Below are 224,484 nucleotides of genomic sequence, written 5' to 3' on the forward strand. Positions count from 1 at the left end.
TCTGGTCGATCTTCGACTCGGAGTTTCTCGTGGAGCGGAGCGACGCACTGCTCATGCCGGTGCTCGACGACGTCGCCCTCGACCCGCTCTACGACCTGTGGGCGCAAGCGGAGGCGGCTGTGATGGAAGGCCGTCGCTCTGTCGCCACCGGGATCATCAGGCGAGGCATGTCGAAGATCCCAGGCAAGGGGAAGGACGTCTACGAGCCTCTACTGATTGGATCGATCACGCGCGGCGTGAGTCAACGGTTCTTCCCCTTGGGCATGTCGCGAAAGGACGTTCTGGAGTACCTCCCGGTCAGCGAACTCGTAGACGGCGCCTCGTCTTGGCCGGACCTGCGACAAGAATGGAGTCGAAGCCCGGCTTCAATGAAGGACCGGTCCGGTAAGGCATACAAGGACTGGTTGCGAAAGGTCAAACGAGCCGACCTGTCGCCGGAGAACCTCCGCTTCGTCGCGGAAATTACTGCTCCTCACCCTGAACTCAAGGGGCTCATGGCGAAAGTTGCGCACCGACTTCGTTGAGATCGGGTTCGGGGGAGTAGCCAGCCGTGTGGCAGTTCGGTTTGCACGCTCGATTCGTACGCCGCGGGTCTCCGTCGCACACCTGTGAGTCAGTAGGACAGACCTGCAGGGGGCAACGTGAAACCGACCAACGTGCACGCGATCGCGCGTGACGTGAACATCGAACCGAATTCCAGTGGACTGCCGGGTATCGGTCAGCTCAGCACGATCGTCGGCGCCTCGATGACCGTCGGGCTGATCTTGGCTGTTCTCGCCGTGATCATCTCGGCGATCGTGTGGGCATTGGGATCGAACTCGTCGAATCCTCATCTGGCGGGACGCGGCAAGGTGGGCGTGCTCGTCGGGCTCGGTGCCGCCATTGTCACTGGCGCGTCCGTCGCGCTGGTGAACTTCTTCTGGAACGTCGGCCAGGCCGTCTGAGCGGGCAAGACGATGGTCGATGTGTGCGAGGTGCCGGTCATCTCCGCCGTGTGCGATCAGGCAGGTGATGCCGCGGGGACGCTGGTGACCGCGCCGTTCGACTGGTTGGCCGAGTCGATGGCCAACGCCGCCGGCTGGATGTTCGAGGCCGTCTGGCAGGTCTTCGATTCGACCACCATGGTCGACGTGACCAGTGGCCAGTTCACGAAGGTCTACAGCATTCTGTTCGGGGTCGCGGTGTTCGTGATGCTCGGCTTCTTCATGCTGCAGGTCATCGGCGGCATGATCCGCCGCGAGCCGGCCGCGCTGAGTCGCGCTGTGTTCGGGCTGGCCAAATCGGTCTTGGGCTCGTTCGTCGCGCTGGCCCTGATTGGGACCGCCCTCGAGGTCACGGACCGGCTCTGTGTCGGCATCGTTCACGCCACCGGCACCACGATGGGCCAGATGGGCGACCGAGTGTCGATGCTGGCGAAAGGGATCGGGGCGCTGCAGATCGCCGCCCCGGGTGCCAGCGCGGTGATCACGATTCTCGTGGCCGGGCTCGCGCTGGGGGCCGCGGTCATCGTGTGGGTCAGTCTGCTGATCCGCAAGGCGCTGCTGTTGATCGCGATCGTCTTCGCACCGATCGCCCTGGCAGGAGCGAGCTGGGACCACACTCGCGGTTGGGTCGGTCGGTGGGCCACCTTTGTCATCGCGCTGATCTTGTCGAAGGTCGTCTTGGTGGTCTTCTTCCTGCTCGCGACTGCACAGGTATCGGCCCCGATCGACGCCGACTTGAAGTCGGTCAGCGAGCCGATCTCCGGGGTGGTGCTGATGCTGATGGCCGGGTTCGCTCCCTATTTGACCTACAAGGCGGTCAGCTTCATCGGCTTCGACATGCACCACGCGATGTCGGCCGAACAGGAGGCCAAGTCCGCCCTCAACCGACCGGTCCCGATCCCACTCGGTCGCGGATCGGGCAAGAGCCCTCAAGCGGTTCTCGCCGGGCCCACCTCATCGGGAAGCCCGGGTGGCGGTCCGGTTCCACCGTCCGCCAAGCCGGCTGGCGCGAACGGTAGTGCGGTTGGCGGGGCCAGCAAGGCGAGCGGCGCTGTGGGTGCGGCTGGCGGGCCGGCTGTTGCCGGGCTGGTCGTGAAGGAAGCCGCGACATCCGGACCGAAAGTTGGCAAGGCCGTCGCCGGCGCGGCTGAAGGACAATCGTCGGCGGCCGAACCACGCCCGGCGCCGGCGGGCCCGCCGCGACCTGCAGATCCGCTCATCGCCGGAAGCGGGAGCTGACGAGCATGACCACGCCTGCCACTAGCGGGAGCGCGCTCGCACCGGTGAAGTTTTCCCGTCTGAGCCAGCGCGGGGTGCTGCTCGGGCTCACGACCTCGCAACTGGTGGTCGTCGGCGTCGCTGCTGCGGTCCTGGTGGTTGGCCTCTACAGCGGGGGAGCGAGTTCTCTCCTTGTCGCGGCGCCCCTGATTGCGGTGTGCGCGGTCTTGGCGTTCGGCAGCGTCGGGGGACGGAAGTTGATCGAGTGGGTGCCCATCGTCGTCGTCTGGGGTTGGCGCGCCGGCGGCGGGCAGCTGCTGTTCCGTCGTCGGATCACCCGGCCACGGCCGGCCGGGACCTTGGCACTGCCCGGGGACGCGGCGCGCCTGCGTCAATGGGTCGACCTGGACACCGGAGCCGTGATGGTCCACGACCCCCACGCCGCCACCTTGACCGCTGTCGTCGGGGTCGCGCATCCGGCGTTCATCCTGCTCGACCCGACCGAACAGCACCGCCGCGTGACCTCGTGGGGGCGAGTGTTGGCCACCGCTTGCCGATCGGGTCGCATCGCCTCGGTCCAGGTCTGTGAACGCACCCTGCCCGACTCCGGCCGAGGGCTCGCCGACTGGTGGACCCGCCACGGCCGCCACGATGACTCGTGGACGTCGACGGTCTATGCCGAGTTGATCGATCGCGCCGGTCCGGCGGGGGAGCGGCACGCCAGCACCGTGTCGATCTCGATCGACCTCAAGTCCGCAGGCCGCGCGATCCGTGCCGCCGGCGGCGGCAACCGCGGCGCGGCGGCCGTGCTGCGTCAGGAGATGTCGACGCTGACCGCGGCGCTTCGGTCTGCGGACCTGGCGCCCGGGGACTGGCTCGAGCCGGGAGACCTCGCGGTCATCTTGCGCTCGGCGTACGACCCGGTCGTGGCTGGCGCCCTCGAGCGCCACGGCTCCCTCGGTCGTGATCTGGCGACTGCCGGCCCGGTCGCGGTCAGTGAGGAGTGGGCCAGCCTGCGCAGCGACTCGGCCCATCACTGCGTGCTGTGGATCAGCGAGTGGCCCCGCTCCCTGGTCTACCCGGGGTTCTTGGCCCCGGTCCTGCTGTCCTCGGGAGTTCGCCGCACCTTCACACTGCTCTACACGCCGTTGCGCACGGACCAGGCGGCACGCGACATTCGCCGCAAGAAGACCGAGTACATCTCCGACGCCGCCCAGCGGCAACGGATCGGACAGATCGAGGACGCCCAACAGTCCGCCGAGTACCAGGACGTGCTGCAGCAGGAGGCCGACCTCACCGCCGGCCACGGCATTCTTCGCCTCACTGGACTCATCGCCGTCAGCTCACCCGACCCCGAGACGCTGGAGCAGGCCGTCGCCGAGATCGAGCAAGCCGCCATCCAGGCCTCCTGCGAAACCCGACGGCTGTGGGGCCAACAAGCGCAGGCTTTCGCCGCGGCCGCGCTACCGCTGTGTCGGCCCGTCTGACCGGCGGCACCTGTTCGATCACACCACGTCCTTGGAGGTTCAGATGCCCACCTTTCATGATCCGGTCGCCGACGCCGAAGAGGCCTACGAGGCGCTGCGTGCGCTCGCGCATCAGACCGCCGTGATGGAGGACCCCCGTCAGATCTACCAACTGCTGGGCAGCCTTTCGGCCGCCGTGGCGGCGCTGGGACAGACACTGCACCAGATCGCTCGGACCCACGACGTGCCCGACCATGACCGGCTGCACGGCCGTTCGCAGGTTGGTGTCCGGCACGAGGTGTCCTGGGAGCTGCACCGCGCCGGCGAGATCATGTCCCACGTCGCAGGATGCATCGACCGCGCCCACGAAGCCGAAAGCCAGATCATCTACAAGCCGCCAACCCCGGCGGTCCCTTCATCGCCCACGGAGGAAGCGTCGCGGCCGGGGTTCGGCCTGTGAACGGCCGGCGGCGGGCCCGCCTGCACAGCGCCGTCCTGGTCACTCCACGACGCGAACGCCGCCGAGCGCGCCGCGAACGAAAGGCCTCGGCGAAGAACCTTCTTACTCAAGACCGCACGAACCAGCGAACGACAGCGAAGGCGAAGGCCGACCAACTACGAGACGAGCGTCGGGCAACCGAGACGCTCCCCCGAGCAGGGGAGAAGAGACCCGAGGCACTCCGAACACCGGGTCGTCTGCGACTGCCCCGCCATCAGGACACCTCGGCCACCCTCGCGGGCGCATACCCGTTCCTCGCCGAAGGCGGCATGGGATCCGACGGCGTGTTCGTCGGCCAAGACCTCTACTCGGGCAGTTCCTTCGTCTACGACCCGTGGGTGCTCTACGCCCAAGGCGTCATCACCGCCCCCAACGTCGTCATCGCCGGCATCGTCGGAGCCGGCAAGTCATCGCTCGCCAAGAGCCTCTACTCCCGATCCATCCCGTTCGGCCGCCGCGTCTACGTCCCCGGCGACCCCAAAGGCGAACACACCGCCGTCGCCGAAGCCGTCGGCGGCAAAGCCATCGCCCTCGGCCACGGCATGATCAACCGACTGAACCCCCTCGACGCAGGCCACCGACCCAACGGACTCGACGACGCTCAATGGACCGCCCAAGTCACCGCCCGCCGCCGCGACCTGCTCGGCGCCCTGGCCGAGACCGTCCTCGACCGTCGCCTCACACCACTCGAACACACCGCCATCGACATCGCCCTCCAGGACGCCGTCCACTCATCTGACGTACCTGTCCTGCCCATGGTCGTTGACCGGTTGCTGGACCCCCGCGACCGCGACAACCGGCTGGCAGAAGATGGACGCATCGCAGGGCACGCCCTTCGCCGCCTCGTCGCTGGCGACCTCGCTGGCATGTTCGACGGGACCTCGACCGTACGGTTCGATCCAACCTTGCCGATGGTGTCGCTGGACCTGTCGCGTGTCACGGAGAACGCCACGTTGATCTCGGTGCTCATGACCTGCGCTTCGGCATGGATGGAGTCCGCGCTGCTCGACCCACATGGCGGGCAACGCTGGGTGGTCTACGACGAAGCTTGGCGACTGATGGCCCACCCCGCCCTGCTGCGCCGAATGGACGCGCACTGGCGCCTCGCTCGCCATTACGGCATCGCGAACATGCTGATATTCCACAAGCTCTCCGACCTCGACAACGTCGGCGACCACGGATCCGCGATGCGCGCCCTCGCGTCCTCCCTCCTGTCGAACGCCGAGACCCGCATCACCTACCGCCAGGAATCCGACCAGCTCGGATCTACCGCCGCGGCGCTCGGACTCACAGGTACGGAGCAGACGCTGCTGCCGACGCTTGGCACGGGCCAAGGTCTATGGCGGATAAAGCACCGCTCGTTCGTCGTGCAACATCAGCTGCATCCAGCCGAACTGCGACTCTTCGAGACCGGGGACCGTGCACGAGGCTGAACTCCGAACGCGCCGCGAGAACTGGAGGGTCACCCGGCCGTCGAGAGAACTCGAGAGGGGGTGCTGCTTATCGCCCAGACTGATGCACATCGGAACGTTGCTGGGGCTGCTGCCCGGATGCGGAGGTGTAAACCCAAGAAGCGATAGGTGCGCGGCCTGCTCGACATTTCAGGGACAAGCGAGCGTGAACACCTGTAACTTTCTATGAGGCAGCGCGACAAGGACGTCAAAAACGCGATGCGAACCATGATGTAGCTACCTCAAGGTCGCTAGCCTCATGCCGGGCGACGGTGTGGGGTCGCTCGCTGCGGACCAGTAGGAGGAGCCGACCGTGGATTGATCGTAAGCGCTCAACGTGGACGGCGTCCTGAAGAACGTCCCGCCAGGACCTCGTCGGGGACTTGTGCCGCGATCCTTCGTGTTGGCTGAGATCTGGGACGTAGCTTCGTCTGCGTCAGCTGTGCGATTCAACCGCGCGGGCCGTAGGGGGCGTGCACCGCGTCGCGAACCTCGATGTCTCAGGGGGAGGATTCGCGTCAGGGCCTGCGGTCCTTAGGAGCTTGTAGACCGGCTTCTTGACCAATCCGACGTAGACCGAGTTTCCAAGGGAATGCAGCCTTGGGTATTAGGTGGCGTCTGAGGCGACGGCAACCCGCCACCGGCTCGATGGCACGGGACGATTATGAATGGTCGAATCAAAGGAATGCGCTCTAGCGCGCTCTGATAGTTCTGCGATTGTGGACCCACACGGATCCGCCAGTCGGCCGAGAAGGAGCTGGATGTCGAACGAGAACCCACTCGATGAACTCATCTCCGAAGCGTGCAAAGTCGGATGGGCATCCACGACGGCCAACCTCTCGAATCTGCGCTTCCTCGCGTTCAAGATCGGCCTGACCCCTGTCGCTACGAGAGCCGGTCAATCAGCAGTGGACTCTCTCACCCCCCTCCACGCCCATGAGGCGCCTCGTCGTTCCTTAAGCGCGAAGTACGGAATGGGGCCTCAGCCTCTCCACACCGACGGCGCCCACCTCCCTCACCCTCCAGACATCGTGATTCTCTCGGCTTCATCGCCGAGTGCGGTCCCGACGATGCTTCGGCGATTCAGCGGCGCGGGTAACACTGCCTCCTCTCTTGACGACCTAGAGCATGGGCTCTTCTTGGTCGATGATGGGTCCACTCGATTCCTTTCCCCCGTTCTCAGCCGCGGCCGATACCGATACGACCCCGGCTGCATGACCCCGGCAGACACTCTCGCTCGCCGTGCAGCTGCACAATTCGACCAAGCGTTGACCTCCGCCACCCCGTTCGAATGGTCGGAACCGAATCAGGTGCTGGTGCTCGATAATCGGAGGGTGCTTCACGCCCGCGGCGACGCGACTTCGCATCCCGAGCGCGAGCTGAAACGCATGGCATTTCACTGCAAGCCGGATCAAATGCCATGAGCGCACCGTACGACTTCGAGGGCTTATGGCTGAAGGCCAAACTGTTCGTGAATCACGCCATGGACGATCCAGCCGGGCGTTCATTCGAGGAGCGAGCACTCTGGGCTTCCTTGGCCTTGGAACTCTTGGCCAAGGCTGCGCTAGCGCGACAGTCGCCCCTCCTTATCGCCGTTCCCTCGGAGGATGGCACGAACGTCCTGATCGCCCTTGGACTCATCGGCGGCGACGCGCGCTTCGAGTCCGTACCAGCGAAAACTCTCTACTCCCGCTGCGAGAAGGCCTTCAAGCCGTTCGACAAGGGTGAGGCCGGAAAGATCACCCAAGCCCGCAACGCCTACCTTCATGGGCCCACTGCAGAGTTCGCGAAAATACCGGAGAAGGCTTGGTGGCCTCGCTATTGGTCTCAGGCGGTCATTCTCGTATCCGCCTGCGACCGCGAGGTGGTCGACCTTGTCGGGTACTCACGCGCTCCCGTTGTGTCTGGCCACCTCGAGCAGAACAGGAAGAACATCGAGCATCGAACCGAGATGCTCGTCGAACGTGCGCGCCAGCGCCGCGCTCAGTACGAAGCAGGCACGTTGCCTGCCAAGGTCGCACGTGAGTGGCAACCCGGACAGTCCATGAGCGCGGGGCTTAGCCACTCGCACGTTGTGGAATGCCCCGCCTGCGAGAACGAGGGTTTCCTCGAGGGGGACGAGGTAGTCAATGTCGACACGCAGTACTACCAAATCAGCGAGGAAGATTACGACGTTGTGGTTACGCTCACAGTGCAGGGCGACTACTTCGGTTGCCCGCACTGCGGCCTCGTTCTGGACAGCTACGAACTTCTCAGCCAAGTAGGGCTTGCGGAAGACTTCGACGTCGAGGGGGGGTCTGACGACATCCCGGCCTACGAGGGGGACTACGGCAATGACTGACCGCACGGCGTACTGAGGGCGCGCCAGGACGTCCACTTCGTGCGCCGCCCAGTAGTTTTCGGCCGAAGACGCCGTCGGTCATACTCCCGCTGGCGCAGTCGGTCGCCAGGCCAAGACCGTGGGTGAGCAGCGCGCCGTTGGATCAAATGGGGATATCGGTTCGGCGTCTGCGCTATCGTCCCCGTTATGCCGGAGCAGGTTCGATCGATCAAGTTCGACGGAGGTCGATACAAGTCGTCTACAGGCCTGCCCCTCACCTCGATAGATGAATTGCGTCGACTGCAGACCCTCCTCTCTAGCGTCGCACGCGAGCTGTTCCTGAAGGATCACCCCGACCGCAAGCGAGTCTCGAAGAAGTTTCGCGAGTCAATGGTGCTGAAACTCGTGAAGGTCGAGGAGGGCAGCGTGGTGCCGGTCCTCGAGCGACCGCTGGAAGACAGCTTGACGCTCGACGTGGAGACGAATGACTACTTCACAGAATCGTTCGAGGCAATTGCTAGCGCTATGGAATCCCTCGGGACGGGCGGTGCGCTCTCCGACGAATTCCCCGAGGAGTCGATCCCCGAACTGCTCCAACTAGGCAAGAGTTTTCGGGACGACGAAGTCCTGGAGTTCGAGCGTGGCGGAAGCTGGGTGCGCTATGGAAAGGACTCGCGCAGGCGGTTGCAGCGTCTTGCCGAAGTCGGCGCGATCGAAGTGGAAGATTCGTTACTCGGGCAGATTCGAGGTCTCGCTGCGGAGCCAAAGCCAAGCTTTACGTTCGAGGTCGCCGGAGACCATCGCATTCTTGCAGGCGAGTTTGACGCCGCCGTCTTTTGGGATGATTTGCTCCGCCACCTCGGCAAGGACGACCGAGCTCCCCTCGTCTCAATCTCTGCTGTCGTTGCGCAGGACTCGGACGGTACGCCCTTAAGTATCAAGGAACTCCAGGGCATCGAATTGGCACTGCCTGATAGCTGGGCGTCGCGGCTCCAAGAACTCGCTCGGTTGGACGCGGGCTGGTTCGACGGCCTCGGTGAACCGATCCTGGAGCCAACGCTGCTTAGAGGCGAGGAAGTTCTCATTGCGGCGCTGGAGTCCGGGTTGCAGCGCCCAGGCATCTTTCCGACGCCCGCTGGCGGACTGCGTTTCGAGTGGGAGTTTCCAGACGGCGGAGCGTTGATTGAGGCGAGCGCCAGCGAATCGGTCTCGGGCGATGTGCTCTTCGATGACGGCCGCGAGGCGTCAGCCGAATTCGATGATCCGTCCGAGGCGATCGACTGGGTCCAGGGGTGGTTCTCGAATGACTGAACTCGTAGAGGGCGAAGTAGAGCTCACGGATGCGGCTGAGGACATCTACCGTCAGGTCCACCCGAACTTCTTGGACCCCGAAAGCGGCATCACCTCCCAGGTCTTCGAGTTGAACTCTCAGGACGAGGGCAAATTTTCGGTGTCGCGCTCTACGTTGGTAACCGGCGCAGAGGCGACCGCCGACTACCTTGAGGCCGGCAACGCCTCCTGCGGTGCGGTGATTCTCACTGTCGCGGATGCGAACGACGAAGGGGGGCCCGTGATCGACGACTCGAATGCCCGCCAGGTACCGAAGGGCCACGCATACATTGATTTCCGAGAGTCGGGTCTTTCAAAAGGGAAATCTCGTCGACTGAAGAAGGCGGCGACGGCGAGGGGATGGGCCTTCCGGGTGTAGGACCTGAAGCTACGGACCCAAGGGCGGGACGGTATCCGAGTCTGGCCAGACACCGGACCTAACGGGATCGTCTAGTAGCCGCTTGTGCGTTCCGTCCGTCGCAGAAGTACACGGATCGGCAGCATTCAGCGCGCTGGTGCGACGACCTCGATCACGACGGCATCGCCGACCTTGCGCGGCCCTTCGAACATGCCGAGCCTCAGCCCTTCGGAGACCCTAGGCCACAAATCCGGGACGAGCGGATGAAGGCGGACGATCGCGACCTCCCCGGGCGCTAGGGCCTCCTGCCTCTCAATCAGTAGCGGGCCGTCGTGCATGTCCCCGTGCAGTTCAGGCGGAAAGCCCCAGCATGACCTGTAGCCAGAGATAATCGGCGTACGGCGTCCTCCCTGTTCGGTCGTCAGAAGGCGCAGCCTCGCACGGACGTAACCGTGCTCGAGTCCCCGTTCCTGCCAGCGAGTTGAGTCCCGGTTGTCCACACCGAACACTTGCACAGACCGCGATCATTCACGGTGATCCGCGCGTGCCGGCGCGTCCTTCCACCGCTTGTGCCTACATTCATCAGTGCTGTTGTCCTTCAAATGCGATAGTTCTACCGTGCCTGCTTTGCGCGCTCACCTCGAGCGTCTCGACAGACGCCGCGCGACCGTCTGGGCTGATGCGTTGGAGCACGAGTTTCCCGGAATTGGGGAACAACCCGATCGCGTGCAGGGCCTTGTGGCGTTAGAGCCTTACCGGAACCCGCGCCCGCGACCAGCAGTGGCGGTCGTTGTGGACGGGAGTGCCTACGTGATGGTCGATGGACGCCCGAACGTGTTTCCCGTGCTCAGCCACAACCTCTACGCGCTCAATGGTCGCAACGTCCGTGTACTCAGTATCCCTTCTCACGACGGCAGGCGCTATTACCCCACGCACGTTGACGGGTGGACCGAGCCTGACACCCTAGTTTCTGTGCTGCAGGGTTGCGCTCCGCCCGCAAATGACAATTGGTGGCCGGCTGAGAGAGCGACCACCCATGGGACCAGCGACAAGCGGTTTCCGCTTGTCCGAAAAGAGTGGTTTCACGTTGCGATCTGGGCGAGCGCGGTGTTGGTCATCTGGGGCAGTGCTCTATCGGAACCGACCGGGTCTCCTGTTGCCCAATTGATCGAGAGGCTGCTGATGCTGGCTTGCTTCGGCCTTTTCGTCGCTTCGGCCTCAGCGTTAGTCGTTTGGCTTCGTCAGGGGCGCTCATGAGGTCGGCTCTCCTCGTTCTTCCGGTGCTGCTGGCAGGGACGGGGCTCACTTTGGCGATCACGTCCGGCCCTGGGAATGCGTACGTCGAGCGTGTGGTCGACGGTGACACCGTCGTCTTGGGTGACGGGTCGAGAGTCCGTCTCATCGGCATCGATGCCCCGGAGTCCGACGAACCGTGCGGCGAGCAGGCTACAGAGAGCTTGCGTCGAATGGTCGAGCACCGTGTGGTCAATGTCGGAAATCCTGAGAGCGTCCAGGACAGGGATAGGTACGGGAGACTCCTGCGCTACCTCGACACGGATGCTGACCCAGCGGCCACGCTCTTGATCTCTGGCCTGGCCACAGCCCGCTACGACTCCACTGACGGATACGACCCCCACCCCAGGGAGCGTCGCTACCACGCGCTGGAAGCGGCAGCGGTTGCAGCCTGCCCAACACTGGATGCGAACTCGCATTGGTACGGCGATCCTGACGGGTATCGCAAGCACGTCAAGGAAAAGCGCCAAGCCCGTCAGAAGCGGGAGCGCGAGGCCCGTGCGAAACGACGGGAGGCACGCGAGGAGCGACGGGAGGCGCAGCGGCGCGAGACCCAACGCGAATTGGAGCGAATCGAGCGGGAGATCGAGAATTCCAACCGCGACGTTGGACAACCGGACGGAGGCTACACGGGCCCGCGTTGCTATGCCCCTGGCGGCAAGACTTGGAGCCCATGCTGACTCCCGTAGCCATCCGTTTGTACCGTAGTCCGCTCGTCCCGCTGCCTCGGACTGACGCAGTACCGATCCCTCAGCACTTGGATCCGAGCGGGCTTGCTGAAGGTCGCCAGCCGCCGCTCAGGTGCTGTGCCGACCGCGACTGACCTGACTTTTCGTTGTCTCGGGTGTTGAGTCGCTTGCGCGGGCCGCAGGGTAGGCATTCGTGCGCCCACGCCCACCGCCCATGCGAGGGTCGCCTGATCCGAGTCTGGCCAGTCGCCGGACCTAACGGAACGGTCTCGAAGCGCGAGAGATGTACGCCGGTTCGCTGGCGACCTTGAGAACACCTTCAAGTCGAGTAGTCGACGGAAGGCGACAGCGCGGATGAGGAAAGTGACGAGGTCACTGCGGGAGCGCGAGCAGAGGCTCGCGGTGCTCCAAGCGCGTCTGATCGACGCGGTGGGCGAATTGGTGACGTCTCAGGATTGGAAGCGGGCGTTGGAGTTCGCTGCGCGCTTCCGGTCGCGGTCGTTCAGCAACACCATGCTGATCTACGTCCAGCACCAGACGGCGTTCGCCGAGGGGCGCGTGTCCGAGCCGGCGCCGACTTACGTCGCGGGCTTCAAGCAGTGGGCGTCCCTGGATCGGCACGTGGACAAAGGCCAGATGGGGTACGCGATCTTGGCGCCGGTCACTGGGCGGTTCGCCTCCGTCACGCCGGAGGATCGAGCGTCGTGGCGCAGGCTGGCCCGTGGTGAGCGTCCGGTGCCGGGCGAAGTCATTCGGTCGCGGATGGTGGGGGTGCGTCCGGCGTACGTGTGGGACGTCTCGCAGACCAGCGGCGCGCCGCTCCCGGACCTACCGCGGCCGGCGCTGTTGCAGGGCAAAGCGCCGACCGGGTTGTGGGACGGCTTGGCCGATCAGGTCATTGCGCGCGGGTTCGGTATGCGATCGGTGTCGAACGCGGCCGCGATCGGCGGCGCGAACGGGCTGACGAACTACACGACGCACGAGGTGTCGATCCGGGCGGACATGGACGATGCCGCCCGGGTGAAGACGCTCGCGCACGAGCTGGGCCACGTGCTGCTCCACGGGCCGGACGACGGCGGCTCGCTGCTGCATCGGGGCATTGCGGAGGTGGAGGCGGAGTCGGTCGCGTTGATGGTCGCGGCAGCGCATGGGTTGAACACCGAGGACTACACGGTCCCGTACGTGTCGACTTGGGCGAGCAGTGTCGAGGGCAAGACGCAGGTCGAGGTGCTCCAGTCGACTGCCGAACGGGTTCGGACGACGGCCCTGACCATCTTGGACCGGCTGAGCACGCACCAGATCGGTGACGGAACCCCGCCCGGCCTGGACCGCGGACTGTTGAACCAGGTGCCACGGGGTCGGAGTGTGGAGAAGGTGTCGCGCGATGTCGCGGAGGTGACCGGGCCATGAGCATGCACCTGTACCGGCGCGAAGAACGGCCGAGGCTGCGCGTGCCGGTCGTGTTTCCGCAGGTCGACGTGGACGTCGATGACGAGGGACGGATCGAGGTGCGGGTCGATGGGGATCCGTACGGCGAGGCCGGGGTCCTGAGCCGGAGCGATTTGCAGCGAGTAGTCACCGCGATCGCCGTGGACTTGGATTCGGCGGTGCGGGTGGACGTGCGCGAGTCCGACGGGGCGACGTTCACCGACATCATCACTCCACCGTTCGAGGACGCATCGGCGATGCCGACCGAGAAGGAACCGGGATCGCAGAAGTTCAGGACCGCTGCCGGTGAGGTGTGCCGGACCGGGTTGCTGCCGGGGGAGGAGGTCGCGGTGGTCGTGGTGGTGGCGCGTGTGACGGCCGACACCACCGGCACGGCTCGGTTCCATCTGCCGTCGGCGCTGGCGGCTGCGCGTGAGGTCTTGCTCATCTCCCAGCCGGCACCTCCGGCAGCGACGGGCGCGGCGTGAACCCGCGTGGCCGGCCGGTCGATGACGAGTTGGTCAATCTGGCGCTGTTCGCGTTGGGTGTGTTGGGGCTGGTGGCTGCGGTGCTGCGCCTCGCCGGGACGGTCGCCGCGTGGGTCAGCGGTGCTGACCGTCCCCGGTCGGGGTGGCACGGCGGGCTCGGCGCCCTGACGGACCCGGCCGCGCCGGGCCGGGCATTGGATGCTGAAGGTCTGACGGCGTGGGCGTATTGGTCGGTGGCGGCGGCGATGCTGGCGGTGGTCGTCGCCAGCGCGGTGGTGGTGTGGCAGCGGCTGGGGGTGATCCGGCAGCGAGCTTCGCGTGACCCCCGCCGAGTGGTCGGGGTGGCTACGCGCAGCGAAGTGAGGGCCGTTGCCTCGCCCAAGGCGCTGCTGGCGCGCAGTCGCACTTTGCGGCCGTCGCTGGTCTCGCCGGCGGCGTCCGATGTCGGCTACCTGCTGGGCCGGGCTCACGGTCGTGACGTGTGGGCGTCGGTAGAGGACTCGATGTTGCTTCTTGGGCCGCCCCGGTCGGGCAAGGGACTGCATGTGGTGATCAACTCGATCCTCGATGCGCCCGGTGCGGTGGTCACGACGGCGACCCGGCCGGACAATCTTGCCGCGACGCTCACGGCTCGGGAGGCGCGGGGGCCGGTGGCGGTGTTCGACCCGCAACGCCTTGCGGGCGGACTGTCCGCCGGCTTGCGGTGGTCTCCGGTGCGAGGGTGTGAGGACCCGCTTACGGCGATGATCCGTGCCACCGGGCTGGCGTCGGCGACGGGCTTGTCGACCGGGGGAGTGGAGTCCGGTGGGTTTTGGGAGGGCAAGACCCGCACTGCACTGCAGGCGCTCCTGCACGCGGCGGCGTTGGGCGACCGTCCGCCGCGGGAGCTGTTCACGTGGACGCTGTCGCCGTCGGCCGCTGCCGACGCGGTCGCGATCCTGGCGGGCCACAGTGACGCGGCGCCGGGCTGGGCCGACTCGCTGGAGTCGATGATCCATTCCGACCCGCGTACCCGGGACTCGATCTGGATGGGGGTCTCGCTGGCGCTGTCGTGTCTGGCCGATCCACGTGTCCTGGACGCCGTCACGCCGGGGCCGGGGGAGCAGTTCGACCCGGTGGAGTTCCTCACCTCGAACGGGACTTTGTACCTGCTGGCGACCGGAGCGGGAGCTGGGGCGTCGTGGTCGTTGGTCGCCGCGTTCATCGAGGACCTCGTCGAGACCGCCCGGCATCTTGCTGCGGCGTCATCGGGTGCGCGAATGGATCCACCGCTGCTGTTGGCGTTGGACGAGATCGGCAACCTGTCACCCTTGCCGTCACTGCCGGTGCTGATGGCCGAGGGAGGAGGGACCGGCATCACGACGATGCCGGTCCTGCAGTCGTTGTCCCAGGTTCGTGACAAGTGGGGCGACCACGCGGCCGGCGCGATATGGGACGCCTCGATCGTCAAGATCATCCTGGGCGGCACGTCGTCGGCTTCGGACCTGCGGGACCTGTCAGCTCTGATCGGTGAGCGTGACGAGAAGACGGACACCGTCTCGATCGGCGATTACGGTTCCCGGTCCCTGCAGCGTTCGACCCGTCGCGTCCCGGTCCTGCCGCCGGAGGTCATCCGGACGCTGCCGTTCGGGACGGCGTTGGTGCTCTTGCGTAGCGCCCCGCCGGTCGTCACCGAGCTGCGACCGTGGACGGCGCGACGTGACGCGGTGACCCTGCGTGAGCAGCGAGCCCAAGTGGAGGCGGCACTGCGGCATCCCCGCGGTCAGTAGTCCTCGTCGGCCGGATCCCGGCCGGCGCGGGATGGTGCCTCGTTCGGGTCGACGTCGACCGGCACGAGCCGGCTGGCGGGGATCCAGTCGACGTGCAGACCGAGCGTGGTCTGCACGGCGCCCGGATCGTCTGTGACGTAGACGACCTTCGCGTCCCACCCCGACCGGCCGCGTCGCCATCCGATCACCAAGCCGCGCGCAGGAGCCAGATGCCGGTGGCGGCGCACCAGCACGAACCGGACCGACCGATACGGAGGCCACTTGTCCCGCCGTCCCGGATTCGCGCCCACCTACCCAGCGTAGGCCGGTATCGAACAGGTGTTCCCATGGGTCTCGGCGGCGCGCCGGCGACACCTGAGGAGTAGATGCGAGCCAGACCGAAGGCTCGCCCGGACTCAGGAGTGATCATGACGATCCCCACCCAGCTGAGCTTGCACGGGTTCATCGCCACGGCGCCGGAACTGAACCTGACCGACACCGGCGTCGCCCGATTCCACGCGCGGGCCGGCATCGAGCAGTTCCGCAAGGAGACCGACGGCTCGTTCACGAAGCTCGATCCCGTGTTCGTGGACCTGGTGATGTTCAACAAGACGGCCGAACGTGCGTACTCCAGGTTCAAGGTCGGTGACCAGTTCGTCGCGTCGGGCTACGTCCACGGGTACGAGACCGGCTCGGGGGAGCGTGAGCAGTTCGTGGCCCGCAGGGTCGGCCACGACTGCGCCCGCACGCGGTACGCCGTCGACCGGAGCCCGTCGCATCAACCGGATCCGCCCACCGACCAGATGTCCGTCGTCAACGCCCCGGCGAACGCGGTCGGGCTCTGAGCCCGGTGACGGCGATGGCAACGACATGGCAGCAGTCGACGTTCCGTGGGTCCGACCCCGATGATCTCGGAGCATCCGAGGACTTCCGGACGCCCTTCGATGACCGCCTGTTGCGGCCGGTGAACTGGAACCTCCTGACCTCTGATGAGGCGGAGGCCGAGTGGCTCGACCTGAATGCCTGGGTCGAGTGGCTTCGCCATGCGTTCGGTCTGCCGCCGACCGTCGTGCCGCCCTACTGGCACCGGCACGACGAGTTGGTGTGGGAGTTGTCCGCCTTGCACACGCACTGGCTGAACTCCTACGACCCGGACGCTTCGGCGTCGGCGCCGTGCGCCTGGATGCGCGACTTCGCCGATGCACGGAACCGATTGCGCGAGTGGGTGTCGACCTGCGGCACGAAGCTCGACCGTGACCGGCCCACCCGCCAGACCGCCTGGCCCGGCGAACCTCCCGCTGTCGCCTCGCTCGAGGCTGTCATCGAGGACCGCACGGCCGATTTCGTCCAGTTCGTCATCGAGGACGTCGAAGCCCGGCAGCAGATCGAAGACCAGTACGCCGCCTCGGCCTGATCCACAGACGACGCCGTGGACACCGGCTCGTCCACAGGATCACCCGTCGTCGACGCCACCGGGGCTGCTGGCGCCCACGGTGGGCACAGCACCCGTCCGAGGAGGTCTCATGCTTCTCGCCCACGCTCTCGCCTTGGCTGAGGCCCGATCGGCCGTCGCCGCCCTCGCGGACGCGGCAAATACCGAGGCCGCCTCGATCGAGTACGAACGAGTCCTGCTGCAGCTCGACTGGCTCCACCACGGCATCGCGCCGGGCATCACACCGCCTCCCCAGGAGGCCCGTGACGTGCTGTTCGGGATCGCCGAGACCGCGATCGTGACGCTCGGCGGGTTCGGGGTCGATCCACTCGAGCTCGAGCTCGTCCAGGACATGCTGCTCGCGGCACGAGAGAGCGACCGGTCCTGATGTACGGGCCGAACAGCGACGCACTGCGGACGGAGCTCGCAGCCCTTCTGCGCCATCACCGCATCCAGCACCTTCTGGGTGGACCGATCGGGATGACGCCCGAGACCAGCACCGTGGATGAGCGGCAGGCGATGGGCCGGCAGATCCGCCGGTATCGAAAGTCGGTGCTGGTCTGGTGTCGCCAAGCCGTCACCACCACCACGCGCGATGCCCAGGCCGGAGGCGTCCGTAATCGTGACCGGGACGTGGCCGAGGAGTTCCGGCATCGACTCCGCGCCACCCTCGCAGCAACGCACGATGGTCTACCGACCTTGGATGAGATCGCCGATCCAGTCGGGAACGCACTGGTCGACACGTGGCGCCGGGCCGCCCGAGCGGCGACCTTGGGCGAGCATGACTTCGGTGCCGGCATCGATTACGGCCACCTGACAGACGCCCAGTGCGCCACCGTCATTCAAGATGCCGCCGCCGTCGTGAGAGCGCTGGTGTCGCTGGACCAGCGCTACGGCAACGTGCCCGCCTGGGACTTCCTCGCCTCACGCGGCCGGCTTCTCATCGCTGCGGAGGACTGCGCCCTGCTCAGCGTCGAGTACGACCTGGACGACTCGGTCGACTCGGAGGGCTGGCGGCCGCCACCCCGAATGGTTCCTGGCCCGCTGCCACCCGGGCTCGCCGGCGTCATCCAAGGGAGCCGGAACCTGCTGGCCGCTCTGAACGAGATCCCGAGCATCCGGAACTTCCGGATCGTGCTCGAGTCACAGCGAATCGCGTCTGCCGCGGTCGCGGCCGCCGCCGCCCCCACGGATCCATCGCTCGCTTCAGTCTGGCGTGAGCGAGCCCAGACGTTCAGGAGCTTGGTCGTCCGGACGCGCGACGTCGCAGGAAACCTCGGTGACGGCCGAGCCGCCGCATCCCACGCAGCAGTCTTGGCCCGTCGCGTCCAGCGGCTCGGGTCGGACTGTCCGACCGGTGCGGATACCCACGTGCTCGAGGACCTGTTCACGCAGATCGAAGGCCGACTCGCTGACCTGTTCGCGCGTGCCGCCCACGAGAAGATCTACTTCCTACGGGTTCCGCTAGCGAGCCTCGACGAGACGAAAGCGGGTCTGATCAAGCAGCGCGAGGAGACCTTCGTGCCGCTGACCACCTCGATGGGTCACGACGTCGTCGAGAACTTCCGTACGGCGCTCCGTCATCCCTCGCCGGCATCCAAGCGCCGGACCAGCGTGCCGACGACGCGGACTCAGCTTGGAATGGCACTCGAGGTCGCCCCGAGCGGCATGCGTCCCGACGCGATCAGCTCTTGAGCGGCGCACTCACGCCTCGCAGACCCCTCGGTAAGCAATCGGTCATGCGCCCAACGCGGCGGTAGGACGCAGTCACCGCGGCCAGATCTGCGAACTCAAACGCGGGCAGATGGCGTTTCTCACAAGTCAAGGTCCATCGACTCGACGTGGAAGTAGGCAACCTCCCGGCGGCCCTCGGTCACGACGATGACGTCACCTTCCCCGACACGATGCGGCGGAACATTCTCTACGACCAGCCACGCCGCGTCGGCCTGCGACCGCCAAGCCGCCCGGTCCTGGACACGAAGGACCACGGACGCCAATCCCGTGTCCGCTGAGGCCGGAGGTACGAAGCCAGTGGCCGCAAAGTCCTGGTCGGGAGGTGTTGGTGGTGGCCCCGTGTCACGGCCACCTTGTTCGCGGGTCAGCCACACCACGTAACCGTGGAAGGGCAAGGGTCCGTCTATTCTCACGGAGGTGACTCTTCCCTATCCGAGGAGCCGGCGTGCGCCCAACTGCAGTTCCGTGCGCCCGGTAGGCGGCGCGATGACGCAACTTCACGTCGCGCCCAAGAACGTGGCGCCGGTGTCTGCGGTCAGGACTGTCATGTCCCGAACCTCGCAAGACGGATGACGCGTCGTGGGGCAGGGTCCAGCCCTCTCCGCGCCGCTTTGATGCTCCGGGTCGGTTCGTTTCCATCTCGCGCTCGGGTCGATTCTGGGACAATTCCCGCGTCTCCTCAGGATCGGAATCTCAGCGTCGTCGCTCGCGCTTCACCGCCCTCATCGCCACCGCGATCGTCTCGGTCGTCGGCCTCGGCGGCTGCTCCGGCGCGGACCAGACCTCGGGTTCGGCCGATGACGCGTCGAGCAGCAAGGAGGTCTCCTACCTGTGGGCGGTCGGAGCCGCTGACTCCTCGCTCGTTACGTCGGGAGACGCGACATTCTTGGAGCTGCGGGGCGTCGAGGAGGCGATCACCCGATTCAGCGATCGGCCCGATCGCGAGGCGAGCGAAGTGGACCTGCGGGACTTCCTTGCCCGGTGGGACGGTCGGTTCGCTGAGGTCCCGCCCAATGCCGTCCTGTCGTACGCGGTGGAACCTGACACCGCGCCTGTTCAGGTGGTCGTCGAGATCAGCCGCCCCCGGTTCGACGAAGCCACCTCCACGATCGTCTTCGCTGCGGAACGCGTGGGTCTGACGCCCGACCGACTAGAGGGCGCGGACCATCCCGTCGAGGAGCACGCGGAGATCGTCGTGCCTGCGCGCACGGGACCGGTCTCGGTGCTCATCGACTCCGAAGGCCCGCAGGTGGAGAAGGGACAGATCGCCACCCTCGATGCCGCCACCGCCCCGACGGCGCGAGCAATCCACGACGTGAAGACGCTACTGCCGAGTGTCGAGGTGCCACCGGGCCAGGCCGAGGCGTACGACGAGCTGAACGACCGACTCGAATCCGTCACCGCCCGGAGCCACGTGATGTCGGAATTGAACGGCGCACTGATGGAGCTGAGAGCGGCGGCCAGCGAGGCTACGCGCAATACCGGCGAGGTGACGCTCTATCCGGCAACACGCGCCGTCTTGTCGTCGTACGACATCGAGGTGCCTCAGCTCGCCGCGGTCGCCGAGCTCGAGAGCACCATGGACACGATCGAGAGCAAGATCGACACGGTCGCGGGCGATCAGGAATCGGAGATGGTGCGGACACAGGCACTGCTCAGCAACTTCACCAGAGCGACCGACACCGCGAGCAACTCCCTCAAGACAGCCAGCGACAGCCTCGCCCGCATCGCGAGAGACCTTTAGTCCCCGTTTGGCCCTGGGCACCCACCCGCCTACGTCTGAGAGGGTCTCCCTCTTCGAGGTTGTTGTCCGGCTCGCGGCGGGATGACGCAACGATCGGTGATACTGCCATCGTGGGAAGGCAGAGTCGCCGCAAAGCGGAGAAGCGAGCTGGACTTCGTCGGCCGACCGAGAAAGAGGCGATCCGCGCGGCGGGCAAGGCCGACCGGCGCGGCCGAGGCGTCGGCGGGACCGTGGCCGACTTCGAGCGACTTGCGTCTCTTGGCGATAGACGGATAGCTCAAACATTGATTAGCCGCCACACATGCCGGATGGAGAATCTCGGCCGGTTGCCTGATTGGTACGTCCGAAATTCCATGAGCCCGCTCGCTCCGGTCACGCTACTTGACGGAACGTTGCGAGACGTCGGGATTGACATCCGACGTTTTCCGGCTTCGTTTCACGGGACGTGGGCCGAGCATGCCGCATGGGGGGTGGCAAGTGCTGTGGCTGCTGCCCGCCTACTCCTCGCTGGGCAACTTGTGGGTGCTGCGACCATCGCTCGGCAGCAAGTCGAGCGTTGGGGCCTCATGCGGGCATCGGTCAACGGCCTCTCTCGCGATCCCGGTGAGTCGATCCAAGATTTCCTTGCCCGCGCGTGGAGTCATCCAGAGACGAGTGTCGCTGCCGATATGCCGCACGAGCGGCCAGCGCACTCCGGGAGCATCGATTACGAACTTGGTGACCGAGACAGCGTCGAAGAACCCCGTCTCGACCATTCGCACGTGCGTCTGAGCGATGGCTCCGAAGTTTGCCCAGCTGTTGTCTACGGGCTCTTGAGCGAGATCATGCACGGCGACGCGTGCCGGGACCATCTCCGCTGGGAGAGCGGGGCCTTGTTAAATCCCGCCAGTGTGCCGGCGGACTCTGCCTTTGCTGTCAGCGTTGTCGCTGACGCGATTAGTCTTAGCCTCAGAGAAGTAAAGTTCATGATCGCGGCTACGGCGATCGTCAAAGATAAGCAAGGCAGGGCCGCGCACCTACTCAAGAGTCCTGAGAGGTTCACGAGCCCGGCACCCCACGCGGGCAACGATGAACGCGCCTCGGAAGAGCGCTTGGCGTTCCGAAATGGGAGAATCGTCCGCTTCACCCCGGCACCGTTATCGGCAGATGTCTCCCGGCCCCCACTCTGGGCCCTTATGCCGTTGCTGCCGAGGGAAGGACTCGACCCAGCGGTGCTATCGGCACTCGCGCGCAGGGCGAAGGTCTATGAGAGTGTGCTCGATCGCAAGCGCCCGGCCGGGCGGCTCTATCGTGACGACGAGTTGACGACGCTCGCATTCGCGTCGCATAGATACTCGAGCACCCTCGGCGGACAGAAAATGATGGAGCGCGAGCGTGAGCACTTCGGCACCGACTTCAACGTCGACAACCTGACCTCGCGCGGCACTTCACATCTATTGGTGAGCGAACTCGCCGGACTCGCAGCTGGTTGGGCAACCAACGACGATGTTTTGACGGCAAGCGCACTGGTGGCTTCGAGTCTCCGCTCCGCCTTCTGGCTCTGGCTGGAGGACGATGACCGAGCGATGGCCCTACTACGGTGCAGCCTGGAGCAAACTGCGCGAGTACGCGTTTGGCGCCTCAAACCCACGCGCGCCGCCAAACTTGAACGTTCTTCAGCCACGTCGCCCAAGGACTGGCTCAACGCAGCTGGCTGGAAACGACTCGCCCCGCTCGCTCGAGCGTTGAGCGAGTTCTCGCATGCACAAAGCGACAGCAGATGGGACGGCGCGCGGGGACTCCTTGCTGCGCTCCAAGTCGATGCCGACCCCGAGACGTCGCCGTTCACGGCACGGGGTTCCGCTCTCGATCTGGTAACCACCCTGGCGGCCAGAGAAACAGTGGCCACAATCCGGGCGGAACACTCCACGGTCATCGCCGACTCGGCCACGTCGCTGCTTGAATCCGTGGGCTTCGAGGTCGCTCCCGATGACTCATCACTGTCCGCACTCCTTGACCACATCTGGTCTCACAGGTCTGCTTCTCTTGGCCCCAACCAATTTCCAACATTCGAGCGCAATCTGTCGGACCGTTTGCCCTAGACGTGCACGAAATGCTGGATAGACCGATCGGTTCCTAGCGTTCGCAATCTCGGTGGTCGTGAGCTTGCTCAGCGAGCCACCGGATCTGGCCGTGCCGGCGGATGGATTCGAAGGTGGCGCTAGGCGCTTCGCACTCGCGAAAGAGGCACATCACGAAGAGCCAGTACAGCTGCTCGACTAGGACGTGATCGCCGACCCTTCCGGTAATGCGGAATGGATCATCATGGTGCGCGAGCTGATTGCGCGCACTCTTCACCCGCTTTGCCCACAAGGACGCCTCCTCTGATATGACGTCGGTGAATCCAGGTCCGGCGTACTCGACGCACGCCACCATGCGGTTTACGAATGAGGGAGCCTGCCACTTCCCGTCGCGAAGGACTTTCGGGGCGTCAGGTCGGCGCACCTTATCGAATCGTTCGAGAGCGGCGGAGGTGTTCATGATGCGGTCCTCGAGGTACATCGACTCGGTGTACCGCGTCGCCATCACGCGCCTCAACTCAGTCCGATACGTCGCTGCCGTCGTCAGCCAACGTCGCAGAGCGGGAGCGCCCCCAAATTGGTCGAGATCGAAGAACAGGTCGTACCCATTAACGGGCGAGATGTCGCTTCCCTGATGTGCCCATCTGTTGAGGTAGGTGATGTCACCCCGGAGCCCCGGCATGGGCGTGCCGCTAAGGGCGCGCTCGTGAATCTCCGGGTGTTGAAGTACCGCGTGAACGATGTCCGCGGTCTTGCCGACTCCGATCGTGACTAGGGCTCGGATGTCAAAAGCGATGTCACTGAACCGTTCCAGTTCGGCCATGGGCTCGATCTCGATCGCGAGCTCCCATGTCTCATCTACCCGGTTCGAGTGCCGGGCTTGGTCCCCGACCGGCGCAAGTTGCTGGCGCAACTCAATGGTCGCGTCATCGTGAGTGGTACGGAATGCAGGCAAGTCATGCGCCGTGATGACAATGGACGGAGCGTCGCGCTTGCCACTCAATTGCGGGTAGTCGGTCCGTACTCCCGAGAGGTTCACCCAGTCCGAGAGGTGAGTAAGTGCAAACATTGCCCGGTCGGCTTGGACAACGTCCGAGGCGGCGTACCAAGCCCCGTGCAAAAGTGCGCCAACAGAGACGTGCTCCGGGAACTCCTTCAGTCCGCGAAACCCTGCACTGTTAAGGCTTAGGGAGTTGAGAAGAGTGAACGCCTCTTCGTAACCTGCGCTATTCGTGTGACTCCCCAGGATGACGGGGTAACGCCGTCCTGACGTGCTCGACCGCACTCTCTGCTCCTGGACGCTGCCGCCTGCGAGGCGGTTGTCGAGGATGACTGACTCGCGGAGCTCACCCATCAGTTGCAGATCACCGCCGCGGTCCGGGTCCCATGTGAGACGCCCCGGCACCCGGTGCTTTGGGCTTTCCGGAAGCCACCAGTGGGCAAGGAGGTCGGGGAAGGCCGACTCGTTGACTTTCACCCGACCAGAATGCGCTGAGTTGGGATCGCGATGTGGACGGCACGGCGAGATACCTTCGGTCGACATGTCGTGTGTGGCTCGTGGCGGGCCAAGCCGTCGTTCTTGATATGCGGACTGGTCCCCCTCCCGAGCGCATCCGATTCACAGCCAGTGTGGGTACGCCGTGGACTCACAGCCGTGGCCATCCTGGGCGGAAGGACCATGCCGCCGGATCGCGGGGACTAAGGAGTCGTACGTACCTGCGGCAGCCGCTCGCTTCATCTTCCCTGCACGAGATCGAGCTCGACCTTGGATTCGACGATGTCAACCCGCGTTCGTGCGGACCTCCAGGGTCGCGCAGTGACGAGGCGCGAGAGGCGGCGTTCAAGAGCGCTCTGGCGGCTGTATCGGCGGTAGGACTGGTTGACGGGCATTCGGATCACATCTCGGGTGCTGGACGGTGGAGCGGCCCCTGAGGCGCCTGCAGCGTGCGAGCCAGGTCGCGGGCCAACTCGTTGATGTCGTGCAGACGCGCTGTCTGTGCCTCCCACTCGCTCGGATTGACGCCGGCGGTCAGCGCGGCGGACATGAGTCGGGCCATCGGGTACTCCTGCGCGTTCGGGACCTGGTCCAGAGCGCACCATGCCTTGGCTCCATCGCCGCCAATCCAGCTCGCGAAGCTCAGCAGGGTGGCTGGCGCCGCTCGCACGTCGTCGGGTGCCCGCCGGGTGAGGTTCGTCCACAGTGCCACGTGCGTCTGAGCCGTCCGTTGGCTGATGTTCTCCCAGACGTCGTCGCGGACCGGGACCGACGACACCGCCAGCAGCATGCGGGCCGCGTCAAGATCATTGAGCGTGAAGCCGTCGGCGTGGAACCGGTGCAAGCGCTCCATCGTCCATGCGTGCTCGGCCGGAGGATTGCTCGCCGCGGAGGCCGTCCGTGCCGCGGGCATGAGTCGCTCGATCGGGTCTCGGTCACCGACGAGTGAGGCGGCCATGGCGCTGCGGCTGGCGATGGGTAGCGCTTGCCCGGCGGCGACCATCTGTGCGTCGATCCGCGTGCGCGCTGCTTGGGTGCGTTGGCCGGACTCGTGAGTGTCGAGGTCGCACCACTGGGTGTCGTCGGCCCACAGCCGCAACGGGGTCGTCACGTCGATGGACTCCAGCCGGCTGCGCAGGTCCTCACTCGCCCGCTCGGCGTGGGACCGATCCGTGGTCAGACAGATGATCGCGACCACGGCACCCGGCCGCGCGTGACGCCCAAAGGGGACCTCCAGGGACTCCCACACGCCGTCACGAGCCGTCTGCGACGTCGGCAGATCCACGCGCACCCGAGGCAGCCCCGGCGCGAACGGATACAGGACGAGCGATTCGTGCGGCGTGAACCCGAACATGTGCGGCACCGCCGCCAACAGTTCGTCGTGCGAGCTCACCGAGATCTTCATGGCTGGCCTCCTGCTCGGCCGGAGACGGACGTCTCGTGTCGAACAGGTGTGGTCGCGCAGTCGACGCCGGCAGGAAGCGCCTCCGGGGGAGCACCTCACAGAGGAGAACTCGCCAGGCCAAGTCCGGTCACCACGTGACCAAGGACACGCGCAAGCCCACCGCGAGATCGCGCAATCCACGACATGAAGGAGTTCGAGCATGGCCACGACGAAGAAGAAGCTGCCGGTGTACGTGAGCTTGGAGGAAGCCGCGGAGATCCTGTCGGTCTCCACGAAGACCGTCCGCAGGCGGATCAGCGACGGAACGATCCCCGCCTATCACTGCGGCCGGCGCCCGATCAGGATCCGCCTGGAAGACCTCGAAGGCGCCCTCCGCCGCATCCCCGCGATCGACTGGTGACGGTCAAAATTGACCAAGCCCGGACAGATCCTGCCCCACGTGTGCCCCACGGAGCCAAAATGAAAACCCCCGAAATCACTGGGATTTCAGGGGTTTTCGTGGGTGGGCGATACTGGGTTTGAACCAGTGACCTCTTCCGTGTCAGGGAAGCGCGCTACCGCTGCGCCAATCGCCCGTGAGTGCTGCTATTCATTTGTCCTCGAGGTGGGTACGGGATTTGAACCCGTGTAAACGGATTTGCAGTCCGTTGCCTCGCCTCTCGGCCAACCCACCGCTGGATCATGGGTCTGCCGAGACCCTCTCCGAGCGGACAACGAGATTCGAACTCGCGACCCTCACCTTGGCAAGGTGATGCTCTACCACTGAGCTATGTCCGCAGCGGCCGTGTTTTCCCGGCCGACAAGAAACATTAACCGATGGGTCTGGAGCACACCAAACCGGGTCGGCATATGGTCGAGTCATGAAGGCGTGGGTGGATGGTCAGCTACTGGAATCTCCGCATGATCGGGCACTGAGTGTGCTCGATCACGGCTTCGTCGTCGGTGACGGAGTGTTCGAGACGGCTGCAGTGATCGACGGTCAGCCGTTCGCGCTGACCCGTCATCTCGACCGCCTGGTGACCTCCGCGGAGGGGTTGGGACTGGGTCGGCCTGACGTCGATGGTCTGCGGCAGGGGATCGAGGCCACCCTGGCCGGCCAGGAGCTGCCGTTCGGACGCGTCCGCATCACCGTGACGTCGGGTCCGGGGCCGCTGGGCTCGCCGCGCGGGGACAGCGGGCTGACGCACGTGGTCGTCACCGAGCCGGCGGAGCGTCCCGGGCCGGTCAGCGCGATCGCCACGGTTCCGTGGACGCGCAACGAGCATGGCGCGCTCGCCGGCCTCAAGACGACCTCGTACGCCGAGAACGCCAAGATGGTCGAGTACGCCCGGGCTCGGGGTGCCTCCGAGGCGGTCATGGCCAACACCCGCGGTGACCTGTGCGAGGGAACCGGGTCGAACGTCATGTACGTCCTCGACGGGCAGCTGGTGACCCCGACGCTGGAGTCGGGCTGCCTCGCGGGGATCACCCGCGCACTGGCGCTGGAGTGGCTCTCCGACGAGCTGGACGTCGTCGAGCGCGATGCGCCGCTGGAGGTGCTGTTCGAGGCCGACGAGGTGATCATCGTCGGCACCACCCGAACCATCCAGGCGATCAGCCGCGTCGACGACTGCGAACTGCCCGCGCCCGGGCCGATCACCCAGCGCGCCCAGGAGATCTGGAGGGCTCGGGAAGCGGAGTCGATCGACCCCTGACCGTCGCCCTGAAGCGGTGTCGGAGGTCATCCCTAGCGTGGAGACATGCACACCGACGAGGTCACGATCGACGCCATGCGGCACGCCGCACAGGTGCTTCGATCGGTCACGTCGTCGGTCCACGACGAGGCCCGTGCCCTGCGCGCCCTCCGCGACGCGACGGACGCGGCACTCAGCGAACGCCTCGCCGAGATCGAGGACTCGGGCGCCTACCGCAACGAGGACGCCACCAGCGCCGTCACGTGGGCCCGCCGGGAGCTGAGGCTCGACGCGGGCGAGACGAGGGCGCGCATCGCCGCCGCCCGCACCATGGCGGATCTGCCCCGTGCGCGCGCGGCGTTCGTGAAGGGGGAGTTCTCGCTCGAGCACGCGAAGCTGCTCACGTTCTCGATGAAGCACGTCGGCGTCGACGAGACCGTCGAGATGGAGGAACACCTCACCACCGTGGCGCGCGCGTTCCCCGCGGGTCGGCTGCGCAAGATCGTGGTGCGGGCGAAGGCGATCCGCCACCCCGACACGCTGGACGAGGCGTGGATCAAGGGCATGAACCGCCGCGACATCCGGCTGGCCAAGACGATCGACGGGTGGCACGTCACGGGCTTCCTCCCGATCGACGTCGGTGCCCGGATGAACGCGGTGCTCGAGGCCCTCTCCGTGCCCCGCGAGGCCGGCGACACCCGCACGGCGTCACAGCGTCGCTGTGACGGTCTCGACGAGTTGCTGGAGCGGGTGCTGGCCGAGGGCCTGCCGACCGACGGGACGGTCGCGCCACAGGTTCACGTGGTCGTCGACGCGGGGACGCTCAAGGACGCGTTGGCACCCGATCCCGGGGCGGTCTTCACGGCCGGACCGCCGGCCGAGCTGGTCGGCTTCGGTCCCATCGGACGCGAGCTGGTCAAGCACCTCACCACCGGGGCCGCACTCACGCCGATCCTGGTGGAGCGGATCGGGCGCAACGAACGCATCCTGGACGTCGGGCGGGCCCACCGCCACGCCACGGCGAAGCAGCGCCGGGCCATCTGGTTCCGCCAAGAGGGCACCTGCGCCCGCGCAGGCTGCGAGAACTCCGTCGACCACAGCCACCACACGATCCACTGGTCCGACGGCGGGCCCACCGACCTCGACCTGCTCGAAGGGCTCTGTGCCGCGTGCCACCGCCACGAACATGCCAGTGAACCGCGGGCCGGGTGAGCAGAGCATGGCGCCCCAGGGCTCGGCTACACGAACGGCGACGCGCCGTTCTTCGGCGACCCCGTTTGGGGGTTCCGGGGGAGGGTGCGTTAGTCTGGACGTCGCACTCGGGCGATTGGCGCAGTGGTAGCGCGCTTCGTTCACACCGAAGAGGTCACTGGTTCGAACCCAGTATCGCCCACCCGAGTTGAGTGGCCTCTGACCTGCGGAAACGCGGTTGGAGGCCTTTGGTTTGGGTCCGTCGTGCAATAAACGTGCAATAGCGAGAGGCGCGTAAGCCACGGTGAGTGCGCTGTTGTGCGGGACGGGCTGCAGGGTCTGCTGCACGGATAGGTGACATCTAATCTGCGTCGATGTGTGTCGACGCTGGAAGGATGTGCACCATGCCCAAGGCGTTTCCCCGAGAGTTCCGCGAGGACGTGATCCGGGTCTTTAAGAGCTCCGATTCCTCGATTGCTCAGGTTGCGAAGGACTTCGGCATCTCGCCGTCGTGTCTGAAGCGGTGGCTGACCATCGACGACCGAGAGTCTGCCGACCCGTCGCCGGCCGCGAGGGCGGCGAACGAGTCCGAGGCGCTGCGCGAAGCGAACAAGCGGATCAAGCTGCTCGAGCAGGAGAACGAGGTGTTGCGCCGCGCGGCGGCGTATCTGTCCCAGGCGAACCTGCCGGGAAAATGATGTACCCGCTCGTCCGCGAGCTGGCCGCCGACGGGATTCCCGTCGCGGTGACGTGCCGGGTGCTCAAGATCGCCCGCCAGCCCTACTACCGCTGGCTGGCCCGACCGGTGACCGATGCGGAGTGGCTCGCGGCTCATCGCGCGAACGCGTTGTTCGATGCCCACTGCGACGACCCGGAGTTCGGGTATCGGTTCTTGCTCGATGAGGCCCGCGATGCCGGTCAGCCGATGGCGGAGCGGACCGCGTGGCGGATCTGCTCTGACCTGGGCTGGTGGTCCGCGTTCGGCAAGAAGCGCGGCAAGAACGGCAAGAAGCCCGGACCGCCGGTCCACGATGACCTGTGTGCTGTCGTCGACAGGCACGGCGTGACCCGGCACGAGTTCACCGCCGACGCCCCGAACGAGCTGTGGCTGGCTGACATCACTGAGCACTGGACTGGCGAGGGCAAGCTCTATCTCTGCGCGATCAAGGACGTCTACTCCAACCGGATCGTCGGCTACTCGATCGATTCGCGGATGAAGTCCCGGTTGGCCGTCGCGGCGCTCAACAACGCGGTCAGCCGCCGAGGCGACGTGGCCGGTTGCGTGCTTCACACCGACCGCGGGTCGCAGTTCCGCAGCAGGAAGTTCGTCCACGCGCTCAACCGGAACGCGATGGTCGGTTCGATGGGCCGGGTCGGTGCTGCTGGCGACAACGTCGCCATGGAGTCGTTCTTCTCACTGCTGCAAAAGAACGTCCTGGACCGTCGGCCCTGGGCTAGCCGAGAAGAGCTCCGGACCGCGATCGTCCGGTGGATCGAAAGGACATATCACCGGCGCCGGAGGCAGGCGGCTCTCGGGCGATTGACCCCGGTTGAATACGAGATCATCATGGCCCCACCAGCCGTCCAAGCGGCCTAACCGAAACTGTCACCAGTTCGCGCAGCAGACCCGAAGGACACCACACCCCCTCCGCACTGGAACCGATGATGAGCGTCGAGGAACTCTCGGACCACCTCGACGTCCCCCCTGGCCTCAGTGCCTGACGACATCGCCGGGATACTTGTCGGGTGGAACCTCGTGCGTCCGGCATCGGTCGACTTCTCGTGGCCGGTACGACGTCGGATGCGGGCAAGAGCCTCGTGACCACGGCGCTGTGTCGGGCGTTTGCACGCCGTGGGGTGCGCGTCGCGCCGTACAAGGCGCAGAACATGTCGAACAACTCGATGGTGTGTGCCGATGGAGCAGAGATCGGCCGGGCCCAGTGGGTGCAGGCGCTTGCCGCGGGTGCCGAGCCCGAGGCTGCAATGAACCCCGTGCTGCTCAAGCCCGGCGGTGACCGGCGCAGTCACGTCGTCGTGATGGGGGAGCCCGCGGGCGAGATCAGCAGCCGTGAGTTCATCGGGGGGCGCACCCATCTGGCGGCGGCAGCGCACGCCGCGTACGACGACCTCGCGTCGCGCTACGACCTCGTGGTCGCCGAGGGCGCCGGCAGCCCGGCCGAGATCAACCTGCGCGCCGGCGACTACGTGAACATGGGCCTGGCGCGTCACGCCGACATCCCCACCGTGGTCGTCGGCGACATCGACCGCGGCGGTGTGTTCGCGGCGTTCTACGGGACGGTGGCGCTGCTCGAGCCCGCAGACCAGGCGCTTGTCGCCGGGTTCGTGGTCAACAAGTTCCGCGGCGACGAGTCGCTGCTCGCGCCGGGGCTGCGCCAACTGGAGGACGTCACCGGCCGCCGCGTGTTCGGCACGCTGCCGTGGAGCCCGGACGTCTGGCTGGACTCCGAGGACGCGCTCGACCTCGAGGGGCGGCGCACGACCGCCGAGGGTGCCCTGCGGGTCGTCGTGATCCGGCTGCCGCGCATCAGCAACTTCACCGACGTGGACGCGCTCGGGCTCGAGCCCGAGGTGGACGTGATCTTCACTGCCGATCCCCGCGACATCGCCGACGCGGATCTGGTCATCCTGCCGGGCACGCGGGCGACGGTGTCGGACCTGGCGTGGTTGCGCTCGCGTGGCCTGAGCCGGGCGATCGTCCGTCACGTGGAGTCCGGCCGAGCGGTGTTCGGGATCTGTGGCGGGTTCCAGATGCTCGGGCGGCAGGTCCACGATCCCGAGGGCGTCGAGTCCGGCGCGCCGATCAGCGTTCCCGGGCTGGACCTGCTGCCAGTCGAGACCACGTTCGCCGCGGACAAGACACTGCGCCTGCCTCGCGGCGAGGCACTCGGGGCCGCGGCGTCGGGCTACGAGATCCACCACGGACGCATCACCCGCGACACCGGAGCGGAGGAGTTCCTCGGCGGCGCGCGCATGGACAACGTCCTCGGCACGATGTGGCACGGCAGCCTCGAGTCGGATGCGTTGCGGACCGCCGTCCTCGACCTCGCGGCACAGGCGCGCGGCGGATCGTTCACTGCGTCGGGGGTCAGCTTCGCCGCGGCGCGCGAGGCGCGGTTGGACCTGCTGGGCGACCTCGCCGAGCGGCACCTGGACGTCGACGCCCTCCTCGAGCTCGCTCAGCACGGGGCTCCGACGCTGCCCACGATCGGACCGGCGACATGAGGCTCCTGATCCTGGGCGGGACCCGTGAGGCCCGGGCGCTGGCCGAGCTGCTCGTCGAGGACGGCGACGAGGTCGTCACGTCCCTCGCCGGCAGGGTGGCTCGCCCGCGCCTCCCGGTGGGTGCGGTCCGGATCGGCGGCTTCGGCGGTATCGACGGACTCGCCGAGCACCTGCGCGCGCACGCGGTCGACGCGATGGTCGACGCCACCCACCCGTTCGCGGAGCGGATCAGCGCGAATGCGGCGGCGGCGAGCGAGCAGGCTGGCGTGCCGCGCGTGCGCCTCGAGCGCCCGGGCTGGTCCGGGCGCGCGGACGCGGGTACGTGGCACTGGGTCGGCGACCACGACGAGGCGGCACAGGTGGCGGCGAATCTGGGTCGACGGCCGTTCCTGACCGTGGGCCGCCAGTCGCTGCACCGTTTCTTGGAGCCGCTGCGCGCTCACGCGTGCGTGGTGCGTGTCGTCGATCCGCCCGAGATCGAGCTGCCGGACGCGTGGACGCTGGTGCAGAGCCGTGGCCCGTACACGCACGACCACGAGCGCGAGGCGATGCGCGGCACGGACGTGCTGGTGACGAAGGACTCCGGCGGCAGCCACACGGAGGCGAAGCTGGACGTCGCCGCCGAGCTCGAGATCCCTGTGGTCGTCGTGCGCCGGACGGATGCCCCGGCCGGCGTCAGTGTCGTCCGCGACGCGGCCGACGCCCGTGCCTGGGTGCGAGCGCGATCAGGACGCTGAGCCCGGCGGCGGCCCACGCCACGGCGGTGGCGAGGCGCGTCGCCCGCGGGAGGTCGGAGACCGCCGGTGCGGGTCCGTCGCCCATCCGGGCCCGGTCCTCGATGCGGCCGGCGTAGTCGTTCACGCCGCCCAGCGTGATGCCGAGCGCTCCGGCGAAGGCGGCTTCGACGGGTCCGGCGTTCGGGCTGGGGTGGCGCTTGGCATCGCGGCGCCACGTGCGTGCGGCGTCCCGGGGCAGGCCGCCGACGATCGGTGCAAGCACTGTGGCCAGCGCGGCGGAGGCGCGTGATGGGACCAGGTTGGCCACGTCGTCGATCCGGGCGCTGGTCCAGCCGAACCGCTCGTACCGGGGGCTGCGGTGCCCGACCATCGCATCGAGGGTGTTGATCGCCCGGTATCCGACGAGTCCCGGCACGCCGAGGGCAGCGCCCCACAGCAGCGGAGCCACCACGGCGTCGGAGGTGTTCTCGGCCAGCGACTCGACGGCTGCTCGAGCGACGCCGCGGCCGTCGAGACCGCTGGGGTCGCGACCCACCAGGTGGGTGACCTGCTGTCGTGCGGCGGGCAGGTCGTCGCGCTCGAGCTGAGCCGCGATCGTCTCTCCCTCGCGCACGAGCGACCGGCCGCCAACCACGGCCCACGTGGCGGCGGCGGTCAGGACGACGCGCCGCCACGGTCGACGGCAGGTCCGTTCAGCGATCATGGCGACGGCGACCAGCGGGCCGACGACGACTGCGTGGTGCACCATGCCGGCGCCACGTTGGTCGCGATGGGTCACGCGCTCGACGGCGGCGGCGTACCGGCCCAGGCCCGCGACGGGGTGGAATCGGGCGGGGTCGCCGACAGCGCGGTCGAGCGCGAACCCGACCGCGATGCCGACGGCGCGGGACACGGTCACAGGGCGGCAGCGGCCTCGCGACGACGCTGGTCCGCGAGCGCCTTGTCGGCGTCCCGACCCACCAGCCCGGTCAGGACGACACCGAGGACGGCCCACAACCCGGCCAGGGTGACGAGGGACTCGCGGCGGAAGTACCAGAGGGTGTCCGCCGGGAACGCGCCGAGCTCGTTGACCGTCGGCAGCGCCAACCCGACGGCGAGCACGACCACGAGGTAGCCCAGCGCTGCGACGACCATGGCGTTGAAGCCGCCGATGCGCTCGTGGAGACGGCGCGCGGCGACGACGGCGATCACAGCCGCGGCGAGGCTGATGGCCCAGAACGCGAAGTACAGTCCGGTGCGCTCGCCGATCGTGTCTCCGCTGCCGACGGCCGGCGGAGTGGACGGGTACTTCAGGAACGGGACGAGCGCCGTGGCGACGAAGCCGACGAGCGTGATCGTCGCCGTCGACCCGCGGGCCCCGAGCGAGCCGAGGCGGCCCAGGGCGAACGCGGCGGCGAGCGCGGTGGCGCCGCCGATCACGGTGCCGAACAGGATCGTGCCGGTGGCCAGGCCCCACGTCGACTGGGTGTCGCGGGAGACCTCGGCCTCCTGGCCGTGGCTGTGGCCGGCCTCCTCCTCGTCGTGGGAGTGCGCTGGGGTTCCTTCGGCGTGGGTGTGCCCGGCGGGCGCGGCCGACGCAGCCTCCTCAAGCGCGATGGCGGTGTCGATCTGGGGCTCAGCGACGACGTAGGCGATGAGGAAGGCGGCGATGCCGGCGACGAGGCCGGCGACCAGGCCATGGACGAGAAAGGTGCGAGGGGTCATGAGGGATCCGTTCGTGGACCGGTCGCGGGCATGACGATGCCGGGGAACCGGTGAGCCGTGAGGGATGCCGGGCGACAGCCCGGAGGACGCCCGGAGACGACCGGGTGGGCCAGACGCGCAGACGCGTCAGTGGCAGGGATAGCCCATGACGTGGCGTGCGTCGTGGACCCACTCGTGCACGAGGGTCCCCTCGAGGACCGAGAACGCACCCTGCTCGGCGCCCACGAAGAACAGCACCACGGCGGCGAGGAGGGCGGAGAAGATCGCCCACGGGGCGAGGTCCGAGACCGGGATCTGGGGAAGGGCGGCGGGAACGGCCGCGGTTGCCTGAGGCATGTGACACTCCTTGGGGATTCTGCGTCCCATCGATGGATGTTTCGCCCAACTGGAAGGTCTGGCTCCGCCCGAATGGGGCGATACAGTAGCGCGACTGCGCCGGAATCTCACCGGCTTCCTCTCAGCAAGGCAGGTCGAGGCTAGCAGCCCCGCCGTTCAGTCCGGTAGGGGCCGTCGAGATGAGATCGGCGTTGCCGGGTACCGGGCAGGGACGGCCGGTCAGCAGCTCCACGGCGATGGCGATCGTGTCCCCGTGGGTGACCAGAAGCAGGTCGTCACCATGGGCACGCAGGACTGCAAGGATCCTGATGCGCACCTCGTCGACGGTCTCCTGACGTCCGCGCTCGACCAGCCGGGCGTCGAGCACAGGCGTCAGGCCGAGTGCGCTGGAGACGATCTCGGCGGTCTGCACGGCCCGCACGGCCGGCGAGGTCAGAAGCACGCGATACGGCGCTCCACGCAGCGCCTCCGCCGCGGCACGAGCCTGTGCGCGGCCGACTCGCGTCAGCGGGGGCGTGCGGTCACCGAACTGGAGCCGTCCGGCGGCGTTCCACGTGGACTCCCCATGACGGAGCCAGCCGATCACCGCTCGAGGGCAGCCACGTGGCCGATGACGGCCACAGCCGGTGCGCCGATGCCCGCGGTCGCCGCATCGTCGGCGGCCTTGGCGAGGGTCGTGCGCACGGCGCGCTGGCTCGGAAGGCTGGCGTCGGCCACGAGGGCGCACGGCGTTGCCCCGTCAAGGCCGGCCTCGAGGAGCGCCTCGGTGATGGCGGGCAGCGTTCGGACGCCCATCAGCACCACGAGTGTCGTGCCAGACCGGGCCAGGGCGGCGTAGTCGACGGTGGAGTCTGGGTGTCCGGGCGGGACGTGACCCGAGACGACCGTGAACCCCTGCACGAGGCCGCGATGGGTGACCGGCACCCCGGCGAGCTCAGGTGCCGCGACGCTGGACGTGACCCCCGGGATGACGCGGGTGGGGACCCCAGCGGCGGCGCACGCCTGGATCTCCTCGAAGCCGCGGCCGAAGACGTACGAGTCGCCGCCCTTGAGCCGCACGACGTGGCGGCCGCGCCGCGCGTGGTCGACGAGGATCCGATTGATCTCGTCCTGGCTGGTGGAGCGTCCGAACGGGATCTTGGAGACGTCGACGACCTCGACGCCCGGGGGCGCCCAGGCGATCGCCTCCCATGGGGCGAGACGGTCTGCGACGACGACGTCCGCGGTCTCCAGCGCCTCACGGCCGGCGACGGTCACCAGGCCGGGATCGCCGGGTCCGGCGCCGACGAGCGTCACCCGACCGGCTCCGGAGGGAGGCGTCGCGGCGACGGGGGACGGTACGCGGCGGATCACGAGGTCGAACGTGCTCTCGTCGACCTGGTCGCTGGCCCACCTCAGTCGGCCGCGCCGAACGAGGTCCTCGAGAGCCGCGCAGAGCGCGTCGGTGCGCAGCGTCACCGAGGCGCCGTCGCCGAGCAGGCTCACGATGGTGGGGACGGCGTGCTCGCCGCTGTCGAGGACGAGGACGGACAGTCCGTGGGCGTTCAGATGCATGCGGTGTGCACTCCCCAGGTGGTGAGCAGGCGGCGGGTGATGGACGGCTCGCGGACGGCGATGCGGACCCAGGAGTCGTCGAGGCTCGGGAAGGTGTCGGCGCGGCGCAGCGCGAATCCGGCATTCCGGAGCCGTGAGTGGAGGCCGGGGCCGGGACGCGCGAGGACGAAGGGAGCCTCGGACTCGGTGACGGGGACTCCCAGCTCGACCAGGCCGTCGATCAGCACTCGGCGGTGCTGCTGGACCTGCCGGGCGCGGCAGTACGTCTCGCGAGCGGCCTCCGGACGGGTGGTCGCTTCGACGGCGTGCAGGGCGGGTGTGCCGACCGACCACGGCGCCTGCTGGCCGCGCAGGTCGGCGAGCACGCGTGGGTCGCCGACGACGTAGCCGGCGCGGATACCCGGCATCGACCAGAGCTTGGTCAGGCTGCGGACGACGACGAGGCCGAGCAGGCGGTGCGACGTCAGACTGTGCGTCTCGCCGGGCACGAAGTCCATGAACGCCTCGTCCACCACCACCACGCGGCCGGGACGGCACAGCGATCGCAGCACCGCTGCGGGGTGGAGTCGGCCGGTCGGGTTGGTCGGGTTGCCGACGATGACGAGGTCGGCGTCACGCGGCACGGCAGTGGGGTCGAGCGCGAACTCGTCCTCGGCGCGGCAGACGACATGCGAGACGCGGTGGCCGGCGGCACGCAGGGCGACGTCCGGCTCGGTGAACTGGGGATGCACGACGACCGGCCGGCGCCACGGACGGGAGCGCGCGATCAACGTGAAGGCCTCGGCGGCGCCGGCGGTGACCAGGACGTCCTCGACGGCTCGACCGTGGTGCCGGGCGACCGCGGCCTGCGCCGTGCTCGCATCGGGGTAAGCGGTCGAGGCCGCCAGACCCTCCGCGAGCGCGGTCTCGAGCCATGCCGGCCGGGGCAGGCGACTCACGTTGACGGCGAGGTCGACGAGGCCATCGCGCGCCTCGACGTCGCCATGGTGACGCAGGGGATCAGCGATCGGCTCGGGCACGCTCGTCGGTACGGATGCCACGGCGCTGGGGAGCATCGTGCCGGCGTGCGCCGGGGCCGTCGCGGCCGCGTCGGCGAACGCCTGGGCGAGGTGCGGGTGCCCGGCCCAGTGCAGATGCAGGTACGAGGCGCTCAGCGTGGGACCCGCGAAACCGACCGGCGATCCGTCCACCGTCCATGCGGGGTTGTCGCCGTGGACGGGGGTGACGGTCGTGCGGTGGAACTCGTGCGCGGTGGCCGTCGTGCCCGCCACGCCGAGGAGCTGGTCGCCGGCCAGGGTGGGACGGCGGTAGGAGAGCGTGAGCCGTGGTGTCATCACGGCGTCGGCGGCGAGCGCGCCGACCATCGGGTGCCCGTCGACGGTGCGGCACAGGTACAGCAGGCCCGCGCACTCGGCGACCGTCGGGACGCCGTCAAACACGGCCTGGCGCAGGTCCTCGCGCAGGCTCGCGTTGGCGCTGAGCGCGGCCGCGTGCACCTCGGGGAAGCCGCCGCCGAGGTAGATCCCGCGGGTTCCGGCAGGGAGTCGGGAGTCGCGGGCGGGGTCGAAAAGTGCGACGGTGCAGCCGGCGGCCTCGAGCAGCTCGGTGGTCTCGGCGTACCGGAAGGTGAAGGCGCGTCCGGCGGCGACGGCGACGACGGGGGAGTCGGCGGCCGCGCGACTGACATGGGCAGTCGGGTCCCAGGCCGTCTCGGTGAGGCTCGGCGCGGTCCGCGCAACGTCGATCACGGCGTCGAGATCGATGCTGGCCGACACCTGATCGACGAGCCGGTCGAGGGCGGAGGCGGCCTCGTCGCGCTCGTCGGCGGGCACGAGGCCCAGGTGCCGCGACGGGGCGCTCACTCCCTGGTCGCGCTGCAGGATGCCCAGGACCGGGATGCCCGTCCGCTCGATGGCGGAGACGACCTCGGAGGCGTGCCGCGCGGAGCCCGCCTTGTTCAAGATGATGCCGGCGATCCGGACGCCCGGCTCGAACGTGGCCATGCCGTGCACCACGGCGCCGATGCTGCGGGAAGCGTGCGAGACGTCCACGACGAGCACGATCGGCGTACGCGTCAGCGTGGCCACGTGTGCGGTCGACGCGAATCCGTCACCACCGATCTGGCCGTCGAACAGGCCCATGACCCCCTCGACGACCGCGAGGTCGGCACCGCGCGCGCCGTGCAGCAGCAGCGGCGCGATGAGCGCGGGGTCGGTCAGGTGCGGGTCGAGATTACGTCCGGGCCGGCCGGTCGCGAGCGCGTGGTAACCGGGGTCGATGTAGTCGGGGCCCACCTTGTGTCCGGAGACGACGTGCCCACGAGCGGCGAGGGCGGCCATCAGGCCGGTCGCGACCGTCGTCTTGCCGTGCCCCGACGCCGGGGCTGCCACGAGGACCCGTGGCAGGGTCACCACTCGATGCCTCGCTGACCCTTCTGGCCCACGTCCATGGGGTGCTTCACGTGCGTCATCTCGGTGACCAGGTCGGCCACGTCGAGCAGGCGAGGATCCGCGCGGCGGCCCGTCACGACGACGTGCTGCGTGCCCGGGCGGTTCGCGAGCGTGTCGACGACGTCGTCGACGTCGACCCAGCCCCACTGCATCGGGTAGGTGAACTCGTCGAGGACGTAGAGCCGGTGCCGCTCCGCCCGGATGCGGCGCTTGACCTCGGCCCAACCCTCGGCCGCGTCGGCGGCGTGGTCGTCCTCGGTGCCGCCCTTGCGGCTCCACGACCAGCCCGAGCCCATCTTGTGCCACTCGATCGGGCCGCCCTCGCCGGTCTCGTCGTGCAGTCGGGCGAGGCGCTCGAGCACGGTCTGCTCGCCGATGCGCCACTTGGCTGACTTGACGAACTGGAAGACGCCGATGTCCCAGCCCTGGTTCCAGCCGCGCATGGCCAGTCCGAACGCGGCGGTGGACTTCCCCTTGCCGTCGCCGGTGTGGACCATCAGCAGCGGCCGGTTGCGGCGCTGGCGCGTGGTGAGCCCGTCGTCGGGGACGGTGAGGGGCTTGCCCTGCGGCATGTCAGGCCACCCCCTCGCGCGGTGCGGTCGCGGCCTGGACCACGCCGGTGATGCCTTCGGCGGTGACCTCGTCGAGCGGCACGTGTTCGGCCTGGAGGTGGGTCGCGAGGTCGGCGCCGAGCCCCATGCGGAAGCGTCCGGACTCGCAGTCGACCACGACGCTCTGGATCCCGGAGGCGGCGATGTGGCGGGCCACGTGGTGGGCCCGCCCGAGCGCGTCCGGGCCGGACGTGGCCCGTCCGTCGGTCACAGCGACGAGGAGAGGCCGACGTGAGGGGTCGCGCAGCGCCTCGCGGCGGACGACCTCGGCGGCCTGGAGCAGGCCCTCGGCGAGCGGCGTGCGGCCACCGGCGGGCAGGTCGGCGAGGCGGCGTGAGGCGACCTCGACCGACCCGGTGGGCGGCAGCGCGATCTCGGCGGTGTGCTGGCGGAAGGTGACGAGCGCGACCTTGTCGCGGCGGCGGTACGCGTCGAGCAGCAGCGACAGGACAGCGGTCTTGACCTGCTCCATGCGCCGGCGCGCGGCCATCGAGCCGGACGCGTCGACGCAGAGCAGCACGAGGTTCGACTCCTGCCCGACGGTCTCGGCACGGCGCAGGTCGCCCGGGTGGAGGGTGAGTCCGCGGCCGCCGGACGGTCCGCGCCGGGCGACCTGGTGTGGGGCCGCGGCGGTGATGATCGCCGGGAGGTGGAGCCGGCCGGTGGGCTCGGCATCGCGGCGGACGCCCGTGACCTTGCCGTGTGACGTGCGGGCCCGCGAGCGCCGGCCCGACTCGCCCTGGCCCGTGCCGCGCACGACGAGCAGCCGGGCGCGGGCCGGTTCGCCGGCCGAGGCCACCGAGCCGGCGCCGGCCGGGCTCGGCTGCGGCTGGTCGGGGTCGCGGTCGGAGCGGTCGGAGTGGTCGGAGCGGTCGGAGTGGTCGGCCGGAGTGTCCGGTCCCGTGTCGTCGGACGGCGAGTCGTCCGGCTGCCCGCCAGGTCCGCCATCGTCATCGGGGCCGTCGTCCTCAGGTCCGGGGTCGGGCTCGTCGGAGCCGAGCAGGTCGTCGAGGCGGTCCTCGTCGAGTCCGGGCTCGTCGAACGGGTTGCGCCGGCGACGGTGGGGGAGGGCAAGTCGGGCGGCGACCCGCACGTCCTCGCGGGTCACGTGGGTGCGTCCCTGCCATGCGGCGTGCGCTGCGGCGGTGCGCGCAGTCACCAGGTCGGCGCGCAGGCCGTCGACGTCGAACGCCGCGCAGATCTCGGCGATCGTGGTGAGGGTCTCGTCGTCGAGGTCGACCGCGCGGGCCCGGGCCTGCGCGTCGGCAAGGCGGGCACGCAGCAGGTCCTGCTCGGTCGCCCACCGGCTCGCGAAGCCCTCAGGCTCGGCGTCGAACGCCATCCGGCGGCGGACGACCTCGACCCGCAGGGCGGGATCACGGGGCGCGGCGACCTCGACGGTCAGGCCGAACCGGTCGAGCAGCTGCGGGCGCAGCTCACCCTCCTCGGGGTTCATCGTGCCGATCAGGACGAATCGCGACGCGTGCTCGGCCGAGACGCCGTCGCGCTCGATGCTGACCCGGCCGGTGGCGGCCGCGTCCAGCAACAGGTCCACGAGGTGGTCGTGCAGCAGGTTGACCTCGTCGACGTAGAGCAGGCCACGGTGGGCGCGGGCGAGCAGGCCCGGCTCGAGCTCGACGCGCCCGTCGCGCAGCACGGAGTCGAGCTTGAGCGAGCCGGTGACCCGGTCGTCGCTCGCGCCGACCGGCAGCTCGACGAGGCGCACCGGACGCTCGGTGACGGCCGTGGCATCGTCGAACGGGCCGTCGGGGGAGACGGCTTCGGGATCGTCGGGGTCAGCGGAGAACCGGTCACCCTCGAACACCCGCACGGGTGGCAGGACGTCGGCGAGGCCGCGGACCGTGGTGGTCTTGGCGGTGCCCTTCTCCCCGCGGACCAGGACGCCGCCGATGAGCGGGTCGATCGCGACCAGGGTGAGGGCCAGGGTCATGTCGTCTGAGCCGACGACGGCACAAAAGGGGTACTGCGCTGGCATGTAGGGCTCCCGCTCGATCTGCCAATCGGTCCGGGAGCACGGTCGTGTCCCGGGTCGGATCGAGGCCGGTCTTCGGACTTCCCAGATCGAACGTCTGAGTCACCGCAGCGGGCCCTGTGCCGGATTCTCACCGGCTTCCCAGATTCTCCCCGTGGCCTTGCGGCCGTGGGGCACCTCGGTCCTTCGCGAACACCATAGACGCCGTCCGTGGGCGCGGACCGGGCACCCCACGGGTCGAGGCGGGCGGGCTAGGGTGCTCGACCATGAACGTGCACGTCACCGTCGTGGGCATCGGCGCCGACGGATGGGACGGCCTCCCGGCGGCTTCTAAGGTGCTCGTCGAGGGCGCGGCGAGCTTGCTCGGCGGGCGTCGTCACCTCGATCTGATCCCCGGGATGTCAGGGCAGGAGCGCATCGCGTGGCCGTCCCCACTGCGTGACGGACTGCCGGACCTGCTCGCCCGCTTGCGGGGTCCGGTGGTGGCGCTGGCGTCCGGCGACCCGCTCGTGTCCGGGATCGGCACGACGTTGATCGACCTGCTCGGGCGCGAGCAGCTGACGATCGTGCCGGCCGTGTCGTCGGTGGCGCTGGCGCGGGCCCGGATGGGCTGGCCGGCGGAGTCGGCGGACGTCGTGAGCGTCGTCGGGCGTGACGTGCGGCTCGTGGTCCCGGCCCTGTCCGTGGGCCGCAGGCTCCTGGTGCTGTCGAGCGACGAGTCCACGCCCGCCGCGGTCGCCGAGCTGTTGGTCGACCTCGGCTGGGGCGACTCGCGACTCGTCGTGCTGGGCGACCTCGGCGGCGCCGCCGAGTCGCGGCACGAGTCCACGGCGCGGGTGTGGGACGGAGTCACTCCGCGGCTGCACGTGCTGGCCATCGAGGTACGCGGCCCGGGACCCGGTTGGGCCTCGGGAGGTGTCCTGCCGGACGACGCGTTCGAGCACGCCGGTCAGATCACGAAACGGGACCTGCGCGCCAGCGCGCTCGCGCGCCTGGCGCCGGCGCCCGGTCAGCTGCTGTGGGACGTCGGGGCGGGCAGCGGCTCGGTGGGAGTGGACTGGATGCGCGCGTGGCCGAGCGCCCGGACGATCGCCCTGGAAGCGCGAGCGGATCGCGCTGCCCTGGTGCGACGCAACGCCGAGCGGCACGGCGTCCCGGCCTTGCGCGTCGTGGAGGCGGCCGCGCCGGAGGGACTCGCAGACCTCGACGCCCCGGACGCGATCTTCGTCGGCGGCGGCGCGACCGTCGAAGGCGTCCTCGACACGTGCTGGGCCGCGCTGCGGCCCGGCGGGCGACTCGTCGTGCACGCCGTCACGGCCGAGACCGAGGCCGTGCTGCTGGATCGGTACCGTCGTCGTGGAGGCGAGCTCGTCCGCCTCCACGTCGAGCGCGCCGAGCCGCTCGGCACCTTCACCGGCTGGACGCCCGCACGGGCCGTCAGCCAGTGGTCCATCGTCAAGGGAGACTCATGACCGTCCACTTCGTCGGTGCCGGACCCGGCGCGGCCGACCTGATCACCCTCCGGGCTGTGCGCCTGCTCGAGGCCGCCGACGTGTGCTTGTACGCCGGGACGTACCTCGACGCCGCGGTCCTGGGGCACTGCCGCGACGACGCCCGTCTGGTTGACACGCAGCACCTGGACCTCGATGAGATCACCGCCGAGCTGGTCCGGGCCCACGCCGACGGCCTGGAGGTCGTGCGGCTGTGCTCGGGCGACCCGTCGCTGTACTCGGCCGTGCATGAGCAGGCCCGCCGGCTCGACGCCGCGGGCGTGGCGTGGGACGTGACCCCCGGCGTGCCGGCCTACGCCGCCGCCGCCGCGATCGTCGGCGCCGAGCTCACGGTCCCCGAGCTCGCGCAGTCCGTGGTGCTGACCCGGACCCAGGCGCGGTCGACGAAGATGCCCGCCGGTGAGCAGCTCAGCGCGTTCGCCGCGACGGGCGCGACCCTGGCGCTGCACCTGGGAATCACCCGCGCGCGCGAGCTCGCGGCCGAGCTCGCCGAGCACTACGGCGTGGACTGTCCCGTCGTCGTGGTCTCCCAGGCCACCCAGCCGGCCGAGCTCGTGCTGCGTGGCACCTTGGCCGACATCGCCGATCAGGTGGAGGAGGCCGGTCTGCGACAGGCGGCCGTCATCCTCGTCGGTCCGGCCCTGGCGCCGGACGTCCGCGGCGGCGAGTCGTTCCTCTACGCGGCCAGCCGCGAACGCCGCGCCCGCGGCTGACTCACTGCACGAAGCGCGGGCTCCAGACCCGTCCCGACGCCGTGACGCGCGTGGAGGACGCGCCGATCAGCAGCAGGCACTTCATGTCGACCGTCTCGGGATCGAGCTCGCCCAGCGTCGTGACGGTGAGGCTCTCCTCGGCGCGGCCGATGTCGCGGCCGACGACCACGACGGTCCCGGGCGCCTTGTGCTCCAGCAGGACGGCCTGCATCTGCGCGACCTGTTCGGTCCGCGACCGTGACCGAGGGTTGTAGAGCGCCAGCACGAGGTCGGCCGCGGCGACCGCGCGAAGCCGCTGCTCCACGACGTCCCAGGGCTTCAGCCGGTCGGAGAGGCTCATCACCGCGAAGTCGGCGCCGATGGGCGCACCCGCTCGCGCGGCCACCGCCTGCACGGCCGAGATCCCGGGCACGACGCGGACGGCGACGTGGGCGTAGCGCGGGTCCTCCGCGGCCTCGAAGACGGCCGACGCCATCCCGAAGATGCCGGCGTCGCCGCCGGAGACGACGGCGACCCGCTCGCCGCCGAGGGCCAGCTCGAGGGCGTCGCGCGCACGGTCGACCTCGACGGTGTTGCCGGAGGCGTGGCGGACCAGGCCGGGACGCTGGGGGACTCGCTGCACGTACGGGCCGTAGCCGACGACGTGCCCGACCTCTGCCAGTACCTGGGAGGCCTCGGGCGACAGCCAGGCGTCCGGGCCGGGCCCGAGCCCGACGACGACGACCTCGGCGTCTGCGGCGGGGGCGACGGCCTGCGGGGCCGGGTTCTCGTACCGGGCGACGCCGGGACGCGTGTCGCCGGGCACGAGCACGATCGAGAAGTACGGGACCGTCTCGGGGTCCACGTCGGCGACCGGCAGGACGCGTTCGGCGTCCATCGAGGCACGCTCGACGTACCAGGAGCCTTCGACGCGACCGGCCTGCTCCAGCGCGGAGCGCACCTTGGCGAAGGTGCGGCCGAGCTTCATGATCACGGCGCCGTCGGTGTCGGCGAGACGCCGGGCCAGCTCGGGCTCGGGCAGGGTTCCGGGCAGGACCGTCAGCACGTCGGTCTGCCGGACCAGCGGCAGTGCGGTCGTCGCGGTGGCCGCGGCGAACGCCGGGACGCCGGCGACGACCTGCGTCTCGAACTCGCCGCTGAGCCGGTCGTGCAGGTACATGAACGAGCCGTAGAGCATCGGGTCGCCCTCGGCCAGGACCACGACGTCGCGCCCGGCGGCGAGGTGGTCGCGCAGGCGCTGCGCGCACTGCGCGTAGAAGTCGGCCATCGCCCCGGCGTAGCCCCCGGGATGGTCGGTGGCCTGGGTCGTCACGGGATAGACGAGCGCCTCCTCGGTCACGCCGTCGCGCACCAGGTCCGACGCGATGCGTCGCGCGTTGGACTGCTTGCCGACGCCCTGGTGGTAGGCGACGACGTCCGCGGCCCCGATCAGGCGGGCGGCCTTGAGGGTGATGAGCTCGGGGTCGCCGGGGCCGACCCCGACACCGAACAGCCGCCCGTTCACTCGCGCTCCTGGGCCAGGGCGTTGAGCGCGGACGCGGCCATCGCCGAGCCACCGCGCCGGCCGGTCACGACGAGGTACGGGACGTCGATGCCGGACTCCGGGGCGAGGTCGATGAGCGCCTGCTTCGACTCGGCCGCGCCGATGAAGCCGACCGGCGTGCCGATGATGGCGGCGGGGCGGGGCGCACCGTCGCGGAGCATCTCCAGCAGGTGGAACAAGGCCGTGGGGGCGTTGCCGAAGGCGACCACGGCGCCGTCGAGGTGGTCGGTCCAGAGCGACACCGCCGCGGCGGAGCGGGTCGTCGACCAGGCCTCGGCAAGCCCGGGGACCAGGGGGTCCCGCAGCAGGCAGCGCACGTCGTTGTCTCGGGGGAGCCGGGCCCGCGTCACGCCGGATGCGACCATGTGCGCGTCGGTCAGGATCGGCGCCCCGGACTCCAGCGCGGATCGCGCCGACGACACGAGGCCCGGGTGGATCACGAGGTCGCGGGCGAGGTCGGTCTGGCCGCACGCGTGGATCATCCGCACCGCGACCTTCTCGGCATCCACAGGGACCGCGGCGAGGTCGGCCTCGGCCCGGATCGTGGCGAACGAGTCGACGTAGATCTGCGAGCCCCGGGTCTCGTACTCGTAGTGGCGTGCGGGAGGTGCGAGCGTCATGCGTTCTCCAGGTCGGGGACGATCAGGGTGCGCCACGGCGTGACCACGACGCCGGGGGCGTCCAGCGCGAGGACGTCGTCCAGGAGGCGCCGGTCGAGACGTCCGTCAGGCACCGCGAGATGCAGCGCCACACGGCCGTCGTCCTGCGAGATCCTGCCAAGGGGTGCCGCAGCGCCGTCCACCCGGGTCTCGGGGCGACGATTCCCCGCCCGGCCCAGCAGCCCGATGCCACGGCCGGGCAGCTCGTCGACGTGCCAGGGCGATTCTGGCTGCGCGCCGGCGGCCTCGACGAAGCGCAGGGTCAGGTCGACGAGCGACTTCGGGGCGTCCCGGACGGGCACGACGGGACCCCATGCATCGCGTCCCGCGCGCAGCTGGACCGCATCGGCGGAGACCGCGACGAGGCCGAGGTCGAGGTCGCGTCCGGCGACGTCGCCGCGTCCGTCGTCGAGCACGAACAGGAAGCGGCCCGCCAGTGACGCGAGCGACGGCTCGGCGCACACCAACGTGTCGAGCTCGCGGACGACCGGGCGCAGGTCGGCGCAGCCCCCGGCGAGCCCGGTCAGCGGTGACGCCATGACGTTGCGCACGCGCTCGTGCGAGGTCGACGGCATCAGGCCGGTGTCCATGACGGCATCGACGACAGCATCGGACAGGCAGCCGTCGTCGTGGCGGATGCCGCGCACCTGCAGGTTCGCGCGGCTCGTCAGGTGCACGCTGCCGTCGCCGTGCACGTCTGCGACGTCGTGCAGCCGCGTCAGCGCGTCCGTGGACAGGTGCCCGCCGGGCACCCGGACGCGCACCAGGGCGCCGTCGTCGGCGATCCAGGGTCGAAGCAGTCCGGGACACAGGTCGCGGCGGGTCCGTTCGGTCACGCGGGACATGGTGCCACTCACCCTCGTGGCGACGATCCGGCGTCGGAACTGCTACGGTCGGCTCGCCAGTCAAACTCAGCGATGAGCCAGGGAACCCGGTGAGAGTCCGGGACTGACGCGCAGCGGTGAGGGTGACGGGCGGGGCATGAAGCCACTGGACCGCAAGGTCTGGGAAGGCGCTCCGTCCGGTTGATCCCGAGTCCGAAGACCTGCTGGCCCTCACGGCGACCGCCGTGCGGTCCCGCCGGGCTTCGCGAAAGAGCCCCAGACCTCGAAGGATCACGCCATGCGCGTTCCCCATCGTCTTGCGATGTGCGTTCTCGTCGGATCCACGCTGACCGGCTGTGCCGGAGCTCCCACCGAATCGGCGGGGAAGGGTGCGACCGCGGCCGGCTTCCCCGTCGAGGCCACCAGTTGTGGCCACGTCAGCACCGTGAAAGCCCCGCCGCAGGCGGCGATCACCTTGAACCAGGGAGCCACGGAGGTGGCCCTCGCGCTCGGACTCGAGCAGCGGTTGGCCGGCACGGCCTACCTCGATGACGCCATCGCACCTCGATTCGCCGGCGCCTACGCGAAGGTGAAGGTGTTGGCGGCCGAGTACCCCTCGCACGAGGCCGTCCTGGCCGAGGAGCCCGACTTCGTCTACAGCTCGTACGCCAGCGCGTTCGCGGATGAGTCGGCCGGGACGCGCGAGGAACTGCAGGGGCTGGGCATCGGCTCCTACCTGTCCCCGTTCGGATGTCCCGACGCCCGCGACCGGGCCGAGGTCGGCTTCGAGTCCGTCTGGCAGGAGATCCACGCCGTCGCGGACGTCTTCGGCGTGCCGGAGCGTGCGGCCAGGATCGAGAGCGACCAGCGCGCGACGGTCGAGGAGCTGGCCGAGGTCGGCGCGGGTCGCGGGACGCGGGTCTTCTGGTACGACTCGGGCGACAAGACCGCGTTGGCGGGAGCCGGCGAGGGCGGTCCCCAGGTGATCCTGGAAGCGGTGGGCGCCACGAACGTCTTCGGGGGTCTGGACGGCGGATGGGCCGACGTCTCCTGGGAGCGGGTCGTGAAGGCCGAACCCGACGTGATCGTCGTGGCCGACGCCTCGTGGTCGTCCGCCGCTGAGAAGATCGCCCACCTGCGCAAGGACCCGGTCCTGAAGCGGCTGCGCGCGGTCCGTGACGACCGGGTCATCACCGTGGCCTACTCGGAGTCGACCCCGGGCGTTCGCCTCGTCGACGGCGCGCAGCAGGTGTCCGATCGCCTGATCGCACTCGGCCGTCGTTGATGCTGCAGCGCAAGGAGCGCCCGGCCCGGTGGCGGAACCGGACCGTCGGCAGCGCCGTGATCGTGTCCGTACTGCTCGGTGCCACAGTCTCGCTGGCCCTCATGCTGGGTTCGGTCCAGGTGCCCGTCGTGAGCGTGTGGGAGGTCGTCGGCCGTCGGCTGGGAGTGCCGGGACTCGACGTCTCGCTGCTGGACGATCGGATCGTGTGGCAGCTGCGGCTTCCCCGCGTGCTGGGTGCAGCGGCGACCGGTGCGGGACTCGCGCTGTGCGGGGCCGTCCTGCAATCGCTCACCCGCAACGACCTCGCCGATCCCTACCTGCTGGGCATCTCCAACGGGGCCGCGGTCGGCGCGGTGAGCGTCATCGTGCTGGGCGTCTCGTTCGCGGGGCTCGTCGGCACCGCCCTGGTGGGCGCCGGCGCGTTCGTGGGCGCGCTGGCCGCTCTCGCGCTGGTCCTGACGCTGGCCACGGGCCGCAGCGGTGCCCTGCCTCCCACACGGGTCGTCCTGGCAGGCGTCGCCGTGGGGCAGATGTGCGCCGCGTACACCTCCTTCGTCGTCATGATGAGCGGGGATCACGACGCCGCACGCCGGGTGCTCGGCTGGACGCTGGGGTCGCTCGCCGGCATCCGGTGGAACGGCGCCCTCGTCCTGGTCGGGCTCGTGGTGCTCGCGTTCTGCCTGGTCATGGCGTACACCCGCGCGCTGGACGCCTTCGCGTTCGGTGAGGTGGCGGCCGGTTCGCTCGGGGTCGGTGTTCGAAGCACACGGTGGACCCTCATGGTCGCGACCGCGGTGGTGACCGCGGGCCTGGTGGCGTTCACCGGAGCGATCGGGTTCGTCGGGTTGGTGGTTCCGCATCTCGCTCGCCTGCTGTGCGGACCGTTGCACCGGACGCTGCTGCCACTCAGTGCGGTTGGCGGAGCGTTGCTGCTGGTCCTGGCCGACACGGCGGCACGCACCGTCGTCCCTGGCCAGGAGGTGCCCGTGGGCGTCGTGACCGCCGCCGTCGGTGCTCCGGTCTTCGTCTGGTTGTTGCATCGACAGGGGAGCACGGCATGAATCTCGAGGTCCAGGACGTGACGTGGGTCCGACGGGGGACCCGCGTGCTCGAGCACGTCTCCGCCTCCGTCCCTACCGGTTCGGTCACGGGCCTGATCGGCCCGAACGGCTCGGGCAAGACGAGCCTGCTGACGCTCCTCGCCGGACTCGCACGACCCACCTCCGGGCGCGTGGTCCTCGAGGGTCGCGACATCGGGGCCATCCCCATCCGCGAGCGTGCTCGGATCATCGCCCTGCTGGAGCAACAGGCCACGACCTCGCTCGACCTCACGGCCCGTCAGGTCGTGGAACTGGGTCGCATCCCTCATCGGGGGCGCCGAGCCGGTGCGGTCCGTACCGCCGACGTCGTCAGGCAGGCCATGGCCGACGCCGATGTCCTCCACGTGGCCGACCGGCGGTGGCAGACCCTGTCGGGAGGCGAGCGCCAGCGCGTCCAGCTGGCGCGGTCGCTGGCGCAGCAGCCCTCGATCCTCATGCTCGACGAGCCCACGAACCACCTGGACCTGGGTCACCAGATCGGTCTGCTCCGGACGGTGCGCCGGCTCGGGATCACGACCGTCGCCGCGCTGCACGACCTGGACCTGGCGGCGGCGTACTGCGACCGGCTGGTGGTGCTCGACGGGGGCCGGGTCGTCGCCCACGGTCCGGCCGCGGAGTTGCTGTCCAGTCCGCTGATCGAGCACACGTATGGGGTCCGTGCCGAGGTCGAGCACCACAGCCTCGCGCAACGGTTGACGGTGGTGTGGCACCCATGAGCGTCCTCGTCCACGTCGCCACGGCGCTGCCCGATGCCGCCCGCCAACCCGTGCTGCGCCGGGCCGCCGCGGATGCCGGAGCGCGGATCGCCTTCCTGCAGGGCGCCGAGCCGACCTTGGTCCGGGTGCTCGATGAGCTGCAGGCCGAGGGCGTCCGCGAGCTGCGACTGGAGCCGGTCAGCACCGACGACCTGGGATACGCGCGTTCGTGGGTGGGGCGGGTGGCGGGTCACTGGCACCGTGAGCAGGTCGACCCGCCCGTCATCGAGTTCGGCGACCGGACCATCACGGGACGCGAGGCTCCGCTGTCGTCGTCGGCCTGGGACGCGCCGCCCGACCACCGTCACCACCTCCTGCTGTGTCGCGGGCCGCGGTGCAGCGCGCGTGGCTCCGACGACACCTACCGGGCGCTCGTCATGGCCCTGGTCGAGACCGGCCTCACGGACCAGGACGTCCTGATGGCCCAGACCGGCTGCCTCTTCCCCTGCAACCACGGTCCCGTCGCGGTCGTCCACCCGGAGGGTGCCTGGTACGGACCGGTCCTGCCCGGCGACGCGGCCCGCCTCGTGCGCGAGCACCTCGCCGCGGACCGACCACTCGACGACCTCCGACTTCCCGGCTCGACCGTTCCCACCGAAGGAGCATCATGACCCGCATCGCCCTCATGTCCACCTCGGACACCGACCTGCTCTCGGCTCGCGCCAGCGGAGCGAGCTACTCGTGGGCGAACCCCGTCCGGGTGTCCGACGAGCGCAGGGACGCGCTCGTGGACGAGGCGGACCTCGTCGTCCTGCGGGTCCTGGGCTCGCCCGAGGACGTGCGCGACATCGCCGCGCACGTGCGCTCGAGCGGCCGTCCCCTCGTGGTGCTCGGTGGCGAGCGGACGCCGAACGCGGCGCTCATGGAGCTGTCGACCGCGCCGATCGGCGTCTGTGCCGAGGCGCACCGCTACCTGGCCGAGGGAGGCGACGAGAACCTGCGGCAGCTGCACGCCTTCCTCTCCGACACCGTGCTGCTGACGGGGGAGGGCTTCGAGCCGCCCGCCGTGCTGCCCGAGTGGGGCGTGGGCGAGCGGCCCACCCTCGCGTCGACCGACCTGGCCCGCGTGGGCATCCTCTACTACCGGGCGCACGAGGTGAGCGGGAACCAGCGCTTCGCCCACGACCTCGCCGACGCGATCGACGCCACGGGCAAGGCGATCGGCGTCCCGATCTTCGTGTCGTCCTTGCGGGCCGCCGCCGACGACCTGTTCGACCAGCTGGCCACGCTGGACGCGATCGTCGTGACCGTCCTGGCGGCCGGCGGCTCCAAGCCGGCCACGGCCAGCGCGGGTGGCGACGACGAGTCCTGGGACGTGGAGCGACTGCGTGCCCTCGACGTGCCCGTGCTGCAGGCACTGGCGCTCACCTCGTCGAAGGCCGAGTGGGAGGCCTCCGACGACGGCGTCACGCCGCTGGACTCCGCGACGCAGATCGCGATCCCCGAGTTCGACGGTCGCCTCATCACGGTGCCGTTCTCGTTCAAGGAGGTCGACGCGGACGGACTGCCGCGGTACGAGACAGACCCCGAGCGCTGCGCCCGCGTGGCCGGCATCGCCGTCAACCACGCGCGCCTGAGGTTCGTGCCGCCGGCCGAACGCAAGGTCGCCCTGGTGCTGTCGGCCTACCCGACGAAGCACAGTCGGATCGGCAACGCCGTCGGCCTGGACACACCGGTCTCGGCGATCCGGCTGCTGCGACAGCTGCGCGACGCCGGATACGACCTCGGCGAACCGGGCGACATCCCGGGCCTCGACCCGCTGCCGGCGGTCGAGGGGGAGGAGCCCGACACCACCTCGGGCAACGCGCTCATCCACGCGCTGATCGAGGCGGGCGGCCAGGACGAGGAGTGGCTGACGCAGGCACAGCTGAGCAGCTCGCACGTGCGCATCAGCCGCGACGAGTACCTGCGCTGGACGGCCGACCTGCCCGCGGACCTGCGCGAACAGATGGTGGAGACGTGGGGTGAGGCGCCCGGGTCCCTGTTCGTCGACGACGCCGGTGACATCGTGCTCGCCACCCTGCGCGCGGGCAACGTCGTCATCCTCATCCAGCCGCCGCGCGGCTTCGGCGAGAACCCGGTCGCGATCTACCACGATCCCGACATGCCGCCGTCGCACCACTACCTCGCCGCCTACCGTTGGCTCGAGCACGGCTTCGGTGCCGACGCCGTCGTGCACCTGGGCAAGCACGGGTCGCTGGAGTGGCTGCCCGGCAAGAACGCGGCCCTCTCGGCAGGCTGTGCCACCGACGCCGCCATCGGCAGCATGCCGTTGATCTACCCGTTCCTCGTGAACGACCCCGGCGAGGGCGCCCAGGCGAAGCGGCGCGCGCACGCCACGATCGTCGACCACCTCGTCCCCCCGATGGCGCGCGCCGAGAGCTACGGGGACATCGCGAAGCTCGAGCAGCTGCTGGACGAGTACGCGAACGTCGCCGCGATGGACCCGCCGAAGCTGCCGGCCATCCGCCAGCAGATCTGGACGCTCATGCAGTCGGCCCAGATGCACCGCGACCTCGGTCTCGAGGAGCGTCCCGGCGACGAGGAGTTCGACGACTTCCTGCTGCACGTCGACGGCTGGCTGTGCGAGATCAAGGACGTCCAGATCCGGGACGGCCTGCACGTCCTGGGACAGGCGCCCACCGGAGAGGGCCGCGTCAACCTCGTGCTCGCCGTGCTGCGGGCCACGCAGGTGTGGGGCGGTCAGGAGAAGGCGCTGCCGGGACTGAGGGCCGCGCTCGGGCTGACCGAGGACTCACCACTGCCCGAGGTCGATCTCGTGGAGTCGCAGGCACGCGCCCTCGTCGAGGCGATGGAGAAGTCGGACTGGGACGTCGAGACCGTCGAGGACGTGCACGACGACCCGGTCGTCCGCGCGGTCCTGCGGTTCGCCGCCGAGCAGGTCGTCCCGCGCCTCGCAGCGACCACCGACGAGCTGACGAACATCCTTCACGCGCTCGACGGCGGCTTCGTGCAGGCGGGACCCTCGGGCTCGCCGCTGCGCGGCCTGGTCAACGTCCTGCCCACGGGCCGGAACTTCTACACGGTGGACCCGCGGGCGGTCCCGTCCCGGCTCGCGTGGGACACGGGACAGGCCATGGCCGAGTCGCTCGTCGCCCGTCACCTCGAGGACACGGGGGAGTACCCGAGCTCGGTCGGCCTGTCGGTCTGGGGAACGTCCGCGATGCGCACCTCGGGCGACGACATCGCCGAGGTGCTCGCCCTGCTGGGCGTGCGGCCGACGTGGGATCTGGCCTCGCGTCGGGTGAACGGGCTCGAGGTCATCGAACTCGAGGAGCTCGGTCGTCCGCGCATCGATGTCACGGTGCGCATCTCCGGGTTCTTCCGTGACGCCTTCCCACACGTCATCGAAATCCTCGACGATGCCGTTCAGCTCGTCGCCGAGCTCGACGAGCCCGATGAGCAGAACTACGTCCGCGCGCACACGGCGCAGGACCTCGCCGAGCACGGCGACCACCGCCGCGCGACGACGCGCATCTTCGGGTCGAAGCCGGGGTCGTACGGCGCGGGCATCCTGCAGGTGGTGGAGTCGGGCTCGTGGCGCGACGACGCCGACCTGGCCGAGGTCTACACGGCGTGGGGCGGCTTCGCCTACGGCCGTGGGCTCGACGGCGTCGCGGCCAGCGACGACATGCGCACCAGCTACCGCCGCATCGCCGTGGCAGCGAAGAACATCGACTCGCGCGAGCACGACATCGCCGACTCCGACGACTACTTCCAGTACCACGGCGGCATGATCGCCACGGTCCGCGCGCTCACCGGCACGGAGCCGAAGGCCTACGTCGGCGACTCGACCTCACCGGATGCGGTACGGACCCGCACGCTGCAGGAGGAGACCAACCGCGTCTTCCGCTCGCGCGTGGTGAACCCGCGCTGGATCTCGGCGATGCAGCGCCACGGGTACAAGGGAGCGTTCGAGCTGGCCGCGACCGTCGACTACCTGTTCGGGTTCGACGCCACCGCCGGCGTCGTGCACGACTGGATGTACGAGTCGCTCGCGAAGGAGTACGTGCTCGACGAGACGAACCAGGAGTTCATGCGTCGCTCCAACCCGTGGGCGCTACGGGGGATCGTCGAGCGCCTGAACGAGGCGGCCGACCGCGGGCTCTGGGAGGAGCCGGACCCCGAGGTGATGGCCGAGATGGCCCGGGTCTACCTCGAAATCGAGGGCGACCTCGAGGACGATGCATGACGCGGCGCCTCGCACTCGTCGGCCTCGGCCCGGGCGATCCGGAGCTCGTCACCGTCGAGGCCGCCCGCGTGCTCAACGAGGTGGACTACTTCCTCGTCGCCGACAAGACCGCGTCCCACCCCGGGACCGCCGACCTCATCGCGATGCGCGAGGCCATCTGCGAGCGCCACGTCGCGGGGGAGTGGACCCTGGTCCCCGTGCCGGATCCCGAGCGTGACCGCGACGATCCGGGTGACTATGCCGGCGCGGTGCGGGACTGGCACGAAGCGCGGGCGCAGGCCTTCGAGCGGGCTCTCCTCGAGCATCCCGGTGACGCGGCCATCCTCGTGTGGGGCGACCCTGCCCTGTACGACTCCGCCATCCGGCTCGCGGACAGGATCGTCGAACGCGGCGTCGTCGACGTGACCGTCGAAGTCATCCCGGGCCTGAGCAGTGTCCAGCTCCTCGCTGCCCGCCACCGTCTGGTGCTCAACGTCATCGGCGGACCCATCACGATCACGACCGGCCGACGCCTCGTGGACGATGCGGTCGACCACGACAACCTCGTCGTGATGCTCGACGGAGCACTGGCCTGCCGGGATCTGCCCGACCCGGCCGCCTGGCACATCTGGTGGGGAGCCAACCTGGGGTCGCCGGGCGAGCAGCTCGTCGCCGGGCGACTCCCCGAGGTCGCCGGCGACATCTGGGAGCGCCGCTCGGCCGTCCAAGCCGATCAGGGCTGGGTCATGGACACGTATCTGCTGCGCCGCGTCTGACTTGTCGTGGGCGCACTCGACGGCGTCCCGCTCATGCCGATGGCACGCAGCGGACTACCCGCTGCGCCCACGGGGCCCGAATACGCTGAGTCGTACGATGTCGAGATCGGTGCCCCCTCAGGGGCACGCTTCGGGTGTAACGGGATGGCACTGTAGAGGACGACCACCGCGATTCCATCGAAATGCGGAATCTCGCTGGCATGCCAATGTGTTTCCCTCCGGTTCAGGTTCGTCTCGGACGCGATTGCGGGGTTCGCCGTGATCAGCGAAAACGCCGCACGGTCACCTTGCGTTTTCGGCCGGGGCGGCACCCGGGGGAGCACGTACCGACCCAAGCGCACCCGTTGACAGCTAGACGAGGGCGAAGGCCATCCGAGGTCGGATTCCACGGTCGATCTGAAAGACACGTGTTCTCGGTACCCAATGCCTCGGCTCGTATAGAGCTCGGACTCGACAGGGGGTCGCAGGTTCGAATCTTGTCAGCCCGACAACCGAAAGCCCCGGGAGAACGCGGGTTTCGTCATTTCGGAGGCGCTCCATCAATCCCGTCAGGCAGACGCGAACCGGTGGCCGATGCCGGTTTCGGTGAAACGACCTACGGGACCGCGTTCGGCTCGTGCGCCGCGATGTCGGCCAGCGGTTTGTTGCTGGCGCTGGCACTTCACCGCCGCTCAGCGCGGAAGGAGGCGTGGTGCCTGCGGACACGGCAATCGTGCATCGTGCGGTGATCTCGACAACGTCGCTGAGCTGGCCACCACGTGCAGGCCTCCGCACCTTCGGACCCGTGGAAGTCGCGCATAGGATCACCGAGTGAGCACGACATTCCCCACGCCGAGCGTCGAGCGGCTGCGATGGGGGCTGGATGTGCTGGTGCTTGCGCTCGCTCTGGTCGTGGCGGTGCGTGCCGTCCTGCTCGGGGAGAGCAACGCAGGTGCGGTCGTCGCACTGGTTGTCGCCTTCGGCAGCCTTTACGTGGTGCGCTCACGCACGCGATCGTCCGGGATGCGTAGCGGGTTGCTGGTGGCCCTCGTGGCGGACTGGGCAGGACTGGTCCTGCTGGGAGCCGACGCGGCGTACGTCTCCCTCGGCCTGTTCCTGGTCTTCCTCACCGAGTTGGCATGGGCGCCGGCGCTGGCCTGCATCATCACGCTCACGACGGCCGACGCGATCGTCGGGTTCTTCAGGGAGGAGTCCGCGGAGGTCTTCCTGGCTCCTGTGCTGGGCGCTGTGCTCTCGGTGCTACTCGGCGCCGGCTACCGCGTCCTGTTCGACGTCACGCGGTCACAGCAGGAGCTCATCGGTGCGCTGCAGCGAACGCAGGCCGAGTTGGCCGAGTCCGAGCGCGCGGCGGGTCAGGCGATGGAACGTCAGCGCCTGGCACGCGAGATCCATGACACGGTCGCGCAGGGTTTGAGCAGCATCCAGTTGCTCTTGCACGCCGCGGAGGCGGAGCCTCTGCCGGAACGCGCCACAAGTCGCGTCCGGTTGGCGCGCGAGACGGCGGCAGCCAGTCTCGTGGAGGCGCGGCGGATGGTGGAGGAACTCGCTCCCGCCGATCTGGTGGGCTCGTCACTCTCGGCAGCGTTGCAGAGGGTGTGTGACCGCTCGGTCGCGGACGTCCGATTCGTGGTGGACGGGGAGCCCCAGACCATCTCCACACCGACGGAAGCCGCGCTCGTGCGGGTCACCCAAAGCGCGCTGGCGAACGTCGAACAGCACGCCGGTCCGGGAGTCCGAGCAGTCGTCACGCTGAGCTGGGGCGGCGGTCGTGTGCGGCTGGACATCGTCGATGACGGTCGTGGCTTCGACACATCGATCCTCGCTTCAGCCACGTCCCGCAGCTTCGGTCTCGAGACGATGACGCAGCGCGTCGAGGAGCTCGGTGGCGACTGGTCGGTGGAGTCCGAGCCGGGACGCACCGCCGTGGGCGTCTCGTTCCCCGTCGAGCAGGAGGACTGAGCATGATCCGTCTGCTGATCGCCGACGACCATGCGATCGTGCGGGCCGGACTGCGAGCCCTCTTGGAGCAGCGAGGCGGTGAGATCGAGGTCGTGGGCGAAGCCACGACAGTCGATGAGGCGGTCGAGTTAAGCGGAATCCTGCGTCCGGATCTGGTCCTGATGGATCTGCGGTTCGCCGGCGACTCACGGACCGGGGTGGATGCCACGCGGGAAATCCGCGCGCTCGACCCGGCGCCGTACGTGCTAGTCGTGACCAACTACGACACCGACAGCGAGATCCTCACCGCCGTGGAGGCCGGCGCCAGCGGATACCTGTTGAAGGACGCGCCTCCCGACGAGCTCTTCGCCGCCGTGATGTCCGCTGCTGCAGGTTCGACCACTCTCTCGAGCCGGATCACCTCGAAGCTGATCGGCAGGATCGGCAGGATCGGCGTGAACGGTCCGCCGCTGACACCTCGCGAGCTCGAGGTCCTTACGGCCGTGGCCACGGGCCGGTCCAACCGGGACGTCGCCAAGGATCTCTTCCTCAGCGAAGCGACCGTGAAGTCGCACCTCGTGCAGGTCTTCGCGAAGCTGGACGTGAGATCGCGGACCGCGGCCGTGGCGCGTGCGCGCGAACAAGGGCTCCTGCCCACCGACCGGTGACATGACGCGGTTCGCCTGCTCCTCCATCGAAAGTTGCAGTCAGGAACAGTGGATCGACCGATGTGTGGGCGGCCGCGCGCGGGTTGACTCGTCAGCGTGAACACTCCACGTCCCCGCCTGTCCCGAATCAGCCGCCGTGTCGCGTGGCTGGTCGTGGCCGGCTGGTTGATTCTGATCGCCGTCCTGACCGCCGTGGCGCCCGCATTGGACGCCGTCAAGTCCAACGACAATGACAACCCTCCGGCAGGGTCCATGTCGATGCGAGCAGCCGTCGTCGCAGAGCAGGAGTTCGGTACCGAATCTGCTCCCCCCGCCGTGATCGTGGTGCGCTCGGATTCGCAAGAAGAGACCCGTGACGCCACCGGTCGACTCGTGAACCTGATCCAGGACGCGGACCTCCCTGCAGTCGTCGACACCGTCGACGCCTCGATGCTGCCGCGCGGGGGAGGCCTGGTCAGTCAGGACGGATCGACGGAGATGATCCTCGTCCAGCTGACGGGAAGCGCTGGTGGTGAGGACTATCGCGGCACGGTCGACGAACTGCGCACGCTGACCTCCTCCGTGGCCGACGGGACGGTCGAGACCGCGGTCACCGGTCCGGCCGGAATCGTCGCCGACGCCTCCGAGGTCTTCGGCGGGGGCGACCGGATCCTGCTGCTCGGCACCGTGGCGCTCGTCGTGGTCCTGCTCGCCGCGATCTATCGCTCGCCGGTGCTGGTCGCCGTGGCGCTCCTCGGTGTCGGCCTGGCGATGCGGTTGGCCGAAGGAGCCGGTGCGTTGCTCGCGGACGCCGGGGTGATCCAGATCAGCGGCCAGACGGCATCGATCATGACCGTGTTGCTCTTCGGAGTGGGGACCGACTATGCGCTCATCATCTTCGCGCGCTTCCGTGAGGCGATCGCCGACCACCCCGACCCCCGAGTGGCGGTGGCGGTCGCCATGCGATCGGTGGCCGGTGCGCTTGCCGCGAGCGTCTCCACCATCGTGGTCGCCGTCCTGGCCCTCCTGGTGGCCGTGACCCCGACGCTCCACGACTTCGGCCCTTACCTCGCCCTCGGAGTCGCCTCCATGGCGGCCGTGGCCTTCACGCTGACACCGGCTCTGCTGGTGCTGTGTGGCCGATTCGCCTTCTGGCCGCGTCGCGCCGTCTCGCCGGACCGCGAGACTCGTGGATCCCGCGTGTGGAACAAGGTCGCGGATGTTGCGATCGACGCTCCCAAGCGGGTCCTGGCAGCCGGTCTCGCCCTCCTGATCCTCATGGCTGGCGGGTTGCTGGGCGCCCAGCAGTCGTTCGATCTGGTCAGCGGGTTCCGCCTCGAGACCGAATCGGCCGCGGGGCGGGCGATGGTCGCGGACGCTTTCGGTCCGGGCGTCATCGCACCCAGCGACGTGCTCGTGCAGGCCGGGCGTCCGATCGAAGCCACGCAGGTCCGCGCTGTCGCGACATCCCTCGCCACCTCCCCGGACGTCGCCACCGTGGGCGCGACCTCGACGTCCAAGGACGGCCGCGTGGCGCGAATCAGTGTGGTGCTGAAGTCCAATCCGTACGGCTCCGAGGCGATGGCCGCGGTTCCGCGCATCGTCGACCGGGCCGAAGCGGGAGCCCGCCAAGCCGGAGTCAGCGATCCGGAAGTCCTGATCGGCGGGGAGACCGCCGTCGCGGCGGACACGCGTGGGGCCCTCGACCGAGACCTGGTCGTCGTCGGCCTGCTGATGATCATGGCCGTGTCGCTGATCCTGGGACTCGTCCTGCGCTCGATCCTCGCCCCGGTGTACATCGGACTGACGCTGCTCCTGTCGTACGCGGCCACCATGGGTCTGACCTCGTTCATCACGATCACGCTCGGGGGTGATCTGGGCATCGGCAACCGGGTCGCGGTGTACGTCCTGATCTTCTTGGTCGCGCTGGGGGTGGACTACACGATCTTCATGCTGACGCGCTATCGCCAGGAGCTGGTCACACGCACTCCGGTCGAGGCGCTGCGGGTCTCGATCGTCCGGACCGGTGGTGTGATCTCCTCGGCAGGCATCATCCTCGCCGGCACGTTCGCCGTGCTGATGACCCAGCCGATCCGCGAGCTCTACCAGTTCGGGCTGGCGATGGCGATCGGCATCCTGCTCGACACGTTCATCGTCCGGCCGCTGCTCGTCCCCGCCTGCATCCGACTGCTCGGCCGGCACGCGTTGTGGCCCAGCCGGCCCGCCCATCCCTGATCCCTCACGATCCTCCACAGGAGAACCACATGTTCAATCTTCTGTACCGTTCGGCAGCGACCTGGACCGCGCTCGGCCTGGTCAGCGGCCTCTACTATCGCGAGTTGACCAAAGCGAACGACTTCAGCGGTCACACGCAACTGGCGGTCGCGCACACGCATGCGCTTGCCCTCGGCACGCTCATGCTCCTCGTGCTCCTCGCCCTGGTGGCGGCACTCGGGATCGATGATCGCCGGTTCCGGTGGGGCGTGCTCACCTGGCACGTCGGATTGGTGATGACGTTCGGCATGCAGCTCGTGAAGGGCACCTTGCAAGTCCTCGGGAACAGCGCATCGGACTCTGCTGCACTCGCCGGGATCGCCGGTCTTGGACACATCACGCTCACCGCCGCGTTCATCCTGCTGTTCATCGGCATCGGTTCCGCGGTGCGTCCTCGAGCGCTCGTCGTCTGAATCGTGCAACCTCTCAGGCGTTGCCTTCTGCCCCGTGTGGCGTGCTGCACCGAAGCCCGTGTGCAGTGAGTCCGAGTCCGCCACACTCGTCGCCATGCCAGACGTCCGCGCTTTCGAGGACATCGAGACGAGCATCTTCATCCAGCGTGCCTCGTCGGACGGGAAGAACGTTTTTCGGCGCTTCGTCGCCTGCGTCGAGTGCGAGGGAGACTCGGGACCGAGGAGATCGGGCCCGTCAGCGAATGGATCAGATGGCTGATCGCTGACGAGGAGGTCCATGTGGCTTTCGAGGAGATCGGCGGGGATGCCGAACGGCTGAGTGCCGTCGCCGCGCAGCTCGCCGACAAGCATGTGGGCATTGAGAACCTGCTCATGATCGATCGGATGCAACTGCTTCCGGCGCGGAGAGGCAACCGGCTGAGCGGAGCGATCATTCTGGAACTCATCGCGCTCCTCAGGTTGGACCGCGGTTCGACGGTGGCGCTCCCGGAGCCCGCACATCAGCGCGCCGGCGGCGGGTCATATGACGATGGCCCCGACCGCGACCGCGTGTTGACGCGCCTGACGAACACCTACAAGCAGGGCGGGCTGACGCAGTTGGCGCGACACGGGAGTCTGGTGGCTGCCGGTCTCGAAAGCCGGCGACTTGCTCCAGAACGATGCCAAACCGTAGATAACGCTGTGTGGGTCACCGGCTGGGGGAGAGCGCGGTCAACGGTTGGTGTCCGTCCAGCCCCGGGCCTCTGCTCTCCTCCGTGCCAACTCCCTGAGCCTGCTCGAGGCGGCCTGCTGGTACCGCATCGCGGCCTGGCTGGTCGAGTGTCCACCGAGAGCCATGAGTTCCGCCAGGGTGGCCCCGTGACGGGCGGCCTCGGTGAGGGCTCCGTGGCGGAGATCGTGAAACCGCAGGTCGTCTCGTCCAGCGACGTGGCGTGCTTCGTACCAACCGAAGCCCTTGCGGTGCGTTCTGCCGCGGCGCTTCGTGGTGACCTTCCCGTAGAACGCGCTGGGGGAGAGGTGCCCTCCGTTCACACCCGGGAACATCAGCCCTTGGAGCCCGGGCGCAGCGTGGAGCTTCTTGTGCTCGATCACCTCATCGACAATGTCCGGAGGGATGGGAACGTCCCGAATCCCGGCATCGCTCTTGGGCGTCTTGGCCACGACACCGGCCGATCGCGAGCGAACCACGCCCCGGCGCACGTGGATGATCGCGTTCTTCACATCGACGTCCGAACGGCGAAGCTCCGCGAGCTCACCGAACCGAAGGGCGCAACCATCGGCCAGCAACACCATGAGCCGGTGTCGCTCAGGCATGTTCGCCACGATGACCGCGATCTCCTCGGCGGTCGCCGGGCGAATGCGCCGCTTGGCGCCCGAACTCCCACCCCCGGAGATCCCACAGGGATTGAATGGGATCAGCGCCTGACCGCTGTTCTTCGTCGGATCGGCGGCTGTTCGCATGATGGCGCGAAGCAGCGAATACGCATGGGCGCGATACGTCGGGCGATCTGGGGTCGCGTCGTCGTACCACCGGCCAACCGATTCGGGGGTGATGTCGCGAAGCGGCGTAACTTCGAAGGTGGGAAGGATGACACGGTCGAGGAGATCTTGATAGTGGTCACGCGTGCGATCAGCGAGCGGACGACCCTTGACCTTCCGATCGGCCAGCCATCGCCGGGCGTACTCGCCGAACTGCAGCGTCGCGGAGTGCTTCTCAGCATTGCGTCGTCCAGGCTCGGTCCACGTCCCGCTCGACAGTAGGCGGCGCTCGTCGACGAGCCACGCCTCCGCGTCACCGCGGGTGACGAACGTGTGGGGCGCGGTATGCCGCAGTCGGCCCCCTGACTCTGTGGTCCGGCCTGCAGGGTCCGCGTAGCGTGCTTGAAACCGTCCGCTGGAGAGCTTGGAGATCTCTCCGAACTCTCGCCGAGATCCAGCACGGGCCATGGGTAAGCGCCCCTCATTTCGTAGTTCCCACGTAGTTCAACGTAGTTCAAGCGTAGTTCTAGAGCGGGTAGTTATGTCCGCTCGTGGCCTCATCTGTCACCGAGGAAAAGTACTGAAATCACAGGATATAACGAGGTTCCCACTAGGGCCTAGGCCTGGGTTGATAATCACCGGCGTACTGGTTCGAACCCAGTATCGCCCACCCGAGAGAACCCCCGGAACCGCAACGGTTTCGGGGTTTTCGTGCGTGTCAGCGGCCGGAGAACGGTCGCGACGGATACCCGGTGTCGAAGTGCATGTAGTCGGGCACGTCGATGTTCTGCCAGACCCAGCCTTCGCGGGTGAACAACCGCCACACCAGGCCGCGTTCGAGGATCTTGCCGCGTCCCGGCGTGCGCTCGGCGTGTCGTGCCGAGGGCGTCCAGCAGTCGCAGCGCAGGTCGACCCACGGGTTCTGAAGCGGGTTGATGTCCACGGCCCGACCGTTCGCGTGCGGTGAGTCGGTGAACGGGGCGTTGATCTGGTCCGCGCGGCGGCAGTTGAAAGCCGAGGTGTTGTCCGCGGCGAGGCTCTTCGCGACGTCGCCGCCGTAGGCCTCGACGCCCTTCATCTTCCGGATCGGGAACTCCTCGGCGAAGAGCCGGTCGAAGATCCGGCGGACGCTCGGGGCCACGTCGGCGTTGACGATCAAGTGGCCCCTCCGGGTCCGACCGTCGAAGTCGACGAAGCTCAGGTCGACGCGCCGCAGCTGCTCTCGTCGCTGGATCGGACACTCCCGGCGCACCATCCCGGCGTCGACGATCGCCTTCCATTGCTCTGGGGGCACCTCGCGGACTCTCGAAGGTGGTGGGATCCGGGGCGCCGCGGTGGTGGCGGTGGCGGTCGACTCCGGCGAGGAGCTGGTGCCGACGCTCCGGCTGGGACGCGGCGGCGCGGGCGCGTCGTCCTGCGTGATGCCGCAGCCGGCCAGCAGCGTCAGGGCCAGGGCCGCGATCGTCACGCGCCGGTGCTGGGGCATCTCAGTCGCCTTCCGAGGGAGTCGAGCCGCGCGGGTCGTCAGACCGCGACAATGCCCGCGTCGCGCGCGATCGGGTCACGCAGGACATCGGACAGGTGGCCGAGTGCCCCGGGCACGACGGAGTAGAAGGCCCAGGTGCCGCGCTGCTCGCGGGCCAGCAGTCCGGCCTCGACGAGGATCTTGAGGTGGTGCGAGACCGTGGGCTGGCTCAGGCCGACGGGCTCGGTGATGTCGCAGACGCAGGCCTCGCCGCCCTCGTGGGCCGCCACGAGCGAGAGCAGCCGGACCCGGGTGGGGTCAGCCAGTGCCTTGAACTTGCGGGACAGCTCGGTCGCGTCGTCGGGGGTGATCGGCGCGGCGGTGAGCGGGATGCAGCAGCTCTCGTCCTGCCCGGCGATGGTGGCCATGGGCCCAGTATGGCTCGTGCCGGGGACCGGCGGGGGACCCACGTGGCGCGGGTGCACCGTTCACCGGACGTTCATCCGGCGTGGCGCGACCGAGCCCGATGACGCGGTAGCCTCGGTCTAGATAGACAACCTTCGATGGAGGACCGAGGTCCTCGAGGAGTCACCGTGACGTCCGCACCAGCAGCCGACCGACCCGAGACCGATGTCGTGGCCCACCTGTCGCGACTGGACCGCTTCCTGCCCGTGTGGATCATCCTGGCGATGGCCGTCGGCCTGCTCCTCGGCCGCACCGTCGACGGTCTCGACGACGCGCTCGACTCGGTCAAGATCGGCTCGGTGTCCCTGCCCATCGCGATCGGCCTGCTCGTGATGATGTACCCGGTCCTGGCGAAGGTCCGCTACGACGAGACACAGCGCGTCACCGGTGACCGTAGGCTGCTCGGGGCCTCGCTGGTCATGAACTGGGTCCTCGGGCCCGCGCTGATGTTCGCGCTCGCGTGGCTGATGCTGCCGGACCTGCCCGAGTTCCGCACCGGCCTGATCATCGTCGGCCTGGCGCGCTGCATCGCGATGGTGCTGATCTGGAACGACCTGGCCTGCGGCGACCGCGAGGCGGCCGCGGTGCTCGTGGCGGTCAACTCCGTCTTCCAGGTCGTCGCCTTCGGCGCCCTCGGCTGGTTCTACCTGCAGACGCTGCCGGGATGGCTCGGCCTGGAGACGACCTCGGCCGAGTTCTCGTTCTGGTCCATCACCGTGAGCGTGTTGGTCTTCCTGGGCATCCCGCTGGTGGCCGGGTTCCTGACCCGCACGATCGGCGAGCGGGTCAAGGGCCGGGAGTGGTACGAGGACACGTTCCTGCCGCGCCTGGGTCCGTGGGCGCTCTACGGGCTGCTCTTCACGATCGTCGTGCTGTTCGCGCTGCAGGGCGACGCGATCACGCACCAGCCGCTCGACGTCGTGCGGATCGCGCTGCCCCTGCTCGCGTACTTCGCGATCACCTTCGGGCTGGGCATGGTGCTGGGCAAGGCGCTGGGCCTCGGCTACGCCAAGACCGCGACGCTCGCCTTCACCGCGGCGGGCAACAACTTCGAGCTCGCGATCGCCGTCGCGATCGGCACGTTCGGCGTGACGTCCGGTCAGGCGCTGGCCGGGGTCGTGGGGCCGTTGATCGAGGTGCCGGTCCTGGTCGGCCTGGTCTACGTCGCCCTCTGGGCGCGCCGGTTCTTCCTCACCTCCACCCCCTCCGACCAAGGAGCACCGCATGCCTGACCGCCCCTCCGTCCTGTTCGTCTGCGTCCACAACGCGGGCCGCTCCCAGATGGCGGCCGGCTTCCTGACCGAGCTCGCCGGCGACCGCATCGACGTCCGCTCGGCGGGCTCCATGCCCGGCGACCAGATCAACCCGACGGCCGTCGAGGCGATGCGCGAGGTCGGCATCGACATCGCCGGCGAGCAGCCCAAGAAGCTCACCGAGGACGCCGTCATCGCGTCGGACGTCGTCATCACGATGGGCTGCGGCGACGAGTGCCCCTACTTCCCGGGCAAGCGCTACGAGGACTGGGTCCTGGAGGACCCGGCGGGTCAGGGCATCGAGGCCGTGCGCCCGATCCGCGACGAGATCCGCACCCGCGTCGAGGACCTCATCGCCTCGCTGCTGCCCGAGGGAGCCGACCGCGGCTGACATGCGACCGTGATCGGCTCCGCCCGGGGCCTCGACCGCCGTCCCGCGCTCAGCCGAACAGGGCCCGCTCCACCGTGCCGAGACGCACGCGCTGCGGGTGGTCGCCGACCGGGAGGTAGGCGATCTCCTTCTTCGTCCTCACGTCCAGGACGGCGACGGCGTCGGAGTCCGACAGCGAGATCCAGCACGTGTCGTTCAGGCCCTCGGTCGTCCAGTACGGCTTGAGGTAGCTGTGCCCGGTGGTCTCGGCGTCGAAGAACGTCGCGGCGCCGGTGGCGCGGTCGACGAGTGCGGCGTAGTCGTCCATCGTGCCGGCCGCGCACAGCGTCGTGCCGGCCTCGTCGATGGACAGCCCGTGGTGCGCCGAGTCGTTGACGTAGTCGGTGATGGGCATCTTGGGCACCCGGTTGGGCAGCGGGATCAGGCGCGTGACGGCACCCGTGCGGGGCTCGGCGATCTTGCCGGTGGAGTAGTCGACCTTGCCGTTGATGTCCGCCTTCTGCGTGTCGAACTCGACGATGCCGTGGTACCAGGAGACCTGGAAGTAGATGAAGCGCTCACCGGGTGCGATCGCCATGGGGCGCACCGCGGAGCTCATCTTCGGGTGGCCGGCTTCGGCGAGCTCCTTGCCCATGTCCCAGCGCTTGTCGATGCCGAAGTCGTCGTTGCGCACGATCTCGAACCACCGATCGCCCTTGGTCCAGTCGCCGCCGGGGCCGTCGAAGGACGTGTAGGCCGAGCCGATCGAGGCGTGGAAGATGGTCTTGCCGTCGGCGGAGTAGTTGTTCTCGTGCGGGGTGTCGCCCGACTCGAAGGTGCGCAGCCGGTCGCCCATCTTGACGCTCTTGCCGCCGGGCAGGGTCTGGTCGACCATGGCGAACTCGATGACCTGGCGCTCGACGGAGTCGCTGACCAGGAGTCGCTTGCCGTCGGGGGAGAGGCCCGCGTGGTCGCTCCGGTACCCGTCCATCGACGTCTCGGCGACGATGGAGTCGCTGTCGCCGGCCACGGCCTTGGCGATGTCGATCCAGACGACATCGGCGAAGCTCGGGCGGGAGACGGCCAGGTACTTGCCGTCCTGGGTGCTGAACATGTCGTCGACGAACTGGTCGTGACCCTGGCCGGGGCCCACCCGGACCGCCGTGTAGGTGATCAGTCGCAGCGGGTTCTTCCGGATGTCGCGCAGCTCCTGCTCCTTGTCGGGGATCAGGTTGATGCCGGACTTGAGGATCGCCGGGTTGCGGGCGTCGACGATCGAGGCCGTTCCGGCCCAGTTGTTGCCCACGAACATCACGTCGCGGAGCGACTCGGGGGTCGGGGCGTCGGCGCTGGTGGCGGCTCCGGACGGGAGCAGGGCGGCGGCGGTGACGGCGGCGGCGAGGGCCGCGGCGCCGCGCAGGAGGAGGCGGGTCTGCAGGGGCATGTCAGGATCATGCCTCCGATGTAACTCGCTGTGACACCCCTGTCTCACGCCTTGGTGATCTGCGTCACAGTTGGAACAAATGGGGCGACTCAGGCGCGACCGGTCGACCTCAGGTGCAACCAGACCTGACTGGCCACGTCCGGGTCGTCGATGTCGGCGCCGAGGAGCTCGGTGACGCGTCCCATCCGGTGCCGCAGGGTGTTGCGATGGACGCCGAGCTCGCGCGATGCGGGGTCCCACTGGCCGCGGTGACGCAGGTAGGCCACGAGCGCGCCCACGAGGTCGGCCCGGCGATAGGCGAGGACCCGGTCCAGTCCGTCCGTCCACGGCGAGTCGAGCCGGCGGCCATGGGCCGACCGCTCGACCTGTCCGGCCTCGACGCCGGGAAGACGGTGCGCGAGCCCGACGCGTACGTCGTGCACGGTCTCGACGGCGGACGGCGGCGACAGCACCGCCGCGGACTGGGGGTCGGCGCGCTGCAGGAGCTGCGCGAGCCGGTCGAGGTCCGGGGCCGGTGCCGGGCACGCGAACCACGCGTCGTCCTCGGCGCGCTCGCGCGCTCCGGGAAGGGCCGACGGGCACCAGCGCATGACCGCCTCGACGACGTCGGCCGGACGGCTCGAGCGGACGGCCAGCACCACGACCGTGTCGGACGGGGACCCCACGCGCGAGCGGGCGGCGAGGCGCCGCGCGGGCTCGAGCATGCCGAGGTCGAGGAGGGTGGCGACGGACTCGCGTCGTGCCCGGTCCGCGGCGTCCGCGCGGTGGCGCTGCACCGACTCCATGCTCAGCAGCGACGCGGCGGTGATCGCGAGCCGGCGGGCGTTGGGGCCGATCGCGTCGGACGACCCGAGGGTGAGGTGACCGCTGACGCGCTCTCCGTGGGCCAACGGCAGCACGACGACGGACTCGTCGCGCAGGGGGAGCGTCACGATCGACCGTGCGTCGAGCTCCTGCTCCAGGATGCGGGCGCCGAGGTCGATCGCGTCGTGCGCGCGACCGGACGGGTAGACCTGCACCACTAGACCGGTGTCGTCCACCAGGGCGGTCCAGGCGCCCACCGCCGACGACAGGGCGCGCAGGGTCGCGCCGACGGGATCGGGGCTCAGGATCGCGGACACCAGCTGCCCGTGCGCGGTGATGGCGTCGGTCAGCTCCTGGTGGCTCGAGCGCGACCGCGCCGCCCAGTACTCCTTCGAGATCGTCAGGAAGGCCGAGTCGGGCGGCACGACGAGCAGGGTGATGTCGTTGTCGGCGCACGCCGCCACCAGGATCGGCGGCAGCGAGTCCAGGTGCGGCCCGAGGCCCATGCCGACCGCGGCGACGCCGGCCTCGCGCAGGCGCCCCACGTAGCGGCGCAGGCCGAGGTCGTTGTCCGGCAGCGTCAGACCGGTGGTCAGCAGCAGCTCGCCGCCGCTGAGGTACGGCGTCGGGTCGACCAGCTCGCTGACGTGCACCGCCGAGACCTCGGTGCGACCCGGCTCGACGCCGGGCGCGGGGACGAGGTCCGTGGGCAGCGCCCGGCAGAGCTGGGCGATGGTGGGCAGCGACATTGAACAGAATGTACAGGGTTCGCCGGAATTGGGATGTTCTGGCCCAAGATGCCGGGGTGCCGCACCGACGATGCTCGGAGAGTCGTCGAACCAAGGAGAACCCTCATGGCCACACCCGTCCAGCAGCGCCTGCTCAAGACCGCGATCCCCGGTCCCCGGTCGGCGGAGCTGCAGCAGCGCCGCGAGGAGCACGTGACCTCCGGCTTCGGCGTCACGCTCCCCGTCTTCGTCGAGGAGGCCGGCGGCGGCATCATCGTCGACGTCGACGGCAACCACCTGATCGACTTCGCCTCGGGCATCGCCGTCACGAGCGTCGGCGCCTCGCACCCGAAGGTGGCCGAGCGGGTCAAGGCCCAGGTCGACAAGTTCACCCACACCTGCTTCATGGTCACCGAGTACGACCTGTTCGTGGACGTCGCCGAGCAGCTCAACCGCCTGACGCCCGGCGACCACGCCAAGAAGACCGCGCTGTTCTCCACCGGTGCCGAGGCCGTCGAGAACGCGATCAAGATCGCCCGCTCGGCGACCGGCCGTGACGCCGTCGTCGTGCTGGGCCACGCCTACCACGGCCGCAGCCTCCTGACGATGACGATGACCGCCAAGAACGTGCCCTACAAGGAGTCGTTCGGCCCGTTCGCGCCCGAGGTCTACCGCGCGCCGTCGCCGTACCCCTACCGCTGGCCCACCGGCCCCGAGAACGCCGCCGAGGAGGCCTTCGCCGCCCTGCGCGAGCTCGTGCTGACCCAGGTCGGCGCCTCCAACGTGGCGGCCATCGTCGCCGAGCCCATCCAGGGCGAGGGCGGCTTCATCGTCCCGCCGGCCGGCTACCTGGCCAAGGTTGCGGAGTTCGCCCGCGAGCACGGCATCGTGTTCGTCGCCGACGAGATCCAGAGCGGCATGGGCCGCACGGGCGAGATGTTCGCCTGCGACCACGAGGGCGTCGTCCCCGACCTGATCACGACCGCGAAGGCGCTCGCGGGCGGCCTGCCGCTCTCGGCTGTCACCGGTCGGGCCGAGCTGATGGACGCCGCGCCCGTCGGCGGCCTCGGCGGCACGTACGCCGGCAACCCGATCGCGTGCGCCGCCGCGCTCGGCGCCATCGAGGTCATCGAGTCCGAGAACCTCGTCGCCCGTGCCAAGCACATCGGCGAGAAGATCGAGGCCCGGCTGCGTCCGCTGGTCACCGGCGACTCGGTCGTCGGCGACGTCCGCGGCCGTGGTGCGATGCAGGCGCTCGAGCTGGTCCGTCCCGGCACCACCGAGCCCGACGCCGCGCTCGCCAAGGCCGTCGCCGCGTCGTGCCACGCGCAGGGCGTCATCGCCCTGGTGTGCGGCACCTTCGGCAACGTCATCCGCCTACTGCCCCCGCTGGTCATCGAGGACGAGCTCCTCGACGACGGCCTGGACGTCCTGGTCGAGGCCATCTCCTCGGCCGCAGCGGGCCGATGAGCGCCGCCGACGTCAGCCACGACCCCCGGACCGGGACAGTCGCGGCCACGGTCCGCCACAGCACGCCCGCCGAGGTCGACGCCGCCGTGGCGGCGGCGGTGGCCGCCGCTCCTTCCCTTGCGGCGGCCTCGCCGGCCCGGCGGCGCGAGTGGATCTCCGCCGTCGCGGACGCGATCCTCGCGCACCGCGACGAGCTGGTCCGCCTCGCGGACTGGGAGACGGCCCTGGGCGAGACCCGGCTGAGCGGCGAGGTCGAGCGCACCGCGGGTCAGCTGCGGTTCTACGCCGACGTCGCGGTCGAGGGCAGCTTCCTCGGCGCGACCCTCGACTCCACCGAGCCCGCCCTGGCGAAGGTCAACGTGCCGCTCGGCCCGGTGGCCGTGTTCGGCGCCAGCAACTTCCCGTTCGCATTCAGCGCCCTGGGCAACGACACGGCATCGGCGCTGGCCGCCGGCAGCCCGGTCGTGGTCAAGGGCCACCCGGCCCACCCGGGACTCACCGCGCGCATCGTCGAGATCGCGCAGCGGGCCTGGGCGGCCGCGGGCGGCCCGGACGGTGCCCTCGGCCTCGTCGTGGGATTCGAGGCCGGCACCGCCCTGGTCCAGCACGCCGACATCACCGCGGTCGGGTTCACCGGCTCGCAGGCCGGGGGCCTGGCGCTGTGGCGCCTGGCCAACGAACGCGAGGTCGTCATCCCCGTGTATGCCGAGATGGGCACCGTCAACCCGGTGGTCGTGACCCCCGCGGCCGGCGCCGACATCGTGGCGATCGCGGCGGGCTTCGTGGGCTCGTTCACGCTCGGTGGCGGACAGTTCTGCACCAAGCCGGGACTGCTGCTGGCGCCGGCGAGCGTCGAGGCGGCCCGCGCCGTCGGCGACGCGCTGGTCGCGGCCGACCCCACCCCGGTGATGCTGACCGAGGGGATCGCCACGGCGGTCGACGCCGGGATCGCCGGACTCGTGGAGGCCGGCGCCACCGTCGTCGCCAGCGTCCCCTCGACCGGAGCCGGCTGGTCCGCGCCCGCGACCGTGCTGTCGGCCAAGGCCGCCGACCTCACGGCCGGCAGCCGCCTGCTCGAGGAGGTCTTCGGCTCCGTGGTCCTCGTCGTCGAGTACGAGTCCGTGGCCGAGGCGACCGAGATCCTCGCCGGCCTCCAGGGCGCGCTCTCCGGCGCGGTCTTCGCGACCGGCGCGGACCCGGACGCCAAGCCCCTCGTCGACGCGGTCGCCACCAAGGTCGGCCGGGTCATCCTCAACGGCTGGCCGACCGGCGTCGCCTACACGTGGGCGCAGCAGCACGGTGGTCCGTGGCCGGCGACGTCGAACCCGGCGGCCACGTCGGTCGGCGCCGGCGCGCTCGGTCGCTTCGTGCGGCCCGTCGCGTACCAGTCCATGCCCGACGCGCTGCTGCCCGAGCCGCTCCAGGCCGCCAACCCGTGGGGCGTCACCCGCTGGGTGGACGGCGTCGTCGAACCGGGACTGAGCTGATGGCCGGCATCCTCGACGGCGTCGTGGTCGCGGACTTCAGCCGCGTGCTGGCCGGCCCTCTGGCCACCACGATGCTCGCCGACCTGGGGGCGACCGTCGTCAAGGTCGAGCGTCCCGGAGTCGGCGACGACACCCGCCACTGGGGACCGCCGTGGACGGCGACGACCAGCTCGTACTTCGAGTCGGCCAACCGCTCGAAGCAGAGCATCGCCCTCGACCTGTCGGACCCGGACGACCACGCGGTCGCGCTCGACCTGGCCAGTCGCGCCGACGTGCTCGTCGAGAACTTCAAGCACGGCACCCTGGCCGGCAAGGGCCTGGGCTACGAGCAGCTGTCCGAGGTCAACCCCCGCCTGGTCTACTGCTCGGTCACCGGCTTCGGCTCGGCCGGGGGAGCGGACCTGCCCGGCTACGACTTCCTCGTGCAGGCCGTCGGCGGCCTGATGAGCATCACCGGCGACGCCGCCGGCGAGCCGACGAAGGTGGGGGTCGCGCTCGTCGACGTGCTCACCTCGAAGGACGCCTACGCGGCGATCATGGCCGCGCTGTTCGAGCGCGAGCGGTCGGGCCGCGGGCAGCACGTCGAGGTGAACCTGCTCTCGAGCCTGCTCGGCTCGCTGGCCAACCAGGCCTCGGCCTACCTGGCCACCGGCACGGCGCCGCGGCGCCAGGGCAACGCGCACCCGTCCATCGCGCCGTACCAGACCCTGCGCTGCGCCGACGGCGAGTTCGCCGTCTGCTGCGGCAACGACCGCCAGTTCGCGGCGCTCGCTGAGGCGATCGGCGACCCCGGCCTGGCCCGGGACCCGCGGTTCGCCACCAACGGCGACCGGGTCGCGCACCGGCTGGAGCTCGTCGCCGTGCTCGAGCAGCACCTCGCCTCCCGCACCGCGCGGGAGTGGTCCGAGCGCCTGCTCGCCGCCGGCGTCCCGGCCGGCGAGGTCGGCGACATCGGGTCGGCCTTCGCGCTGGCCGAGTCGCTCGGGCTCGGGCCCCGCGTCCCGGTCGGACCCGACGCGGCCGACCAGGTCCGCCACCCCGCCACCTACTCCCGTACCCCCGTCACCCACTACACCCGCCCCCCTCGGCTCGGCGAGCACGATGCCGCCGTCCGGTCCCTGTTGAACGAAGAGAACGAGGCAGTCTGATGAGCACGTCCACCACCAAGGTGACCATCGATCCGCTCGACATCATCGGCATCGACGACCTGCTGACCCCGGAGGAGAAGGCGGTGCGCAGCTCCGTGCGCCAGTTCGCCTCCGAACGCATCCAGCCCTACGTCGCGGACTGGTTCGAGCGCGGCGTGATCGACGAGCCGCGGGTCCTGGCCAAGGAGCTGGGCAGCCTCGGCGTGCTGGGCATGCACCTCGAGGGCTACGGCTGCGCGGGCATGAGCGCCACCGACTACGGCCTGGCCTGCCTGGAGCTGGAGGCGGTCGACTCGGGCATCCGCTCGCTGGTGTCGGTGCAGGGGTCGCTGGCGATGTTCGCGATCTGGAAGTGGGCGTCGGAGGACGTCAAGCAGCAGTGGCTGCCGCGCATGGCCGCCGGCGAGGCGATCGGCTGCTTCGGCCTGACCGAGCCCGACCACGGCTCCGACCCGGGCAGCATGCGCACCCGCGCCCGCCGTGACGGCGGCGACTGGATCATCGACGGCCGCAAGATGTGGATCACGAACGGCTCCATCGCCGACGTGGCCGTCGTGTGGGCGCAGACCGACGAGGGCGTCCGCGGCTTCGCCGTGCCGACCGACACCCCCGGCTTCTCCGCGCCGGAGATCAAGCACAAGATGTCGCTGCGCGCCTCGGTGACCAGCGAGCTCGTGCTCGACGGCGTCCGCATCCCCGACGCCTACGCCTTCCCCGAGGTCCGCGGCCTCAAGGGCCCGCTGTCGTGCCTGAACGAGGCCCGCTACGGCATCATCTGGGGCGCGCTCGGCGCCGCCCGCTCCTCGCTGGAGACGGCGCTGCAGTACACGAAGGACCGCGAGCAGTTCGGCAAGCCGCTGGCCGGCTTCCAGCTCACGCAGCAGAAGCTCGCCGAGATGAACCTCGAGTACACCAAGGGCCTGCTGCTGGCCCTGCACCTGGGCCGTCGCAAGGACGCGGGCACGCTGCAGCCCGCACAGGTCAGCGTGGGCAAGCTCAACAACGTGCGCGCCTCGCTCGAGATCTGCCGCACGGCCCGCACGATGCTCGGCGCCAACGGCATCTCGCTGGAGTTCCCGATCATCCGGCACATGAACAACCTCGAGTCCGTCCTGACCTACGAGGGCACCGTCGAGATGCACACCCTCGTGGTGGGCCAGACCATGACCGGCCTGCCGGCCTACCGCTGACATGAGCGCCACGATCGAGGAGACCGGCGCACCGGCGCGCGAGCCGGTGCTGGAGGACGCGCTCACCCAGCTGCGCGACGCCATCGAGCTGCTCGGGCTCGACGAGAGCATGCACGCCCTGCTCGCCGCGCCGCGGCGCGAGGTCAGCGTCAGCGTCCCGCTGCGGCGGGACGACGGCACGGTCGAGGTGTTCCGCGGCCACCGCGTGCAGCACAACTTCTCGCGGGGGCCCTCGAAGGGCGGCCTGCGGTACAGCCCCGACGTCTCGCTCGACGAGGTGCGCGCGCTGGCGATGTGGATGACGTGGAAGTGCGCCCTGCTCGACGTGCCGTACGGCGGCGCGAAGGGCGGCGTGCGGGTCGACCCGCGCCAGCTGTCGACGAGTGAGCTGGAGCGGCTCACCCGCCGCTACACCAGCGAGCTCTCGCCGGTCCTCGGCCCGGCCACCGACATCCCGGCGCCGGACATCGGCACCGATGAGCAGACGATGGCCTGGATGATGGACACCTACTCGGTGAACCAGGGCCAGACGACGCTCGGCGTCGTCACCGGCAAGCCGGTGTCGCTCGGCGGGTCGCTGGGTCGCGCCTCGGCCACGTCGGCCGGCGTCGTCCACGTGCTGCTGGCCGCTCTGCCCGGGGTGGGGCTCGAGGCGGAGGGCGCGTCCATCGCGGTCCAGGGCTTCGGCAAGGTCGGCCGGGGCGCGGCGCGTCTCCTGCACGACGCCGGCGCGCGCGTCGTGGCCGTGGCCGACCAGTACGGCGGCGTGTTCGCCGAGGGCGGGCTGGACGTCCCGGCGCTGGAGGACTGGGTGGATGCGACCGGCTCGGTCGTCGACTTCCCGGGCGCCGAGGTGCTCGAGGGGAACGACGCGATCATCACGCTCGACGTCGACGTCCTGGTGCCCGCGGCGGTCGAGGGCGTGATCCACTCCGGCAACGCGGAGCAGGTGCGCGCCCGTCTCGTGGTCGAGGGTGCGAACGGTCCGACGTCCTCCGACGCCGACGCGATCCTCGAGAGCCGCGGCGTCACCGTGGTGCCCGACATCCTCGCCAACGCCGGCGGCGTCGTCGTGTCGTACTTCGAGTGGGTCCAGGCGAACCAGGCCTACTGGTGGAGCTCGGCCGACGTGGACGAGCGCCTGCGCACGAAGATGATCGGCGCCTGGGAGCGCGTCAGCCGGCACGGTGCCGACCTGGGCGTCAGCCTGCGACGCGCTGCCATGAGCCTGGCCGTCGGCCGCGTGGCCGAGGCGCACCGGGTGCGTGGCCTCTACCCGTGACGGGAGCGCCGGTCGGCGTCGAGGTCGACGCCGACCGGCTGCGAGAATGGCGCGGTGTACGTCAAGATCTGCGGTCTCCGCACGGCCGACCATGCGCACGTCGCGATCGAGGCGGGAGCCCACGCCGTCGGCGTCGTGATGAACCGGACCAGCTCGCGGCGCGCCACGCCGGACGAGGCCCGGGTCGTCGTCACGGCGGCGCGGGGGCGTGCGGACTCGGTCCTGGTGGTCAACGACCTGGCGGCCGACGAGGCGGCGCGAACGGCCCGTGACCTCGAGTTCGACGTCCTGCAGCTGCACGGCAGGGCCTATGGCGTCGAGGACTTCGCCGCCGCGCGGGCGATCGTGCCCCGCGTGTGGCGGGCGACCTCGCTGGACCTCGACCCGCCGCTGGAGGTGGGGGCGTGGGGCGAGGAGCGGCTGCTGCTCGACGCGCCCCGGCCGGGGTCGGGCGAGACCTGGGACCTCACCGGGCTGGCCGACCGGGCGCCGGAGGGGCAGTGGCTGCTCGCCGGCGGCCTCTCGCCGGCGAACGTCGGCACGGCCGTGTCGACGGTCCGGCCGTGGGGCGTCGACGTCTCGAGCGGCGTCGAGGTGGCCCCGGGTGAGAAGTCCTCGGACCTGATCCGCGCGTTCGTGGCCGCGGCGAGTGCCTCGTGAACGCCCGAGGAGAGCCCAAGCATCCAGTACTCTCACGGCATGTTTGAGGAGAGCAGCATCGTCGACACCGTCTTCGTGGTCGTCTTCGCGCTGGTCCTGGTGGGGATCATCGCGACGGTCGTGCTCCAGGCCGTGATCTTCCGGCGGAACCATCGGGTGGCCAAGGCCTCCGGGCGGGACGTGTTCACCCTGCCGACCGATCTGGCCACCTCCGCGTTGAACGGCGACCTCTTCTCCGGACAGCGCTCGATCGAGGAGCGTCTGGCCGAGCTGGACGACCTCCACCGCCGAGGCGTCATCTCGCCCGAGGAGCATGCAGCGGCGCGCACCAGGGTCCTCACCGACTGACGGTCGTGGCACGCATGAGGGTCGTGGTGGCGCTGGGTGGCAACGCCATCCTGCGCCGCGACCAGGCGATGACCGTCGAGAACCAGCGGTTGTCGATCGCGGACGCGTGCGGCCCGCTCGCCCGGATCGCGGCAGAGCACGAGCTCGTCGTCTCGCACGGCAACGGTCCGCAGATCGGCCTGCTCGCCCTCCAGGCGGCCGCCTACGACGCCGTCAGCGAGTACCCGTTCGACGTCCTCGGCGCCTCGACCGAGGGCATGATCGGCTACCTCATCGAGCAGGAGCTGGGCAACCGGATCGGCAACGACCGCGCGGTGACGACGCTCGTCACGCGCACCGAGGTCGACCCGCAGGACCCGGCCTTCGACGCACCGACCAAGTTCGTGGGCCCGGGCTACTCCGAGGACGAGGCCCGGGTCGCCACGCGCGAGTTCGGCTGGGTCATGCGACGTGACGGGGTGCGGCTGCGTCGGGTGGTCGCCTCCCCGCGCCCGCTGCAGATCCTCGAGCTGCGCCCGATCGGCTGGCTGCTCGAGCACGGTGCCGTCGTCATCTGTGCCGGTGGCGGCGGAGTGCCGACGGTGCGCAGCGTCGGTCCGCGCGCCACGGACGTGCTGAAGGGAGTCGAGGCGGTGATCGACAAGGACCTCGCCAGCGCGGTCCTCGCGCGCGACCTCCGGGCCGACCTGCTGGTGATCGCCACCGACGTCGACGGTGTGTACCTCGACTGGAACGGCGAGCACGAGCGCCGGGTCGTCAGCGCCCATCCCGACGCCCTGCACCCCGGGTCCTTCCCCGCCGGGTCGATGGGCCCCAAGGTCGAGGCGGCCGTGCGGTTCGCCGGCGAGACATGGGGGACCGCGGTGATCGGCTCGCTGCGCGACATCGACGCCCTCCTCGCGGGAACGGCCGGCACCCGCGTCGCGCGCTCCTGCGAGGGGATCGAGACCGAGCCCACGCGTCGCGGCTAGTCGCTGTGACCGGTCCCGATCCGGAGGCGGACGAGGCGTGCCACGACACCGACCCCGAGCACGACCACGCCCGCGACGATCGAGCCGAGGGGCAGGGTCACGACGAGGAGCACGCAGCCGGCCGCGCCGGCTCCCTGCAGGGCTCGCGGGTAGCGACGCCGGTCCGGCGGCTGGGTCAGCGCGGCGACATTCGCGACGAGGTAGTAGAGCAGCACGCCGAAGGACGAGAAGCCGATGGCGCCGCGCAGGTCGGTCGCCAGCACGAGCGCGCAGACGACGATCGCCAGCGCGATCTCGGCGTGGTGCGGCACGCGGTGGGTCGGGTGCACCGCGGACAGCCAGCGCGGCAGGTCGCCGGTGCGCGCCATGGCCAGGCCGGTGCGACCGACGCCCGCGATGAGCGCCAGCAGCGCCCCGAGTGCGGCAGCGGCCGCGCCGACCCTTGCCACGGGCACCGCCCATCCCGCGCCCGCGGCACGGGCGACGTCGGTCAGGGGCTCGGTCGACGCGGCGAGACGATCCGGTCCGAGGACGAGCAGCACCGTGACGGCCACGAGGCCGTAGAGCATCAGCGCCAGCAGCAGTGCGAGCGTGATGGCCCGCGGAATCGTGCGCTCCGGGGCAACCACCTCCTCGCCCATCGTCGCGATCCGGGCGTAGCCGGCGAACGCGAAGAAGAGCAGGCCCGCCGACTGCAGGACGCCGTACGGACCCTCCGCGAACAGGTCTTCGCGCAGGGCGTTCCCGCCGGGGTCGCCGGCGGTCAGCCCCACGACGACGAGCGTCAGCAGGACGAGGACGACCAGAGCGACGATCACGCTCGTCAGCGCCGCCGTCCGGGTGACGCCGAACCAGTTGACCGTGACCAGGACCACGACCGCCGCCACCGCGACCGGCTTCTCCCACCCCGCGGGCGCGGCGTAGGCGGCGAAGGTCAGCGCCATCGCGGCACAGCTGGCCGTCTTGCCCACCACGAAGCACCAGCCCGCGACGAACCCCGGCCACGCGCCGAGCCGCTCGCGACCGTAGACGTAGGTGCCGCCGGACGTCGGGTACTGGGCCGCCAGCTGGGCGGACGACGTGGCGTTGCACCAGGCGACGAACGCCGCCAGGACGAGCCCGACCAGCAGTCCCGCCCCGGCGACCTCGGCTGCCGGAGCGAACGCCGCGAAGATGCCCGCACCGACCATCGAGCCGAGCCCGATCACCACCGCGTCGCCCGTGGTCAGCCGGCGTGCCAGCGAGGGTCCCGAGGTCACGCTCGTGAGCGTAGTCGGCGTCGACCTGCCGCACGACCCGCCGGCCAGTAGGTTCGTGGCGTGCCCGTGTGGATCGAAGCCGGCGTGTGGGGACTGCTCGCCGGAAGCGCGCTGGTGCTGGGCGCAGCCATCGCCTGGTTCGCCCACGTGCCGCGGTGGGTCGCCTCGTCCGTCATGGCCTTCGGCGCGGGGGTCCTGATCTCGGCGCTCGCGTTCGACCTGGTCGACGAGGCCGAGCGCACGGGCGGCCTGGGCCCCACCGTCCTGGGATTCCTCGGCGGCGCGGTCGTCTACGTCGCGGCCAACGTCGTCCTCGCGCGCCGTGGTGCACGCCATCGCAAGCGCTCCGGCGACCACCAGGCCTCGGAGTCCGGGCAGCAGGGCAGCGGCACGGCCATCGCGGTCGGTGCACTGCTGGACGGTGTGCCCGAGTCGGTGGTGCTGGGCCTCTCGCTGCTCGGCGGTGGCGGAGTCGGGTCGGCTGTCCTGGCGGCGATCTTCGTGTCCAACCTCCCCGAGGGGCTGTCCAGCACGGCGGGCATGAAGCGCAGTGGGCGTGGAGCCCGGTACGTCTTCGGCGTGTGGGGCGGCATCGCGGCCGCCAGCGGGGTCGCCGGGGCGCTCGGCTGTCTGCTCCTGCAGGACGCGTCGGACGGGACCCTCGCCGTGATCACTGCGACGGCCGCCGGTGCCATCTTGGCGATGATCGCCGACACGATGATCCCCGAGGCGTTCGAGGACACCCACCTGTACGCCGGGCTCATCGCAGCGACGGGCTTCCTGGTCGCCTTCGCGATCTCGCGCGCCGCCTGATCGTTTGGTTCACTCGTGCGGTGAACACCCGCGAGCTCTCCCGCCCTGACGGCATGACCATCGCCTTCCACGAGTGGAACGCGGACGTCGTCTCCGTCCCGGTCGTGCTGCAGCACGGCTACGTCGCCTCCACCGAGACCAACTGGCTCGCCACCGGCGTCGTCGACGCCCTCGTGGCGGCCGGCCGGCGCGTCATCGGCGTCGACGCGCGCGGCCACGGGCGGTCCGGCACCTCGGGGGACAGCGCGCTGTTCGGCGAGCCGACGATGGCCCGCGACATCTGCGACCTGATGGACGAGATGGGTGTCGAGGAGTACCACCTCGTCGGCTACTCGATGGGCGCGGTCATCGCCGTGCTCACGGCCGCGCAGGACCCGCGCGTCTCGCGCCTGGTCATCGGGGGAGTGGGGTCGGCGGTGGCCGAGCTCGGCGGCGTGGACACGCGCGTGCTCGATGCCGACCTGCTCGTCGAGGCACTGCTCACCGACGGCGATCTCTCGTCGTACCCCGTGGGGGTGCGCGGTTTCCGCCAGTTCGCCGACCTGCTCGGCTCGGACCGCGCGTCGCTGGCCGCGCAGGCGCGCGCAGTGCACTCCGGCCCGACCGACCTCAGCCGGGTCACGGTGCCGACGCTGCTCATCGCCGGGCGCGACGACGAGCTGGCCACGAACCCCCAGGTGCTGGCCGACGCCCTGCCCGACGGTCGCCTGCGTCTCGTCGACGGCGACCACCTCGCCGCGGTCATGGCACCGGACTTCGCCCCCGCGATCATCGAGTTCCTGGCCGACTGACCCGTCGCTCAGGCAGCCGCTCTCAGCGCGTGCGCCACGCGTCGTCGGTCTCGGTGCGCTTGAGCACGGACGACGGCAGCTCACCCTCGGCGAGCTGGGCGATCGTCACCGTCTCCAGCACCTCGCGCAGCGCGTGGCGGGCGGCGATCCACACGGGCGTGAGGACCTCCGCCCGGCCCTGGTAGGTCACGGCCTCCGGTCGCACGCCGTGGATCGAGACGATCGGACCGTCGACGGCCCGGATGACGTCGGCGATGGTCACCGCGTAGGGCGGGCGGGCCATGCGCCACCCGCCGGACTGGCCGCGTTGCGACAGCAGGATGCCCGCCTTGCGCAGGTCGCCCAGGATCGACTGCAGGAAGCCGTGCGGGATGTCCTGACGCCGCCCGAGCTCGTCTGCGGTGACCGCGCGATCGCCGGGCTCCGCGGCCAACTCGATCAACGCGCGCAGCGCATAGTCGGACTTCGTCGAGACTCTCACGGGCTCAGTCTCGCAAAGCCGAATCCGCTGGGCGTGACTATCCTCCAAAGGTGACGAACCGCGCCTCTTCCCCGACCGACGTCTCGAGCCTCACGGCGGCGCCGCTGGCGCACGTGGTGCGGGGCGACCTGGTCGAGTCGGTGCACCTGGGCCACCTCGTCGCGCTCGACCCGGCGGGTGCTCCCGTGCTGGCGGTCGGGGACCCCGAGGTCACCATGTGGCCGCGCTCGAGCGTCAAGCCGTTCCAGGCCGTTGCGATGGTGCGCCACGGCCTCGACCTGCCTGACCGGCTGATGGCGCTGGCCGCCGCCAGCCACAACGGCGAGCCCGACCACATCGCCGGGGCGCTGGCGATCCTCGCGCGGGCCGGCCTCACCGAGAAGGACCTGCTCAACACCCCCGACCTCCCATGGGGGTCCACGGCGATGCGCGACTGGCTCGCCGCCGGCCAGGGTCCCGAGCAGATCAGCCAGAACTGCTCGGGCAAGCACGCGGCGATGCTGCTGACGTGCGTGACGGCGGGTTGGGACACCGAGACCTACCTGCAGCCCGATCATCCGCTGCAGGTCGCGATCCGCGAGACGATCGAGGAGTTCACCGGCGTGCCGATCGCCGCCGCCACCACCGACGGCTGCGGGGCGCCGCTGTTCTCCACGACCGTCACCGGCCTGGCCCGGGGCTTCGGCCGCCTCGCCGCCGCGGTGGCCACCGACCCCGAGTCGGCCGAGGCGCACGTGGCGCGTGCCATGGCCGCCTTCCCGCAGATGGTGGCCGGCGGTCAGCGCCCGACCACCACCCTGATGCGCGCGGTGCCGGGCCTGGTCGCCAAGGACGGCGCCGACGGCATCTTCGCCGCCGGCCTGCCGGACGGTCGTGCCGCGGCGTTCAAGGTGCTCGACGGGGCCGAGCGTCCGTTGGCGCCCGTGCTGGTCGCGGCGCTCGACGCACTGGGCGCGTTCGACGGCGACGACGTCGACCGCGCGGCGGTCGACTCCCTGCGCGAGCGCGACGTCCTCGGGGCGGGCCGCCCCGTGGGCTCGATCCGTCCGGCGTTCTGAGTCAGGACGCGTTCGCGCGCACCCACGCCATCACGGCGGGGTCGTCGGTGGTGAACCGCTCGACCTCCTCGCCGCCGTCACAGCGGCACAGGACGACCTCGGCGCGCTCGGCGTCGAGCTCGAGGAGTCGGCAGGTGCCGCCGTGGGCCGCCCAGCGACTCAGCCGCGCGATCTCGTCCATGGGTCCCATGATCGCGCGGCCGGCCCGGATCAGCGCAGGGCCGCCATCGCGCGGTCGACCGCCACGCGCGACGGGACGGTGAAGGACAGGTCGGAGTCGTCCTCGGCGCCCATCAGCTCGCCGTTCGCGAAGCTGGCGAAGACGGTGATCTTGCCGCCACACGCGCGGTACTCGCGGTCCTCGAGCTCGGTCACGCCCTGCTCCTGCAGCGCCTTCACCTCGGCGATGGCCTGATCGGCGAGCGCGTCGAACTCCGGCTCGTCGATGGCGAGCTTGAACAGCTCCAGCAGGGCGATGAGCTCCTCGGGCGTGTACCTCTCACCGGTGCCGGAGGTGCGGAGCTTCGCCGACACCGCGGCCACCGAGTCGCCGACGACGTCGGGGGAGAAGGTGGGGTCGGACTTCAGGGTGCGGAAGTCACGGAGGGTCGCGCACCGGCCCTGACGGACCAGCAGCGTCTGCGCCCGGGTGGCGACGCGCTTCTTGCCCTTGAAGCGGTAGACGACCCTCGTCGACACGCGGTAGGTGCCCGGCGCCAGCTTCACCGCGGTGCGGTTCCTGCGCACGACCTTGCCGCCCTGGCGGACGGTGAGGGTCTTCTTCAGGACCTTGACCTTCTTGGCCTTCTTCACCGACGGCTTGACCAGCGCCGTGCCGTACCAGTCGATGGAGCGGGTGGTGATCTTCTTGATCGTCACCGGCTTCTGCGCCGCCTCGGCCGGGGCGGCCACCAGCGCGGAGCCGGCAGCGAGGGCGAGCGCGGTCACCAGACCGAGGAGGGTGCGACGCATGGGGGTCCTTCCGGGACACGGACGAGTTCCCCGATCGTAGGCGGGGGACGACCCCGGACGTGGCGAAACGAGTCGGTAGGGTGAGGCCAAGAGCGCTGCCCAGCCGTAGGGGCCGCCCAGTCACCGAGGGGTTCGCATGAGTCTGACCGTCACCGTCGCCGCCGCCGAGCAGCAGGTCGAACCCGGCACCCGGGCATGGCAGCTGTTCGCCGAGGACCCGCAGGTGATCGCCGCCCGCGTCAACGGCGACCTCGTCGACCTCGCCCGCGAGCTGGCCGACGGCGACGCCGTCGAGCCGGTCACGATGGACTCGCCCGACGGCCTCGACGTGCTGCGCCACTCCACGGCCCACGTCATGGCCCAGGCCGTGCAGGAGCTGTTCCCCGACGCCAAGCTGGGCATCGGCCCGCCGATCACCGACGGCTTCTACTACGACTTCGACGTCGAGGTCCCCTTCACCCCCGAGGACATCGAGAAGATCGAGTCGCGGATGAAGAAGATCGTCAAGGAGGGCCAGAAGTTCAGCCGCCGCGAGATCAGCGACGACGACGCGCGCACCGAGCTGGCCGACGAGCCGTACAAGCTCGAGCTGATCGGCCTCAAGTCCACCGCCGGCGACGCAGCGGAGGGCGCCAGCGTCGAGGTCGGCGAGGGCGGCCTGAGCATCTACGACAACCTCAAGCGCGACGGCTCGCTGGCGTGGAAGGACCTGTGCCGCGGCCCGCACCTGCCCACCACCAAGCGCATCCCCGCCTTCAAGCTCATGCGCTCGGCCGCCGCCTACTGGCGCGGCGACGAGAAGAACAAGCAGCTGCAGCGCATCTACGGCACCGCGTGGCCCACCAAGGAGGACCTCGAGGCGCACCTGCACCGCATCGAGGAGGCCCAGCGCCGCGACCACCGCCGCCTGGGTACCGAACTCGACCTGTACAGCTTCCCCGACGAGATCGGCTCCGGCCTGCCGGTGTTCCACCCGCGCGGCGGCGTCATCAAGCGCGCGATGGAGGACTACGTCCGCACGCGGCACATCGAGGAGGGCTTCGAGTACGTCGGCACGCCGCACATCGCCAAGGAGGGCCTGTTCCACACCTCGGGCCACCTGCCGTACTACGGCGAGGGCATGTTCCCGGCGCTCGAGGTCGACGGCGGCGACTACCGCCTCAAGGCGATGAACTGCCCGATGCACAACCTCATCTACCGGTCGCGTCAGCGCTCGTACCGCGAGCTGCCGCTGCGGCTGTTCGAGTTCGGCCACGTCTACCGCAACGAGAAGTCGGGCGTCATCCACGGCCTCACCCGCGTGCGCGGCTTCGCCCAGGACGACTCGCACTCCTACGTCACGCCCGAGCAGGCGCCGGCCGAGGTCGCCCACCTGCTCAACTTCATGCTGAGCCTGCTCGACGACTTCGGCATGGACGACTACTACCTCGAGCTCTCCACGCGCGATGCGTCGAAGGACAAGTTCATCGGCTCCGACGAGGACTGGGACACCGCCACGAAGGTGCTGGAGGAGGTCGCCATGGCGACCGGCCTCGAGCTCGTGCCCGACCCGGGCGGCGCGGCGTACTACGGCCCGAAGATCTCGGTTCAGGCGCGCGACGCCATCGGCCGCACGTGGCAGATGGGCACGGTCCAGTACGACTTCAACCAGCCCTCGGCCGACCGCTTCAACCTCGAGTACGTCGCCGCCGACGGCAGCCGTCAGCAGCCGGTGATGATCCACTCGGCCAAGTTCGGCTCGATCGAGCGCTTCATGGGCGTCCTCGTCGAGCACTATGCCGGCGCCTTCCCCCCGTGGCTCGCCCCGGTGCAGGCCGTCGGCATCCCCGTGGCTGAGCGCCACGTCGAGTACCTGGAGCGGCTTGCCGTCCGGCTCAGGGCCGAGGGGATCCGGTTCGAGGTCGACGACTCCGACGAGCGCATGCAGAAGAAGATCCGCAACGCCCAGACCCAGAAGGTGCCGTTCATGGTGCTGGTCGGCGACAAGGACGTCGAGGCGAACGCCGTGTCCTTCCGCTTCCGCAACGGCGAGCAGGAGAACGGGGTGTCGCTCGACGACGCGGTCGACAAGATCGTCGCGGCGGTGCGCGACCGGGTCCAGGTCTGATGGCCGACCCGGACGGACTCGAGCGGCTGTGGGCGCCCTACCGGATGGCCTACGTGCGCGAGGCCGGGAACGACGACGGCTGCCCGTTCTGCGCGATGGTCGCGGGCGAGCGCCAGACCGACCTCATCGTCGTGCGCGGTGAGCACTGCTTCGTGGCGATGAACCTGTACCCGTACAACCCGGGGCACCTCATGGTGCTGCCGAACCGACACGAGTCGGGGCTCACCGAGCTCACGCTCGAGGAGTCCACCGAGCTCACGCTGCTGACGCAGCGGGCGATCCGGGCCATCGGCGAGGTCAGCTCACCGCACGGCTTCAACGTCGGCCTCAACCTGGGCGCGTCCGCCGGGGGCTCGATCTCCCAGCACCTGCACCAGCACGTCGTGCCCCGCTGGGGCGGCGACGCGAACTTCATGACCGTGGTCGGCCGCACCAAGGCGCTGCCGCAGACGATCGCCGAGTCGGCCGAGCTGCTGCGCGGCGTGTGGACCGCATCTGATGGTGAGGGGGTGGCCTGATGCTCGAACGCTTCCGGGCCTTCTGGAACAAGCTGTTCTCGCCGGTGGCCGACGGCCTGATCAAGATCGGCGTCACGCCCGACATGGTCACGTGGGTCGGCACGATCGGCGTCTGCGTCGGGGCGCTGTGGCTCTTCCCTCAGGGCGAGTTCTTCTGGGGCACGATGTTCGTCACGGCGTTCGTCTTCAGCGACATCGTCGACGGCACGATGGCCCGCAAGCTCGGCCGCACCTCCAAGTACGGGGCGTTCCTCGACTCGACCCTCGACCGGCTCGGCGACGCGGCGGTCTTCGGCGGCATCGCGCTCTGGTACGCGTGGGAGGGCGACTCGCAGGTCTACCTGTGCCTGGCGCTGGCCTGCCTCGTGCTGGGCAGCCTCACGTCCTACATCCGTGCCCGGGCCGAGTCCCTGGGCATGGAGGCCAAGGGCGGCATCGCCGAGCGCTCGGACCGGCTCGTCTCGATCCTGGTGATGACCGGCCTGTCCGGCCTGTTCAACCTGCCGATCCTGCAACACGTCACCCTCTGGGCGCTGGCCGCCGCGAGCCTCGTGACGGTCGCCCAGCGGATGACGATGGTCAAGCGCCAGGCCGACGCCGCCGCCTGATCGGTGAGTTGGGTCCCACGGCTCCCGGGGAGCGGTGCGCTCGGTCCCACCCTGGCCGCGCCAGTGGGACCAGGCTCACCGCCCCTGCGGGTGGGCACTGTCTCGTCGTCGTGGACCGGGGCGGGCCGGCTCGTCGCGCCTCGTAGACTTGTGGGGTGAGCACCGAGAACCTCCCCACCGACCCGTCCACCACCGGCAGTGCGCGGGTCAAGCGCGGCATGGCCGAGATGCTGAAGGGCGGCGTCATCATGGACGTCGTCAACGCCGAGCAGGCCAAGATCGCCGAGGACGCGGGCGCCGTCGCCGTCATGGCGCTCGAGCGCGTCCCCGCGGACATCCGCTCGCAGGGCGGCGTCGCCCGCATGAGCGACCCCGACCTGATCGACGGCATCATCGAGGCCGTCTCGATCCCCGTCATGGCCAAGGCCCGCATCGGCCACTTCGTCGAGTCGCAGGTCCTGCAGAGCTTGGGCGTCGACTACATCGACGAGTCCGAGGTCCTGACCCCGGCCGACTACGAGAACCACATCGACAAGTGGGCCTTCACGGTGCCCTTCGTCTGTGGCGCCACCAACCTGGGCGAGGCGCTGCGCCGCATCAACGAGGGTGCGGCCATGATTCGCTCCAAGGGCGAGGCCGGCACCGGCGACGTCTCCAACGCGACGGGCCACATGCGCAAGATCCGCGCCGAGCTGCGCCGGTTGCAGAGCCTGCCGAAGGACGAGCTGTTCGTGGCGGCCAAGGAGCTGCAGGCGCCGTACGAGCTCGTCGTCGAGGTCGCCGAGGCCGGCAAGCTCCCGGTGGTGCTGTTCACTGCCGGCGGCATCGCCACCCCCGCCGACGCCGCGATGATGATGCAGCTGGGCGCCGAGGGCGTGTTCGTCGGCTCGGGCATCTTCAAGTCGGGCAACCCGGCCGAGCGTGCCGCCGCGATCGTCAAGGCCACGACGTTCTTCGACGATCCCGACGTGATCGCCAAGGTCTCGCGCGGTCTGGGCGAGGCGATGGTCGGCATCAACGTCGACGAGATCCCCGAGCCGCACCGCCTCGAGACTCGCGGTTGGTGACGTCCCGCCGTTACACTCGTCACACCGCCCCCCGGACTTTCCGGGGGGCGTTGTGCATTTCCGGGACCTTTGACCCCAAAGGAGGGTGCCGGTAGTCACTTCGGGGGGTGACCTGTGTCCCATTCCGTCACGGGATGTGACGCAGAAGCGATATTTCTTCTCGATTCAGCGTCATATCTGCGTCATTTCGTCGTTACAGTAATGACATGAGTGACAACTGTTACTCAAGTGATCGATGGTCGGTCATACCCCTGACGTAGGAGATGAAGATGAAGAAGTCCACCAAGGGCGCCGTCGCCGCCGGAGCGTCCGCTGTCCTGCTGCTGGGTGGCGCGGGCTCCCTCGCGTACTGGAACGCCAACGGCAGCATCGCCGGTGGATCCATCAGCTCGGGCACCTTGACCCTGACGCCGAAGAACGTGGGCACCTGGACCCTCAACGGCACCACGGTGACCGGCACCCCGACGATCGTCCCGGGCGACGAGCTCGTCTACACGGGCTCGTACACGATCGGCGCGACCGGCAACAACATCCGCGGCAACCTCACCGTCACCGGCGGCACGGGCACGCCGTGGGCCGGCTCGACGATGACGTCGACCTTCAAGCTCGACACCACGACGATCACGACGGCCACGCCGATCACCGCCGCGCAGAACGGCAAGGACGTCTCGGCCGAGATCCGGATCGACTTCCCCTTCGGCTCGTCGGTCGACAACAACTCGCAGTCCAAGTCGGTCACGCTCTCCAACGTCGGTATCGCACTCGTCCAGACGGACGCCTCGCCCGTCATCCCCTGAGCTGAGCTGAGCTGAGCAGCACCGACCATCGAACGAGGAAGGCCACGAGGATGACGACGCACACGACCGCACCGAAGCGCACCAGCGCGCTCGGTCGGGTCGGTCAGGCACTTGCCTGGGTCGTCATCCTCGGGGCCGTCTCGGTCATCGCGGTGGGTGTCCTGATCCCCAGGATCGGCGGCGCCACGCCGTACACGATCCTGACCGGATCGATGAAGCCGCAGTACCCGCCGGGAACCCTCGTGGTGGTCAAGCCGACCCCCGTCGAGAAGATCGGCGTCGGAACCGTCATCACCTACCAGCTGAAGTCGGGCGAGCCCACCGTCGTGACGCACCGCGTCGTCTCGGTCGGATACGCCTCGGACGGCGAGCCGTCCTTCGTCACGCGCGGCGACGCGAACCAGGATCCGGATCTCGAGCCGGTCCGGCCGGTCCAGATCAAGGGAACGCTCTGGTACGCGGTCCCGAAGCTGGGTTGGATGAGCAACGCCCTCGGCCAGGACCAGCGGAACTCGGCCGTCTACGTCGTGGCTGGCGGACTGGGCCTGTACTCGGTGTGGATGCTCGGTGGCGCGCTGCGCGACCGGGTGCGCCCCCGGCGGATGCCCGAAGAGACCGATTCATGAGGGGGCTGTTGGTGACGGTGTTGACGACCGGGCTTCTGTGCGGAGCCGTCGCGCCCGCGGCGGCCGACGACCGGATCGCCCTGAGTGCCGACGGCACGGTGTGGGCCGATCGCCTCATCGAGCCGCTCTTCGACCCGAGCGTCGTCTGGGTGCCGGGTGACACGCGCACCGCGTCGTTCTGGGTGCGGAACCAGGCACAGTCCAACGCGAGCCTCACGGCGACCGTGCGATCCGAGGACGGCGACGACCTGATGTCCTCGAGGCAGGTCACGTTGCGAGCCCGCAGCGGCGGCCCCTGGGTCACCCTGCGCAACGGCACCCCGTCCGGCGGACTCACCTCGGTCAGCATCAAGCCCGGCTCGGCCGTCCGCGTCGACGTGCAGGCCGCCCTCGACCCCGCGGCCTCCAACGCCTCGCAGGCGAGCTCGCTCGACCTGGGGTTCGACGTCCGGCTCGCCGAGGCGGTCGACGAGACGGCGAACGACACGGACGGGTCGGACGACGAGTCCGGCTCCGCCGGCTGGTTGCCGGACACGGGCTCGGGAACCCCCCTGATACTGGTGTGGATGGCAGGAATCGCCATGGCCGTCGGTGCCGCCCTTGCGGCCGCCGGACGGCGCGAGAAGGAAAGTGAAGATGTCTGAGACCACCGCGACCACCGTGCGCGAGGTGCTGCGCCGTGCGTGGCACCGGATCGCCTCGGTCCAGGTCCGCCTGCTGCTGTCCCTGGGGCTCGTCCTCGGCTTCGCCGCCGTGGGCACGAGCGCCTACTGGGCCGACAACGCCACCTTCACCACCGGCAAGATCGAGGCCGGCAGCCTCGACCTGCAGTTGGGTGGTCGGAACCCCGCGACCGGCGTGGTCGAGTGGTCGGCCGTCGGGCTGAACCAGAACTGGAACTACTCGGTGCTGCAGCTCGACAACGTCTCGCCCGGCGAGTCGGTCGCCATGGAGCTCCACATCCGCAACGTCGGCTCGACGCCGCTGACCTTCACCGGCGCCGGCACCTCGACCACGGACGACCTGAACCCGTACCTCACCGCCACGACCCGGCTCGGCGGAGTGGCCTCCAACACGGGTACGCGTGACGCGGTGAACCGGACCGGCACGTGCTCGGCGGGTACCGCGACGTGGTGGACGGACCACCCGCTCTCGACCACACCCCGAGTCGTGACTCCCGGTAACGCCCCGATCACGCTGGCGGCCAACGCGCAGATTCAGGTCTGCATGCTGGCGGGCCTCTTGTCCACCACGCCCAACACCTTCCAGGGCAAGTCGACCTCCATCCAGGTCACGCTGAACGGGAAACAGGTCGGCGCGCCGTGATCCCGCCGCGTCTGACGCGGGTGCTGTCCCTCGTCGGCAACACCGTCCTCTGGGTGGCGGCCGTCCTGGGCGCGATCTCGCTGGTCCTCGGTCTGGCGACGGTCGTCGCTGGGGTGCAGCCTCTCGTGTTCCGCTCCAGCTCGATGGCGCCCGCCATCGAGGCGGGGGCGCTGGGCCTGGCCCGCACGGTCGACGCCGATGAGGTCAAGGTCGACGACATCGTCTCCGTGACCAACACCGACGGTATCCGCGTGACGCACCGCGTCGTCAAGGTCACCACGGGTGCCGGCGACCAGGTCAGTCTCACCCTGCAAGGCGACGCGAACCGCGGCCCCGACGAGGAGCCATACCTCGTCACGGAGGTCGACCGCGTCTTTTTCGACGTCCCCTACCTGGGCTACCTCGCCAACTGGTTGTCCAGCCCGTGGGCGATGTTCGCGGCCGGTCTACTCGTGGCGCTCGTGATCGCGAATCTGTGGCGCCGTCCAGGTTCGGACACGGGACGTCGCGCCAAAGGCGGGTCCGCGGCGGCGACGGTGGCCGCCGTGGGTCTGGCCGCGGCCTCGCTGATGCCGGTGCCCCGAACCGAGGCGTTCTTCACCGATCCTGCCATGTTCGAGGCCGGGCAGATCCACGCCCACCTCGTGCGGATCTTCGACTGGGGATCGCCTGTCTGCAGCACGGATGCGGGCGGCAACTCCGTCACTCTCAGGACGCTCGTCGCCTCGCCGCGCTACCAACAGGTCTGGTACGTCGCCCCGGAGGGACAGCCCCTGCCGGCCACCCCGGTGCTGCGCATCTCGCCGCCGGGCCCTCTCGACACCCCCGTCGCGACCCAGATCACGAGGACGATGCTCGGCGGTGCCGCAGCCACGGCCGGCAACTACCAGGTCGTCGGGCGCTCCGAACTCAAGGGGAGCGGAACGACGCCGTGGTTCTCCGAGAGCACACGCAGCGCGACCGTCTCGATCACCTCCGGCGGAGCGCTGCAATGCGGCACTGTCAACCTTCCGCCGGCGATCGTGTTCACCACGCCGCCGAACGGGGCGACCTATACGTCTCCGTCAGCCGCGCTGGCCGCGACGCGTGCGTCATGTGCCCAGAACGCGGCACCTTGCGGTACAGCGACGGACAGTGACGGCATCCTCCGCGTTGAGTACCGGCTCCAGCGCAACAACTTCTGGCTCAACCGATGCTGGGATCCGGACTCCGGCTATCCCATCTTCATTGGGTGTGGCACGTGGCGCCCGGCCAGTGTCACCCCGGCGGTGCCCACTTCGGTTGCGACTCCGGTGTCGTGGCGTGTTCCGCTGATGGCCAACGGAACCTCGCCCCTGGCCGAGTCGGGCACGTACACGCTCTACCTCCGAGTCACGGACAACTCGGCCGCGCGAACGGTCTCCGAGCGCACCATCCAGTTCACGATCGGGTGAATCGCTACTCCGCAATTACACTCTGCGGGTGACCTCCATCGGTGTGTTCGCCCTCCAGGGCGACGTGCGCGAGCACTTACAGGCTCTCGAGCGACTCGGCGTCGACGCGTTCGGCGTTCGGCGTCCCGAGGAGCTCGAACGCTGCGACGGCCTGATCATCCCCGGCGGCGAGTCCACGACGATGGGCAAGCTGGCGCGCATCTTCGACCTCTTCGACCCGCTCGTCGAGCGCATCCACGGCGGCATGCCCACGTTCGGCACGTGTGCCGGGATGATCATGCTGGCCGAGAAGATCGAGGACGGGATCATCGGTCAGGAGACGTTCGGCGGGCTCGACATCACGGTGCGCCGCAACGCCTTCGGCCGCCAGGTCGACTCCTTCGAGACCGACCTCGAGTTCGCCGACCTGGCCGACCCGGTGCACGCGGTGTTCATCCGGGCGCCGTGGGTCGAGTCGGGCTCGTCCGACGTCGAAGTCCTCGCGACCGTTCACGGGGGAGAGGCCGACGGTAGAATCGTGGCGGTTCGGCAGCGCCACCTCATGGCGACGTCGTTCCACCCCGAGGTCGGCGACGATGATCGAGTGCACGGACTGTTCGTCGACCTGGTGAAGCAGACCTAGGACTACGCAAAGGACACTCATGTCGGGTCACTCCAAATGGGCCACCACGAAGCACAAGAAGGCTGCGATCGACGCCAAGCGCGGCAAGCTCTTCGCCAAGCTCATCAAGAACATCGAGGTCGCGGCGCGCACGGGCGGACCTGACCCTGACGGCAACCCCACGCTGTACGACGCGATCCAGAAGGCCAAGAAGCAGTCCGTCCCCAACGACAACATCGACCGCGCCGTCAAGCGCGGCGGTGGCGCCGAAGGCGGCGGGGCCGACTACACGACGATCATGTACGAGGGCTACGGCCCCAGCGGCGTCGCGTTCCTGATCGAGTGCCTCACCGACAACAAGAACCGGGCCGCCATGGAGGTCCGCACCGCGATGACCCGCAACGGCGGCACGATGGCCGACCCGGGCTCGGTCTCCTACATGTTCGGTCGCAAGGGCATCATCATCGTTCCGGCCGAGCAGGAGGGCGGCCCGACGAACGAGGACGACGTGCTGATGGCCGTCCTCGACGCCGGCGCCGAGGAGGTCAACGACCACGACGGCAGCTTCGAGGTCGTGTGCGAGCCCGGCGACCTGGTCGCGGTGCGCACGGCGCTGCAGGAGGCCGGCCTGGACTACGACTCCGCCGACGCCTCGTTCGTGCCGAGCGTGAACGTCGAGGTCGACGCCGAGGGCGCCGCCAAGGTCATCAAGCTGATCGACGCGCTCGAGGACAGCGACGACGTCCAGAACGTCTGGGCCAACTTCGACGCGCCGGACGAGGTCATGGCCGACCTCTGAGGCTGCCGGGGGCCATGATGTGCCCATGGACCGGCACGTGCGCACCCCCGACGGCGTCGGGTGGACGGTGCGTGTCGGTCGTCCCGGCCTCCGAGGACGCGACGGCGACCTCGTGATCGGAGGGGGCGAGGGCGCCGGCGGCTTCGGGCCGCTGCTCGTGGTCGTCGGACTCGTTCTCCTCCTGGTGCTCACCCCGGTGCTGGTCAACAGCGGCCGCGGCTGGGTGCTGCTGGGACTCCCGGTCCTGGCCGTCGCCGGCTGGGTCCTGCTGGCGCGGTACCCGGTCGAACTGCGGCGCGACGGCTCGGCCAAGCCTCTCCACCGCACCTTGGTCGCCGGCCGGTCGGCGGCGCGCCGGGTGGCGGGGGAGCTGGCCGACGAGATCGCCCGCACGCCGGACGCGGAGCTCACCGGCTGACCATCCCTCCCCGCGTGGCTACCCACGTCCGCGGGGACGACGGCCTAGGCTGTCGAACATGCGTTCCCTTCGTGTGCTCGGTGTCGACCCCGGGCTGACGCGGTGCGGCGTCGGTGTCGTCGAGGGCAGCGTGGGCCGCCCGCTCGATCTCGTGGACGTCGGTGTCGTGCGCACCCCCGCCGACCTCGACCTCGCCAAGCGGCTGCTCCGGCTCGAGCGCGCGCTCGACGAGATCGTGGTCAGGCTGCGGCCCGACGTCGTGGCGGTCGAGCGGGTCTTCAGCCAGCACAACGTCAGCACCGTCATGGGCACCGCCCAGGCCAGCGCGATCGCGATGCTCGTCGCCGCGCGCCACGGCGTGCCGGTGCAGCTGCACACGCCGTCCGAGGTCAAGGCCGCCGTCACCGGCAGCGGGCGTGCCGACAAGGCCCAGGTGGGCGCCATGGTCGCCCGCCTGCTGCGCCTCGACGCGCCGCCCAAGCCCGCCGACGCCGCCGACGCCTTGGCCCTGGCCATCTGCCACCTGTGGCGCGGGTCCGCCCAGAACCGGCTGGCCGCCGCCGTCGCCGCCGCGGGAGGCGCCCGATGATCGCCCACGTCCGCGGCACCGTCGCCACGGTCTCGCTCAACGCCGCCGTGCTCGACCTCGGTGGCGTCGGGTACCACGTGATGTGCACGCCGTCGACGATCGCCGACCTGCGGATCGGGCAGGAGGCCACGCTGTGGACCTCGATGGTCGTGCGTGAGGACTCGATGACGCTGTACGGCTTCGCCGACGCCGAGGAGCGCGACATGTTCGAGCTCGTCCAGACGGCCAGCGGGGTCGGGCCCAAGGTCGCCCAGGCCATGCTCGCCGTCCTGCCGCCCGACCGGCTGCGCACCGCGATCGCGTCGTCCGACCACGCCACGCTGACCAAGGTCCCGGGCATCGGACGCAAGGGCGCCGAGCGGATCGTCGTCGAGCTCAAGGACCGGGTCGGCGCGATCGCGTCGTCCGCGTCCGTGTCCCCGGCCGCGGCCGGCTGGCGCGACCAGGTGCACGAGGCGCTGGTGGGGCTCGGCTGGTCCGCCAAGGACGCCGACGCCGCGATCGACCGCGTCGCCGACGGCGTGGGCGACGACCCCGACGTCTCCACGGTCCTGCGCGACGCCCTGCGATCGATGGACCGTGGCCGATGAGCATGGACATGGAGGGCTCGGACTTCGAGTCGATCATCGCCGAGGCCGCCGGCCCGCAGGAGACCGCGTTCGAGAACGCCCTGCGCCCGCGCACGCTCGACGAGCTGATCGGACAGGAGCGCGTCCGCGAGCAGCTGGCGCTGGTGCTCGACGCGGCCGTCGCGCGCGACCGTACGCCCGACCACGTGCTGCTGTCCGGTCCTCCCGGCCTGGGCAAGACCACGATCGCGATGATCATCGCGCACCAGCTCTCCGCGCCCCTGCGACTCACCAGTGGCCCGGCGATCCAGCACGCCGGCGACCTCGCGGCGATCCTTTCGGGGGTCAACGAGGGCGACGTGCTGTTCATCGACGAGATCCACCGGATGTCGCGGCCGGCCGAGGAGCTGCTCTACATGGCGATGGAGGACTTCCGGGTGGACGTCGTCGTCGGCAAGGGACCCGGCGCCACCGCCATCCCGCTGCAGATCCCGCCGTTCACCGTCGTCGGCGCCACGACGCGTGCGGGCCTCCTGCCCGGCCCCCTGCGCGACCGCTTCGGCTTCACGGCCCAGCTCGACTACTACGAGCCGGCCGACCTCGACCGCATCGTGCGACGCTCCGCCGACCTGCTCGACCTGCAGGTCAGCGCCGACGCCTCCGCTGAGATCGGGTCCCGTTCCCGAGGCACCCCGCGCATCGCCAACCGCCTGCTGCGCCGGGTGCGCGACTACGCCGAGGTGCGGGCCGACGGCACCGTCGACCACGCGGTCGCGCGCGCCGCCCTCGACCTCTACGAGGTCGACCACCTCGGGCTCGACCGGCTCGACCGTGCCGTCCTCGACGCGCTGTGCCGCAACTTCGGCGGGGGACCGGTGGGCATCACCACGCTCGCCGTGGCCGTCGCCGAGGAGCGTGAGACGGTCGAGGAGCTGGCCGAGCCGTTCCTCGTCCGGCTGGGTTTCCTGGCCCGCACGCCGCGGGGCCGGGTCGCCACCGCGGCCGCCTGGCGTCACCTGGGACTCTCCGCACCGCCGGGGGCGGGCTCCGAGCAACTGCCTCTGGAGGACGCCGACTAGAGTTCATGCGGTGACGCCCGCCGACTTCATCCCCCTGGCCCTGCTCGCCGTCGTCTTCTTCCTGCTGATCATCCGCCCCATGCGCGAGCGGCAGCGCCAGTTCACGGCGCTCAAGAAGATGCAGGACGCCCTGGAGCCCGGCGCCCGCGTCATGATCAGCAGCGGCATCCACGGCATCATCCGCACCCTCGACGACGAGACCGTCGGCCTCGAGATCGCCCCGAACGTCGTCATCACCGTCGCTCGCGCCGCGGTCGCCGAGGTGTCGGACGCCCCGGGATGAGCGACTACCCGCAGGTCGCCGACGGCCTGATCCGCGCCATCGAGAACTGGCCGGAGGACGGCGTCACCTTCCGTGACATCACCCCGTTGCTGGCCGACCCGCAGGGCTTGTCCGCCACGGTCACCGCCCTCGTGGACGAGGCCCGCGCGTTCGGCCCGATCGACGTCGTCGCCGGTGTCGAGGCGCGCGGATTCCTGCTCGCGCCGTTGATCGCCCAGGAGCTCGGCATCGGCCTCGTGCCGGTGCGCAAGGCCGGCAAGCTGCCCGCCGACGTGCTCTCGGAGTCCTACTCGCTGGAGTACGGCGACGCCGTCGTCGAGATCCACACCGACGCCGTCACCGCCGGCAGCCGGGTGCTCATCGTCGACGACGTGCTGGCCACCGGCGGCACCCTGGCCGCCGCCGTCCGCCTCTTCGAGCGTGCCGAGGCCCAGGTCGCCGGTGCCCTCGTGCTGATCGAACTGCCCGCCCTGCGGGGCCGCGACGCGCTCGTCGACGTCCCGCTCACCGCCCTGTTGGAGTACTGATGAGCCAGCGCACCGTCCGCATCGTCGCCGTCATCGCCATCGCCGCGCTCGTGCTGGGCGTGCTCGCGACGGTGATCTCCGGCGCCGTCTGACGTCACCTCCGTAGGATGGACTGAAGGAGGCACGCGTGGCTGAGCGCACCGAGGGAACCCCCACCCGGGCGGCCGAGTCCAAGAGCCAGGACACGGCGAGCACGTCCGCGCGCGTGCGCAGCCGGCTGGCGCGCATCGGTGGCAAGTCCACCGGCGGCGGCAACCCGGTGCTCGACCCGCTGATCAAGATCTACCGCGACACCCACCCCAAGGGCGACGTCGCGTCGATCGAGAAGGCCTACGCCGTCGCGGCCCAGATGCACGAGGGCCAGAAGCGCAAGAGCGGCGACCCGTACATCACGCACCCGCTGGCCGTCGCGACGATCCTGGCCGAGCTGGGCATGACCGCGCCGACGCTGTGCGCCGCCCTGCTGCACGACACCGTCGAGGACACCTCGTACACGATCGAGCAGCTGCGCAAGGACTTCGGTGACGAGGTCGTGCACCTGGTCGACGGCGTCACGAAGCTCGACAAGGTCAAGTACGGCGACTCCGCGCAGTCCGAGACGATCCGCAAGATGGTCGTCGCGATGGCGCGCGACATCCGTGTCCTGGTCATCAAGCTGGCCGACCGCCTGCACAACATGCGCACGCTGCGCTACCTGCGCCAGGACAAGCAGGAGCGCATCGCGCGCGAGACGATCGAGATCTTCGCCCCGCTGGCGCACCGCCTGGGCATGAACATGATCAAGTGGGAGCTGGAGGACCTCGCGTTCGCGACCCTGCACCCCAAGGTCTACGACGAGATCGTGCGCCTCGTCGCCGAGCGCGCGCCGTCGCGCGAGGCGTTCCTCGAGCGGGTCATCCGCGACGTCAACTCCGACCTCGGTCACGCCAAGATCAAGGCCGGCGTCACCGGCCGGCCCAAGCACTACTTCTCGATCTACCAGAAGATGCTGGTCCGCGGCCGCGAGTTCTCCGACATCTTCGACCTCGTCGGCGTGCGCATCCTCGTCGAGGACGTCGCCGACTGCTACGCCGTGCTCGGCGTGCTGCACGCGCGCTGGAACCCGATCCCGGGCCGGTTCAAGGACTACATCAGCGTCCCGAAGTTCAACATGTACCAGTCGCTGCACACGACGGTGATCGGTCCTCAGGGCAAGCCCGTCGAGCTGCAGATCCGCACGTACGCCATGCACCGCCGCGCCGAGTTCGGCGTCGCCGCGCACTGGAAGTACAAGGCCGAGTCGCTGGCCGCGGTCGGCAGCAAGGCCGACAAGGGCGGGCCCAGCGGCAGCGAGATGGTGTGGCTGCGCGAGCTCGTCGACTGGCAGTCCGAGACCGAGGACTCCACCGACTTCCTGGACTCGCTCCGCTTCGAGATGCAGAACGCGGGCGTCTACGCGTACACGCCGCGCGGCGACCTGATCCAGCTGCCGGCCGGCGCCACGCCCGTCGACTTCGCGTACGGCGTCCACACCGAGGTGGGGCACTCGTGCGTCGGCGCCCGGGTCAACGGACGTCTCGTGTCGCTGGAGTCCGAGCTGCAGAGCGGCGACGTGGTCGAGATCTTCACGTCGAAGTCGCCCACCGCCGGCCCGAGCCGCGACTGGCTCGAGTTCGTCAAGAGCCCCCGCGCCAAGAACAAGATCCGCCAGTGGTTCACGAAGGAGCGCCGCGAGGAGGCCATCGACCACGGCAAGGACCTCATCGCCAAGCAGATGCGCAAGGAGGGCCTGCCGATGCATCGCCTGTTCCGGCAGGCGAACCTCGACACGGTGGCCAAGGAGATGGGCTACGCCGACGTGTCGACGCTGTACGCGGCGGTCGGCGAGAACAACGTCGGTCCGCAGCATGTCGTCGACCGGGTCATCGACCTCGCCGGCGGCCGCGAGGGCGCCGAGGAGGAGGCGGCCGAGGCCACGGCGATGCCGATCTCGTCCAGCCGGGCGTCGGTCGCGTCCCGCGGCGACGCCGGCGTCGAGGTCATCGGCGTGTCCGGTGACCTGCTGGTCAAGCTGGCGCGCTGCTGCACGCCGGTGCCCGGCGACGACATCCGCGGCTTCGTGACGCGCGGCTCCGGGATCTCGGTGCACCGTGCCGACTGCGTGAACTTCGCCGAACTGGCCGACCAGACCGAGCGCGTCGTGGGCGTCCGCTGGATCGCGAACGCGAAGACGACGTTCCTCGTGGCGATGCAGGTCGAGGCGCTGGATCGTCCGCACCTGCTGTCGGACATCACCAAGGTGATCTCCGACCAGCACGTCAACATCCTGTCGGCCACGCTCAGCACCGGACGCGACCGTGTCGCCAAGAGCCGCTTCACCTTCGAGATGGGCGACGCCAAGCACCTGGGCTCGGTCCTCAAGGCCGTCAACAACGTGCCCGGCGTCTTCGACGCCTACCGCGTCACCCAGTAGACGTCGAGATCATCTGTGGATGACGGTTTCTGTTGATCGATGCGCGGGACGCTGGTCCGAGATGGGCGCCGCCAAGCACCTGGGCTCGGTCCTCAAGGCGGTCAACAACGTGCCCGGCGTCTTCGACGCCTACCGCGTCACGCAGTAGGCGTCGAGATCTCGATGCTCCGTCTCGCTTCGCTCGCCGGTACTCGATCAGCGGTCTCGGTGATCGAGTAGCTCGTGAGCGCAGCGAGCGGCGTATCGAGATCACCTGTGGATGACGGCCTCTGTTGGATCGAGGCGCGGGACGCTGGTCCGATGGCCCACGTCTACATCCTCCGCTGCTCCGACGGCTCGTACTACGTCGGCAGCACACGCCACCTCGAGGCGAGACTGCACCAGCACCGAACCGGCACCGGCGCGGAGTACACGAAGCGTCGCCTGCCCGTCGAGCTGCTCTGGTCGTACGCGTTCGAGTCCGTGGCTGATGCGTTCGCAGCGGAGAAGAGGATCCAGGGGTGGTCACGAGCGAAGCGCGAGGCCCTCATGCGGGGAAAGTTCCACCTTCTCCCCGGTCTCGCCAAGAAGAGGAACTGGCGTCGAGACTCATGATCTCGATACTCCGTCTCGCTTCGCTCGCCGGCACTCGATCAGCGAGGGAGCGGCTCAGCCGAAGTCGGAGGCGGTGCGCTGGGCGATGTCGAGGAAGGCCTGACGCGACTCGAGGTTCTCGCGCAGCGAGGCCACCTTCTTGGCGTCGCCGGCGGCCTCGGCCCGGGCGATGTCGGCCTCGATCGCCGCGATGGCGTCCTCGAGCTTGGTGATCATGTCGTCCGCGCGGGCCGACTTCTCGGGGTCGGTGCGCTTCCACTCCTGGTCGCCGGCGTCGCGGATCGCCTTCTCGACGACGCGGATGCGGCCCTCGAGCTCCTTGATCTGGTCGCGCGGCACCTTGCCGGCGGCCTCCCAGCGGTCGGCGATGTCGTGCCACGCGCGGCGGGTGGCCTCGAGGTCCTTGATCGGCAGCAGCGCCTCGGCCTCGACCAGGATCTGGCGCTTGACCTCGGCGTTCTCGGCGAACTCGGACTCCTGGGCCGCGTTGGCGGCCTCGCGGGCGTGGAAGAACACGTCCTGCGCGGCGCGGAAGCGCTTCCAGAGCTTGTCCTCGGCGTTGCGCGGCGCGGAGCCGGCGGCCTTCCAGCGCTGCATGAGATCGCGGTAGGCGGCGGAGGTGGCGCCCCAGTCGGTGGAGCCCGAGAGCGCCTCGGCCTCCTCGATCAGCTTCTCCTTGACCTTCTGCGCCTGGTCGCGGCGCACGCTCTGCTCACCGAAGTGGGCCTTGCGCTTCTTCGTGTACGCGGTGCGGGCACTGGAGAAGCGGTGCCACAGCTCGTCGTCGGCCGACTTGCTGAGCCGGGGGAGCGCCTTCCACTCGTCGAGGAGGGCACGCAGCCGGTCGGCACCGTTGCGCCAGTCCTGGCCGGCGCCGATCTTCTCGGCCTCGGCGACGATGCGGGTCTTGGCCTCGGTGGCCTCGGCGGTGCGCTGCTCGCGCTCGGCCTTGCGCTTGGCGCGCAGCTCCTCGAGCGAGGGCTCCAGGGCGTCCAGCCGTGTCGACAGCGAGGCCAGGTCGCCGATCGCCTGCGCGTCGACGAGCTGCTCGCGGATCGTGGCGACGGCCTTGCCGGCGTCGTCGGGCGAGACCGTGCCGGCCTCGATCCGCTTCTCCAGCAGGTTCACCTCGGTCTCGAGGTTCTCGAAGCGTCGCGTGTAGAACGCGAGTGCCTCGTCGGCGTCCCCGCCGGTCACCCATTGCCCGATCAGCCGCTCGCCGTCGCCCTCCTTGACGTAGACGTTTCCATCTGCGTCCACACGGCCCCAGTCGCTCATGGCGGTCAGTCTAGGAGGTTCGCGACGCGCAGGCGTCCTCGCGTACCCTGACAGGCGTGCTTCTCACCGCCTTCCCCGCCGGACCGCTGCAGGCGAACTGCTATTTCGTCGCCGCCGAACCCGGCGCACCGTGCGCGATCGTCGACCCGGGACAAGAGTCCGCCGAGGGGGTGCGCGCCGTCGTCGCCGAGCACGACCTGCGCCCGGCCGCGGTGCTGGTCACCCACGGGCACTTCGACCACATGTGGGACGCGGCCAAGGTCGCCGACGAGTACGGCTGCCCGCTGTGGATCCACCCGGCCGACCGGCACCTGCTGAACGACCCGATGGCGGCGATCTCGAACGAGTCGGCCGCGATGCTGCGCGCGCAGCTCGGCGAGATCGACGAGTCGCAGTTCGGCGAGCCCGCCGACGTCCGCGACGCCGTCGACGGCGCCACGATCGAGGTGGGCGACCTGACGATCACCGTCGACCACTGCCCCGGCCACACGCCGGGCACCGTGGCGTACCGGCTGGACTACACCGGCCCCGAGCCCGTCTCGCAGATCATGTTCTCGGGCGACTTCCTGTTCTTCGGCTCGATCGGCCGCACCGATCTCGTCGGCGGCGACCACGCCGAGATGCTGCGCAGCCTGCAGACCAAGGTGCTGTCGCTGCCCGACGACGTCGTCGTGCTGCCCGGTCACGGCCAGCAGTCCTCGATCGGCCGCGAGAAGCAGACCAACCCGTTCCTCGCGGAGCTGACCGCGTGAGCAAGCTCAGCGGCTTCCCGGAATTCCTACCTGCCGAGCGCAGCGTCGAGCGAGCGGTCCTCGACCACCTCAGCGGCGTCTTCGAGCTGCACGGCTTCGGCAACATCGAGACGCGGGCCGTCGAGCCGCTCGAGACCCTGCTGCGCAAGGGCGAGATCGACAAGGAGGTCTACGCCGTTCGCCGCCTGCACGCCGACGAGTCGGAGGCCTCCGAGCTGGCGCTGCACTTCGACCTCACGGTGCCGTTCGCGCGGTACGTGGTCGAGAACGCCGGCCACCTGCAGTTCCCGTTCCGTCGCTACCAGATCCAGAAGGTGTGGCGTGGCGAGCGCCCGCAGGCCGGCCGCTTCCGCGAGTTCACCCAGGCCGACATCGACATCGTCGGCGACGGCACGCTGCCGTTCCACTTCGACGTCGAGGTCGCCCGGGTCATGGCCGAGGCGCTGGCGGGGCTGCCGATCCCGGGCCTGTCCATGACGCTGCAGGTCAGCAACCGCAAGGTGCTCGAGGGCTTCTACCTCGGCCTGGGCGTCGAGCAGCCCACCGCGGTCATGCAGGTGATCGACAAGCTCGACAAGCTGTCGGGCGACAAGATCGCCGACCTGCTGGGCGAGCAGGGACTCACCGAGGCCCAGGCGAACGCCTGCCTCTCGCTCGCGGGCATCGTCACCACCGACACGTCGTTCGTCCAGCAGGTGCGCGACCTCGGCGTCGAGCACCCGATGCTCGACGAGGGCCTGGCCGAGCTCGAGGCCGTCATCGCCGGGTGTGCCACGGTCGAGGGCGTGACCGTCACCGCCGACCTGCGCATCGCCCGCGGCCTGGACTACTACACCGGCACGGTCTTCGAGACCCGCGTTGCCGAGCATCCGTCGCTCGGCTCGATCTGCTCGGGCGGCCGCTACGACCAGCTCGCCAGCGACGGCAAGCGCACCTACCCGGGTGTCGGCCTGTCCATCGGCGTCTCGCGACTGCTGTCGGTCCTGACCAGCAGCGGCGTCACCGCCAGTCGGTCCGTGCCGTCGGTGGTGCTGGTGGCGGTCAACGACGAGGACTCCCGGCCCGAGAGCGACGCGATCGCCCAGCGCCTGCGCGCCCGCGGCATCGCCTGCGAGGTCGCCCCCCACGCCCAGAAGTTCGGCAAGCAGATCCGCTTCGCCGAGCGCCGCGGCATTCCCTTCGTCTGGTTCGTCAACGACGACGGCCACCAGGCGAAGGACATCCGCACCGGTGAGCAGGTGTCGGCCGATCCCGACGCCTGGACACCGCCCCAGACCGACCTGCGACCGCAGGTGACCCACAAGGAGACGACAGCGTGATCCGCACCCATGACGCCGGAACCCTGACGGCAGCGAACATCGGTGAGAGCGTCACGCTCGCCGGTTGGGTCGCCCGCCGCCGCGACCACGGCGGAGTCGCCTTCATCGACCTGCGCGAGGCCAGCGGCGTCGCCCAGGTCGTCGTCCGCGAGGACGTCGCCCACCAGCTGCGCAGCGAGTTCTGCCTCAAGGTCACCGGCACGGTCCAGCGCCGTCCCGAGGGCAACGAGAACGCCGCGATCCCGACCGGCGAGATCGAGGTCATCGCCGACGACGTCGAGATCCTGTCGCGCTCCGAGCCGCTGCCGTTCCCCATCGACGAGCACGTGGAGGTGGGGGAGGAGGCGCGCCTCAAGCACCGCTACCTCGACCTGCGCCGGCCCGCCCCGGCCCACGCCATGCGCCTGCGCTCGAAGGTCAACGCCGCCGCTCGCCGGGTCCTGGAGGGCCACGACTTCGTCGAGGTCGAGACCCCCACGCTGACCCGCTCGACGCCCGAGGGCGCCCGCGACTTCCTCGTGCCGGCCCGCCTGCGTCCGGGCAGCTGGTACGCCCTGCCGCAGAGCCCGCAGCTGTTCAAGCAGCTGCTCATGGTCGGCGGCCTCGAGCGGTACTACCAGATCGCGCGCTGCTACCGCGACGAGGACTTCCGCGCCGATCGCCAGCCCGAGTTCACCCAGCTCGACATCGAGATGAGCTTCGTCGAGCCCGACGACGTCATGGCGCTGGCCGAGGAGATCTACGTCGCGCTGTGGAAGCTGATCGACGTCGAGCTGCCCACGCCGTTCCCGCGGATCACCTACGCCGACGCGATGCGCAAGTACGGCTCGGACAAGCCCGACCTGCGCTTCGACCTCGAGCTGGTCGAGCTGACCGACTACTTCAAGGACACGCCGTTCCGCGTGTTCCAGGCGCCGTACGTCGGCGCGGTCGTGCACCCCGGTGGCGCGTCGCAGGCCCGTCGCACGCTCGACGGCTGGCAGGAGTGGGCCAAGCAGCGCGGCGCCCGCGGCCTGGCCTACGTGCTGGTGCAGGAGGACGGCAGCCTGACCGGCCCCGTCGCCAAGAACCTGTCCGACGCCGAGCGCGAGGGCCTCGTCGAGGCTGCCGGCGCGAAGCCCGGCGACGCCGTGTACTTCTCGGCCGGCCCGGTCAAGAGCTCGCGCCAGCTGCTCGGGGCCGCGCGCATCGAGATCGCCAGGCGCGAGAACCTCATCGACGAGTCGGCGTGGGCCTTCGCGTTCGTCGTCGACTGGCCGATGTTCGAGTCGGTCAGCGAGCTCGACTCCGGCGACGTGGCCGTCGGTGGCGGCGAGTGGACCGCGGTGCACCACGCCTTCACCGCCCCGCAGGACCCCGAGACCCTGGCCACGCCCGGCGACTCGCTGGCGCAGGCCTACGACATCGTCTGCAACGGCAACGAGGTCGGCGGCGGCTCGATCCGCATCCATCGCGAGGACGTGCAGAAGCGCGTCTTCGAGATCATGGGCATCGGCGCCGAGGAGGCGCAGGAGAAGTTCGGCTTCCTGCTCGAGGCGTTCAAGTACGGCGCCCCGCCGCACGGCGGCATCGCGTTCGGCTGGGACCGCACGGTCGCGCTGCTGGCCGGTGCCGACTCGATCCGCGACGTGATCGCGTTCCCGAAGTCCGGCGGTGGCTACGACCCGCTCACCGCGGCTCCGGCGCCGATCACGGCCGAGCAGCGCGCCGAGGCCGGTGTCGACGCCGAGCCCGACGAGGACGAGAAGGACGACGACGCGTCGTGACCGCCGGCGGCGAGAGGGCCAACTACGCGGAGTACCTGGCGCACTACCGCCAGACGTTCCAGCGGAAGTGCGAGGACCTCTCGCCGGAGCAGCTCGCGCAGCGCAGCGTGCCGCCCAGCGCCTTGTCGCTGCTCGGGCTGGTCCGTCACATGGCGTACGTCGAGCACCACTGGTTCGTGACGGTCGCGCAGGGCTCGTCGGAGCCGGCGCTGTTCCTCAAGGACCAGGACCGCGACGCCGACTTCAACGAGGCCGTCGGCACGCAGGAGTGCGTCGACGAGGCGTTCGCGGCTCTGCGGTCGCAGATCGCGCGTGCCGAGGAGTGGCTCGCCGGCATCGACGAGGGCGACCTCGGCCGTGAGCTGCCGCGGCGCGGGGAGCGCGTCCCGATCCGCGACCTCCTCGTCCACATGATCGAGGAGTACGCGCGCCACTGCGGGCACGCCGACCTGCTGCGCGAGTGCATCGACGGCCGCACGGGGGAGTGACCTGATCTCGCGCGAGATCACTGGCAGGATGCAGCCCCATGTGGGAGATCTTGGGCTCGTGGCCGTGCGTCGTCGTCGTCTTCGCCGTCGGTGCCGCGGCACTGGCCCGAGCCGCACGGAGGTCACGTCGCGCCCTCATCGCTGTCGCAGTGCTCGTGGCGGCGACGATCGGGGCGTGGCTCGCGACAGCGACGCCGCTGACGATCGACGGCACGACGTGCAACAACCGCGCCACCCCCTACGGCGTGAACCACATCGAACTCGACGCCTACTCGGCCAAGCAGCTGCGTGAGTCCGGCGTCCAGGTGGACCGGTACGAGTGCCGCGATGCGTTGAGGACCCGGTACCTGCTGGCAGGTGCCGGTTACCTCGTGCTGACGCTGGGCGGAGCCGTCCTGGTCGCTCGCCGCCCGAGGGTGGCGGCGCGCGACTAGGCTGGTCCTCATGGCTGACGGACTGTTCGATCTTCCGGATCAGGCGCCGTCGGACCCGCGGCGCGACTCGAGTGGCTCCCTTGCGGGCAACGTCCACTCGAGCGCGCCGCTGGCCGTGCGGATGCGGCCGCAGTCGCTCGACGAGCTGGTGGGCCAGCAGCACCTGCTGGCGCCCGGGTCGCCGCTGCGCCGGATGATCGAGGGCAACGCGCCCCTGACGGTTCTGCTCTGGGGGCCTCCGGGCACCGGCAAGACGACGCTGGCCAGCCTGATCAGCCGCCAGACCGACCGCCGCTTCGTGGAGGTGTCGGCCGTCAGCGCCGGCGTCAAGGAGGTCCGCGAGGTCATCGCCGGTGCTCGCCAGGCGCTGTCGCGCGGCAAAGAGACCGTCCTGTTCGTGGACGAGGTCCACCGCTTCAGCAAGGCCCAGCAGGACGCCCTGCTGCCCGGTGTCGAGAACCGCTGGGTCAGCCTCGTCGCGGCCACCACCGAGAACCCGCACTTCAGCGTGATCTCGCCGCTGCTGAGCCGCTCGCTGCTGCTGACCCTGCAGCCGCTCACCGACGACGACATCGCCGTCCTGCTCGACCGGGCCGTCGCCGACGAGCGCGGCTTCGACGGTGAGCTCAAGATCGCCGACGACGCCCGCGACCACCTCGTGCGGCTGGCGGGTGGCGACGGCAGGCGCGGCCTGACGTACCTGGAGGCCGCTGCCGGTGCCGCGACCGATCAGGGCCACGACGAGATCACGCTCGACGACGCGGCGCTCGCGGTCGACAAGGCCGCCGTGCGGTACGACCGCCAGGGCGACCAGCACTACGACGTCACGAGCGCGTTCATCAAGTCGATCCGCGGGTCCGACGTGGACGCCGCGCTGCACTACCTGGCCCGGATGATCGAGGCGGGGGAGGACCCGCGCTTCATCGCCCGTCGGCTGATGATCCATGCCAGTGAGGACATCGGCATGGCCGACCCCACTGCGCTGCCGATGGCCACGGCGACCGCGCAGGCCGTCGCGATGATCGGCTTTCCCGAGGCGCGCATCCCGCTCGCCCAGGCGGTCATCCACCTCGCGACGGCGCCGAAGTCCAACGCCGTCATCCGCGCGATCGACGCGGCGATGGCCGACGTCCGGGCCGGCAAGGTCGGCGCCGTGCCGCCCGCACTGCGTGACGCGCACTACTCCGGGGCCAAGAAGCTGGGCCACGGTCACGACTACGTGTACCCCCACGACGACACCCGTGGCGTGGTGCCGCAGCAGTACGCGCCGGACGACGTGGACGGGGCGGACTACTACCGGCCCGGGCCCCATGGGGCCGAAGGGGCCATCGCCGAGCGACTCGCCCGAATCCGCGCGATCGTCCGAGACCGGTAATCTCGTTCCATGTCCGTGCAGCTGCTGATCCTCGTCGCCACGGCCGTGCTGGCCGTCGTGGCGGTCGGCGCTGCCGTGATCGCCGTGCTCGCCCTCCGCCGACTGCGGGCGCTGCACCACGCCGCGCCCCCGGAGCCCGCTGAGTTGCACGTTGCGCCCGTCGAGGACGGCGTGTCGCTGGTGGAACGTGAAACTCAGCGGGAAGTGCAGCCGCCCGCCGAGGTCGTCCGCGTCGTCGAGGGTCGCGTGATCGTGCAGCCCACCCACGACCAGTTGGTGGCGGCCTCGATGACGCGCCCCAGCGTGCGGCTGAGCATCTTCGCCGCGGGCCTGGCCCATGCGCTGCGCCCCGAGAGCCGCGACCGGATCACCGCGCTGATGCGCCGCGAGTACCGCGCCCGCAAGCGGGCCCGCCAGCGCGCTGCCAAGGCCGCCGCCCGGGCCACGAACGACCCGCCGCCCGCGTCGGGCCGCGGCTGGGTGGGTTCGTGAGCGCCCGCCTCGTGTGGTTCGTCGCCGGCACGGCCGCCGGCGTCTACGGGAGCGTCAAGGCCAAGCGCGCCGCCTACCGCGCCTCCATGCCCGGCCTCATCGACCAGGCAGCCGCGCTCGGCACCGGCGTCCGCGCCTTCCGCGCCGAGCTCGCCGAGGGCAAGCACAGCAAGGAGCACCAGCTGCGCACGCACCTGCTGGCCTCCGACCCCGATCTCCGGCTCGCCCTGCCCGAGCCCTCCGTCCCCTCCGAACCGAAGGAACTTCCCTGATGGAAACCGCTGAGATCCGGCGCCGATTTCTTTCCCACTTCGAGAACGCCGGCCACACGGTCGTGCCTTCGGCCCCGTTGCTGTTCGACGACCCGAACCTGTTGTTCGTCAACGCCGGCATGGTGCCGTTCAAGCCGTACTTCCTCGGCCAGGAGACGCCCCCGTTCGAGCGCGCCACGAGCGTGCAGAAGTGCGTGCGCACCCTCGACATCGAGGAGGTCGGCAAGACCACCCGGCACGGCACGTTCTTCCAGATGAACGGCAACTTCAGCTTCGGTGACTACTTCAAGGAAGGTGCGATCACGCACGCCTGGGAGCTCATCACCGGCTCGGTCGACGACGGCGGCCTGGGGTTCGACCCCGAGAAGATCTGGGTCACCGTCCTGCACACCGACACCGAGTCGCGCGAGATCTGGCGCCGCGTCGCGGGCCTGCCCGACGAGCGGATCCAGAACCGCGGCCTGCTCGACAACTACTGGCACATGGGCGTGCCCGGCCCCGGTGGCCCGTGCTCGGAGATCTACGTCGACCGTGGCCCGGAGTACGGGCCCGACGGCGGCCCCGAGGCCGACGAGGACCGCTTCCTGGAGATCTGGAACCTGGTCTTCATGCAGGAGGAGATCACGAACGTGGTCGCCAAGGACCAGTTCGACGTCGTCGGCCCCCTGCCGCACCAGAACATCGACACCGGCATGGGCCTGGAGCGCGTCGCCTACCTGCTGCAGGGCAAGGAGAACCTCTACGAGATCGACGAGGTCTACCCGGTCATCGCCAAGGCCGCCGAGCTGAGCGGTCGCGCGTACGGCGCCGACCACGGCGACGACGTGCGCTTCCGCGTGATCGCCGACCACGTCCGCAGCGGCCTGATGCTGATCGGCGACGGCGTCACGCCCGGCAACGAGTCGCGCGGCTACGTGCTGCGCCGCCTGCTGCGCCGCGCCGTGCGCTCGATGCGCCTGCTGGGCTACGAGGATCCCGCGCTGCCCCAGCTGCTGCCGGTCAGCATGGAGCGGATGAAGGCGTCCTACCCCGAGCTCGAGACCGACTTCGCGCGCATCAGCCAGATCGCCTACGCCGAGGAGGAGGCGTTCCGCCAGACGCTCGGCAAGGGCACGCAGATCTTCGACGTCGCCGCGGGCGAGACCAAGCAGTCCGGCGGCACGGTGCTGAGCGGCGACCAGGCGTTCCAGCTGCACGACACCTACGGCTTCCCGATCGACCTGACGCTGGAGATGGCGCAGGAGCAGGGCCTGGAGGTGGACCAGGAGGGCTTCCGCGCGCTCATGGCCGAGCAGCGCAACCGCGCCAAGGCCGACGCCAAGGCGAAGAAGGGCGTGCACGCCGACACGACGGTCTACCGCGAGACCATCGACGCGTTCGGCCCCACCGACTGGGTCGCCTACACCAACCTCATCACCGAGTCGAAGGTGCTGGCGCTGCTCTCCGGCGGCGCGAGCGTCCCGGTCCTGTCCGAGGGCCAGGTCGGCGAGGTCGTCCTCGACCGCACGGGCTTCTACGCCGAGTCCGGCGGCCAGAACGCCGACGCCGGCACCCTGCGCTGGGACGGTGGCCAGGCCGAGGTGCTCGACGTCCAGCGGCCCATCCGCGGACTCGTCGTCCACCAGGTGCGCATCCAGTCCGGCGAGCTGACGGCCGGTGCGGCCCTGTCGGCCGAGGTCGACCACGAGTGGCGCCTCGGCGCCCGCCAGGCGCACTCGGGCACGCACGTCGTGCACGCCGCGCTGCGCGAGGTGCTCGGCCCGACGGCGCTGCAGTCCGGCTCCTACAACCGGCCCGGCTACCTGCGCCTCGACTTCGGCTGGGGCGGCGCGCTCGACCCCGAGCAGCTGCACCAGGTCGAGCACGTCTCGAACCGGGCGCTGCGCGAGGACCTGCAGGTCTCGCAGCACTTCATGACGCTGCCCGAGGCCAAGGAGTTCGGCGCCCTGGCGCTGTTCGGCGAGAACTACGGCGAGGAGGTGCGCGTCATCGAGATCGGCGGCCCCTGGTCGCGCGAGCTCTGCGGCGGCACGCACGTCGAGCGCTCCAGCCAGATCGGCACGGTCGTGCTCACGTCGGACTCCTCGGTCGGTGCGGGCAACCGCCGCGTCGAGGCGCTCGTCGGCATCGAGGGCTTCGAGTACCTCGCCCGCGAGCGCGACCTCGTGCAGCAGCTCACCGAGGTGCTGAAGACCAAGCCGGCCGACGTGCCCGCCCGGGTCCAGGACCTCGTCTCGCGCCTGAAGGCCACGGAGAAGGAGCTCGAGAAGCTCCGCACCGCCGAGCTGCAGGGCGCCGCGGGCGATCTCGCGCAGGCCGCCGAGGACGTCGACGGCGTCGCGTTCGTCGGCCACCGCGCCGAGGGCGTGGGCGGTGGCGACGTGCGCCAGCTCGCGCTAGACATCCGCGGCCGGCTCACCGATCGTCCGGCCGTGGTCGTCGTCATCGGCACGGCCGGCGACAAGCCATCGGCCGTCGTCGCGCTCAACCCGGCCGCGATCGACCGCGGCCTCTCGGCCCAGCAGCTCGTCGCGACGGTGGGGGAGCGGATCGGCGGTCGCGGTGGCGGCAAGGCCGACGTGGCCCAGGGCGGTGGCACCGACCTCGGTGGCATCGACCCGGCTTTCGCCGCCGTGCGGGAGGCCCTGCGCGGATGACGTGGCGCAGGGGCCGTCGGCTGGGGGTCGACGTGGGCGACGCCCGGATCGGTGTCGCGTCGTGCGACCCGGACGGGCTGATCGCCACCCCGGTCGAGACCGTCGCCGCCGGACCGCAGGCCATCGCTCGCCTCGTCGCGCTGGCGCAGGAGTACGAGGTGCTCGAGGTCGTCGCGGGCCTGCCGCTGGGGATGTCCGGTCGCGAGGGTCCCGCCGCGATCAAGGTGCGGGCGTTCGCCGGCGAGCTCGCGGTGGCGCTCGATGCTGCCATGCCGGGGGTTTCGGTACGGTTGATCGATGAACGACTCTCGACGGTGGCGGGCCAGGCCCAGCTGCACGCGAGTGGGCGCACGACGAAGTCCTCACGCGCGGTCATCGACCAGGCGGCCGCCGTGGTGATTCTGCAGTCGGCGATCGATGCCGAGAAGACGCGCGGAACCGCGCCCGGCGAGGTCGTCGACGTGACGAAGGGAACGACGCATGAGTGACGGCGACGGCGGTCTGGAGATCCTCACCGGACCTGACGAGCCCCGACCCGCGGGCCCCGGCTCGCGACGCCGGGAGGAGCCGCCCCCGGCGAAGAAGAAGGGACTGCGCAACGTCCTGGCGCTGCTGGCGGTCATCGCGATCCTCATCGGCGGCTACGTCGTCGTCACGAAGGTGATGGACCGCATGGGCGGGGCCGAGGACTACTCCGGCTCCGGCACGGGCCAGGTCGAGGTGGCGATCCCGTCCGGCGCCAACGGCATCCAGATCGCCCGGCTGCTGGCCGAGGAGGACGTCGTCAAGTCGTCCGAGGCGTTCTACCAGCTGAGCCTCACCGACGCGCGGGCCCAGCAGATCCAGCCCGGCACGTACCGCCTGCGCCAGCAGATGTCGGCCGAGGCCGCGCTGACCGCCCTCGTCGACCCGTCGGCGCGGGTCCAGGCGAAGTTCACGGTGCCCGAGGGCGCGCGGGTGGGGCAGATCGTCGAGATCATCGCCAAGAACACCGAGCTCGACGCCAAGGACCTCGAGGCCGCCCTCGACGACCCCGCGTCCATCGGCCTGCCCGAGTTCGCCAACGGCAACCCCGAGGGCTACCTGTACCCCGAGACGTACTTCGTCGAGCCGGGCGAGGACGCCAAGGACGTGCTGACGCGGATGGTCGAGCAGACGCTCCGGGTCGCCAAGGACCTCGACATCGGCTCGCGCGCCCCGGCGCTCGGCCTGTCGGGCGAGGAGGTCCTCACCGTCGCCAGCATCCTCGAGTACGAGGGCCAGAAGCCCGAGGACTACGCCAAGATCGCCCGCGTCCTCTACAACCGCATCGAGCAGGGGATGCCGCTGCAGCTGGACTCGACGGTGTCGTACGTCAGCGAGCGCAAGGGCGACGTCTGGACCACGGCCGAGGAGCGCGCCAACCCGTCGCTCTACAACACGTACCAGCACGCCGGGCTGCCCCCGGGACCCATCGGCTCGCCGGGCGAGGCCTCGATCGAGGCGGCGCTCAACCCGGCCGAGGGCCCGTGGCTGTACTTCTTCGCGACGAAGGACGGCTCGGTGATCTACAACGAGGACTTCGGCAAGCACACGGCCGACTGCCAGGCGGAGTACGGCGCCGGCTCGTGTGGTGGCTGAGGTGAGGTGCGCCGTCCTCGGTTCCCCCATCGCCCACTCGCTGTCGCCGGCGATGCACCGGGCCGCCTACGGCGTGCTCGGGCTCGACTGGAGCTACGGCGCCTTCGACGTCCAGGACGGCGAGCTCACCGAGTTCGTCTCCGAGCACCGTGAGGGCTGGCGCGGCTACTCGGTCACCGCGCCGCTGAAGCGCGAGGCCGCGACGCTCGCGTCCGAGCGCGACGCCCACGTCGTGGCACTCGGGGTCGCCAACACCCTCGTCGCGATCGACGGGGGTTGGTCGGCGGCCAACACCGACGTCCCCGGCGCCATGAACGCGCTGCGCGAGGTCGGCGTCGACAGGCTGAGCTCCGTGCGCATCCTCGGCGCGGGGGCCACCGCGGCCTCGGTGGCGCTGGCCTGCCAGCGCCTCGGCGCGCGCGAGATCGAGCTGCGGGTCCGCGACACCGACCGGGCGGCCACCACCGCGCGCGCCGTCGAGAAGCTCGGCCTGTCGGTGTCGGTCGTGCCGTTGCAGCTCGACGTCACCGAGACCGTCGACCTGCTCGTGTCGACCGTGCCCGGAGCGGCATTGGCGGGGCACGAGCACGCCTACACCGGCACCGCGTCCGCCGTGTTCGACGTCGTCTACGACCCGTGGCCCACCACGCTGATGCGGTCGGCCCAGTCGGACGGCCGCGCCCTCGTCACCGGACTGGACCTGCTGGCCCACCAGGCGGTGCTGCAGGTCGCCCTGATGACCGGTGAGACGGTCGAGCCCGAGGTCCTGGTGACAGCGGCCATGGAGGCGCTCGCCAGCCGTTAGGGTGCACCTCGTGTCGATCCTCGTGAGTGCGCTGCTGGCCGGGCTGCTGGCCGCGGTGTCGCCGCTGCTGCTGTCCCGGCTGCCCGAGCCCACCGCTGAGCCCGAGCCGGACATGCCGGTCAAGATCCCGTACGTCGAGCTCGGCGCCGTGCCTCGGCTGGGCCTCTGGCTCGCCCTGCCGGCGGCCGTCCTGGGTGCGGTCGCCGCCGCCACGATCACCGAGCCGAGGCTGCTGCCGGTCTGGATCCCGATCGCCGCCGCGACCCCGGTGCTGGCGTGGGTCGACTGGAAGGTGCACCTGCTGCCGTACCTGATCGTCGCGCCGCTGTACGTCCTGTCGTGGCTGCTGATCGGCGTCAGCGCGCTGTGGATGCAGGACGCGTCGGTGCTGCTGCACGCGCTCTACGGCAACCTCGGGGTGTTCGGCTTCTACTTCGTGCTGGGCCTGCTCGGCCCCATGGGCTACGGCGACATCCGGCTGTCGGCGGTGGTGGGCGTGGGCCTCGGTCCGCTCGGCTTCATCGCCACGTTCTACGGCCTGTTCTTCGGTCTCGTCATCGGCGCGATCGCCGGTCTGGTGCTCGTCCGTGGCCGTCTCGGCAACCAGACGCCGATCGCGTTCGGTCCATACCTGCTGCTCGGTGCGTTCGCGGCTCTGTGGGTCTGAGAGAATCGCCCCATGCTTCGTTGGTTGACTGCCGGTGAGTCACACGGCCCCGCACTCGTCGCGACCCTCGATGGCCTTCCGGCCGGGGTCGAGGTGACGAGCAAGGAGATCCAGGCCGCCCTGGCGCGCCGCCGTCTCGGCTACGGCCGCGGCGCGCGCATGGCCTTCGAGGCCGACGAGCTGGAGATCATCGGCGGCATCCGCCACGGCCGCACGCTCGGCAGCCCGATCGCGATGCGCATCGGCAACAGCGAGTGGCCCAAGTGGGACCAGGTGATGTCGGCCGACCCGGTCGACCCCGAGACCCTCGCCGGGCTCAAGCGCAACGCGCCGCTGACGCGTCCGCGCCCGGGCCACGCCGACCTGGCCGGCATGCAGAAGTTCGACTTCGACGAGGCCCGCCCGATCCTCGAGCGCGCCAGCGCCCGCGAGACGGCCGCCCGCGTCGCCCTGGGTGAGATCGCCGCCCAGTTCATCGCCCAGACCACCGGCGCGACGATCGTCAGCCACGTCGTCGAGCTGGGCACGGTCAAGGCGCCCGCGGGCGTCCTGCCGAGCCATGCCGACGTCGAGCGCCTCGACGCCGACCCGCTGCGCTGCTTCGATCCCGATGCCTCCGCCGCGATGGTGGCCGAGGTCGACGCCGCCCACAAGGACGGGGACACCCTCGGCGGTGTCGTCGAGGTCATCGTCGAGGGCCTGCCGCCGGGTCTGGGCTCGCACACGCAGTGGGACCGCCGGCTCGACAGCCGCCTGGCCGCCGCGCTCATGGGCATCCAGGCGATCAAGGGCGTCGAGCTCGGCGACGGCTTCGAGCTGGCGCGGACGCGCGGCTCGCTGGCGCACGACGAGATCGTCCCCACGCCCGAGGGCATCCGTCGCGTCTCGGGTCGCGCCGGCGGCACCGAGGGCGGCATGACGACGGGCGAGCTGCTGCGCGTGCGTGCGGCCATGAAGCCCATCGCCACCGTGCCGCGGGCCCTGCGCACGATCGACGTCCAGACCGGCGAGGAGACCCGCGCGCACCACCAGCGCTCCGACGTCTGCGCCGTCCCGGCCGCCGGCATCGTCGCCGAGGCCATGGTCGCGCTCGTGGTCGCCGACGCGCTGCTGGAGAAGTTCGGCGGCGACTCCGTCGGAGAGACGGCACGCAACGTGCGCACCTACCTCGAGAACCTGAGCTACCGGTGACCTCGACCCGGCCGGTCGTGGTGGTCGTGGGTCCGCCCGGGTCCGGCAAGACCACCGTCGCCGAGCTGCTCGCGGCCCGGCTGGGCGTCGCGGTCCGCGACACCGACCAGGACGTCGAGGCCGCCGAGGGGGAGTCGATCCAGGACATCTTCGTCGGCCGCGGCGAACCCGTCTTCCGCGAGCTGGAGGCAGCCGCGGTGGCCGAGGCGCTGAGCACCCACGACGGAGTGCTGGCGCTCGGGGGAGGGGCCGTCATCGACGAGCGCACCCGCGCCCTGCTGGCCGACCACACGGTCGCGCACCTGGACGTCAGCCTGGCCGGCGCGGCGGCCCGCGTCGGCATGAACACCGGTCGCCCGTTGCTGATGGGCAACATCCGCGGCCAGCTCAAGAAACTCATGGACGCCCGCCGACCGCTCTACCAGCAGGTCGCGACGTTCACGGTCGACACGAACGAGCTCACGCCCGACCAGGTCGCCGACCGGATCCTCGCGGAGATGGGCCGATGACCCGCCGCGTCGCGGTCGAGACGGCGCGGCCGTACGAGGTCGTCGTGGGCCACCACGTGATGGCCGAGCTCGAGCACCTCGTCCCCGAGGACGCCCTGCGCGTCGCGATCATCCACGCCGGACCGGTCAAGGGCGTCGCCGAGGGGCTCGCGCTGCACCTGCCCGGTCGCGAGGTGCTGCTGATCGAGGCGCCCGACGGCGAGCAGGCCAAGACCGTCGAGTTCCTCGCGCACTGCTGGGACCAGCTCGGGCTGCGCGGCTTCACCCGCTCCGACCTCGTCATCGGCGTCGGGGGAGGGGCCACCACCGACCTCGCCGGGTTCGTCGCCGCCAGCTGGCTGCGCGGTGTCCGCTTCGTCACCGTCCCCACCACCGTGCTCGGCATGGTCGACGCCGCGGTCGGCGGCAAGACCGGCATCAACGTCGCGGCGGGCAAGAACCTCGTCGGCGCGTTCCACGAGCCCGTCGGCGTGCTGTGCGACCTCTCGACGCTGGCCGACCTGCCGGTCCGTGAGCTGCGCGGGGGACTGGCCGAGGTCATCAAGTGCGGGTTCATCGCCGACCCCACGATCCTCGCCGACGTCGAGGCCGCGCCCGAGCGCGCGCTCGACCCGGCCGACGACCTGCTGGCCGACCTCGTCACCCGGGGGATCGTCGTCAAGGCCGCCACCGTCGCCACCGACCTGCGTGAGACCGGTGCGGACGGATCGATCGGGCGCGAGGCGCTCAACTACGGCCACACGCTGGCCCACGCGATCGAGCGGCACGAGAAGTACACGATCCGCCACGGCGAGGCGATCAGCGTCGGCATGGTGTTCGTCGCCGAGCTCGCCCACCGGAACGGGCTGATCGACGACGCGCTGCTGGCGCGCCACCGTGCCATTCTGGGTCTCGTGGGCCTCCCGACGAGCTACGACGGCGCGACGTTCGCCGACCTCCTCGCCGGGATGCGTCTCGACAAGAAGACCCGCGGCGACCAGCTGCGGTTCGTCGTGCTCGACGGCCTGGCGCAGCCGGTGATCCTGGCCGGGCCCGACGAGGACGTGCTGCGCGAGTGCTGGGACGCCGTCCGTGGCTGACGGCACCCGCATCGAGCGGCTCCAGGACCTCCTGCGCGAGGCCGGGCATGCCGCGATGTACGTGTCCGACCTGGTCAACGTGCGCTACCTGACCGGCTTCACCGGCTCGAACGGCGCCGTCCTGGTGCAGACCCACGGCGAGCCCGTGTTCCTGACCGACGGCCGCTACCGCGACCAGGCGGCCGCCGAGCTCGCCGCGGCGGGTCTGGCCGATGTCGAGATCCTCGTGACCCGCGACCTCCTCGGTGTCGCCGCGGGCCGCGCTCCGGCCGACCTCGTCGCCGAGACGCACGTGCTGGACGTCGAGTCGTGGCAGAAGCTCGACCGGCCCGAGGCCTCCGGACGGCTGGTCGAGCGCCTGCGCGAGGTGAAGGACGACGACGAGATCGCCTCGCTGCGGCGCGCGTGCGAGATCTCGTGCGAGGCCCTCGAGGCCCTGCTCGTCGGCCCGCTGGCCGGCCGCACCGAGCGGGAGGTCGCGCGCGACCTCGAGTGGCGGATGCTCGATCTGGGTGCCGAGGACCGCGCCTTCGACACGATCCTGGCCTCGGGCGAGAACACCGCCATCCCGCACCACCAGCCGACCGACCGCGTGCTGCGGGCCGGCGACCTCGTCAAGGTCGACTTCGGCGCCAAGGTCGATGGCTACCACGCGGACTGCACGCGCACCGTCGTGATCGGCAGCGCCGCCGCGTGGCAGCGCGAGATCCACGCCGCCGTGAAGGAGTCGCAGGCCGCCGGTCTCGACCGGCTCCGCCCGGGTGTCCCGGTGGCCGAGTCCAACGCCGCGGCGCGCGACTCGCTCGAGCGCGCGGGATGGCTCGACGCCTTCACGACAGGCCTCGGACACGGCGTCGGACTCCAGATCCACGAGGACCCGTTCATCGCGTCCGCACACCCCGGTAGACTTGCCAGCCGCACCGTCCTGACGATGGAACCGGGGATCTATCTCCCGGGCCGAGGGGGCGTGCGCATCGAGGACACCGTCCTCGTCACCGACCCCGACCACCATGGTGGTGAGCCGGACGTGCTCACCGACATGACCACAGAACTCCTGGAGATCGACTGATGGCGACCACGAACGACCTCAAGAACGGCATGGTGCTCAAGATCGACGGACGGCTGCTCACCGTCATCGACTTCCAGCACGTCAAGCCGGGCAAGGGCCCTGCTTTCGTCCGCACCAAGCTGAAGGACGTCGAGTCGGGCAAGACGCTCGACCGCACCTTCAACGCCGGCATGAAGGTCGAGACCGCCAGCGTCGACAAGCGCGACATGCAGTACCTGTACAACGACGGCAGCAACTACGTCTTCATGGACACCGCCACGTTCGACCAGATCGAGGTCACGCCCGAGATCATGGGCTCCACCGTCGACTACCTGCTCGAGAACCAGGACGCCGTCGTCGCCACCAACGAGGGCCGCGTGCTCTACGTCGAGCTGCCGGCCTCGGTCGAGCTCGTCATCGAGCACACCGACCCGGGCCTGCAGGGCGACCGCTCCAGCGGCGGCACCAAGCCGGCGCGCCTCGAGACGGGCAAGGAGATCCAGGTCCCGCTGTTCGTCGGCTCGGGCGAGAAGATCAAGGTCGACACCCGTGACGGCAGCTACCTCGGTCGTGTGAAGGCCTGATGGCTGCTCGCACCAAGGCGCGCAAGCGGGCCCTGGACATCCTCTTCGAGTCCGAGTCCCGGGGGCTCTCGGCTGACGGCACGCTGGCCGACCGGCTCGAGGTCAACGACCCGCCGGTCAACCCGTACACCGTCTCGCTGGTCGAGGGCGTCGCCGCGAACATCGAGCAGATCGACGCGCTGCTCGAGGAGCACTCGCACGCCTGGCCGCTCGAGCGGATGCCCGCGGTCGACCGCAACCTGCTGCGGATCGCGGTGTTCGAGATCCTGCACGTCGACGACGTGCCCGACCCGGTCGCGATCAGCGAGGCGGTCGAGCTGGCCACCGAGCTCTCCACCGACGAGTCGCCGCGGTTCGTGAACGGGCTGCTGTCGAAGGTCGCCCAGGTCAAGGACCAGCCGACCGACACGAATCAGCCGACCGACTAGAAGAGCCCGCTTCCGACGGAGTCCCCGGCGCGGATGCCGCCGGGGACCGCGAAGATCGCCGATCCGATGTGGCGGATGTACTCGTTGAGCGTGTCCTTCGCCAGCGACCTCTGGACGTCGATGAACTGCTGCGGCGAGCGCACGAACGCGAGGAAGAACAGGCCGGCGTTGAGCTGGCCCAGGTCGTTGTTGCCCTCGACGAAGTTGTAGCCGCGCCGCAGCATCCGCGCGCCGCCGTTGTGGTCGGGGTGGGCCAGCCGGACGTGGGAGTCCATCGGGATCGCCGGGCCACCGGCCTTGGTCGAGAAGACGTCGAACTTCGGCTCGGTGAACTCGGTGCCGCCCGACAGGGGAGCGCCCTCGCCCTTGTCGCGGCCGATGATGGCCTCCTGCTCCTCCAGCCGGACGCGGTCCCACGACTCGATCAGCATCTGGATCTTGCGGGCGACGAGGAACGTGCCGCCGTCGAGCCAGGGCTGGTCGGAGTCGTCGGCCCAGACCGATGTCGCAAGGTCGGAGCCGTCGCTGCCGAAGATGTTGGCGGTGCCGTCCTTGAAGCCGAAGAGGTTGCGTGGGGTGGCCTGCGCCTTGGACGTGGTCGAGGTGCGGCCGTAGCCGAGCTGCGTCCAGCGGACCTGCGCCCGGCCGAAGGCGATGCGCGAGAGGTTGCGGATGGCGTGCACGGCGACCTGCGGGTCGTTGGCGCACGCCTGGATGCACAGGTCGCCGCCGCTGAAGCGGTCCTCGAGCAGGTCGAACGCGAACGAGGGCAGCTCGACGAGCTCCTTCGGGCGCCGGTCGGCGATGCCGAAGCGGTCGCGCCCGTCCGCGTCCTCGAACAGGGTGGGGCCGAAGCCGAACGTGATGGTCAGGGCGTTGGCCTGGAGGTCGAGCGCCTCGCCGGTGTCGTCCGGCGGCTTGTACGGGCCGCCGCCGACGGCTCCCTCGTCGGTGACGTCCTGGCCCCGGGTCATGCGGGCGGCCGCGGCCGTCCAGTCGGCCAGCAGGGACTTGAGCTCCTCGCGCCCGGCGGTGGACGTCATGTCGAAGGACGCGAAGTACAGGTGCTGCTGGACCGCGGTGGTGATGCCGGCCTGGTGCTTGCCGCGGAACGGCACCACGAGATCGGTGGTGCTGGGGGCGTCGTCACCCCGCGCGGCGCCGGCGGTGAACCCACCGGCGACGCCGGCAGCACCTGCCGCGCCGATCAGCCCGAGGGCCGACCGGCGTGACAGCCGCGGACCGGTCATGACTTCGAGACTCCCAGGACGGTGTGCGTCAGCTGCGACAGCGGCTCGCTCAGGGCGTTCAGCTGGGCGCCGAGCTCGTTGCGCTGCGCCTGCTCGACCGTGTCGTAGGAGACGAAGCCCTGGTCGTAGTCGCCGTACGTCTCGAGCAGGGCGAACATGCCCTTGAACTGGCGGTCGAGGTCGCCGACGAGCTTCTCGCCCTCGGTGCCCTTGGCCTCGGCGATGTCGCGGACCGCGCCGTACGCGACCTGGGCGCCCTCGACGTTGGCGTAGAAGTCGTAGAGGTCGGTGTGGCTGAACTCGTCCTCCTCGCCGGGCAGCTTGCCGTCGGGCGCGGCGATCTCGTCGAGCAGTCCGATGGCGCCGTTGGTGATGTCGCCGACGGTCAGCACGAACTCATCGGAGTGGACCTTGTCGTAGAGGGCCTTGATGTCCGTCCTGAGCTGGTCGCCCAGCTTCGCGCGGCCCTTCTCGTCGAGCTCGATCAGTTCCTCGGTCGGGTAGTTCTTCCGCGCCTCGTCGAGCCACAGGTCCATCTCGATGCGGTGGAAGCCGGTGAACGGCAGGTTCTCGGCCTCGGCGCCGGGCTTGCGGTAGTCGATCTTCGGGTCGAGGTCGCCGAACTGCTCGGCGGTGGGCTCGATGCGCTCGTAGTTGATCCGCGTGATCGGGAAGAGCTTCCGAGCGGTCTCGTCGTCGCCGGACGTGTACGCCGCGACGAAGTCGTCGACGTTGCCGACCAGCTCGCCGACCTGGTCCTTCGTGTAGGCCGTGTACGAGGCGACGGCCGCGTCGATCGCCTTCTGCTGGTCCTCGTCGACGGCCACGTCGTCGCCGGTGACGGTGAACTTCGCGTTGCCGATGCCGTCGCCAACCATGCCGGGCTTGCACTCGGTGAAGTACTCGCCGGGCTGGGCCTGGACGGTCAGGTCGCGCGAGGTGCCGGGGGCGATGTTCTCGACCTCGCCGACGATCCGCAGCTTGTTGCTGTCGAGCACGTAGAACTCGGTGATCTTGTCGCCGTCGTTGGTGACGTCGAAGGTGATCGTGCCGCTGTCGGCCTTCGCCGTCGACACCTCGCACCCGTCGGCGGTGCTGGTGACCTTGATGGCGTCGTCACCGGACTCGGAGTTCTTGACGCAGGCGCTCAGGCCGAGCGTCGCGGTGAGGGCGACGGCCAGCACGGTGGAGCGGGAGCGACGATTCATGCACGGGATCCTTCGGTCGTGGCGGGCTGGGCCGCGGGGGTGGGTCGTCGGGTGGCGCGCGCGTACGCGGTGCCGACGACGGCGAGGTAGGCCGCCCAGGCTGCGATCTCGAGCTTGGTCATGTCGGGGGCGAAGCCGATCGTGCCCTTGAGCAGCGCGGCGGGCAGGCCGGACGGGTCGATCGTGTCGCTCAGCTGGAACGCCCAGCCGGATCCACCCTGGGTCCACGGGCCGGGCAGGACTCCGGCCTCCTGCAGGTCGTGGACGCCGTAGGCCAGGATGCCCGCGGCGACGACGATCAGCAGGGCTCCGGTCCAGGTGAAGAACGTGCCGAGGTTGATGCGGACGATGCCCTTGTAGATGAGCCATCCGATCGCCACGGCCGTGAGCAGGCCCAGCACGGCGCCCACCCAGGCCAGGGGAGCGTCGCCGTTGGAGCGGACGGCGCTCCAGAGGAAGAGGGCGGTCTCGAGGCCCTCGCGAGCGACGGCGACGAAGCCGATGGCGACGAGGCCCCAGCCGGGACCATCGAGGCGGGCGTCGACCTGGTGCTCCAGCTCGCGCTTGAGGCCTCGGGCCGTGCGGGCCATCCAGAAGATCATCCAGGTGACGAGTCCGACCGCCAGGATCGACAGCGTCCCGCCGATGATCTCCTGCGCCTCGAACGTCAGCCCGTAGGTGCCGAAGGTCAGGAGGGCGCCGAGGCCCAGCGAGAGCACGACCGCCAGCGCCACGCCCGCCCAGATGCGGGGCACGACGTCGTCGCGGCCGATCTTGCGGACGTAGGCGATGAGGATGCCGACCACCAGCGAGGCTTCGAGGCCCTCGCGCAGGCCGATCAGGAAAGTACCGAGCATCGTGTGTCACCTTTGCCGGCCGCCCTGGGTTAGGCGAGCCTCAGCAAAGATACATCACCCCGGGATCACGGTCCGTGTCCGGTGCGTCACGTCGCGCGGTACCGCTCGCTGTGCCGGAGGGGCGCATCGAGGTAGCGGTCGTCGAGGTAACCGTGGGACTTCATGTTGTGGTGCTTGCGGCACAGGCACCTGAGGTTCGATGCCGTGGTGGGGCCGCCCGAGTCGTAGGCCTTCGCGTGGTCGAGGTCGGTCTCATGGGCCGGAACTCGGCAGCCGGCGACGCGACAGGCGCCGTCCCTCCAGCGGAGTGCTCGCCGCAATGACTCGGTGGGTTGGTCCGCAGGACGGTGGTGTCGAGGACCTCGCCGAGCGGGTCGAGAACCAGGCGCCGGAAGAGCGTGTGCTCGGACTGGGCGAGCTCGCGCACCCACTCCGCACCGACCGGCTCGCCGTCGAGCGTGAGGCCGGGGCCGTCGGTGAGCCCGATCAGGTCGGTGGCGGCGATGCTGATGGCGATCTCGGCGCGGATGTCGGTCTCGGTGCCGGTGCACGACGTGAGCCAGTGGCCGAGGACGTCGGCCTGCTTCTGCTCACGGGTGCGGCGGTCCTTCTCGCCCGTGTCGGGATCGATCGCCGGAAGGGACTTCGCGGTCCGGCGGAGTCGGTCGCCGACGGCGATCGCGAGCGGGGTGGGCAGGAGGGCGGCCAGCCACGACGTGCCGTCGTCGTTGTGACGGATCGAGACATGACGCTGCTCGACGGCGCGGGCGGTCTCTTGGGCCGTCGGCTCGGGCTCGAGTCGGGCGCGCAGGCGTCGCAACCAGGAGCGCAGCTCGGCGACGGTGTGGGTCGCCGCGTACTCCGGCGCGGAACGCTCCAGATGGTCGAGCGCCTTGCGGGTCTGCAGCTGCTCGGCCGTGCGGGCGATCGCCGTGACCCGCACGCCGTCGATGTCTCCGGCACGGAACGCCTCCCACACGGCCGGCGCACGGTCGCGCAGGACCCCGGACTCGCTGATCATCGCCCAGATCGTGTTCTCGGAGACGTGCAGCGACTGGGCGAGGTCGAGGGTGACCTCGCGCCGCGCCAGCTCCTTGGTCAGCGCGATCTCGTCGCAGCGGTCGATCTGCGCCCCGCGCTCGGCGTGCTGGGTGACGACGAAGTGCCACTCGGTGAACTCGGCGATCGCCCGCGCGCGACGCACCGCGTCGGCGGAGAGAGAGGTCGTTTCCGAGGTCATGCACCCAACCTAGTGGGCGCCACCGACAGAAACGGCGCGCCGCGGGATCGGGTCGCACTACGGTGACGACGTGAACGAAGAGGTCGTCGGGCTGATGGTCCGGTTGGCGTGCGGGGAGGCGAGCGAGCCCCCGTTGCGCGGACTGGTGCAGATCGGCGGGTGCCGGTTCCGGGTCTGGAAGCACTGCGAACGGTTGAGGGTGGAGACCGACGCGGGTGAGCTGCGGGCGGTCCGCGCACCCGACCGGGTGCTCACGTTCCTCAAGGGTGACGAGCTGCCGATCGAGACCGGGCCGGGGTCGCTGGCGTTCGACGACGAGGACGGCGACGTCTCGTACAGTTTCTTGGCGCGCCCGCGCTTGCGGCAGCTCGAGCTGGACGAGCGCCGCGTGACCGGGCCGGTCGAGCGAGGCGCACGGTTCGGGCGACCGACGGCCACCGTCACCCTCGAGCACACCTACCACGACGACTTCGCCACGACGCTGGTGCTGGACGCCGTGACGGGCATGCCGTTCTCGTGGGTGGAAGCCGGCAGCACGATCCTGGAGTGGCGCGAGCTCGAGGTGCTGGACGCGGTCGACGAGTCGCTGCTGCGGTGGGACGGCGACACCCGGAGCGTGGGCTGGTTCGCCTACGTCGGGTCTTCGGAGGAGCTGGACGAGGACGAGGACGAGGACGTCCCCGATGAGGTCCGTGAGCAGCTCCGCGAGAACAGGCGCCGGTCGGGGGAGCTCTCGTCACGCTTCGATCACTCGCCGCTCCTGGCGCGGGTTCCGATGGAGGTGCTCATCGAGTCCTCCGAGCCCGGCCACGTGGCGATCGACGTCCAGCCGGAGACGCTGGTCACCGTGCGAGGTCACGCCTCGGGCAGACGCCGTGACGGGGAGTACGCGACCGAGACCTGGACCACGGACGACGGATGGACCTGGGAGGTGCACGCCGCCGGCGTCGTGGACCCGCAGCTCCTCCCGTCGCTCCGGGAACGGATCGCGGCCTGGCGGGCGTCGCTCGCGTCCGATCAGGGCGATTGAGGGTCCGAGACCTGCAACCGCTCGACCGATCGCTCAAGGAGGCGCACCCGTGCCTCGGCCGATCGTGCCTTCAGCAACGGCAGGACGATCGCGTATTGGTCGGTGCGGCTCAGCCGCTCGAACGCAGCACGGGCGGTGGGCGCCGCGTCGAGCGCTGCCATGAGGTCGGACGGGATCTCGCCGCCGGCCTGCGGAGCGTAGGCGGCGTCCCAGCGTCCGTCGGCACGTGCGGCCGCGAGCTGTGCGAGGCCTCCGGGCCGCATCCGCCCCGCTGCCTCGAGAGCCTCGGCCTTGGCCACGTTGACCTGCGACCACGGAGTTCTCGCTCGTCGCGGCGAGTACCGCTGCAGGAAGGACACGTCGTCGAGTGAGCGTCGGAGGCCGTCGATCCAGCCGTGGCACAGCGCCCCGTCGAGGGCGTCACCGATGGTGATGAGCGGCAGGTCGGTGTTCTTGCGCCGGATGCGCAGCCACGCCTCGGACGCGGTGGCGTGGTGCTCCTCGAGCCACGCGTCCCATACCGCCGCGTCAGCGAGTTCCAGCACGTCCATCCCCGACCTCCTGGGTGCCAGCATCCCAGCCGCGGGCGGGTAACGTCGACGGGATGATCGACCCGAGTCTGCACGACGTTCCGCTCACCGAGGCGCTGTTCCGCGGCATCGTCGAGCTGGAGCGGACCGAGCGCGGAGTCCAGCCGCATCGCCTACCGGCCTGGGCTCGGCGACAGTTGCCCGAGCCGCAGCTGCTCATGGCCGAGGCACAGCCGTCGGGCGTCCGGCTGGTGCTGCGGACGTCCGCGACGACGGTCGAGCTCACGACCCGCCCGACGCGCGTCGGCTACGTGGGGGCGCCGGCGCGACCGGCCGGCGTCTACGAACTCGTGGTCGACGGCGTGGTGACGGATCGTGGGTCCGTCGACGGCGGCGACCTGCTGACGATCGACATGACCACGGGCGCCACCACGATCGAGAACGGTGAGCCCGGCGCGGTGTCCTTTGTCGGGCTGGCTCCGGAGGACAAGACGATCGAGATCTGGCTCCCGCACAGCGAGCTGACCGAGATCGTGTCGCTGCGCGCCGATGCGCCGGTCGAGGCAGTTCCGCCGGATGGTCGCCGGGTGTGGCTTCACCACGGCAGCTCGATCAGTCACGGCTCCAACGCGCTCGGCCCGACCGGCACGTGGCCGGCCGTCGCGGCGCGGGCCGGGGGAGTGGACCTCATCAACCTCGGGTTCAGCGGCAGCGCCCTGCTCGACCCGGCCACCGCTCGCACGATGCGCGACCTCCCGGCCGACGTCATCAGCGTGAAGATGGGCATCAACCTGGTCAACGCCGACCTCATGCGCCTGCGCGGGTTCGTCGCGGCGATGCACGGCTTCCTCGACACGATCCGCGAGGGCCATCCGCAGACGCCCCTGCTGGTGGTCTCGCCGGTGCTGTGCCCGATCCACGAGGACACTCCCGGTCCCGGCGGACCCGACCTGACGACGCTCGGCACGGATGCGGTGCGGTTCGTCGCGGCGGGCGACCCGGCCGAGGTCGCCCAGGGCAAGCTGACCCTCCGCGTGATCCGCGAGCAGATGGCGCAGATCGTCGAGGCACGCAGGCAGGACGACCCGCACCTGCACTACCTCGACGGGCGCGAGCTGTACGGCGACGAGGACGAGGTGACGCATCCGCTGCCCGACGCGCTGCACCCCGACGCGTACACGCAGCGGGTCATGGGCGAGCGGTTCGCGGCGCACGCCTTCGCTACGGGCGGCGTGTTCGGCTCCGCGTGATCGGGTGGGACAGGATGAGTTCATGATCACCCTGGCTCCTGCCGCCTCGGCCAACTGGCGCGACATCGCGCGCGTCCGCGCGGCGGACGGACAACATGAGTGGGTCGCGGAGACGACCTACTACCTGTGCCTGTCGGCGTACGACGGACTCTGGCGCTCCTACGCGATCCTGGACGGCGACGCGACGGTCGGGCACGTGATGTGGGCCGTCGACCCGGAGGACAAGGGCCATTGGATCGGCGGGCTGGTGATCGACGCCGAGCACCAGGGCCGCGGGCTCGGTCGCGCCACGGTAGAGGTGCTGCTCGACCTCTGGGAGCGTGAGGAGCCGGCGCTCTCGGGCACGGCCTACCGCGAGGCCGCGCTGTCCGTCTCGCCCGACAACGAGGCCGCGGTCGGCCTGTACCGGTCGCTGGGCTTCGTCCGGACCGACGAGGACATGGACGACGAGATCGTCATGCGTCGTACTCGCGCCTGACGGGAGCATCCTCGATCCCTGAGTGATGAGTTCTCGCGCCCCCAGCCGTCATACGTGTGACAGGACACGACGAGACGGAAGAGGATGACCATGAGGCTGGACACGCGAAGGGGAGAGCGAGCCGTGACCGAGGTCGATGAGCCCACGTTCTCCGCGATGACCGAACGGCACCGGCGCGAGCTGCACGTGCACTGCTACCGGATGCTCGGGTCGTTCGAGGACGCCGAGGACACGGTGCAGGAGACGTTCCTGCGGGCGTGGCGGCGCCGCGAGACGTTCGAGGGGCGCTCGACGTTCCGGGCGTGGTTGTACCGGATCGCGACGAACGCCTGCCTGGACCTGCTCGCGAAGCGGCGACCGGAGCCCGCGACCGGCGGCGAGGTGCTGTGGCTCCAGCCCTATCCGGACCGGCTGCTCGACCAGGTGCCGGCTGACGACGCGGACGAGCCCGAGACGCTCGCCGTCGCGCGGGAGACGATCGAGCTGGCGTACCTCGTCGCGTTGCAGCACCTCGCACCGCGGCCGCGGGCGGTGCTGATCCTGAGGGACGTGGTCGGCTGGCCCGCGAAGGAGGTGGCCGACCTCCTCGGGGACTCGGTCAACTCGGTGAACAGTGCGCTGCAACGAGCCCGCGCCGGCATGCGGGAGCACCTGCCCGCCGAGCGCCAGGACTGGACCACCGCCGGCGCCGACGACCCCGAGACGCTCGAGCTGGTCCGCCGCTACACCGATGCCTGCGTGGCCACCGACATCGACGCGATCACCGCGCTCCTGAGCGACGACGTCCGCTTCTCGATGCCGCCCGTCCCGGGCCTCCACGTGGGCCGCGACGCGGTCGTGAGCACGTGGGTCGAGGCCGGTTTCCAGGGCATGCCGCGCATGCGGGTCCTCACCACGTCCGCGAACCGGCAGCCTGCGATCGCCGCCTACCTGTGGCAGGACGAGTCCGCCGCGTACCTGCCCCTCGCCATGGACGTGCTGCACGTCGAGGACGGCAAGGTCGCCGAGATCGTCACGTTCGACCACGAGCAGTTCGCACGGTTCGGCCTGCCGGAGCGGCTGGAGGAGGCATCGTGAGCCGGCTGGCCGTGGGGGCGCGACGGGCGTCCCTCGTCCGGGTGGCCGTCACGGGTGTCGTTGCCACGGTGGTGGCTGCGGCGCTCACGACAGCCGCCGCCGCCGTAGCGAAGTCCGCTGGCGTGGACTTCGAGATTCCCGACGGAGGCGAGTCGATCCCGGTCGCCGGGTTCGCGACGGTGACCACGGCGTTCTCGCTCGTAGGTGTCGGGATCGCGCTGGCGCTCTCGCGGTGGAGTGCCCGGCCGGCAACGCGCTTCGTCCAGATCGCGGTGCCGCTCACCGCGGTGTCGCTGGCCCCACCGTTCGCGGTCGGTGCTGACGCCGGAACGGCCGAGACGCTCGTCGGGCTCCACCTCGTGGCCGCGGCCGTGATGGTTCCCGCGATGGCGCGGTGCCTGCGGCGCGGGTCCGACTGAGGGTCAGTCGGACGACTTCTTGGAGGGCACCGTCGGGAGCTTGCCGGTCTCCACGAGCTCAGCCGCGATGACGCGCATCTTGACGTTCAGCGTCGAGGACAACCGGGTGAGGACCGCGAAGGCGGTGTTGGTGTCGAGGTGGTGACGCTCCATCAGGATCCCGCAGGCCTGGGAGATCACGCCTCGGGAGTCCAGGGCGGTCTCGTACTGGTCGATCCGCTGCGCAGCCAGGACCGCGATGGCGATGTGCGCGGCGAGCGCGAGGCCCTCGGCCTTGTCTTCCTCGGTGAACCCATCGACCTCGGTCGAGTACATGCTGAGGGCGCCGATGACGTTCGACACCGTGAACAGGCGGAAGGTCAGGACGCTGGCGGCGCCGGTCAGCTCGGTGAGCCTCGGCCCCCACTCGGGCCAGCGGTCGTCGTTGCGCAGGTCGGGGACGTAGACGGTCTCGTGGTCCCAGAGGGTGTCGAGGGCGGGGCCTTGCTGCAGCTCCACCTGGAGCCGGTCGCCGGTGGCGGCGAGCTCGTCGCTGGCGGCCGGGGTCTCGACGCGCTTCTTGGCGTAGACCAGGGAGATGCTGGCCGAGGCGCATCCCGGCACGTTGCGGACGAGGAGGTCGACAGCGCTCTTCACGGTGGCGTCCGGATCCTGCTGGTCCTGCATCTCGCGTGCCGCGGCCACCATCCGCTCCGCGATGTCTTGCTCCGAAACCATCGATGAATCACCTTCTGTGAAGCAACAACCTGTGCTGTCCTGAGTGTGTGCGGCCCGCCGAGCCGTTTGCTCGACTCGGCGGACCTGGCGCGACACCCCCGCGCGCAGGGGTGTGTTGCACGTGGTTCGAATGTACCCAATCTCCCCAGCCCCACACTCTCAGCAGGACGAGGCGGTGGTCACTCAGGCGCGATGGTGGTGCGCAGGTTGGTGGCCTTCGCCGACTGCGAGACGATGACGACGGGCGCCGGCACGGCCTTGCCGGATCCTGCGGAGACCCAGCCCTGGTAGGGGTTGGTGCGACCCGTGACGACCGAGACGCGCAGGGCGCTCCGGTCCTCGAGCCGCTTGGCAGCCAGGCGTGTCTTCCTGACCCGTGCGGTCGCCTTCTTCACCTTGGCCTTGCGTGCCTTCTTCGTGGCGGCCGAGGCGTCCGCGCGCACGGCGGCGCGCAGCGAGCGCTTGGCCTTCACGAGCGTCGTCCTCGCGGTGGCGTACTTGGTCGCAGCCCGCGCAGACGCACCGCGTCGGATGCTGGTGGTGACGAGCCGGGCGGTGCTGCCGTTCGGCATCGTGAGCTTCACGGTCGTGCGGTACTGGTGGCTCCGATGGACCGACACCTTGGTGCCGGGGACGAGGTGCCAGAGCTGCTGACGCGTCTGCGCCTTCTTCTGGCGCGAGGTGAAGTCGTCGACCAGCAGCGAACCGGTGGCCCGTGTGTAGGCGACGGTGCGTCGCGCCACCACGCCGTTGCAGTGCGGCGTCCGCACGACGTAACGGTCGCGCCATCGGCTGCGGGTGCCGGACTCGAGGTCGGCACGCCGGGACACGCTGCAGCTGTTGTTGCCCACCATCAGCACGTTCTTGGCCTCGGGCGAGCGCTGGAACCAGACCCGGAGCGGCGAGGTGTAGCCGATCGAGCCCGGTTCGGTGATGACCGGCGAGCCGTTGGCGTAGAGGGTGACCGAACCGTGGTCGGGGTGGCCGTGGAGCTCACGCGCAGGCCCGAACCGCAGGGAGAAGTGCGAGGGGTCGTCCTTGGCGTTCCACGACGAGCGGCCGAACGCCCATCCGTTCTTGACCCAGGCCCCGCTCAGGGAGAGGGCCGCAGCCGGCTGGTGGCCCTTGTCCGTGGGGTACGTGTCGCCGATCGGCGCCACGAGTCCGTCGGGCTTCGTGGCGTGCGCGATGAACGCGTGGTTCTTCTCCAGTCGCTCCGCGAGTCCGGGCAGCGGCGGCAGGCCGCAGGTGCGGATCGTCCTCGCGGCCGCCAGCCAGCGCAGGTACGTGTACCTCGCGTAGGCGGTGGACTGCTCATTGGTGGCGCCCTCGCCGTCGATCGACACGGGCAGGATCGTGCTGAGACGCTTCCGGCCGAGCTCGATCCAGTCGTCGCGGCCGAGCACGCACCCGGCCATGACGATCGCGTGGTCCTGGTCGAGTCCGTGGTTGTAGAGGCCGGCCCAGTTGGCGGCGAGGAAGTCGACGGTGCCGGCCATCGCCTCGGAGATCCACGGCTTCGGGTCGCGTTCGTAGAGGCAGCCGAGGAACTGCAGGCGACGCGCGGTCTGCTGCAGCACCGGGCGGTCGGGCGTCTCGGCGCTCATCGGCTGGTCCCGGACGTAGTCGCGCGCGTACGCCATGGCCAGCGCGAGGTCGGTGCGGTTGCCGGTGCGGTCGTAGCTGTCGATCAGCGGCCCGGCCCAGCCGAGTGTGTCGAGCCACATGCGCCAGCTGAGCGAGTGGTAGGGGTCGAGCGTCCAGTCGACGTCGCCGCCGACCGCGACCCGGTAGCGCTCGAAGGGCGGCCCGGTGAAGTAGCCGGCGCGGATGTCCTCGAGGGAGTTGTGCGGGACGAGTCCGCTCCAGCTGTGGTCACACAGCGATGCCGACGGGGTGGGCGCGGCATGGGCGGCCGGAGGCGCCACCAGGATCGACATCATCACTGCGAGGGCCAGCAGCACCGACCCCCGGGCAGAACTGCCCCCACGCGCCATCGCGAACAACTCGATTCCCCTCGATCTGCGCGGATGCTCGCGCCCCGCAAGTCTAAGTGATCTCGGCAGCCCCTCGGGCCACGTCGCGGAGCCTGCATCACGAGCGCGCGGACCGGCTCTCCAGGGACGCCGGACCGGAGGGAGCCCCATGGACGTCAGCACGTTCTACGCACTGTTCTCGGCGACCTGCTTCACCCTCGTCGGGCTGTGGTGGTGCGTGACACTGCGCGACACCAGCTGGGTCGGCGACCCCGTGCGCCGGCGGGCGATCGGCGGCGTCTACCTGGCGTTCCTGCTGCCCGCGCTCATGGGACTGTTCGCGCAGGTCGGGGGAGTGGAGGAGCCGCTGGTCTGGAGGGTCAGCTTCGTCCTCATCGCGGTGGTCGGCTGCGCGACCACGCTGCGACTGCTCGCGACCGACGCTCTGCCCGCCGTCAGGGCACTCCGTGGCGGGGCCGCCGGGGTCTACGTCCTCGTGGCGCTCCTGGGCCTGTTCCCCGGGTCCGCGGAGCTCGTGGGCCTGCGTCCGATCCAGGTCGTGGCCCTGCTGCTCGTCGTCCTGGTCGCGCTGGGGCATGCGCTCGTCTGGCACTTCCTGGTCCACGACGCCGCCTAGGCTGGCCTCGTGAGCGACGTGTTGGACGAGGGGCCGTTCTTCCATGGCACGAAGGCCGATCTGCGGGCGGGTGATCTCCTCACCGCGGGCTATCGGTCGAACTACCGCCCCGAGATCGTGATGAACCACATCTACTTCACGGCGCTGATCCCCGGCGCCGGCCTGGCAGCGGAGCTCGCCGCCGGCGAGGGCGAGCCCCGGGTGTACGAGGTCGAGCCGATCGGTGACTACGAGAACGACCCCAATGTCACCGACAAGAAGTTCCCCGGGAATCCGACGCGGTCGTACCGGAGCACGGAGCCGTTGAGGGTCCTGCGCGAGGTGACCGACTGGCCTCGTCTGACCCCCGCGGGGCTGCAGGACTGGCGCGACCGACTGGCACAGCTGCGCGCCGAGGACCGCGACAAGATCATCAACTGATCGCACTCGCGACTGAACTCCGCCCACGCTGGAAATCCCCGGAGTTGCAGGCCTAGCCAGCACCCCTACGCGGGTCTAGGGTGCGAAGCGAGGGCGAGGTGTCGTCGGGACCATCGCGGTGCGGTTCCTCCGTACCGGGATGGTGTCCATGCGCACACGATTTCCTCGCCCTCTCCAACTCGTGTTCGCCGTCGCGCTGTCAGGCGCGCTGGTCGTGCCGACCGCCTCCGCCTCGACGGTCTCGGGACCCCCGGGCCACCGCCAGGCAGAGGGCTTGATCACCTTCATGCGTCAGGACGCCTCCGGCTTCTGGCAGACGTGGGTGGCTCGGCCGGATCGCAGCCGCCAGCGACAGCTCACGTCCGGTGACGCCGGCAGCGGCTGGCCGGTGCTCTCGCCGCGTCGGGCCGAGGTGGCCTTCGACAGCGATCGGACCGATCCTGATCCGTCGGACGACACCGGCGTGAACGACGTCTTCGTCATTCGGTCGGACGGCACCGGGCTGCGTCAGGTCACCGACTCGGTGGGGTTCAGCTCGGACCCGGGGTGGTCCCCGGACGGCAGGTCGCTGGCCGTTTCGGCCGACCGTGGCGACTACCCGGCCTCGCAGGGCATCTACGTCCTGCGCGCGAACGGGACCGGTCTGCGTCGGATCACGACCCTTCCCGACGGTGCGAGCCTGGACAGCGCGCCTCGCTTCTCGCCGAGTGGTCGGCACCTCGTCTTCACCCGGTACGCGTACGAGGGCGATCAGGAGCTCGGTGCGCTGTTCGTGGTGCGGACGGACGGAACCCGGGAGCGCCAGGTGACGCCCTACTCGCTGAACGCCAACGACGCCACGTGGTCACCCGACGGCCGGACCCTGGCACTCGAGGCGTATCCCAGTCCTTCGAGCCGCGGCGATGTCTACACGGTGCGCAGCGACGGCACGAAGCTGCGGAACCTCACCCGGAACGACGCGCGTTTGGCCGGCTCGGGTGACCCGGTCTGGTCGCCGGACGGACGCCGGATCATGTTCCTCGATTCCATGCGTGCGAACGAGGAGACGGAGTTCGCTCTGGGACTCGCGGTGATGACACCCCAAGGACGACGTCGCCACTTCGTCGCCGATCCGGGGACGGAGGCACAATCCGAGCACCAGCCCGACTGGCAGGACTACTCGCGGCGGTGAGCCACCTGACCCTCATGCCTGACCAGGACGACCGCCTGGGCGATCGCAGCATCCTGCTTCCCAGCGGCTGACCGTTTGCGAGGATGTACCGGTGCGCGCTTTGGTCCTCGATGCAGTCCGGGCCCAGCCGGAGGTTCGCGACGTCCCGGTGCCCACCGTTCCGGACAGCGGCGTCGTGGTGCGGGTGGTCGCGACCGGCCTGTGTCGCAGCGACTGGCACGCGTGGGCCGGCCACGACGACGACGTCGCCTTCCCCCACGTGCCGGGACACGAGCTCGCCGGCGTGATCTCGTCCGTCGGGCCCGGCGTGAGGACGTGGAAGGTCGGCGACCGCGTCACCGTGCCGTTCGTGGCCGGCTGCGGGACGTGCGCGTGGTGCCTCGCCGGAGACGCCCAGGTGTGTCCCGATCAGGAGCAGCCCGGCTTCACCTACTGGGGCTCGTTCGCCGAGTACGTGGCCGTGCACGCCGCGGACACCAACCTCGTCGCGATTCCCGAGTCGGTCGACTTCGCGACGGCGGCGAGCCTGGGTTGTCGGTTCGCGACCGCTCACCGCGCCCTCGTCGGTCGCGCTCGCGTCACGGAGGGTGAGTGGGTGACCGTGATCGGCGCCGGGGGAGTGGGACTCAGCGCGGTGATGATCGCCCGAGCGCTCGGCGCGCGGGTCATCGCGGTCGACCGCAACGCCGAAGCGCTGGCCGTCGCGACGGACCTCGGTGCCGAGCACACGGTGCTCGCCGACGGGCGCGACATCGCCGAAGCGGTCGCGGAGCTCACCGGGGGAGGCAGCCACGTCGCGGTCGACGCCGTCGGCAGCGAGCAGACCTGCGCCGACGCGATCCTCAGCCTGCGTCGCCGCGGTCGTCTCGCCCAGGTGGGCCTGCTGCCTCCCGTCGACGGGCACCCGCGGGTCCCGATGGCGCGCGTCATCGGGTGGGAGCTCGACCTTCTCGGCAGCCACGGCATGGCCGCCGTCGACTACCCGGGGATGATGGCGCTGATCGAGTCGGGCGCCCTGCGCCCGGACCGACTGATCGAGCGCACGATCGGCCTCGACGAGGCCGCCGCGCTGTTGCCGGTCTTCGACACGGCGACGCTCGCCGGGATGACGATCATCGACCCGACCCGCTGAGAGGATCGCCGCATGGCATCGAAGGCATCGAGCATCTCCACGGCGACGGGCGTCGACTGGTCCGCGTGGGACGCCTGGCTCCGCGCGGAGGGAGCCCTCGACCTCCCGCACCCGGAGATCGCGAAGCTCGCGCTGCGGCGCGTCCACGAGCTCGGCATCACGACCCACGCAGGCAACGGCAAGCCGTTCAACGACGGGTGGTGGGCGCAGACCATCGCGATCGAGTTCGGTCACCAGCACGGCCTGCGGGAGAAGGGCCAGTCGTCGACCGGCGACCACGCGGTGTCGGCCTCGAAGAAGGTGGTGGGCTCGCTCGACGACCTGCTCGACCGTTGGCTGGCCGCGGTGGCCGGACAGACGGACTTCGACGGCGTGAAGTTGGAGGGGGAGCCGCGCATCAGCTCCACCGAGAAGTGGCGCTACTGGCGCGCGAAGCTGACGGACGGCTCGTCGGTGAACGTCGACATCTCCGCCGACCGCATCGCCGTGCAGCATGCGGGTCTGGAATCCGCCGCCGATGGTGAGCGGTGGCGCCCGTACTGGAAGACGGTGCTGTCCTCGCTGGTGTGAGTCGCGCAGGGAGTCCGCGGGGGCATTCCTCGGGTTGCCGCGTCGCGCACGGCCCCTAGGCTCGGGAAGCCCGACCACCGGGCCTGCGGCGACCCCCCTCGTCACGGATCGACGATCCCTCAGTGAAGGAAGCCCATGTGCCGCGTTCTTGCCTATCTCGGGTCTGAAGTTCCGCTCGAGGACCTGCTCCTCAAGCCGGAGAACAGCCTCATCAACCAGTCCCTCGACCCGGAGCGCCACCCGCAGCTCCAGCTGGCCGGGTGGGGATTCGGGGCGTGGAGCGAGCACCTGCTGAAGCCGGACGAGCCCTTCCTCTATCACCGCCCCATGCCGGCCTTCTACGACGACAACGCCCAGGGGATCGTGCCGAGCCTCCAGGTCAGCACGATGCTCGCTCACGTGCGCGCAGCGGACTACAACTCCAAGACCGTGCTGGCCGACGAGAACTGTCACCCGTTCTCCTTCACGGGAACGCCGTGGATCGTCGCGCAGAACGGTGACGTGCCGAACTGGACGCTGCTGCAGCGCGAGCTGCTCCACCACTGCAAGGACGAGTACCTCGAGCAGATGGCGGGCACCACGGACACGGAGTTCCTCTACGTGCTGCTGCTGTCCCTGCTCGAGAGCGACAGCGACGAGGACGTGAAGCGCGCCGTCGAGGAGATGATGCGGCTCCTCGCGCAGGCCATGGAGGATCTCGACCTCCGGGCGCTGACCAAGCTGAAGATGGCGCTGGTGTCCCCGAACCGGATCATCGGGGTCAACGTCGGCACCGGGCACCAGGGCGAGCTGAACCCGGAGGGTGACTGGAGGGAGCTGCGGAAGGCCGAGCCGGGCACGGACGACTACGCGCTCGGCATGCTGCTGGAGCCGATGTACGTGCTGATGGGTCGCAACTTCTGTTACGACGGCCCGACCTACGACTTCGAGGAGTGCACGGTCGACCACGCGACCGCCGCCATCTTCGCCTCCGAGCCGTTGACCGACAGCAAGGCCGACTGGGGCACGTTGGAGTTCGGCGAGATCATGTTCCTCGAGAAGGACGGCGAGAAGGTCACCAAGACCGTCGACAAGCTGAAGGTGTAGTCGGCCCTCAGGGCTCGAAGTACTCCGACATGACGTTGCCGACCCAGGCGGGTTGGCGCACGTCGGTCGGGAGGAACTCGCGCAGCACCGGCTTGAGGTCGACGACCGGGGTCCCGGTGACGGCGTCGAGGCCGATCACGGTCAGCTCCCGACCGCTGACCGACTCGATCGCGCAGCATGTCACCCCGAGGCGGTTGGGCCGCCGCGGCGCGCGGCCCGCGAAGACCCCGACCGGCGGCAGGTCGCTGCGCCCGCGATAGGGCTTGGGCTCGCGGTGGTCGTCGAGCTCGTCGAACTGGTCGAAGACGAAGAGCACCTCGACGTGCGAGAAGCCCTCCAGTCCTTGGAGGCAACTGTCGCCGAACCGCTCGTCGACGGTGATGGTGCTGCGGACCGCGCCCCACTGGTCGGAGTGCTGGACGTCGGTGCGGTCGTTGCGGACGGTGCCGATCGGGGTGATGGTGAACGTGCCCATGCTCCCGTTCTAGCGGACGGCGGTGAGATCCGTCGTGATGCTCCGGATGTGCGCCAGGACCGTCTGCACGGTGGCGCGCTCGAGCGTCTCGGGTCGAGCGAGGCAGTCGATGTGGCGACCTACGCCGGGGTGGGCGAGCGGGCGGAGCACCAGGTCGGGGTGGCTGCGCAGGTCACTCGTGTAGCGGGGCATCAGCGCGACGCAGTCGCTCGCGGACACGACGGCGGCGGCCACCTGGAACTCGTTGATTCGGTGCTCGATGCGCACCTCGTTGCCCCCGAGGCCCGCGATCAGGGCGATGGCCTGTTCCAGGGGGAACCCCTCGTGCACGGCGACCCATCGTTCGCCGGCGAGATCAGCCGGCTCCAGCGACGCCTTCGCGGCCAGCGGATGATCACGCCGGAGGACGACGTCCAGTGGCTCGAACACGAGCCGCTCCACGCGCATCGACGGCGGCCAGTCGGGGCTGCCGACGAGTCGGTGGGCGAGGACGAGGTCGTGATCGGTCGTGAGCGAGGGGAAGTCCTCCTGGGCCACGTCGAAGTCGGTCACGGTGACGTCCGGCTGATCGGGATCGCTCAGCGCCATGATCAGCGGCGCGAAGATCGCGAGGCCCGCGCTGTGGAAGGCCGCCACCGACACGGTGCCCGAGCGATCGTCCTGGAACCGCGCCACGGCCTGCTCGGCGCGCTCGAGCGCCACCTCCACGTCGATCGCTGCCGCAGCCAGGGCGCGTCCGGCGTCGGTGAGTGCCGTCCGCCGGCCGTTCCGGTAGGTCAACGGGACGGGGGAGCGGCGTTGCAGCGCGCTGATCTGCTGCGAGATGGCCGACGGGCTGACGTGCAGCGCGGTCGCCACCGCGGCGATGCTGCCCCGGTCGCCCAACTCTCTCAACACGCGCAGCTGACCCAGTTCCATAAGTCGAACCTAAATCATCCGCTTTGAAATGAGTGTCTTGTCTAACGCATGAGTGGGCCGGACGATCAGGAGGTGACCTCCCTGCTCTTCCGTCTCCGCGTGGACCTCCTGCTCTTCCTCGTCGCCGCGTCCTGGGGATCGACGTACCTGGTGGCCAAGGAGCTGGTCACCCCGAGCTCGGTGATGGCCCTCCTCGCGCTGCGGATGCTGCTCGCCGCCGCCGTCATGGGCGCGATCGTGGCCATCCGGGGCCGGCGCATCACCGCGGACGAGCTGCGCGCGGGGGTCACGCTCGGGATGCTGCTGGCTGCCGTGTTCGTCCTGGAGACCTTCGGGATCGCTCACACCTCGGCCACGAACGCCGGGCTCATCATCAGCCTGACGATCGTGTTCACGCCGATCCTCGACTCCGTGGTCTCAGGGCGCCGGCTGCCGGGCACCTTCCTGCTCGCCGCCACGATCGCGGTGGTCGGGGTCGGTCTGCTGGCGGGCAACGGCGCGCTCGATCCACCGAACGTAGGCGACCTGCTGATCCTCGGAGCGGCCGTCGTGCGCGCTGTCCACGTCACCTCGATGCCGCAGGTGACCGCCGGCAAACCGATGGACACCGTCCACCTCACGACGGTGCAGCTGGCCACCTGCGCGGCGGTCTTCTCGGTGGGCTCGGTGTTCCACGGCGACTCGATCCCGCAGTACGTCGCGCAGCTCGACCTCGCAGGCGTCGTGCTCTTCCTCTATCTCGTGCTGGTGTGCACGGTGTTCGCCTTCTTCATCCAGATCTGGGCGGTCCACCGCACGTCGCCGTCGAGGGTCAGCCTGCTGCTGGGAACGGAGCCCATCTGGGCCGCCTTCATCGGCATCACCGTCGCTCAGGACACCATCGCCCCGATCGGCTACCTCGGCATTGCCTTGATCCTCGCCGGCACCGCCTGGGGCCGATCCCTTGAACAGCGCGACCGACTCGCCGCCCAGACACCCGAGCGTCAGTTGTCCGCAGCGCAGTAAGTAGGGACCACCACTCAGACCGACTCCGCACTGGCGTCGGTATGTCGCCGGCCGCGGCGGCAAACTGAAGGGTTTTCCTATCGCGCGGCACTTTCGCGGTGGTGTGACGCACCTCGGAGAGACGGCGCAGATCTGGACAGAAGCGGACGCAACGTTGGCAAGATGGACGGATGGAAGGATCCTTACTTCACGACCTCGCTGCGAAGCGAGCGTCTCGGTGGCGACGGGAGGAGTTCGGCTTCGAAGTCCTCGATGGGCCGATCACCGACAAGCCCGCGTCCTGGCTAGTGCTTAGCCTGAACGGTGTCCTTGGGCAGTTGACGCTGTGGGTATCCGGAGAAGCGGAGATGGACTGGGGCACTCCCGAGGACGGCGGCGAACGCCACTACGACCTTGGTTCCAGCGCCGAACTTGAGCGCTGCGTCGACGACCTTGAACTGCAGTTGCGCCTCCTGTCTTAGCCGTCCGCTCATCGGCACGGGCACGCGAGCTGCGGCAATGGCGGTGGAATGCGCCAACTGATGTTGGGTCAGTTCAGCCCACATATGGGCCAAAGCGGTACATCATTCTGGGCGGAATGCCGCAGTCCGCCCTGCTGAACGCGAAGCTCTGCGACGGCCCACCGCGTCGATCGAGCGGAGCGGATCTGTACCGAAGCCCTTCCGTCGCGGGGGCCACGTGTCACGCGTCAGCCGTTCCCGCGGGCGCGGGCGGGCTGGGCCGGGCCCACTGATAACCTGACGCAGAACCATCCTTTAACCACCGTCCTGTGAGGCGGAGAAGGAGGTCGGATTGAGCACCGTCATGGATGCCACCGACATCTCGCGTGCGCTGACACGCATCACCCACGAGATCCTCGAGCGGAATCGCGACGCCGAAGGCGTGGTGATCCTCGGGATTCCCACCCGCGGCGTCGAGCTGGCCGAGCGGATCGCCGCGAAGATGGCCGAGGTCGAGGGGACCACCATCGTGCCCGGCGCCCTGGACGTCACGATGTACCGCGACGACCTGCGCCTGAAGGCCCCCCGCGCGCTCGAGGCCACCAACGTCCCCGAGGACATCGACGGTCGCGTCGTCGTCCTGGTCGACGACGTCCTCATGAGCGGCCGCACGATCCGGGCGGCGCTCGACGCCCTCAGCGACCTCGGCCGGCCCAAGGCCGTGCAGCTGGCGGTCCTGGTCGACCGCGGCCACCGCGAGCTGCCGATCCGGGCCGACTTCGTGGGCAAGAACCTGCCCACCTCGCTGGCCGAGAAGGTCCGCGTGCGGCTGAGCGGCACCGACGGCTCCGACGACTCCGTCTCGATCGAGGGGAGCGGCGCATGAAGCACCTCCTGAGCGCCGGCGACCTCAGCCGGGACGAGGCCGTCCTCATCCTCGACACCGCCGAGCAGCTGCTGAGCGTCGCCCAGCGACCGATCAAGAAGCTGCCCACCCTGCGCGGCCGCACGATCGTCAACCTGTTCTTCGAGGACTCCACGCGCACCCGGATCAGCTTCGAGGCCGCGGCCAAGCGCCTCTCGGCCGACGTCATCAACTTCAGCGCCAAGGGCTCCAGCGTCAGCAAGGGGGAGTCCCTCAAGGACACTGCGCTGACCCTGCAGGCCATGGGCGCCGACGCGGTCGTCATCCGCCACCACGCCTCGGGCGCGCCGCACCGCCTGGCGACCTCCGAGTGGACCAAGGGAGCGGTCGTCAACGCCGGCGACGGCACCCACGAGCACCCCACGCAGGCCCTGCTCGACGCCTTCACGATGCGCTCGCGCCTCGGCGACCTGGCCGGCAAGAACGTCACGATCGTCGGTGACGTCCTGCACAGTCGCGTCGCCCGCTCGAACGCGCTACTGCTCGACACGCTCGGCGCCAACGTCACGCTCGTCGCGCCGCCGACGCTGCTGCCGGTGGGTGTCGAGACGTGGCCCGTCGAGACGTCCTACGACCTCGACGCCAGCCTCGAGAAGGCCGACGCGGTCATGATGCTGCGCGTCCAGCGCGAGCGGATGAACGCCTCGTTCTTCCCCAGCGCCCGCGAGTACAGCCGCCGCTACGGGCTCGACGTGGCCCGCATGAACCGCCTGCCCGACCATGCCATCGTGCTGCACCCCGGCCCGATGAACCGCGGCATGGAGATCAACGCCGACGTCGCCGACAGCGACCGCTCCGTCATCGTCGAGCAGGTCACCAACGGCGTCGCCGTCCGCATGGCCGTCCTGTACCTGCTGCTGGGTGGCGCCACCGAGGGAGAAACTGCATGAGCACCGTCATCAAGGGCGCCCGGATCCTGGGCGGCGAAGCCACCGACCTCCTCATCGAGGACGGGGTCATCATGCAGATCGGCGCCGACCTCACCGGCGACGAGACCGTCGATGCCACCGGCCTGATCGCGCTGCCCGGCCTGGTCGACCTGCACACCCACCTGCGCGAGCCGGGCCGCGAGGACGCCGAGACCGTCCTCACCGGCACGCAGGCCGCCGCCAGGGGCGGGTTCACCTGCGTCTTCGCCATGGCCAACACCGAGCCCGTCGCCGACACCGCCGGCGTCGTCGAGCAGGTCTGGCGCCTCGGCCGCGAGCACGGCTACGCCGACGTGCAGCCCATCGGAGCGGTCACCGTCGGACTGGCGGGGGAGCGGCTCGCCGAGCTCGGCGCCATGGCCGACTCGGCCGCCCAGGTGCGCGTGTTCAGTGACGACGGCAAGTGCGTCAGCGACGCCGTCCTCATGCGCCGCGCTCTGGAGTACGTGAAGGCCTTCGACGGCGTGATCGCCCAGCACGCGCAGGAGCCGCGCCTCACCGAGGGCGCCCAGATGAACGAGGGCCCGCTCTCGGGCGAGCTCGGCCTCACCGGCTGGCCCGCCGTCGCCGAGGAGGCGATCATCGCCCGCGACGTCCTGCTCGCTGAGCACGTCGGCAGCCGCCTGCACGTGTGCCACCTGTCCACGCGGGGCTCGGTCGAGATCGTGCGCTGGGCCAAGAGTCGCGGCATCGACGTCACCGCCGAGGTCACGCCGCACCACCTGCTGCTCGACGACGAGCTGGTCCGCAGCTACGACCCGATCTACAAGGTCAACCCGCCGCTGCGCAGCAAGGACGACGTCCTCGCCGTCCGCGAGGGCCTGGCCGACGGCACGATCGACATCGTCGCCACCGACCACGCGCCGCACCCGATGGAGGACAAGGAGTGCGAGTGGCAGGCCGCGGCCTTCGGCATGATCGGCCTCGAGACCGCGCTGTCGATCGTGCAGCAGACGATGGTCGACACCGGGGCCCTCACCTGGGAGCGCGTCGCCGAGGTCATGAGCGCCAACCCCGCCCGGATCGGCCGCGCCACCACCCACGGACGTCCGCTCGCGGTCGGCGAACCGGCCCACGTGGTGCTCTACGACCCGACCGCGAAGCGTACGATCGAGCCCGCCGACACGGCGAGCCTGTCGCGCAACACCCCCTATGCCGGAAGGGAACTGCCGGGCCGCGTGGTCGCGACGTTCCTGGCCGGCAAGCCCACCGTCCTGGAAGGAAAGCTGCAGTGACGTTCACCCCCGCCATCCTCGTGCTCGAGGACGGACGCACCTTCCGCGGACGCTCCTACGGCGCCACCGGCACCACGGTCGCCGAGATCGTCTTCAACACCGGCATGACCGGCTACCAGGAGACGCTCACCGACCCGTCGTACCGCGGCCAGATCGTCGTGATGACGGCCCCGCACGTCGGCAACACCGGCGCCAACCCCGAGGACTTCGAGTCCGGCCGGGTCTGGGTCGACGGCTACGTGGTGCGCGACCCCGCCCGCCAGCGCTCCAACTGGCGCTCCGACCGCAGCCTCGACGACCTGCTCACCGAGCAGGGCGTCGTCGGCATCAGCGGCATCGACACCCGCGCCCTCACCCGCCACCTGCGCGAGCGCGGCTCCATGCGCGCCGCCATCAGCACCGAGGTCCTCGACCCCGAGGCGCTGCTCCAGCAGGTGCAGCAGGCGCCGAGCATGACCGGCTCGAACTACCTCGCCGACGTCACCGTCGACGAGGCGCAAGTCGTGCCGGCCGAGGGCGAGAAGAAGTACACCGTCGTCGCGCTCGACCTCGGCATCAAGGGCATGACCCCCAAGCTGATGGCCAAGCGCGGCATCGAGGTGCACGTCCTGCCCGCCACCTCCTCGCTGGAGGAGGTGCTCGCGCTCGACCCCGACGGCGTCTTCATGTCCAACGGCCCGGGCGACCCGGCCACCGCCGACCACCAGGTCGAGCTCGTCCAAGGCGTCCTCGAGCAGGGAACGCCGTACTTCGGCATCTGCCTGGGCAACCAGATCTTCGGGCGCGCGCTCGGCCGCGGCACCTACAAGCTCAAGTACGGGCACCGCGGGGTCAACCAGCCCGTGCAGGATCGCACCACCGGCAAGGTCGAGATCACCGCGCACAACCACGGGTTCGCCGTGGACGCGCCGCTCGACGAGGACTTCGAGACGCCCTACGGCCCGGCCCGGGTCACCCACGTGTGCCTGAACGACGACGTCGTCGAGGGCATCGCCCTGCTGGACCGCCCCGGGTTCAGCGTCCAGTACCACCCCGAGGCCGCTGCGGGTCCGCACGACGCCGGCTACCTCTTCGACCGCTTCACCGACCTCATGGAGGCTGCTCGTGCCGAAGCGCACTGACATCCAGTCCGTTCTCGTCATCGGGTCCGGCCCGATCGTCATCGGCCAGGCGGCCGAGTTCGACTACTCCGGCACCCAGGCCTGCCGCGTGCTGCGCGAGGAGGGCCTGCGGGTCATCTTGGTCAACTCCAACCCGGCCACGATCATGACCGACCCGGAGTTCGCCGACGCCACGTACGTCGAGCCGATCACCCCCGAGTACGTCGAGAAGGTCATCGCCGCCGAGCGCCCCGACGCCCTGCTGGCGACCCTCGGCGGCCAGACGGCCCTCAACACCGCCATCTCCCTGGACAAGGCGGGCATCCTCGACAAGTACGGCGTCGAGCTGATCGGTGCGTCCATCGACGCGATCGAGAAGGGCGAGAACCGCGAGTCGTTCAAGCGGATCGTCGAGGGCCTGCCCGCCGAGTGGGGCGCCGAGGTCGCGAAGTCGGTCATCTGCCACACGATGGCCGAGTGCGAGGCCGGCGTCGACGAGCTCGGCGGCTACCCGGTCGTCGTGCGCCCGTCGTTCACGATGGGCGGCTCCGGCTCCGGCCTGGCGTACGACCACGAGGACCTGCTGCGCATCGCCGGCAGCGGCCTGGCGCTCAGCCCCACCACCGAGGTGCTCCTGGAGGAGTCGATCCTCGGCTGGAAGGAGTACGAGCTCGAGGTCATGCGCGACACCGCCGACAACGTGGTGATCGTCTGCTCGATCGAGAACCTCGACCCGATGGGCGTCCACACCGGCGACTCGATCACCGTCGCCCCGGCCATGACCCTCACCGACGTCGAGTACCAGCGCCTGCGCGACATCTCGATCGGCGTCATCCGCGAGGTCGGCGTCGACACCGGCGGCTGCAACATCCAGTTCGCGGTCAACCCCGTGGACGGCCGCATCGTCGTCATCGAGATGAACCCGCGCGTCTCGCGCTCGTCGGCGCTGGCGTCGAAGGCCACCGGCTTCCCGATCGCCAAGATCGCCGCCAAGGTCGCCATCGGCTACACCCTCGACGAGATTCCCAACGACATCACGCAGGAGACGCCGGCCAGCTTCGAGCCGTCGCTGGACTACGTCGTCGTCAAGGTGCCGCGGTTCGCGTTCGAGAAGTTCCCGGCCGCCGACGCCACCCTCACGACGCACATGAAGTCCGTCGGTGAGGCCATGGCCATCGGCCGCAACTTCACCGAGGCCCTGCAGAAGGCGCTCCGCTCCCTCGACCGGCCCGCCGCCGCGTTCTCGTGGGAGCGCGAGTGGGTCGAGCTCGACAAGGCCGACCTGCTGCAGCGCGCGTCGGTGCCCCACGACGGCCGGCTCAAGCTGGTCATGGACGCCCTGCGCGCCGGTGCCACGCCCGACGAGGTCTTCGAGGCCACCCGCATCGACCCGTGGTTCGTCGACCAGCTGGCGCTGCTCAACGAGGTGGCGGCCGAGCTGACCGCCGCCGAGCGCCTCACGCCCGACCTGCTGCACCACGCCAAGCGGCACGGCTTCTCCGACGCCCAGATCGGTCGCATCCGGGGCATGTCCGAGGACGTCGTCCGCGGCGTCCGGCACGCGCTCGGGGTCCGTCCGGTCTACAAGACGGTCGACACCTGCGCCGCCGAGTTCGCGGCCACGACGCCGTACCACTACTCGGCGTACGACGAGGAGACCGAGGTCGAGCCGCGCGAGCGCGAGGCCGTCATCATCCTCGGCTCGGGCCCGAACCGCATCGGCCAGGGCATCGAGTTCGACTACTCGTGCGTCCACGCGTCGCTGGCGCTGTCCGAGGCCGGCTACGAGACCATCATGGTCAACTGCAACCCCGAGACCGTCTCGACCGACTACGACACCAGCGACCGGCTGTACTTCGAGCCGCTGACGCTGGAGGACGTGCTCGAGGTCGTGCACGCCGAGTCGCAGGCCGGCCCCGTCGCCGGTGTCATCGTCCAGCTCGGCGGCCAGACGCCGCTCGGCCTCGCCGCCGGCCTCAAGGCCAACGGCGTGCCGATCGTGGGCACCCAGCCCGAGGCGATCGACCTCGCCGAGGAGCGTGGCGCGTTCGGCCGCGTGCTCGCCGAGGCCGGGCTGCCCGCGCCGAAGCACGGCACCGCCACGACGTTCGAGGGCGCCAAGCGGATCGCCGACGAGATCGGCTACCCGGTCCTGGTGCGCCCCTCCTACGTGCTCGGCGGCCGCGGCATGGAGATCGTCTACGACGAGGAGTCGCTCTCGACCTACATCGAGAACGCCACCGAGATCTCGCCCGACCGGCCCGTGCTGGTCGACCGGTTCCTCGACGACGCGGTCGAGATCGACGTCGACGCGCTCTTCGACGGCGAGGAGCTGTTCCTCGGCGGCGTCATGGAACACATCGAGGAGGCCGGCGTGCACTCCGGCGACTCGGCGTGCGCACTTCCGCCGATCACCCTGGGCAGCCTCGAGATCGACCGGATCCGCACGTCCACCGAGGCGATCGCGCGCGGTGTCGGCGTCCACGGCCTGCTGAACATCCAGTTCGCGCTGAGCTCGGACACCCTCTACGTGCTGGAGGCCAACCCGCGTGCCTCGCGCACGGTGCCGTTCGTCTCCAAGGCCACGGCGACCCCCTTGGCCAAGGCCGCCGCGCGGATCATGCTGGGCGAGTCCATCGCCGAGCTGCGCACGGCCGGCGTCCTGCCCACCGAGGGCGACGGCGGGAAGCTGCCCGCCACCGCGCCCATCGCGGTCAAGGAGGCGGTCATGCCGTTCAACCGCTTCCGCACCTACGACGGTCGATATGTCGACACGCTGCTCGGCCCCGAGATGCGCTCGACCGGCGAGGTCATGGGCATCGACGCGTCGTTCGGCTCGGCCTTCGCCAAGAGCCAGTCGGCCTCCGGCACCCAGAACGGCCTGCCCACCTCGGGCACGGTCTTCGTGTCGGTCGCGAACCGCGACAAGCGCCACATGATCTTCCCGATCAAGCGCCTCGCCGACCTGGGCTTCGAGATCCTCGCGACCAGCGGCACCGCCGAGGTCCTCCAGCGCAACGGTGTGCAGGCCACGGTGCTGCGCAAGCTGCACGAGGACGACTCGGCCGGCAGCACGGTGGTCGAGAAGATCCACGAGCGCCAGGTGCAGCTGATCGTCAACACGCCGCACGGCCTGGGCAGTGGCGTCAACGCCCGCGTCGACGGCTACGAGATCCGCACGGCCGCGGTGGCCGAGGGCATCCCGTGCCTCACCACCGTGCAGGCGCTCGCGGCCGCGGTGCAGGGCATCGAGGCCGAGATCGCGGGCAGCATCGGCGTCCGCTCGCTGCAGTCCTGGGCCGAGACGGTCACGCGATGAGCTTCGGCAGCCGCGCCCACGTGGCGATGCAGGCGTACGGTCCGCTGTGCGTCGGCATCGACCCGCACTCCCACCTGCTGGAGCAGTGGGGGCTGGAGGACTCGATCGACGGGCTCGACCGGTTCGCGGCCACGTGCGTCGAGGCGTTCGCCGGCAAGGTGGCGTTCGTGAAGCCGCAGTCGGCGTTCTTCGAGCGGTTCGGCGCGGCCGGCGTCGCCATCCTGGAGCGCACGCTGCAGGACCTGCGGCACACCGGCACGCTGACGATCCTCGACGTCAAGCGTGGTGACATCGGCTCCACCGCCGGCGCGTACGCCGACGCCTACCTCGACGACGACGCCCCGATGGCGGCCGACGCGATCACCGTCAGCCCGTACCTGGGCTTCGGCTCCCTGACGCCGTTCTTCGCGGCCGCCGAGAAGAACGACGCGGGCGTGTTCGTGCTGGCGTTCACCTCCAACCCCGAGGCGATCCGGTTCCAGACCGCGACCGCCTCGTCAGGCATGTCGGTGGGTGACGAGGTGCTGGTCGAGCTCGGCCACGCCAACGAGGGCGCCGACCCGATGGGCTCCTTCGGCGCCGTCATCGGTGCGACGGTCGCCCACCTCGACACCCAGCGCCTCGGCTTCAACGGCCCGATCCTGGTCCCCGGCTTCGGCGCCCAGGGCGGCACCGTCGACGACCTCCGCCGCCTGTTCGGCGACGTCACGGACCAGATCATCCCGTCCACCTCGCGCGACGTCCTCGCCAAGGGCCCGGACGTGGCCACCCTCCGCGCCGCCGCGGCCGCCACCAACGACTCGTTGTCGCTGCTGTAGCGCTCAGCGTCACCAGCCGGCGCCGAAGCAGACGAACGAGGTCGGGCGGTCGGCGGTGGCCTCGGCCAGGGCGACGCCCGGGGGAGTGCCGGCGGCCATGAGCCGGTGCACGTCCTGCAGCACCTCGCAGGCCTCGTCGTCCGCGACGGCCGCGGGGGAGGCGATGACGCAGCGCGCACCGGCGTGCAACCACGCGTTGACCATGCCGAGCGACTCCTCGGCCCAGCGTTGCGTCGAGCGGCCCACCTCGCACGCCGACAGGATCACCACGTCGGGCACGTTCTTGAGCTGGTCGAGGTCGTACCCGAAGAGCGGCCCGTCGGCGAGCAGCACGGCCGAGAACAACGGGTTCTCCGCCGCGTGGCGTCCGTGCGCCGAGATGTGCAGCAACGACGCCCCGTCGGCCGCCGCGAGCGTCGCGGCCACCGTCGCCTGACCGTCGGTGAGGCACGTCGAGCCGGGCCAGCGCGCCGACGACTGCTTGACCTCCTCGACGGCACGATCGACGTCGGGACCGGCGACGAAGGTGCCGGTGGTCGGGGTGGGCAGGCCGCGCGTCGCCAGCCACCGCGTCGCCGCCGACGCCACGGTGACGGGCCGGCCCACGAAGCCCGGCAGCATCGACCACGGGACGCCGGCGAGGATCCCGGAGTGGGTGAGCACCACGCGCCGGTCGCCCACCAGGGGAAGGACGGGCGCGACGAGGGCCGTGGCGACCTCGGCCAGGCGACGCCGGCGTCCCGCCAGGACCACGCGGCCGATCGCCTCGCCCAGCTCGCCGGCACTGACGTCGAGGTCGGCGCGCAGGCCCGCCATCAGGGCCACCGTCGGTGAGGAGTCCCCGAGGTCGACGACCGTCGGGCCGTCCTCGGTCACCACGAGCGCGTGCAGGCGCGACCGGCGGTCCCAGCCGTAGCTCACCAGCGCCGTGTCGCTGCCCAGCGCCGCACCCACCTCGTGCAGCTCGGCGACCCGTCGGACCTCGCCCGACCCGGTGCCGAGCCAGGCACGACGCCGCACGCGGTCGCGCAGCTCGGCGAGCCGTCTCGCCTCGGGTGAGCCGGCCTCGGGCTCGGTGACCGTCAGCCTGCGGATCTCGACGAGGTCGGCCGCCGCCGCCGGGTCCTCCGGCGGCCGCACCGGCACCACCCGCGTCGTGAGTGCCCGAGCACGCTCGGACCACTCGAAGACCAGCTCGGGCGAGCCGTCCTCGAGGGCGATCTGGATGCCGCGGGCGGCGAGGTCGCGCCCGTGGCCCACGAGCGACGTCATGAGGTCGAGGCTGCCGAACGAGGACTGCCAGTCGTGCAGGAGCCCGAGGCCGGCCTGCAGGTGTCGCAGCGCCTGCCGACGACGACCCGTCGCCAGGGAGAGCTCGGCCTTCGTGCGTCGCTCCAGCAGGCGCTCGGTGAGCGAGTCGCGCGGGTTGGTGCGGGCACGCTGCAGGCGGACCCGCGCGTCCTCGAGCCGGCCCAGGCGCACGGCCACCCTGGCCGCGTAGAGGTCGAGCAGCTGGGCCTCGTGCACCATCGACGACCCGCGCAGGGCGGCGGCGAGCTCCTCGGCGCGACCGAGCCACGCGGGGGTGCCGCCGCCCCCGATGGCCCTGGCGATCGCCTCGAGCGTGTCGGCACGCAGGGCCCAGCCGCTGTTGCCGTTGCGTCGCAGCCGGCGGGCGGCGCTGCGTGCCAGCACCCGGGACCGGTTCGGGTCGGTGAGCAGGACCGCGCGTCCCAGCACGAACTCGCACTCGGCCTGCATGCGGGGCAGCCGCAAGGTGGAGAAGTTCGCGACCGCCCGCTCGAGCAGCCGGGTGCCCTCGGTGACCATGCCGGCCTTGAGCAGCACCTCCGCCCGGTCCTGCATGCCGATGGTGCGCACCTGGATGCCGGCGTCGGGCGACTCCCGCTCGGCCCGGTCCATCAGGCGCAGCGCCGTGACGAGGTCGCCGAGGGCCATGGCGACGTACCCGCGGTTGTGGTCGGCCGCGGCCGCGCCGGCGTCGTCGCCGGCAGCACGGAAGTCGCGCGCCGCGGCGTCGAAGTCGGTCTCGGCACGGGTGAGGTGGTTCTGCTCGAGCTGGGCGAAGCCACGGTTGAGCAGGACGTTGCCGCGTTCGGTGGTGCCGGGGTCGAGGGCGGGGATGGCCAGGTTGTAGAGGCCGATCACCTCGTCGAGGTCGCCGCCACGCGACAACAGGACGGCCAGCTGGCTGCGCACGATCGCCCGGGCCCGAGGAGAGGTGCCGGGGAGCCGCAGCGCCGCGGCGCACCGTTGCATGGCCTGCGCGCGGTCGCCCAGCTCGGCCTCCGCGTACGCCAGGCTCGCGCTGATCCGCGCGACGAGGTCGGGCTCGTCAGCGCGCTCCAGCGCCGAGCCCAGCAGCCGTCGCGCCTGCCGGAAGTGACCCCGGTTGATCGCGGCGACGCCGTGCTCGTGCAGCGTGGGAGCGGCGGTCGGCGGCACGGCTCACCCTGACGCGAGCAGGTCGGACACGACCTTCTGGGCCAGCCCGACCCGTGCCTTCCGGTCGTCCCCGGTCGTGAGGCCGGGCGCGAGCGCCTCGGCCAGCTCGGCCGCGAACACCGGCGCGGCGAACGACGACCCGCTCCAGATCGCGAACCCGCTGCGGTAGTCGTCGGGGTCGAAGGACTCACGCAGGCGGCCGTCGGCGGTGACGAGTCGCGCCGTCGGCTCGAGGCCCGTCTGGAACGCGGGGAACGTGCTGAGCAGCGCCGTGCCCCGGCGGTACACGCGGACCCACCGACCGGCGTTGGTGAACAACGCGTCCGTGACGCCGTTCGTGTTCAGCGCCCCCACCGAGACGATCGGGGCCGCCCCGGGATCGAGGGAGATGATCTGCCCGACGTCGTCGTGCGGGGTCCATGCGGCGGGGAACATGGGACGCGTCGTCGCGTCGTTCCCGGCCGAGCAGACCACGATCGTGCCGGTGCGGCCGATCGCGGCGAGCATCTCGTAGAACGTCGGATCGAACTTCTGGTCGAGCGGCGTCTCGTGGTAGTAGCCGAACGACAGGTTGAGCACGTCCAGCGTGATGGCGTCCGTGCGCACGAGCACGGCGATCCGGGCGACCGCGGTCATGAGGTCGGACTCGGCCATGGTGCCGTCGGACTCCGCGACCCGCCACCACCACAGGTCGGCCTCGGGGCAGCCCTGGTGCAGGAGCCCCGCGATGAAGGTGCCGTGGCCCGAGGCCTCGTCGAGCATCCCGTCCAGGGGGCCTCCGACGTCACCGACGACCTCGGGCGCGGTGGCGGGATCCTTGAGTCCGATCGGCGTCGCCGGGCCCAGGTCCGTGCCGTCGTGGACGAAGTCGGGGGTGAGCCACGGGTGCGTGCCGCAGCCGGTGTCGATCATGCCGATGTGGGGCCGGCGCTCGCCGAGCACCTTCCCGCGGTGCGGCGGGCGACCGACGAACGACACCGGCTGGCGCCCGCCCGTGCCGGGATCGGCGTAGGCGTCGAGCAGGGCGCCGTTGCTGCGCGTGTGCGGGTTGGACCGGGTGTGGGGGTTCGAGCGCGTGTGCGGGTTGGAGCGCGTGTGCGGATTGGACCGGGTGTGCGGGTACAGCGTGAGGACGTGGTCGAGCCCGATGCCGAAGAGCAGGTCGGTGTTCGTCTTCTTGTCGGTCCGCGCCATGGCACGCGCCGTCTGCAGCAGCGACCAGGCGTCCGGCGGGCGCGCCCGGGCGTCGTCGCGCGGTGTGATGAGCACGCGCATCAGGCCCACGTCGCCCGTGGCCCACGGGTAGCGCCGTAGTCGTGACTCCCGCTCGTCGTCCTCGCTCGTGATCTGCACCCGGGGAAAGCTGGGATCCTCCTCCACTTCCCAGTGGAAGGTCTCGGCGGCGTCCTGCAGCAGCTTGAGCGCGGCGGCCGTGTCGATCAGCGTGGAGATCAGCAGCCGGGTCGCCAGGTAGGAGGTGGGGTTGGCGTCGGGGTCGGGGGAGGCGGCGGCCGTGTTGGGGTCGAGGAGCTTGCCCTCACGTTCGGCGACGGACTGGGGCCGGGTCCACGCGTCCTGCGCCTCCAGTCGGGGCGGCTTCCGTCCGGAATCCTGGGTGGCCATCGGTGGTCCTCAGATCTCGAAGGTGGGGGTGGCGAGGTCGTCGTGGTCGGCGACCTGGAACCAGATGCGGACGAGCCCGGCCGGCACGGAGTCGAACTCGAACCGGCCCACGGTCAGGTCGGCCGTCACGGAGTCGTCGTCGTGCGTCAGCCGTACGCTGCCGCTCTCACCGGGGGTGATCCAGCCGTCGAGGCGGCGCGTGCCGGGGGCGGGCCCGTCGCTGACGCGCACCAGCACGGACACGTCGTCGTACGCGAACTCGATGGTGAGGGGGCCCGAGCCGCGGGTGCCGGCCAGCTCGGTGCTGCGGCTGAGCAGGCTCAGCAGGGCGTACTCGGTGTCGAGGTCCTCGGCCGCGACGGCCGCGATCATGGCGTCGGTGAGGTGGGGCGGCGCCGGGTCGATCGCCCGGTACATCGCCTGCAGGTCGTCGAAGATCGGTTCGCGCTCGGTCATGATGCGGCCCCCTCGCCGGAGATGACGGACTTGAGCTTCTCGAGGCAGCGGCGGCGCGTCGGTCCGATGCTGCCCACGGGCATGCCCAGGTCCTCGGAGATGTGGTGGTAGTCCGGTCGTTCGTCGAAGGCGATGACGCGCAGGAGGCGCTGGCACCGTTCGTTGAGCTGGGCGACCGCCGCCCAGAGCCGGTGGTTCTCGTCGGCCTCGACCGCCTCGGACTCGGCGGCGCGCGTCGTGGGCAGGGCGGGGGCCAGGACCTCGTCGTCGGTGGCGTCCTCGCGGCGGTTGCGCGAGGCCACGCGCCACGCCTGGCGGCGGGCGGTGATGATCAGCCACGAGGACACGGCGCGAGGGTTCTCGACCGCGTCGGCCTTGCGCACGAGGGTCAGCCAGGTGAACTGGATGACGTCCTCGCACACGTCCTCGTCGAGTCGGTACGCGCGGACCACGTGCCACAGCACCGGGGTCATCTCGCGCACCAGGTCGTCGATCGCCCCACGGTCCCCGTCACGCCAGCGTGCGAAGGCCTCGCCGGAGCGGATCCACGGGCCGTCGTCGGATTCTGCTGGTTCGTGTGACTTGCTGTCGGTCACGGAGTTCATTGTGCGCACATCCGGGACGAGGCAGGAAGGGGTAACCCTGATACACGCCGACGGGCGTCGCCGGGGGAGAGGCCCGCGCTAGTAGCCTGTCCGGGTGCGACGACCCACCCTGCTGCTGCTCTCGGCGGTCCTCGGCCTCGGCACGGTGGCGGGTTGCTCGGGCGGCGGACCGTACTGCGACGCGGTCGACGACGCCAAGGAGCCGCTCACCAGCTTCGGCCGCCAGACCGACGCCGCGTACGCCGAGTACGCGCAGGTCACCGCCGACATCGCCGAGGTCGCACCCGAGTCGGTCCGGAAGGACTGGCGCACCATCGCGAAGGCGACCAAGAAGGTCGTGATCGTCCACCGCAAGGCCGGCTTCCGCCTCCAGGACATGAAGGACGAGGTGAAGGTGAACGCGCTGTCCCAGCAGGACATCGACCGCATCACCGCCGCCCACGAGGCCTTCAACGACACCCGGACCCAGCGCCTTGCCGTCGTCGAGCACGTGGACGACGAGTGCGGCATCGACCTGTCCGAGAAGTGAGGAGTTGACCGTGGCCCTGCCCCGACTGACCGACGAACAGCGCCGAGAGGCGCTGGCGAAGGCGGCCGTCGCCCGCCAGGTGCGCGCCGAGGTGAAGAACCGGCTGCGCCACTCCGGCGCGAGCGTCGCCGAGGTGCTCAAGGAGGCCCAGAGCAACGAGGCGATCGCCAAGATCAAGGTCCTCGACCTGCTGCAGAGCATCCCCGGCATCGGCAAGCTGACCGCCCAGCAGATCATGGACGACCTGAACATCGCCCAGAGCCGCCGCCTGCGCGGCTTGGGCAGCAACCAGGCCAAGGGCCTCATCGCTGAAATTGCACGCCGTGGCTGAGCGCGGCCGACTGATCGTCCTCGCCGGGCCCACGGCGGTCGGCAAGGGCACGGTGGCGGCGTGGGTCCGCGAGCACCACCCCGAGATCTGGATGTCGGTGTCGGCCACCACGCGGCCCCCGCGGCCGGGCGAGATCGAGGGCAAGCACTACCACTTCGTGTCCGCCGACGAGTTCGACCGGCTGATCGCCACGGACGGCCTGCTGGAGTGGGCCACCGTCCACGGCGTCAACCGTTACGGCACGCCCCGCGCGGCCGTGGAGGAGAAGCTGGCCGAGGGCGAGTCGGTCCTGCTGGAGATCGACCTGCAGGGCGCGCGCCAGGTGCGCCGGGCCCTGCCGGAGGCGTTCCTGGTCTTCCTCGCGCCGCCCAGCTGGGACGAGCTGGTCAACCGCCTCGTGGGTCGCGGCACCGAGACCGAGGCCGAGCGCGAGCGCCGCCTGGCCACGGCGCGCGAGGAGCTGGCGGCCGTGTCGGAGTTCGACACCACCATCGTCAACACCGAAGTCGAGGATGCGGGGCGCGAGTTGGTAGACTTGTTCAGATCCCGCCCGTCGGCCGACCCTGCCGGGTGACCCCCACAACTTCTGGAGATTCTGAGTGTCCACGACACGTTCTGCTGCCGAAGGCATCACCAACCCGCCGATCGACGACCTGCTCGAGAAGGCGGACTCCAAGTACAAGCTCGTTCTCTACAGCGCCAAGCGCGCCCGCCAGATCAACGCGTACTACTCGCAGCTCGGCGAGGGCCTGCTCGAGTACGTCGGCCCGCTGCTCGAGACCGAGGTCCAGGAGAAGCCGCTGTCGATCGCGCTACGCGAGATCAACGCCGGCCTGCTGACCGTCGAGGACATCGATCCCGACGCCCCCGTCGCCCCGGCGACCACCGACGAGGCCTGAGCCTGCCGCGATGAGCCGCATCGTCCTCGGCGTCACCGGAGGCGTCGCCGCCTACAAGGCGGCGCTGCTGCTTCGGCTGTTCACCGAGGCCGGGCACGACGTCCGCGTCGTCCCCACCGAGTCCGCGCTGGAGTTCGTCGGCGCGCCCACGTGGGAGGCGCTCTCGGGGCATCCGGTCCAGACCGGCGTGTTCGAGAACGTCCCCGAGGTGCCGCACGTCAAGCTCGGCCAGACCGCCGACCTCGTCGTCGTCGCTCCGGCCACCGCCAACACGCTCGCGCGAGCGGCCCACGGCCTGGCCGACGACCTCCTGACGAACACGCTGCTCACGGCTCGCTGTCCCGTCGTCATGGCCCCGGCCATGCACACCGAGATGTGGGAGCACCCCGCCACGGTCGCCAACGTCGCGACGCTGCGTGAGCGGGGTGTCCTGGTCATCGAGCCCGACTCAGGCCGCCTCACCGGCGCCGACACGGGCCCCGGCCGCCTGCCCGATCCCGAGGCGATCCACGCGATCTGTCTCCAGGTCCTGCAGGGCCGCCCGCGCGATCTCGCCGGTCGCCACGTCGTCGTCTCCGCCGGCGGCACCCGCGAGTTCCTCGATCCCGTGCGGTTCCTGGGCAACCGGTCGTCCGGCCGCCAGGGGATCGCGCTCGCCGAGGCCGCGCTGGCCCGCGGTGCCACGGTCACCCTCGTGGCAGCCAACGTCTCGATCGACGTCCCGGCCGGTGCCGAGGTCGTCCGCGTCGTCACCACGGCCGAGCTGCGCGAGGCGATGCTGAAGCAGGCCGCGTCGGCCGACGCCGTCGTCATGGCCGCCGCCCCCGCCGACTTCCGTCCCGTCTCCCGGGCGGACGCCAAGATCAAGAAGCAGCCCGACGGGGTCGCCCCCTCGATCGAGCTGACCGAGAACCCCGACATCCTCGTCGAGCTGGTCCGCAGCCGCTCCGGCTCCTCGCCGGTCATCGTCGGCTTCGCCGCAGAGACCGGCGACGCGAACGGTTCGGTGCTCGACCACGCCCGCGCCAAGATGGCCCGCAAGGGCTGCGACCTGCTGGTCGTCAACGACGTCGGCTCCGAGAAGGTCTTCGGGCAGGCCGACAACGAGGTCACGATCCTCAGCTCCGACGGATCCGAGCATCCGATCGCCCGTGCGGCCAAGGCCGAGATCGCCCATGCGATCTGGGACGCCGTCGTCCACCGAGTGAAATGAACCCCGGGCGTCACCGTGCGCCCACTACAGTCGACACGACGTCCGCGACGTCGTCACCCACAGCCAGAGAGGTAACCGTGAGCCGTCTTTTCACCTCCGAGTCCGTGACCGAGGGTCACCCGGACAAGATCGCCGACCAGATCAGCGACAGCATCCTGGACGCCCTGCTCGAGCAGGACCCCAAGAGCCGCGTCGCGGCGGAGACCTTCGTCACCACGGGCCTGGTGCTGGTGGGCGGCGAGGTCACCACCGAGGCCTACGTCGACATCGCCCGGATCGCGCGTGACCGCGTTCTCGAGATCGGCTACGACTCCTCCACCAAGGGCTTCGACGGCGAGTCCTGCGCGGTGCAGGTCACCCTCGACGCGCAGTCGCCCGACATCGCGCAGGGCGTCGACAACGCCGAGGAGCACCGCGTCGGCGGCGCCACCGACCCGCTCGACCTACAGGGCGCCGGCGACCAGGGCCTGATGTTCGGGTTCGCCTGCGACGAGACCGTCGAGCTGATGCCGCTGCCGATCACGATCGCGCACCGCCTCTCGGAGCAGCTGACCAAGGTCCGCAAGGACGGCACGCTGCCGTACCTGCGTCCCGACGGCAAGACCCAGGTCACCATCGAGTACGACGACAACGACAAGCCGGTCCGCGTCGAGGCGATCGTCATCTCCACGCAGCACGAGGAGGGCGTCGACCTCGAGAACCAGCTGCCGACCGACCTCAAGAAGCACGTCATCGACGAGGTCCTGAGCCAGTACGACATCGACTCCTCGAGCTACAAGTCGCACATCAACCCGACCGGCAAGTTCGTCATCGGCGGTCCCATGGGCGACGCCGGCCTGACCGGCCGCAAGATCATCGTCGACACCTACGGCGGCTACGCCCGCCACGGCGGCGGCGCCTTCAGCGGCAAGGACCCGAGCAAGGTCGACCGCTCGGCCGCCTACGCCATGCGCTGGGTCGCCAAGAACATCGTCGCCGCGGGCCTGGCCACCAAGGCCGAGGTCCAGGTCGCGTACGCCATCGGCGTGGCGCACCCGGTCGGCTTCTACGTCGACACGTTCGGCACCGAGGTCGTCCCCGTCGACACGATCCGCGAGGCCGTCCTCGAGGTCTTCGACCTGCGCCCGGCCGCGATCGTGCGCGACCTCGACCTGCTGCGCCCGATCTACGCCGAGACGGCCGCCTACGGCCACTTCGGCCGTCCGGGCCTGCCGTGGGAGAGCACCGACCGCGCCGACGCCCTGCGTACGGCAGCCGGTCTCTGACCGAGTGAGTCCCGCACAGCGGCGTGTCGCGAGGATCCTCGTCGACACGCCGCTGTCGCATCTGGACCGCCCGTTCGACTACGCGATCCCCGACGACCTCGCCGAGGCCGTCGTCCCGGGGTGCCGGGTCAAGGTGCGGTTCGCCGGGCGCCTCGTCGACGGCTACGTGCTCGACCTCGCGTCGGACACCGAGCACGAGGGCCGGCTCGCGCCGATCGCCAAGGTCGTGTCGTCCGAGCCCGTCCTGGTGCCCGAGGTGGCCCTGCTGGCCCGCCAGGTGGCCGACCGGTACGCCGGCACGGTCGGCGACGTGCTGCGACTGGCGATCCCGCCGCGGCACGCCCGCGCCGAGGCCCATCCCGGCGGTGCCGAGCCCCCCGAGCCGCCCGCCATCGGCGAGGCGTCCTGGCACGCCTACGTCCACGGTGCCGCGTTCGTCCGGGCGCTGGCGGCGCGGGAGTCGCCCCGCGCCGTCCTGAACACCCTGCCCCGGCACGAGCCCGAGCGGGCCGTCGCCGAGGCCGTCTCCGCCACCGTGCGCTCCGGCCGCACCGCGGTCGTGTGCGTGCCCGACGTGCGCGACGCCGCCCGCTGGGACGCCGTCTTCACCGAGGCGCTCGGCCCCGGTGTCCACGTCACGCTCACCGCGGCCGACAAGCCCGCGGCGCGCTACCGCAACTTCCTCAAGGCCTCGCGTGGCGAGGTGCGGGTCGTCCTGGGCACGCGCGGCGCGGCCTACGCGCCGCTGCGCGATCTGGGGCTCGTCGTCGTCTGGGACGACGGCGACGACCTGCATGCCGAGCCGCGCGCCCCGTACCCGCACACCCGCGAGGTGCTGCTCACCCGTGCCGTGGAGACCGGCGCCGGCGTGCTGATCGCCGGGCACGCCCGCACGTCGGAGGCGCAGTCGCTCGTCGAGCAGGGCTGGTGCGCCGAGATCGTGGCCGACCAGCCCGCGCGCCGCCGCGAGTGGCCGGTCGTCGACGTCACCGACGGCACCGAGCACGGTGCCGCGCCCGCGCGCCTGCCCGCGCCCGTCTTCGAGGCCGTGCGCCGGGCCGAGGGTCCGGTGCTCGTCCAGGTGCCGCGCCGGGGCTACCGCACCTCGCTGGTCTGCGACAGCTGCCGCACGCCCGCCCAGTGCCCGGCCTGTGCCGGCCCGCTGGTCCAGCACCGCGCCGACGCGCCGCTGGTGTGCCGCTGGTGCGCCACGACAGTGGCCGCGTGGCGCTGCGGCGAGTGCAGCGGCACCCGGCTGCGCGCTCCGGTCGTGGGCCAGCTGCGCACCGCCGAGGAGTTCGCGGCGGCGTTCCCCGGGCGCGAGGTCGTCACGTCCGGCGGCGACACCGTGCTCGACCACCTCGACCGGGACGACGCCGTGCTGGTCCTGGCCACGCCGGGCGCCGAGCCGTCCGTCACGGGCGGCTACGCGGTCGTCGTGCTGCTCGACACCTGGCTGATGCTGGCGCGCGACGACGTGCGGGTCTTCGAGGAGTCGCACCGGCGCTGGTTCAACGCGCTCGCCCTCGCCGGCTACGGCGCCCGCGCGGTGGCGGTCGGCGACACCGGCATGCTGCAGGGTCTCGTCCGCGCCGATCCGGCGGGCGTGGCCGCGCGCGAGCTGGCCGACCGAGCCCAGACCCACCTGCCGCCGGTCGGGCGCCTGGCCACGGTCGACGGGCCTGAGGACGTCATCACCGGGCTTGCGGCCCGCACCTGGCCGCCCTTCGTCGACGTCCTCGGCCCCGTCCCGGTCGAGCCCGGACGCGATCGGCTCATCCTGCGCGTGCCGCGGCGTGAGGGACTGGCCCTGGCCCGCGTGCTGAAGGCGGTCGCGGCCGAGCGCAGTGCGGCCAAGGAACCGCCGGTGCGGATCCAGATCGACCCCGTCGCGTTCTGAGCCCGGGTCGGGCAACACCTAGACTCGCCGGGTGAGGATCGTCTTCGCCGGGACCCCGGCCACCGCAGTACCGACCCTGGAGGCGCTCGTCGCGAGCCGCCACGAGGTCGCCGCCGTCATCACCCGTCCCGACGCGCGCGTCGGCCGCGGCCGCACGCTGCAGCCGTCGCCGGTCGCCGTCGCCGCGGAGGCGCACGGCATCGAGGTGCTCAAGCCGGCCTCCACCTCCGACCCGGCGTTCCTCGAGCAGCTCGCCGCGACGCAGGCCGAGCTCGGGGTGATCGTGGCCTACGGCGCGCTGCTGCGCCGCGACGTGCTCGACGCCCTCGAGTTCGGCTGGATCAACCTGCACTACTCGGTGCTGCCGTCGTGGCGCGGTGCCGCGCCCGTCCAGCGGTCGATCATGGCCGGCGACGAGGTCACCGGCGCCACCGTCTTCAGCCTGGTGGAAGCGCTCGACGCCGGGCCCGTGCTCGGCACGATCACCGAGCGGATCCGCGAGGACGACACCACCGGCACGATGCTCGACCGGCTGTCGGACGAGGGCGCGAAGCTCGTCGTCGACGTCGTCGACCACATCGAGGACGGCGACATCGGGGCGGTCACCCAGCCCGAGGACGGCGTCTCCTACGCCCACAAGCTCACCACCGAGGACGCCCGCATCGACTGGCGCCGCCCGGCGTTCGCGATCGACCGCCACGTCCGCGGCTGCACGCCGGCGCCCGGCGCCTGGACCGAGATCGACGGCGCCCGGCTCAAGGTCGGGCCGCTCACGATCGCGGAGGAGTCGACCCTGAAGCCCGGGGTCGCGTCCATCGGCAAGCGCGAGGTGCGCGTCGGCACCACCACGACCGACGTCGTCCTGGGCGAGGTGCAGGCGCACGGCAAGAAGGCGATGCCCGCCCCCGACTGGGGCCGGGGCCTCGGCGGAGGCACGGAGGTGGTCTTCGGATGAGCGCCCCCGTCACCGACCCCCGTGAGGTCGCCTTCGACGTCATGTCGGCCGTCCGCACCCGCGAGGTCTACGTCAACCTGCTGCTGCCGACGCTGCTGGACGGGCTGACCGACCGCGACGCCGCGCTGGCCACCGAGCTGACGCACAACACGATCCGCCACCAGGGCACCTACGACGCGATCATCGACAAGGTCGCCACCGGCACGGTGCACCCGGCGGTGCGCGACGCGCTGCGGCTCGGCGCCCACCAGCTGCTCGCGATGCGCGTGCCCCCGCACGCGGCCGTCGACACCACCGTGAACCTCGTGCGTCGGCGGATCGGGCACAAGCCGGTCGGCTTCACGAACGCCGTGCTGCGCAAGATCGGCCAGAAGGACCTCGGGATGTGGATCAACGAGGTGACCACGGGCCTGAGCCGCCTCGACGCGCTGGCCGTGCGGTACTCGCACCCGAAGTGGGTCGTCGAGGCGCTCGAGCAGGCCGTCGGCGCGGACCAGCTCGAGGACCTCCTCGAGGCCGACAACATCCCGCCGTACGTCACCCTCGTCGCCCGCCCGGGCCTCGTCGACCCGCGGTCGCTGCCCGGTGAGTCGGGCCGGCTCAGCCCGTACGCCCGCGTGATGACCGGCGGGGGAGACCCCGGCTTCGTCCCGGCCGTCCGCGACGGCCGCGCCGGCGTGCAGGACGAGGGCTCGCAGATGGTCGCGATCACCACCGCCGAGGCACCGATCGAGGGCTACGACACGCACTGGCTCGACCTCGCCGCGGGGCCGGGTGGCAAGGCCGCGCTGTTGGGCGCCCTCGCCGCGCAGCGCGGTGCCACCCTCGTCGCCAACGAGATGCAGCCGCACCGCGCCGACCTGGTGCGCCAGTCGGTGAAGGCGCTGAAGAACGTCGAGGTCACGGTGCACGACGGCCGGAACGGGCCGTGGGAGGAGGAGTCCTTCGACCGCGTCCTGCTCGACGCCCCCTGCACCGGGCTGGGCGCGCTGCGTCGCCGCCCGGAGGCGCGCTGGCGCCGCAAGCCCGGCGACGTCCCGGCCCTGGCCGCCCTCCAGCGCGAGCTGCTCAGCCGCGCGCTCGAGCTCGTCCGCCCCGGTGGCGTCGTGGGGTATGCGACCTGCTCGCCGCTGCCCGCCGAGACCCGCGCCGTCGTCGACGCCGTCCTGGCCGACCGCACGGACGTCACCCTCGAGTCCGAGCACCACTGGTGGCCCCACACCGACGGCACCGACGCGATGTACCTCGCGCTGCTGCGTCGCGCCTGACGCCGATACCCTCGCCCCATGCGCATCACGCCGAGCCTGCTGAACGCCGACTTCGCGAACCTGGCGGGGGAGGCGGCCCGGATCCCGACGGCCGACTACCTGCACATGGACGTGATGGACAACCACTTCGTCCCGAACCTGACCCTGGGCGTCCCGGTGATCGAGGCGCTCGCGAAGGCGGCCCCGCAGCCGATCGACGCCCACCTGATGATCGAGGAGCCCGATCGTTGGGCCCCGCAGTTCGTCGAGGCCGGGGCGTCCAGCGTGACGTTCCACGTCGAGGCCGCGCAGGCGCCCGTCCGCCTCGCGCGCGAGATCCGCGCCCAGGGCGCCCGCGCGTCGATGGCGCTCAAGCCGGCGACGCCGATCGAGCCCTACGAGGACCTGCTGCCCGAGCTCGACATGGTGCTGATCATGACCGTCGAGCCCGGATTCGGCGGTCAGAGGTTCCTCGACCTGTGCCTGCCGAAGATCCGGCGCACCCGCGCGCTCCTCGACAAGGTCGGTGGCGACATCTGGCTCCAGGTCGACGGAGGCGTGTCGCTCGAGACGATCGAGCGCTGCGCCGAGGCCGGTGCGGACACGTTCGTGGCGGGCTCGGCGGTCTTCGGCGCCGACGATCCGGGTGCCATGGTCGAGCGACTGCGTGAGACGGCCGTCGGCGCCTGTCACTGACGCGCCGGTGCCCGGGGATGGGTCGACAGCTCACCGCCCCGGGTGTGGCGGTGCGTGTGGTCCCACGGGGGTCGCTGCGGTGGGACCTGGCTCACCGGGCCGCCACGCGGACAGGACTCAGCTCACCGCCTCCCGGGGGCCTGAGTGAGCGGTGACTGGTGAACCGAATGGCATCCGGATTCGGTTGACATCTGACCGCCGGTCCCGGGGATGGGTTGACAGCTCACCGCCCCTGCGTGAGACGGCCGTCGGCGCCTGTCACTGAGCCGGTAGACTTCCGACAGAACGAGCTAACGCTCGCGTGCTCCGGGGTCGGTGCAAGTCCGAACCGGCGGTGACAGTCCGCGACCCGAGGTCCAGCTGGATCGGACCGAGGTTGAACCGGTGGAACTCCGGTACCGACGGTGAAAGTCCGGATGGAAGGCGCACGCTGCTCGGACGCGACGCGTCCGAGCCGTCCCCGGTGTGTCGTGAGCCCGACTTCAGGGAGACCGGTGGCCAGCCAGACCGAGACCGACGCGATGCGTCGCGCGATCGACGCTGCCCGCACCGTGGGTCGCACGCTCCCCAACCCGCCGGTCGGCTGCGTGCTCCTGAGCCCGGACGGCACCGAGCTGGCCGTCGGCGTCCACCGCGGTGCCGGCACCGACCACGCCGAGGTCGACGCGCTCAAGCAGGCCGGTGAGCGGGCCCGCGGCGCGACCGCCGTGGTCACCCTCGAGCCCTGCCACCACACCGGCCGCACCGGCCCGTGCACGCAGGCGCTGCTGGAGGCCGGTGTCGCCCGCGTCGTGTTCGGCACGTCCGACCCGGCCGAGGGCGCCGGGGGAGCGAAGGCCCTCCTCGACGCCGGCATCGACGTCGAGAGCGGCGTCCTGGCCGACGAGACCGACGACCTCGTGCGCTTCTGGGCCCACCGCCACCTGCACGGCCGCCCGTTCGTGACGTGGAAGTACGCCGCCACGCTGGACGGCCTCAGCGCGGCGCCCGACGGCACCAGCAAGTGGATCACCAGCGAGACGGCCCGCCGCGACGTGCAGCGCTTCCGCGCCGAGTGCGACGCGATCATGGCCGGCACCTACTCCGTGCTGGCCGACGACCCCCGCCTCACCGTCCGCGACGAGGCCGACCTGCCGCTGCCCTACGACCGCCAGCCGCTGCGCGTCGTCGTGGGGGAGTCGAAGATCCCGTCCTACTACCGCGTGTTCGACCGGGTCGCCCCCACGCGCCAGATCCCGTCGCGCGACCCCCACGAGGTGCTGAAGCAGCTGTTCGAGGCGGGCATCCACCACGTGTGGCTGGAGGGCGGACCCCGCCTGGCCGGGGCGTTCTGGGGCGAGGGCCTGATCGACCGCGTCATCGGGTACATGGCCCCCGCGATGCTCGGCTCCGGCCGGGCCGCGCTCGAGGGCGAGGCGACCACGTTGGCCGACATCCGGCCCATCGACATCTCGGACCTGACCATGGTCGGGCCAGACATCCGCATCATCGGCACCCCGGGGCGCGCGCCCCGCGAGGACATGGACGAGGAGGTCCAGGACTGATGTTCACCGGACTGGTGGAGGAGAAGGGCACCGTCGTGGCCCTGGACGATCTCGGCGACTCGGTACGGATCACGATTCGCGGCCCCGTCGTCACGTCCGACGCGGCGCACGGCGACTCGATCGCCGTCAACGGCTGCTGCCTGACCGTCGTCGACCCCACGGCCGACACGTTCAGCGCCGACGTCATGCGCGAGTCGCTCGACCGCACGAGCCTGGGCGACCTGGCCCCCGGCGCCGAGGTCAACCTCGAGCGCGCGATGCAGGCCGGGGCCCGGATGGGCGGCCACATCGTGCAGGGCCACGTCGACGGCACCGCCACGCTGCTCGACCGCACCCCCAGCGAGCACTGGGAGGTCGTCCGCTTCAGCCTCCCCGACCACCTCGCCCGCTACGTCGTGGAGAAGGGCTCGATCACGGTCGACGGCACGTCGCTGACCGTGGTCGAGGCCGCCGACGACTGGTTCAGCGTCTCGCTGATCCCCACCACCTTGGCCGACACCGTGCTCGGCACCCGCCAACCCGGCGACCGCGTCAACCTCGAGGTGGACGTCATCGCCAAGTACGTCGAGCGACTGCTCGAGAAGGGAGCTCCCAGATGACCGAGCAGTACTCCGGGGTCCGCCTCGACAGCATCGAGCGCGCGATCGCCGACATCCGTGACGGCAAGGCCATCGTCGTCGTCGACGACGAGGGCCGCGAGAACGAGGGCGACATCATCTTCGCCGCGTCGAAGGCGACGCCCGAGCTGATGGCGTTCCTGGTCCGCTACTCCAGCGGCCTGGTCTGCGCGCCGGTCACGGGCGAGATCCTCGACCGGCTGGCGATCCCGCTGATGACGCCGCACAACCGCGACCGGCTGCGCACGGCGTACACCGTCTCGATCGACGCCCGCGACGGCGTCACCACCGGCATCTCGGCGTCCGACCGCGCCCGCACCTGCCGGGTGCTGGCCGACTCGGCGACCGAGCCGTTCGAGATCACCCAACCCGGCCACATCGTGCCGCTGCGCGCCAAGCCGGGCGGCGTCCTGGAGCGTCCCGGCCACACCGAGGCCGCGGTCGACTTCGCGCGGCTGGCGGGCCTGACCCCGGCCGGCGTGATCGGCGAGGTCATGAACGACGACGGCACGCTCAAGCGCGCGTCCGAGCTGCGGGAGTTCGCCGACGAGCACGACCTCGCGCTGGTCTCGATCGCCGACCTGCAGGTGCACCTGCGCCTGCACGAGACGCAGATCGCGCGCCTCGCCGAGACGAAGCTGCCCACCGAGTTCGGCTCGTTCCGGGCGATGGGCTTCCGCGACCGCATCGAGGGCTCCGAGCACGTCGCGCTGATCCACGGCGAGCCGGGCACCGAGGGCGTCCTGGTGCGGCTGCACTCCGAGTGCCTGACCGGCGACGTGTTCGGCTCGCGCCGCTGCGACTGCGGCCCCCAACTGGAGGCGGCCATGGCGGCCGTCGTCGCCGAGGGCGCGGGCATCGTCGTCTACCTGCGCGGCCACGAGGGCCGGGGGATCGGACTGCTGCACAAGCTGCGCGCCTACGAGCTGCAGGACCAGGGCCAGGACACGGTCGACGCCAACCTCTCGCTGGGCTTCGGCGAGGACGAGCGCGACTACGCCGCGGGCGCGCAGATCCTGCGCGACCTGGGCGTCACCTCGGTGCGGCTCATGACGAACAACCCCGACAAGTCGACCCAGCTGGAGCAGTACGGAGTCAAGGTGGCCGAGCGCCTGCCGGTCGTCATCGCGCCCACGCCCGACAACCTGCGGTACCTGCAGACGAAGGCCGCGCGCATGGGCCACGACCTGCCCGACCTGCACATCGACGAGGAGAGCTGACATGGCCGGACACGGAGCCCCCGAACTGAGCGTCGACGGCGCCGGCGCCAAGGTCGCCGTCGTCGCGTCCAGCTGGCACACCGAGGTCATGGACGGCCTCGTCGCGGGCGCCGAGCGCGCCCTCAAGGAGGCCGGCGTCAGCGACGTCACCCTCGTGCGCGCCGCCGGCTCGTTCGAGCTGCCGATCATCGCGCAGGGCTGCGCGAAGGCCGGCTTCGACGTGGTCGTGGCGCTCGGCGTCATCATCCGCGGCGGCACGCCGCACTTCGAGTACGTCTCCGCCGCGACCACCGACGGCCTGTCCCGCGTCGCGCTCGACACCGGCGTGCCCGTGGGCTTCGGGCTGCTGACGTGCGACGACGAGCAGCAGGCGCTCCACCGCGCCGGCCTGCCCGGATCCGGCGAGGACAAGGGCCGTGAGGCCGCCGAGGCGGCGCTCGCCGCATGGGTGACCCTCCGGGGTCTGGCACCCCGCCGATAGGATCGACCTGATGAAGACGTTCGATGGCCTGTTCGCGGAACTGTCCGAGAAGGCCGCCACCCGCCCCGAGGGCTCCCGCACGGTCGCGGAGCTCGACGGTGGCGTGCACGCGATCGGCAAGAAGCTCGTCGAGGAGGCCGCCGAGTCGTGGATGGCCGCCGAGCATGAGGGACCTGCGCGTGCGGCCGAGGAGATCAGCCAGCTGCTGTACCACGCGCAGGTGATGATGATCGCCGCCGGCATCTCCCTCGAAGACGTCTACTCCCACCTCTAGGAACCCACATGCTCAAGGTCGCCGTCCCCAACAAGGGCGCCCTCGCCGAAGCCGCTGCCGAGATGCTGGCCGAGGCCGGCTACCGCCAGCGCCGCAACGCCAAGGACCTCGTCTGCGTCGACGCCGAGAACGACGTCGAGTTCTTCTACCTCCGCCCGCGTGACATCGCGATCTACGTGGGGGAGGGCACGCTCGACGCCGGCGTCACCGGCCGCGACCTGCTGCTCGACTCCGGCGCCAAGGCCGACGAGACGATGGACCTCGGGTTCGCGTCCTCCACCTTCCGCTTCGCCGCCCCCGCCGGCGCGATGTCGAGCGAGGCCGACCTCGCCGGTCGCCGCATCGCCACCTCGTACCCGGGCATCGTCCGGGCCCACCTGGAGAAGCTGGGCCTGGAGGCGTCGGTCGTGCGCCTCGACGGTGCCGTCGAGACCTCGATCCGCCTCGGCGTCGCCGACGCGATCGCCGACGTCGTCGAGACGGGCACCACGCTGCGGCAGGCCGGCCTGGAGGTCTTCGGCGACCCGATCCTCGAGTCCGAGGCGCTGCTCATCACGCGCTCGGGCGCGCAGGGCCCCGAGGGGCTCGGCGTGTTCCGCCGCCGTCTGGAGAGCGTCATCGTCGCCCGCACCTACGTGATGATGGACTACGACATCCGCGTCGAGAACGTCGAGCGCGCCGTCAGCCTCACGCCCGGCATCGAGTCGCCGACCGTGTCGCCGCTGCATCGTGAGGGCTGGGTCGCGGTGCGGGCGATGGTCCCGCGCGACGCCAGCCAGCGGATCATGGACGACCTCTACGCCCTCGGCGGCCGCGGCATCCTCGTCACCGACATCCTGTCGTGCCGGATCTGACGATGACCCAGCCCACGCGCCGCACCTTCCGTCCCACCGGCGTCATCGTCGTCATGTGGGCCGCCGTCGTGGTGCTCGCCGTCCTGGCCCTGGTGATCGGCCTGCGCCTGCCGCAGGAGTACCGCTTCACGACGTCGCAGACCGTGACGATCTGGGTGCTCATCGGCTTCGTCGCCCTGTTCGCCGCGATGATCTCGCGCAGCCGCGTCACCGCCGACGAGGAGTCGCTGACGTTCGTCAACGGCTGGCGTCGTCGCACGCTGCGCTGGGACCAGATCGCTGTGATCTCGATGCGACCGGGCACCCCGTGGCCGACCCTCGAGACCCGGGACCAGCAGCGGTACGCGCTGTTCGCGATCCAGGGCAGCGAGGGCGATCCCGCCCGATCGGCCGTGGCGTGGCTGTCGGGTCACCTGCGGTGAACGACGTCCATGGCGGCGGTCGCTCGCTGGCCGAACCGGCGTTCCCCGACGACGACGGCCTGGTCGACCCCGCCCTCGACCTCGCCGACGACGCCACCGTGCTGGCCACGATCGGCACGGCGCGCGTCTTCGTGCCGGTGGTCGCGGTGCTGGGGGAGCGGGCCACCGACGGCAGCGACAAGAACTCCGACATGGCCGCCGTGCTGATGACCGGCGCCGACGGCCGCACCGCGCTGCTGGCCTTCAGCTCGCTCGAGACGATGAGCCGCTGGAACCCCACGTCGCGGCCGGTGCCGGTCTACGGTCGCGACGCCGCGCGCGCCGCCCTCGCCGACGGTGCCTCGGCGCTGTTGCTCGACCTGGGCCAGCCGTCGTTCAGCGTCATCGAGACCGCCGACCTCGAGCACGTCGCCGCCGAGCACGTCCTGGTGCGCACGCCCGGCGGCACCGCCTGGGTCGAGCCCGCCTGACTCAGCCCTCGATGGGCGTCACCGTCGCCAGGCCGACGGTGATGTGGACGGCGCCGTCGTGGCGCTCGACGCGGGCCGCGAAGCCCGCACCGCCCACGGCGCGCAGCAGCCGGTCGTTCGAGCCGGCCGTGACGAAGGTGAGTCGCTCGGCGCCGAGCGCCCGCGCGCGACCGGCTCCCTGCCGCACGAGGAGCGAGCCCACACCGCGACCCTGCCACGCGTCCTCGACGAGGACGTGGAAGCGCCAGTCGTCGCCCGACCGCTCGAGGACACCGTGACCCACCACGTCCAGCCCGGACTGCACGACCACGGCCACCCCGGACTCGGGCAGCACGAGGCGGCGGGTGAAACGCGTGGTCATCGGCATCCGCAGCGGCACCTGGTAGCGGTGGTACAGCGTCTCGGCGCTGCACCGCTGGTGCAGCGCGGCGACGGCGTCGATGTCGGCGAGCGTGGCAGGACGGACGAGGGGGAGCCGCTGGACCGTCGTGGGCTGCATGGGCGGGAGGTCGGCGCCGGCGTCGCTCACCAGCGACAGGAGGGCCTGCGCCCGCGCCCGCTCGATCGAGGTGAACGGGACGGCGCGGCTGATCCGCAGGCTCGTGCCGTTGCGGCGCCGCAGGTCGAGGACGTCGTGCCCGGCGTAGTCGGCGACGTCGGGCGGCGTCGTCTCGAGGAGCTCGCGCAGGACCTCCTCGACGTCCCGTCCGCCCTCGAGCACCTCGTGGACGCCGTTCAGGTAGCGGGTCGGCTCGTCCACCACGTCGCGCGGGTCGGTGCGCGTGACCGCGACGCCGCTGCCTCCGGCGTCGTCGAAGACCTCGGCCACCTGGACGTCGGTGAACCCCTCGGGCGCGGTGACGACGAACTCGTCGACCACGGTCGGATCGCCCGGGAAGACCTGCATGCTCTCGATGTTGAGTCCAGCCTTGCCGCAGGCCAGGGCGATCTCCGCCAAGACACCCGGCCGGTCCTCCAATGTCGTCCGCACGCGCCACATCATGCGGCCAGTCTGGACAACCGAGGTTTCGGGCAGATTTCGTCAGCCGAACAGGTCGCCGATGATCCCGCCGCCCCCGCCGGACGAGCCACCCGAGGACCCGCTCGCGCCGCTGGCCCACTCGCTCGGCTGGACGACCACGAAGCCCGCCCCGTGGTAGCGGTACTGGAACGCCTCGCCCGAGCCGCCCCGCAGCATCGACTTCATGTTCATCGAGTTCACGACCTGCGGCTGGAGCGCCGCCGACCAGGCGACCGCGGCGTTCACGTCGACGTGCGTGGGCTGCTGGGCGCAGTCCAGGACGACGGGCTGGCCCACGGCGTGCAGGGCGACCGTGCCGGTGCCCGACAGCTCCATGTTGAACAGGCCGCCGGCCATCATGTTGGCGCCCTTGAGTCGCTTGATGTCCCAGCGGAGGGAGGCGTCGAACGCCAGCAGGTTCTGGCCGCTGACGCTGAGGGCGTCGCCGTCGAGGTGCACGAGGAACACGAAGCCCGCGGTGTCGGCGAAGAACACCTCGCCCTGCCCGGAGACCCGCATGAGCGGCACGTCGTCCCCGCTGACCGCCTTCTTCAGCAGGCGGCCCACGGAGCCGGCGCTCTCGTGGTGGAAGGTCACGCCGCCCTGGTAGGCGACCATCGCGCCCTTGACGGCGAGGACGTCCTCGCCGAGGGACACCCGCAGCATCTGCGGGTTCTGGACGACGAAGCGCTCGTCGGTCTGCTTCTCGAGGTTGGCCTGGGCGAAGAGGTCGCTACGCATGCGCGCCAGCGTAACGGCGGCCGATTTCGTCCGGGAAGGAATCGGCTGCTAGCATGGTTGATCGAAGTGGAGGTCACTCCCACCTGCCGGGTTTCTGATCCGGGGGTCACCCGCTGCGGGCCGTTCTCGGACGACCACGCGGCGTGCGGCACCGTACGGTGCGTGTGGTGGCTTTCGCTTCGACGGAGGCCACCTTTTTCGTGTCCTCCAAACCCGATCTCAGGAGGATCCATCAGCACAGATCTGCGCGTCAACGAGCGCATTCGCGTCCCCGAGGTCCGTCTTGTCGGACCCAGCGGTGAACAGGTCGGCATCGTTCGTATCGAAGATGCCATGCGCCTGGCTGCCGAAGCCGATCTCGACCTCGTCGAGATCGCGCCCCAGGAGCGGCCTCCCGTGTGCCGTCTCATGGACTTCGGCAAGTTCAAGTACGAAACGGCGCAGAAGGCTCGCGAGTCCCGACGCAACCAGACGAACACGGTCATCAAGGAGATGAAGCTCCGCCCGAAGATCGACCAGCACGACTACGCCACCAAGAAGGGCCACGTCGTGCGGTTCCTCCAGGCAGGCGACAAGGTCAAGATCACGATCATGTTCCGTGGTCGTGAGCAGCACCGTCCCGAGCTCGGGTACCGGCTGCTGCAGAAGCTGGCCGCCGACGTCGAGGAGCTGGGCTTCATCGAGTCCAATGCGCGCCAGGACGGCCGCAACATGACGATGGTGCTGGCTCCGCACAAGAAGAAGTCCGAGGCGCAGGCCGAGGTCAAGGCCGCCAAGGCCGTGACCACCGCCGCGCGCGAGGCAGAACGCGAGGCCGAGGCCGAGGCCGAGAAGGCGCATCGCGAAGAACACAAGAAGACAGCGACGGCGAAGAAGCCTCGTCGGCGCTCCGAGAACCTCGACCCAGACATGGAGGCATAACCGTGCCGAAGTTCAAGCCCCACTCGGGCATGAAGAAGCGCATCAAGATCACCGGCAAGGGCAAGCTCCGCCGCGAGCAGACCAACCGCCGCCACCTCTTGGAGGTCAAGTCCTCGACCCGCAAGCGCCGTCTCGCCGGCACGACCGAGGTGTCGAAGGCCGACACGAAGGCCGTCAAGAAGCTGCTCGGTCTCTGAGCCTCCCTACCCCCAAGATTTGAAGGAGTAACACTGTGGCACGCGTCAAGCGTTCAGTGAACGCGCAGAAGAAGCGCCGCGAAGTCCTCGAGCGGGCCTCCGGCTACCGGGGTCAGCGCTCGCGCCTGTACCGCAAGGCCAAGGAGCAGGTCACCCACTCGCTGGTCTACTCGTACAACGACCGCAAGGCTCGCAAGGGCGACTTCCGTCGTCTCTGGATCCAGCGGATCAATGCCGCGGCTCGCGCCCAGGGCATGACGTACAACCGCTTCATCCAGGGCCTCAAGGCCGCCGAGGTCGAGGTCGACCGCAAGATCCTCGCGGATCTGGCCGTCAACGACATCGCCGCGTTCAACGCTCTCGTCGAGGTCGCCAAGGCGAACCTGCCCGAGGACGTCAACGCCCCCAAGGCCGACCAGGCCGTCTGAGCACTCCGCTCAGATCAGCATCAGCTCAGTTCACTCGTGGCGAGCCCCGGCGATCTGACCGTCCGTTCCGGACGGGTCAAGACCGCTCGGCGGCTCGCCACGCGTGCGTTCCGGGCCAGGACCGGTGAGTTCCTGGCCGAGGGACCCCAAGCGGTGCGCGAGGCGCTCGCCGCAGTGTCCGACTCAGGGCAGGACGTCGTCATCGAGGTGTTCGCCACCGTCGAGGCGACCGAGCGGTACCCCGAGCTCGAGCAGTCGGCCGAGGTCTGGCACGTCGTCACCGACGACGTGGTGGCCGACATCGCCGACTCCGTCACACCGCAGGGCCTCGTCGCCCGCTGCCGGTCGGTCCTGACCACGATCGAGGACGTCCCGCAGGACGCCCGGCTGGTCGTGGTGTGCGCCGAGATCCGCGACCCGGGCAACCTTGGCGCGGTCATCCGGTGCGCCGACGCGGCCGGGGCGGCCGGTGTCGTCGTCGCCGGCGAGAGCGTCGACCCGCTCAACCCCAAGGTCGTCCGCGCCACCGCGGGCTCGCTGTTCCACCTGCCGATCGCGGTCGAGGACGATGTCGAGGCGGTCATCGCCGAGCTGCAGTCGCGTGGTGTGCAGGTGCTGGCCGCCGACGGCGCGGGGGAGACGGGCCTGTTCGACGCCGATCTCGACCTCGCCGCGCCCACCGCGTGGCTGATGGGCAACGAGGCGCACGGGCTGCCCGACGCGTGGTCCGCCCTCGCCGACCGGGTCGTGCACGTGCCCATCCTGGGCCGCGCCGAGAGCCTGAACCTCGCCACCGCGGCCGCCGTCTGTTTGTACGCCTCGGCGCGCGAGCAGGGTTAGGCTCGGGCTCGTGCCCTTCGAACACTTCCCCGACGGCGTCATCGTCGCCGATGCGGATGGTCGGGTGACGTTCGTCAACCGCTGGGTCAAGTACTGGGCCCGTGCCGAGGGCGACGAGATGCTCGGCATGCACCTCGACGACGCCGTCCCGTTCGACGACCTGTCGGGCAACAGCTGGTTCGACTCCGTGCGGCCCTACGACGGGCTGGCCATCCGCACCCGGATCAGCGAATCGTCCTGGTACTCCCCGCGCGGCAGCGAGTACCTCATCACCGCGTCGCTCGTGCGCGACCAGCCGGCGGGCAAGGTCGTGAAGGTCATCGTCAGCATGCGCAACGCGCGCGTGCGCCTCCAGCGCGACCGCGAGAAGTCCGACATGGTCGCCACCGTCGCCCACGAGCTGCGCTCGCCGCTCACCGGCATCAAGGGCTTCAGCGCCACCCTGCTGAGCCGGTGGGACGCGTTCACCGAGGAGCAGCGCCTCTTCATGCTGCAGACGATCGACGCCGACGCCGACCGGCTGAGCCGCCTCATCACCGAGCTGCTCGACGCGGCGCGCATCGACGCGGGCCGACTGTCGCTGCGCACCGAGCCGGTGCGACTCGACGACCTCGCCGCCCGCGTGCTGGCGTCGGTGTTCTCGGCCAACGAGGTGCCGCCGATGCCCCGCGTCACCGGTGAGATCCCCGTGGTGTGGGGCGACGCCGACCGCGTCACCCAGGTGCTGACCAACCTCGTCGAGAACGCGATCCGGCACGGCGAGGGACTGCGCGAGGTGGTCGTCTCGCCCGAGCGGCGCGGCGACCAGGACGGGGTCGCGGTCCGGATCGTCGATAGCGGGCCCGGCATCCCCGAGGAGTCGCGCGTCCGCATCTTCAGCCGGTTCTGGCGCTCGGGCCCGGGCGCCGGCAGCGGCCTGGGCATGTTCATCGTCCGGGGCGTCGTCGACCAGCACGGCGGCTCGATCTCCATCGAGGACACCGAGGGCGGGGGAGCGACGATCTGCGTGTGGTTCCCCGTCAACGAGCCGGACTCCTTGACGTCCTGACCCGCCGATAGACTCGGCCGCGTGTCTGCGCCCAATTCCGACTACGACCCGGTCGAGGTGACGCCCCTGCGCGCCGACGAGGTCGAACGCATGCGTGACGAGGCCCTCGCGGCCATCGCCGCGGCCGACTCCCTCGACGCCATCAAGCAGGTGCGCATCGACCACACCGGCGATCGCTCGCCGCTGGCGCTGGCCAACCGCGAGATCGGCGCGCTGCCGCCCGCCGCCCGCAAGGACGCCGGGCAGCGCGTCGGCCAGGCCCGGGGCGCCGTGAACCGGGCCCTCGCCGCCCGCACGGCCGAGGTCGAGGCTGCGGAGTTCGAGCGCCGGCTGGCCGCCGAGACGGTCGACGTCACGCTGCCCACCGACGTCGAGCCCGTGGGTGCCCGTCACCCGATCACCACGATCCAGGAGCACGTCGCCGACATCTTCGTCGCGATGGGCTGGGAGGTGGCCGAGGGTCCCGAGGTCGAGGCCGAGTGGCTCAACTTCGATGCCTTGAACCTGGGCCCCGACCACCCCGCCCGCACGATGCAGGACACGTTCTGGCTCGACCCGGAGTCGGCCGCGATGGTGCTGCGCACCCACACCTCGCCGGTGCAGGCGCGCACGATGCTCACGACCGAGCCGCCGATCTACATCGTGTGCCCCGGGCGGGTCTACCGCACCGACGAAGCCGACGCGACGCACATGCCCGTCTTCCACCAGGTCGAGGGCCTGGCGATCGACAAGGGCCTGTCGATGGCACACCTGAAGGGCACGCTCGACCACTTCGCGCGTGCCATCTACGGCACCGAGATCGCCACCCGCTTCCGTCCGTCGTACTTCCCGTTCACCGAGCCCAGCGCCGAGGTCGACCTGCTCTGCTACGTCTGCCACAACGACCCGGCCGAGGTCGCCTCGTGCCGCACGTGCGGCGGCGAGGGCTGGGTCGAGTGGGGTGGCTGCGGCGTCGTCAACCCGCGCGTCCTGATCGCCTGCGGCGTCGATCCCGAGGAGTACTCGGGCTTCGCGTTCGGCATGGGCCTCGACCGCACCATCACCAGTCGCTACGACATCGCCGACCTGCGCGACCTGTGGGACGGCGACGTTCGCTTCACCGAGCCCTTCGGAGTTGGTCTCTGACATGCGTGTCCCCGTGGAGTGGCTGCGGTCACTCGTCGAACTGCCTGACGCCGTCACGACGGAGCAGCTGGCCGATCGCCTGACGATGTACGACCTCAAGCTCGAGGAGATCGTCGGCGGCGGCCTGTCCGGTCCGCTGACGGTCGGCCGCGTCCTCGCGATCTCGCCCGAGGAGCAGAAGAACGGCAAGACCATCAACTGGTGCCGGGTCGACGTCGGCGCGCAGAACGAGCCGTCCGTCCCCGACGCGCCGGGCGAGGACGTGCCCTCGCGCGGCATCATCTGCGGCGCCCACAACTTCGGCGTGGGCGACCTCGTCGTCGTCTCGCTGCCGGGCACCTTCCTGCCGGCGCTGGGCTTCGAGATCGGCTCGCGCAAGACGTACGGCCACGTCTCCGACGGCATGATCTGCTCCACCACGGAGCTGGGCCTGGCCGAGGACGCGTCCACCGCGAACGGCATCGTCGTGCTCGAGCCCGGCTCCGCCGAGCCCGGCGACGACGCGATCGATCTGCTGGGGCTGGGCGACCAGACCCTCGACCTCGAGGTCAACCCCGACCGCGCGTACGCCCTCAGCCTCCGTGGCGTGGCGCGCGACGCGGCCCTGGCGTTCGGCGTGCCGTTCACCGACCCGGCCGATCGCCCCGTGCCGTCGACGGACGCCGGGGCCTACCCGGTGCGCGTCGACGACCCCGACGGCTGCCCCGTGTTCACGACGCTCGTGGTCGAGGGCATCGACCCGGCCGCGACGACACCGGCCTGGATGGCCAAGCGGATCTCCGACGCGGGGATGCGCCCCATCAGTCTGACCGTCGACATCAGCAACTACGTCATGCTCGAGCTCGGTCAGCCGAACCACTGCTACGACCGCGCCAAGCTGAACGGCGACATCGTCGTGCGCCGCGCCACCGAGGGCGAGAAGCTGCGCACCCTCGACGACGTCGATCGCACCCTCAGCGCCGACGACCTGCTGATCACCGACGACCTCGGCCCGATCGGCATCGCCGGCGTCATGGGCGGCGACCGCGTCGAGATCGACGGCACCAGCACCGACGTCGTCATCGAGGCGGCGCACTTCGACCCGGTCACGATCTTCCGCACGCAGAAGCGCCACAAGCTGCCCACCGAGGCGGCCAAGCGCTTCGAGCGCGGCGTCGACCCCGAGCTGCCGCTGCGTGCCGCCGCGCGCGTCGCCGAGCTGCTCGTCGAGCTCGCCGGGGGCACCCTCGTCGCCGGCGCCACCGTCGTGGGCACCGCCCCGGCGCGCGAGGCGGTCACGTTCTCGTCCGACCTGCCGGCGCGGATCAGCGGGCTGCCGATCACCGCCGACCAGGCGCGCGACACGTATGAGCGCAACGGCTGCACGGTCGAGCTCGCGGGCGACCGCTTCACCGTGACGCCGCCGTCGTGGCGCTTCGACCTGAACGACCCGTACGACTTCGTCGAGGAGGCGCTGCGCACGGCCGGGTACGAGAACGTCCCGTCGGTGCTGCCCACGCCCACCGGCGGTCGCGGCCTCACCCGCGAGCAGGAGCTGCGCCGCCGCGTCGGCCACGTGCTGGCCGGTGCGGGCCTGGTCGAGGTCACCACGCTGCCGTTCGTCGGCGACGCCGACCTCGACAGGCTCGGGCTGCCGCAGGACGATCCGCGCCGCGACCTCGTCCGCCTGGCGAACCCGCTCTCGGCCGAGGAGCCGGGCCTCACGCCCACGCTGCTCATCGGGCTGCTCAAGGCCGCCTCGCTGAACATCGGGCGTGGCCACGAGTCGGTCCAGATCAGCGAGATCGGCCGTGTCTTCCGCCCCCGCGCGGGTCACCCGACCGCGCCGATCTACGGCGTCGACCGCCGCCCCACGGCCGACGAGCTCGCCGCCCTCGACGCCGCCCTGCCCGAGCAGCCCCGCCACACCGGCTTCGTGCTGGTGGGCGAGCGGCACCGCTCCGGCTGGTCCGGTGCCGGACGCCCGGTCGAGTGGAGCGACGCCCTGGCCGTTGCCCGTCGCGTGGCCGAGAACCTCCACGTCGAGCTGGAGGTCGGCGCGACGACCCTCGCCCCGTTCCACCCCGGCCGCTGCGCGCAGCTGCGCGTGGGCGACCGCGTCGTCGGCCACGTCGGCGAGCTGCACCCGAAGGTCGCGGAGGCCTTCGGCCTGCCCGGCCGGGTCGCGGTGGGCGAGCTCGACCTCGACGCGCTGATCGAGGCGGCGCCGCTGATCGGCCCGAAGCCCGACTTCTCGGCCTTCCCGGTCGCGAAGGAGGACTTCGCGTTCATCGTCGAGGACTCGCTGCCCGCGGGCGAGCTGCAGGCGGTCGTCGCCGGGGCCAGCCCGCTGCTGGAGTCGGTGCGCCTGTTCGACGTGTACACCGGCGACCAGGTGGGCGAGGGACGCAAGTCGCTGGCCTTCAAGGTGCGCCTGCGCGCCGAGGACCGAACGCTCACGGACGCCGACATCAAGGCCGCCCGCGACCAGATCGTGGCCGCCGCCGCGACACTCGGAGCACAACTGCGCTGACCGGCAACGGGTCCGTCCGAGTGGTTACATGGCTGCATGACCGACCAGAAGCGCGTTCGGATCGAGCATGACCTGCTGGGCGAGCGCGAGGTGCCGGCGGAGGTCTACTGGGGCGTGCACACCCTGCGCGCCCTGGAGAACTTCCCGATCACCGACGTGCCCATCGCGATCAGTCCGTACCTGCCGCAGGCGCTCGCCGCGGTGAAGGAGGCGGCGGCCGAGACCAACCACGACCTCGGCCTGCTGGACGACAAGCAGCACGCCGCGATTGTCCAGGCCTGCCAGGAGATCCGCCGGGGCGAGCTGCACGACCAGTTCGTCGTCGACGTCATCCAGGGCGGCGCGGGCACCTCGACGAACATGAACGCCAACGAGGTCATCGCCAACCGGGCGCTGGAGATCCTCGGGTACGCGTTCGGCGACTACGAGCACCTGCACCCGAACGAGCAGGTCAACCTCAGCCAGTCGACCAACGACGTCTACCCGACGGCGGTCAAGATCGCCTGCATCAAGGCCACCCACGACCTCATCGACGCGATGGGGGCGCTGGAGGAGGCGTTCGCCGAGAAGGCGGTCGAGTTCCACGACGTGCTGAAGATGGGCCGCACCCAGCTGCAGGACGCCGTCCCGATGACCCTGGGCCAGGAGTTCGGCACCTACGCGCTGATGATCGCCGAGGACCGCACCCGGCTGCGTGAGGCCGTGATGCTGCTGCACGAGATCAACCTCGGCGCCACGGCGATCGGCACCCAGCTCAACGCGCCCGACGGCTACGTCCCCCTGGCGCGCGAGCACCTCGAGCGCATCACGGGCCTGCCGCTGGTGACGGCGGTGGACCTGATCGAGGCCACGCAGGACTGCGGCTCGTTCGTGCAGATGTCGGGCGTGCTCAAGCGGGTCGCCGTGAAGCTGTCGAAGATCTGCAACGACCTGCGGCTGCTGTCGTCGGGCCCGCGCGCGGGACTGGGCGAGATCAACCTGCCGGCGCGTCAGGCGGGCTCGAGCATCATGCCGGGCAAGGTCAATCCGGTGATCCCCGAGGTCGTCAACCAGGTGGCGTTCCAGATCATCGGGCACGACGTCACGGTGTCGATGGCGGCGGAGTCGGGCCAGCTGCAGCTCAACGCGTTCGAGCCGGTCATCTGCTACTCGCTGTCGGCGGGCCTGTTCCGGCTGCGGACCGCGGTGCAGACGCTGACCGAGAACTGCGTCCGGGGCATCACCGCGAACCGCGAGCACCTGGCCCTCGAGGTCGCGAACTCCATCGGGCTGGTCACGGCGCTGAACCCGTACCTCGGCTACCAGACCGCGACCGAGCTGGCGAAGGAGGCACTCGTCACCGGACGCGGGGTGGCCGAGCTGGTGCTGGAGAAGGGCCTGCTGCCGCAGGACGAGCTGGAGCGGATCCTGCGCCCCGAGACCCTGGCCCATCTCGGGCCGAAGCCGGCCGACCGTTCCGGCGGTGTCTGACGGGCGGCGAGGGCTCCCGGGCGCGGGTGTACGCTGTGCCCATGAACACGTCGGTGATCATCATTGGAAAGCGCGTCTGAATCTTCATCCCAGACGCGCCGCCTCCCGTACCCGGGGGGCTTTTTTTGTGACTCGACCACAGGTATCGAACGACAGAGCGGGACGACCATGAGCACCACCTTCGGGAAGCACGACCCGGCGGACTTCCACGTCTACGACACGACGATGCGCGACGGCGCCCAGCAGGAGGGCCTCAACCTCTCCGTGCAGGACAAGCTGGCGATCGCGAAGCACCTCGACGACCTCGGCGTGGGCTACATCGAGGGCGGCTGGCCGGGCTCGAACCCCAAGGACACCGAGTTCTTCGCCCTGGCCGCCAAGGAGCTCGACCTGCGCCATGCGACGCTGGCCGCGTTCGGCTCGACGCGGCGTGCCGGCGTGGCCGCCGCGGACGACCCGCTGGTGGCGGCGCTGCGCGACTCGGGCGCCTCGGTCGTGACGGTCGTGGCCAAGAGCCACGACCAGCACGTGACGAAGGCCCTGCGCACCACGCTCGAGGAGAACCTCGCGATGGTGCGCGACACCGTGACGCACCTGCGGGCCGAGGGTCAGCGGGTGTTCCTGGACTGCGAGCACTTCTTCAACGGCTTCCTCGACAACCGCGACTACGCCCTCGAGGTGGTTCGTACGGCGGCCGAGGCCGGCGCCGAGGTGGCGGTGCTGTGCGACACGAACGGCGGGATGCTGCCGCACTGGGTGGGTGACATCGTGGCCGACGTGCTGGCCTCGACCGGCGCCCGCCTGGGCATCCACGCCCACAACGACACCGGCTGCGCGGTGGCCAACTCGCTGGCGGCGGTGCAGGCTGGCGCGACCCACGTGCAGGGCTGCATCAACGGGTACGGCGAGCGCACCGGCAACGCCGACCTCGTCACGTGCGTCGCCAACCTGGAGTTCAAGCTGGGCATGAGCGTGATGCCCGAGGGCGTGCTGGCCGACGCCACGCGCATCTCGCACGCGATCAGCGAGATCACGAACTACCCGCCGGTGGCACGCCAGCCGTACACGGGCGTCTCGGCGTTCGCGCACAAGGCCGGCCTGCACGCCAGCGCGATCCGCGTGGATCCCGACCTGTACCAGCACATGGACCCGGCGCTGGTCGGCAACGACATGCGCCTGCTGGTGTCGGAGATGGCCGGTCGCGCGACGATCGAGCTCAAGGGTCGCGAGCTGGGCTTCGACCTCTCGGGCGACAACGACCTGCTGACGAAGATCACCGACCAGGTCAAGAAGATGGAGCAGGACGGCTACACGTTCGAGGCGGCCGACGCCTCGTTCGAGCTGCTGCTGACCGAGTCCGTGACGGGCGAGCGCCCGGCGTACTTCGACGTGGAGTCGTGGCGCGTCATCGCCGGGTCGGCCGGCGACGGCGGGGCCGAGGCGATCGTCAAGGTCGTCGCCGGCGGCACGCGCACCGCGGTGGTGGGGGAGGGCAACGGCCCGGTCAACGCCCTCGACCACGCGCTGCGCCAGGCGATCGAGCGGATCTACCCCGACGTGGCGCAGTTCCACCTCATCGACTTCCGCGTGCGGATCCTCGACCAGGGTCACGGCACGGACGCCGTGACGCGCGTGCTGATCGAGACGACCGACGGCAAGGACTCGTGGGTGACGGTGGGCGTGGGCGCGAACATGATCGAGGCGTCGTTCGAGGCCCTCGTGGACGCGCTGACGTACGGCCTGCGCCTTCACGGGGTGGCGACGCCGTAGCTCATGGGCGCGTCGAGGTGCCGGTCGTCGAGGTGACCGTGCGACTTCATGTTGTGGTGCTTCCGGCAGAGGCACCTGAGGTTGTGAGCGGAGGTTTCGCCGCCTGACTCGTAGTCCCGGGCGTGGTCGAGATCGGTCTCGGATACCGGGGCCCGGCAGCCGGCCACCCGACAGGTGCCGTCCCTCCAGTGCAGCGCCTGTCGCAGCGACTCCGTGGGCCGGTAGGCGAGGATCGTGGTGTCCAGGACCTGCCCGACCGGGTCGAGCACGAGTCGCCTGAACACGGTGTGCTCGCTGGCCGCCAGTTCGCGCACCCACGCCTGGCCGAGCGGCTCACCGTCGCGGGTGACGCCGGGGCCCTCGGTGTAGCCGATGAGGTCGGTGGCGGCGATGCTGATGGCGATCTCGGCGCGGATGTCGGTCTCGGTGCCGGTGCACGACGTGAGCCAGTGGGCGAGCAGGTCGGCCTGCTTCTGCTCGCGGGTGCGCCGGTCCTTCTCGCCGGTCTCGGGATCGACGGCGGGCAGTGCTCGGGCTGCCTTGCGCAGTCGCTCGGCTGCGGCGATCGCGACGCCGGTGGGCAGCAGTGCCGCGAGCCAGCTGGTGCCGTCGCTGAGGTGCGTGACGGTCACCCGGCGCTGTTCGACGGCCCCGGCGGTCTCCTCTGCGGTCTTCTCAGGCTCGACCCGGGCCCGGAACCGGCGCAGCCAGGCGCGCAGCTCGGCCACGGTGTGCGCTGCGGCGTACTCGACCACGGACTGCTCGAGCTTGGCCCAGCTGGCGCGCTCGACGAGGCGCTCGGCGGTGTCGGCGATGGCGCTCGCACGGGCGGCATCGATGTCGCCGACTCCGAACGCGTCCCACACCATCGGGGTGCGCTCGCGCAGGGTCTCAGTCTCGAACACGATCGCCCAGACCCGGCGCTCGGTCACCTTGAGGACCTGCGCGACCTCGAGGGTCACCTCGCGCCGGGCCAGTTCCTTGCCCAGGACGATCTCGTCCGAGCGGTCGATCTCGGCGACCCTCCGCCGATGGTGCGCGGCGACGAACTTCCACTCCTCGAACTCCGCGACGGCACGCGTGCGACGGACGCCGTCGAGCATGCGGGCCGTGAGTTCCGAGGTCATGTTCCCAACCTAGGGACCCCCTCCGACACCCGTTCAGGTCGCGGGATGGAGGACGTTTCTGCCTCGAACGGCTGAGTCAACCGAGGAAAGAGAGAGGGACGACGCCGATGATGACGAGGGCGATCACGACCGCCACCACGAGGAGGAGCGAATTGTCCTGGGGAGACGACCCGGGGCGCCACAGGTACCCGGGAAAGTCCCGTTCCTTGTCCTCGTCACGGTCGCTCACACGCCCTCCCAGGCGAACCCATCCGGATCGCTGAAGGACCCGTCGTCGCTGGTGACGACCAGTCGCGCGGGCCCTGATCCCGTCGCGGAGACTCCGGCGGCCTTGGCCAGGGCCTCGCGCTTGAGCAGCGTGAGCTGGATCGGTGCCGTGCCGAACTCGACGTACTTGCGGCCGTAGCTCTTGGTCACCGTGAAGCCGCGCTCGGCGTAGAACTCCCGGCTTGCGGCCACGTCGGTCACACCGAGCTGGAGCACGACGTCCTCGATCCGCCCCGTGGGAGGTCCGACGTCCTTCTTCGTGGACGAGGCGATCGTGCAGATCGTCCCGTCCGGGGCCCGGACGACTCCTCCGTAGCCCCACAGCGACTTCTTCGCGGGCTTGAGAGCCTCTCCGCCCGCCGCGACGCCCTTCGCGACGACGTCGTCCACGTCGCTCGGGCGGGGCACGACCAGGGACAGGGTGAACCCCTCGAAGCCGGACGATGAGCTCTCCGAGGCACGGACACGCACGTGGTCGTGCACGCCGAGCGCGGCGTAGAAGCGCTCCGCGGTCACCACGTCGGTCGCGCCGATCGTGACATGGTCGATGCTCGCCATGCCCCCACGATAAGTCGCTCCGCCGGTCTCCGGCACCCCCCGGACGGCGGCCCGTCGTGCGCCTCAGCCGTAGTAGGTGGCGATCAGCTGGTCGTCGATCTCGTGCACGCGGACGGGCAGTCCGTAGATGTCCTCGAGGAGGTCGGGCTGCATGATCTGGGCGGGGGAGCCGCACGCGGCGACCCTGCCGTCGCGCATGGCGACGATGGTGTCGGCGTAGCAGGAGGCGACGTTGATGTCGTGCACGACGACCACGATGGTCCGGCCCAGCTCGCGGGCGGCGTCGCGCAGCCGGCCCATCATCGCGACAGCATGGCGCAGGTCGAGGTTGTTGAGCGGCTCGTCGAGGAGCACCACGTCGGTGTCCTGGCACAGCACCATCGCGACGAACGCACGCTGGCGCTGACCGCCCGAGAGCTGGTCGAGGAAGCGGTCGGCGAGCCCGGTCAGGTCGAGGTACTCCAGGGCCTTCTCGACGTGCACCAGGTCGTCGCCGGTCGGCCGTCCCTTGGAGTGCGGGTAGCGGCCGAAGGTGACGAGCTCGCGCACGGTGAGCCGGATGTCGAGGTGGTTCTCCTGACGCAGGACGGCCATCGCCTTCGCGAGCTCGTCGCTGCGACTGGTGGCCACGTCGAGTCCGGCCACGGTGACCCGTCCGCCGTCGGCGGCGAGGAGTCGGCCGACGATCGACAGCAGGGTCGACTTGCCGGCGCCGTTCGGGCCGATGAGGGCCGTCACGCCACCCAGCGGGAGGTCGAGGTGGACGTCGTCGACCACCACGGTGCGGCCGTACCGCTTGGTGACGCCCTCGGCGCGGATCCCGGGCCGGTCGATGCCGACGCACGCGCGCAGGTCGGTGGAAGCGGTGACGGTCATGCGAGGTTCCTCCTGGCGCGGTGGATCAGCAGGGCGATGAAGGTGAGGCCGCCGACGAGCTCGATGACGACCGACAAGGTGGTGGTGACCTCGAGCAGGCGCTCGAGCACGAACTGTCCGCCGACGAGGCAGATGACGGCGGACAGGCCGGCCATCGGCAGCACGACGGCGTGCCGGTGGGTGCCGGCCAGCTGGTAGGCGAGGTGGGCCACGAGCAGCCCGAAGAACGTGATCGGCCCGACCAGGGCGGTCGACACCGACACCAGGACTGCGACGAGGGCGAGCACGCGGGTGGTCTCGCGGCGGTGGTCGACGCCGAGGCTCGTGGCCGGTCCGGCACCGAGGGCCAGGACGTCGTAGACGCGCAGCCGGCGCACGACCAGGGCGGTGGCGACCGCGACGACGACGGCGGTGGCCCAGACGAGGTCCTCGTCGACGGTGGTGAACGACGCGAACATCAGGTTCTGCAGCACCTGGAACTCGCTGGGGTCGATCAGCCGTTGCAGGAACGCGGCGATGCTGCGGAACAGCGTGGCGAAGACCATGCCGACGAGGATCAGCACGTGCAGCTCGTATCGGCCCGAGGAGAAGAGCCAGCGGAACAGGGTCAGGGCGAACACCAGCATCAGCAGCGTCTCGAGCGCGAACTGCAGCCGCGGGTCGGTGCCGTTCAGCAGCGAGGCGGAGAACGCGAAGACGACGACCGTCTGGACGAGCACGTAGAGGGCGTCGAACCCCATCAGCGCCGGGGTGAGGATGCGGTTGCCGGTCACGGTCTGGAACAGCACCGTCGACATCGCGATCGCCCAGCCGACCAGGACCAGGGCGACGAGGCGGCGCACCCGCAGCGGCACCACGAAGTCGGCGTAGCCGTGGGTGTCGGCGAGCAGGAAGCCGGCGACCACGGCGAGGGCGATCACGGCGGTGATCGCGACGCGGGTCGACGGGGCCAGGCGGCGCGCCGGGAGGGTGGCGGTCTCAGGAGGCACGGGGCGCACTCCTCAGCAGCAGCACCAGGAAGAACGCCGCGCCGAGCACGCCCATCACGGTGCCGACCGGGATCTCGTAGGGGTAGCGCACGAGCCGGCCGACGATGTCGCACGCGAGCACGAGTCCGGAGCCCAGGACGGCCACCCACGGCAGGCCGCGCCGGGCGTTGTCGCCGACGAGCGTGCTGACGACGTTGGGGACGACGAGGCCGAGGAACGGGATGACGCCGACGGTCACGACGACCACCGCACTGACCACCGAGACGATGGTCAGGCCGACCGCGACGACGGCGCGGTGGTCGAGGCCGGCGTTCGTCGAGAAGGTCTCGCCCATGCCGGCGACGGTGAAGCGGTCGGCGGCGAGGAAGGCCACCACGACGAGGCCGGCCACCAGCCAGAGCAGCTCGTAGCGGCCGATCAGGATGCCGGAGAAGTCGCCGGTCATCCAGCTGTTGAGGGTCTGCAGCAGGTCGCGGTGGAACGCCAGGAAGGTGGTCACCGCGGCGATGACACCGCCCAGCATCAGGCCGATCAGCGGCACGAGGATCGTCTCGCGCACGGGCATCAGCCGGACCACGCGCAGGAAGAGCCAGGTGCCGGCCAGCGCGAAGAGCGCCGCGGTGCCCATCTTGGCCATCAGCGGCGCGCCGGGAGCCAGCAGCGTGATGACCACGAGCCCCAGCCCGGCGGCCTCGGTGGTGCCCACGGTCGACGGCTCGACGAAGCGGTTGCGCACCAGCAGCTGCATCAGCAGGCCGCAGACCGCGAGGGCGGCGCCGGCGAGGACGAGGGCCACGGTGCGGGGGAGGCGGGAGACCCACAGCACCTCCCAGGAGAGGTCGGCGACGCCCACCATCGTGCTGGCGGCGGCCAGCACGAGGAGCCCGACGACCCCGCCGACCAGTGCGGCCGGCGGGGTCGTGCGAGTGGGGTGACTGGTGACCGTCATGGTCAGGCCAGGCTCTTCTCGATGTCGTCGATCAGGGTGCCCAGGCTGGTCAGGCCGCCGACGACGATGTACCAGGCCTCGGCGTCGACGTAGGTGACCTTCTCGTTCTTCCACGCGGAGGTCTTCTTGACGAGGGCGTTGTCGAGGATCTCCTCGGCGGACTTGCCCTCCTCGCCGATCGCGGCGTCGCGGTCGACGACGTAGAGCAGGTCGGGGTTCGCCTTGCGGATGTACTCGAACGAGACGGCCTCGCCGTGGCGCGACTCGGTGTCGCCCAGCTCACCGGTGACGGGGGTGACGCCGAAGACGTCGTGCACGAAGCCGAAGCGTGAGTTGAGGGAGTAGGCCGTGACCTCGCCACCGCTGGTCAGCAGGACGAGGCCCTTGCCGGCGCCGCCGGCCTGCTTCTTCACCGCGGCGATGCGGTCGTCGTAGCCGGCGAGGATCTTCTCGGCCTGCTGCTCCTCCTCGAAGATGCTGGCCAGCGTCAGGATGTTCTTCCGCGAGCTCTCGAGGTAGGCGTTCTCGTCGACCGACATGTCGAGCACCGGGACGCCGTCGAAGTTCTTCTCGAGAGTGTCGTGCATGGCCGCGGAGCGGCCGCCGACGATGATCAGGTCGGGCTTCGCGCGCGGGATCGCCTCGAGGTCGGGCTCGAAGAGGTCGCCCACCGCGAGGTAGTCGTCGCCGGCGTACTTCTTCAGGTAGGACGGCGTGGCGCCGCCCTTGGCGACGCCGGTGACGGCGTCGACGCCGAGCGTGTCGAGGGTGTCGAGGACGCCCATGTCGAAGACCACGACGCTCTTCGGGTTCAGCGGCACCTCCTCCTCGCCGAGGGCGTCGGTGACGGTGATCGTCTTCGTGTCACCGCCGGAGGCGGCCTCGTTCTCGTTGGCGCACGCGCTGAGTGCGAGGCCGAGCAGGGGAAGGGCGAGAACAGCGGTGAGGTGACGGTGCAAGGTCATACAGGGTCCGTTCGAGCTAGTCAGTGAGGTAAGGCGACACTAACTTAGCCTGCCCTTCGGAGGGCCTCGCCCCGGGGCCGCCGGCCGAGCTCACCTGACCGTCGCGACGTCCTCGATCGTGTCCTGCTCGGGGTCCCACCAGCGCAGGCGGTCGGCGACCAGCTCGCGCGGCGCGTCGGTGGCATCCAGGACCTCGAGGGCCGCCGTGAGCAGTCGGCTGGGAACGCGTCGCGCCAGCGTGACGTGAGGGGTCCAGACGGGGTGTCGCAGGGCGGGGACGAGCGCCCGCACGCGGGCGACCGCGGCAGCCAGCGTGGGGTCGGGCTCGACGAGGTGCGCGATGGTCATGCGAGGTCCGTGGCCGAAGAGGACGAGGCCGCGCACCTCCACGCGCGCCGGCAGGAGCGGTCCGATCTCGTCACGGGCGACCGACACCACCGAGGGGTCGATCTCGGCGGCTGCCACCAGGGTCAGGTGCGGCGCGTTGGTCATCGAGCGGTGGTCAGCCTGCGAGGGGAGCCCGGCGGCCCGGAGCGCCTCCCACTGCGCCACGACGGCGCTGTCGGACGAGGGCTCGAAGCTGATCTCGAGGGCTTGGTCGGGCATGGGTGGAGGATAGGTCAGCGGCGCCCGAGGCGGCGCGACGAATCGGTGGGTCACGACGAGAGGACGGCGAGTGAGCCGCAGGGCGATCATCTTCCACGGGACCGGCGCACATCCCGACGTGGTGTGGCTGCCGTGGCTGCGCGGGCGACTGGCCGAGCGCGGGTACGAGGTCGAGGTACCCCACTACCCCGACCTCAACGTCGAATCGATCACCACGTTCCTGCCGAAGGTGCTGGCCCACCACACCTTCGACGCGGACACGGTCCTGGTCGGGCACTCGGGAGGGGCGGCCCTGCTGCTCGCGATCCTCGAGAGCATCGACGCGACCGTCGATCAGGCCATCCTCGTCGCGGGCTACTGCACCCGGCCCGGTGCCGAGGCCGAGCCCGTCCTGCAGGACTCCTACGACTGGGCGGCGATCCGTTCCCATGTCCGCGACCTCTACGTCATCAACTCCCGGGAGGACCCGTACGGATGCGACGCCACCCAGGGTCGCGCGATGCACGAACGACTCGGCGGCACCCAGATCATCCGAGACGACGGCCACTTCGGAGACGTCGACCAGCCGTACGAGTCGTTCGAGCTCCTCGACCGGCTCATCGACTGAGAGGTCGTGGACCGTCCCTCGCCGCTCCGTATGCTGCGGGGCATGATCCTCGAGCACGCGCTCCTGCCCGTGAAGCCCGGAACCGAACCGCAGTTCGTCGAGGCGTTCGAGGAGGCGAAGCAGATCATCTCCGCCGTGCCCGGGTTCAGGAGTCTGAGCCTGTCCCGCTGCCTGGAGCGCCCGGGAACGTACCTGCTGCTCGTGGAGTGGGAGACCCTCGAGGACCACACGGAGGGCTTCCGGGGCTCACCGGAGTACCAGCAGTGGCGGCGCCTTCTCCACCACTTCTACGAGCCGTTCCCGACCGTCGAGCACTTCGAGCCCGTGCTCGGCGTCTGACTCAGGCGAAGAGCTGCCGGTAGTGGTCGCTCTGCGCGGGGTGGTAGTCGTTGAAGTCGATCGCCGCCACGTCGTCCCCGGCCTCGGCGGCCATCAGGCGGTCGAGGTAGTACTCCCAGCCGGGGCCGACGTCGGCTGCCAGCTCGGGGTCGCTCATGGGTTGGCTGAACGTCAGCGTGGTGGTGCCGTCCGCCTCGGTGAGCTCCAGCAACAGCTCGAAGGCCGGTTCCCCGTCGGCCGCCCGGGAGGACACCGCGAGGACGTGCGGCGGCTCGCAGCGGTGGATGGTGAACGGCTCGGCCTGGACGTCCTCGCCCTCGGCGTTCATGCGGAACTGCACGGTGCCGGCGGCCGGATCCCCGGTCCAGGTGCCGATCCACCGCTCGAGCCGTTCGCTCACGGTGATGGCGGCCCACACGTCCTCGACCGGCACGTCGAAGGTGCGGGTGAGCACGACGACGGCGCGACCATCACGGGTCTCACGGCGGCCGGTGGGATCGGGAGTCATGCGGTCTCCTCTGCGGATGGGATCGGCTCAGTCAGGGCAGTCGACGCGGTGGAACTCCGTCTCGTAGCCGTCCGGCACCGTGAACTCGTAGCAGACGTCCTCGGTGTCGGCGGCGAAGCCGGATCCCTCCGCGCCGGGGTAGAGGAGCACGATCTCCAGGGGCTCCTCGGTGTCGTCGGCGGGCACACCGCGCCGCACCGTGCCGACAGCGGAGACGACGTTCTCCGGCTCCGACATGCCCTCGGCCAGGTCGGTCGCGTCCTCGACGCCGCGGTAGATCGCGAGGTTGAGCCAGTTCCGGTCGAGGTCGGCGACCTTCCACTCCGACGACAGGCGGTCCGGGGCGCAACCGGTGAGCGCGGCGACACAGGCGGCGAGCAGGATGAGCTGTCGGGTCATGCAGCACCCACGGCACGCCGGAGGGCCTCGAGGGTGCGCTCGACGTCGGCGTCGGTCGTCGACCAGTTGCTCACCGAGATGCGCAGGACCGCACGGTCGTGCCACACGGAGCCGGTGGTCCAGGCGGTGCCGTCCTCGAGCATGCGGCGGACGATCTCTCGCGTGCGGGCGTCGTCGCCGAAGGCGGCGCACACCTGGGTGAAGACCACGTCGTTGAGCACGTCGGCGCCCTCGATGACGGCGATGCCGTCGGCGAACGATCGGGCGTGCCGGCAGAGACGCTCGACGAGCTCGGCGACCCCGGTGCGGCCGAGCGACCGCAGCACCGCCCACACCGGGACGGCGCGAGCGCGACGGGACAGCTCGGGAACCTTCTCGAACGGGTCGCCGGCGGCGTCCTGGATCAGGTAGTCGCCGTGCATCGACATCGCCGCGCGCAAGGCGCCCGGGTCGCGCACGATCGCCAGTCCGGAGTCGTAGGGAACGTTCAGCGTCTTGTGGGCGTCCGTCGCCCAGGAGTCCGCCGCCTCGTAGCCGTCGACGAGGTGCCTGAACGCAGGGCTGGCGCCCGCGAAGAGCCCGAAGGCGCCGTCGATGTGCACCCACGCGCCGTGCTCGTGCGCCACCGCGATCACCTCGCCGAACGGGTCGAACGCACCGGAGTGGATGTTGCCCGCCTGCAGCACCACGATCGTGGGGCGCTGGTCGTCACCACCCTCGAGCAGCGCACGGAGCCCGGCCGGCTCGAGCCGTCCCTCGTCGTCCACCGGGACGTGCTCGGGCGCTCCGAGACCGAGGTACCGCAGCGCCAGATCCACCGATCCGTGAGTCTCTGCACCGGCCAGCACCCGCACGCCCGGCGAGCCCGCCAGGCCGCGCGCCGCGACGTCCCATCCGGCCCGGGTGAGGACGGCATCGCGGCCGGCGGCCAGGCAGGTGAAGTTGGCCATCGTGCCGCCGGTCACGAAACCGACCGCACCGTCGGCCGGCAGGCCCAGCAGGTCCAGGATCCAGCGCTCGGCGATGTCGTCCACGGCCGTGGTGGCCGGCGTGACCGTGCGCATGCCTGCGTTCTGGTCCCACGCTGAGGTCAGCCAGTCCGCCGCCATGGCCGCTGGGTGGGTCCCGCCGATCACGAAGCCGAAGAACCGACCCGACGGCATCGCTGTCAGGCCGGGCTCCGCCGCCTCGGCGAGCAGGTCGACGACGGTAGCGGGGTCGGTCGGGCCGTCCGGGAGCTCGGTGCCGAGTGCCGCCACCACCTCGGCCACCGAGGCGCTCGGAGGCACGGCACGGTCCGGCAGGGTCGCCAGCCACCGCAGCGCATGCTCGTGAGCGCGGGCGAGTGCCGCTGACGCATCGGGCGACGGGTCCATCTCGTCAGCATGGCCCACGGCCGGAAGCGAGTCCATCCCTTGACGGGACCCCCTCGCCGGGCGGTCACTGGGAGGAGACCCGGAGGCGGAGGCGGCGATGGAATCGGTCCACGAGACGAACCTGACGCAGGCGCAGTCCTGGGACGGCGCGGGCGGCGAGTACTGGGCCGCGCACGCGGAGCGCTTCGACCGTGCCGTGGCCGGCTATCAGGACCGCCTCGAGGAGGCGGCCGCGGTGCGCCGAGGGGACCACGTCCTCGACGTCGGCTGCGGGGGAGGCCTGACGGCGCTCCGGGCCGCCCGCGCGTCCGTCGACGGCGAGGTGCTCGGCGTGGACCTGTCCCGTCAGCTGCTGGACGTCGCCCGGCGTCGCGCCGAGGCCGAGCGACTCCGCAACGTGCGCTTCGTCCACGCCGACGCCCAGGTGCACGCGTTCGAGCCGGACCGCCACGACGTCGTCGTCTCGCGGACCGGAGCGATGTTCTTCGGTGACCCGGTCGCCGCGTTCGCCAACCTGCTCGGCACCACCCGGCCCGGTGGTCGGTTGACGCTGCTGACCTGGCAGTCGCCGGACCGCAACGAGTGGATCGGCGGCACCCTGGGCGTCCTCGGCGGGGCTCCCGGTCCGGCCGTGGACCTCGATGCTCCCGGGATGTTCTCGCTGTCGAGACCGGACCGGGTCCGGGAGGTGCTCGGCTCCGCGGGATGGGCGCAGGTGAGCCTCGACGGCGTCGAGGCCCAGGAGTGGTTCGGCGAGGACGTGGACGACGCCCTCGGCTTCCTGCGGGGACTCTTCGGCTGGCTCCTCGACGAGCTCGCCCCGCAGGAGCGTGATGCCGCCGTCGAGCGGCTCCGCGAGAGCCTCGCCGCGCACGCGGGTCCCGACGGCGTCCAGTTCGGGTCGGCCGCCTGGTTGGTCACGGCACGGAAGGAGTCGCCATGAGCGCTGACGCCCCGGGGTTCCACGACGTCGACGCGTCGTCCGACGAGGGACGGGCGGCGGCGCTGGCCGCCCTCGACATCCAGGCGCAGTTGCCGCCGATCCAACGGCTGCACGCCTGGCTGGTCGAGCAGCTGGACCCGCTGCCGGGACTGCACGTCCTCAACGTCGGCTGCGGCACAGGCGAGGACGTCCGTGGCCTCGCGGTGTCGGTCGGCCCGACCGGCTCGGCGACGGGTGTCGACCCGAGCGAGACGATGCTGGCCGAGGCCCGCCGCCGCGGCGAGGCCGCTCGCAACCCGGCACGGTACGTCCGCGGAACGGCCGAACGCCTCCCGTCCGACGACGGCTCGCTCGACCTGGTGCGCTGCGAGAGGGTGCTCCAGCACCTCACCGACCCGGTGGTGGCGGTGACGGAGATGGCCCGTGTCCTGCGGCCCGGTGGCCGGGTCGGCCTGATCGACACCGACTGGCGGACGCTCGCGACGTGGCCCGGGCACCCGCACCTCGCCGCCGCCTGGCACGAGGGCTGGGGCGGCGGGCCGTCCCCGGCGGCGGGTGCCCAGCTGCTCGACCTCGTCCTGCGTCACGGGTTCACCGGCGCCCGCATCACCACCGAGACGCTGATGCTGCGCCCGCGGACCCTCGACCAGCCGCCCGTCTCCTTCGTCCTGGAGGCAGCTTCCCGGCGAGCCGAGGCAGCGGGCGAGGACGCTGCGTGGCGTCAGGCCCTCGAGGACAGCGCGGCGCGCGGGTCGTTCGTCTTCGCCGTCACCCTGTACGCCGTCGTCGCGACGCGCGTGTGAGGCTCACTCCGGGGGAGTGGCCCGCGAGAACCGGACCTCCTCGATGTCCAACCGGGCCTGCACCTGACGCAGGACGATGTCGTCGATCCGGCGTTCGTCGCGCAGCTGCACGAGCGCGTCCCTCCGGCGGGCGAGGAGTGCGAGCGTCAGGCTCGTGTACTCGCCGTGGTGCAGGACCAGCGGGTCGTCGTCGGACCCTGCGGCGTCCAGCAGCCGGCGCTGCTTGCCGAGCTCGTGCCGGACCCGCTCCGTCACGGGCTCACCGACGCCGAGCGCGGCAGCAGTGTCGTCGAGGGACTCGATCGCCGCGTCGAGCGTGAACACCTCGGCCAGGTGGATCTCCTCGGCCACCGACGTGTCCTGCGGCAACCGCGCGAACCGCACCACGGACGGCAGCACCAGCGCCTGGAGCAGCGTCAGGATGATGACGCCGGAGGCGATGAGCACGATCAGGTCGCGGTCGGGGAACGGCGCACCGGACTCCACCGTGCGGGGCACCGCGAGGATCGCCGCGAGGGAGACTGCTCCGCGGAAGCCGGCGGTCGCGCTCACGGTGCGCTGGCGTGCGCTGACCCGACGCTCGCGCTGGATCGGACGGCGATCGAGGACACGGATGACGTACGGCGTCGTGTAGGTCCACAGCCATCGGACGCCGATCACGACGACGGCCACCACGAGGGTGTCCAGCAGGGCTCGCTGGAGCGTGGTGCTCGACAGTCCGCGGAACGCCGACTGTGCCTCGAGTCCGACCAGGACGAACAGGGAGCTGCTCAGCACGGTCGTCGAGAGGGACCAGAACGGGCCGACGAGGTGGCGCGTGGCGGCGCCCGTGATGCGCGGTGCCACCTGGCTCATGAACAGTCCGCAGGCCACGACCGCCAGCACGCCCGAAGCCTCGATCGCCTCGGCCGCGAGGAACGCCGCGAACGGGGTCACGAGCATCGCGATGCCCTCGAGCATCGGGTCGTCCATGCGGCGGCGGATCTGCCAGCTGAGCAGTCCGACCAGCGCCCCGGCCAGGACGCCGCCGCCGTACGACACCACGAGGAGCCAACTGACGTGCCATCCGGTCAGCTGTTCCTCGCCGACGGTGACACCGACCGCGAGACCGTAGAGGACCAGCGCCGTGCCGTCGTTGATGAGGCTCTCGGCACGCAAGGTGGTGACCGTGCGGCGGGGCAGGTTGCGCGCCAGCACCCCGACCGCGGTGGCGTCCGTCGGCGCGAGCGCCGCTCCGAGCACCCAGGCAGGGCCCCAGGCCAGGCCCAGCGCATGCGCCGTCACGGCCACCGCCGCGGCGGTGGCCAGCACCAGCACGGTGCTGGTCAGGACGACGACGCGCAGGTTGTTGCGGATCTCCCGCAGCGACGTCGTCAGGCTCTCCCAGTAGAGCAGTGCGGGCAGGAAGACGACGAGGATGATCTCGGGCGGCAGGTGCGAGTGCCGCAGGTGCGGCACGAAGCCGATGAGCACGCCGGCGAGCACCAGCAGGATCGCCGGTGCGATCGGGTAGCGGTTGGCGAGCGCGCCACACACCACGAGCGCGATTCCCAGCAGGACGACCATCTCGAGTCCGAGCACGGGTCCATCCTGACCGCCGGGTCAAGCGACCCGGTCGCTGGTCACTCGATGAGGTTCTCGGCCAGATCCGGGAGCCAGTCGGCCCCGAGGAGTGCCGCGACGTCGGCGAGTCCGGTGGTGTCGCCTCCGACGGTGTCGGAGGCCGCGGCGATCCGCTCCACCATGACCTTGCCGACCTGCTCCTCGACCGTGCCCTCGGCGTACGCGATGTGCCACGGCGACACCTGGTGGTCGCGGTGGGTGCGGCCGGTCACCTGCCGCCCGGCGATGCCCGAGAATCGTGCCTGGTGGAAGACGCCGACCCGCGGATCGGTGCTCGCGTGGCGACCGTCGGCGAGGGTCTCGCCGGCGTGCAGGCTGATCGAGGCGACGGTCGTGAAGACACAGACCTTCGCGTCGCCGGTCTGGAACCTCAGGCGCTCGGCCTCGACGTCGAACCGGTCGCGGCCGTAGATGGTGGCCACGTCGATGCCGGAGTCCCGCAGCCGGTCGACGATCGGGTCGGCGGCGGTCGCGACGAACTCGACCGAGCACGCCACCTGGCGCTCGGCCCCGACCTGCTGGGCGATCCAGTCGACGGTGGAGTCGACCCGGATCAGCCCGGCCTTCTGGCGGAAGCGCAGCAGCGCCGCCCGGCCCTTCGCCATGTTCCGGCCGCGTCGGGCGATGTCCATCTCACGACAGAACTCGCCCCACTCGGCCTCGTACGCCGACCGCTCCGCCGGGGTGAGCGTCACCGGCATGCCGGAGATCGGCACCGGTCCCCACGGCGCGGCGCGGTGCAGCATGGCCGGCGGGCGCTCGTCGGCCAGCCAGCCGCGCACGAGGGTGAGGTCCGCGGCCCGTCGCTGCGGGTCGGTGGTCCACGTCGCGCCGTAGCGGCCGTGCTCCACCTCCACGCCGTGGCGCTCGAGTGCGGCGGCGAAGGTCTGCGCGGGCTGCGTCGCCGAGGTCCACTGCTTCATCGGCTCGCCGAGCACCTGCGCGTAGGCCGGCGCGAGGTACGGGAGCTCGAGCGGCGTGTGCCCGGGCGTCGCGGTCGTCGCGATGACGAACGGCGCGGTGTCGTGCGGGCGCGCGTGTCCCGAGATCCGGGCCCAGAGCTTCCATCGTTTCGTCGTCGTGCGTCGCAGCGCGTGGGCCTCGTCCGCGATGATGACGTCCCAGGTGTGGTCCTTGACCTTCTCGAGTCGGTCCCACGTGATGACCACCCATTCCAGGCCTCCGTCGCCGAGGGCCGTGATCGTGCGGCACCAGTGCCTGATCGTGATCGCGGCGGGTCGGTCGGCCACGACGAGCACGCGCCGGGCGCCGCGGAGATCGCCCACCGCCGTCGCCCCGAGGACCGCGGAGATCGTCTTGCCGACCCCGGGCTCGTCGGCCAGCAGGAACTGGCGTCCGCCCGCGGCCGCGCGCGCCGCGATGGCATCGGCGGCCTCGAACTGGATCCTGCGGGGCTCGAGCTCCTCGGTCGGCGCGGGGACCGGAAGCGGGTCGTCGGGGTTGAGCGTGTTCTCGATGAACCGGCCGAGGGTGTGCGGCCCCGGAGCGTAGGGCGCGAGGTGCGCGGGCAGGGCCCGTCCGACGTGGAGATGGGCGTTGACCGCCGGGTGCCAGGCGGCGCCGTCGACCTGGGTGCCGTACGGGACGTCGAGCACGCGGACGCGCTCGCCCGGCCCGGCGGTCGGCAACGGCCGGGCGGGCGAGCTGCGTCGACGGGATCGGGGAGGACGGGCCACCCCCGGACGCTACCCGTCAGTCGAACAGGTGCCGCATCGCCCTCTCCACGAACGCGGTCCGCTGCGCGGAGGTCTCGAGACCCTCGGCACCGAACCCGGTGAACACGGTGTCGTTCGTCACCGTCGCCGCGCCCTCCTCGAACGCCTTCTGCGACCGCGCCCAGGTGTTGGTCTGGCGCGAGCCGTCGGGCGCCGGGGGGGTGGTCCACCCGCCGAGGTCGGCCTCGAAGGAGGTGGCCGCCGACTCGGCACCGTCGACCACGACGCGGGCGTTGTCGACGAAGACGCCGAGCCCTTGGGTGCCCCAGTCGGTGATGTAGGTGATCGACACCTCGACCTGCTTGCCGGCGAACGCGGACAGGTCGACGTTCCACTCCTGCCAGCCGTTGCTGCTGCCGGTGGCGGCATGCCACTCGCCGGTCGAGCCCGTCGGCGTGCAGTCCGCACCCTGGTAGTGCGCGACCTGCGGGTGGATGTCGACCCAGCCCTCCGCACACGACTCGCCCGTGGATTGGGTGGTCTGACCGCCCGCCTCCGGGAGCGTCGTCCAGTCCTCGGTGCCCACCTCGCGGGCCTCGACCGCGACGAAGTCCCAGTCCGTCTCGGTGTCGTGCGAGATCTGGAACTGCAGTGAGCCCGACGTCGCCCCGGTCAGGTCGACCGTGCGGGCGAGCCGCTTCCAGCCCTGGTCCGCCAGCTGGCTGTACGCGTACCAATCGCCGTCGACCGGGTCGTACGGAGCGGCCCCGGGACGGTTCCACTGCAGCGGGGCGGAGCTCGCGAACTGCGGGAACTCCTCGACCGGCAGGAAGCTGGACGTTGCCAGCAACGAGGCCGTGTGCTCCTGGTTGTTGGGTGAGTCCCCGCCGTTCAGGGCACTGGCGAACCCGGCGAAGGGCCCTCCGTCCGCTCCGAGCACGCCGTAGGGTCCGTCCTCGCCGGTGGCTCCGTCGCTGACGTAGTTGTAGGCGCCGAGCCAGTACTGCTGGAAGTCGTTCTCCAGCGTCAGGCAGGGATGGGCGCGCACCGTGCACTCCGGGGGCGCGGTCGGGCTGTAGTAGTACGACGCCGCGGTCGCCTGACCGAACTGGTTGTACTGACCGGTGACGAGCGCCTTGCCGCCCTCGTTGAGGTAGTCGCGGACGGTCATCTCGAGGTCGTTGGCCAGCTTGGCCGCGGTGCCTCCGGGCTGCCCCTCGGCGCGGGTGATGATGTCGTCGCCGGACTCCCAGACGATCGCGTCGTAGTGGGACAGCACCCCGAGGTGGTGGGGAGCGGTCCGGGCGTTCACGTCCACGTCGTACACGTCCGAGGAGTAGCCGGCGGCGGTGAGCGCGGTGGCGTAGTCGTCGGCGTACTTGGCGCTGGTGACGCCCTGCGCCGGGCTGATGCCTGTGACGTCCTCGGCGGCCAGGATGAGCACGTCACCGCCGATGTCGCGGGCGACCTTGTAGGTGAACGGCGTGCTGCTCACGCGCTTGTCGCGGCCGCCGCGACGGCGGTCCTTCGTGCGGTCGCGCGGCTCGGTGCCGGTGAACCAGACCTTGACCGAGTCGCCCGGCCTGGCCCGGCGCACCGTGCCCCGGAACTCCGCGTAGTAGTCGTCGTGGGTGTTGCCGTAGCGCTCGCCACCCTTCCACTCACGCACGCGAGTCGTCTGCGTGCGACCGCCGTTGATCCGGTACCGCATCCGCAGTCCCTTGAGGGCGCGCTTCGCGGTCACCGCGACCGGCTGCGTCCTGCCGTGCGAGACCGCGAAGGGGTCGGACACCATCGCCGGGGTGTCGCGCCCGACGACCGAGACCGGGTCGTCCGGGTCGTGGGTCGAGGCCGCCGTGGCGAGCGCGAACGGGATGTTCTTCTCGAACTCGGCCTGGATCAGCCCCTCGTCGTCGGGGAAGTTGAAGCCGCTGAGGCAGTCGTCGCTGACCCACTCGTCGTCCGGGTCGGAGTCGGAGACGGTCTCGCAGGTCGTCATCTCGGGGGTGAAGCCGAGGGTCCCGTACTTCACGGTCGCGTGCGTGTCGGTGTCGCCGTTGGTGGTGTAGAGCTCTGCGGAGATGTCGGGGTCGTAGCCCGGGACCGCCGGCTCGGCGTCGTCGCCGGCCATGGCCACGTTGATCACGTCGTCCGGGGACGGGGTGGCCACCTGCCAGCCGATGCCGTAGAGCAGCAGCTCGGCGGCCGAGTGGTAGTTGATGTAGAACTCGAAGCCGATCCTGCGGAACAGGGAGTCGAGCGCCTTCGTCTCGGGCTCGGAGCCCGCGCTGGGGCCGCGGTACGTCTCGCTGGCCGGGTCGGGGGAGGAGCCCTCGTTGTCCCAGCCCCACTTGGTCCGGAAGTTGCGGTTGGGGTCCACGCCGTCGCCGGGCGTGATGGTGCCGTCGCCGTTGTTGTCGCGCAGGTTCTTGCGCCACAGGCGGTTGCCCTCGGTGAACGTGAAGTCGTAGCCGTCCGGGTTGGACACCGGTAGGAACCACAGCTCGGTGGTGTTCACCAGGCGGGTGATCTTCCGGTCGGTGCCGTAGCCGTCGAGGAAGTGGTGCATGAGCCGGCGCACCATCTCGGGGGTGATCCACTCGCGGGCGTGCTGGGCGCCGCCGTACAGCACCGCCTTGCGCTTGCCGTCCTTCACCTTGCGGGCGTCCTTGGTGACCTTGAGGGCGAGGATCTCCTGGCCCTGGACGGTCCGCCCGATGGTGACCAGCTTGGCGATGCGGGGGTTCGCCTTCGCCGTGGCGCGCAGCTCGTCCTCGATGCCGCCGTCCTCGCTCCACGAGCGGTAGACGCTGTAGCCGGCACGCTGCTGGGCCCGGGCCGCCTGCGACGCCTTCTTGCCGTCGACGACCTTGACCTTGGCGCTGAAGCCGGCGTCCCGGACCTTGGCCGCCTGGCGGCCGGTGACGACGAGCTCGAGGCGGACCTTGCCGGCCCCGGCGCCTTCCTGCGTCACGTGGCTGGTGTCGAGGCCCAGCTCGGCCAGCTCGCCGAGGCCCGAGGTGGGGCCTTCGACGACATAGACCTCGAGGGTGTCGGCCTGGCGCGGGTCTGCGACGGGTTGGCTCGCGGCGAACGGGACGGACACGGTGAGTCCGGCCACCAGCACGACAGCTCCCAGCGGAATGGTCAGGGATTTCATGGGGGTCCTCCGAAGAACGGCTACCCTCCAACTTCGTGTGATGTAGGTCACACGTCAAGGGTTCCGGCGCTTTGTTACGGGTGGGACTCAGCGCCGCGGCGTGTTGGTCCGCCGAGTGGCCGGCGCGCTGCGGGGATCGTCGGGCCAGGCGTGCTTGGGGTACCGACCGCGCAGGTCGGCGCGCACGCCGGGGTAGCCGTTGTCCCAGAACGAGTCCAGGTCCGCCGTGACGGCCGCAGGGCGACGGGCGGGGGAGAGCAGGTGCAGCAGGAGGGGGACCCTGCCGTCGGCGAGAGCAGGCACCGCCGTCCAGCCGAAGACCTCCTGCAGCCTGACCGCGAGCACCGGCTGCTCCTGGGAGTAGTCGATCCGCACGTTCGAGCCGCTGGGGACCTCCACGCGCTCGGGGGCCAGCTCGTCGAGGCGGCCGGCCTGCGGCCACGGCAGGAGCGCCCGCAGCGCGGCGTGGACGTCGATGCGGCGCAGGTCCCGGTCCGAGCGGACCCGTGCCAGCTGGGGTCCCAGCCACGACTGGAGGCCGAGCGTCAGCGCCTCGTCGCTGACGTCGGGCCATGGGTCGCCGAGGGCCCGGTGCAGGAAGTCGAGTCGCGCGCGCAGGGCGGTGGCGGCCTCCGACCAGGTGAGGAGTCCGATGCCCTCGCTCTCCAACGCCTCGCGGATCGCGTCGGTGACGGCCTCGACCGGCGGATCGGCGAGCGGCACGGAGCCGAGCTCGATCGCACCCAGCAGCGTGCGCCGGCGCGCGAGCACCCGACCTCCGGTCCAGGTGACCTGGTCCAGCTCGGTCCACAGCGAACCAGCGGCCTCCAGTGCGAGATCCTCGGTGAGCGGCGCCGCCGCCCGGATCCGGGCCTCGCGCTGCCCGGCTCGCCGCTCGGCATCGCCGACCGCGAGCCACTCCAGGCCGGCGAGCGGGCCCGGGTCGCGCGGGTCGAGTGCCGCGCCGGTCCCGCCGGTCATCAGGTAGCTCGAGGAGCCGGAGCGCTTGCGGGCGATGCGGTCGGGATGCGCGAGGGCCACCACCAGGCCGACGGCCACGTCGTCGGTGAGGGCCCGGGCCGGCGTGCCGGCTCCCTGGTCCTTCGCGATGGCCTCGAGCCGGGTGACCTGGCTGCGCCACGAGCCGGCCCGATGGCCGGCGCGCAGCGACCGGAGCGCTGCGACGAGGTCTCCACCCGGTGCGCGGACGTCCTCGCTGAGCATCGCGACCACCTCCGCGGCGCGCCTGGTGCCGACGAGGGAAGCCCCGTCGATGAGGGCCCGAGCCAACCGGGGGTCGGTCGGCACCGCGGCGATCACGCGGCCACGCGGGGTGGCTCGTCCGTCCTCGGTCATCGCCCCCAGGTCGACGAGCACCTCGTGCGCGGCTGCCCATGCGTGCTCCGGTGGCTGGTCCAGCAGGGCCAGGTCGTGCACGTCGTCGCTTCCCCAGCAGGCGACCTCGAGGGCGAAGGCGGTGAGGTCGGCGGTGGCGATCTCGGGCTCCGGGTGAGCGGCCAGATGGGAGTGCTCGGCCTCGGACCAGCAGCGCAGCACCGCGCCCGGCCCCAGGCGTCCGGCCCGTCCGGCACGCTGCTCGGCGGCCGCCCGGCTCACGGCGACGGTGACGAGGGAGGCCAGCCCGCGACTGTGGTCGGTGCGGGGCTCGCGCGAGAACCCGGCGTCCACGACGACGCGGACGCCCGGCACCGTCAGCGACGACTCGGCGACGGCGGTCGAGACGATCACGCGACGGCGCGGGCCTTCGTTGAGCGCTCGGTCCTGCTCGGCGCCGGACAGGCGACCGTGCAGGGGATGGACGTCAGCGGCCACGCCGCCGAGCCGACGTGTGGTCGCATCGATCTCGGCCACGCCCGGCACGAAGACCAGGACGTCGCCCTCGTGCTCGGCGAGCGCGCGTCGGACGGTCGCGGCGACGTGGTCGTGGAAGACCGGGGTGATCCCTCGGTCGTCGGTGCGTCGTGACCCGGGCGGCACCGGGCACCAGACCGTCTCGACCGGGTGCAGTGCCCCGGGGACGTGGATGACCGGGGCGTCGGCGCCGAGCAGCGCGGCGGTCCGCTCTGCCTCGATGGTGGCCGACATCGCCACCAGCGCGAGGTCCTCGCGCAGGTTGGCGCGGATGTCGACGAGCAGCGCCAGGGTCAGGTCGGCATCGAGGTGGCGCTCGTGCACCTCGTCGAGGACGACGGCACCGACGCCGGCCAGTTCGGGGTCGTGCTGGATCCGCCGCAGCAGCAGGCCGGTGGTGACCACTTCGACGCGCGTCCGTCGGCTGGTGCGGCGCTCCCCGCGGACCGAGAACCCGACGGTCTCGCCGACCGGCTCGCCCAGGAGGTGCGCCAACCGGCGAGCGGCAGCGCGCGCGGCGATGCGACTGGGCTGGGTGACGACGACGCGACCCTCGACGACGTCGGCCACGGCGGGCGGGACCAACGTCGTCTTGCCGGTGCCGGGCGGTGCGTGGACCACTGCGACGCCGCGGGTGCGGAGTGCCTCGTCGAGCGCGGCCAGTCCGGCGGCGACCGGCAGGTCGGGCGGTGCGTCGAGCAGGCGGCGCAGCGGGTCGGACACCCCTGCAGTGTGCCCGACGTGCTCTACGGCTCGATCGTCATGCGTCGCACCTGGGGTCCGTCGAACGCGTAGACGTGGGTCACCTCGGAGCGCTCCAGGACGGTCCCGGCCGGGTCGCGCACGACGAGGCGGACGCGTGCCTCGACGGTTCCGTCGGGGCGGTCCACGAGACCTCGCACGAGGGTGTTCGGGCGGATCTCGCGCCACTGCCGCTCCCAGTACTCCCGCACCGCGTCGCGCCCGACCAACCGCCCGCCCTCCCAGCCGTTGGGCCAGTCGACGTCCGGCGCCATCGCGGCGAGGACGGCGTCGAGGTCGCGGTCGTTGAACGACTCGTACAGGGCGCGCACGCTGTCCGCCCGCTCACTGGTCATGCGTTGATTATGGTCGTGCCGTCCCGGGTACACGAGCACCATGAGCCTTTCCATCGGATGCACCCTCATGTGCGAGCAGTCCTCTCCCTCGGATCTGGTGAGGTACGCCCAGGCGGCCGAGCAGGCGGGGTTCCCGTTCGCCGTCATGAGCGACCACTTCAACCCCTGGCTCGACGAGCAGGGCCACAGCCCGAACGCGTGGGTGACGCTCGGCGCGGTCGCCCAGGCGACGCAGGCGCTGGAGTTGATGACGTACGTGACGTGCCCGATCGGTCGCTATCACCCGACGGTCGTGGCGCAGCAGGCCGCGACGCTCGGCGTGCTCAGCGAGGGGCGCTTCTCGCTGGGCCTCGGCGCGGGGGAGAACCTCAACGAGCACGTCATCGGCGAGGGCTGGGACCCGGTCAACGTCCGTCACGAGCGGTTCACCGAGGCGCTGCAGATCATCAGCGAGCTGCTCGACGGCGGGTACGTGAACTTCGTCGGCGACCACTATCGCGTCGACTCCGCGAAGCTGTGGGACCTGCCGGACGTGCGGGTGCCGATCGGTGTGGCCGTCAGCGGCCCCCAGTCGATCAGGGTGGCCGCCCCGTTCGCCGACTTCATGATCGCGGTCGAGCCCGACGGTGACGCGGTCAAGGCCTTCGACGAGGCGGTCAGCGCGAAGTCGCCGGCACGCAAGGTCGGCCAGCTGCCGATCTCGTGGGACTCCGACCGGGACCGGGCCGTGGCTCGAGCCCATGAGCAGTTCCGCTGGTTCGCCGGCGGCTGGAAGGTCAACGCCGAGCTGCCCGGCCCGTCCGCGTTCGACGCGGCCACCCAGTTCGTGCGCCCCGAGGACGTCGCCGACCAGATCCCGTGCGGCAACGACATCGACGCGGTCATCGAGGCGGTCCGGCCGTTCGCCGACGCCGGCTTCACCGACCTCGCACTCATCCAGATCGGCGACGAGGGGCAGGACCAGTACTTCGAGGCGGCGCCCGACCTCCTGGCGGCGCTGGGCGAGGAGTTCGGCGCCTGACTCTCCCGAGACGTACGCTGACCGCATGACCGTCCGGGTCAGCGGAGTGCCGCAACGAAGCGTCTGGGCGAGTGTCGTCAGCGACGACGCCCCGGCTCTTCGCGAGTGGCTGCTGCGCCTCGGTTTCACCGAGGATCTCCTGATTCCCGGCGAGCGCGCGGGGGCGATCCACCACTGCCAGCTGGACTGGCCCGAGGGCGGCCGCATCCTGCTCTCGAGCACCGGCGAGCGGCCCACGCCGTGCCGGCCGGGTACGGCGTCGCTGCACGTCGTGACCGCTGATCCGGACGCGGTGATGGCCCGGGCGACCGCGATGGATGCGACCGTCGTCCACGAGATCGTCGAGCAGACCGACTACCCATCCCGCGAGATGGCCGTGGCGGACCCTGACGGCAACCACTGGACGTTCGCGACGTTCGCCGGAACATGACGACGGACCCCGGTCAGGGTGATCCGGGCCCGAGGCCCACCCTGTACTCGCCCGACTGGTTCGTGGACAAGCTGATCACGCCGGTGGTGACGGGCATCGTGCTGACGGTCTTCGGATTCCTGGCCCCGGGGTGGCTCGAGTCCCGGCTCCGTGCTCCCACCTGCGACGACCCTCGAGGGCTGGTGCAGGTCGACCCGAAGGGCGCGGAGGGACGGGCGCTGCCGGGGGAGACCTTCCCGATCAGGGGGAAGGTCACCTACGAGCCCGAGAACCTCATCGACGGGAACACGAGCACCGCGTGGGCAGAGAACGAGGATGACCTGGGTGACGGAGCGAGCGTGAGTCTGTCGTTCGCGAAGCCCGAGGACCTGCAGCTCGTGTGCGTGGTGAGCGGGTACGCCGAGTCGTGGGCGCTGTACAAGCGCAACTCGCGGCCCCGGCTGCTCGAGGTGACCACGGAGCAGGGCCGCCGCGTCGCGATGCTGGCCGACGCCGGCAGTCCCGACCGGCCTGCGGTCTACCAGGAGGTGGCCGCTCCGGACGGACGGACCTCGAAGATCACGCTGACGATCCGGAGTGCGTACGCCGCCCAGAAGGACGACTCGCGCACCAGGGCCTACCTGGACACCTCCATCAGCGAGGTCGAGACGTGGGTCGACCCGTGAGGCACGGTGACCGGCGGACGCTCAGCCGACGTGGGCGTAGCGGGCGACCATCGTCCGGACGGCCTCATCGACGACCTCCTCGGCTAGGGAAGTTCGAGATCATCCCGAGGAACTGGGTGGCGGCCAGCTCAGGATCGGCGATCCGGGCCGTGCCGGCCTCCGTCTCGTCGAGCAGGTAGCGGCGGACTCGAAGTACGGCATCTTCCCGTGCGTGAACTGGGGCCTCGGCCAGCTCGGGGAACCGCGGCAGTTCGGCGATGACGATGCGGAACAGGTCGGTCATCTTCGCCATCGATGTGACCGTGGAGTTGCCCCACACGCGACGGTTCGAGTCGATCGCGCCGATCTGGGACAGCGAGGCCGAGGCAGCTGGAGAATGCTTCCATGGACACGCATGGCGGGTTGAGCAGATCCAGATCGATCTCATGAACGAGTACTGCGTCGACATGCCTCTGTGGGATCGCGAGGGCTCGGCCGACGATGGGTGGTGGGGTCCGTTGCTCAGCGTCGAGCTGAAGTCCGATCTCAGATCATTCCAGGAACGCTGGGAGGCTGCGGTCCCTGAGGAGGTGTTCGACGACCGCTTCGACGATCTGCCCTTTGTGCAGATGGTCGTGGACGCTGGTCGCGCCGTGCGCCGGTTCTTCCATCCCGCTGAGCGCCGGGCAGTCGCCCGAGAGGCGGCCGCGATCGAGGCCCAGGGCGAACTCCTGCGTGATCGGCTGCAACAGGAACTGGGGAATCGTTACCGAGTGACGTACGTTCGCTGACGCCACGTCGGCGCGCGAGGGCGTCATTTGCGGTGGAGTGACGCAACTTATCCTCGCTGCGTCCGGTCCGTGAGTGGCCGGCTGGTTGCTTCGCGCTGGACGGAGGCAGTGGCTTCGTCGGTAAGGCGGCCTTCCCGTGCCGCCACTAGGACTACGGTCCGGAGCCGCCGAATGTAGTACTCGGCGTCTTCGGAGAACATCCAAAGGGCAAGGTCAACGCTGGCTTGCCATCGACTGGTGGTTCGTTTCCATCGATCCAGGTCGCCGTGAAGATACGAGCCGTAGATCAGGTCTTCGAGGACTTCGGTCAAACTGCTCCGCGCGTCGGCGCCCTCATCGATCTGCACCTTGGCCCCGATAGATCTGAAGTCATCGGACCACCGCTCGAGGACAACGGCATCCGCCGGGTCCCTCAGGCAGTTCCGAAGTGCGGACAGCACCTTGTCGGCGCGGACGTGATCTTGGTGTCCTAGGACGAACTTGCGGAGCGCCATCGCTCGGACGACGCGGTGCCATCGCTCGGTGTCGTCCAAGTAGTTTTCAGGCGTCAGCTCGAAGGATGTGACCGAGATTGGGAACGCTGCTCCCAGACGGTCGTACTCCTCGACGAGCTGACAGAACAAACCAAGGAGCTCGGGATCTGACGGCGCGGGCCGGCGAGCACTGACAGTGTTTCGATCAACCACGGCTGTCTCCCCTTTTCAACTTCGACGAGCGACGTCGGCTTCTGTCAACGGTCAAAGAATGTCACCCCTGCCGGCGTATCGAGATCAATTCGGCGTACGCCGGCAGGCGGTGGAAGGACGCGGGTAGTCGCCTCTTGGTTCCCAGTGTGAGACTTGGAAACCGTGGCACAAAAGACAAACGGAGACCATGTGCCTAGAGATCGTCGACGTGGGTCCGAACCCACGGGGGGAACGACCGGAGCGTCTCGCTCCAGAAGTGGTGCAGTTCGTCTTCCGTTGCGCGGTCAGGCCACGTCCCATCCTGCGGATCGCGCAGAATGATTGCGCCTGGGCGGTCAGCGGGGCCGAAAACGGGAACATAGACATTGTGGCGAAGTTCTGGCATCAGGCCACAGTGAATATCGGAGCCCTCCAGGAGTAAGGCCTTCAACTGAGAAGCCAAGGCTTCGGCGCGTTCTCCGACGGACCCGGTTACCTGTCCTGTCCGAAGATGGATCGAAACCGTCTCCCAACCTTCTTCGTCAGCCCGCCTCGCTAAGACCGCGTGCATCAGGGTGTTTCGTTCCCGAGTTCTTGTCGAAACGCGGTCTAACCAAATCTCAAGTTGAGCAGTCTCGATCCGGGCGTACGAGGGGAGACCATCAACTCTCACGCGGCGCCGGACGAGTTTGGACAGTTGGTCAAGTTGGTGCGACCTGGGATCCAGATCGAGTGCATGCGCGATGCTGTGCAGAGTCTGCTCAACGCCACCCGAAAGCACGCCCATTCTCCCGAGCGCTAGGTAGACGCGCTCCCTGTCTTCCGTTGCCATGACCGGACGATACCGGCGACGCGTGCAGGTCCTGCCTCGGGCGTTCAAACTACGCGAGCGTTCGCGAGTATCTGTGGGAGAACGGTTTGAGTCTGCACGAGCTGCGACAAGCTTGCGAACTGAGCGGCCCGGGGATGGAGGCACTACTCTCGCTTGCTCCGCGCCTCTCAATCTGTCCGGACGATGTCTAGGGCGTGCGCTCGCACGCGGTGGTATGACGCTGGATCGGCAGGACTGTTATCGGGCTGCATGGAGACTGGGGGCCGAGCGCGACCGCCGCGGTACGGTGAGCAACCGCTCGTGCACTGGTTCCTCTGCTGGCACAGCCCCGCGCTAATTACACTTCTTCGATGGCCGAGATGCACCGTTTCGTCCCCTTCCCATACGAAGGGAACCGGTTCCCAAGCACCCTTGGTGCAGTGGTGCAGAGGACCGTTCTCGATGGGGAGCACCCCGCCCGGGAGGTCATACACACGCCCGAAGGCGACTGGTGCATCGGTGACGGCGTCAACGATCCGAACCTTCCTGGCGCATCCATCGCCACACACATCTCTCACGCAGTCGAGCAGAACACCTCGCTCGCGTCACTGGCGTCCATGCCGCACGGGCATATCGCGTCCCGTTCAAACCCCGGTTGGGAGTGGCAGGTCCAAGCGTTAACGGAATGGGACGACCATTAGCTGTGATCGGACCCATAGCGACTCAACAGAAACGGTCAGAGTTGTTTCCAGGACACAAGGTCGTCTGTCCAGAGTTCGTTGCATCTCGACATTTGTCGGGATGCAACGAAGAATGCACGGAATCAGGCGGCGTACTCCTGCACGGATCCTCGCCTCGAAACCTTCTGTGCGATGTCCGTTGGCGCTGACGCTGGCGTCACATAAGGCGTTGGTGAGCCCAGATCGCGTGGTCGAGTTGGTGGGCGGAGAGATGTAGCTCGTCAGCCACCTTTACTACGAGACGCTCCGCCTCCTTTGAATTCGTCGTGCGGCCCAGCGCGTCGGCGACGAATCGGTTGACCATGGTGTCGGCCTTGACGCCGTCCGTTCCCAGGAGGATGCAGAAGTAGCTCCACGTGACAGGACCGCAGCCGCGGACGCTCAAGTACGCGCTCCGAGCTGTTCTCATTGAGTTGGGTTCGCCGGTGAGGTCTTCGGATTTACGGATGCCGTTCTCGGTGAGACGCTTCGCGGCTTCGATGACCACGAGTGCCTTGGTTCGTCCGGACTGCTTGCCGCCGTTGTTGAGGAGCTCGAGGAGCGTGGCTTCATCCATGGCGGCGAGTTCCTGAAGGTCGTTGGGCGCGCTGCGAGTCGCGCGCCAGCGTGTCACGACAGCGAAAACGCCTGTCTCATGGCCTGGTCTGCGCGACCCGTAGTGTGCTTGAACCGAGAAGATCGCATCAATTAAGGCCGCATCGATCTCATTAGGCCATCCGCCAGGCCATCCGGTGGGAGTGTCTCCGATCTCGCGGAGGACGTGGTTGTAGACGGCGTCTTCGTCTGGGGTCATGGCCCGACCATAGGCGCATCGAGTCGAGGCCGGACCCGTCTTGCGAACACCTAAGGTCGTGAAGGGTCTGGACTGTCGCCGCCTCACTAACCTGCCCCTGCAGCGGCAGCCTGCGCTGATTCTGTCGGATGCGGCGGCGATGCTCCTTGGAATGATCCCTGCCCGACAAGCGCTTGGCGTTGTCAACGACTGGAAGAGGGACCTGGCACCCGTCGCGTCGACGGGTTTCCCGCTCCTTGACCGTTGCACAGGCGGTTTCGAGCTCGGGCAGGTTTGGGTACTTACCAGCCGGCCCGGACATGGGCGGAGCTCGTTTGCGTTGGGTCTCGCACTGAAGGCCGCGTCTGGCGCGCGATGGTCCACCGACTTCGTGAGTGCACGCGACCGGCTTGATGTCGTGAGCGCGAGGCTGCTCGCTACGACCGCCAGGGTTCCTCTACATCGGCTCCGACACGAAGACACCTCCAACGAAGAGGCTTCGCGGATTGCCGCCGCCGTGCGGGAGCTCGCGAACGTGGACCTGAACCTTGAGGGACCCCGCGAAGGAGCGAGTCCTGAACCAACCGAAGGCCACGCCGACGTCACGGTGATCGACGACTTCCACCTGACGGGCTACGAAAGTTTGCGCATGGTTCGCGATCACGCCACCCGGGGTCGCCTGTTCATCGTGACCGTCCCGAGGCATCTGGTATTGATCGACGGAGAGCTCGATCCTGGCTGGACCGAGATCTCCGACATCACCGTCGATATCGAACGGCCCGACGCCACCGGGGCAGGCGAGTCGCCGCGTCCGGGCGAAGCGGACCTACGCATCCTCCACAACCGGCTGGGCCCGCAAACAACTGTCCCTTTGGCCTTCCAAGGACAATGGTCACGTTTCACTCCGATCCATTGACTGGGACTCCTACGCGTAGCTGCGGAAGAACCGCGGAGTCATCACTCCGACGGACCTTGAACGCAAGGAGTGGGAGCCCGGAAATCTCAGAGTTTCGTTCCCTCCTCCGAAGTGCTCCCCTCAAGAGCCGCCACTGGACAGGCACAACTCCTTGCGGAAACGCCGAGCGAGGCTCACGCCGCCGCGGGCAACTACGAGGCGATCAGGGCAGCAGAAGAAACCGTCAGATCTGTTTTCATTACGTCTTTGCGTTGTACAAAGTTCGCTGCAGTCGTGATAGCGGAACAGCCGAAGAATGACTCTTCAGGCGTCACCCCAGCGCTCCCAAACGGCTCAGACGTGTGAACGGGAAAGACCCGGGTGCCGGTAGTCCTCGAGCTAGTTGTCTTGCCCGTTCACAACCCCCGGGAGCGAAGCCGTTAGACCGCTGGGCCAGCCACAACGACGGCCTCATCGTGGTCCATTGACCAGGGTCCTGCGTCGTAACTGAGTTCTGTCGCACCGGATTCTTCTATCCCGGTCATGGCCGTGATGATTGCGCGAACCCGGGAGTACTGCGCGACGAGATGAGTCTTCCCCGTGCCGGAAACTTCACCGAGGGAGGTCCCAAGCGCTTCCTTAATGAGTGGCACAGTGGGATTTTCCATCTCCATTCCACGGCACCAGAGCGCCAGGTCACCATGCCAACCGGCTTCGAGGTGGTGCCCGAGGAAAGCCTCTTCGGCCACCTTGCCCGCGATGATCATCTCGAAGGCGGCGATCGGTTCCGGTTGGATCCACTCGGAGATCGGCTCGGGAACGGACAACCCGCCAGCAAGCTCAAATCCCTGACTAACCGGATCGAAGCTCTCGGGGGTGCCAACTGTGATCCGGACGAATGGGAGGCCCCGGTCGATCGCCACAATGGCGTGCGCGGCTTCGTGAATGAACGCGTGGCTCAGGTAGCCGCCGTGATCTGGGCACACGAGGGCAGCCTCTTCGGGCGTCATACCGGTTCAGGGAAGGTCGGCGTCAGGACGATCGCGTTGGTCACCCGCCAATGATGCACTGCGAGGTGTCGATCCGTCCGGCGATGAACTGCAGCGATGAATCGCCGAATCAGTGATTCCATCTACTAGGTTGAACGGTGTTTACGCCAACCGGAAGGACGCGCGGTGGCGCTCATCAAACGAGGTGAACTGTGTCGCCTGAGATAGTGGCCATTGCTTCGGTCCTTTCTTCCGCCGCGATCGCAGGCTGCGGGTTGGTTCTCAATTTCATGAACGGCGCGAAGCAGCGGGACCACGAGGCTCGCCAGTCCTACGAGCAGCGGGCTTGGGAACAGAAGTCGGGGGCTCTGTTCGGCCTAATCCGACACGCGAACTACTTGGACGACACGGTGACCGCTGCCTCCAACGGCGATCCCCACGCGTGGGAAGAACTAGCCATCTCAATTCCCGAAACTCACGACGAGCTCCTCGGGATTCGGCCGGAGATTGTCGCCTTCGCATCGCACCAATGTCAGGTCGCCCTGAACGAGCTTCTCGAGTGCCTTCGGTCGCCAGCACGCCTGTATGACCCGGTTCTAATGGTGCGCGTAGGCGATGCCCGTCACGCCAAAGAAGCGGGCATCGACAGCCTCAACTTCGAGCTTGCAGCCAACCAACGGGCGGAGGAGCGGCGATTGCTGCAGGAGGCAATGGACGGCGCCGGAGTGGACCTCGTCGAACTCAAGGCCCGCGCTGTGAGCGCTGTCAATGCATCTCGTGCCAGCGTCCGGGGTGAGGAATAGAGAGACGAATGTCGAGACGCAGCGAACACTGCAGGGGACCGCCCAGCCGACTCTGCACAGATCACGCCGCCACCTGACCTTGTGCGACCTTCGCGGCGATAAGACGCATCTCAAGCATCTGTTCGGCGAATTGAGTTGCAAAGGAGAGACATCCCGTCGCCAAGTCGCGGGTCTCCGGCGGCAGCGGCCGAGCTCGTCGAGGGATGCCGCCGCTACGATCCGGTCATGTTGCTTCCTGCTGCAAAGACTGCTGCCGACGCAGGCGCGTCGGATTCTGCTATCTCTCTCATCGGTCTCGGCGGCGTTGTTGTTGGTGCCGTGATTGGCCTCGCAGGTGTTTGGCTTCAGACTCGGCACAGCAGGCGCCTAGATGAGCGCGACCAGCGCCGCACGCTCTACGCGAAGATTCTCGAGCAGGTTGGCAAACTCGATACGCAGGATCTATGGCTGGAGGAAATCGAACTACAACTCAGGCCTTACGTCGAGAATCTTGGAACGGAAAGACCGTCTGACGCACAACTCCAGTCGTTGGACCCTGAGAACCGGCGCGGTTGGCAATCGCTCGTCGACAAGCAAGCGGAACACAGCCAAGTCGCGAGTTCACTCGTTACAGAGATCGAACACTTGGTCTTCCAACTCGAGCTAATCGCTCCGGAAGACACCTCCCGAATTGGACGGGCATACGCGACGAGCCAGAGAGATGAATCGGTCCGGGACGATCTGAAAGACGCATACCTTGCCTATGGTCGCCGTGACCTTGCCTCGGGATGGCTCGAGCGCCGGAAGCTCGACAAGCGAGCAAGAGAGAAATCTTCACATCTTCAGACGTGATCGGCGCCAAACGGGCGTCGCACTTCAAGCCAATCGGTTGTCGGACAGCGCCAAGAACGAGACCGTGTGATGCGGCACGATGACACTGCCGATTGCTTAAAGCTACGCGGCGCTAAGACTCAGCTTCGAAGCCGCACGGATCGCGGGAAGACCGGAAGACCACAGCGTCGCACGCTGTCTGCGGCATCGCCGGAACGTCGCAGGATGCTAAGGAACCCGGATCCTTGACAACAAGCGGCCAGACACCGATCTCAGGCTCGTCTACTCCTGTCCCGTCTCGACGATGTTCCTTGTCCCGCAGTGCCGACATACGCAGTAAGCCTCAGAGTTGCTGCCGTCCGCCCACGCTGGGGTGAAATCGCTCCCAGCCAGGTCCTGCTGACAATTGATGCACTCTCCCATGGTTCCTCCTGGCGTTCGGCATCCGTCCCGAGTGGCCTTCTGACGGTACATGGCTGTGAGATTTCGGGCGTGCCGAAGCGTCGCGTGCTATCGCTGCGCCATGAGCGGGACGCTTGCCATGAGGCGGCAGTCGCGAGGTGGTGGGGTGGCTGAGGCAGTGAGGAGCGACGTCAGTCGTCGTCCTCGTCGACATCCTCGTTCCAGTATTTCATCTCGTTCTGGAAGTTCGATTCGGCGTTGTCCCGCTCTTCCTGAGCGGCTTCGGCTTCTCGTTCTGCGGCTTCGACCGCGGCCTCCCAATCGGCGTCGGAGGTATAGGATCCGCGATCGTCCTCGACGTCGCTCAGCCGGTCCAGCATCTCCATGACCTTGCGGTCGGCCGTGTTGGCTTCTTCCATGGCCTTGTTAATTTCTGCCTCCGCCAGTGCTGGCGAGAGGGCCTGTCTGGTCACCATGACGGAACTGTCGCGACGACAAGCAACAGAGCGCAGAAGGCTCGCCGAGCGACCCCGCGAAATTCAGCTTGGACCTGCGCGCTCATCGACATGAGAGTGCGCCCGCAGCCGGGCGTTATGAGGCTAGCTTCTTCCGAGCCCAGTCCTGGTTAGTCCAAATACTCCATCACTGCTCGGATCCGAGAGGTCACGTCGATGGCGCCGGTAACATCGGCGAAACGGGTTTTGGTGTGCACCCGAGCAGCGGTTGCTCCGACGTGAGGCACTGGCGTCGCCAGCGCCTGAACGCCAGCTGATGGGACTTCCCACGCTTGCATCACGTCGTACGAGTAGGCATCGAACGTTACAAAGACGCAAACGTCGAAGTCCCAACTGCGAAACGGCGAGAACTGCTGCGTGCGCGTCGAGCCCGTGCTGACCAGCCTGCACTTCACTTGAATCCTCCGCCCGTCGTTCGCGCGCACGTCCCAGCTCTTCTCAGAAGGGGGAGCCAGCTCACCGTCGTAGGCGACGCCCACAAGGAACTCCGCGATGTCGCCCACTGGTGCATTCCTGGATCGGGTGACTCCTCGCTCGACGAGTTCCGTGAGAATGGACGCGTATGTCTGGAGTAGGGCGCGGGAGCTCATGTCGGCCAAGTTCATGTCGCAAGTCTGCGTTCAAGAGGCCCTGGATCCGCGGAGATGGCGCGGATGCGTCGCACGCGGCTGTGGGACGCATGGTCCGAGCGCGAATCCGTCCGGGCTGCGTAGCCTAAGGTTGTGTTCTTTGCTAGGCCTCCAGAAGAGCCGTACGACTACTCCGCAGTGACCGATCCGTGTCCCCGATGCGCCCACGAACGTTCAGCGCATCCGAAGCTAGGACAGAGGAACCTCACGCGGCGCGCCTTCTGCATCTGGGAAGAGGACACGGACCAACGCGAGCCCACCGACGTGTGCGCTCTCCGATTCACTCCCTCGGCGTAGCGGTCGGATGAGCCATGCCGCGGCGTCCGCGCACCCACGAGTTCCGCTCGCGGCGAAAAGACCCGACCATGGGGAATGTGTTCGGATGCTTCGTTGGAGGTCGCTCCTCTACGCTCGAACAGTGAAGTGACAGCCCCGATTTGGCCAAGTGGCCAGCCTGCACACCTCTGAAGAACGCCTGCTGGGAAGATTCCTCGTGCAAGCGAGTCGCAATTATCCAGAGTGGCCACTGAGCCGCGCCTTCCGAGAGTGTGTAGAGATAGGGAACGAAGTTCCGTGACGAGAGCGCAGTACGCCATCGACCTCCCGAGCATTAGTCGTTCGCAGATCCAGGGGTTCCTTGGAGTGATTCCCGAAGTTGTTCAGACTGGCTTCTGGATTGTCGTTGCGACGGTGACAATTCTGACCTACAAGCATGCGAGGTCGACGCTTCTTCAGCCGCTGAATACCGAGGTGTTCAAACTCCAACTCGAATCGATGTCGCGAGTGCTCGGGGAGTTCGTCGGAAAAGACGAGATTGGGCTGCGCCATGAGTTCGCGTTCGACGAGCTTTTCACCGCGAACATTTTCCTGATGCTGGACAACTATGCCAAGACTCACTTGGGCCTCCGCCGTAAACCGGGGAGTGATACCGAACGCCCATACGAGAAGTGTCGAACGTGGCTGATGGATCCGGCCGACCTCGAGATCGCGAACGAGTATGTGCGTTTGGATACGGAGTCCGAGCCGAGCGAAGAGATTTTGGTGAAAAGTTGGGCTGACTACGGTCACAGCGCCATGCCGATACCTGACGTGATGGTTGAGCGCAAAGCAGCGCTTCAGGCCTACTTACAGGACCCACTGCTGCCGACATCGTGCGTGAAGTTGATCGACGAGTTCCTTGAAGTAGTCGATCGCCGCGTCACATCCCTCGGAGAAGTTCTCTCGCGGCTGGCGCCAACCCTGCCGGAGCTGTATCCCAATAGGGACGCGCTAGACCGAGCGAGTTTTGATGGGTTTCGGAACGAGTGGAATAGCGTGGCACCGAATCTTGAGCCCCAAGCCCAAGCAATCACTGATTTTGCGCGTTCATATTTTCGCTCGGACGACTTCACCGTTCCTGGGGTTGCGAAGTCGAAGCGGCGTAGGCAAGCAGTCAGAAGATCCGCCCGGGGTTAGGTGGTCCGAGCGACGGACGCGCAACAGAGTTGGGAGGTCGGTCGTCCGCCTTCTGGGGTCGTTCGTCCGGCTCGCAGCGGAAGGGCTACCAACGCCGCTTGCAATGGTGCATTCGGATACCGGTCGTCCGGTCGACTGTCGCTAGCTTAGACCCGCGTGAATGACGTCGGAGTCCGGTTGCTCCGGGGCGCGGTTCGCGACGCACCCGTGGTTGCGACGCGACTCCGGTACCCCAATAATCCGAACATGAATCACGCTCAGCGCCCCGACTTCGTTCTCAAGCCCAACCCGCTCATCGGCGTTGACGACATCCGTCTTGAGGTCCATCCGGATCTTCTTGCAGAGCTGAAGCAGGAGTTGGAGGCTGCTGACATTGAGCACGGCGAAGCCCTCGAACGCTCGGCCACGGTCACCTTCGGGATCGTCATTCTCTTTGGGATCTTCCAGACCAACGCCGTTGGGCAATTGGCGACGCTATTCGAGAAGATCGCCCATCGACACGACGGCAAGTCGATGCGCGTGAAGGTCGGCGACGTCGAGATCGACCTCGCGGGTGAGTCGTTCGACACGATGGCCAAGAAGCTGGATGAGCAACTGCCGAAGTTGCAGGAGCAGAATGTCGAGATGAAGAAGCACTGGGACGAATCGGTCGCGCGGATCGACGCGGAGATGGACGAACTCGGATACAGCGACCTGCCTAAGAAGGGGGGTGCACTAGATAACGACTAGTCCAGCACTTGAACGGCCCTGCACGTCGCCAGCACGTGGTAATCGCGGATTGGATAATGCAACGATCACAGTTCGCTTGAACGTTGTCCCGAGGCCTCAGCACGTCCATTAGGGAGTATTCTCCAGCGAGGAATTCGCATTGCCAATCGTGACCTGTTGGAGATTGCCGAGACCCAGGAATCTGCTGTGGTGGATCGGTAACTCGGCTCATCTCGCCCGAAGTAGGAGTGCATCCGCGTGCCGGCCGATGGACTCAAGGGCCCTCGCCGACTTGAGATCGACCCTGTCCCACCTGACGCCGCGGAGCAGGGGGCGGCTTTCGTGGCGGAACGAGCGGTCCCTCTTCTCGGGGTCTGCGTTCGTTTGCCAAGAAAAGCCCCCCGAGCGCACTGTCACGCGCGTTCTGCCTTCACTCTTGGGAGCAAGGGGCGGATGCCGAGTGCATTAACCTCGCGTCATGGACGAGCCTTCAGATGAGTATCGACAGCTGTTCAAGGCCCTGTCCCAAAAGACGAGCAACGCGGATAGCGATCCCACGTCGGTTTTTCGCGAATCCATCGAGTTCGTTCGGGAGATCGAATCGATGTCGCAACTTGATCCGCTCGAACGTAGTTACCTCACGTTCTCAGCGTCTTCGATTGCCATCAATGCTGCCTCCGATCTTCAAGATCAGGATCTCTTGACGATAGGCCTGGACTTGGCCGAGAGAGCCTTGGAACTGGCGGACGCGGACACTGCCTTCCAAAAGCAGTGTCAATACAACGTGGCCAATGCAATCGTTGAGAGAGCGTCGCTCTCGCTTCCCCGCGGCCCAGGCGCACGAGAGGATTGGGAACCGCAACTCATACTGAGTCGAAGGTCGCAAGCTGCACTGCTTCGTCGTGCGCGAAGGTTGTTGTACCTCATTGCGATCTCCGATCGATCCGATCCACATACGAAGTCCGCCGCGGCCTTCAATCCTGCGAACGAGCTCGATCACAGCGGGCGCTGGTCTGAGGCTTTCGACTTCTACCTGCGCTCGCTCGAGGCTGATCCGACGAACGGCAACGCCGCGGGGAATCTCGCCTCGATGCTGCAGCACCGACTCGGGCGTGGGGTCGGACAGCTCGGGCACCTCGGTGCGGTGTATGACAAGTACGTTCGAATGGCTAAGCAGCTCAGTTCGGGAACCATTGAGTTTGCCTCTGCTGATGTGGCGGATCGGTGGGCGTCGCTTCAAGAGACGGGCAGCTTGGGTCATACCGATCATGGAATGCACCTAGACGACCCATACCGCGAATGGGTTGCTCAACATCGGCTAGCGTTGTCACCTGCCGTGGAGGGTCTCGGAACGGAGGCCGACCAGTGGGACACTGCCGTAGTTGATCGCCTGTTCACGACCGATCCAAGCCCCGACGTTCCAGAGATTCTTCGACAGTTGAACGTTCTAAAAGCGGACTTCATCGTCGCCCGTGAACTCGCCTATTCTTCGATCTCAGAGATTGCGGACGTCTTCATCGAGCAACTCCCGTCCGACTCCGGTCACTACGTCGACACACTCGACATGTCGCTTTTCGGTACGAAGTACTCGCGGCTGCTACTTGCGCACCGAGCGGCTCTCGACGTCCTCGACAAGACAGCGGTCGTCGCTAACGAACATTTCGGGGTCGACGATAAACCTTCGGCAGTGACCTTCAGATCGTTCTGGCACGAGAAATCAGGCGATCTTCGAACGAGCCTCGTTAAGAGCGACGGATACGCGTTCCCCGTACACGCACTCGACGAGTTGGCGTCAGATATCAGCAAGGACGGCATGTACGCGGAAGCACAAAGCCTCCGCAATGCCGGTACTCACCGAATAGTGCATGCAACGCTCGGCACCGCTTCAGGCGCGACGCAGAGGTCAACGAGTTCGATGGACCTCCTCGATCTGATCGAATCTTCGGTACAAGCACTCCAACTGACTCGAGCTGCCTACCTGTACCTTGTCGACCTCGTGGACGAATGGAATCGAGAAGAAGACCATCCGGGACTGCATGGCCGCCTGGACACTGCGACCTACTCGCCTCCCTCGTTCAGGAACGATGAGGCGACTCCCTCCGCGGATGACGGTCCCGTCTGATTCAGAGTCCTGGTCCGGGCAGACATGCGGCGGTGAGGTGACAAGGGTCGCGGAGGCCTGATAGCTGGACTCTGTCGCGCACGTTCATCCGGTACCTGCAGGCCGACCGCGGCCGGCGTCAATCTGGGCGGAATGACGCATTCAGTGCGGGAGGAACTCGCCGTGCCATGGCGGGTCCGCACCGGGTCGCGACACCGTGATCGCTGCGGCACTGACGGCTGCCTGGCCGAGCCTACGTAGGTCGTCGGCGCTGAACGAGCTTCGGTTCACCCAGTCGTGGCGGAGCAACTCGGCAAGGAGCGTGCCCATCCAGGTGTCGCCGGCGCCGATGGTGTCGGCGACCTTGACCTGCGGCACCCGCACCTCGACGTGCTGGTCGGTGGACGTCAGGAGAGCCGACTCGCCGCCGCGCGTGAGGGCGGTGATCGCGGGGCCAGAGCCCGCAAGCTCACGAAGCACCGAGAACACGTCGCTGTCTTCGTCCGCGAGCACCTCGGCGTCCTCGTCGCTCAGCTTCACGAAACGGCTCACGGACGCCAGGTCGAAGACCTGCCGGCGCAGGACGTCCGCCGATGGGGCGAGTGCAGGACGGATGTTTGGGTCGAAGCCGACCGGTACGCCCTGTGCATGAGCACGTCGCACGAACTCGGCGACCGTGTCCGCGCCGGGCGCCATCCAGGCGCCGATCGAGCCCACGTGGACGAGGTCGAATCCGGACGGGTCGGGAAGCTGCTCGGGGTCCCACCGGAGATCGAACTCGTAGGTGGCTGCACCGCGGGCGTCGAGCGCCGCGGTGGCAGACGCGGTCGGCGCCGGCGGCCCGACGTTCACCAGCGTCACGCCGCTCGCATCGAGGTGGGCGCGGATCAGGTCACCGAAGCGGTCGTCGCCCACCTGGGTGGCCAGCGTCGTGTCGATGCCCTGACGGGCCATGGTCACCGCGACGTTGAGGGGCGAGCCGCCGGGGTGCTCGGCGACGGTGCCGTCGGGCTTGCGGGTGACGTCCACGAGCGCCTCGCCGACGACGAGTGCGCGCGGAATGACGTTCATGGGACACCATCCTCCTCCACGCCGCTAGCCTCCTGCCATGACTGAGGCGCTCCAGGGGCTGACGGAACTCGCACGACTCGAGACCGAGCGTGACGGCCTGCAGCTGCAACTGGCGGCAGCCAACGATCAACTGGCCGACGCGGAGCGCCGCCATCAGGACGCGGTGGCCAAGCTCGAGACCGAGACGGCAGACGTCGAGAAGCTCGAGTCGTACTCGATGACCCGCATCCTGGCCGGATTGCGCGGAACGCGGGACGTGGACCTCTCCCGCGAGCGAGCCGAGCAGCTGGCGGCCCAGTACGCCGTTGCCGAAGCAGACGGCCGGCGCCAAGCCGCGCAGCGGGAGGTCGACAACCGCACGGAGCGTCTCGCCGCCATCGGAGATCTCGAGGATCGACGCACGCGGTTGCTCGCCCAGCGTGAGCGGGAGATCGCGGCCGACCCGGCCTCGGCCACCACGCATGCTCGGCTCACGGAGATCGCCAGCCGGCAAGGCGCCCTGGCGGCGGAAACCGTGCAGTTGCAGGAGGCGGTGGAGGCTGCCGCACACGCGCGGGTGGCGCTCGCCGAGGCGTCGGCGCACCTCAGCAGCGCCGGCACCTGGGCGACCTACGACACCTTCTTCGGCGGTGGTCTCGTGGGCGACCTGGTCAAGCACAACAAGCTCGACAAGGCCGGCGAGTTGATGCGCCGAGCCGACGCGGCGCTGGCCCACCTGGGTGCCGAGCTGGCTGACGTGAACGTCGACGCCGTGGGAGAAGTCGGCATCACCGAGCTCGCTCGGGTCTTCGACATCTGGTTCGACAACATCTTCAGCGACTACCAGGTGCGGCAACGGATCCGCGAGGCCGCCACTCGGATCGATGGTCTCCTCAGGGACGTCGACACGGTGGCGGGGGAGCTCGCCACCCGGGCGGCCGGGGTCACTGCGACGTTGGGTGGACTCGAAGCCTCACGCCGGGAGCTGCTGCTCGCGTGACGAGGCGTCAGTTTCCTTCGCGCGTCATCGGCACGTGGTCGATGCCGGCCTCCATGAAGTGCGGGCCGGTGGTGACGAAGCCGAACGACGCGTACCAGTCCTCGAGGTAGGCCTGGGCGCCGAGGCGGATCTTCTGGTCGCCCCAGCGGGCGATCACCTCGCGGATCAGTTGGCCGGAGAGGCCCTTCCCGCGAGCGTCCTCGAGCGTCGCGACGCGGCCGATCTTGCGGACGCCGTCGGAGAGGTACGTGCGCAGGTACGACTGCACGATGCCGTCGTCGTCGGTGATCCAGAGGTGGGTGCAGTCGTCGCGCAGGTCGACGCCGTCCACGTCCGGCTCGTCGCACTTCTGCTCGACGGCGAACACGACGTCGCGGATGCGCCAGATCTCGTAGACCTCGCGGGCGCTGAGCTCGGGACCGGTGCGGGCGGTGATCGTCACGGGTCGACTTTAGTGAGCCATTCAACGAGCCGCTTCACTCGACGTCCCAGCCGGTCGCGATGGCTTCCTTGCTCAGTGAGTCACGGAGGCGGCGCAGTTCGCGGGTGACGGCCTTCAGGTCATCATTCTGTGCGCGGTTCAGACGGGAGAGGCGGCGGCCGAGGTCTGCCTGGTCATTCAGAAGTTGGTAGCCACCGAGGCGGTCGACCTCGCGGATGAGCGAGTCAGTGGGCTCACCGAAGACCGCTGCGTCGTGGTGCAGCACGTCGCTGAGCCAGTGGTCGCCTCGTGCTCCGGAAGCCATGGCTCAGGGTTTCATGGATGTGGATGTGGTCTCGATACGCCGCTCGCTGCGCTCGCAAGCTACTCGACCAGCGGGTGCAAGTGTGGTCTCGATACGCCGCTACTCGACCAGCGGGTACACGCGTGGTCTCGATACGCTGCTATTTGACCAGCGGGTACACGCGTGGTCTCGATACGCCGCTCGCTTCGCTCGCGAGCTACTCGACCACCGGAACTGCGAGCAGGTGCTCGATCGACTCGAGCAGCTTCGCGCGCAGGGGAGCGGCAGCCTCCGTGAAGCCGCGCTGTCGGCGGACGTACTCGGCCTTGCCGTCGGCGGTCTCGATGGCGATGGGCTCGTAGCCGAGGTCGCTCAGGTCGTAGGGCGAGGCCATCATGTCGACCTCACGCACGGCGAGCGCCAGCTCGAACGTGTCCAGCACGATCGTCGACTCCACGAACGGCAGCAGCCGGAACGCGATCCGGTACAGGTCCATCGTGGCGTGGAGGCAGCCCGGCTGCTCCCACTCGAGCTGGTGCTCGCGGCCCAGCTCCTCGATGTTCAGCGGGCGCGCCTCGTCGGTGAAGAAGCGGAACGCGTCGACGTGCGTGCACGCGAGCTTGTGCGACTCGACGACCTCGTCGGTGCCGGCGGCGCCCAGGCGCAGGGGAGCAGGGTGGCGGCGGTCGTCGGCATCGCGGTAGACCATCGCCCACTCGTGCAGGCCGAAGCAACCGGTCCGCGCCGGACGCGAGGCCGTGTTGGCGAGGAGGTCGCGCGTCCACCGCAGGCCGGGCAGGCGCTTCTCGAGTCGGCTCGGATCCGCGGTCACCGCACCGTCGACCTCGACGTACGCACCGAGCGCCGCGTGCTCCGGCGCGTCCAGCAGGCCCACGCCCAACCCCGGATGCCAGCGCTCCAGCGCACCGGGGGAGAGGTTGTAGTACTCGAACAGGAAGTCCGCGACCGGGTGCTTCTCGCCGTTCGCCCGCCTCGCGAGGTGCGGCACCGTGTACTGCTGGGCGCGCTCACGGTGCGCCTCGGCGCGAGGCAGCCAGTCGGAGCGACTCAGGGTCGGCATGACGCGCAGGTGCCGAAGATCTCGAGCGTGTGCGAGATGTCGGCGAAGCCGTTCTCCTCGGCCACCCGGTCGGCCCAGCGCTCGACCGTGGGGCCCTCGACCTCGACCGTGCGCCCGCAGTCGCGGCACACCAGGTGATGGTGGTGCCCTCGGCTGCACCGCCGGTACAGCGTCTCGCCGTCGTCGGAGCGCAGCGCGTCGACCTCGTCGGCGTCCGCGAGCGCCTGCAGCGTGCGGTACACCGTCGACAGCCCCACGTTCTGGTCGCGGCTCTCCAGCAGCGCGTGGATCTGCTGGGCCGAGCGGAACCCGTCGAGGTCCTCCATGAGCTCGGCGACGGCCCGCCGCTGCCGGGTGTTGCGGGGTGCCTCAACCATGGGGTGCCTCCTGACGGGTGCGCATGTGCAGGACGCCGTTCGTCACGGATGAGACGACGAACACGGCGATGGCGATCATGACGATCGTCGGACCGGGCTGGGTGTCGATCTGGTAGCTGACCAGCAGTCCGCTGACCGCCGAGAACAACCCGATCCCCATCGCGGCCAGGTGCGTCGACCGGAAGCTGCGGGTCAGCTGCTGCGACGCCGCCACCGGCACGACCATCAACGCCGAGACGAGCAGCAGGCCGACGGTCCGCATGGCGACGGTGACCGTCACCGCCGCGAGCACGGCGATGAGGATGCCGTAGAGGCGTACCGGGATGCCCATGACGCGCGCCTGCGCCTCGTCCTGGCACAACGCGAACAGCTGCGGGCGCAGGGCGATCGTCGCGGCCACCACCACCAGGCCCAGGACGACGACGATCGCCAGGTCGGTGCGGCTCATCGTGATGATCGAGCCGAAGAGGAACCGGTTCAGGGTGGCCGCGTTCTCGCCGGCGAGGTTCGTCAGCAGGACACCGCCCGCGATGCCGCCGTAGAACAGCATCGCGAGCGCCAGGTCGCCGCTGGTGCGACCGACGCTGCGCAGCACCTCGAGCAGCACCGCCCCCGCGACCGCGACGATGAGCGCGGTGGTCAGCGGCGCGACGTTGGTCAGCAGGCCGAGCGCGACACCCGTCAGGGCGACGTGGCCGAGTCCGTCACCGAGCAACGCCAGCCGACGCTGGACGACGAACGTGCCCACTGCGGGTGCGGAGAGGCCGGTGATGATCGCGGCGATCAGCGCGTACTGCATGAAGGCGTGCGACAGGATGCTCATGACTGACCTCCGAGGGGACCCTCGGCGGGCACCGGACGCGTGGTGGCCGGCTCGCTGCTGTGGGCGTGGTCGTGTGCATGGTCGTGGGTGCCCGGGCCGTGGGCCGGTCCCTCGTACTCGACGAGTCCGCCTTCCAGGTGCACGGCGCGGTCGACCAGCGGCGCCAGCGGGCCCAGCTCGTGCGCGACCATGACGATCGCCGTGCCCCGCTCCTCGAGCTCGCCCAGCAACCGGGCGAACACCTCGGCGCTGTGCGCGTCGATGCCGGCCATCGGCTCGTCCATGACGACCAGGTCGGGATTGGCGACCAGCGCGCGGGCGATGTGCGCGCGCTGCTGCTGGCCGCCGGAGAGGTGGGTGATCGGACGCTTCGCGAGGCGGGACAGGCCGACCCGGTCGATCAGCTCGGCCGCGGCGGCGCGGTCGGATCGCGTGGGCCAGCCGAACCGCGGCCGGCGCGACAGGGCGCCGCTGAGCACGACCTCGGTGACGGTGGCCGGGACGCCCGAGAACATGTCGGGACGCTGGGCCATGTAGCCGATACGGCGGCGGTCGCCGAACTGAGCCAGGGGAGTGCCGAACAGCTCGATCGATCCGCGGTGCGGGATCAACCCGACGAGCGCGCGCACGAGCGTGGACTTGCCCGAGCCGTTGGCGCCGAGGATCGTGACGAACTCGCCGGGCAGCACCCGCAGGTCGACCCCGCGTAGCACCGGAGTGCCGCCGAGGTCGACGGTGACGCCCGTGGCGTCGATGACAGGAGTGGTGGTCACGAGCAGCCGTTCGCCTTCTGCAGGGCGGCGAGGTTCTGGCGCATGAGGGAAACGTAGTCCTCGTCGGCCGTCTCGTCCGAGAGGCCCTCGATCGGGTCGAGCACGTCCGTCGTCGCGCCGGTCTCCCGGGCGACGGTCTCGGCGAGCGCCGAGGACGCGAGCTGCTCGGTGAAGACGGTCGTGATGCCCTCGCGCTTCACCAGGTCGGTGATCTCGGCCAGGGCGGCCGTGCTGGGCTCGGACTGCGGGTCGACGCCGCTGATCGGGAGCTGGTCGAGGTCGTAGGCCGCGGCCAGGTGGCCGAACGCGGCATGCGACGTGACGAAGTCGTTGCGGTCGCACTGGGCGAGTCCGGACGTGAAGTCGGCGTCGAGCGACTCGAGCTCGGCCACGAGCTCGGCGGCGTTGGCCTCGAACACCTCGCGGAGCTCGGGGTCGGCCGTGATCAGCGCGTCGCGGACGTGGCCGGCGGCGGTCACCATGTTGGCCGGGTCGAGCCACACGTGCGGGTCCTCCTCGCCGTGGTCGTGGCCCTCGTGGTCGCCGGCCTCGACCTCGGCAACGTCCTGTGCGAGATCGACGGTGGAGTCGTCCTCGCGGTCGGCGTCCTCGAGCGCGGCGTCGATCGCGGTCTGGAAGTCGGAGAGGTAGACCATGACGTCGGCCTCGTTGACCTTCACGACCTGCTTGGCGGTGAGCTCGAGGTCGTGGGCCTCGGCGCCGGGGGACGTCAGCGTCGTGACGGCCACGTCGCCGCCGCCGATCCGCTCGGCCAGGAACTGCGCCGGGTAGAAGGACGCCACCACCTGGACGCGCCCGTCGTCCTCGGCATCCGCGCCGCACGCGGCCAGGGACAAGGACAGGGCGGCAGCGGTCAGCGCGGGAAGGAGCCTCATGACAACCATTGTCAGGAAGAGTGAGAACCGTTGTCAAATCGTGCTGAGGTATCGTGAGCGGTTGACCTCGGGCGCGTCTCGTCACGACGACACGCATCGGCCCGCCGACATCCAGCCGGACAGGATTTCCCCCCATGGCCTCAGTCACCGACACCGTCATCAGCCTCGCCAAGCGCCGCGGCTTCGTCTACCAGTGCGGCGAGATCTACGGCGGCACCCGCTCCGCCTGGGACTACGGGCCCCTGGGCGTCGAGCTCAAGGAGAACGTCAAGCGCCAGTGGTGGCGCTCGATGGTGCAGAGCCGCGACGACGTCGTCGGCCTCGACTCCTCGGTGATCCTTCCCACCCGCGTGTGGGAGGCCTCCGGCCACCTCGCCGCCTTCGTCGACCCGCTCGTCGAGTGCCTGCAGTGCCACAAGCGCTACCGCCAGGACCACCTGCAGGAGGCGTACGCCGAGAAGCACGGCCTCGACGACCCCGACGCGGTCGAGATGTCGATCCTGGTCTGCGCCAACTGCGGCACCCGCGGCGAGTGGACCGAGCCGCGCATGTTCAACGGCCTGCTCAAGACGTTCCTCGGCCCGGTCGAGTCCGAGGAGGGCATGCACTACCTGCGTCCCGAGACGGCGCAGGGCATCTTCGTCAACTTCAGCCAGGTCATGACCTCGTCGCGCAAGAAGCCCCCGTTCGGCATCGGCCAGATCGGCAAGAGCTTCCGCAACGAGATCACGCCCGGCAACTTCATCTTCCGCACGCGCGAGTTCGAGCAGATGGAGATGGAGTTCTTCGTCAAGCCCGGCGAGGACGAGGAGTGGCACCAGTACTGGATCGACACGCGCCTGAAGTGGTACACCGACCTCGGCGTCAACCCCGACAACCTGCGCCTCTACGAGCACCCGGCCGAGAAGCTCTCGCACTACTCCAAGCGCACGGTCGACATCGAGTACCGCTTCGGCTTCGCCGGCTCGGAGTTCGGTGAGCTCGAGGGCGTCGCCAACCGCACCGACTTCGACCTGTCGACGCACGCCAAGCACTCGGGCCAGGACCTGTCGTACTTCGACCAGGCCAACAACGAGCGCTGGACGCCGTACGTCATCGAGCCGGCAGCCGGCGTCAACCGCTCGCTGATGGCGTTCCTGGTCGACGCGTACACCGAGGACGAGGCGCCCAACGCCAAGGGCGGCGTCGACAAGCGCACCGTGCTCAAGCTCGACCACCGCCTGTCGCCGGTCAAGGTCGCGGTGCTGCCGCTGTCGCGCAACGAGGCCCTCTCGCCGAAGGCGCGCGACCTCGCGGCCGAGCTGCGCCAGAACTGGAACGTCGACTTCGACGACGCGCAGGCCATCGGCAAGCGCTACCGCCGCCAGGACGAGATCGGCACGCCGTACTGCATCACGGTCGACTTCGACACGCTCGAGGACGACGCCGTGACGATCCGTGAGCGCGACTCGATGTCGCAGGAGCGCATCGGCCTGGACCAGGTCAGCGGCTACCTCGCGTCGCGCCTCATCGGTTGCTGATGCGGCGGATCGCGGCCGTCGCCCTGCTGCTCGCCCTCGCCGCCTGCTCCGGCGGCGAGGCCGAGCAGGACGCTGCCCCGGAGCCGGGCTTCGCCGTGCCGCAGGGCCTCACGCTGTCCGAGCCGGGCACCGAGAAGAAGCTGGGCGAGAGCCTGGCCGTCGCGTACCCCAGCGCGGACGACGAGGCCGGAACGGCGCTGGCCCTGGGCGTCACGACCGTGACGAAGGCGCCGCGCAAGCACCTGGCCCTCTACCGCGTCCCGGCCGGGATGGATCCGTACTACGTGCGCGTCATGGTGGCCAACCGCGGTCCGGCGGTCGCGTCGTTCCCGGCCGGCCCTCCGTGGTGGCTCCACGTCGCCGGTGACGTGCTGGTCCCGCCGACCGCCGCTCCCGCCGGCTTCACGCGCTGCGAGGCGCCCCGGGTCGGCAAGACGCTGCCGGCCGCCGGCAGCGTCAAGGGCTGCCTGCTGTTCTTCGTGCCGCGGGGCACGGCGGTCGAGTCCGTCGACTTCCAGCCCGGCGGCGTCACGACGGCGGTCCGATGGCGACGATGACGCAGGGGCTCGACCTGGGCAACGTCCACGTCGACGTGCCGGTGGTGCTCGCGCCCATGGCAGGCGTCACCAACGTGGCCTTCCGCCGGCTCTGCGCCGAGCAGGGCGCGGGACTCTACGTGTGCGAGATGATCACGACCCGCGGGCTCGTCGAGGGCGACCGGGTGAGCCTCTCGATGCTGACGTTCGCCGAGGGCGAGCAGGTCCGGTCGGTGCAGCTCTACGGCATCGATCCCGACACCGTGGGCCGCGCCGTCGAGATCCTGTGCGCCGACCACGGCGTCGACCACGTCGACCTCAACTTCGGCTGCCCGGTGCCCAAGATCACCCGCAAGGGCGGCGGCTCCGCCCTGCCGTGGAAGGCCACGCTGCTCGGCCAGATCCTCACCGCGGCCGTGCGTGCCGCCGAGCCCTACGGCGTGCCCGTCACGATGAAGACCCGGAAGGGCATCGACGAGGACCACCTCACGTATCTCGACGCCGGGCGCATCGCGCAGGACACCGGCTGTGCCGCGATCGCCCTGCACGGCCGCACCGCCGCGCAGCACTACAGCGGCCGCGCCGACTGGGACGCGATCGGCGAGCTCAAGGCCGCCGTCGACATCCCCGTCCTGGGCAACGGCGACATCTGGGAGGCGTCCGACGCCCTCGCGATGGTCGAGCACACCGGCTGCGACGGGGTCGTCGTCGGCCGCGGGTGCCTGGGCCGGCCCTGGCTGTTCCGCGACCTGGCCGCCGCGTTCGAGGGCCGCACCGTCGCCACGCTGCCGCCGCTCGGCGAGGTGATGGCGGTCATGCGCCGCCACGCAGAGCTGCTGGGGGAGTGGCTGGGCGAGGAGCGCGGCTGCGTCGAGTTCCGCAAGCACGTCGCCTGGTACCTGAAGGGCTTCCCGGCGGGCTCGAGCGTGCGCGAGCAGCTGGGCAAGGTGAGCTCGCTGCGCGCCCTCGACGAGCTGCTGGCCGACCTCGACCCGACCGAGCCGTTCCCCGTCAGCGAGCTGGGCGTGCCGCGCGGGCGTCAGGGCTCGCCGCGGAAGGTCGTGCTGCCCGAGGGCTGGCTCGACTCGCGCGAGATGGTCGGCGCGATGGACGCGTCGGCCGAGGACGCCGCCAGCGGCGGCTGAGTCCGTCGGGCCAACCGGGCGCGCTCGACCTCCTCGAAGGTCACGGTGCGCGCCACGGCCGCGTCGAGGTGCTTGATCTGCGCCGAGACCGGTCCGTCGGGGGTGTGCACCTCGACGCTCGCGACGCCGCGGCGGCGCTCCAGCGGACCCTGCGAGAACTCGACGGACTGCACCTTGTGGTGCGGCACGATCGACCGGTGCCGCGTGATCCAGCCCGTGGCCGTGGTGACGGTGTGCGCGGTCGCGGCAAGCGATCGGTACCGCCAGCCGATCGGCGCGAAGAGTCGCGAGCGATGCGTCGGGCGCACGGGCTCGGTGGTGCCGCGCTCGGGGTCGGGCACGAGCTCCTCGACGATCCGCATCGCGAGGTCGTGGTGCGCGATCGGCAGGAGCGTCGTGGTCGAGACTCCACCGTCGCTCTCGCCCGGGTTGCCGTAGCCGGCGACGTCGACGTCGAGGCGGGCCCAGCGGTAGCGGCGCCACACGATCGGCTCGACGACGCCCACGCCCTGGACCCGGTCGTAGGGGATGGTCTGCGAGCTGCGGCTGAGCAGCCCGCGCTCGATCCGCAGCCCGCGCTCGCCGCGCGACAGGGTGAAGTTCCACTGCGCGACGATCCGGGTCATGATCATCTGCACGACGGCCCAGGAGGCGGGCAGGATCAGCGGCAGCAGCGCCCAGCCGATGTCCTCGAGCAGGAACGCGGCCACCACCGAGCCGAGCGTCGCCAGCACCGTGCCGACGAAGTCGAGCGACAGCAGCGTGCCGTAGATGATCTGGTCGGGCGGCACGACGTGCAGCACGACGCGCTGCTCCTCGGGCGGGAGCTCGCCGGTCTCGTCCCTGGGGGAGCCGCCGTGGGCACGGGTCAGCAGGAGCCGGCGCAGCCGGCGCGCCTCGACCAGGGTGAGGAAGCGCAGGCGGGTGCGCGAGTCGGACCCGCCGGCCATCTCGATGGTCAGCTCGGACAGCCCGACGAGGCGCGCGATGAGCGGCTCGTTGATGTCGACGGACTGCAGCCGCTCGAAGGGGATCCGTCGCGAGGACTTGAACAGGATGCCGCGCTCGACCCGGATCTCCGCGTCGTCGATGACGTAGCGCGTGAAGAGCCAGCTGACGTAGCCGGCGGCCAGGCCACCGAGGAAGCCCGCCGGGATCGAGGCGAGGGCCCACCACTGCAGATCGTCGAAGTCGAGCAGCTGCCACGCCAGCGCGACGGCCACGCCGGCACCCCAGATCAGCCCCTGCAGCAGGGCGCTCAACGGGTGGGTGCGGTGCGCCTCAGACGCCGGCGCCATGACCCTCACCCAGATCGGTCAGCCGGTCGCGCAGACGGGTGGCCTCGTCGAGCGGGACACCGGGGATCGCCGCGGCGGTGGCCGTCGAGGCGGTGTGCAGCGTCACGGTGCCGAAGCCGAGGGCGCGCGCCAACGGGCCGGACTGGACGTCGACGAACTGCATGCGGCCGTAGGGCACGACGACGAGCCGGCGGAACATGATGCCGCCGCGCACGACGAAGTCGTCCTCGTCCTCGGCGTAGCCCCAGCTACGCCGGTTGCGCGGCGCCCACCACCAGACCCAGGCCGTCAGCGCGAGGCCGAGAGCGCCGGGGAGCCACAGGAGCCACGCCCAGCCGTCGACGAGGTCTGCGAGCTGCAGCCACAGCACGAGCGACACGAGGACCAGGAACAGCCCGCACGCCGACCCGACGAGGCCGCGCGCCGTCGCGAGTCGAGGGGAGATCGGGGTCCACACGCCCGCCGGACTGGTGAACAGGTCCTCACGCATGCCTCACACCCTAGGGGCACGGTTGACCCTGCCGCCGGTGCGGTGAGACACTGATAGACGCAGCCTTTCGTGCTGCCGTACGACTCCACCTCCTCCTTCGCAAAGGATGATCATGGCCAAAGCGCTGTTCGGCCACCTCG

227 protein-coding genes, 4 tRNA genes and 3 riboswitches (2 of these 234 running past the window's edge) are annotated in these 224,484 nt (G+C 69.9%); of the genes, 156 read left to right on the forward strand and 75 right to left on the reverse strand.

Going from position 1 to position 224,484, the window contains the following annotated elements; translation table 11 throughout:
- From AFL01nite_RS01355 to AFL01nite_RS01420, 13 genes are all read left to right on the forward strand, one after another.
- Nucleotides 1–524, forward strand: the 3' end of a protein-coding gene (locus tag AFL01nite_RS01355) for an ATP-binding protein (protein ID WP_146825298.1). The gene continues 1,477 nt to the left of window position 1, outside the view; the window shows 524 of its 2,001 coding nt (coding positions 1,478–2,001); its start codon lies off the left edge, out of view; its stop codon occupies nt 522–524.
- A 117-nt stretch (nt 525–641) separates the two neighbouring features.
- On the forward strand, nt 642–944 hold the full coding sequence (locus AFL01nite_RS01360; protein WP_146825299.1) for a DUF6112 family protein: 303 nt from the start codon (nt 642–644) through the stop codon (nt 942–944).
- A 12-nt stretch (nt 945–956) separates the two neighbouring features.
- Nucleotides 957–2,222, forward strand: a complete 1,266-nt coding sequence (locus tag AFL01nite_RS01365) for a conjugal transfer protein TrbL (protein WP_146825300.1) — start codon at nt 957–959, stop codon at nt 2,220–2,222.
- 44 nt (nt 2,223–2,266) lie between these two features.
- Nucleotides 2,267–3,688, forward strand: a complete 1,422-nt coding sequence (locus AFL01nite_RS01370) for an SCO6880 family protein (protein ID WP_425546788.1) — start codon at nt 2,267–2,269, stop codon at nt 3,686–3,688.
- A gap of 43 nt (nt 3,689–3,731) precedes the next feature.
- Nucleotides 3,732–4,127, forward strand: coding sequence for a hypothetical protein (locus tag AFL01nite_RS01375; RefSeq protein WP_146825302.1), 396 nt, complete (start codon nt 3,732–3,734; stop codon nt 4,125–4,127).
- A gap of 308 nt (nt 4,128–4,435) precedes the next feature.
- On the forward strand, nt 4,436–5,599 hold the full coding sequence (locus tag AFL01nite_RS01380) for a putative type IV secretion/conjugal transfer ATPase (protein ID WP_307724444.1): 1,164 nt from the start codon (nt 4,436–4,438) through the stop codon (nt 5,597–5,599).
- Nucleotides 5,600–7,037: 1,438 nt separating this feature from the next.
- Nucleotides 7,038–7,958, forward strand: coding sequence for a hypothetical protein (locus AFL01nite_RS01390; protein WP_146825305.1), 921 nt, complete (start codon nt 7,038–7,040; stop codon nt 7,956–7,958).
- A gap of 186 nt (nt 7,959–8,144) precedes the next feature.
- Nucleotides 8,145–9,248 carry a hypothetical protein gene (locus AFL01nite_RS01395; protein WP_146825306.1) on the forward strand — a complete coding sequence of 368 codons (1,104 nt, stop codon included), beginning with the start codon at nt 8,145–8,147 and terminating at the stop codon, nt 9,246–9,248.
- On the forward strand, nt 9,241–9,645 hold the full coding sequence (locus AFL01nite_RS01400) for a hypothetical protein (protein ID WP_146825307.1): 405 nt from the start codon (nt 9,241–9,243) through the stop codon (nt 9,643–9,645). Before AFL01nite_RS01395 ends, AFL01nite_RS01400 begins: the two co-directional genes overlap by 8 nt.
- 1,232 nt (nt 9,646–10,877) lie before the next feature.
- Nucleotides 10,878–11,597 (forward strand): thermonuclease family protein, encoded by a 720-nt coding sequence (locus AFL01nite_RS01405; RefSeq protein WP_146825308.1) that lies wholly within the window; start codon nt 10,878–10,880, stop codon nt 11,595–11,597.
- Between the two features lie 372 nt (nt 11,598–11,969).
- A complete protein-coding gene (locus AFL01nite_RS01410; protein WP_146825309.1) occupies nt 11,970–13,016 on the forward strand; it encodes an ArdC-like ssDNA-binding domain-containing protein in 1,047 nt (348 codons plus the stop codon).
- Entirely contained in the window at nt 13,013–13,522 is a 510-nt protein-coding gene (locus tag AFL01nite_RS01415) for a hypothetical protein (protein WP_146825310.1), read from the forward strand. The genes AFL01nite_RS01410 and AFL01nite_RS01415 overlap by 4 nt, the downstream gene beginning before the upstream one ends.
- Complete coding sequence (locus tag AFL01nite_RS01420; protein WP_146825311.1) at nt 13,519–15,291, forward strand: type IV secretory system conjugative DNA transfer family protein; 1,773 nt, start codon at nt 13,519–13,521, stop codon at nt 15,289–15,291. The genes AFL01nite_RS01415 and AFL01nite_RS01420 overlap by 4 nt, the downstream gene beginning before the upstream one ends.
- Here the strand turns inward: AFL01nite_RS01420 and AFL01nite_RS01425 are convergent.
- On the reverse strand, nt 15,285–15,479 hold the full coding sequence (locus tag AFL01nite_RS01425; protein WP_146825312.1) for a hypothetical protein: 195 nt from the start codon (nt 15,477–15,479) through the stop codon (nt 15,285–15,287). The two genes, AFL01nite_RS01420 and AFL01nite_RS01425, sit on opposite strands and share 7 nt — an antisense overlap.
- A gap of 219 nt (nt 15,480–15,698) precedes the next feature.
- Between AFL01nite_RS01425 and AFL01nite_RS01430 the strand changes: the two genes are divergently transcribed.
- From AFL01nite_RS01430 to AFL01nite_RS01445, 4 genes are all read left to right on the forward strand, one after another.
- Complete coding sequence (locus AFL01nite_RS01430; RefSeq protein WP_146825313.1) at nt 15,699–16,115, forward strand: single-stranded DNA-binding protein; 417 nt, start codon at nt 15,699–15,701, stop codon at nt 16,113–16,115.
- Nucleotides 16,116–16,129: 14 nt separating this feature from the next.
- The gene (locus tag AFL01nite_RS01435) at nt 16,130–16,684 is read left to right on the forward strand and encodes a hypothetical protein (RefSeq protein ID WP_371862813.1); all 555 of its coding nucleotides are present in this window, start codon (nt 16,130–16,132) and stop codon (nt 16,682–16,684) included.
- A gap of 133 nt (nt 16,685–16,817) precedes the next feature.
- A complete protein-coding gene (locus AFL01nite_RS01440) occupies nt 16,818–17,090 on the forward strand; it encodes a hypothetical protein (protein ID WP_246119540.1) in 273 nt (90 codons plus the stop codon).
- On the forward strand, nt 17,090–18,397 hold the full coding sequence (locus tag AFL01nite_RS01445) for a hypothetical protein (protein ID WP_146825316.1): 1,308 nt from the start codon (nt 17,090–17,092) through the stop codon (nt 18,395–18,397). The genes AFL01nite_RS01440 and AFL01nite_RS01445 overlap by 1 nt, the downstream gene beginning before the upstream one ends.
- 732 nt (nt 18,398–19,129) lie before the next feature.
- Here AFL01nite_RS01445 and AFL01nite_RS15665 read toward each other — a convergent pair.
- Entirely contained in the window at nt 19,130–19,252 is a 123-nt protein-coding gene (locus tag AFL01nite_RS15665) for a hypothetical protein (protein WP_281285714.1), read from the reverse strand.
- Nucleotides 19,253–19,322: 70 nt separating this feature from the next.
- Between AFL01nite_RS15665 and AFL01nite_RS01450 the strand changes: the two genes are divergently transcribed.
- Together AFL01nite_RS01450 and AFL01nite_RS01455 are read left to right on the forward strand one after the other, a co-directional pair.
- Entirely contained in the window at nt 19,323–20,180 is an 858-nt protein-coding gene (locus tag AFL01nite_RS01450; RefSeq protein ID WP_146825317.1) for a hypothetical protein, read from the forward strand.
- A 308-nt stretch (nt 20,181–20,488) separates the two neighbouring features.
- Nucleotides 20,489–22,261, forward strand: a complete 1,773-nt coding sequence (locus tag AFL01nite_RS01455) for a hypothetical protein (protein WP_146825318.1) — start codon at nt 20,489–20,491, stop codon at nt 22,259–22,261.
- Nucleotides 22,262–22,295: 34 nt separating this feature from the next.
- On the opposite strand, the gene AFL01nite_RS01460 is transcribed toward AFL01nite_RS01455, so the two are convergent.
- Together AFL01nite_RS01460 and AFL01nite_RS01465 are read right to left on the reverse strand one after the other, a co-directional pair.
- Complete coding sequence (locus tag AFL01nite_RS01460) at nt 22,296–23,717, reverse strand: ApeA N-terminal domain 1-containing protein (protein WP_146825319.1); 1,422 nt, start codon at nt 23,715–23,717, stop codon at nt 22,296–22,298.
- A gap of 418 nt (nt 23,718–24,135) precedes the next feature.
- A complete protein-coding gene (locus tag AFL01nite_RS01465) occupies nt 24,136–25,140 on the reverse strand; it encodes a DUF4192 domain-containing protein (RefSeq protein WP_146825320.1) in 1,005 nt (334 codons plus the stop codon).
- Nucleotides 25,141–25,339: 199 nt separating this feature from the next.
- Here AFL01nite_RS01465 and AFL01nite_RS01470 point away from each other — a divergent pair, with 199 nt between their 5' ends.
- Nucleotides 25,340–25,540 (forward strand): helix-turn-helix domain-containing protein, encoded by a 201-nt coding sequence (locus AFL01nite_RS01470; protein ID WP_143914980.1) that lies wholly within the window; start codon nt 25,340–25,342, stop codon nt 25,538–25,540.
- 103 nt (nt 25,541–25,643) lie between these two features.
- Here AFL01nite_RS01470 and AFL01nite_RS01475 read toward each other — a convergent pair.
- The 3 genes from AFL01nite_RS01475 to AFL01nite_RS01485 all read right to left on the reverse strand — a co-directional run bounded on the left by AFL01nite_RS01475 (nt 25,644) and on the right by AFL01nite_RS01485 (nt 25,917).
- A tRNA-Val gene (locus AFL01nite_RS01475) sits at nt 25,644–25,715 on the reverse strand.
- A 27-nt stretch (nt 25,716–25,742) separates the two neighbouring features.
- Nucleotides 25,743–25,813, reverse strand: a tRNA-Cys gene (locus tag AFL01nite_RS01480).
- 32 nt (nt 25,814–25,845) lie between these two features.
- Nucleotides 25,846–25,917: transfer RNA gene (locus AFL01nite_RS01485), tRNA-Gly, on the reverse strand.
- 83 nt (nt 25,918–26,000) lie between these two features.
- Here AFL01nite_RS01485 and AFL01nite_RS01490 point away from each other — a divergent pair.
- The 6 genes from AFL01nite_RS01490 to AFL01nite_RS01515 all read left to right on the forward strand — a co-directional run bounded on the left by AFL01nite_RS01490 (nt 26,001) and on the right by AFL01nite_RS01515 (nt 31,984).
- The gene (locus AFL01nite_RS01490) at nt 26,001–26,834 is read left to right on the forward strand and encodes an aminotransferase class IV (protein ID WP_146825321.1); all 834 of its coding nucleotides are present in this window, start codon (nt 26,001–26,003) and stop codon (nt 26,832–26,834) included.
- 45 nt (nt 26,835–26,879) lie between these two features.
- A complete protein-coding gene (locus AFL01nite_RS01495) occupies nt 26,880–28,025 on the forward strand; it encodes an HNH endonuclease (RefSeq protein WP_146825322.1) in 1,146 nt (381 codons plus the stop codon).
- Between the two features lie 109 nt (nt 28,026–28,134).
- Nucleotides 28,135–28,206, forward strand: a tRNA-Val gene (locus AFL01nite_RS01500).
- 202 nt (nt 28,207–28,408) lie between these two features.
- Nucleotides 28,409–29,601 (forward strand): IS3 family transposase gene (locus tag AFL01nite_RS01505; protein WP_146825323.1). Its coding sequence is split into 2 segments (ribosomal slippage): nt 28,409–28,693 and nt 28,696–29,601, totalling 1,191 coding nucleotides; the frame shifts between segments, so codons are not numbered across the junction.
- A 170-nt stretch (nt 29,602–29,771) separates the two neighbouring features.
- Complete coding sequence (locus AFL01nite_RS01510) at nt 29,772–31,247, forward strand: cobyric acid synthase (RefSeq protein ID WP_146825649.1); 1,476 nt, start codon at nt 29,772–29,774, stop codon at nt 31,245–31,247.
- A complete protein-coding gene (locus tag AFL01nite_RS01515) occupies nt 31,244–31,984 on the forward strand; it encodes a cobalt-precorrin-6A reductase (RefSeq protein ID WP_146825324.1) in 741 nt (246 codons plus the stop codon). Before AFL01nite_RS01510 ends, AFL01nite_RS01515 begins: the two co-directional genes overlap by 4 nt.
- Here AFL01nite_RS01515 and AFL01nite_RS01520 read toward each other — a convergent pair.
- The 8 genes from AFL01nite_RS01520 to AFL01nite_RS01555 all read right to left on the reverse strand — a co-directional run bounded on the left by AFL01nite_RS01520 (nt 31,923) and on the right by AFL01nite_RS01555 (nt 40,590).
- On the reverse strand, nt 31,923–32,876 hold the full coding sequence (locus AFL01nite_RS01520) for a cobalamin biosynthesis protein (RefSeq protein ID WP_246119541.1): 954 nt from the start codon (nt 32,874–32,876) through the stop codon (nt 31,923–31,925). The genes AFL01nite_RS01515 and AFL01nite_RS01520 overlap by 62 nt on opposite strands.
- Nucleotides 32,877–32,878: 2 nt before the next feature.
- Complete coding sequence (locus tag AFL01nite_RS01525; RefSeq protein WP_146825326.1) at nt 32,879–33,688, reverse strand: CbtA family protein; 810 nt, start codon at nt 33,686–33,688, stop codon at nt 32,879–32,881.
- 126 nt (nt 33,689–33,814) lie between these two features.
- Nucleotides 33,815–34,024: a CbtB domain-containing protein gene (locus AFL01nite_RS01530; RefSeq protein ID WP_146825327.1), complete on the reverse strand. Its 210-nt coding sequence runs from the start codon at nt 34,022–34,024 to the stop codon at nt 33,815–33,817.
- Nucleotides 34,025–34,145: 121 nt separating this feature from the next.
- Nucleotides 34,146–34,610: a histidine phosphatase family protein gene (locus AFL01nite_RS15235; RefSeq protein WP_186813767.1), complete on the reverse strand. Its 465-nt coding sequence runs from the start codon at nt 34,608–34,610 to the stop codon at nt 34,146–34,148.
- Nucleotides 34,607–35,374, reverse strand: coding sequence for a uroporphyrinogen-III C-methyltransferase (gene cobA / locus AFL01nite_RS01540; RefSeq protein ID WP_246119560.1), 768 nt, complete (start codon nt 35,372–35,374; stop codon nt 34,607–34,609). Before cobA ends, AFL01nite_RS15235 begins: the two co-directional genes overlap by 4 nt.
- A gap of 194 nt (nt 35,375–35,568) precedes the next feature.
- Complete coding sequence (gene cobBC / locus AFL01nite_RS01545) at nt 35,569–37,989, reverse strand: bifunctional hydrogenobyrinic acid a,c-diamide synthase/histidinol phosphate aminotransferase CobBC (protein ID WP_146825329.1); 2,421 nt, start codon at nt 37,987–37,989, stop codon at nt 35,569–35,571.
- On the reverse strand, nt 37,986–38,600 hold the full coding sequence (gene cobO, locus AFL01nite_RS01550; RefSeq protein ID WP_146825330.1) for a cob(I)yrinic acid a,c-diamide adenosyltransferase: 615 nt from the start codon (nt 38,598–38,600) through the stop codon (nt 37,986–37,988). The genes cobBC and cobO overlap by 4 nt, the downstream gene beginning before the upstream one ends.
- Nucleotide 38,601: 1 nt before the next feature.
- On the reverse strand, nt 38,602–40,590 hold the full coding sequence (locus AFL01nite_RS01555) for a VWA domain-containing protein (RefSeq protein ID WP_222593344.1): 1,989 nt from the start codon (nt 40,588–40,590) through the stop codon (nt 38,602–38,604).
- Nucleotides 40,591–40,681: 91 nt separating this feature from the next.
- Nucleotides 40,682–40,828, reverse strand: a riboswitch (cobalamin riboswitch).
- A gap of 70 nt (nt 40,829–40,898) precedes the next feature.
- Here AFL01nite_RS01555 and cbiE point away from each other — a divergent pair.
- Together cbiE and cobM are read left to right on the forward strand one after the other, a co-directional pair.
- Entirely contained in the window at nt 40,899–42,104 is a 1,206-nt protein-coding gene (gene cbiE / locus AFL01nite_RS01560; RefSeq protein WP_146825332.1) for a precorrin-6y C5,15-methyltransferase (decarboxylating) subunit CbiE, read from the forward strand.
- Complete coding sequence (gene cobM, locus AFL01nite_RS01565) at nt 42,101–42,856, forward strand: precorrin-4 C(11)-methyltransferase (protein WP_146825333.1); 756 nt, start codon at nt 42,101–42,103, stop codon at nt 42,854–42,856. Before cbiE ends, cobM begins: the two co-directional genes overlap by 4 nt.
- 1 nt (nt 42,857) lies before the next feature.
- On the opposite strand, the gene AFL01nite_RS01570 is transcribed toward cobM, so the two are convergent.
- Genes AFL01nite_RS01570 through AFL01nite_RS01580 form a run of 3 tightly spaced genes read right to left on the reverse strand, consistent with a single transcriptional unit; the run spans nt 42,858 to nt 45,903 of the window.
- A complete protein-coding gene (locus AFL01nite_RS01570; protein ID WP_146825334.1) occupies nt 42,858–44,360 on the reverse strand; it encodes a precorrin-2 C(20)-methyltransferase in 1,503 nt (500 codons plus the stop codon).
- Nucleotides 44,357–45,019 carry a precorrin-8X methylmutase gene (locus AFL01nite_RS01575; protein ID WP_146825335.1) on the reverse strand — a complete coding sequence of 221 codons (663 nt, stop codon included), beginning with the start codon at nt 45,017–45,019 and terminating at the stop codon, nt 44,357–44,359. Before AFL01nite_RS01575 ends, AFL01nite_RS01570 begins: the two co-directional genes overlap by 4 nt.
- A complete protein-coding gene (locus AFL01nite_RS01580) occupies nt 45,016–45,903 on the reverse strand; it encodes a ferredoxin-like domain-containing protein (protein WP_425546784.1) in 888 nt (295 codons plus the stop codon). Before AFL01nite_RS01580 ends, AFL01nite_RS01575 begins: the two co-directional genes overlap by 4 nt.
- 40 nt (nt 45,904–45,943) lie before the next feature.
- A riboswitch (cobalamin riboswitch) is annotated at nt 45,944–46,125 on the forward strand.
- 79 nt (nt 46,126–46,204) lie between these two features.
- Between AFL01nite_RS01580 and AFL01nite_RS01585 the strand changes: the two genes are divergently transcribed.
- From AFL01nite_RS01585 to AFL01nite_RS01630, 10 genes are all read left to right on the forward strand, one after another.
- Complete coding sequence (locus AFL01nite_RS01585) at nt 46,205–47,167, forward strand: ABC transporter substrate-binding protein (protein WP_222593345.1); 963 nt, start codon at nt 46,205–46,207, stop codon at nt 47,165–47,167.
- Complete coding sequence (locus tag AFL01nite_RS01590) at nt 47,167–48,228, forward strand: FecCD family ABC transporter permease (protein ID WP_146825338.1); 1,062 nt, start codon at nt 47,167–47,169, stop codon at nt 48,226–48,228. The genes AFL01nite_RS01585 and AFL01nite_RS01590 overlap by 1 nt, the downstream gene beginning before the upstream one ends.
- A complete protein-coding gene (locus AFL01nite_RS01595) occupies nt 48,225–48,983 on the forward strand; it encodes an ABC transporter ATP-binding protein (protein WP_146825339.1) in 759 nt (252 codons plus the stop codon). Before AFL01nite_RS01590 ends, AFL01nite_RS01595 begins: the two co-directional genes overlap by 4 nt.
- On the forward strand, nt 48,980–49,633 hold the full coding sequence (locus tag AFL01nite_RS01600) for a (2Fe-2S) ferredoxin domain-containing protein (protein ID WP_146825340.1): 654 nt from the start codon (nt 48,980–48,982) through the stop codon (nt 49,631–49,633). Before AFL01nite_RS01595 ends, AFL01nite_RS01600 begins: the two co-directional genes overlap by 4 nt.
- Entirely contained in the window at nt 49,630–53,235 is a 3,606-nt protein-coding gene (cobN, locus tag AFL01nite_RS01605; RefSeq protein WP_146825341.1) for a cobaltochelatase subunit CobN, read from the forward strand. The genes AFL01nite_RS01600 and cobN overlap by 4 nt, the downstream gene beginning before the upstream one ends.
- On the forward strand, nt 53,232–53,990 hold the full coding sequence (gene cobF / locus AFL01nite_RS01610) for a precorrin-6A synthase (deacetylating) (RefSeq protein ID WP_146825342.1): 759 nt from the start codon (nt 53,232–53,234) through the stop codon (nt 53,988–53,990). The genes cobN and cobF overlap by 4 nt, the downstream gene beginning before the upstream one ends.
- Nucleotides 53,991–54,800: 810 nt before the next feature.
- Nucleotides 54,801–55,949, forward strand: coding sequence for a sensor histidine kinase (locus tag AFL01nite_RS01615; protein ID WP_146825343.1), 1,149 nt, complete (start codon nt 54,801–54,803; stop codon nt 55,947–55,949).
- A 2-nt stretch (nt 55,950–55,951) separates the two neighbouring features.
- A complete protein-coding gene (locus AFL01nite_RS01620; RefSeq protein WP_146825344.1) occupies nt 55,952–56,596 on the forward strand; it encodes a response regulator transcription factor in 645 nt (214 codons plus the stop codon).
- Nucleotides 56,597–56,692: 96 nt separating this feature from the next.
- Nucleotides 56,693–58,810, forward strand: a complete 2,118-nt coding sequence (locus AFL01nite_RS01625; RefSeq protein WP_146825345.1) for an MMPL family transporter — start codon at nt 56,693–56,695, stop codon at nt 58,808–58,810.
- Between the two features lie 29 nt (nt 58,811–58,839).
- A complete protein-coding gene (locus tag AFL01nite_RS01630) occupies nt 58,840–59,262 on the forward strand; it encodes a DUF2871 family protein (RefSeq protein ID WP_146825346.1) in 423 nt (140 codons plus the stop codon).
- A 711-nt stretch (nt 59,263–59,973) separates the two neighbouring features.
- On the opposite strand, the gene AFL01nite_RS01635 is transcribed toward AFL01nite_RS01630, so the two are convergent.
- The 3 genes from AFL01nite_RS01635 to AFL01nite_RS01645 form a co-directional block, all read right to left on the reverse strand.
- Nucleotides 59,974–61,209 carry a tyrosine-type recombinase/integrase gene (locus AFL01nite_RS01635; RefSeq protein WP_146825347.1) on the reverse strand — a complete coding sequence of 412 codons (1,236 nt, stop codon included), beginning with the start codon at nt 61,207–61,209 and terminating at the stop codon, nt 59,974–59,976.
- Nucleotides 61,210–61,459: 250 nt separating this feature from the next.
- Nucleotides 61,460–62,227 carry a M15 family metallopeptidase gene (locus tag AFL01nite_RS01640; RefSeq protein ID WP_146825348.1) on the reverse strand — a complete coding sequence of 256 codons (768 nt, stop codon included), beginning with the start codon at nt 62,225–62,227 and terminating at the stop codon, nt 61,460–61,462.
- Between the two features lie 38 nt (nt 62,228–62,265).
- Nucleotides 62,266–62,634, reverse strand: a complete 369-nt coding sequence (locus AFL01nite_RS01645; protein ID WP_146825349.1) for an ArsR/SmtB family transcription factor — start codon at nt 62,632–62,634, stop codon at nt 62,266–62,268.
- 165 nt (nt 62,635–62,799) lie between these two features.
- Between AFL01nite_RS01645 and arsB the strand changes: the two genes are divergently transcribed.
- Both arsB and AFL01nite_RS01655 read left to right on the forward strand, forming a co-directional pair.
- On the forward strand, nt 62,800–63,903 hold the full coding sequence (gene arsB, locus AFL01nite_RS01650) for an ACR3 family arsenite efflux transporter (protein WP_281285715.1): 1,104 nt from the start codon (nt 62,800–62,802) through the stop codon (nt 63,901–63,903).
- Complete coding sequence (locus tag AFL01nite_RS01655) at nt 63,896–64,315, forward strand: arsenate reductase ArsC (protein ID WP_146825350.1); 420 nt, start codon at nt 63,896–63,898, stop codon at nt 64,313–64,315. Before arsB ends, AFL01nite_RS01655 begins: the two co-directional genes overlap by 8 nt.
- A 49-nt stretch (nt 64,316–64,364) precedes the next feature.
- On the opposite strand, the gene AFL01nite_RS01660 is transcribed toward AFL01nite_RS01655, so the two are convergent.
- Together AFL01nite_RS01660 and AFL01nite_RS01665 are read right to left on the reverse strand one after the other, a co-directional pair.
- On the reverse strand, nt 64,365–65,738 hold the full coding sequence (locus tag AFL01nite_RS01660; RefSeq protein WP_186813769.1) for a YncE family protein: 1,374 nt from the start codon (nt 65,736–65,738) through the stop codon (nt 64,365–64,367).
- A gap of 89 nt (nt 65,739–65,827) precedes the next feature.
- Nucleotides 65,828–67,291: a PucR family transcriptional regulator gene (locus AFL01nite_RS01665; protein WP_146825352.1), complete on the reverse strand. Its 1,464-nt coding sequence runs from the start codon at nt 67,289–67,291 to the stop codon at nt 65,828–65,830.
- Between the two features lie 105 nt (nt 67,292–67,396).
- On the opposite strand from AFL01nite_RS01665, the gene gabT reads away from it, so the two are divergent.
- From gabT to AFL01nite_RS01705, 8 genes are read left to right on the forward strand one after another with little or no spacing between them, the layout of a single operon-like run.
- Complete coding sequence (gabT, locus tag AFL01nite_RS01670; RefSeq protein WP_146825353.1) at nt 67,397–68,740, forward strand: 4-aminobutyrate--2-oxoglutarate transaminase; 1,344 nt, start codon at nt 67,397–67,399, stop codon at nt 68,738–68,740.
- Nucleotides 68,737–70,227: an aldehyde dehydrogenase family protein gene (locus AFL01nite_RS01675; protein WP_146825354.1), complete on the forward strand. Its 1,491-nt coding sequence runs from the start codon at nt 68,737–68,739 to the stop codon at nt 70,225–70,227. Before gabT ends, AFL01nite_RS01675 begins: the two co-directional genes overlap by 4 nt.
- On the forward strand, nt 70,227–71,375 hold the full coding sequence (locus AFL01nite_RS01680) for a CaiB/BaiF CoA transferase family protein (protein ID WP_146825355.1): 1,149 nt from the start codon (nt 70,227–70,229) through the stop codon (nt 71,373–71,375). The genes AFL01nite_RS01675 and AFL01nite_RS01680 overlap by 1 nt, the downstream gene beginning before the upstream one ends.
- Entirely contained in the window at nt 71,375–72,565 is a 1,191-nt protein-coding gene (locus AFL01nite_RS01685) for an acyl-CoA dehydrogenase family protein (RefSeq protein WP_146825356.1), read from the forward strand. The genes AFL01nite_RS01680 and AFL01nite_RS01685 overlap by 1 nt, the downstream gene beginning before the upstream one ends.
- 1 nt (nt 72,566) lies before the next feature.
- Nucleotides 72,567–73,847: a Glu/Leu/Phe/Val family dehydrogenase gene (locus AFL01nite_RS01690; protein WP_146825357.1), complete on the forward strand. Its 1,281-nt coding sequence runs from the start codon at nt 72,567–72,569 to the stop codon at nt 73,845–73,847.
- Nucleotides 73,848–73,901: 54 nt separating this feature from the next.
- A complete protein-coding gene (locus tag AFL01nite_RS01695; protein ID WP_146825358.1) occupies nt 73,902–74,507 on the forward strand; it encodes a phosphoribosylanthranilate isomerase in 606 nt (201 codons plus the stop codon).
- 39 nt (nt 74,508–74,546) lie between these two features.
- Complete coding sequence (locus AFL01nite_RS15240) at nt 74,547–74,855, forward strand: SHOCT domain-containing protein (protein ID WP_186813770.1); 309 nt, start codon at nt 74,547–74,549, stop codon at nt 74,853–74,855.
- A gap of 14 nt (nt 74,856–74,869) precedes the next feature.
- Nucleotides 74,870–75,826, forward strand: coding sequence for a carbamate kinase (locus AFL01nite_RS01705; protein ID WP_146825653.1), 957 nt, complete (start codon nt 74,870–74,872; stop codon nt 75,824–75,826).
- Here the strand turns inward: AFL01nite_RS01705 and AFL01nite_RS01710 are convergent.
- On the reverse strand, nt 75,823–77,085 hold the full coding sequence (locus tag AFL01nite_RS01710) for an APC family permease (RefSeq protein WP_146825359.1): 1,263 nt from the start codon (nt 77,083–77,085) through the stop codon (nt 75,823–75,825). The genes AFL01nite_RS01705 and AFL01nite_RS01710 overlap by 4 nt on opposite strands.
- A 60-nt stretch (nt 77,086–77,145) precedes the next feature.
- Between AFL01nite_RS01710 and AFL01nite_RS01715 the strand changes: the two genes are divergently transcribed.
- Nucleotides 77,146–77,898: a ZIP family metal transporter gene (locus AFL01nite_RS01715; RefSeq protein ID WP_146825360.1), complete on the forward strand. Its 753-nt coding sequence runs from the start codon at nt 77,146–77,148 to the stop codon at nt 77,896–77,898.
- A 53-nt stretch (nt 77,899–77,951) separates the two neighbouring features.
- Nucleotides 77,952–78,689 (forward strand): alpha/beta fold hydrolase, encoded by a 738-nt coding sequence (locus AFL01nite_RS01720; protein ID WP_146825361.1) that lies wholly within the window; start codon nt 77,952–77,954, stop codon nt 78,687–78,689.
- A gap of 22 nt (nt 78,690–78,711) precedes the next feature.
- Here the strand turns inward: AFL01nite_RS01720 and AFL01nite_RS01725 are convergent, their stop codons facing one another.
- The gene (locus AFL01nite_RS01725) at nt 78,712–79,170 is read right to left on the reverse strand and encodes an RrF2 family transcriptional regulator (RefSeq protein WP_146825362.1); all 459 of its coding nucleotides are present in this window, start codon (nt 79,168–79,170) and stop codon (nt 78,712–78,714) included.
- A 50-nt stretch (nt 79,171–79,220) separates the two neighbouring features.
- Here AFL01nite_RS01725 and AFL01nite_RS01730 point away from each other — a divergent pair, with 50 nt between their 5' ends.
- The gene (locus AFL01nite_RS01730; RefSeq protein WP_146825363.1) at nt 79,221–80,228 is read left to right on the forward strand and encodes an asparaginase; all 1,008 of its coding nucleotides are present in this window, start codon (nt 79,221–79,223) and stop codon (nt 80,226–80,228) included.
- A gap of 1 nt (nt 80,229) precedes the next feature.
- On the opposite strand, the gene AFL01nite_RS01735 is transcribed toward AFL01nite_RS01730, so the two are convergent.
- Both AFL01nite_RS01735 and AFL01nite_RS01740 read right to left on the reverse strand, forming a co-directional pair.
- On the reverse strand, nt 80,230–80,409 hold the full coding sequence (locus tag AFL01nite_RS01735) for a hypothetical protein (protein ID WP_146825364.1): 180 nt from the start codon (nt 80,407–80,409) through the stop codon (nt 80,230–80,232).
- Between the two features lie 29 nt (nt 80,410–80,438).
- Entirely contained in the window at nt 80,439–81,200 is a 762-nt protein-coding gene (locus tag AFL01nite_RS01740; protein ID WP_146825365.1) for a hypothetical protein, read from the reverse strand.
- A gap of 136 nt (nt 81,201–81,336) precedes the next feature.
- On the opposite strand from AFL01nite_RS01740, the gene thrS reads away from it, so the two are divergent.
- The 20 genes from thrS to AFL01nite_RS01835 all read left to right on the forward strand — a co-directional run bounded on the left by thrS (nt 81,337) and on the right by AFL01nite_RS01835 (nt 97,593).
- Nucleotides 81,337–83,307 carry a threonine--tRNA ligase gene (thrS, locus tag AFL01nite_RS01745; protein ID WP_146825366.1) on the forward strand — a complete coding sequence of 657 codons (1,971 nt, stop codon included), beginning with the start codon at nt 81,337–81,339 and terminating at the stop codon, nt 83,305–83,307.
- Entirely contained in the window at nt 83,307–83,825 is a 519-nt protein-coding gene (locus AFL01nite_RS01750) for an HIT family protein (protein ID WP_146825367.1), read from the forward strand. Before thrS ends, AFL01nite_RS01750 begins: the two co-directional genes overlap by 1 nt.
- Nucleotides 83,825–84,433 (forward strand): phosphatidylinositol phosphate synthase, encoded by a 609-nt coding sequence (gene pgsA / locus AFL01nite_RS01755; protein ID WP_146825368.1) that lies wholly within the window; start codon nt 83,825–83,827, stop codon nt 84,431–84,433. Before AFL01nite_RS01750 ends, pgsA begins: the two co-directional genes overlap by 1 nt.
- A 155-nt stretch (nt 84,434–84,588) precedes the next feature.
- Entirely contained in the window at nt 84,589–85,500 is a 912-nt protein-coding gene (pdxS, locus tag AFL01nite_RS01760; protein ID WP_146825369.1) for a pyridoxal 5'-phosphate synthase lyase subunit PdxS, read from the forward strand.
- Nucleotides 85,501–85,769: 269 nt separating this feature from the next.
- Nucleotides 85,770–86,297, forward strand: coding sequence for an alternate-type signal peptide domain-containing protein (locus AFL01nite_RS01765; RefSeq protein WP_146825370.1), 528 nt, complete (start codon nt 85,770–85,772; stop codon nt 86,295–86,297).
- Nucleotides 86,298–86,347: 50 nt separating this feature from the next.
- Nucleotides 86,348–86,923, forward strand: coding sequence for a signal peptidase I (locus tag AFL01nite_RS01770; protein WP_146825371.1), 576 nt, complete (start codon nt 86,348–86,350; stop codon nt 86,921–86,923).
- 11 nt (nt 86,924–86,934) lie between these two features.
- On the forward strand, nt 86,935–87,567 hold the full coding sequence (locus AFL01nite_RS01775) for an LPXTG cell wall anchor domain-containing protein (protein WP_146825372.1): 633 nt from the start codon (nt 86,935–86,937) through the stop codon (nt 87,565–87,567).
- Nucleotides 87,560–88,249, forward strand: coding sequence for a SipW-dependent-type signal peptide-containing protein (locus AFL01nite_RS01780; RefSeq protein ID WP_146825373.1), 690 nt, complete (start codon nt 87,560–87,562; stop codon nt 88,247–88,249). The genes AFL01nite_RS01775 and AFL01nite_RS01780 overlap by 8 nt, the downstream gene beginning before the upstream one ends.
- Before the next feature lie 20 nt (nt 88,250–88,269).
- Nucleotides 88,270–89,682 carry a signal peptidase I gene (locus AFL01nite_RS01785; protein WP_281285723.1) on the forward strand — a complete coding sequence of 471 codons (1,413 nt, stop codon included), beginning with the start codon at nt 88,270–88,272 and terminating at the stop codon, nt 89,680–89,682.
- A gap of 28 nt (nt 89,683–89,710) precedes the next feature.
- Entirely contained in the window at nt 89,711–90,304 is a 594-nt protein-coding gene (pdxT, locus tag AFL01nite_RS01790; RefSeq protein ID WP_146825375.1) for a pyridoxal 5'-phosphate synthase glutaminase subunit PdxT, read from the forward strand.
- Between the two features lie 19 nt (nt 90,305–90,323).
- Nucleotides 90,324–91,082 carry a YebC/PmpR family DNA-binding transcriptional regulator gene (locus AFL01nite_RS01795; RefSeq protein ID WP_146825376.1) on the forward strand — a complete coding sequence of 253 codons (759 nt, stop codon included), beginning with the start codon at nt 90,324–90,326 and terminating at the stop codon, nt 91,080–91,082.
- Between the two features lie 25 nt (nt 91,083–91,107).
- On the forward strand, nt 91,108–91,500 hold the full coding sequence (locus tag AFL01nite_RS01800; protein WP_146825377.1) for a hypothetical protein: 393 nt from the start codon (nt 91,108–91,110) through the stop codon (nt 91,498–91,500).
- 58 nt (nt 91,501–91,558) lie between these two features.
- Nucleotides 91,559–92,089: a crossover junction endodeoxyribonuclease RuvC gene (ruvC, locus tag AFL01nite_RS01805; RefSeq protein ID WP_146825378.1), complete on the forward strand. Its 531-nt coding sequence runs from the start codon at nt 91,559–91,561 to the stop codon at nt 92,087–92,089.
- Nucleotides 92,086–92,679: a Holliday junction branch migration protein RuvA gene (gene ruvA / locus AFL01nite_RS01810; protein WP_146825379.1), complete on the forward strand. Its 594-nt coding sequence runs from the start codon at nt 92,086–92,088 to the stop codon at nt 92,677–92,679. Before ruvC ends, ruvA begins: the two co-directional genes overlap by 4 nt.
- Before the next feature lie 2 nt (nt 92,680–92,681).
- Complete coding sequence (gene ruvB / locus AFL01nite_RS01815) at nt 92,682–93,737, forward strand: Holliday junction branch migration DNA helicase RuvB (RefSeq protein ID WP_246119562.1); 1,056 nt, start codon at nt 92,682–92,684, stop codon at nt 93,735–93,737.
- Between the two features lie 10 nt (nt 93,738–93,747).
- A complete protein-coding gene (yajC, locus tag AFL01nite_RS01820) occupies nt 93,748–94,020 on the forward strand; it encodes a preprotein translocase subunit YajC (protein WP_146825380.1) in 273 nt (90 codons plus the stop codon).
- Nucleotides 94,017–94,547, forward strand: a complete 531-nt coding sequence (locus AFL01nite_RS01825; RefSeq protein ID WP_146825381.1) for an adenine phosphoribosyltransferase — start codon at nt 94,017–94,019, stop codon at nt 94,545–94,547. Before yajC ends, AFL01nite_RS01825 begins: the two co-directional genes overlap by 4 nt.
- Nucleotides 94,548–94,674: 127 nt before the next feature.
- Nucleotides 94,675–96,999: a RelA/SpoT family protein gene (locus tag AFL01nite_RS01830; protein WP_371862808.1), complete on the forward strand. Its 2,325-nt coding sequence runs from the start codon at nt 94,675–94,677 to the stop codon at nt 96,997–96,999.
- Nucleotides 97,000–97,018: 19 nt separating this feature from the next.
- Nucleotides 97,019–97,147 carry a hypothetical protein gene (locus AFL01nite_RS15670; protein WP_281285716.1) on the forward strand — a complete coding sequence of 43 codons (129 nt, stop codon included), beginning with the start codon at nt 97,019–97,021 and terminating at the stop codon, nt 97,145–97,147.
- A 152-nt stretch (nt 97,148–97,299) separates the two neighbouring features.
- Nucleotides 97,300–97,593 (forward strand): GIY-YIG nuclease family protein, encoded by a 294-nt coding sequence (locus AFL01nite_RS01835; RefSeq protein ID WP_146825382.1) that lies wholly within the window; start codon nt 97,300–97,302, stop codon nt 97,591–97,593.
- A gap of 54 nt (nt 97,594–97,647) precedes the next feature.
- Here AFL01nite_RS01835 and AFL01nite_RS01840 read toward each other — a convergent pair whose 3' ends face one another.
- Nucleotides 97,648–98,871, reverse strand: coding sequence for a DUF349 domain-containing protein (locus AFL01nite_RS01840; protein WP_146825383.1), 1,224 nt, complete (start codon nt 98,869–98,871; stop codon nt 97,648–97,650).
- A gap of 56 nt (nt 98,872–98,927) precedes the next feature.
- Here AFL01nite_RS01840 and AFL01nite_RS15540 point away from each other — a divergent pair, with 56 nt between their 5' ends.
- From AFL01nite_RS15540 to nusB, 19 genes are read left to right on the forward strand one after another with little or no spacing between them, the layout of a single operon-like run.
- Nucleotides 98,928–99,623, forward strand: coding sequence for an MBL fold metallo-hydrolase (locus AFL01nite_RS15540; RefSeq protein ID WP_246119542.1), 696 nt, complete (start codon nt 98,928–98,930; stop codon nt 99,621–99,623).
- Nucleotides 99,620–100,942: a histidine--tRNA ligase gene (gene hisS / locus AFL01nite_RS15545; RefSeq protein WP_246119543.1), complete on the forward strand. Its 1,323-nt coding sequence runs from the start codon at nt 99,620–99,622 to the stop codon at nt 100,940–100,942. Before AFL01nite_RS15540 ends, hisS begins: the two co-directional genes overlap by 4 nt.
- Entirely contained in the window at nt 100,939–102,708 is a 1,770-nt protein-coding gene (gene aspS, locus AFL01nite_RS01850) for an aspartate--tRNA ligase (RefSeq protein ID WP_146825384.1), read from the forward strand. The genes hisS and aspS overlap by 4 nt, the downstream gene beginning before the upstream one ends.
- Entirely contained in the window at nt 102,705–103,196 is a 492-nt protein-coding gene (locus AFL01nite_RS01855) for a DinB family protein (protein WP_146825385.1), read from the forward strand. Before aspS ends, AFL01nite_RS01855 begins: the two co-directional genes overlap by 4 nt.
- A 38-nt stretch (nt 103,197–103,234) precedes the next feature.
- A complete protein-coding gene (locus tag AFL01nite_RS01860) occupies nt 103,235–103,630 on the forward strand; it encodes a hypothetical protein (RefSeq protein WP_146825386.1) in 396 nt (131 codons plus the stop codon).
- 10 nt (nt 103,631–103,640) lie between these two features.
- Entirely contained in the window at nt 103,641–105,005 is a 1,365-nt protein-coding gene (locus AFL01nite_RS01865) for a replication-associated recombination protein A (RefSeq protein ID WP_146825387.1), read from the forward strand.
- A 9-nt stretch (nt 105,006–105,014) separates the two neighbouring features.
- Nucleotides 105,015–105,497, forward strand: coding sequence for a hypothetical protein (locus AFL01nite_RS01870; protein ID WP_146825388.1), 483 nt, complete (start codon nt 105,015–105,017; stop codon nt 105,495–105,497).
- Nucleotides 105,494–105,769 (forward strand): DUF6167 family protein, encoded by a 276-nt coding sequence (locus tag AFL01nite_RS01875; RefSeq protein WP_146825389.1) that lies wholly within the window; start codon nt 105,494–105,496, stop codon nt 105,767–105,769. The genes AFL01nite_RS01870 and AFL01nite_RS01875 overlap by 4 nt, the downstream gene beginning before the upstream one ends.
- On the forward strand, nt 105,769–108,426 hold the full coding sequence (gene alaS, locus AFL01nite_RS01880) for an alanine--tRNA ligase (RefSeq protein WP_146825390.1): 2,658 nt from the start codon (nt 105,769–105,771) through the stop codon (nt 108,424–108,426). The genes AFL01nite_RS01875 and alaS overlap by 1 nt, the downstream gene beginning before the upstream one ends.
- Nucleotides 108,423–108,914: a Holliday junction resolvase RuvX gene (gene ruvX, locus AFL01nite_RS01885; RefSeq protein WP_146825391.1), complete on the forward strand. Its 492-nt coding sequence runs from the start codon at nt 108,423–108,425 to the stop codon at nt 108,912–108,914. The genes alaS and ruvX overlap by 4 nt, the downstream gene beginning before the upstream one ends.
- Nucleotides 108,907–110,046, forward strand: a complete 1,140-nt coding sequence (mltG, locus tag AFL01nite_RS01890; RefSeq protein WP_146825392.1) for an endolytic transglycosylase MltG — start codon at nt 108,907–108,909, stop codon at nt 110,044–110,046. The genes ruvX and mltG overlap by 8 nt, the downstream gene beginning before the upstream one ends.
- Nucleotides 110,039–110,851: a shikimate dehydrogenase gene (locus AFL01nite_RS01895; RefSeq protein WP_186813772.1), complete on the forward strand. Its 813-nt coding sequence runs from the start codon at nt 110,039–110,041 to the stop codon at nt 110,849–110,851. The genes mltG and AFL01nite_RS01895 overlap by 8 nt, the downstream gene beginning before the upstream one ends.
- Nucleotides 110,852–110,861: 10 nt before the next feature.
- Nucleotides 110,862–111,518 (forward strand): A24 family peptidase, encoded by a 657-nt coding sequence (locus AFL01nite_RS01900; protein WP_146825394.1) that lies wholly within the window; start codon nt 110,862–110,864, stop codon nt 111,516–111,518.
- Nucleotides 111,519–111,530: 12 nt separating this feature from the next.
- Nucleotides 111,531–112,709 carry a chorismate synthase gene (gene aroC / locus AFL01nite_RS01905; RefSeq protein WP_146825395.1) on the forward strand — a complete coding sequence of 393 codons (1,179 nt, stop codon included), beginning with the start codon at nt 111,531–111,533 and terminating at the stop codon, nt 112,707–112,709.
- Nucleotides 112,706–113,218: a shikimate kinase gene (locus AFL01nite_RS01910; protein WP_146825396.1), complete on the forward strand. Its 513-nt coding sequence runs from the start codon at nt 112,706–112,708 to the stop codon at nt 113,216–113,218. Before aroC ends, AFL01nite_RS01910 begins: the two co-directional genes overlap by 4 nt.
- On the forward strand, nt 113,215–114,297 hold the full coding sequence (gene aroB, locus AFL01nite_RS01915) for a 3-dehydroquinate synthase (protein ID WP_146825397.1): 1,083 nt from the start codon (nt 113,215–113,217) through the stop codon (nt 114,295–114,297). Before AFL01nite_RS01910 ends, aroB begins: the two co-directional genes overlap by 4 nt.
- On the forward strand, nt 114,290–115,366 hold the full coding sequence (locus tag AFL01nite_RS01920) for a M24 family metallopeptidase (RefSeq protein ID WP_246119544.1): 1,077 nt from the start codon (nt 114,290–114,292) through the stop codon (nt 115,364–115,366). Before aroB ends, AFL01nite_RS01920 begins: the two co-directional genes overlap by 8 nt.
- Nucleotides 115,363–115,929 carry an elongation factor P gene (gene efp, locus AFL01nite_RS01925; protein WP_246119563.1) on the forward strand — a complete coding sequence of 189 codons (567 nt, stop codon included), beginning with the start codon at nt 115,363–115,365 and terminating at the stop codon, nt 115,927–115,929. Before AFL01nite_RS01920 ends, efp begins: the two co-directional genes overlap by 4 nt.
- Nucleotides 115,929–116,357 carry a transcription antitermination factor NusB gene (gene nusB / locus AFL01nite_RS01930; RefSeq protein WP_146825399.1) on the forward strand — a complete coding sequence of 143 codons (429 nt, stop codon included), beginning with the start codon at nt 115,929–115,931 and terminating at the stop codon, nt 116,355–116,357. Before efp ends, nusB begins: the two co-directional genes overlap by 1 nt.
- Here nusB and efeB read toward each other — a convergent pair.
- From efeB to AFL01nite_RS01950, 4 genes are all read right to left on the reverse strand, one after another.
- Nucleotides 116,354–117,607 carry an iron uptake transporter deferrochelatase/peroxidase subunit gene (efeB, locus tag AFL01nite_RS01935; protein WP_146825400.1) on the reverse strand — a complete coding sequence of 418 codons (1,254 nt, stop codon included), beginning with the start codon at nt 117,605–117,607 and terminating at the stop codon, nt 116,354–116,356. The two genes, nusB and efeB, sit on opposite strands and share 4 nt — an antisense overlap.
- Nucleotides 117,604–118,815, reverse strand: coding sequence for an iron uptake system protein EfeO (gene efeO / locus AFL01nite_RS01940; protein WP_146825401.1), 1,212 nt, complete (start codon nt 118,813–118,815; stop codon nt 117,604–117,606). The genes efeB and efeO overlap by 4 nt, the downstream gene beginning before the upstream one ends.
- The gene (gene efeU / locus AFL01nite_RS01945; protein ID WP_146825402.1) at nt 118,812–119,672 is read right to left on the reverse strand and encodes an iron uptake transporter permease EfeU; all 861 of its coding nucleotides are present in this window, start codon (nt 119,670–119,672) and stop codon (nt 118,812–118,814) included. The genes efeO and efeU overlap by 4 nt, the downstream gene beginning before the upstream one ends.
- Nucleotides 119,673–119,832: 160 nt before the next feature.
- The gene (locus AFL01nite_RS01950) at nt 119,833–120,912 is read right to left on the reverse strand and encodes a DUF222 domain-containing protein (protein WP_146825403.1); all 1,080 of its coding nucleotides are present in this window, start codon (nt 120,910–120,912) and stop codon (nt 119,833–119,835) included.
- Nucleotides 120,913–120,982: 70 nt separating this feature from the next.
- Here AFL01nite_RS01950 and AFL01nite_RS01955 point away from each other — a divergent pair, with 70 nt between their 5' ends.
- Complete coding sequence (locus AFL01nite_RS01955) at nt 120,983–121,942, forward strand: hypothetical protein (RefSeq protein ID WP_146825404.1); 960 nt, start codon at nt 120,983–120,985, stop codon at nt 121,940–121,942.
- Here the strand turns inward: AFL01nite_RS01955 and AFL01nite_RS01960 are convergent.
- On the reverse strand, nt 121,930–122,493 hold the full coding sequence (locus AFL01nite_RS01960) for a YdeI/OmpD-associated family protein (protein ID WP_146825405.1): 564 nt from the start codon (nt 122,491–122,493) through the stop codon (nt 121,930–121,932). The genes AFL01nite_RS01955 and AFL01nite_RS01960 overlap by 13 nt on opposite strands.
- 53 nt (nt 122,494–122,546) lie before the next feature.
- On the opposite strand from AFL01nite_RS01960, the gene AFL01nite_RS01965 reads away from it, so the two are divergent.
- The 4 genes from AFL01nite_RS01965 to AFL01nite_RS01980 all read left to right on the forward strand — a co-directional run bounded on the left by AFL01nite_RS01965 (nt 122,547) and on the right by AFL01nite_RS01980 (nt 125,696).
- A complete protein-coding gene (locus AFL01nite_RS01965; RefSeq protein ID WP_146825406.1) occupies nt 122,547–123,722 on the forward strand; it encodes an SGNH/GDSL hydrolase family protein in 1,176 nt (391 codons plus the stop codon).
- A 22-nt stretch (nt 123,723–123,744) separates the two neighbouring features.
- Nucleotides 123,745–124,200, forward strand: coding sequence for a GNAT family N-acetyltransferase (locus AFL01nite_RS01970; protein ID WP_146825407.1), 456 nt, complete (start codon nt 123,745–123,747; stop codon nt 124,198–124,200).
- A gap of 90 nt (nt 124,201–124,290) precedes the next feature.
- Nucleotides 124,291–125,277 carry an RNA polymerase subunit sigma-70 gene (locus tag AFL01nite_RS01975; protein ID WP_146825408.1) on the forward strand — a complete coding sequence of 329 codons (987 nt, stop codon included), beginning with the start codon at nt 124,291–124,293 and terminating at the stop codon, nt 125,275–125,277.
- Complete coding sequence (locus AFL01nite_RS01980) at nt 125,274–125,696, forward strand: DUF6069 family protein (RefSeq protein WP_146825409.1); 423 nt, start codon at nt 125,274–125,276, stop codon at nt 125,694–125,696. The genes AFL01nite_RS01975 and AFL01nite_RS01980 overlap by 4 nt, the downstream gene beginning before the upstream one ends.
- A 3-nt stretch (nt 125,697–125,699) precedes the next feature.
- Here AFL01nite_RS01980 and AFL01nite_RS01985 read toward each other — a convergent pair whose 3' ends face one another.
- Together AFL01nite_RS01985 and AFL01nite_RS01990 are read right to left on the reverse strand one after the other, a co-directional pair.
- The gene (locus AFL01nite_RS01985) at nt 125,700–126,413 is read right to left on the reverse strand and encodes a GAF and ANTAR domain-containing protein (RefSeq protein WP_146825410.1); all 714 of its coding nucleotides are present in this window, start codon (nt 126,411–126,413) and stop codon (nt 125,700–125,702) included.
- A gap of 179 nt (nt 126,414–126,592) precedes the next feature.
- Complete coding sequence (locus AFL01nite_RS01990; RefSeq protein WP_146825411.1) at nt 126,593–128,410, reverse strand: heparinase II/III domain-containing protein; 1,818 nt, start codon at nt 128,408–128,410, stop codon at nt 126,593–126,595.
- A 148-nt stretch (nt 128,411–128,558) separates the two neighbouring features.
- Between AFL01nite_RS01990 and AFL01nite_RS01995 the strand changes: the two genes are divergently transcribed.
- The 6 genes from AFL01nite_RS01995 (at nt 128,559) to AFL01nite_RS02020 (ending at nt 133,405) form a co-directional block, all read left to right on the forward strand.
- Entirely contained in the window at nt 128,559–129,026 is a 468-nt protein-coding gene (locus tag AFL01nite_RS01995; RefSeq protein WP_146825412.1) for a hypothetical protein, read from the forward strand.
- 9 nt (nt 129,027–129,035) lie between these two features.
- Complete coding sequence (gene arr / locus AFL01nite_RS02000; RefSeq protein ID WP_146825413.1) at nt 129,036–129,446, forward strand: NAD(+)--rifampin ADP-ribosyltransferase; 411 nt, start codon at nt 129,036–129,038, stop codon at nt 129,444–129,446.
- A 181-nt stretch (nt 129,447–129,627) separates the two neighbouring features.
- Nucleotides 129,628–130,617: a TolB family protein gene (locus AFL01nite_RS02005; protein WP_186813773.1), complete on the forward strand. Its 990-nt coding sequence runs from the start codon at nt 129,628–129,630 to the stop codon at nt 130,615–130,617.
- Between the two features lie 91 nt (nt 130,618–130,708).
- A complete protein-coding gene (locus tag AFL01nite_RS02010) occupies nt 130,709–131,749 on the forward strand; it encodes a zinc-dependent alcohol dehydrogenase family protein (RefSeq protein ID WP_146825415.1) in 1,041 nt (346 codons plus the stop codon).
- A 12-nt stretch (nt 131,750–131,761) separates the two neighbouring features.
- Nucleotides 131,762–132,319 carry a hypothetical protein gene (locus tag AFL01nite_RS02015; RefSeq protein ID WP_146825416.1) on the forward strand — a complete coding sequence of 186 codons (558 nt, stop codon included), beginning with the start codon at nt 131,762–131,764 and terminating at the stop codon, nt 132,317–132,319.
- Between the two features lie 135 nt (nt 132,320–132,454).
- A complete protein-coding gene (locus tag AFL01nite_RS02020; RefSeq protein WP_146825417.1) occupies nt 132,455–133,405 on the forward strand; it encodes a class II glutamine amidotransferase in 951 nt (316 codons plus the stop codon).
- Between the two features lie 7 nt (nt 133,406–133,412).
- On the opposite strand, the gene AFL01nite_RS02025 is transcribed toward AFL01nite_RS02020, so the two are convergent.
- Nucleotides 133,413–133,880 (reverse strand): SAM-dependent methyltransferase, encoded by a 468-nt coding sequence (locus AFL01nite_RS02025; RefSeq protein ID WP_146825418.1) that lies wholly within the window; start codon nt 133,878–133,880, stop codon nt 133,413–133,415.
- A gap of 9 nt (nt 133,881–133,889) precedes the next feature.
- Entirely contained in the window at nt 133,890–134,798 is a 909-nt protein-coding gene (locus AFL01nite_RS02030) for a LysR family transcriptional regulator (RefSeq protein WP_146825419.1), read from the reverse strand.
- Between the two features lie 72 nt (nt 134,799–134,870).
- On the opposite strand from AFL01nite_RS02030, the gene AFL01nite_RS02035 reads away from it, so the two are divergent.
- From AFL01nite_RS02035 to pyrF, 8 genes are all read left to right on the forward strand, one after another.
- On the forward strand, nt 134,871–135,803 hold the full coding sequence (locus tag AFL01nite_RS02035) for a DMT family transporter (RefSeq protein ID WP_186813774.1): 933 nt from the start codon (nt 134,871–134,873) through the stop codon (nt 135,801–135,803).
- A gap of 170 nt (nt 135,804–135,973) precedes the next feature.
- Entirely contained in the window at nt 135,974–136,264 is a 291-nt protein-coding gene (locus AFL01nite_RS02040; protein ID WP_146825421.1) for an immunity protein TriTu family protein, read from the forward strand.
- A gap of 331 nt (nt 136,265–136,595) precedes the next feature.
- Nucleotides 136,596–137,129 carry a bifunctional pyr operon transcriptional regulator/uracil phosphoribosyltransferase PyrR gene (pyrR, locus tag AFL01nite_RS02045; RefSeq protein ID WP_281285717.1) on the forward strand — a complete coding sequence of 178 codons (534 nt, stop codon included), beginning with the start codon at nt 136,596–136,598 and terminating at the stop codon, nt 137,127–137,129.
- On the forward strand, nt 137,126–138,058 hold the full coding sequence (locus AFL01nite_RS02050; RefSeq protein ID WP_146825422.1) for an aspartate carbamoyltransferase catalytic subunit: 933 nt from the start codon (nt 137,126–137,128) through the stop codon (nt 138,056–138,058). The genes pyrR and AFL01nite_RS02050 overlap by 4 nt, the downstream gene beginning before the upstream one ends.
- Entirely contained in the window at nt 138,055–139,332 is a 1,278-nt protein-coding gene (locus AFL01nite_RS02055; RefSeq protein ID WP_146825423.1) for a dihydroorotase, read from the forward strand. Before AFL01nite_RS02050 ends, AFL01nite_RS02055 begins: the two co-directional genes overlap by 4 nt.
- The gene (gene carA / locus AFL01nite_RS02060) at nt 139,329–140,453 is read left to right on the forward strand and encodes a glutamine-hydrolyzing carbamoyl-phosphate synthase small subunit (protein ID WP_146825424.1); all 1,125 of its coding nucleotides are present in this window, start codon (nt 139,329–139,331) and stop codon (nt 140,451–140,453) included. Before AFL01nite_RS02055 ends, carA begins: the two co-directional genes overlap by 4 nt.
- A complete protein-coding gene (carB, locus tag AFL01nite_RS02065; RefSeq protein WP_146825425.1) occupies nt 140,437–143,751 on the forward strand; it encodes a carbamoyl-phosphate synthase large subunit in 3,315 nt (1,104 codons plus the stop codon). Before carA ends, carB begins: the two co-directional genes overlap by 17 nt.
- Nucleotides 143,748–144,569, forward strand: coding sequence for an orotidine-5'-phosphate decarboxylase (gene pyrF / locus AFL01nite_RS02070; RefSeq protein ID WP_146825426.1), 822 nt, complete (start codon nt 143,748–143,750; stop codon nt 144,567–144,569). Before carB ends, pyrF begins: the two co-directional genes overlap by 4 nt.
- 9 nt (nt 144,570–144,578) lie before the next feature.
- Here the strand turns inward: pyrF and AFL01nite_RS02075 are convergent, their stop codons facing one another.
- The 4 genes from AFL01nite_RS02075 to AFL01nite_RS02090 are packed head-to-tail and all read right to left on the reverse strand — an operon-like array spanning nt 144,579 to nt 149,710.
- A complete protein-coding gene (locus AFL01nite_RS02075) occupies nt 144,579–147,035 on the reverse strand; it encodes a CHAT domain-containing protein (RefSeq protein ID WP_146825427.1) in 2,457 nt (818 codons plus the stop codon).
- A 3-nt stretch (nt 147,036–147,038) separates the two neighbouring features.
- Nucleotides 147,039–148,658 (reverse strand): S8/S53 family peptidase, encoded by a 1,620-nt coding sequence (locus AFL01nite_RS02080; protein ID WP_146825428.1) that lies wholly within the window; start codon nt 148,656–148,658, stop codon nt 147,039–147,041.
- Between the two features lie 9 nt (nt 148,659–148,667).
- A complete protein-coding gene (locus AFL01nite_RS02085) occupies nt 148,668–149,114 on the reverse strand; it encodes a hypothetical protein (protein ID WP_146825429.1) in 447 nt (148 codons plus the stop codon).
- On the reverse strand, nt 149,111–149,710 hold the full coding sequence (locus tag AFL01nite_RS02090) for an RNA polymerase sigma factor (RefSeq protein ID WP_246119546.1): 600 nt from the start codon (nt 149,708–149,710) through the stop codon (nt 149,111–149,113). Before AFL01nite_RS02090 ends, AFL01nite_RS02085 begins: the two co-directional genes overlap by 4 nt.
- A gap of 103 nt (nt 149,711–149,813) precedes the next feature.
- Here AFL01nite_RS02090 and AFL01nite_RS02095 point away from each other — a divergent pair, with 103 nt between their 5' ends.
- The 18 genes from AFL01nite_RS02095 (at nt 149,814) to AFL01nite_RS02180 (ending at nt 164,636) form a co-directional block, all read left to right on the forward strand.
- Nucleotides 149,814–150,248, forward strand: coding sequence for a hypothetical protein (locus tag AFL01nite_RS02095; protein ID WP_146825431.1), 435 nt, complete (start codon nt 149,814–149,816; stop codon nt 150,246–150,248).
- A gap of 10 nt (nt 150,249–150,258) precedes the next feature.
- Complete coding sequence (mihF, locus tag AFL01nite_RS02100) at nt 150,259–150,579, forward strand: integration host factor, actinobacterial type (RefSeq protein WP_146825432.1); 321 nt, start codon at nt 150,259–150,261, stop codon at nt 150,577–150,579.
- Complete coding sequence (gmk, locus tag AFL01nite_RS02105; protein ID WP_146825433.1) at nt 150,572–151,153, forward strand: guanylate kinase; 582 nt, start codon at nt 150,572–150,574, stop codon at nt 151,151–151,153. Before mihF ends, gmk begins: the two co-directional genes overlap by 8 nt.
- 25 nt (nt 151,154–151,178) lie before the next feature.
- Nucleotides 151,179–151,478 (forward strand): DNA-directed RNA polymerase subunit omega, encoded by a 300-nt coding sequence (gene rpoZ, locus AFL01nite_RS02110; protein WP_146825434.1) that lies wholly within the window; start codon nt 151,179–151,181, stop codon nt 151,476–151,478.
- A 10-nt stretch (nt 151,479–151,488) separates the two neighbouring features.
- On the forward strand, nt 151,489–152,691 hold the full coding sequence (gene coaBC, locus AFL01nite_RS02115) for a bifunctional phosphopantothenoylcysteine decarboxylase/phosphopantothenate--cysteine ligase CoaBC (RefSeq protein WP_146825435.1): 1,203 nt from the start codon (nt 151,489–151,491) through the stop codon (nt 152,689–152,691).
- Nucleotides 152,692–152,768: 77 nt separating this feature from the next.
- Nucleotides 152,769–153,956 (forward strand): methionine adenosyltransferase, encoded by a 1,188-nt coding sequence (gene metK / locus AFL01nite_RS02120; RefSeq protein ID WP_146825436.1) that lies wholly within the window; start codon nt 152,769–152,771, stop codon nt 153,954–153,956.
- Between the two features lie 4 nt (nt 153,957–153,960).
- Nucleotides 153,961–155,856: a primosomal protein N' family DNA-binding protein gene (locus AFL01nite_RS02125; protein ID WP_222593346.1), complete on the forward strand. Its 1,896-nt coding sequence runs from the start codon at nt 153,961–153,963 to the stop codon at nt 155,854–155,856.
- A 31-nt stretch (nt 155,857–155,887) separates the two neighbouring features.
- Nucleotides 155,888–156,811, forward strand: a complete 924-nt coding sequence (gene fmt / locus AFL01nite_RS02130) for a methionyl-tRNA formyltransferase (protein WP_146825437.1) — start codon at nt 155,888–155,890, stop codon at nt 156,809–156,811.
- Entirely contained in the window at nt 156,808–158,079 is a 1,272-nt protein-coding gene (locus AFL01nite_RS02135) for an RsmB/NOP family class I SAM-dependent RNA methyltransferase (RefSeq protein ID WP_146825438.1), read from the forward strand. Before fmt ends, AFL01nite_RS02135 begins: the two co-directional genes overlap by 4 nt.
- 18 nt (nt 158,080–158,097) lie before the next feature.
- Complete coding sequence (rpe, locus tag AFL01nite_RS02140) at nt 158,098–158,754, forward strand: ribulose-phosphate 3-epimerase (protein WP_146825439.1); 657 nt, start codon at nt 158,098–158,100, stop codon at nt 158,752–158,754.
- Nucleotides 158,755–159,052: 298 nt separating this feature from the next.
- A riboswitch (FMN riboswitch) is annotated at nt 159,053–159,186 on the forward strand.
- 62 nt (nt 159,187–159,248) lie between these two features.
- Entirely contained in the window at nt 159,249–160,298 is a 1,050-nt protein-coding gene (ribD, locus tag AFL01nite_RS02145; RefSeq protein ID WP_146825440.1) for a bifunctional diaminohydroxyphosphoribosylaminopyrimidine deaminase/5-amino-6-(5-phosphoribosylamino)uracil reductase RibD, read from the forward strand.
- Entirely contained in the window at nt 160,298–160,897 is a 600-nt protein-coding gene (locus AFL01nite_RS02150) for a riboflavin synthase (protein WP_146825441.1), read from the forward strand. The genes ribD and AFL01nite_RS02150 overlap by 1 nt, the downstream gene beginning before the upstream one ends.
- The gene (locus AFL01nite_RS02155; protein WP_146825442.1) at nt 160,894–162,135 is read left to right on the forward strand and encodes a bifunctional 3,4-dihydroxy-2-butanone-4-phosphate synthase/GTP cyclohydrolase II; all 1,242 of its coding nucleotides are present in this window, start codon (nt 160,894–160,896) and stop codon (nt 162,133–162,135) included. The genes AFL01nite_RS02150 and AFL01nite_RS02155 overlap by 4 nt, the downstream gene beginning before the upstream one ends.
- 1 nt (nt 162,136) lies before the next feature.
- A complete protein-coding gene (gene ribH / locus AFL01nite_RS02160; RefSeq protein WP_146825443.1) occupies nt 162,137–162,616 on the forward strand; it encodes a 6,7-dimethyl-8-ribityllumazine synthase in 480 nt (159 codons plus the stop codon).
- 7 nt (nt 162,617–162,623) lie between these two features.
- Nucleotides 162,624–162,890: a phosphoribosyl-ATP diphosphatase gene (locus AFL01nite_RS02165; RefSeq protein ID WP_246119564.1), complete on the forward strand. Its 267-nt coding sequence runs from the start codon at nt 162,624–162,626 to the stop codon at nt 162,888–162,890.
- Nucleotides 162,891–162,898: 8 nt separating this feature from the next.
- Complete coding sequence (hisG, locus tag AFL01nite_RS02170) at nt 162,899–163,744, forward strand: ATP phosphoribosyltransferase (RefSeq protein ID WP_146825445.1); 846 nt, start codon at nt 162,899–162,901, stop codon at nt 163,742–163,744.
- Nucleotides 163,745–163,746: 2 nt separating this feature from the next.
- Nucleotides 163,747–164,166: a PH domain-containing protein gene (locus AFL01nite_RS02175; protein WP_146825446.1), complete on the forward strand. Its 420-nt coding sequence runs from the start codon at nt 163,747–163,749 to the stop codon at nt 164,164–164,166.
- Nucleotides 164,163–164,636, forward strand: a complete 474-nt coding sequence (locus AFL01nite_RS02180; protein ID WP_246119547.1) for an SseB family protein — start codon at nt 164,163–164,165, stop codon at nt 164,634–164,636. The genes AFL01nite_RS02175 and AFL01nite_RS02180 overlap by 4 nt, the downstream gene beginning before the upstream one ends.
- A gap of 1 nt (nt 164,637) precedes the next feature.
- On the opposite strand, the gene AFL01nite_RS02185 is transcribed toward AFL01nite_RS02180, so the two are convergent.
- Nucleotides 164,638–165,627, reverse strand: coding sequence for a GNAT family N-acetyltransferase (locus AFL01nite_RS02185; protein WP_186813776.1), 990 nt, complete (start codon nt 165,625–165,627; stop codon nt 164,638–164,640).
- A gap of 51 nt (nt 165,628–165,678) precedes the next feature.
- Nucleotides 165,679–166,398 carry an AIM24 family protein gene (locus AFL01nite_RS02190; protein ID WP_146825449.1) on the reverse strand — a complete coding sequence of 240 codons (720 nt, stop codon included), beginning with the start codon at nt 166,396–166,398 and terminating at the stop codon, nt 165,679–165,681.
- A 162-nt stretch (nt 166,399–166,560) separates the two neighbouring features.
- Here AFL01nite_RS02190 and infC point away from each other — a divergent pair, with 162 nt between their 5' ends.
- From infC to cimA, 9 genes are all read left to right on the forward strand, one after another.
- The gene (gene infC / locus AFL01nite_RS02195; RefSeq protein ID WP_246119548.1) at nt 166,561–167,319 is read left to right on the forward strand and encodes a translation initiation factor IF-3; all 759 of its coding nucleotides are present in this window, start codon (nt 166,561–166,563) and stop codon (nt 167,317–167,319) included.
- A gap of 2 nt (nt 167,320–167,321) precedes the next feature.
- Nucleotides 167,322–167,516 (forward strand): 50S ribosomal protein L35, encoded by a 195-nt coding sequence (gene rpmI / locus AFL01nite_RS02200; RefSeq protein ID WP_146825450.1) that lies wholly within the window; start codon nt 167,322–167,324, stop codon nt 167,514–167,516.
- Between the two features lie 35 nt (nt 167,517–167,551).
- The gene (rplT, locus tag AFL01nite_RS02205) at nt 167,552–167,944 is read left to right on the forward strand and encodes a 50S ribosomal protein L20 (RefSeq protein WP_146825451.1); all 393 of its coding nucleotides are present in this window, start codon (nt 167,552–167,554) and stop codon (nt 167,942–167,944) included.
- A gap of 36 nt (nt 167,945–167,980) precedes the next feature.
- Nucleotides 167,981–168,784, forward strand: a complete 804-nt coding sequence (locus AFL01nite_RS02210; protein ID WP_146825452.1) for a TrmH family RNA methyltransferase — start codon at nt 167,981–167,983, stop codon at nt 168,782–168,784.
- A gap of 10 nt (nt 168,785–168,794) precedes the next feature.
- On the forward strand, nt 168,795–169,832 hold the full coding sequence (locus tag AFL01nite_RS02215) for a sensor histidine kinase (protein WP_146825453.1): 1,038 nt from the start codon (nt 168,795–168,797) through the stop codon (nt 169,830–169,832).
- A 21-nt stretch (nt 169,833–169,853) separates the two neighbouring features.
- Nucleotides 169,854–170,957 carry a phenylalanine--tRNA ligase subunit alpha gene (gene pheS / locus AFL01nite_RS02220; protein ID WP_146825454.1) on the forward strand — a complete coding sequence of 368 codons (1,104 nt, stop codon included), beginning with the start codon at nt 169,854–169,856 and terminating at the stop codon, nt 170,955–170,957.
- 1 nt (nt 170,958) lies between these two features.
- On the forward strand, nt 170,959–173,469 hold the full coding sequence (gene pheT, locus AFL01nite_RS02225) for a phenylalanine--tRNA ligase subunit beta (protein ID WP_146825455.1): 2,511 nt from the start codon (nt 170,959–170,961) through the stop codon (nt 173,467–173,469).
- 36 nt (nt 173,470–173,505) lie between these two features.
- A complete protein-coding gene (locus AFL01nite_RS02230; protein ID WP_146825456.1) occupies nt 173,506–174,939 on the forward strand; it encodes an aspartate ammonia-lyase in 1,434 nt (477 codons plus the stop codon).
- A 168-nt stretch (nt 174,940–175,107) separates the two neighbouring features.
- Nucleotides 175,108–176,709, forward strand: coding sequence for a citramalate synthase (gene cimA, locus AFL01nite_RS02235; protein WP_146825457.1), 1,602 nt, complete (start codon nt 175,108–175,110; stop codon nt 176,707–176,709).
- Here cimA and AFL01nite_RS02240 read toward each other — a convergent pair.
- The 8 genes from AFL01nite_RS02240 to AFL01nite_RS02270 form a co-directional block, all read right to left on the reverse strand.
- Complete coding sequence (locus tag AFL01nite_RS02240) at nt 176,688–177,836, reverse strand: HNH endonuclease signature motif containing protein (protein WP_146825458.1); 1,149 nt, start codon at nt 177,834–177,836, stop codon at nt 176,688–176,690. The two genes, cimA and AFL01nite_RS02240, sit on opposite strands and share 22 nt — an antisense overlap.
- Before the next feature lie 76 nt (nt 177,837–177,912).
- Nucleotides 177,913–178,065: a hypothetical protein gene (locus AFL01nite_RS15245; protein WP_186813777.1), complete on the reverse strand. Its 153-nt coding sequence runs from the start codon at nt 178,063–178,065 to the stop codon at nt 177,913–177,915.
- Entirely contained in the window at nt 178,062–178,661 is a 600-nt protein-coding gene (locus tag AFL01nite_RS02245; RefSeq protein ID WP_146825459.1) for a VOC family protein, read from the reverse strand. Before AFL01nite_RS02245 ends, AFL01nite_RS15245 begins: the two co-directional genes overlap by 4 nt.
- A 63-nt stretch (nt 178,662–178,724) precedes the next feature.
- Nucleotides 178,725–179,537, reverse strand: coding sequence for an iron ABC transporter ATP-binding protein (locus AFL01nite_RS02250; RefSeq protein ID WP_146825460.1), 813 nt, complete (start codon nt 179,535–179,537; stop codon nt 178,725–178,727).
- Nucleotides 179,534–180,526, reverse strand: a complete 993-nt coding sequence (locus AFL01nite_RS02255) for an iron chelate uptake ABC transporter family permease subunit (protein WP_146825461.1) — start codon at nt 180,524–180,526, stop codon at nt 179,534–179,536. Before AFL01nite_RS02255 ends, AFL01nite_RS02250 begins: the two co-directional genes overlap by 4 nt.
- Nucleotides 180,516–181,475, reverse strand: a complete 960-nt coding sequence (locus AFL01nite_RS02260) for an ABC transporter permease (protein ID WP_146825462.1) — start codon at nt 181,473–181,475, stop codon at nt 180,516–180,518. Before AFL01nite_RS02260 ends, AFL01nite_RS02255 begins: the two co-directional genes overlap by 11 nt.
- 2 nt (nt 181,476–181,477) lie before the next feature.
- A complete protein-coding gene (locus AFL01nite_RS02265; RefSeq protein ID WP_146825463.1) occupies nt 181,478–182,440 on the reverse strand; it encodes a siderophore ABC transporter substrate-binding protein in 963 nt (320 codons plus the stop codon).
- Nucleotides 182,441–182,530: 90 nt separating this feature from the next.
- Nucleotides 182,531–183,046, reverse strand: a complete 516-nt coding sequence (locus AFL01nite_RS02270; protein ID WP_186813778.1) for a 2'-5' RNA ligase family protein — start codon at nt 183,044–183,046, stop codon at nt 182,531–182,533.
- A gap of 70 nt (nt 183,047–183,116) precedes the next feature.
- On the opposite strand from AFL01nite_RS02270, the gene AFL01nite_RS02275 reads away from it, so the two are divergent.
- Both AFL01nite_RS02275 and AFL01nite_RS02280 read left to right on the forward strand, forming a co-directional pair.
- A complete protein-coding gene (locus AFL01nite_RS02275; RefSeq protein ID WP_146825465.1) occupies nt 183,117–183,653 on the forward strand; it encodes an RBBP9/YdeN family alpha/beta hydrolase in 537 nt (178 codons plus the stop codon).
- Nucleotides 183,654–183,695: 42 nt separating this feature from the next.
- Nucleotides 183,696–183,992 (forward strand): antibiotic biosynthesis monooxygenase family protein, encoded by a 297-nt coding sequence (locus AFL01nite_RS02280; protein ID WP_146825466.1) that lies wholly within the window; start codon nt 183,696–183,698, stop codon nt 183,990–183,992.
- A gap of 1 nt (nt 183,993) precedes the next feature.
- Here AFL01nite_RS02280 and AFL01nite_RS02285 read toward each other — a convergent pair whose 3' ends face one another.
- Genes AFL01nite_RS02285 through AFL01nite_RS02295 form a run of 3 tightly spaced genes read right to left on the reverse strand, consistent with a single transcriptional unit; the run spans nt 183,994 to nt 186,311 of the window.
- On the reverse strand, nt 183,994–184,500 hold the full coding sequence (locus AFL01nite_RS02285) for an SRPBCC family protein (RefSeq protein ID WP_146825467.1): 507 nt from the start codon (nt 184,498–184,500) through the stop codon (nt 183,994–183,996).
- 27 nt (nt 184,501–184,527) lie between these two features.
- Nucleotides 184,528–184,899: a hypothetical protein gene (locus AFL01nite_RS02290; protein ID WP_146825468.1), complete on the reverse strand. Its 372-nt coding sequence runs from the start codon at nt 184,897–184,899 to the stop codon at nt 184,528–184,530.
- Complete coding sequence (locus tag AFL01nite_RS02295) at nt 184,896–186,311, reverse strand: pyridoxal phosphate-dependent decarboxylase family protein (protein WP_246119549.1); 1,416 nt, start codon at nt 186,309–186,311, stop codon at nt 184,896–184,898. The genes AFL01nite_RS02290 and AFL01nite_RS02295 overlap by 4 nt, the downstream gene beginning before the upstream one ends.
- Nucleotides 186,312–186,372: 61 nt before the next feature.
- Between AFL01nite_RS02295 and AFL01nite_RS02300 the strand changes: the two genes are divergently transcribed.
- Both AFL01nite_RS02300 and AFL01nite_RS02305 read left to right on the forward strand, forming a co-directional pair.
- Nucleotides 186,373–187,218, forward strand: a complete 846-nt coding sequence (locus AFL01nite_RS02300; RefSeq protein WP_146825469.1) for a class I SAM-dependent methyltransferase — start codon at nt 186,373–186,375, stop codon at nt 187,216–187,218.
- On the forward strand, nt 187,215–188,021 hold the full coding sequence (locus AFL01nite_RS02305; protein ID WP_146825470.1) for a methyltransferase domain-containing protein: 807 nt from the start codon (nt 187,215–187,217) through the stop codon (nt 188,019–188,021). Before AFL01nite_RS02300 ends, AFL01nite_RS02305 begins: the two co-directional genes overlap by 4 nt.
- 3 nt (nt 188,022–188,024) lie before the next feature.
- On the opposite strand, the gene AFL01nite_RS02310 is transcribed toward AFL01nite_RS02305, so the two are convergent.
- From AFL01nite_RS02310 to AFL01nite_RS02330, 5 genes are all read right to left on the reverse strand, one after another.
- Nucleotides 188,025–189,602, reverse strand: coding sequence for a Na+/H+ antiporter (locus AFL01nite_RS02310; protein WP_186813779.1), 1,578 nt, complete (start codon nt 189,600–189,602; stop codon nt 188,025–188,027).
- Between the two features lie 41 nt (nt 189,603–189,643).
- Entirely contained in the window at nt 189,644–191,341 is a 1,698-nt protein-coding gene (locus AFL01nite_RS02315; protein ID WP_246119550.1) for a DEAD/DEAH box helicase, read from the reverse strand.
- Nucleotides 191,342–191,357: 16 nt separating this feature from the next.
- A complete protein-coding gene (locus AFL01nite_RS02320) occupies nt 191,358–194,480 on the reverse strand; it encodes a M14 family metallopeptidase (protein ID WP_146825471.1) in 3,123 nt (1,040 codons plus the stop codon).
- A gap of 87 nt (nt 194,481–194,567) precedes the next feature.
- A complete protein-coding gene (gene hrpB, locus AFL01nite_RS02325; RefSeq protein WP_222593347.1) occupies nt 194,568–197,075 on the reverse strand; it encodes an ATP-dependent helicase HrpB in 2,508 nt (835 codons plus the stop codon).
- 23 nt (nt 197,076–197,098) lie between these two features.
- Entirely contained in the window at nt 197,099–197,449 is a 351-nt protein-coding gene (locus tag AFL01nite_RS02330; RefSeq protein ID WP_146825472.1) for a nuclear transport factor 2 family protein, read from the reverse strand.
- A 40-nt stretch (nt 197,450–197,489) separates the two neighbouring features.
- Between AFL01nite_RS02330 and AFL01nite_RS02335 the strand changes: the two genes are divergently transcribed.
- The 3 genes from AFL01nite_RS02335 to AFL01nite_RS02345 are packed head-to-tail and all read left to right on the forward strand — an operon-like array spanning nt 197,490 to nt 199,565.
- Nucleotides 197,490–198,470, forward strand: coding sequence for a TIGR03557 family F420-dependent LLM class oxidoreductase (locus AFL01nite_RS02335; RefSeq protein WP_146825473.1), 981 nt, complete (start codon nt 197,490–197,492; stop codon nt 198,468–198,470).
- A 25-nt stretch (nt 198,471–198,495) separates the two neighbouring features.
- Nucleotides 198,496–198,900, forward strand: coding sequence for a VOC family protein (locus AFL01nite_RS02340; protein WP_146825474.1), 405 nt, complete (start codon nt 198,496–198,498; stop codon nt 198,898–198,900).
- A complete protein-coding gene (locus AFL01nite_RS02345) occupies nt 198,897–199,565 on the forward strand; it encodes an NADase-type glycan-binding domain-containing protein (protein ID WP_146825475.1) in 669 nt (222 codons plus the stop codon). The genes AFL01nite_RS02340 and AFL01nite_RS02345 overlap by 4 nt, the downstream gene beginning before the upstream one ends.
- Nucleotides 199,566–199,629: 64 nt before the next feature.
- Here AFL01nite_RS02345 and AFL01nite_RS15425 read toward each other — a convergent pair whose 3' ends face one another.
- A complete protein-coding gene (locus AFL01nite_RS15425; protein ID WP_222593348.1) occupies nt 199,630–199,857 on the reverse strand; it encodes a TetR/AcrR family transcriptional regulator C-terminal domain-containing protein in 228 nt (75 codons plus the stop codon).
- 10 nt (nt 199,858–199,867) lie between these two features.
- Here AFL01nite_RS15425 and AFL01nite_RS02355 point away from each other — a divergent pair, with 10 nt between their 5' ends.
- Complete coding sequence (locus AFL01nite_RS02355) at nt 199,868–200,335, forward strand: hypothetical protein (RefSeq protein WP_222593349.1); 468 nt, start codon at nt 199,868–199,870, stop codon at nt 200,333–200,335.
- A gap of 47 nt (nt 200,336–200,382) precedes the next feature.
- On the opposite strand, the gene AFL01nite_RS02360 is transcribed toward AFL01nite_RS02355, so the two are convergent.
- Nucleotides 200,383–201,021, reverse strand: coding sequence for a hypothetical protein (locus AFL01nite_RS02360; RefSeq protein ID WP_146825477.1), 639 nt, complete (start codon nt 201,019–201,021; stop codon nt 200,383–200,385).
- Between the two features lie 1,161 nt (nt 201,022–202,182).
- Here AFL01nite_RS02360 and AFL01nite_RS02365 point away from each other — a divergent pair.
- Nucleotides 202,183–202,512 carry a hypothetical protein gene (locus AFL01nite_RS02365; RefSeq protein WP_146825478.1) on the forward strand — a complete coding sequence of 110 codons (330 nt, stop codon included), beginning with the start codon at nt 202,183–202,185 and terminating at the stop codon, nt 202,510–202,512.
- Nucleotides 202,513–202,708: 196 nt separating this feature from the next.
- Here the strand turns inward: AFL01nite_RS02365 and AFL01nite_RS02370 are convergent, their stop codons facing one another.
- A complete protein-coding gene (locus AFL01nite_RS02370; RefSeq protein ID WP_146825479.1) occupies nt 202,709–203,344 on the reverse strand; it encodes a DUF8548 family protein in 636 nt (211 codons plus the stop codon).
- A 58-nt stretch (nt 203,345–203,402) separates the two neighbouring features.
- Here AFL01nite_RS02370 and AFL01nite_RS02375 point away from each other — a divergent pair, with 58 nt between their 5' ends.
- A complete protein-coding gene (locus AFL01nite_RS02375) occupies nt 203,403–204,239 on the forward strand; it encodes a DnaB-like helicase C-terminal domain-containing protein (protein WP_146825480.1) in 837 nt (278 codons plus the stop codon).
- Between the two features lie 419 nt (nt 204,240–204,658).
- Here AFL01nite_RS02375 and AFL01nite_RS02380 read toward each other — a convergent pair whose 3' ends face one another.
- Complete coding sequence (locus AFL01nite_RS02380; protein WP_146825481.1) at nt 204,659–205,228, reverse strand: hypothetical protein; 570 nt, start codon at nt 205,226–205,228, stop codon at nt 204,659–204,661.
- A gap of 206 nt (nt 205,229–205,434) precedes the next feature.
- Here AFL01nite_RS02380 and AFL01nite_RS02385 point away from each other — a divergent pair, with 206 nt between their 5' ends.
- The gene (locus tag AFL01nite_RS02385; RefSeq protein WP_146825482.1) at nt 205,435–206,010 is read left to right on the forward strand and encodes a hypothetical protein; all 576 of its coding nucleotides are present in this window, start codon (nt 205,435–205,437) and stop codon (nt 206,008–206,010) included.
- A gap of 225 nt (nt 206,011–206,235) precedes the next feature.
- Entirely contained in the window at nt 206,236–206,841 is a 606-nt protein-coding gene (locus AFL01nite_RS02390; protein ID WP_146825483.1) for a hypothetical protein, read from the forward strand.
- Between the two features lie 572 nt (nt 206,842–207,413).
- Here the strand turns inward: AFL01nite_RS02390 and AFL01nite_RS02395 are convergent.
- Both AFL01nite_RS02395 and AFL01nite_RS02400 read right to left on the reverse strand, forming a co-directional pair.
- Nucleotides 207,414–207,698 carry a hypothetical protein gene (locus tag AFL01nite_RS02395; protein WP_146825484.1) on the reverse strand — a complete coding sequence of 95 codons (285 nt, stop codon included), beginning with the start codon at nt 207,696–207,698 and terminating at the stop codon, nt 207,414–207,416.
- 149 nt (nt 207,699–207,847) lie between these two features.
- On the reverse strand, nt 207,848–208,342 hold the full coding sequence (locus AFL01nite_RS02400; protein WP_222593350.1) for a DUF6998 domain-containing protein: 495 nt from the start codon (nt 208,340–208,342) through the stop codon (nt 207,848–207,850).
- 597 nt (nt 208,343–208,939) lie between these two features.
- Between AFL01nite_RS02400 and AFL01nite_RS02405 the strand changes: the two genes are divergently transcribed.
- The 3 genes from AFL01nite_RS02405 to AFL01nite_RS02415 all read left to right on the forward strand — a co-directional run bounded on the left by AFL01nite_RS02405 (nt 208,940) and on the right by AFL01nite_RS02415 (nt 212,651).
- Entirely contained in the window at nt 208,940–209,821 is an 882-nt protein-coding gene (locus tag AFL01nite_RS02405; protein WP_146825485.1) for a hypothetical protein, read from the forward strand.
- A gap of 246 nt (nt 209,822–210,067) precedes the next feature.
- Entirely contained in the window at nt 210,068–210,550 is a 483-nt protein-coding gene (locus AFL01nite_RS02410) for a hypothetical protein (RefSeq protein ID WP_146825486.1), read from the forward strand.
- A gap of 457 nt (nt 210,551–211,007) precedes the next feature.
- The gene (locus AFL01nite_RS02415) at nt 211,008–212,651 is read left to right on the forward strand and encodes an LA2681 family HEPN domain-containing protein (RefSeq protein ID WP_146825487.1); all 1,644 of its coding nucleotides are present in this window, start codon (nt 211,008–211,010) and stop codon (nt 212,649–212,651) included.
- A gap of 141 nt (nt 212,652–212,792) precedes the next feature.
- Here AFL01nite_RS02415 and AFL01nite_RS02420 read toward each other — a convergent pair whose 3' ends face one another.
- Nucleotides 212,793–213,701 (reverse strand): carbohydrate kinase family protein, encoded by a 909-nt coding sequence (locus tag AFL01nite_RS02420; protein ID WP_146825488.1) that lies wholly within the window; start codon nt 213,699–213,701, stop codon nt 212,793–212,795.
- Nucleotides 213,702–213,738: 37 nt separating this feature from the next.
- Between AFL01nite_RS02420 and AFL01nite_RS02425 the strand changes: the two genes are divergently transcribed.
- Nucleotides 213,739–214,680, forward strand: a complete 942-nt coding sequence (locus AFL01nite_RS02425) for a hypothetical protein (RefSeq protein ID WP_146825489.1) — start codon at nt 213,739–213,741, stop codon at nt 214,678–214,680.
- Between the two features lie 7 nt (nt 214,681–214,687).
- Here the strand turns inward: AFL01nite_RS02425 and AFL01nite_RS02430 are convergent, their stop codons facing one another.
- The 7 genes from AFL01nite_RS02430 to AFL01nite_RS02460 form a co-directional block, all read right to left on the reverse strand.
- Entirely contained in the window at nt 214,688–215,122 is a 435-nt protein-coding gene (locus tag AFL01nite_RS02430; protein WP_146825490.1) for a GNAT family N-acetyltransferase, read from the reverse strand.
- Nucleotides 215,123–215,156: 34 nt separating this feature from the next.
- Nucleotides 215,157–215,426 (reverse strand): hypothetical protein, encoded by a 270-nt coding sequence (locus AFL01nite_RS02435; RefSeq protein ID WP_146825491.1) that lies wholly within the window; start codon nt 215,424–215,426, stop codon nt 215,157–215,159.
- A 196-nt stretch (nt 215,427–215,622) separates the two neighbouring features.
- Nucleotides 215,623–216,486 (reverse strand): 3-methyladenine DNA glycosylase, encoded by an 864-nt coding sequence (locus AFL01nite_RS02440; RefSeq protein ID WP_146825492.1) that lies wholly within the window; start codon nt 216,484–216,486, stop codon nt 215,623–215,625.
- Nucleotides 216,474–216,863, reverse strand: coding sequence for a Fur family transcriptional regulator (locus AFL01nite_RS02445; RefSeq protein WP_146825493.1), 390 nt, complete (start codon nt 216,861–216,863; stop codon nt 216,474–216,476). The genes AFL01nite_RS02440 and AFL01nite_RS02445 overlap by 13 nt, the downstream gene beginning before the upstream one ends.
- A complete protein-coding gene (locus AFL01nite_RS02450; RefSeq protein WP_146825494.1) occupies nt 216,856–217,686 on the reverse strand; it encodes a metal ABC transporter permease in 831 nt (276 codons plus the stop codon). Before AFL01nite_RS02450 ends, AFL01nite_RS02445 begins: the two co-directional genes overlap by 8 nt.
- Nucleotides 217,683–218,459: a metal ABC transporter ATP-binding protein gene (locus AFL01nite_RS02455; protein WP_186813780.1), complete on the reverse strand. Its 777-nt coding sequence runs from the start codon at nt 218,457–218,459 to the stop codon at nt 217,683–217,685. The genes AFL01nite_RS02450 and AFL01nite_RS02455 overlap by 4 nt, the downstream gene beginning before the upstream one ends.
- Nucleotides 218,456–219,355, reverse strand: a complete 900-nt coding sequence (locus AFL01nite_RS02460) for a metal ABC transporter substrate-binding protein (RefSeq protein WP_222593351.1) — start codon at nt 219,353–219,355, stop codon at nt 218,456–218,458. The genes AFL01nite_RS02455 and AFL01nite_RS02460 overlap by 4 nt, the downstream gene beginning before the upstream one ends.
- Nucleotides 219,356–219,489: 134 nt before the next feature.
- Here AFL01nite_RS02460 and AFL01nite_RS02465 point away from each other — a divergent pair, with 134 nt between their 5' ends.
- The 3 genes from AFL01nite_RS02465 to dusB are packed head-to-tail and all read left to right on the forward strand — an operon-like array spanning nt 219,490 to nt 222,556.
- Entirely contained in the window at nt 219,490–220,875 is a 1,386-nt protein-coding gene (locus tag AFL01nite_RS02465; protein WP_146825497.1) for a glycine--tRNA ligase, read from the forward strand.
- Complete coding sequence (locus tag AFL01nite_RS02470; protein ID WP_146825498.1) at nt 220,875–221,432, forward strand: hypothetical protein; 558 nt, start codon at nt 220,875–220,877, stop codon at nt 221,430–221,432. The genes AFL01nite_RS02465 and AFL01nite_RS02470 overlap by 1 nt, the downstream gene beginning before the upstream one ends.
- The gene (gene dusB, locus AFL01nite_RS02475; RefSeq protein WP_371862809.1) at nt 221,420–222,556 is read left to right on the forward strand and encodes a tRNA dihydrouridine synthase DusB; all 1,137 of its coding nucleotides are present in this window, start codon (nt 221,420–221,422) and stop codon (nt 222,554–222,556) included. Before AFL01nite_RS02470 ends, dusB begins: the two co-directional genes overlap by 13 nt.
- Here the strand turns inward: dusB and AFL01nite_RS02480 are convergent.
- Together AFL01nite_RS02480 and AFL01nite_RS02485 are read right to left on the reverse strand one after the other, a co-directional pair.
- On the reverse strand, nt 222,451–223,854 hold the full coding sequence (locus AFL01nite_RS02480) for a PH domain-containing protein (RefSeq protein WP_146825499.1): 1,404 nt from the start codon (nt 223,852–223,854) through the stop codon (nt 222,451–222,453). The genes dusB and AFL01nite_RS02480 overlap by 106 nt on opposite strands.
- Entirely contained in the window at nt 223,838–224,344 is a 507-nt protein-coding gene (locus AFL01nite_RS02485; RefSeq protein ID WP_146825500.1) for a PH domain-containing protein, read from the reverse strand. Before AFL01nite_RS02485 ends, AFL01nite_RS02480 begins: the two co-directional genes overlap by 17 nt.
- 112 nt (nt 224,345–224,456) lie before the next feature.
- On the opposite strand from AFL01nite_RS02485, the gene AFL01nite_RS02490 reads away from it, so the two are divergent.
- Nucleotides 224,457–224,484: the start of a hypothetical protein gene (locus AFL01nite_RS02490; RefSeq protein ID WP_146825501.1), read on the forward strand. Its footprint extends 173 nt past the window's final position; only the first 28 of its 201 coding nucleotides appear in the window; its start codon is at nt 224,457–224,459; the stop codon falls past the right edge of the window.

This window comes from Aeromicrobium flavum (assembly GCF_007992115.1).
Classification (GTDB): Bacteria; Actinomycetota; Actinomycetes; order Propionibacteriales; family Nocardioidaceae; genus Aeromicrobium; species Aeromicrobium flavum.

What these genes read in the sequence shown, in the direction of transcription:
- AFL01nite_RS01430 (WP_146825313.1), top strand. Translation starts at nt 15,699, where the DNA reads ATGACGATCCCCACCCAGCTGAGCTTGCACGGGTTCATCGCCACGGCG.
- AFL01nite_RS01455 (WP_146825318.1), top strand. Translation starts at nt 20,489, where the DNA reads ATGGAGAATCTCGGCCGGTTGCCTGATTGGTACGTCCGAAATTCCATG.
- AFL01nite_RS01595 (WP_146825339.1), top strand. Translation starts at nt 48,225, where the DNA reads ATGAATCTCGAGGTCCAGGACGTGACGTGGGTCCGACGGGGGACCCGC.
- AFL01nite_RS02415 (WP_146825487.1), top strand. Translation starts at nt 211,008, where the DNA reads ATGGACGAGCCTTCAGATGAGTATCGACAGCTGTTCAAGGCCCTGTCC.
- AFL01nite_RS02335 (WP_146825473.1), top strand. Translation starts at nt 197,490, where the DNA reads ATGAGCCTTTCCATCGGATGCACCCTCATGTGCGAGCAGTCCTCTCCC.
- AFL01nite_RS01870 (WP_146825388.1), top strand. Translation starts at nt 105,015, where the DNA reads ATGTCCGTGCAGCTGCTGATCCTCGTCGCCACGGCCGTGCTGGCCGTC.
- AFL01nite_RS01530 (WP_146825327.1), bottom strand. Translation starts at nt 34,024, where the DNA reads ATGCCTCAGGCAACCGCGGCCGTTCCCGCCGCCCTTCCCCAGATCCCG.
- AFL01nite_RS01620 (WP_146825344.1), top strand. Translation starts at nt 55,952, where the DNA reads ATGATCCGTCTGCTGATCGCCGACGACCATGCGATCGTGCGGGCCGGA.
- AFL01nite_RS01795 (WP_146825376.1), top strand. Translation starts at nt 90,324, where the DNA reads ATGTCGGGTCACTCCAAATGGGCCACCACGAAGCACAAGAAGGCTGCG.
- cobF (WP_146825342.1), top strand. Translation starts at nt 53,232, where the DNA reads ATGACGCGGCGCCTCGCACTCGTCGGCCTCGGCCCGGGCGATCCGGAG.
- AFL01nite_RS02295 (WP_246119549.1), bottom strand. Translation starts at nt 186,311, where the DNA reads ATGGACTCGCTTCCGGCCGTGGGCCATGCTGACGAGATGGACCCGTCG.
- AFL01nite_RS02370 (WP_146825479.1), bottom strand. Translation starts at nt 203,344, where the DNA reads ATGACCCCAGACGAAGACGCCGTCTACAACCACGTCCTCCGCGAGATC.
- AFL01nite_RS01800 (WP_146825377.1), top strand. Translation starts at nt 91,108, where the DNA reads ATGGACCGGCACGTGCGCACCCCCGACGGCGTCGGGTGGACGGTGCGT.
- AFL01nite_RS02300 (WP_146825469.1), top strand. Translation starts at nt 186,373, where the DNA reads ATGGAATCGGTCCACGAGACGAACCTGACGCAGGCGCAGTCCTGGGAC.
- mltG (WP_146825392.1), top strand. Translation starts at nt 108,907, where the DNA reads ATGAGTGACGGCGACGGCGGTCTGGAGATCCTCACCGGACCTGACGAG.
- thrS (WP_146825366.1), top strand. Translation starts at nt 81,337, where the DNA reads ATGAGTCTGACCGTCACCGTCGCCGCCGCCGAGCAGCAGGTCGAACCC.
- AFL01nite_RS02470 (WP_146825498.1), top strand. Translation starts at nt 220,875, where the DNA reads ATGCGGCGGATCGCGGCCGTCGCCCTGCTGCTCGCCCTCGCCGCCTGC.
- AFL01nite_RS02480 (WP_146825499.1), bottom strand. Translation starts at nt 223,854, where the DNA reads ATGGCGCCGGCGTCTGAGGCGCACCGCACCCACCCGTTGAGCGCCCTG.
- AFL01nite_RS01970 (WP_146825407.1), top strand. Translation starts at nt 123,745, where the DNA reads ATGATCACCCTGGCTCCTGCCGCCTCGGCCAACTGGCGCGACATCGCG.
- AFL01nite_RS01965 (WP_146825406.1), top strand. Translation starts at nt 122,547, where the DNA reads ATGATCGACCCGAGTCTGCACGACGTTCCGCTCACCGAGGCGCTGTTC.
- AFL01nite_RS01645 (WP_146825349.1), bottom strand. Translation starts at nt 62,634, where the DNA reads ATGGCCACCATCGCCGGGCAGGACGAGAGCTGCTGCATCCCGCTCACC.
- alaS (WP_146825390.1), top strand. Translation starts at nt 105,769, where the DNA reads ATGGAAACCGCTGAGATCCGGCGCCGATTTCTTTCCCACTTCGAGAAC.
- AFL01nite_RS02240 (WP_146825458.1), bottom strand. Translation starts at nt 177,836, where the DNA reads ATGACCTCGGAACTCACGGCCCGCATGCTCGACGGCGTCCGTCGCACG.
- hisG (WP_146825445.1), top strand. Translation starts at nt 162,899, where the DNA reads ATGCTCAAGGTCGCCGTCCCCAACAAGGGCGCCCTCGCCGAAGCCGCT.
- AFL01nite_RS01590 (WP_146825338.1), top strand. Translation starts at nt 47,167, where the DNA reads ATGCTGCAGCGCAAGGAGCGCCCGGCCCGGTGGCGGAACCGGACCGTC.
- AFL01nite_RS01415 (WP_146825310.1), top strand. Translation starts at nt 13,013, where the DNA reads ATGAGCATGCACCTGTACCGGCGCGAAGAACGGCCGAGGCTGCGCGTG.
- AFL01nite_RS01705 (WP_146825653.1), top strand. Translation starts at nt 74,870, where the DNA reads ATGAGGGTCGTGGTGGCGCTGGGTGGCAACGCCATCCTGCGCCGCGAC.
- ruvA (WP_146825379.1), top strand. Translation starts at nt 92,086, where the DNA reads ATGATCGCCCACGTCCGCGGCACCGTCGCCACGGTCTCGCTCAACGCC.
- AFL01nite_RS01630 (WP_146825346.1), top strand. Translation starts at nt 58,840, where the DNA reads ATGTTCAATCTTCTGTACCGTTCGGCAGCGACCTGGACCGCGCTCGGC.
- AFL01nite_RS01405 (WP_146825308.1), top strand. Translation starts at nt 10,878, where the DNA reads ATGAGGTCGGCTCTCCTCGTTCTTCCGGTGCTGCTGGCAGGGACGGGG.
- ruvB (WP_246119562.1), top strand. Translation starts at nt 92,682, where the DNA reads ATGGACATGGAGGGCTCGGACTTCGAGTCGATCATCGCCGAGGCCGCC.
- AFL01nite_RS02040 (WP_146825421.1), top strand. Translation starts at nt 135,974, where the DNA reads ATGGAAGGATCCTTACTTCACGACCTCGCTGCGAAGCGAGCGTCTCGG.
- AFL01nite_RS01735 (WP_146825364.1), bottom strand. Translation starts at nt 80,409, where the DNA reads ATGGACGAGATCGCGCGGCTGAGTCGCTGGGCGGCCCACGGCGGCACC.
- AFL01nite_RS01365 (WP_146825300.1), top strand. Translation starts at nt 957, where the DNA reads ATGGTCGATGTGTGCGAGGTGCCGGTCATCTCCGCCGTGTGCGATCAG.
- AFL01nite_RS02400 (WP_222593350.1), bottom strand. Translation starts at nt 208,342, where the DNA reads ATGAACTTGGCCGACATGAGCTCCCGCGCCCTACTCCAGACATACGCG.
- AFL01nite_RS01400 (WP_146825307.1), top strand. Translation starts at nt 9,241, where the DNA reads ATGACTGAACTCGTAGAGGGCGAAGTAGAGCTCACGGATGCGGCTGAG.
- AFL01nite_RS02190 (WP_146825449.1), bottom strand. Translation starts at nt 166,398, where the DNA reads ATGCGTAGCGACCTCTTCGCCCAGGCCAACCTCGAGAAGCAGACCGAC.
- AFL01nite_RS15240 (WP_186813770.1), top strand. Translation starts at nt 74,547, where the DNA reads ATGTTTGAGGAGAGCAGCATCGTCGACACCGTCTTCGTGGTCGTCTTC.
- rpe (WP_146825439.1), top strand. Translation starts at nt 158,098, where the DNA reads ATGCGCATCACGCCGAGCCTGCTGAACGCCGACTTCGCGAACCTGGCG.
- AFL01nite_RS01580 (WP_425546784.1), bottom strand. Translation starts at nt 45,903, where the DNA reads ATGTCCCGCGTGACCGAACGGACCCGCCGCGACCTGTGTCCCGGACTG.
- AFL01nite_RS01470 (WP_143914980.1), top strand. Translation starts at nt 25,340, where the DNA reads ATGGCCACGACGAAGAAGAAGCTGCCGGTGTACGTGAGCTTGGAGGAA.
- AFL01nite_RS02280 (WP_146825466.1), top strand. Translation starts at nt 183,696, where the DNA reads ATGATCCTCGAGCACGCGCTCCTGCCCGTGAAGCCCGGAACCGAACCG.
- AFL01nite_RS02365 (WP_146825478.1), top strand. Translation starts at nt 202,183, where the DNA reads ATGGCCGAGATGCACCGTTTCGTCCCCTTCCCATACGAAGGGAACCGG.
- AFL01nite_RS01380 (WP_307724444.1), top strand. Translation starts at nt 4,436, where the DNA reads ATGGGATCCGACGGCGTGTTCGTCGGCCAAGACCTCTACTCGGGCAGT.
- AFL01nite_RS02445 (WP_146825493.1), bottom strand. Translation starts at nt 216,863, where the DNA reads ATGGTTGAGGCACCCCGCAACACCCGGCAGCGGCGGGCCGTCGCCGAG.
- AFL01nite_RS02265 (WP_146825463.1), bottom strand. Translation starts at nt 182,440, where the DNA reads ATGACCTTGCACCGTCACCTCACCGCTGTTCTCGCCCTTCCCCTGCTC.
- gabT (WP_146825353.1), top strand. Translation starts at nt 67,397, where the DNA reads ATGGCCACACCCGTCCAGCAGCGCCTGCTCAAGACCGCGATCCCCGGT.
- cobM (WP_146825333.1), top strand. Translation starts at nt 42,101, where the DNA reads ATGACCGTCCACTTCGTCGGTGCCGGACCCGGCGCGGCCGACCTGATC.
- AFL01nite_RS01435 (WP_371862813.1), top strand. Translation starts at nt 16,130, where the DNA reads ATGGCAACGACATGGCAGCAGTCGACGTTCCGTGGGTCCGACCCCGAT.
- AFL01nite_RS01655 (WP_146825350.1), top strand. Translation starts at nt 63,896, where the DNA reads ATGCCTGACCGCCCCTCCGTCCTGTTCGTCTGCGTCCACAACGCGGGC.
- AFL01nite_RS15670 (WP_281285716.1), top strand. Translation starts at nt 97,019, where the DNA reads ATGACGGTTTCTGTTGATCGATGCGCGGGACGCTGGTCCGAGATGGGC.
- AFL01nite_RS02150 (WP_146825441.1), top strand. Translation starts at nt 160,298, where the DNA reads ATGTTCACCGGACTGGTGGAGGAGAAGGGCACCGTCGTGGCCCTGGAC.
- AFL01nite_RS01750 (WP_146825367.1), top strand. Translation starts at nt 83,307, where the DNA reads ATGGCCGACCCGGACGGACTCGAGCGGCTGTGGGCGCCCTACCGGATG.
- AFL01nite_RS02345 (WP_146825475.1), top strand. Translation starts at nt 198,897, where the DNA reads ATGACGACGGACCCCGGTCAGGGTGATCCGGGCCCGAGGCCCACCCTG.
- AFL01nite_RS01640 (WP_146825348.1), bottom strand. Translation starts at nt 62,227, where the DNA reads ATGCCCCAGCACCGGCGCGTGACGATCGCGGCCCTGGCCCTGACGCTG.
- nusB (WP_146825399.1), top strand. Translation starts at nt 115,929, where the DNA reads ATGGCTGCTCGCACCAAGGCGCGCAAGCGGGCCCTGGACATCCTCTTC.
- AFL01nite_RS01690 (WP_146825357.1), top strand. Translation starts at nt 72,567, where the DNA reads ATGAGCGCCACGATCGAGGAGACCGGCGCACCGGCGCGCGAGCCGGTG.
- AFL01nite_RS01555 (WP_222593344.1), bottom strand. Translation starts at nt 40,590, where the DNA reads ATGACCCTGGCCCTCACCCTGGTCGCGATCGACCCGCTCATCGGCGGC.
- ruvC (WP_146825378.1), top strand. Translation starts at nt 91,559, where the DNA reads ATGCGTTCCCTTCGTGTGCTCGGTGTCGACCCCGGGCTGACGCGGTGC.
- AFL01nite_RS01515 (WP_146825324.1), top strand. Translation starts at nt 31,244, where the DNA reads ATGAGGCTCCTGATCCTGGGCGGGACCCGTGAGGCCCGGGCGCTGGCC.
- coaBC (WP_146825435.1), top strand. Translation starts at nt 151,489, where the DNA reads ATGAGCCGCATCGTCCTCGGCGTCACCGGAGGCGTCGCCGCCTACAAG.
- AFL01nite_RS01375 (WP_146825302.1), top strand. Translation starts at nt 3,732, where the DNA reads ATGCCCACCTTTCATGATCCGGTCGCCGACGCCGAAGAGGCCTACGAG.
- AFL01nite_RS01525 (WP_146825326.1), bottom strand. Translation starts at nt 33,688, where the DNA reads ATGACCCCTCGCACCTTTCTCGTCCATGGCCTGGTCGCCGGCCTCGTC.
- cbiE (WP_146825332.1), top strand. Translation starts at nt 40,899, where the DNA reads ATGAACGTGCACGTCACCGTCGTGGGCATCGGCGCCGACGGATGGGAC.
- AFL01nite_RS01445 (WP_146825316.1), top strand. Translation starts at nt 17,090, where the DNA reads ATGTACGGGCCGAACAGCGACGCACTGCGGACGGAGCTCGCAGCCCTT.
- efeU (WP_146825402.1), bottom strand. Translation starts at nt 119,672, where the DNA reads ATGCTCGGTACTTTCCTGATCGGCCTGCGCGAGGGCCTCGAAGCCTCG.
- AFL01nite_RS01720 (WP_146825361.1), top strand. Translation starts at nt 77,952, where the DNA reads ATGACCATCGCCTTCCACGAGTGGAACGCGGACGTCGTCTCCGTCCCG.
- AFL01nite_RS01765 (WP_146825370.1), top strand. Translation starts at nt 85,770, where the DNA reads ATGAAGAAGTCCACCAAGGGCGCCGTCGCCGCCGGAGCGTCCGCTGTC.
- AFL01nite_RS01840 (WP_146825383.1), bottom strand. Translation starts at nt 98,871, where the DNA reads ATGAGCGACTGGGGCCGTGTGGACGCAGATGGAAACGTCTACGTCAAG.
- AFL01nite_RS01660 (WP_186813769.1), bottom strand. Translation starts at nt 65,738, where the DNA reads ATGCCCCTGCAGACCCGCCTCCTCCTGCGCGGCGCCGCGGCCCTCGCC.
- AFL01nite_RS02055 (WP_146825423.1), top strand. Translation starts at nt 138,055, where the DNA reads ATGAGCACCGTCATCAAGGGCGCCCGGATCCTGGGCGGCGAAGCCACC.
- AFL01nite_RS02080 (WP_146825428.1), bottom strand. Translation starts at nt 148,658, where the DNA reads ATGGCCACCCAGGATTCCGGACGGAAGCCGCCCCGACTGGAGGCGCAG.
- AFL01nite_RS01770 (WP_146825371.1), top strand. Translation starts at nt 86,348, where the DNA reads ATGACGACGCACACGACCGCACCGAAGCGCACCAGCGCGCTCGGTCGG.
- AFL01nite_RS01780 (WP_146825373.1), top strand. Translation starts at nt 87,560, where the DNA reads ATGTCTGAGACCACCGCGACCACCGTGCGCGAGGTGCTGCGCCGTGCG.
- efeB (WP_146825400.1), bottom strand. Translation starts at nt 117,607, where the DNA reads ATGACCGGTCCGCGGCTGTCACGCCGGTCGGCCCTCGGGCTGATCGGC.
- AFL01nite_RS01680 (WP_146825355.1), top strand. Translation starts at nt 70,227, where the DNA reads ATGGCCGGCATCCTCGACGGCGTCGTGGTCGCGGACTTCAGCCGCGTG.
- AFL01nite_RS01665 (WP_146825352.1), bottom strand. Translation starts at nt 67,291, where the DNA reads ATGTCGCTGCCCACCATCGCCCAGCTCTGCCGGGCGCTGCCCACGGAC.
- dusB (WP_371862809.1), top strand. Translation starts at nt 221,420, where the DNA reads ATGGCGACGATGACGCAGGGGCTCGACCTGGGCAACGTCCACGTCGAC.
- AFL01nite_RS02270 (WP_186813778.1), bottom strand. Translation starts at nt 183,046, where the DNA reads ATGCCCGACCAAGCCCTCGAGATCAGCTTCGAGCCCTCGTCCGACAGC.
- AFL01nite_RS02450 (WP_146825494.1), bottom strand. Translation starts at nt 217,686, where the DNA reads ATGAGCATCCTGTCGCACGCCTTCATGCAGTACGCGCTGATCGCCGCG.
- AFL01nite_RS02250 (WP_146825460.1), bottom strand. Translation starts at nt 179,537, where the DNA reads ATGACCGTCACCGCTTCCACCGACCTGCGCGCGTGCGTCGGCATCGAC.
- aroB (WP_146825397.1), top strand. Translation starts at nt 113,215, where the DNA reads ATGACCCGCCGCGTCGCGGTCGAGACGGCGCGGCCGTACGAGGTCGTC.
- AFL01nite_RS01975 (WP_146825408.1), top strand. Translation starts at nt 124,291, where the DNA reads ATGAGGCTGGACACGCGAAGGGGAGAGCGAGCCGTGACCGAGGTCGAT.
- AFL01nite_RS02380 (WP_146825481.1), bottom strand. Translation starts at nt 205,228, where the DNA reads ATGACGCCCGAAGAGGCTGCCCTCGTGTGCCCAGATCACGGCGGCTAC.
- AFL01nite_RS02025 (WP_146825418.1), bottom strand. Translation starts at nt 133,880, where the DNA reads ATGGGCACGTTCACCATCACCCCGATCGGCACCGTCCGCAACGACCGC.
- AFL01nite_RS01675 (WP_146825354.1), top strand. Translation starts at nt 68,737, where the DNA reads ATGAGCGCCGCCGACGTCAGCCACGACCCCCGGACCGGGACAGTCGCG.
- AFL01nite_RS02395 (WP_146825484.1), bottom strand. Translation starts at nt 207,698, where the DNA reads ATGGTGACCAGACAGGCCCTCTCGCCAGCACTGGCGGAGGCAGAAATT.
- AFL01nite_RS02050 (WP_146825422.1), top strand. Translation starts at nt 137,126, where the DNA reads ATGAAGCACCTCCTGAGCGCCGGCGACCTCAGCCGGGACGAGGCCGTC.
- AFL01nite_RS02290 (WP_146825468.1), bottom strand. Translation starts at nt 184,899, where the DNA reads ATGACCCGACAGCTCATCCTGCTCGCCGCCTGTGTCGCCGCGCTCACC.
- cimA (WP_146825457.1), top strand. Translation starts at nt 175,108, where the DNA reads ATGAGCACCACCTTCGGGAAGCACGACCCGGCGGACTTCCACGTCTAC.
- cobN (WP_146825341.1), top strand. Translation starts at nt 49,630, where the DNA reads ATGACCCGCATCGCCCTCATGTCCACCTCGGACACCGACCTGCTCTCG.
- AFL01nite_RS01395 (WP_146825306.1), top strand. Translation starts at nt 8,145, where the DNA reads ATGCCGGAGCAGGTTCGATCGATCAAGTTCGACGGAGGTCGATACAAG.
- AFL01nite_RS01860 (WP_146825386.1), top strand. Translation starts at nt 103,235, where the DNA reads ATGTGGGAGATCTTGGGCTCGTGGCCGTGCGTCGTCGTCGTCTTCGCC.
- AFL01nite_RS01600 (WP_146825340.1), top strand. Translation starts at nt 48,980, where the DNA reads ATGAGCGTCCTCGTCCACGTCGCCACGGCGCTGCCCGATGCCGCCCGC.
- AFL01nite_RS01495 (WP_146825322.1), top strand. Translation starts at nt 26,880, where the DNA reads ATGCACACCGACGAGGTCACGATCGACGCCATGCGGCACGCCGCACAG.
- pgsA (WP_146825368.1), top strand. Translation starts at nt 83,825, where the DNA reads ATGCTCGAACGCTTCCGGGCCTTCTGGAACAAGCTGTTCTCGCCGGTG.
- AFL01nite_RS02230 (WP_146825456.1), top strand. Translation starts at nt 173,506, where the DNA reads ATGACCGACCAGAAGCGCGTTCGGATCGAGCATGACCTGCTGGGCGAG.
- AFL01nite_RS02330 (WP_146825472.1), bottom strand. Translation starts at nt 197,449, where the DNA reads ATGACCAGTGAGCGGGCGGACAGCGTGCGCGCCCTGTACGAGTCGTTC.
- AFL01nite_RS02420 (WP_146825488.1), bottom strand. Translation starts at nt 213,701, where the DNA reads ATGAACGTCATTCCGCGCGCACTCGTCGTCGGCGAGGCGCTCGTGGAC.
- AFL01nite_RS02285 (WP_146825467.1), bottom strand. Translation starts at nt 184,500, where the DNA reads ATGACTCCCGATCCCACCGGCCGCCGTGAGACCCGTGATGGTCGCGCC.
- AFL01nite_RS01740 (WP_146825365.1), bottom strand. Translation starts at nt 81,200, where the DNA reads ATGCGTCGCACCCTCCTCGGTCTGGTGACCGCGCTCGCCCTCGCTGCC.
- AFL01nite_RS02485 (WP_146825500.1), bottom strand. Translation starts at nt 224,344, where the DNA reads ATGCGTGAGGACCTGTTCACCAGTCCGGCGGGCGTGTGGACCCCGATC.
- AFL01nite_RS02015 (WP_146825416.1), top strand. Translation starts at nt 131,762, where the DNA reads ATGGCATCGAAGGCATCGAGCATCTCCACGGCGACGGGCGTCGACTGG.
- AFL01nite_RS01990 (WP_146825411.1), bottom strand. Translation starts at nt 128,410, where the DNA reads ATGGCGCGTGGGGGCAGTTCTGCCCGGGGGTCGGTGCTGCTGGCCCTC.
- AFL01nite_RS02435 (WP_146825491.1), bottom strand. Translation starts at nt 215,426, where the DNA reads ATGGCTTCCGGAGCACGAGGCGACCACTGGCTCAGCGACGTGCTGCAC.
- ribH (WP_146825443.1), top strand. Translation starts at nt 162,137, where the DNA reads ATGGCCGGACACGGAGCCCCCGAACTGAGCGTCGACGGCGCCGGCGCC.
- AFL01nite_RS01950 (WP_146825403.1), bottom strand. Translation starts at nt 120,912, where the DNA reads ATGACCTCGGAAACGACCTCTCTCTCCGCCGACGCGGTGCGTCGCGCG.
- AFL01nite_RS01825 (WP_146825381.1), top strand. Translation starts at nt 94,017, where the DNA reads ATGAGCGACTACCCGCAGGTCGCCGACGGCCTGATCCGCGCCATCGAG.
- efeO (WP_146825401.1), bottom strand. Translation starts at nt 118,815, where the DNA reads ATGAATCGTCGCTCCCGCTCCACCGTGCTGGCCGTCGCCCTCACCGCG.
- AFL01nite_RS02305 (WP_146825470.1), top strand. Translation starts at nt 187,215, where the DNA reads ATGAGCGCTGACGCCCCGGGGTTCCACGACGTCGACGCGTCGTCCGAC.
- pheT (WP_146825455.1), top strand. Translation starts at nt 170,959, where the DNA reads ATGCGTGTCCCCGTGGAGTGGCTGCGGTCACTCGTCGAACTGCCTGAC.
- AFL01nite_RS02340 (WP_146825474.1), top strand. Translation starts at nt 198,496, where the DNA reads ATGACCGTCCGGGTCAGCGGAGTGCCGCAACGAAGCGTCTGGGCGAGT.
- AFL01nite_RS01985 (WP_146825410.1), bottom strand. Translation starts at nt 126,413, where the DNA reads ATGGTTTCGGAGCAAGACATCGCGGAGCGGATGGTGGCCGCGGCACGC.
- AFL01nite_RS01835 (WP_146825382.1), top strand. Translation starts at nt 97,300, where the DNA reads ATGGCCCACGTCTACATCCTCCGCTGCTCCGACGGCTCGTACTACGTC.
- AFL01nite_RS01865 (WP_146825387.1), top strand. Translation starts at nt 103,641, where the DNA reads ATGGCTGACGGACTGTTCGATCTTCCGGATCAGGCGCCGTCGGACCCG.
- AFL01nite_RS02135 (WP_146825438.1), top strand. Translation starts at nt 156,808, where the DNA reads ATGAGCGCCCCCGTCACCGACCCCCGTGAGGTCGCCTTCGACGTCATG.
- AFL01nite_RS01465 (WP_146825320.1), bottom strand. Translation starts at nt 25,140, where the DNA reads ATGAAGATCTCGGTGAGCTCGCACGACGAACTGTTGGCGGCGGTGCCG.
- AFL01nite_RS01685 (WP_146825356.1), top strand. Translation starts at nt 71,375, where the DNA reads ATGAGCACGTCCACCACCAAGGTGACCATCGATCCGCTCGACATCATC.
- AFL01nite_RS02245 (WP_146825459.1), bottom strand. Translation starts at nt 178,661, where the DNA reads ATGGCGAGCATCGACCATGTCACGATCGGCGCGACCGACGTGGTGACC.
- pyrF (WP_146825426.1), top strand. Translation starts at nt 143,748, where the DNA reads ATGAGCTTCGGCAGCCGCGCCCACGTGGCGATGCAGGCGTACGGTCCG.
- AFL01nite_RS01995 (WP_146825412.1), top strand. Translation starts at nt 128,559, where the DNA reads ATGGACGTCAGCACGTTCTACGCACTGTTCTCGGCGACCTGCTTCACC.
- AFL01nite_RS01490 (WP_146825321.1), top strand. Translation starts at nt 26,001, where the DNA reads ATGAAGGCGTGGGTGGATGGTCAGCTACTGGAATCTCCGCATGATCGG.
- AFL01nite_RS02425 (WP_146825489.1), top strand. Translation starts at nt 213,739, where the DNA reads ATGACTGAGGCGCTCCAGGGGCTGACGGAACTCGCACGACTCGAGACC.
- AFL01nite_RS02390 (WP_146825483.1), top strand. Translation starts at nt 206,236, where the DNA reads ATGTTGCTTCCTGCTGCAAAGACTGCTGCCGACGCAGGCGCGTCGGAT.
- AFL01nite_RS02410 (WP_146825486.1), top strand. Translation starts at nt 210,068, where the DNA reads ATGAATCACGCTCAGCGCCCCGACTTCGTTCTCAAGCCCAACCCGCTC.
- AFL01nite_RS02320 (WP_146825471.1), bottom strand. Translation starts at nt 194,480, where the DNA reads ATGAAATCCCTGACCATTCCGCTGGGAGCTGTCGTGCTGGTGGCCGGA.
- AFL01nite_RS02155 (WP_146825442.1), top strand. Translation starts at nt 160,894, where the DNA reads ATGACCGAGCAGTACTCCGGGGTCCGCCTCGACAGCATCGAGCGCGCG.
- AFL01nite_RS02085 (WP_146825429.1), bottom strand. Translation starts at nt 149,114, where the DNA reads ATGACCGAGCGCGAACCGATCTTCGACGACCTGCAGGCGATGTACCGG.
- AFL01nite_RS01635 (WP_146825347.1), bottom strand. Translation starts at nt 61,209, where the DNA reads ATGGCCCGTGCTGGATCTCGGCGAGAGTTCGGAGAGATCTCCAAGCTC.
- AFL01nite_RS02260 (WP_146825462.1), bottom strand. Translation starts at nt 181,475, where the DNA reads ATGACGGTCACCAGTCACCCCACTCGCACGACCCCGCCGGCCGCACTG.
- AFL01nite_RS01390 (WP_146825305.1), top strand. Translation starts at nt 7,038, where the DNA reads ATGAGCGCACCGTACGACTTCGAGGGCTTATGGCTGAAGGCCAAACTG.
- AFL01nite_RS02460 (WP_222593351.1), bottom strand. Translation starts at nt 219,355, where the DNA reads ATGAGGCTCCTTCCCGCGCTGACCGCTGCCGCCCTGTCCTTGTCCCTG.
- AFL01nite_RS02030 (WP_146825419.1), bottom strand. Translation starts at nt 134,798, where the DNA reads ATGGAACTGGGTCAGCTGCGCGTGTTGAGAGAGTTGGGCGACCGGGGC.
- AFL01nite_RS02020 (WP_146825417.1), top strand. Translation starts at nt 132,455, where the DNA reads ATGTGCCGCGTTCTTGCCTATCTCGGGTCTGAAGTTCCGCTCGAGGAC.
- AFL01nite_RS01960 (WP_146825405.1), bottom strand. Translation starts at nt 122,493, where the DNA reads ATGGACGTGCTGGAACTCGCTGACGCGGCGGTATGGGACGCGTGGCTC.
- AFL01nite_RS02175 (WP_146825446.1), top strand. Translation starts at nt 163,747, where the DNA reads ATGACCCAGCCCACGCGCCGCACCTTCCGTCCCACCGGCGTCATCGTC.
- AFL01nite_RS01585 (WP_222593345.1), top strand. Translation starts at nt 46,205, where the DNA reads ATGTGCGTTCTCGTCGGATCCACGCTGACCGGCTGTGCCGGAGCTCCC.
- ruvX (WP_146825391.1), top strand. Translation starts at nt 108,423, where the DNA reads ATGACGTGGCGCAGGGGCCGTCGGCTGGGGGTCGACGTGGGCGACGCC.
- AFL01nite_RS15425 (WP_222593348.1), bottom strand. Translation starts at nt 199,857, where the DNA reads ATGGCGAAGATGACCGACCTGTTCCGCATCGTCATCGCCGAACTGCCG.
- AFL01nite_RS01575 (WP_146825335.1), bottom strand. Translation starts at nt 45,019, where the DNA reads ATGACGCTCGCACCTCCCGCACGCCACTACGAGTACGAGACCCGGGGC.
- AFL01nite_RS02440 (WP_146825492.1), bottom strand. Translation starts at nt 216,486, where the DNA reads ATGCCGACCCTGAGTCGCTCCGACTGGCTGCCTCGCGCCGAGGCGCAC.
- aroC (WP_146825395.1), top strand. Translation starts at nt 111,531, where the DNA reads ATGCTTCGTTGGTTGACTGCCGGTGAGTCACACGGCCCCGCACTCGTC.
- cobO (WP_146825330.1), bottom strand. Translation starts at nt 38,600, where the DNA reads ATGCCGCAGGGCAAGCCCCTCACCGTCCCCGACGACGGGCTCACCACG.
- AFL01nite_RS02465 (WP_146825497.1), top strand. Translation starts at nt 219,490, where the DNA reads ATGGCCTCAGTCACCGACACCGTCATCAGCCTCGCCAAGCGCCGCGGC.